The organism is Dictyobacter aurantiacus (genome assembly GCF_003967515.1).
Lineage (GTDB): Bacteria > Chloroflexota > Ktedonobacteria > Ktedonobacterales > Ktedonobacteraceae > Dictyobacter > Dictyobacter aurantiacus.
On record NZ_BIFQ01000001.1, the window covers coordinates 5,305,782 to 5,533,491 of the forward strand.

Annotated in this window: 222 protein-coding genes (1 of these 222 running past the window's edge); 106 read left to right on the plus strand and 116 right to left on the minus strand. The window is 57.7% G+C overall.

The genetic code is table 11. From position 1 onward, the window contains the following. The first annotated feature begins 46 nt into the window (after positions 1–46). The gene (locus tag KTT_RS21240; protein WP_126597977.1) at positions 47–1,204 is read left to right on the plus strand and encodes a beta-galactosidase; all 1,158 of its coding nucleotides are present in this window, start codon (positions 47–49) and stop codon (positions 1,202–1,204) included. A 48-nt stretch (positions 1,205–1,252) separates the two neighbouring features. Here the strand turns inward: KTT_RS21240 and KTT_RS21245 are convergent, their stop codons facing one another. Then, complete coding sequence (locus tag KTT_RS21245; RefSeq protein ID WP_126597979.1) at positions 1,253–2,110, minus strand: sigma-70 family RNA polymerase sigma factor; 858 nt, start codon at positions 2,108–2,110, stop codon at positions 1,253–1,255. A gap of 219 nt (positions 2,111–2,329) precedes the next feature. On the opposite strand from KTT_RS21245, the gene KTT_RS21250 reads away from it, so the two are divergent. Both KTT_RS21250 and KTT_RS21255 read left to right on the plus strand, forming a co-directional pair. Then, on the plus strand, positions 2,330–2,899 hold the full coding sequence (locus tag KTT_RS21250; RefSeq protein WP_126597980.1) for a PadR family transcriptional regulator: 570 nt from the start codon (positions 2,330–2,332) through the stop codon (positions 2,897–2,899). 23 nt (positions 2,900–2,922) lie between these two features. Beyond that, positions 2,923–3,447 carry a DUF4188 domain-containing protein gene (locus KTT_RS21255; protein WP_126597982.1) on the plus strand — a complete coding sequence of 175 codons (525 nt, stop codon included), beginning with the start codon at positions 2,923–2,925 and terminating at the stop codon, positions 3,445–3,447. Positions 3,448–3,549: 102 nt separating this feature from the next. On the opposite strand, the gene KTT_RS21260 is transcribed toward KTT_RS21255, so the two are convergent. The 3 genes from KTT_RS21260 to KTT_RS21270 all read right to left on the minus strand — a co-directional run bounded on the left by KTT_RS21260 (position 3,550) and on the right by KTT_RS21270 (position 6,347). Continuing rightward, on the minus strand, positions 3,550–4,665 hold the full coding sequence (locus KTT_RS21260; RefSeq protein WP_126597984.1) for a phosphotransferase: 1,116 nt from the start codon (positions 4,663–4,665) through the stop codon (positions 3,550–3,552). 106 nt (positions 4,666–4,771) lie between these two features. Next, entirely contained in the window at positions 4,772–5,428 is a 657-nt protein-coding gene (locus tag KTT_RS36560; protein ID WP_174844792.1) for a hypothetical protein, read from the minus strand. A gap of 343 nt (positions 5,429–5,771) precedes the next feature. Then, positions 5,772–6,347 (minus strand): GNAT family N-acetyltransferase, encoded by a 576-nt coding sequence (locus KTT_RS21270; RefSeq protein WP_126597986.1) that lies wholly within the window; start codon positions 6,345–6,347, stop codon positions 5,772–5,774. Positions 6,348–6,537: 190 nt separating this feature from the next. Between KTT_RS21270 and KTT_RS21275 the strand changes: the two genes are divergently transcribed. From KTT_RS21275 to KTT_RS21285, 3 genes are all read left to right on the plus strand, one after another. Beyond that, entirely contained in the window at positions 6,538–7,080 is a 543-nt protein-coding gene (locus KTT_RS21275) for a GNAT family N-acetyltransferase (protein WP_126597988.1), read from the plus strand. Positions 7,081–7,143: 63 nt separating this feature from the next. Then, on the plus strand, positions 7,144–9,885 hold the full coding sequence (locus KTT_RS21280; protein ID WP_126597990.1) for a winged helix-turn-helix domain-containing protein: 2,742 nt from the start codon (positions 7,144–7,146) through the stop codon (positions 9,883–9,885). Positions 9,886–10,178: 293 nt separating this feature from the next. Then, positions 10,179–11,402, plus strand: coding sequence for an FAD-dependent oxidoreductase (locus KTT_RS21285; protein WP_126597992.1), 1,224 nt, complete (start codon positions 10,179–10,181; stop codon positions 11,400–11,402). A gap of 70 nt (positions 11,403–11,472) precedes the next feature. Here the strand turns inward: KTT_RS21285 and KTT_RS21290 are convergent, their stop codons facing one another. Then, the gene (locus tag KTT_RS21290) at positions 11,473–11,934 is read right to left on the minus strand and encodes an SRPBCC family protein (RefSeq protein ID WP_126597994.1); all 462 of its coding nucleotides are present in this window, start codon (positions 11,932–11,934) and stop codon (positions 11,473–11,475) included. Between the two features lie 348 nt (positions 11,935–12,282). Here KTT_RS21290 and KTT_RS21295 point away from each other — a divergent pair, with 348 nt between their 5' ends. After that, complete coding sequence (locus KTT_RS21295; RefSeq protein ID WP_126597996.1) at positions 12,283–12,963, plus strand: hypothetical protein; 681 nt, start codon at positions 12,283–12,285, stop codon at positions 12,961–12,963. Between the two features lie 6 nt (positions 12,964–12,969). Further along, positions 12,970–13,092 (plus strand): GNAT family protein, encoded by a 123-nt coding sequence (locus KTT_RS36420; protein WP_126597998.1) that lies wholly within the window; start codon positions 12,970–12,972, stop codon positions 13,090–13,092. Positions 13,093–13,191: 99 nt separating this feature from the next. Here KTT_RS36420 and KTT_RS21305 read toward each other — a convergent pair whose 3' ends face one another. Beyond that, complete coding sequence (locus tag KTT_RS21305; RefSeq protein WP_218030952.1) at positions 13,192–14,052, minus strand: SDR family oxidoreductase; 861 nt, start codon at positions 14,050–14,052, stop codon at positions 13,192–13,194. A gap of 595 nt (positions 14,053–14,647) precedes the next feature. Between KTT_RS21305 and KTT_RS21310 the strand changes: the two genes are divergently transcribed. The 4 genes from KTT_RS21310 (at position 14,648) to KTT_RS21325 (ending at position 17,442) form a co-directional block, all read left to right on the plus strand. Further along, positions 14,648–14,965 (plus strand): hypothetical protein, encoded by a 318-nt coding sequence (locus KTT_RS21310; protein ID WP_126598000.1) that lies wholly within the window; start codon positions 14,648–14,650, stop codon positions 14,963–14,965. An 84-nt stretch (positions 14,966–15,049) separates the two neighbouring features. Continuing rightward, entirely contained in the window at positions 15,050–15,367 is a 318-nt protein-coding gene (locus KTT_RS21315; RefSeq protein WP_126598002.1) for a hypothetical protein, read from the plus strand. Between the two features lie 76 nt (positions 15,368–15,443). After that, entirely contained in the window at positions 15,444–16,352 is a 909-nt protein-coding gene (locus KTT_RS21320) for a hypothetical protein (protein WP_126598004.1), read from the plus strand. A gap of 112 nt (positions 16,353–16,464) precedes the next feature. Then, positions 16,465–17,442: a DUF4097 family beta strand repeat-containing protein gene (locus KTT_RS21325; protein ID WP_160146020.1), complete on the plus strand. Its 978-nt coding sequence runs from the start codon at positions 16,465–16,467 to the stop codon at positions 17,440–17,442. Between the two features lie 5 nt (positions 17,443–17,447). Here the strand turns inward: KTT_RS21325 and KTT_RS21330 are convergent, their stop codons facing one another. Further along, entirely contained in the window at positions 17,448–18,260 is an 813-nt protein-coding gene (locus KTT_RS21330; RefSeq protein ID WP_126598008.1) for a GNAT family N-acetyltransferase, read from the minus strand. A gap of 210 nt (positions 18,261–18,470) precedes the next feature. After that, positions 18,471–18,641: a hypothetical protein gene (locus KTT_RS36225; protein WP_160146021.1), complete on the minus strand. Its 171-nt coding sequence runs from the start codon at positions 18,639–18,641 to the stop codon at positions 18,471–18,473. A gap of 28 nt (positions 18,642–18,669) precedes the next feature. Between KTT_RS36225 and KTT_RS21335 the strand changes: the two genes are divergently transcribed. Next, complete coding sequence (locus KTT_RS21335; RefSeq protein ID WP_218030953.1) at positions 18,670–19,266, plus strand: GDSL-type esterase/lipase family protein; 597 nt, start codon at positions 18,670–18,672, stop codon at positions 19,264–19,266. Positions 19,267–19,283: 17 nt separating this feature from the next. Here KTT_RS21335 and KTT_RS21340 read toward each other — a convergent pair whose 3' ends face one another. Further along, positions 19,284–19,817 (minus strand): hypothetical protein, encoded by a 534-nt coding sequence (locus KTT_RS21340; protein WP_126598010.1) that lies wholly within the window; start codon positions 19,815–19,817, stop codon positions 19,284–19,286. A gap of 325 nt (positions 19,818–20,142) precedes the next feature. Then, a complete protein-coding gene (locus KTT_RS21345) occupies positions 20,143–20,598 on the minus strand; it encodes a hypothetical protein (protein WP_126598012.1) in 456 nt (151 codons plus the stop codon). 516 nt (positions 20,599–21,114) lie between these two features. On the opposite strand from KTT_RS21345, the gene KTT_RS21350 reads away from it, so the two are divergent. After that, the gene (locus tag KTT_RS21350; protein WP_160146022.1) at positions 21,115–21,552 is read left to right on the plus strand and encodes a pentapeptide repeat-containing protein; all 438 of its coding nucleotides are present in this window, start codon (positions 21,115–21,117) and stop codon (positions 21,550–21,552) included. Positions 21,553–21,584: 32 nt separating this feature from the next. Here the strand turns inward: KTT_RS21350 and KTT_RS21355 are convergent, their stop codons facing one another. Together KTT_RS21355 and KTT_RS21360 are read right to left on the minus strand one after the other, a co-directional pair. Next, the gene (locus KTT_RS21355) at positions 21,585–22,004 is read right to left on the minus strand and encodes an NUDIX hydrolase (protein WP_126598016.1); all 420 of its coding nucleotides are present in this window, start codon (positions 22,002–22,004) and stop codon (positions 21,585–21,587) included. 22 nt (positions 22,005–22,026) lie between these two features. After that, on the minus strand, positions 22,027–23,061 hold the full coding sequence (locus tag KTT_RS21360; protein ID WP_126598018.1) for a hypothetical protein: 1,035 nt from the start codon (positions 23,059–23,061) through the stop codon (positions 22,027–22,029). Between the two features lie 301 nt (positions 23,062–23,362). On the opposite strand from KTT_RS21360, the gene KTT_RS21365 reads away from it, so the two are divergent. Further along, positions 23,363–23,845 (plus strand): DinB family protein, encoded by a 483-nt coding sequence (locus KTT_RS21365; RefSeq protein ID WP_126598020.1) that lies wholly within the window; start codon positions 23,363–23,365, stop codon positions 23,843–23,845. 34 nt (positions 23,846–23,879) lie between these two features. On the opposite strand, the gene KTT_RS21370 is transcribed toward KTT_RS21365, so the two are convergent. After that, positions 23,880–24,344: an SRPBCC family protein gene (locus KTT_RS21370; RefSeq protein WP_126598022.1), complete on the minus strand. Its 465-nt coding sequence runs from the start codon at positions 24,342–24,344 to the stop codon at positions 23,880–23,882. A 628-nt stretch (positions 24,345–24,972) separates the two neighbouring features. After that, on the minus strand, positions 24,973–26,244 hold the full coding sequence (locus KTT_RS21375) for an MFS transporter (protein WP_160146023.1): 1,272 nt from the start codon (positions 26,242–26,244) through the stop codon (positions 24,973–24,975). 1,339 nt (positions 26,245–27,583) lie between these two features. Here KTT_RS21375 and KTT_RS21380 point away from each other — a divergent pair. Together KTT_RS21380 and KTT_RS21385 are read left to right on the plus strand one after the other, a co-directional pair. Beyond that, positions 27,584–29,608 carry a hypothetical protein gene (locus KTT_RS21380; RefSeq protein ID WP_126598026.1) on the plus strand — a complete coding sequence of 675 codons (2,025 nt, stop codon included), beginning with the start codon at positions 27,584–27,586 and terminating at the stop codon, positions 29,606–29,608. 45 nt (positions 29,609–29,653) lie between these two features. After that, positions 29,654–30,235 (plus strand): 3'-5' exonuclease family protein, encoded by a 582-nt coding sequence (locus KTT_RS21385; RefSeq protein WP_126598028.1) that lies wholly within the window; start codon positions 29,654–29,656, stop codon positions 30,233–30,235. Positions 30,236–30,244: 9 nt separating this feature from the next. Here KTT_RS21385 and KTT_RS21390 read toward each other — a convergent pair whose 3' ends face one another. Further along, entirely contained in the window at positions 30,245–31,846 is a 1,602-nt protein-coding gene (locus tag KTT_RS21390) for a pentapeptide repeat-containing protein (protein ID WP_126598030.1), read from the minus strand. A gap of 251 nt (positions 31,847–32,097) precedes the next feature. Here KTT_RS21390 and KTT_RS21395 point away from each other — a divergent pair, with 251 nt between their 5' ends. Further along, positions 32,098–32,307, plus strand: coding sequence for a hypothetical protein (locus KTT_RS21395; RefSeq protein WP_126598031.1), 210 nt, complete (start codon positions 32,098–32,100; stop codon positions 32,305–32,307). Positions 32,308–32,393: 86 nt separating this feature from the next. Here KTT_RS21395 and KTT_RS21400 read toward each other — a convergent pair whose 3' ends face one another. Next, the gene (locus KTT_RS21400) at positions 32,394–32,762 is read right to left on the minus strand and encodes a DUF2127 domain-containing protein (protein WP_126598033.1); all 369 of its coding nucleotides are present in this window, start codon (positions 32,760–32,762) and stop codon (positions 32,394–32,396) included. Positions 32,763–33,015: 253 nt separating this feature from the next. Between KTT_RS21400 and KTT_RS21405 the strand changes: the two genes are divergently transcribed. Further along, a complete protein-coding gene (locus KTT_RS21405; protein WP_126598035.1) occupies positions 33,016–33,507 on the plus strand; it encodes a MarR family winged helix-turn-helix transcriptional regulator in 492 nt (163 codons plus the stop codon). Positions 33,508–33,512: 5 nt separating this feature from the next. On the opposite strand, the gene KTT_RS21410 is transcribed toward KTT_RS21405, so the two are convergent. Next, the gene (locus KTT_RS21410; protein WP_126598037.1) at positions 33,513–34,271 is read right to left on the minus strand and encodes a hypothetical protein; all 759 of its coding nucleotides are present in this window, start codon (positions 34,269–34,271) and stop codon (positions 33,513–33,515) included. Between the two features lie 226 nt (positions 34,272–34,497). On the opposite strand from KTT_RS21410, the gene KTT_RS21415 reads away from it, so the two are divergent. Together KTT_RS21415 and lspA are read left to right on the plus strand one after the other, a co-directional pair. Next, positions 34,498–35,481, plus strand: a complete 984-nt coding sequence (locus KTT_RS21415; RefSeq protein ID WP_126598039.1) for a helix-turn-helix transcriptional regulator — start codon at positions 34,498–34,500, stop codon at positions 35,479–35,481. 61 nt (positions 35,482–35,542) lie between these two features. Continuing rightward, on the plus strand, positions 35,543–36,115 hold the full coding sequence (gene lspA, locus KTT_RS21420) for a signal peptidase II (RefSeq protein WP_160146024.1): 573 nt from the start codon (positions 35,543–35,545) through the stop codon (positions 36,113–36,115). 96 nt (positions 36,116–36,211) lie between these two features. Here the strand turns inward: lspA and KTT_RS21425 are convergent, their stop codons facing one another. After that, a complete protein-coding gene (locus KTT_RS21425) occupies positions 36,212–36,646 on the minus strand; it encodes a hypothetical protein (RefSeq protein ID WP_218030954.1) in 435 nt (144 codons plus the stop codon). Positions 36,647–37,028: 382 nt separating this feature from the next. Here KTT_RS21425 and fxsT point away from each other — a divergent pair, with 382 nt between their 5' ends. Both fxsT and KTT_RS21435 read left to right on the plus strand, forming a co-directional pair. Then, the gene (gene fxsT, locus KTT_RS21430) at positions 37,029–39,728 is read left to right on the plus strand and encodes an FxSxx-COOH system tetratricopeptide repeat protein (protein ID WP_160146025.1); all 2,700 of its coding nucleotides are present in this window, start codon (positions 37,029–37,031) and stop codon (positions 39,726–39,728) included. After that, positions 39,611–40,990 (plus strand): IS4 family transposase, encoded by a 1,380-nt coding sequence (locus tag KTT_RS21435; RefSeq protein WP_126595959.1) that lies wholly within the window; start codon positions 39,611–39,613, stop codon positions 40,988–40,990. The genes fxsT and KTT_RS21435 overlap by 118 nt, the downstream gene beginning before the upstream one ends. A 265-nt stretch (positions 40,991–41,255) precedes the next feature. Here KTT_RS21435 and KTT_RS21440 read toward each other — a convergent pair whose 3' ends face one another. Further along, complete coding sequence (locus tag KTT_RS21440; RefSeq protein WP_126598045.1) at positions 41,256–41,537, minus strand: hypothetical protein; 282 nt, start codon at positions 41,535–41,537, stop codon at positions 41,256–41,258. Between the two features lie 198 nt (positions 41,538–41,735). Here KTT_RS21440 and KTT_RS21445 point away from each other — a divergent pair, with 198 nt between their 5' ends. The 5 genes from KTT_RS21445 (at position 41,736) to KTT_RS21465 (ending at position 45,560) form a co-directional block, all read left to right on the plus strand. Next, positions 41,736–41,960, plus strand: coding sequence for a hypothetical protein (locus KTT_RS21445; protein ID WP_174844794.1), 225 nt, complete (start codon positions 41,736–41,738; stop codon positions 41,958–41,960). A gap of 227 nt (positions 41,961–42,187) precedes the next feature. Then, positions 42,188–43,168 (plus strand): ABC transporter ATP-binding protein, encoded by a 981-nt coding sequence (locus tag KTT_RS21450; RefSeq protein ID WP_126598047.1) that lies wholly within the window; start codon positions 42,188–42,190, stop codon positions 43,166–43,168. Then, positions 43,165–43,935, plus strand: a complete 771-nt coding sequence (locus KTT_RS21455) for an ABC-2 family transporter protein (RefSeq protein WP_126598049.1) — start codon at positions 43,165–43,167, stop codon at positions 43,933–43,935. The genes KTT_RS21450 and KTT_RS21455 overlap by 4 nt, the downstream gene beginning before the upstream one ends. Before the next feature lie 6 nt (positions 43,936–43,941). Beyond that, positions 43,942–44,724, plus strand: a complete 783-nt coding sequence (locus KTT_RS21460) for an ABC transporter permease (RefSeq protein WP_126598051.1) — start codon at positions 43,942–43,944, stop codon at positions 44,722–44,724. A gap of 335 nt (positions 44,725–45,059) precedes the next feature. After that, positions 45,060–45,560: a DUF5518 domain-containing protein gene (locus KTT_RS21465; protein ID WP_126598053.1), complete on the plus strand. Its 501-nt coding sequence runs from the start codon at positions 45,060–45,062 to the stop codon at positions 45,558–45,560. Positions 45,561–45,597: 37 nt separating this feature from the next. On the opposite strand, the gene KTT_RS21470 is transcribed toward KTT_RS21465, so the two are convergent. Together KTT_RS21470 and KTT_RS21475 are read right to left on the minus strand one after the other, a co-directional pair. Continuing rightward, on the minus strand, positions 45,598–45,879 hold the full coding sequence (locus KTT_RS21470) for a hypothetical protein (RefSeq protein ID WP_126598055.1): 282 nt from the start codon (positions 45,877–45,879) through the stop codon (positions 45,598–45,600). A 249-nt stretch (positions 45,880–46,128) separates the two neighbouring features. Beyond that, a complete protein-coding gene (locus KTT_RS21475) occupies positions 46,129–46,329 on the minus strand; it encodes a YwbE family protein (protein WP_126598057.1) in 201 nt (66 codons plus the stop codon). 318 nt (positions 46,330–46,647) lie between these two features. On the opposite strand from KTT_RS21475, the gene KTT_RS21480 reads away from it, so the two are divergent. Next, a complete protein-coding gene (locus KTT_RS21480) occupies positions 46,648–47,766 on the plus strand; it encodes a DUF4037 domain-containing protein (RefSeq protein ID WP_126598059.1) in 1,119 nt (372 codons plus the stop codon). 42 nt (positions 47,767–47,808) lie between these two features. Here KTT_RS21480 and KTT_RS21485 read toward each other — a convergent pair whose 3' ends face one another. Continuing rightward, positions 47,809–48,609, minus strand: a complete 801-nt coding sequence (locus KTT_RS21485; protein ID WP_126598061.1) for an SDR family NAD(P)-dependent oxidoreductase — start codon at positions 48,607–48,609, stop codon at positions 47,809–47,811. 168 nt (positions 48,610–48,777) lie between these two features. Between KTT_RS21485 and KTT_RS21490 the strand changes: the two genes are divergently transcribed. Further along, positions 48,778–49,950 carry a helix-turn-helix transcriptional regulator gene (locus KTT_RS21490; RefSeq protein WP_126598063.1) on the plus strand — a complete coding sequence of 391 codons (1,173 nt, stop codon included), beginning with the start codon at positions 48,778–48,780 and terminating at the stop codon, positions 49,948–49,950. A 163-nt stretch (positions 49,951–50,113) separates the two neighbouring features. Here KTT_RS21490 and KTT_RS21495 read toward each other — a convergent pair whose 3' ends face one another. Together KTT_RS21495 and KTT_RS21500 are read right to left on the minus strand one after the other, a co-directional pair. Then, positions 50,114–51,037 (minus strand): hypothetical protein, encoded by a 924-nt coding sequence (locus KTT_RS21495; RefSeq protein WP_126598065.1) that lies wholly within the window; start codon positions 51,035–51,037, stop codon positions 50,114–50,116. A gap of 62 nt (positions 51,038–51,099) precedes the next feature. After that, on the minus strand, positions 51,100–51,633 hold the full coding sequence (locus tag KTT_RS21500) for a tetratricopeptide repeat protein (RefSeq protein ID WP_126598067.1): 534 nt from the start codon (positions 51,631–51,633) through the stop codon (positions 51,100–51,102). A gap of 1,210 nt (positions 51,634–52,843) precedes the next feature. Between KTT_RS21500 and KTT_RS21505 the strand changes: the two genes are divergently transcribed. Beyond that, positions 52,844–53,707 (plus strand): TrmH family RNA methyltransferase, encoded by an 864-nt coding sequence (locus tag KTT_RS21505; RefSeq protein WP_218030956.1) that lies wholly within the window; start codon positions 52,844–52,846, stop codon positions 53,705–53,707. A gap of 163 nt (positions 53,708–53,870) precedes the next feature. Here KTT_RS21505 and KTT_RS21510 read toward each other — a convergent pair whose 3' ends face one another. Further along, entirely contained in the window at positions 53,871–54,476 is a 606-nt protein-coding gene (locus tag KTT_RS21510; RefSeq protein ID WP_126598069.1) for a dihydrofolate reductase family protein, read from the minus strand. 56 nt (positions 54,477–54,532) lie between these two features. On the opposite strand from KTT_RS21510, the gene KTT_RS21515 reads away from it, so the two are divergent. Continuing rightward, positions 54,533–54,793 (plus strand): hypothetical protein, encoded by a 261-nt coding sequence (locus tag KTT_RS21515; RefSeq protein WP_126598071.1) that lies wholly within the window; start codon positions 54,533–54,535, stop codon positions 54,791–54,793. On the opposite strand, the gene KTT_RS21520 is transcribed toward KTT_RS21515, so the two are convergent. The 6 genes from KTT_RS21520 to KTT_RS21545 form a co-directional block, all read right to left on the minus strand. Next, on the minus strand, positions 54,780–55,022 hold the full coding sequence (locus KTT_RS21520; protein ID WP_126598073.1) for a DUF6199 family natural product biosynthesis protein: 243 nt from the start codon (positions 55,020–55,022) through the stop codon (positions 54,780–54,782). The genes KTT_RS21515 and KTT_RS21520 overlap by 14 nt on opposite strands. A gap of 23 nt (positions 55,023–55,045) precedes the next feature. Beyond that, the gene (locus KTT_RS21525) at positions 55,046–56,668 is read right to left on the minus strand and encodes a hypothetical protein (RefSeq protein ID WP_126598075.1); all 1,623 of its coding nucleotides are present in this window, start codon (positions 56,666–56,668) and stop codon (positions 55,046–55,048) included. 50 nt (positions 56,669–56,718) lie between these two features. After that, a complete protein-coding gene (locus KTT_RS21530) occupies positions 56,719–57,084 on the minus strand; it encodes a hypothetical protein (RefSeq protein ID WP_126598077.1) in 366 nt (121 codons plus the stop codon). Positions 57,085–57,492: 408 nt separating this feature from the next. Beyond that, positions 57,493–58,458 (minus strand): sodium:calcium antiporter, encoded by a 966-nt coding sequence (locus KTT_RS21535; RefSeq protein WP_126598079.1) that lies wholly within the window; start codon positions 58,456–58,458, stop codon positions 57,493–57,495. Beyond that, the gene (locus KTT_RS21540) at positions 58,458–59,063 is read right to left on the minus strand and encodes a cation efflux transmembrane domain-containing protein (protein WP_126598081.1); all 606 of its coding nucleotides are present in this window, start codon (positions 59,061–59,063) and stop codon (positions 58,458–58,460) included. The genes KTT_RS21535 and KTT_RS21540 overlap by 1 nt, the downstream gene beginning before the upstream one ends. 145 nt (positions 59,064–59,208) lie before the next feature. Continuing rightward, positions 59,209–59,946 (minus strand): HAD family hydrolase, encoded by a 738-nt coding sequence (locus KTT_RS21545; protein ID WP_126598083.1) that lies wholly within the window; start codon positions 59,944–59,946, stop codon positions 59,209–59,211. A gap of 1,124 nt (positions 59,947–61,070) precedes the next feature. On the opposite strand from KTT_RS21545, the gene KTT_RS21550 reads away from it, so the two are divergent. Next, a complete protein-coding gene (locus tag KTT_RS21550; protein ID WP_126598085.1) occupies positions 61,071–61,754 on the plus strand; it encodes a cation efflux transmembrane domain-containing protein in 684 nt (227 codons plus the stop codon). A 126-nt stretch (positions 61,755–61,880) separates the two neighbouring features. After that, on the plus strand, positions 61,881–62,636 hold the full coding sequence (locus tag KTT_RS21555) for a metallophosphoesterase family protein (protein ID WP_126598087.1): 756 nt from the start codon (positions 61,881–61,883) through the stop codon (positions 62,634–62,636). Positions 62,637–62,956: 320 nt separating this feature from the next. Here the strand turns inward: KTT_RS21555 and KTT_RS21560 are convergent, their stop codons facing one another. Further along, positions 62,957–63,454 carry a transposase gene (locus tag KTT_RS21560; protein ID WP_126598089.1) on the minus strand — a complete coding sequence of 166 codons (498 nt, stop codon included), beginning with the start codon at positions 63,452–63,454 and terminating at the stop codon, positions 62,957–62,959. A 104-nt stretch (positions 63,455–63,558) separates the two neighbouring features. On the opposite strand from KTT_RS21560, the gene KTT_RS21565 reads away from it, so the two are divergent. Continuing rightward, positions 63,559–63,738 (plus strand): hypothetical protein, encoded by a 180-nt coding sequence (locus KTT_RS21565; protein WP_126598091.1) that lies wholly within the window; start codon positions 63,559–63,561, stop codon positions 63,736–63,738. 35 nt (positions 63,739–63,773) lie between these two features. On the opposite strand, the gene KTT_RS21570 is transcribed toward KTT_RS21565, so the two are convergent. From KTT_RS21570 to KTT_RS21585, 4 genes are all read right to left on the minus strand, one after another. Continuing rightward, positions 63,774–64,619 carry a sugar phosphate isomerase/epimerase family protein gene (locus tag KTT_RS21570; RefSeq protein ID WP_160146026.1) on the minus strand — a complete coding sequence of 282 codons (846 nt, stop codon included), beginning with the start codon at positions 64,617–64,619 and terminating at the stop codon, positions 63,774–63,776. Between the two features lie 265 nt (positions 64,620–64,884). Further along, the gene (locus KTT_RS21575; RefSeq protein ID WP_126598095.1) at positions 64,885–66,135 is read right to left on the minus strand and encodes a dienelactone hydrolase family protein; all 1,251 of its coding nucleotides are present in this window, start codon (positions 66,133–66,135) and stop codon (positions 64,885–64,887) included. A 44-nt stretch (positions 66,136–66,179) separates the two neighbouring features. Continuing rightward, positions 66,180–66,755, minus strand: a complete 576-nt coding sequence (locus tag KTT_RS21580; RefSeq protein ID WP_126598097.1) for a pyridoxamine 5'-phosphate oxidase family protein — start codon at positions 66,753–66,755, stop codon at positions 66,180–66,182. Positions 66,756–66,890: 135 nt separating this feature from the next. Next, positions 66,891–67,505 (minus strand): TetR/AcrR family transcriptional regulator, encoded by a 615-nt coding sequence (locus KTT_RS21585; protein WP_126598099.1) that lies wholly within the window; start codon positions 67,503–67,505, stop codon positions 66,891–66,893. Positions 67,506–67,685: 180 nt separating this feature from the next. On the opposite strand from KTT_RS21585, the gene KTT_RS21590 reads away from it, so the two are divergent. After that, entirely contained in the window at positions 67,686–68,153 is a 468-nt protein-coding gene (locus tag KTT_RS21590) for a VOC family protein (RefSeq protein WP_126598101.1), read from the plus strand. A gap of 59 nt (positions 68,154–68,212) precedes the next feature. On the opposite strand, the gene KTT_RS21595 is transcribed toward KTT_RS21590, so the two are convergent. The 3 genes from KTT_RS21595 to KTT_RS21605 all read right to left on the minus strand — a co-directional run bounded on the left by KTT_RS21595 (position 68,213) and on the right by KTT_RS21605 (position 72,364). Further along, the gene (locus KTT_RS21595) at positions 68,213–70,264 is read right to left on the minus strand and encodes a molybdopterin-containing oxidoreductase family protein (RefSeq protein ID WP_126598103.1); all 2,052 of its coding nucleotides are present in this window, start codon (positions 70,262–70,264) and stop codon (positions 68,213–68,215) included. A 536-nt stretch (positions 70,265–70,800) separates the two neighbouring features. Next, positions 70,801–71,469, minus strand: coding sequence for a hypothetical protein (locus KTT_RS21600; protein WP_126598105.1), 669 nt, complete (start codon positions 71,467–71,469; stop codon positions 70,801–70,803). Positions 71,470–71,872: 403 nt separating this feature from the next. Continuing rightward, positions 71,873–72,364, minus strand: a complete 492-nt coding sequence (locus KTT_RS21605) for a GyrI-like domain-containing protein (protein ID WP_126598107.1) — start codon at positions 72,362–72,364, stop codon at positions 71,873–71,875. A gap of 250 nt (positions 72,365–72,614) precedes the next feature. Here KTT_RS21605 and KTT_RS21610 point away from each other — a divergent pair, with 250 nt between their 5' ends. The 6 genes from KTT_RS21610 (at position 72,615) to KTT_RS21635 (ending at position 78,601) form a co-directional block, all read left to right on the plus strand. After that, positions 72,615–73,112: a MarR family winged helix-turn-helix transcriptional regulator gene (locus tag KTT_RS21610; RefSeq protein WP_160146027.1), complete on the plus strand. Its 498-nt coding sequence runs from the start codon at positions 72,615–72,617 to the stop codon at positions 73,110–73,112. Between the two features lie 3 nt (positions 73,113–73,115). Continuing rightward, entirely contained in the window at positions 73,116–74,312 is a 1,197-nt protein-coding gene (locus KTT_RS21615; RefSeq protein WP_126598111.1) for a macrolide family glycosyltransferase, read from the plus strand. Between the two features lie 753 nt (positions 74,313–75,065). After that, a complete protein-coding gene (locus tag KTT_RS21620; RefSeq protein ID WP_126598113.1) occupies positions 75,066–75,953 on the plus strand; it encodes a class I SAM-dependent methyltransferase in 888 nt (295 codons plus the stop codon). Between the two features lie 56 nt (positions 75,954–76,009). Next, a complete protein-coding gene (locus KTT_RS21625) occupies positions 76,010–76,507 on the plus strand; it encodes an alpha/beta fold hydrolase (protein ID WP_126598115.1) in 498 nt (165 codons plus the stop codon). Positions 76,508–76,609: 102 nt separating this feature from the next. Further along, positions 76,610–77,989, plus strand: coding sequence for an IS4 family transposase (locus KTT_RS21630; protein ID WP_126595959.1), 1,380 nt, complete (start codon positions 76,610–76,612; stop codon positions 77,987–77,989). Between the two features lie 9 nt (positions 77,990–77,998). After that, positions 77,999–78,601 (plus strand): alpha/beta fold hydrolase, encoded by a 603-nt coding sequence (locus KTT_RS21635; RefSeq protein ID WP_126598117.1) that lies wholly within the window; start codon positions 77,999–78,001, stop codon positions 78,599–78,601. A gap of 124 nt (positions 78,602–78,725) precedes the next feature. Here the strand turns inward: KTT_RS21635 and KTT_RS21640 are convergent, their stop codons facing one another. Continuing rightward, a complete protein-coding gene (locus KTT_RS21640) occupies positions 78,726–79,985 on the minus strand; it encodes an MFS transporter (protein ID WP_126598119.1) in 1,260 nt (419 codons plus the stop codon). 355 nt (positions 79,986–80,340) lie between these two features. On the opposite strand from KTT_RS21640, the gene KTT_RS21645 reads away from it, so the two are divergent. The 3 genes from KTT_RS21645 (at position 80,341) to KTT_RS21655 (ending at position 82,931) form a co-directional block, all read left to right on the plus strand. After that, complete coding sequence (locus KTT_RS21645) at positions 80,341–80,502, plus strand: hypothetical protein (protein ID WP_174844795.1); 162 nt, start codon at positions 80,341–80,343, stop codon at positions 80,500–80,502. Between the two features lie 76 nt (positions 80,503–80,578). After that, the gene (locus tag KTT_RS21650; RefSeq protein WP_160146028.1) at positions 80,579–81,751 is read left to right on the plus strand and encodes a GDSL-type esterase/lipase family protein; all 1,173 of its coding nucleotides are present in this window, start codon (positions 80,579–80,581) and stop codon (positions 81,749–81,751) included. Positions 81,752–82,076: 325 nt separating this feature from the next. After that, a complete protein-coding gene (locus KTT_RS21655) occupies positions 82,077–82,931 on the plus strand; it encodes a MerR family transcriptional regulator (RefSeq protein WP_160146029.1) in 855 nt (284 codons plus the stop codon). 378 nt (positions 82,932–83,309) lie between these two features. Here KTT_RS21655 and KTT_RS21660 read toward each other — a convergent pair whose 3' ends face one another. The 3 genes from KTT_RS21660 to KTT_RS21670 all read right to left on the minus strand — a co-directional run bounded on the left by KTT_RS21660 (position 83,310) and on the right by KTT_RS21670 (position 86,819). After that, positions 83,310–84,305, minus strand: coding sequence for an RNA polymerase sigma-70 factor (locus KTT_RS21660; RefSeq protein ID WP_126598125.1), 996 nt, complete (start codon positions 84,303–84,305; stop codon positions 83,310–83,312). A gap of 88 nt (positions 84,306–84,393) precedes the next feature. Continuing rightward, complete coding sequence (locus KTT_RS21665; RefSeq protein WP_218030957.1) at positions 84,394–85,722, minus strand: phytoene desaturase family protein; 1,329 nt, start codon at positions 85,720–85,722, stop codon at positions 84,394–84,396. A gap of 206 nt (positions 85,723–85,928) precedes the next feature. After that, positions 85,929–86,819 (minus strand): oxidoreductase, encoded by an 891-nt coding sequence (locus KTT_RS21670; RefSeq protein ID WP_126598127.1) that lies wholly within the window; start codon positions 86,817–86,819, stop codon positions 85,929–85,931. Positions 86,820–87,002: 183 nt separating this feature from the next. Between KTT_RS21670 and KTT_RS21675 the strand changes: the two genes are divergently transcribed. Continuing rightward, positions 87,003–87,872 (plus strand): helix-turn-helix transcriptional regulator, encoded by an 870-nt coding sequence (locus KTT_RS21675; RefSeq protein WP_126598129.1) that lies wholly within the window; start codon positions 87,003–87,005, stop codon positions 87,870–87,872. 14 nt (positions 87,873–87,886) lie between these two features. On the opposite strand, the gene KTT_RS21680 is transcribed toward KTT_RS21675, so the two are convergent. Both KTT_RS21680 and KTT_RS21685 read right to left on the minus strand, forming a co-directional pair. After that, on the minus strand, positions 87,887–88,624 hold the full coding sequence (locus KTT_RS21680; RefSeq protein WP_126598131.1) for a metallophosphoesterase family protein: 738 nt from the start codon (positions 88,622–88,624) through the stop codon (positions 87,887–87,889). 88 nt (positions 88,625–88,712) lie between these two features. Beyond that, entirely contained in the window at positions 88,713–89,249 is a 537-nt protein-coding gene (locus KTT_RS21685; RefSeq protein WP_126598133.1) for an acyl-CoA thioesterase, read from the minus strand. A gap of 485 nt (positions 89,250–89,734) precedes the next feature. On the opposite strand from KTT_RS21685, the gene KTT_RS21690 reads away from it, so the two are divergent. Beyond that, positions 89,735–90,157, plus strand: coding sequence for a DUF3224 domain-containing protein (locus KTT_RS21690; protein ID WP_218030958.1), 423 nt, complete (start codon positions 89,735–89,737; stop codon positions 90,155–90,157). Positions 90,158–90,233: 76 nt separating this feature from the next. Here the strand turns inward: KTT_RS21690 and KTT_RS37990 are convergent, their stop codons facing one another. From KTT_RS37990 to KTT_RS21715, 4 genes are all read right to left on the minus strand, one after another. Further along, positions 90,234–90,785 (minus strand): YciW-related (seleno)protein, encoded by a 552-nt coding sequence (locus KTT_RS37990; RefSeq protein WP_503826469.1) that lies wholly within the window; start codon positions 90,783–90,785, stop codon positions 90,234–90,236. Positions 90,786–90,805: 20 nt separating this feature from the next. Further along, entirely contained in the window at positions 90,806–91,726 is a 921-nt protein-coding gene (locus tag KTT_RS21705; protein ID WP_235845796.1) for an ADP-ribosylglycohydrolase family protein, read from the minus strand. A 141-nt stretch (positions 91,727–91,867) separates the two neighbouring features. Beyond that, positions 91,868–93,334: a pyridoxal phosphate-dependent decarboxylase family protein gene (locus KTT_RS21710; protein ID WP_218030959.1), complete on the minus strand. Its 1,467-nt coding sequence runs from the start codon at positions 93,332–93,334 to the stop codon at positions 91,868–91,870. A 446-nt stretch (positions 93,335–93,780) separates the two neighbouring features. Next, complete coding sequence (locus tag KTT_RS21715; RefSeq protein WP_218030960.1) at positions 93,781–94,776, minus strand: LysR family transcriptional regulator; 996 nt, start codon at positions 94,774–94,776, stop codon at positions 93,781–93,783. Positions 94,777–95,299: 523 nt separating this feature from the next. Here KTT_RS21715 and aceA point away from each other — a divergent pair. Together aceA and aceB are read left to right on the plus strand one after the other, a co-directional pair. After that, positions 95,300–96,574, plus strand: coding sequence for an isocitrate lyase (aceA, locus tag KTT_RS21720; protein ID WP_126598139.1), 1,275 nt, complete (start codon positions 95,300–95,302; stop codon positions 96,572–96,574). Between the two features lie 51 nt (positions 96,575–96,625). Then, on the plus strand, positions 96,626–98,263 hold the full coding sequence (gene aceB, locus KTT_RS21725) for a malate synthase A (protein ID WP_126598141.1): 1,638 nt from the start codon (positions 96,626–96,628) through the stop codon (positions 98,261–98,263). Between the two features lie 232 nt (positions 98,264–98,495). Here aceB and KTT_RS21730 read toward each other — a convergent pair whose 3' ends face one another. Together KTT_RS21730 and KTT_RS21735 are read right to left on the minus strand one after the other, a co-directional pair. Then, complete coding sequence (locus tag KTT_RS21730) at positions 98,496–99,812, minus strand: MFS transporter (RefSeq protein WP_126598143.1); 1,317 nt, start codon at positions 99,810–99,812, stop codon at positions 98,496–98,498. Then, entirely contained in the window at positions 99,809–100,978 is a 1,170-nt protein-coding gene (locus tag KTT_RS21735; protein WP_126598152.1) for an RNA polymerase sigma factor, read from the minus strand. Before KTT_RS21735 ends, KTT_RS21730 begins: the two co-directional genes overlap by 4 nt. A gap of 265 nt (positions 100,979–101,243) precedes the next feature. On the opposite strand from KTT_RS21735, the gene KTT_RS21740 reads away from it, so the two are divergent. The 3 genes from KTT_RS21740 (at position 101,244) to KTT_RS21750 (ending at position 105,572) form a co-directional block, all read left to right on the plus strand. Continuing rightward, positions 101,244–102,938, plus strand: a complete 1,695-nt coding sequence (locus KTT_RS21740; protein ID WP_126598154.1) for a general stress protein — start codon at positions 101,244–101,246, stop codon at positions 102,936–102,938. Positions 102,939–103,682: 744 nt separating this feature from the next. Continuing rightward, positions 103,683–105,008 (plus strand): MFS transporter, encoded by a 1,326-nt coding sequence (locus KTT_RS21745; protein ID WP_160146030.1) that lies wholly within the window; start codon positions 103,683–103,685, stop codon positions 105,006–105,008. A gap of 147 nt (positions 105,009–105,155) precedes the next feature. Further along, positions 105,156–105,572, plus strand: coding sequence for a YidH family protein (locus KTT_RS21750; RefSeq protein WP_126598158.1), 417 nt, complete (start codon positions 105,156–105,158; stop codon positions 105,570–105,572). A 177-nt stretch (positions 105,573–105,749) separates the two neighbouring features. Here KTT_RS21750 and KTT_RS21755 read toward each other — a convergent pair whose 3' ends face one another. Then, positions 105,750–106,280: a transposase gene (locus KTT_RS21755; protein ID WP_126598160.1), complete on the minus strand. Its 531-nt coding sequence runs from the start codon at positions 106,278–106,280 to the stop codon at positions 105,750–105,752. A 224-nt stretch (positions 106,281–106,504) separates the two neighbouring features. On the opposite strand from KTT_RS21755, the gene KTT_RS21760 reads away from it, so the two are divergent. Further along, on the plus strand, positions 106,505–107,896 hold the full coding sequence (locus KTT_RS21760) for a glycosyltransferase family 39 protein (RefSeq protein WP_126598162.1): 1,392 nt from the start codon (positions 106,505–106,507) through the stop codon (positions 107,894–107,896). 57 nt (positions 107,897–107,953) lie between these two features. Here the strand turns inward: KTT_RS21760 and KTT_RS21765 are convergent, their stop codons facing one another. Beyond that, complete coding sequence (locus tag KTT_RS21765) at positions 107,954–108,181, minus strand: hypothetical protein (RefSeq protein WP_126598164.1); 228 nt, start codon at positions 108,179–108,181, stop codon at positions 107,954–107,956. Then, the gene (locus KTT_RS21770; protein WP_126598166.1) at positions 108,147–108,845 is read right to left on the minus strand and encodes a hypothetical protein; all 699 of its coding nucleotides are present in this window, start codon (positions 108,843–108,845) and stop codon (positions 108,147–108,149) included. The genes KTT_RS21765 and KTT_RS21770 overlap by 35 nt, the downstream gene beginning before the upstream one ends. Before the next feature lie 148 nt (positions 108,846–108,993). Here KTT_RS21770 and KTT_RS21775 point away from each other — a divergent pair, with 148 nt between their 5' ends. Beyond that, positions 108,994–109,908, plus strand: a complete 915-nt coding sequence (locus tag KTT_RS21775; protein WP_235845797.1) for an LLM class flavin-dependent oxidoreductase — start codon at positions 108,994–108,996, stop codon at positions 109,906–109,908. An 85-nt stretch (positions 109,909–109,993) separates the two neighbouring features. On the opposite strand, the gene KTT_RS21780 is transcribed toward KTT_RS21775, so the two are convergent. Together KTT_RS21780 and KTT_RS21785 are read right to left on the minus strand one after the other, a co-directional pair. Beyond that, positions 109,994–110,707, minus strand: coding sequence for a GrpB family protein (locus KTT_RS21780; protein WP_126598168.1), 714 nt, complete (start codon positions 110,705–110,707; stop codon positions 109,994–109,996). Beyond that, complete coding sequence (locus KTT_RS21785; RefSeq protein ID WP_126598170.1) at positions 110,620–111,417, minus strand: GNAT family N-acetyltransferase; 798 nt, start codon at positions 111,415–111,417, stop codon at positions 110,620–110,622. Before KTT_RS21785 ends, KTT_RS21780 begins: the two co-directional genes overlap by 88 nt. A 1,039-nt stretch (positions 111,418–112,456) precedes the next feature. Between KTT_RS21785 and KTT_RS21790 the strand changes: the two genes are divergently transcribed. Continuing rightward, positions 112,457–113,806, plus strand: coding sequence for an erythromycin esterase family protein (locus KTT_RS21790; protein ID WP_160146031.1), 1,350 nt, complete (start codon positions 112,457–112,459; stop codon positions 113,804–113,806). A 66-nt stretch (positions 113,807–113,872) separates the two neighbouring features. Here the strand turns inward: KTT_RS21790 and KTT_RS21795 are convergent, their stop codons facing one another. The 4 genes from KTT_RS21795 to KTT_RS21810 form a co-directional block, all read right to left on the minus strand. Continuing rightward, positions 113,873–114,427, minus strand: a complete 555-nt coding sequence (locus KTT_RS21795) for a GNAT family N-acetyltransferase (RefSeq protein ID WP_126598174.1) — start codon at positions 114,425–114,427, stop codon at positions 113,873–113,875. Between the two features lie 286 nt (positions 114,428–114,713). Next, entirely contained in the window at positions 114,714–116,114 is a 1,401-nt protein-coding gene (locus KTT_RS21800) for an ABC transporter substrate-binding protein (protein ID WP_126598176.1), read from the minus strand. A gap of 66 nt (positions 116,115–116,180) precedes the next feature. Further along, a complete protein-coding gene (locus KTT_RS21805) occupies positions 116,181–117,485 on the minus strand; it encodes a WD40 domain-containing protein (RefSeq protein ID WP_126598178.1) in 1,305 nt (434 codons plus the stop codon). Then, a complete protein-coding gene (locus KTT_RS21810) occupies positions 117,478–118,092 on the minus strand; it encodes an RNA polymerase sigma factor (protein ID WP_160146032.1) in 615 nt (204 codons plus the stop codon). Before KTT_RS21810 ends, KTT_RS21805 begins: the two co-directional genes overlap by 8 nt. 369 nt (positions 118,093–118,461) lie before the next feature. Between KTT_RS21810 and KTT_RS21815 the strand changes: the two genes are divergently transcribed. The 8 genes from KTT_RS21815 to KTT_RS36815 all read left to right on the plus strand — a co-directional run bounded on the left by KTT_RS21815 (position 118,462) and on the right by KTT_RS36815 (position 125,103). Further along, positions 118,462–119,403 (plus strand): LLM class flavin-dependent oxidoreductase, encoded by a 942-nt coding sequence (locus KTT_RS21815; protein ID WP_126598181.1) that lies wholly within the window; start codon positions 118,462–118,464, stop codon positions 119,401–119,403. A gap of 612 nt (positions 119,404–120,015) precedes the next feature. Then, positions 120,016–120,741: an N-acyl homoserine lactonase family protein gene (locus KTT_RS21820; protein ID WP_235845798.1), complete on the plus strand. Its 726-nt coding sequence runs from the start codon at positions 120,016–120,018 to the stop codon at positions 120,739–120,741. A 156-nt stretch (positions 120,742–120,897) separates the two neighbouring features. Next, positions 120,898–121,506 (plus strand): HAD family hydrolase, encoded by a 609-nt coding sequence (locus KTT_RS21825; RefSeq protein WP_126598183.1) that lies wholly within the window; start codon positions 120,898–120,900, stop codon positions 121,504–121,506. A gap of 342 nt (positions 121,507–121,848) precedes the next feature. Further along, entirely contained in the window at positions 121,849–122,526 is a 678-nt protein-coding gene (locus KTT_RS21830) for a glucosaminidase domain-containing protein (RefSeq protein ID WP_160146033.1), read from the plus strand. 144 nt (positions 122,527–122,670) lie between these two features. Continuing rightward, complete coding sequence (locus KTT_RS36230) at positions 122,671–122,814, plus strand: hypothetical protein (RefSeq protein ID WP_160146034.1); 144 nt, start codon at positions 122,671–122,673, stop codon at positions 122,812–122,814. Further along, the gene (locus tag KTT_RS21835) at positions 122,792–123,148 is read left to right on the plus strand and encodes a hypothetical protein (RefSeq protein ID WP_126598187.1); all 357 of its coding nucleotides are present in this window, start codon (positions 122,792–122,794) and stop codon (positions 123,146–123,148) included. Before KTT_RS36230 ends, KTT_RS21835 begins: the two co-directional genes overlap by 23 nt. Positions 123,149–123,581: 433 nt before the next feature. Further along, entirely contained in the window at positions 123,582–124,337 is a 756-nt protein-coding gene (locus KTT_RS21840; RefSeq protein WP_126598189.1) for a WD40 repeat domain-containing protein, read from the plus strand. Positions 124,338–124,395: 58 nt separating this feature from the next. Further along, a complete protein-coding gene (locus KTT_RS36815) occupies positions 124,396–125,103 on the plus strand; it encodes a PH domain-containing protein (RefSeq protein ID WP_126598191.1) in 708 nt (235 codons plus the stop codon). Between the two features lie 202 nt (positions 125,104–125,305). On the opposite strand, the gene KTT_RS21850 is transcribed toward KTT_RS36815, so the two are convergent. Both KTT_RS21850 and KTT_RS21855 read right to left on the minus strand, forming a co-directional pair. Beyond that, positions 125,306–128,500, minus strand: coding sequence for a hypothetical protein (locus KTT_RS21850; protein ID WP_126598193.1), 3,195 nt, complete (start codon positions 128,498–128,500; stop codon positions 125,306–125,308). A gap of 124 nt (positions 128,501–128,624) precedes the next feature. Further along, the gene (locus KTT_RS21855) at positions 128,625–129,299 is read right to left on the minus strand and encodes a methyltransferase family protein (protein WP_126599815.1); all 675 of its coding nucleotides are present in this window, start codon (positions 129,297–129,299) and stop codon (positions 128,625–128,627) included. Positions 129,300–129,619: 320 nt separating this feature from the next. On the opposite strand from KTT_RS21855, the gene KTT_RS21860 reads away from it, so the two are divergent. Beyond that, the gene (locus tag KTT_RS21860) at positions 129,620–130,627 is read left to right on the plus strand and encodes an acetyl-CoA carboxylase carboxyltransferase subunit alpha (protein WP_126598195.1); all 1,008 of its coding nucleotides are present in this window, start codon (positions 129,620–129,622) and stop codon (positions 130,625–130,627) included. A gap of 75 nt (positions 130,628–130,702) precedes the next feature. Here KTT_RS21860 and KTT_RS37435 read toward each other — a convergent pair whose 3' ends face one another. Next, on the minus strand, positions 130,703–130,825 hold the full coding sequence (locus KTT_RS37435; RefSeq protein WP_268904513.1) for a hypothetical protein: 123 nt from the start codon (positions 130,823–130,825) through the stop codon (positions 130,703–130,705). Positions 130,826–130,959: 134 nt separating this feature from the next. On the opposite strand from KTT_RS37435, the gene KTT_RS21865 reads away from it, so the two are divergent. Then, complete coding sequence (locus KTT_RS21865; RefSeq protein WP_126598197.1) at positions 130,960–131,478, plus strand: GNAT family N-acetyltransferase; 519 nt, start codon at positions 130,960–130,962, stop codon at positions 131,476–131,478. Here KTT_RS21865 and KTT_RS21870 read toward each other — a convergent pair. Both KTT_RS21870 and KTT_RS21875 read right to left on the minus strand, forming a co-directional pair. After that, on the minus strand, positions 131,456–133,345 hold the full coding sequence (locus tag KTT_RS21870) for a PAS domain-containing sensor histidine kinase (protein WP_126598199.1): 1,890 nt from the start codon (positions 133,343–133,345) through the stop codon (positions 131,456–131,458). The two genes, KTT_RS21865 and KTT_RS21870, sit on opposite strands and share 23 nt — an antisense overlap. A 702-nt stretch (positions 133,346–134,047) precedes the next feature. Next, positions 134,048–134,443, minus strand: a complete 396-nt coding sequence (locus KTT_RS21875) for a response regulator (protein ID WP_126598201.1) — start codon at positions 134,441–134,443, stop codon at positions 134,048–134,050. Between the two features lie 318 nt (positions 134,444–134,761). Here KTT_RS21875 and KTT_RS21880 point away from each other — a divergent pair, with 318 nt between their 5' ends. From KTT_RS21880 to KTT_RS21890, 3 genes are all read left to right on the plus strand, one after another. Further along, complete coding sequence (locus tag KTT_RS21880; protein WP_235845799.1) at positions 134,762–135,328, plus strand: RraA family protein; 567 nt, start codon at positions 134,762–134,764, stop codon at positions 135,326–135,328. Between the two features lie 442 nt (positions 135,329–135,770). Further along, positions 135,771–137,372: an IS4 family transposase gene (locus KTT_RS21885; protein ID WP_160146036.1), complete on the plus strand. Its 1,602-nt coding sequence runs from the start codon at positions 135,771–135,773 to the stop codon at positions 137,370–137,372. A gap of 13 nt (positions 137,373–137,385) precedes the next feature. Further along, entirely contained in the window at positions 137,386–138,006 is a 621-nt protein-coding gene (locus KTT_RS21890) for an REP-associated tyrosine transposase (RefSeq protein ID WP_126598207.1), read from the plus strand. A 138-nt stretch (positions 138,007–138,144) separates the two neighbouring features. Here KTT_RS21890 and KTT_RS21895 read toward each other — a convergent pair whose 3' ends face one another. Further along, a complete protein-coding gene (locus KTT_RS21895; protein WP_126598209.1) occupies positions 138,145–139,764 on the minus strand; it encodes a hypothetical protein in 1,620 nt (539 codons plus the stop codon). Positions 139,765–140,042: 278 nt separating this feature from the next. Here KTT_RS21895 and KTT_RS21900 point away from each other — a divergent pair, with 278 nt between their 5' ends. The 3 genes from KTT_RS21900 (at position 140,043) to KTT_RS21910 (ending at position 143,407) form a co-directional block, all read left to right on the plus strand. After that, on the plus strand, positions 140,043–140,843 hold the full coding sequence (locus KTT_RS21900; RefSeq protein WP_126598211.1) for a phosphotransferase: 801 nt from the start codon (positions 140,043–140,045) through the stop codon (positions 140,841–140,843). A 327-nt stretch (positions 140,844–141,170) separates the two neighbouring features. Further along, entirely contained in the window at positions 141,171–141,797 is a 627-nt protein-coding gene (locus KTT_RS21905) for an RNA polymerase sigma factor (RefSeq protein ID WP_126598213.1), read from the plus strand. Next, entirely contained in the window at positions 141,794–143,407 is a 1,614-nt protein-coding gene (locus tag KTT_RS21910) for a cupin domain-containing protein (RefSeq protein WP_126598215.1), read from the plus strand. The genes KTT_RS21905 and KTT_RS21910 overlap by 4 nt, the downstream gene beginning before the upstream one ends. Here KTT_RS21910 and KTT_RS21915 read toward each other — a convergent pair. From KTT_RS21915 to KTT_RS21935, 5 genes are all read right to left on the minus strand, one after another. After that, positions 143,385–144,689: a glycosyltransferase gene (locus KTT_RS21915; protein WP_126598217.1), complete on the minus strand. Its 1,305-nt coding sequence runs from the start codon at positions 144,687–144,689 to the stop codon at positions 143,385–143,387. The two genes, KTT_RS21910 and KTT_RS21915, sit on opposite strands and share 23 nt — an antisense overlap. Before the next feature lie 333 nt (positions 144,690–145,022). Further along, the gene (locus tag KTT_RS21920) at positions 145,023–145,574 is read right to left on the minus strand and encodes a hypothetical protein (RefSeq protein WP_126598219.1); all 552 of its coding nucleotides are present in this window, start codon (positions 145,572–145,574) and stop codon (positions 145,023–145,025) included. 165 nt (positions 145,575–145,739) lie between these two features. After that, entirely contained in the window at positions 145,740–146,969 is a 1,230-nt protein-coding gene (locus tag KTT_RS21925; RefSeq protein ID WP_160146037.1) for a sensor histidine kinase, read from the minus strand. 282 nt (positions 146,970–147,251) lie between these two features. Continuing rightward, entirely contained in the window at positions 147,252–147,968 is a 717-nt protein-coding gene (locus KTT_RS21930; protein WP_126598223.1) for a response regulator, read from the minus strand. Then, positions 147,937–148,935, minus strand: a complete 999-nt coding sequence (locus tag KTT_RS21935) for a sensor histidine kinase (RefSeq protein ID WP_160146038.1) — start codon at positions 148,933–148,935, stop codon at positions 147,937–147,939. The genes KTT_RS21930 and KTT_RS21935 overlap by 32 nt, the downstream gene beginning before the upstream one ends. Positions 148,936–150,371: 1,436 nt before the next feature. Here KTT_RS21935 and KTT_RS21940 point away from each other — a divergent pair. Then, complete coding sequence (locus tag KTT_RS21940) at positions 150,372–151,754, plus strand: ammonium transporter (RefSeq protein ID WP_126598227.1); 1,383 nt, start codon at positions 150,372–150,374, stop codon at positions 151,752–151,754. 303 nt (positions 151,755–152,057) lie between these two features. Here KTT_RS21940 and KTT_RS21945 read toward each other — a convergent pair whose 3' ends face one another. Together KTT_RS21945 and KTT_RS21950 are read right to left on the minus strand one after the other, a co-directional pair. After that, positions 152,058–152,534, minus strand: a complete 477-nt coding sequence (locus KTT_RS21945) for a cupin domain-containing protein (RefSeq protein WP_126598229.1) — start codon at positions 152,532–152,534, stop codon at positions 152,058–152,060. Positions 152,535–152,580: 46 nt separating this feature from the next. Then, complete coding sequence (locus KTT_RS21950) at positions 152,581–152,838, minus strand: DUF2249 domain-containing protein (protein ID WP_126598231.1); 258 nt, start codon at positions 152,836–152,838, stop codon at positions 152,581–152,583. Between the two features lie 267 nt (positions 152,839–153,105). Between KTT_RS21950 and KTT_RS21955 the strand changes: the two genes are divergently transcribed. From KTT_RS21955 to KTT_RS21975, 5 genes are all read left to right on the plus strand, one after another. After that, positions 153,106–153,777 carry a Crp/Fnr family transcriptional regulator gene (locus tag KTT_RS21955; protein WP_126598233.1) on the plus strand — a complete coding sequence of 224 codons (672 nt, stop codon included), beginning with the start codon at positions 153,106–153,108 and terminating at the stop codon, positions 153,775–153,777. Between the two features lie 192 nt (positions 153,778–153,969). Further along, entirely contained in the window at positions 153,970–154,698 is a 729-nt protein-coding gene (locus KTT_RS21960; RefSeq protein ID WP_126598235.1) for a DUF4126 domain-containing protein, read from the plus strand. 337 nt (positions 154,699–155,035) lie between these two features. After that, on the plus strand, positions 155,036–155,602 hold the full coding sequence (locus KTT_RS21965; protein WP_160146039.1) for an SMI1/KNR4 family protein: 567 nt from the start codon (positions 155,036–155,038) through the stop codon (positions 155,600–155,602). Between the two features lie 25 nt (positions 155,603–155,627). After that, entirely contained in the window at positions 155,628–156,383 is a 756-nt protein-coding gene (locus tag KTT_RS21970; RefSeq protein WP_126598239.1) for an SMI1/KNR4 family protein, read from the plus strand. A gap of 148 nt (positions 156,384–156,531) precedes the next feature. Next, positions 156,532–157,137, plus strand: a complete 606-nt coding sequence (locus KTT_RS21975; RefSeq protein ID WP_218030962.1) for a Uma2 family endonuclease — start codon at positions 156,532–156,534, stop codon at positions 157,135–157,137. Positions 157,138–157,340: 203 nt separating this feature from the next. Here KTT_RS21975 and KTT_RS21980 read toward each other — a convergent pair whose 3' ends face one another. The 3 genes from KTT_RS21980 to KTT_RS21990 all read right to left on the minus strand — a co-directional run bounded on the left by KTT_RS21980 (position 157,341) and on the right by KTT_RS21990 (position 161,276). Beyond that, entirely contained in the window at positions 157,341–158,423 is a 1,083-nt protein-coding gene (locus KTT_RS21980) for a phosphotransferase family protein (protein WP_126598241.1), read from the minus strand. Between the two features lie 46 nt (positions 158,424–158,469). Beyond that, on the minus strand, positions 158,470–159,462 hold the full coding sequence (locus tag KTT_RS21985) for a helix-turn-helix transcriptional regulator (RefSeq protein WP_307720659.1): 993 nt from the start codon (positions 159,460–159,462) through the stop codon (positions 158,470–158,472). Between the two features lie 107 nt (positions 159,463–159,569). Further along, entirely contained in the window at positions 159,570–161,276 is a 1,707-nt protein-coding gene (locus KTT_RS21990; RefSeq protein ID WP_160146040.1) for a leucine-rich repeat domain-containing protein, read from the minus strand. 301 nt (positions 161,277–161,577) lie between these two features. On the opposite strand from KTT_RS21990, the gene KTT_RS21995 reads away from it, so the two are divergent. From KTT_RS21995 to KTT_RS22005, 3 genes are all read left to right on the plus strand, one after another. After that, positions 161,578–162,546: a helix-turn-helix transcriptional regulator gene (locus tag KTT_RS21995; protein WP_126598247.1), complete on the plus strand. Its 969-nt coding sequence runs from the start codon at positions 161,578–161,580 to the stop codon at positions 162,544–162,546. Positions 162,547–162,669: 123 nt separating this feature from the next. Next, complete coding sequence (locus tag KTT_RS22000; protein WP_160146041.1) at positions 162,670–163,026, plus strand: VOC family protein; 357 nt, start codon at positions 162,670–162,672, stop codon at positions 163,024–163,026. Positions 163,027–163,185: 159 nt separating this feature from the next. After that, positions 163,186–163,698, plus strand: a complete 513-nt coding sequence (locus KTT_RS22005) for a DinB family protein (RefSeq protein WP_126598251.1) — start codon at positions 163,186–163,188, stop codon at positions 163,696–163,698. Positions 163,699–163,803: 105 nt separating this feature from the next. On the opposite strand, the gene KTT_RS22010 is transcribed toward KTT_RS22005, so the two are convergent. Then, positions 163,804–165,702, minus strand: a complete 1,899-nt coding sequence (locus KTT_RS22010; RefSeq protein ID WP_126598253.1) for a glycoside hydrolase family 6 protein — start codon at positions 165,700–165,702, stop codon at positions 163,804–163,806. Positions 165,703–166,052: 350 nt separating this feature from the next. Here KTT_RS22010 and KTT_RS22015 point away from each other — a divergent pair, with 350 nt between their 5' ends. Both KTT_RS22015 and KTT_RS22020 read left to right on the plus strand, forming a co-directional pair. After that, positions 166,053–166,595: a P-loop nucleotide/nucleoside kinase family protein gene (locus tag KTT_RS22015; RefSeq protein ID WP_126598256.1), complete on the plus strand. Its 543-nt coding sequence runs from the start codon at positions 166,053–166,055 to the stop codon at positions 166,593–166,595. Positions 166,596–166,613: 18 nt separating this feature from the next. Further along, positions 166,614–167,447, plus strand: a complete 834-nt coding sequence (locus tag KTT_RS22020) for a glycerophosphodiester phosphodiesterase family protein (protein ID WP_126598258.1) — start codon at positions 166,614–166,616, stop codon at positions 167,445–167,447. A 23-nt stretch (positions 167,448–167,470) separates the two neighbouring features. Here KTT_RS22020 and KTT_RS22025 read toward each other — a convergent pair whose 3' ends face one another. The 4 genes from KTT_RS22025 to KTT_RS22035 form a co-directional block, all read right to left on the minus strand. Then, positions 167,471–168,592 (minus strand): DUF3626 domain-containing protein, encoded by a 1,122-nt coding sequence (locus tag KTT_RS22025; RefSeq protein ID WP_126598260.1) that lies wholly within the window; start codon positions 168,590–168,592, stop codon positions 167,471–167,473. A 360-nt stretch (positions 168,593–168,952) separates the two neighbouring features. After that, complete coding sequence (locus KTT_RS36240) at positions 168,953–169,090, minus strand: hypothetical protein (protein WP_160146042.1); 138 nt, start codon at positions 169,088–169,090, stop codon at positions 168,953–168,955. Positions 169,091–169,127: 37 nt separating this feature from the next. Further along, positions 169,128–170,471, minus strand: a complete 1,344-nt coding sequence (locus KTT_RS22030) for an MFS transporter (RefSeq protein ID WP_126598262.1) — start codon at positions 170,469–170,471, stop codon at positions 169,128–169,130. Between the two features lie 47 nt (positions 170,472–170,518). Next, entirely contained in the window at positions 170,519–171,076 is a 558-nt protein-coding gene (locus KTT_RS22035; RefSeq protein WP_126598264.1) for a DUF2087 domain-containing protein, read from the minus strand. Positions 171,077–171,298: 222 nt separating this feature from the next. Here KTT_RS22035 and KTT_RS22040 point away from each other — a divergent pair, with 222 nt between their 5' ends. After that, positions 171,299–171,808 carry a DinB family protein gene (locus KTT_RS22040; protein WP_126598266.1) on the plus strand — a complete coding sequence of 170 codons (510 nt, stop codon included), beginning with the start codon at positions 171,299–171,301 and terminating at the stop codon, positions 171,806–171,808. Between the two features lie 157 nt (positions 171,809–171,965). On the opposite strand, the gene KTT_RS22045 is transcribed toward KTT_RS22040, so the two are convergent. Together KTT_RS22045 and KTT_RS22050 are read right to left on the minus strand one after the other, a co-directional pair. After that, on the minus strand, positions 171,966–173,486 hold the full coding sequence (locus KTT_RS22045) for an MFS transporter (RefSeq protein ID WP_126598268.1): 1,521 nt from the start codon (positions 173,484–173,486) through the stop codon (positions 171,966–171,968). Between the two features lie 181 nt (positions 173,487–173,667). Beyond that, entirely contained in the window at positions 173,668–174,357 is a 690-nt protein-coding gene (locus tag KTT_RS22050) for a hypothetical protein (RefSeq protein WP_126598270.1), read from the minus strand. A 298-nt stretch (positions 174,358–174,655) separates the two neighbouring features. Between KTT_RS22050 and KTT_RS22055 the strand changes: the two genes are divergently transcribed. Continuing rightward, positions 174,656–176,269, plus strand: a complete 1,614-nt coding sequence (locus tag KTT_RS22055; RefSeq protein ID WP_126598272.1) for a beta-N-acetylhexosaminidase — start codon at positions 174,656–174,658, stop codon at positions 176,267–176,269. Between the two features lie 66 nt (positions 176,270–176,335). Next, on the plus strand, positions 176,336–177,199 hold the full coding sequence (locus tag KTT_RS22060) for an ABC transporter ATP-binding protein (RefSeq protein WP_126598274.1): 864 nt from the start codon (positions 176,336–176,338) through the stop codon (positions 177,197–177,199). A gap of 232 nt (positions 177,200–177,431) precedes the next feature. On the opposite strand, the gene KTT_RS22065 is transcribed toward KTT_RS22060, so the two are convergent. Next, positions 177,432–177,869: an SRPBCC family protein gene (locus KTT_RS22065; protein ID WP_126598276.1), complete on the minus strand. Its 438-nt coding sequence runs from the start codon at positions 177,867–177,869 to the stop codon at positions 177,432–177,434. A 638-nt stretch (positions 177,870–178,507) separates the two neighbouring features. On the opposite strand from KTT_RS22065, the gene KTT_RS22070 reads away from it, so the two are divergent. Continuing rightward, positions 178,508–179,566, plus strand: coding sequence for a tetratricopeptide repeat protein (locus KTT_RS22070; protein ID WP_160146043.1), 1,059 nt, complete (start codon positions 178,508–178,510; stop codon positions 179,564–179,566). A gap of 166 nt (positions 179,567–179,732) precedes the next feature. Here the strand turns inward: KTT_RS22070 and KTT_RS22075 are convergent, their stop codons facing one another. Then, positions 179,733–180,635, minus strand: a complete 903-nt coding sequence (locus KTT_RS22075) for an NAD(P)/FAD-dependent oxidoreductase (protein ID WP_126598280.1) — start codon at positions 180,633–180,635, stop codon at positions 179,733–179,735. Between the two features lie 91 nt (positions 180,636–180,726). Next, positions 180,727–181,158, minus strand: coding sequence for an Rrf2 family transcriptional regulator (locus KTT_RS22080; RefSeq protein ID WP_126598282.1), 432 nt, complete (start codon positions 181,156–181,158; stop codon positions 180,727–180,729). Between the two features lie 175 nt (positions 181,159–181,333). On the opposite strand from KTT_RS22080, the gene KTT_RS22085 reads away from it, so the two are divergent. From KTT_RS22085 to KTT_RS22115, 7 genes are all read left to right on the plus strand, one after another. Next, positions 181,334–182,083: a TrmB family transcriptional regulator gene (locus KTT_RS22085; protein WP_126598284.1), complete on the plus strand. Its 750-nt coding sequence runs from the start codon at positions 181,334–181,336 to the stop codon at positions 182,081–182,083. Between the two features lie 54 nt (positions 182,084–182,137). Then, on the plus strand, positions 182,138–183,391 hold the full coding sequence (locus KTT_RS22090) for an adenosylhomocysteinase (protein ID WP_126598286.1): 1,254 nt from the start codon (positions 182,138–182,140) through the stop codon (positions 183,389–183,391). A gap of 2 nt (positions 183,392–183,393) precedes the next feature. Continuing rightward, complete coding sequence (locus tag KTT_RS22095) at positions 183,394–184,233, plus strand: NAD-dependent epimerase/dehydratase family protein (RefSeq protein WP_126598288.1); 840 nt, start codon at positions 183,394–183,396, stop codon at positions 184,231–184,233. A 92-nt stretch (positions 184,234–184,325) separates the two neighbouring features. Further along, a complete protein-coding gene (locus KTT_RS22100) occupies positions 184,326–184,547 on the plus strand; it encodes a GNAT family N-acetyltransferase (RefSeq protein ID WP_126598290.1) in 222 nt (73 codons plus the stop codon). A gap of 177 nt (positions 184,548–184,724) precedes the next feature. Further along, positions 184,725–185,720, plus strand: a complete 996-nt coding sequence (locus tag KTT_RS22105; RefSeq protein WP_126598292.1) for an alpha/beta hydrolase — start codon at positions 184,725–184,727, stop codon at positions 185,718–185,720. Between the two features lie 177 nt (positions 185,721–185,897). Next, positions 185,898–186,491 (plus strand): RNA polymerase sigma factor, encoded by a 594-nt coding sequence (locus tag KTT_RS22110; RefSeq protein ID WP_126598294.1) that lies wholly within the window; start codon positions 185,898–185,900, stop codon positions 186,489–186,491. Beyond that, the gene (locus KTT_RS22115; protein WP_126598296.1) at positions 186,488–187,738 is read left to right on the plus strand and encodes a HEAT repeat domain-containing protein; all 1,251 of its coding nucleotides are present in this window, start codon (positions 186,488–186,490) and stop codon (positions 187,736–187,738) included. Before KTT_RS22110 ends, KTT_RS22115 begins: the two co-directional genes overlap by 4 nt. An 11-nt stretch (positions 187,739–187,749) precedes the next feature. Here KTT_RS22115 and KTT_RS22120 read toward each other — a convergent pair whose 3' ends face one another. From KTT_RS22120 to KTT_RS22135, 4 genes are all read right to left on the minus strand, one after another. After that, positions 187,750–187,977 carry a hypothetical protein gene (locus KTT_RS22120; protein WP_126598298.1) on the minus strand — a complete coding sequence of 76 codons (228 nt, stop codon included), beginning with the start codon at positions 187,975–187,977 and terminating at the stop codon, positions 187,750–187,752. Positions 187,978–187,985: 8 nt separating this feature from the next. Beyond that, complete coding sequence (locus tag KTT_RS22125; protein WP_126598300.1) at positions 187,986–188,336, minus strand: hypothetical protein; 351 nt, start codon at positions 188,334–188,336, stop codon at positions 187,986–187,988. Between the two features lie 93 nt (positions 188,337–188,429). Further along, positions 188,430–188,963, minus strand: coding sequence for an MFS transporter (locus KTT_RS22130; RefSeq protein WP_126598302.1), 534 nt, complete (start codon positions 188,961–188,963; stop codon positions 188,430–188,432). A 199-nt stretch (positions 188,964–189,162) separates the two neighbouring features. Then, a complete protein-coding gene (locus tag KTT_RS22135) occupies positions 189,163–190,941 on the minus strand; it encodes an ATP-binding protein (protein ID WP_160146044.1) in 1,779 nt (592 codons plus the stop codon). 291 nt (positions 190,942–191,232) lie between these two features. On the opposite strand from KTT_RS22135, the gene KTT_RS22140 reads away from it, so the two are divergent. Next, the gene (locus KTT_RS22140; RefSeq protein ID WP_126598306.1) at positions 191,233–191,694 is read left to right on the plus strand and encodes a GNAT family N-acetyltransferase; all 462 of its coding nucleotides are present in this window, start codon (positions 191,233–191,235) and stop codon (positions 191,692–191,694) included. Positions 191,695–191,730: 36 nt separating this feature from the next. Here KTT_RS22140 and KTT_RS22145 read toward each other — a convergent pair whose 3' ends face one another. Then, a complete protein-coding gene (locus KTT_RS22145; RefSeq protein ID WP_126598308.1) occupies positions 191,731–192,078 on the minus strand; it encodes a hypothetical protein in 348 nt (115 codons plus the stop codon). A 222-nt stretch (positions 192,079–192,300) separates the two neighbouring features. Here KTT_RS22145 and KTT_RS22150 point away from each other — a divergent pair, with 222 nt between their 5' ends. Both KTT_RS22150 and KTT_RS22155 read left to right on the plus strand, forming a co-directional pair. After that, on the plus strand, positions 192,301–192,930 hold the full coding sequence (locus KTT_RS22150) for a LysE family translocator (protein WP_126598310.1): 630 nt from the start codon (positions 192,301–192,303) through the stop codon (positions 192,928–192,930). A gap of 232 nt (positions 192,931–193,162) precedes the next feature. Further along, the gene (locus KTT_RS22155; protein ID WP_160146045.1) at positions 193,163–194,695 is read left to right on the plus strand and encodes a beta-N-acetylhexosaminidase; all 1,533 of its coding nucleotides are present in this window, start codon (positions 193,163–193,165) and stop codon (positions 194,693–194,695) included. Positions 194,696–194,723: 28 nt separating this feature from the next. On the opposite strand, the gene KTT_RS22160 is transcribed toward KTT_RS22155, so the two are convergent. The 7 genes from KTT_RS22160 to KTT_RS22190 all read right to left on the minus strand — a co-directional run bounded on the left by KTT_RS22160 (position 194,724) and on the right by KTT_RS22190 (position 200,535). Further along, a complete protein-coding gene (locus tag KTT_RS22160) occupies positions 194,724–196,061 on the minus strand; it encodes an acyltransferase family protein (protein ID WP_160146046.1) in 1,338 nt (445 codons plus the stop codon). A gap of 84 nt (positions 196,062–196,145) precedes the next feature. After that, positions 196,146–197,045 carry a PHP domain-containing protein gene (locus KTT_RS22165; protein WP_126598315.1) on the minus strand — a complete coding sequence of 300 codons (900 nt, stop codon included), beginning with the start codon at positions 197,043–197,045 and terminating at the stop codon, positions 196,146–196,148. A 118-nt stretch (positions 197,046–197,163) separates the two neighbouring features. Then, positions 197,164–197,610 carry a hypothetical protein gene (locus tag KTT_RS22170; protein WP_126598317.1) on the minus strand — a complete coding sequence of 149 codons (447 nt, stop codon included), beginning with the start codon at positions 197,608–197,610 and terminating at the stop codon, positions 197,164–197,166. Positions 197,611–197,769: 159 nt separating this feature from the next. Then, entirely contained in the window at positions 197,770–198,324 is a 555-nt protein-coding gene (locus KTT_RS22175; RefSeq protein ID WP_126598319.1) for a PNPOx family protein, read from the minus strand. 369 nt (positions 198,325–198,693) lie between these two features. Further along, positions 198,694–199,152 (minus strand): MarR family winged helix-turn-helix transcriptional regulator, encoded by a 459-nt coding sequence (locus tag KTT_RS22180; RefSeq protein WP_126598321.1) that lies wholly within the window; start codon positions 199,150–199,152, stop codon positions 198,694–198,696. Between the two features lie 22 nt (positions 199,153–199,174). Then, on the minus strand, positions 199,175–200,011 hold the full coding sequence (locus tag KTT_RS22185; RefSeq protein WP_126598323.1) for an N-acyl homoserine lactonase family protein: 837 nt from the start codon (positions 200,009–200,011) through the stop codon (positions 199,175–199,177). 119 nt (positions 200,012–200,130) lie between these two features. Further along, positions 200,131–200,535: a VOC family protein gene (locus tag KTT_RS22190; protein WP_126598324.1), complete on the minus strand. Its 405-nt coding sequence runs from the start codon at positions 200,533–200,535 to the stop codon at positions 200,131–200,133. Positions 200,536–200,720: 185 nt separating this feature from the next. Here KTT_RS22190 and KTT_RS22195 point away from each other — a divergent pair, with 185 nt between their 5' ends. Continuing rightward, positions 200,721–201,272: a hypothetical protein gene (locus KTT_RS22195; protein ID WP_126598326.1), complete on the plus strand. Its 552-nt coding sequence runs from the start codon at positions 200,721–200,723 to the stop codon at positions 201,270–201,272. Positions 201,273–201,376: 104 nt separating this feature from the next. Then, positions 201,377–201,865 (plus strand): GNAT family N-acetyltransferase, encoded by a 489-nt coding sequence (locus KTT_RS22200; protein ID WP_126598328.1) that lies wholly within the window; start codon positions 201,377–201,379, stop codon positions 201,863–201,865. Positions 201,866–201,998: 133 nt separating this feature from the next. Here the strand turns inward: KTT_RS22200 and KTT_RS22205 are convergent, their stop codons facing one another. Then, positions 201,999–202,853, minus strand: a complete 855-nt coding sequence (locus tag KTT_RS22205; protein WP_126598330.1) for an SDR family oxidoreductase — start codon at positions 202,851–202,853, stop codon at positions 201,999–202,001. 420 nt (positions 202,854–203,273) lie between these two features. On the opposite strand from KTT_RS22205, the gene KTT_RS22210 reads away from it, so the two are divergent. After that, positions 203,274–203,747 carry a GNAT family N-acetyltransferase gene (locus KTT_RS22210; RefSeq protein ID WP_126598332.1) on the plus strand — a complete coding sequence of 158 codons (474 nt, stop codon included), beginning with the start codon at positions 203,274–203,276 and terminating at the stop codon, positions 203,745–203,747. A gap of 24 nt (positions 203,748–203,771) precedes the next feature. Here KTT_RS22210 and KTT_RS22215 read toward each other — a convergent pair whose 3' ends face one another. The 4 genes from KTT_RS22215 to KTT_RS22230 all read right to left on the minus strand — a co-directional run bounded on the left by KTT_RS22215 (position 203,772) and on the right by KTT_RS22230 (position 206,405). Next, on the minus strand, positions 203,772–204,167 hold the full coding sequence (locus KTT_RS22215; RefSeq protein ID WP_160146047.1) for a VOC family protein: 396 nt from the start codon (positions 204,165–204,167) through the stop codon (positions 203,772–203,774). Between the two features lie 99 nt (positions 204,168–204,266). Then, a complete protein-coding gene (locus KTT_RS22220) occupies positions 204,267–204,818 on the minus strand; it encodes a TetR/AcrR family transcriptional regulator (RefSeq protein WP_126598336.1) in 552 nt (183 codons plus the stop codon). 125 nt (positions 204,819–204,943) lie between these two features. After that, entirely contained in the window at positions 204,944–205,663 is a 720-nt protein-coding gene (locus tag KTT_RS22225; protein ID WP_126598338.1) for a DUF998 domain-containing protein, read from the minus strand. A gap of 82 nt (positions 205,664–205,745) precedes the next feature. After that, on the minus strand, positions 205,746–206,405 hold the full coding sequence (locus KTT_RS22230; protein WP_126598340.1) for a TetR/AcrR family transcriptional regulator: 660 nt from the start codon (positions 206,403–206,405) through the stop codon (positions 205,746–205,748). 430 nt (positions 206,406–206,835) lie between these two features. Here KTT_RS22230 and KTT_RS22235 point away from each other — a divergent pair, with 430 nt between their 5' ends. Together KTT_RS22235 and KTT_RS22240 are read left to right on the plus strand one after the other, a co-directional pair. Then, positions 206,836–207,387 (plus strand): DUF2207 domain-containing protein, encoded by a 552-nt coding sequence (locus tag KTT_RS22235; protein ID WP_160146048.1) that lies wholly within the window; start codon positions 206,836–206,838, stop codon positions 207,385–207,387. Between the two features lie 41 nt (positions 207,388–207,428). Beyond that, entirely contained in the window at positions 207,429–207,755 is a 327-nt protein-coding gene (locus tag KTT_RS22240; protein ID WP_126598344.1) for a hypothetical protein, read from the plus strand. A 33-nt stretch (positions 207,756–207,788) separates the two neighbouring features. On the opposite strand, the gene KTT_RS22245 is transcribed toward KTT_RS22240, so the two are convergent. From KTT_RS22245 to KTT_RS22270, 6 genes are all read right to left on the minus strand, one after another. Further along, positions 207,789–208,295 (minus strand): DinB family protein, encoded by a 507-nt coding sequence (locus KTT_RS22245; protein ID WP_126598346.1) that lies wholly within the window; start codon positions 208,293–208,295, stop codon positions 207,789–207,791. A gap of 123 nt (positions 208,296–208,418) precedes the next feature. Then, positions 208,419–208,925, minus strand: a complete 507-nt coding sequence (locus KTT_RS22250; protein WP_126598348.1) for a DinB family protein — start codon at positions 208,923–208,925, stop codon at positions 208,419–208,421. Positions 208,926–209,052: 127 nt separating this feature from the next. Beyond that, a complete protein-coding gene (locus KTT_RS22255; RefSeq protein ID WP_126598350.1) occupies positions 209,053–209,562 on the minus strand; it encodes a hypothetical protein in 510 nt (169 codons plus the stop codon). A gap of 63 nt (positions 209,563–209,625) precedes the next feature. Beyond that, the gene (locus KTT_RS22260) at positions 209,626–210,771 is read right to left on the minus strand and encodes a phosphotransferase (RefSeq protein ID WP_160146049.1); all 1,146 of its coding nucleotides are present in this window, start codon (positions 210,769–210,771) and stop codon (positions 209,626–209,628) included. A gap of 103 nt (positions 210,772–210,874) precedes the next feature. Then, entirely contained in the window at positions 210,875–211,111 is a 237-nt protein-coding gene (locus KTT_RS22265; RefSeq protein ID WP_126598354.1) for a hypothetical protein, read from the minus strand. Further along, positions 211,108–211,539 carry a MerR family DNA-binding transcriptional regulator gene (locus tag KTT_RS22270; RefSeq protein WP_126598356.1) on the minus strand — a complete coding sequence of 144 codons (432 nt, stop codon included), beginning with the start codon at positions 211,537–211,539 and terminating at the stop codon, positions 211,108–211,110. Before KTT_RS22270 ends, KTT_RS22265 begins: the two co-directional genes overlap by 4 nt. A 94-nt stretch (positions 211,540–211,633) precedes the next feature. Here KTT_RS22270 and KTT_RS22275 point away from each other — a divergent pair, with 94 nt between their 5' ends. Continuing rightward, positions 211,634–211,975, plus strand: a complete 342-nt coding sequence (locus KTT_RS22275) for a hypothetical protein (RefSeq protein ID WP_126598358.1) — start codon at positions 211,634–211,636, stop codon at positions 211,973–211,975. Between the two features lie 112 nt (positions 211,976–212,087). On the opposite strand, the gene KTT_RS22280 is transcribed toward KTT_RS22275, so the two are convergent. Then, complete coding sequence (locus tag KTT_RS22280; RefSeq protein ID WP_160146050.1) at positions 212,088–213,332, minus strand: MFS transporter; 1,245 nt, start codon at positions 213,330–213,332, stop codon at positions 212,088–212,090. A gap of 543 nt (positions 213,333–213,875) precedes the next feature. Between KTT_RS22280 and KTT_RS22285 the strand changes: the two genes are divergently transcribed. From KTT_RS22285 to KTT_RS22295, 3 genes are all read left to right on the plus strand, one after another. After that, positions 213,876–214,544, plus strand: a complete 669-nt coding sequence (locus KTT_RS22285) for a class I SAM-dependent methyltransferase (protein WP_235845853.1) — start codon at positions 213,876–213,878, stop codon at positions 214,542–214,544. 166 nt (positions 214,545–214,710) lie between these two features. After that, the gene (locus KTT_RS22290) at positions 214,711–216,075 is read left to right on the plus strand and encodes a helix-turn-helix transcriptional regulator (protein ID WP_126598364.1); all 1,365 of its coding nucleotides are present in this window, start codon (positions 214,711–214,713) and stop codon (positions 216,073–216,075) included. A gap of 88 nt (positions 216,076–216,163) precedes the next feature. Further along, positions 216,164–216,469 (plus strand): hypothetical protein, encoded by a 306-nt coding sequence (locus KTT_RS22295; RefSeq protein ID WP_126598366.1) that lies wholly within the window; start codon positions 216,164–216,166, stop codon positions 216,467–216,469. A gap of 97 nt (positions 216,470–216,566) precedes the next feature. Here the strand turns inward: KTT_RS22295 and KTT_RS22300 are convergent, their stop codons facing one another. Continuing rightward, positions 216,567–217,409, minus strand: coding sequence for a class I SAM-dependent methyltransferase (locus KTT_RS22300; RefSeq protein WP_160146051.1), 843 nt, complete (start codon positions 217,407–217,409; stop codon positions 216,567–216,569). A 103-nt stretch (positions 217,410–217,512) separates the two neighbouring features. Beyond that, complete coding sequence (locus KTT_RS22305) at positions 217,513–218,697, minus strand: sigma-70 family RNA polymerase sigma factor (protein WP_126598370.1); 1,185 nt, start codon at positions 218,695–218,697, stop codon at positions 217,513–217,515. Between the two features lie 232 nt (positions 218,698–218,929). On the opposite strand from KTT_RS22305, the gene KTT_RS22310 reads away from it, so the two are divergent. Then, positions 218,930–219,388 (plus strand): GNAT family N-acetyltransferase, encoded by a 459-nt coding sequence (locus KTT_RS22310; protein WP_126598372.1) that lies wholly within the window; start codon positions 218,930–218,932, stop codon positions 219,386–219,388. A 485-nt stretch (positions 219,389–219,873) separates the two neighbouring features. Here the strand turns inward: KTT_RS22310 and KTT_RS22315 are convergent, their stop codons facing one another. The 4 genes from KTT_RS22315 to KTT_RS22330 all read right to left on the minus strand — a co-directional run. Continuing rightward, on the minus strand, positions 219,874–221,877 hold the full coding sequence (locus tag KTT_RS22315) for a glycoside hydrolase family 13 protein (protein WP_126598374.1): 2,004 nt from the start codon (positions 221,875–221,877) through the stop codon (positions 219,874–219,876). Between the two features lie 317 nt (positions 221,878–222,194). Further along, the gene (locus KTT_RS22320) at positions 222,195–222,986 is read right to left on the minus strand and encodes an alpha/beta fold hydrolase (RefSeq protein WP_126598376.1); all 792 of its coding nucleotides are present in this window, start codon (positions 222,984–222,986) and stop codon (positions 222,195–222,197) included. 366 nt (positions 222,987–223,352) lie between these two features. Continuing rightward, complete coding sequence (locus KTT_RS22325) at positions 223,353–226,145, minus strand: WD40/YVTN/BNR-like repeat-containing protein (RefSeq protein ID WP_126598378.1); 2,793 nt, start codon at positions 226,143–226,145, stop codon at positions 223,353–223,355. Positions 226,146–227,587: 1,442 nt separating this feature from the next. Then, a protein-coding gene (locus KTT_RS22330; protein WP_126598380.1) for a hypothetical protein crosses the window boundary here: on the minus strand, positions 227,588–227,710 show its 3' end. 510 nt of this gene lie beyond the right edge of the window; only the last 123 of its 633 coding nucleotides appear in the window; its start codon lies beyond the right edge, outside the window; the stop codon is at positions 227,588–227,590.

Below are 227,710 nucleotides of genomic sequence, written 5' to 3' on the forward strand. Positions count from 1 at the left end.
GGTCGACACATATACTGAATCGATCTGAGCAAAAGGAAGGTTACGCATGGAAGAGAGAACGCGTCAGATGTCGCGTCTGCGCTCGGGTGCCGCTGAGGTGGGCAGGCACGTGACGGAGCTGCGCTGGCGGCCGCAGCAGCAGCCCCTGACGGATGCCTGGCGGTACCTGCCCATCGTTCCCCGTGGCTCAACGCTATTGGGCATCAGCTATCGCACGCCCCAGGTGGAGACGCTGGGGCTGGATGCGCGTGCCACCCTGCAAGAGCTGCTCGCCTATCCCTTTCAGCTCATTCGCCTGGGAGCTTATTGGAATCGCATCGAGCAGGCGCCGCGCGCCTTCTCATTCGATGAGCTCGACTGGCAGGTGGATGCAGCCGAGCAAGCTGGCAAGCAGATCATTCTGTGCGTGGGCCCGCTCAAAACCTTTAGCTATCCCGAATTCTTTGTGCCGCAGCATCAGCTGCGTCATCCCCTGCCCGAACATACCTTGATCAGGCCGGAAGCCTATGACGCGCTGCTGGAGGCGGCGATCGACTTTATGGCGCGCGTCGTCGAGCGCTACAAACAGCGCCATGCTATCGTGGCCTGGCAGCTTGAGCACGAGGCCGTTGACCCGTTGGGTGTCGAGCACAGCTGGCGCCTGTCCGTGGATTTTGTGGCGCGCGAGTTTGAGGCCTTGAGAGAGGCCGACCCGAGCAGGCCAATTATGATGAACGGCTTCCTGCCGACCTCTCTGCTGGTAGGACTCTCCCAGTGGTGGCGCACGCGGGACCAGGGTGATTCGCTGGCGGTGGCGCGGCGGCTGGCCGACATTGTCGGCATCGACTACTATCCACGCCACGCCCTGCTATCGCTTGGGTCCAGAGCCCTGTACCTGGATGGTAGCCAGAGCCTCTGGTCGCGGCGCAGGCGTCAGCGCCTGTTCGCCTCGCTGCGCGTCCGGCGGCAGCGGCCGATGATCGCCGAGGGGCAGGCCGAACCATGGGAGAGCGTGACGACCGCGCCCAACCCCTCCGAACAGGGCATGTATAGCTGTCCTCCCGAGCAAGTCATCATCAACTACAACACCTGCCTGGGCTGGTCGCGGCCAGAGCTCCCCCTCTACGCCTACCTGTTCTGGGGCGCGGAGTACTGGATGCTGCGCCAGAGGAGCGCGGACGCCAGCTATCTCCAATCCTTCGCGCGCATCCTCGATCAGTCCTGACTGGTCTAGTTGTTGAAAGCCCTCGTATTAAGATCATAGTATCGCTGCTTAGGGGATTGTCATGTTGAGCTGGCTCAGTTGCTCGGGATCGGAGATCACATTGATCTCGCTGATCCTGTCATGTTTGAAGGTGAGGTTGATCGCGAGCTGCAGGTGACCGTGGGGCGCTACCACGATCGCCACGGCCCCGTTGATGAGCGCCGCCTGCGCCTCCCGGGCACGTCCCGAGAACTGCTCGGCCACGGCGGCGGCTCCACGCACCAGCATGGAGGCGCCCGCGTAGCTGGAGCGGAACACGACCTCGGGATCGAGCATCGAGAGGAGCGCTTCAAAGTCGCCCGAGCGCGAGGCCGCCAGGAAGGCCTCGACGGCTTCACGCTGGCGCATGCGCGTGACGTCGGGGATCGTCTCGGTCCCCTGCACCCGGCGGCGCGCGCGACTGGCCAGCTGCCGCGTCGCCGCCGGCGTACGCTCCACGAGCGGCGCGATCTCCTCAAAGGGCATGCCAAAGATATCGTGCAGTACGAAGGCCAGACGCTCGGCGGGATTGAGGGTTGCCAGCACCACCAGCAGCGCTTGCCCGACCGCATCGGCCAGCAGCGCCTCACCCTCGGGATCGATCTCCTCATCAGTGCTGCCGCTCGGATCTGAGACCCGCGCGTCCAGAGACTCCTCGCGCCGCGACTCGCGTGAGCGCAGCATATCGAGGCAGATGCGCGCCACCACCCGCGTCAGCCAGCCTCCCAGGTTCACGACCTCGCTCGTATCCGAGCGGCTGAAGTGCAGCCACGCCTCCTGCACGGCGTCGTCCGCCTCGCTCAAGGAGCCAAGCATGCGATAGGCCACCGCCCTCAGGTGGCTGCGGTACGATTCAAAATGCTGCGCCTGCCATTCGTGTCTATCCATCGCTCACATTCTCTCTTTCTGTTCCTTCCATATACAACTCTGACGGATTAAATTCAGGCGATGTGACACGTAATCACCCCGGATTGGACCATTTTTCTTGTCACCTTGCCTGCTACCTGGCACAAATTGCAGCTATCCAACTCTCACTCACAGCGAGGCTTGACATTTAATATATCTGTATGCTATATATCACTTAGATATATATCAAGGAGATATAGAATGCCAAAGGAAAACAAGAGCAGGTATGCCTTGATGGGGCTTCTGAGCGTCTGCCCCGGTTCAGGCTACGATATCAAGAAGTTTATGGAGGGGAGCACCAGCAACTTCTGGAATGAGAGCTACGGTCAGATCTATCCGATGCTCAAGAGGCTGGTGGATGAGGGGCTGGCTGTCAGCCGGGCCGAGAAGCAGGAGGGCAGGCCTGATCGCTATGTCTATACCCTGACCGAGCCTGGCCAGCAAGAGCTGCAGCGCTGGCTGCTGGAGCCGGTTGAGGAGGCGCCGGAGCGTAATGAGCTGCTGCTAAAGCTGTTCTTTGGTCAGCATGTTGGCATCCCTGACAATATCGAGCATGTGCGGCGCTTTCGGCAGCTGAATGTCGAGCTATTGGAGAAATATCGAGCCATTGAAGCTCATCTCAAAGATATCTGTAAGGACCAGCAGGAATCGGCATACGCGTTGATCACGGTGCGTTACGGCATCCATCGCTGCCTGGCCCTGCTGAACTGGTGCGACGAAACATTGCAGACTTTGCAAACACTCGTGGAGATTGATGCGGCGCGCGATTAGTGCCGCCCAGAGAGGATTTGACGATGGCGACTGTTATCCCAGGACGTTTTACGGCTCAGGCTGATCAGCCATTCGTGGTGTTCCTGATCGGCATGCGTATCAATAAATTTCTGGCGTTTGGCAAATGGGTTCCGACCGTGTTAGCTATGGGGCCGATGATGAGCAGCCTCTATGCGCATCCTGAGAGCGGCTTTTTAGGGGCTCAGAACTACTTCAACCTGCGTGGGGCGATGCTGATCCAGTACTGGCGCTCCTTCGAGGACCTGGAGCGCTTCGCGCGCTCCAGGGAGGAGCCGCACCTGCGCGCCTGGCAGCGCTTCAATAAAGCGATCGGCATTGATGGCAGCGTCGGCATCTGGCACGAGACCTACATGGTCGAGGCCGGAAAATATGAGGCCGTCTACGGCAACATGCCCGTCTTCGGTCTGGCCGCCGCCACCCAGCACGTCCCCGCCGTCGGACGCCGCGAGACGGCGCGCCGCCGTCTGGGGGGCGCAAACGAGCCCGCCGTCGTCACCCCTGCCCAACTCTCGAACGACATGCCGTAGGTGTCGGGCTCGCCCCAGCTTTGCCGCCCCCTGCCCCCACGACACCGCTTCTCGTGGCTTCCCAGGCCGACCCATGTGAGTCGGTTGGGAGGCCAGAAGCGGTTATGGTGCAATCCCAAGCAGCTCGCGACAATCCCACTCGCGAAACGCCGTGACCAGGCACTGCATTTTGGGCCACCAGTAGGAGCGTTGGGAGCCGTCCGAGCCGTCCTGCACAGGCATGAGCAACCAGAAGACCAGGCCGTGCCGGTAGTCGAGCAGCAGGTCGTCCCAGCTATAGTGATTGACGCCATGGGAGTGCAGACCCGCGAGATAGCGGCGCAGGATGCGCTGTTCGCGCTGGTCCTGCTGGCGCTGCTCTGAGGTCCAGAACGCCGCGCACAGGTTGGCGAGATCATACGCCCCAAGGTCAAAGCTCGGCGACTGCCAGTCCAGCAGATAGGTGGGCCCGCTGGCGTCGTTCTTGGGAGTAAGGTAGTTGGCGAAGTAGGCATCGCCATGCACGAGCGTGATCTGCGTGCCAGCGCGGAAGCGGGGCTCCAGATAACGCTCCCAGTGCGCGGGAAGCGCCTGCAGAACGCTTTCGTACAGCTCGCGGACATCGCCGGGAATCCAGTCTGGATTGTTGGCCAGCAGGTTACGCCAGGAACGCTGGCGCCGCTGATGATATTGCTCAAAGCGTTCCCGGTTACGCGACCAGTAGCCGACCTCGAACGTGTTGGTCGCCAGCAACGGATGCTCCCACCAGTAGGCGTGCAGCCGCGCCAGCGTATCAACCACCTGTTCGATCGCCTGCTGTGAGGGGACGCCCTCCACGATGCCGATCTGCTGATCGCGCGTCACGGGGGGCGCATGCGTCTCCGATAGATCCTCGAACAGCAGATACGAGTCGCCGCTGTCCTTATCTCTGGCCGCCGCGTAGCAGGGGATGGTCACATTCGGATGATCTGGGAGTTGCGCCACACAGTTATAAAAGGTGACCTCGTCGAAGCCATCCTGGTGCGCGTTGCGCTTGATAACGACGTGGCCTGGCGCGGTGGGTGGCGCCTCGCTGGAATAGCGCAGGACGAGGCGATGGGTCTGTGAATTAAAGGCCCCCGTATCCCGCTGCTCGAATGAGATCACCTCGCCCTGTGGGAGGACGCCGGACTGGCGCAGGACGTCCGTCAGCCACCGAGCGCTGATCTGTTCGCCGGGATCGATATAGCTGCCAGTCATGCTGATATCCTTTCTTCACGCTCTGAAAAGTGAGCATGCGCGTGTTGTGGCAACCTTGAGGTCGCCACAACACGCGCATGCTCACTTTTCAGAGGGCTCCATTCCCTTATTGCTGGGGATATGGATGCGACGGCTGACCATAAGGTGCCTGCGGCTGCGCATAGCCTCCGTTATTTGGCTGGCCATAGGGGTTCTGCCCGTAGGGAGCCTGGCCATAATTCGCGCCCGACTGAGCCTGCGGCTGGCCATAGTTCATGCCAGATGGGGCCGATGGCTGGCCATAGGGGTTCTGCCCGTAGGGAGCCTGGCCATAATTCGCGCCTGACTGAGCCTGCGGCTGACCATAAGGAGCCTGGCCATAGTTTGCACCCGACTGAGCCTGCGGCTGGTTGTAAGGGTTGGATGGTTGCTGCTGCTGAGCGGGATACTGCCCGTAGGGAGCCTGGTTGTAAGGGCTGGCTGGCTGCTGCTGAGCGGGATACTGCCCATAAGCGTTGGCCGGCTGGGAGGGATAGGACGGCTGCCCATACTGGCCCAGCGTTTGTGGCTGTCCGAAGGCTGCGCTGCTGACCTTCGACACAGGACCCGTTTTAAAAATACCGAGTCCAAGCAGGAAGAGTCCGAAGGCCAGCACAAGTAGGCCCAGCCACACATTGCTAAAGCACGCCAGCAGTCCAAGTAAAGCGAGAATGGAGCCGGTAACGATGCGGCCAACCTTTGGACCCAGGAAACGATAGATTAACCAGGAAACTAAACGAAACATACGCTTTTTCCTTCACAACGCCATACTACAAAATAAGCTGCATACAAAATGAGATGCATATAATACATCTGCAGATTTGTATTTGTATTCTGTACAGACACAGTTGATACAAAATGAGACGCAATACAAACGTACGTATAATAAGAAGCCAGGGCTATAATTTTTGCATAAATATATATAAATGCGGCGACCCTGCTGATGTGTACAATTGTGGAGTATAACAGATGTTCATTCGGCAGGCAATACAGCATAGTACTAATGCGCATTCGTGTTTAAATGAATAAAGATTCATCTGCTACACGGCAGGCGAAAATAGACTCATCAATGCGAGGGCTGCTCGCACCTATGCTTCTGGCAAGGGGTCGATCGGCAGGCCCATATGATAGACGTCGACGAACTGGTCGCGCACGTAGAACTCGCGGCTGACGCGTCCCTCGTGGACGAAGCCCATCCTTTCATAGAGGTGGATGGCCGCCAGGTTATCGACGCGCACGCGCAGGTTGAGCTTGCGAATAATGCCGCTCTGCCTGGCCCAGTCGATCAGGTATGTCAGCATGCGACCGCCGATGCCCAGGTTCCAGTATTTGCGCGCGATGCTGATGCCAAACTCGCCCGCATGGCGCACGCGTGGCCGCTTGCCCGCGTTAAAGGTCAGTGTTCCCGCGATCTCGCCGGCGATCTCGGCGACCAGGTACAGGCTGGTGGGAGTCGCCGCCACCTGCTGCAGATAGGCCCGTTCCTCCTCCTCCGTCATCCCAAACTCGCCGGGACCGAAGCTAATATTCTCGCTCTCGCCTGCGATCTGCTCCACAAAGGTCAGCAGCTCCCCGGCATCCTCGGTCCGAGCCGGCCTGAGCGTCATCTGAAGATTATCCCTGAGCAGGAAGTGCTGTACGCGCTCAAAAGTGTTGCTTTGCATGAATCACCCCTTTATATGTGTAGTGTGATAGAGATTATCGCATGAGCCGTGTTTGCTGGCAACTTCTCCTGCTCTACGATCACGCCCCACGTGGATCATGAGAAGAGTTGACGGCGGACGCGATTTTGTAGAGAATATTGGGACGTATTTATACAGGTGAGCAATCATGGCTCATTGAAAGGAAGTCGATTTGTCTTCTCCATATACTCTACGACCAGTCGAGGCCGGCGACTTGCCGTTCCTGTGGGATATGCTCTATGAGGCGGCTGCTGTTGATGCAACGATGCGTGAGATCGGGCGCGAACGGGCCCTGACTATGTCGGTCAACCAGAAATATCTAGCCGGCTGGGGACGCGAGGGTGATAGCGGCTGGATCGCCGTCAATGAGCGACAGGAGCCACTCGGCGCGGCCTGGTACCGACTATTCCCCGCCGGAGCGCCTGGCTACGGTTTCGTTTCTGAGTCCATCCCTGAGCTGACGATCGGTGTACATGAGCGAGCGCGCGGACTGGGTGTTGGTGGCGCCTTGTTGCAGGCTCTGCTGCGGTCGGCGCGGGAGCAGGGACGACCCGCTCTCAGCCTCTCCGTCGATCGCCGCAATCCGGCGCTGCGGCTCTACGAGCGCCACGGTTTTCGGGATGCGGGCGTCTCCCATTCCCAGGATTCGTCTGTGACACTGGTGGCCCTGTTCGTTACCGAACTCAAATTGACAGTGTTGAAGCCTCTATGCTAAAGTAGCTTTATCACTGATCGAGCATTAGTATGTATGAGGGCTGGCTATAAATGAGAGGTATCTATGCTTGAATCAGACCTGCTGTTAACCCGCTTCACGATACCTCCACGCCGTGCGGCGCTGCTAACGCGTCCACAACTGCTGGCAGCCCTTGATCAGAGCCGCGCGGTTCCTGTGACGTTGCTTTTAGCCTCGGCTGGTTCCGGCAAGACGACGCTGCTTTCGGCCTGGGCAAGCCAATGCGGCGACCCGGTTGCCTGGCTCTCACTGGATGAACTGGATACGACTCCAGCGCGATTTTGGAGCTACGTGGTCGCCGCGCTCAGGAAGGCTGGCTTGCGGGTGGGTGAGACCACGCTGGCGCTGCTTCATGCCCCTCAGGCGCCGCCGCTGAACAACGTTCTGACCGCGCTCATCAATGAGCTATCCATGCTCGCACAGGATGCGGTTCTCATTATTGATGACTATCACGTGGTGAGCGAACCGGCAATCCATGAGTCGCTGCGCTTCTTCCTTGAGCACCTGCCGCCCTGTCTGCATCTTGTGATGGCCAGCCGTGTCGATCCTCCACTGCCCCTGGCCCGTCTGCGGGCGCGTGGCCAGTTGGTAGAGATCGGCGAGGCGGACCTGCGCCTTAGCGCGGACGAGACCGCCAACTTTCTTACCCACGTGATGGGTCTGGCCCTTTCAACGGAGGAGATGTGCCTGCTGGAGCAGCGTACAGAAGGCTGGCTGGCGGGCCTGCAACTGGCCGGTCTCTCCCTGCGCCGGAACAACAGGGGGGCCGTATTCAGCAAGGTGTTCGCTGGTAGCCATCGCTTTATCCTGGATTATGTGCAGGAAGAGGTTCTGGCGCCCCTACCCGAGGAGCAGCAACGCTTCCTGCTCCAGACTTCGGTGCTTGATCGCTTGAACGCCGATCTCTGCCAGGCTGTAACTGGCCTGCAGACCAGTCAGCAGATGCTAGAGGAATTGGAGCGTGCCCATCTCTTTCTGGTCGCGCTCGACGAGGAGCGGTACTGGTATCGCTTCCACCTGCTCTTCCGCGAAGTGCTGCAAGCTCGTCTGCAGGCAGTCTGGCCGGAGCGGGTCGCGCGCCTGCAGCGGGAGGCCGCGCTATGGTATCAGCATCAGTGCATGCCGCACGAGGCGCTGCGCCACGCCCAACTCTCACGGGACCCCTTTTTCGTGGCGGACCTGCTTGAGGACTATAGTGAGCGGTTGTTCCTGCAGGGAGAGCTGCAGATGCTGCTGACCTGGATCAAGCAGTTGCCCGATGAGGTGTTATTCGCGCATCCTCGCCTCGCTACCAGCTATGTGCTGGCATTCAATCTGTTGTTTCCTTTCCCCCATCAGCAGCAGTCAGAACAGGCGTATCTCTCTCATCTTCAACAAGGGGTGGAGGCGCTCTTACAGAGCGAGTCGCCCGCTTCTTTGTCCCCAGCCGAGCGAGATTTATTGCGGCACCGCCTTACCGTGCTCAGGGTATGGAACATGGGGGTCAAGGCGCTCTCGGATGGAGATGTGGAGCGGCTGAACAATTTTGCGGAGTCGCTGCAGCAGCTGCCGCAGGAAGATGATGCCGTGTGGAGGCAGCACACGCTGGGAAGCCTGGCGATGGCATCTCGCCTGGCCGGAAACTTTCCTCCGATAGTGGCGGCCCTGCAGGAAGAGTGGAAGAATCCCTGGAGCGAGCAGCATGGTTCTCAGGCTGTCCCTACCCTATGGGGGTTGATCGTGGCCCTGATCGCCTTAGGACAATTGGAGCAGGCGCGCGACTACAGCGAGATCCTGCGCCAGTTGATCGAGAAGCTGGGGGTGCCGGCCCCTCTGTCTGCCTATCCTGATTCCTTCCAGGCGCAGCTGGCCTATGAGCGCGATCAGCTAGAGGACGCGAAGAGCGCGGCCCTGCGTGCCATTGAGGTGACGGCCCCTTTGCAGTACATGGACATCCTTGTAGAGGCTTATGATGTGCTGGCCCGCGCCTGTCTCGCGCAGGGGGATCTCGCGGGAGCGGAGCATGCTCTGCGCGCGCTAGAGCAGGTGAATCGTGCCGCTTCCATCCCGCTCTTTCTCCCCTGGGTCGAGAGTCTCCAGGTCCACCTCTGGCTTGCGCGAGGAGAGCTGGCGCCGGCGCTCGACTGGGCCGAGCATACCGCTTACCGTCATGAGACCCCCTTCTACAGCCGGGAGCGTGTATACCTGGCGCTGGTGCTGGTATACCTGGCTTGTGGGCACTATCAGCGCGCCCTGTGCATGCTAACCACTCTGCTCAGGGCGGCCGAGCCGGTCGCGCGCAAGGGCAGCGTTATCGCCATTCTGGCGCTGCAGGTGGCTGTTCTGCAGGCCTCAGGGGCTACGCAAGACGCGCTCAATGCGCTTTCCCGCCTGCTTGCTGCCGCCGAATCCGAGGGGTACCGACGCGTCTTTCTCGATGCCGGTGAGCCGATGCGTCAGGCGCTCCTGGCTTTTCTCGACTCCGCTCACAGGCCGCCCACCGCTTCACCGGCCCAGGTCGCTTATGCCAGAACGTTGCTCGCCTCCTTTGCGGCAGCGCAGCAGCCCATTACCCCCTCAGCAATAGCACTGCCGCCCACCGCTTCCTCCCTGCCTGAGCCGCTGACGGCACGTGAACAGGATGTTCTGAATTTGCTTGCTCAGGGCGCTTCCAACCATGAGATCGCCGAGCGCCTGGTGATCTCCCTTACGACGGTCAAGAAGCATGTCGGCAACCTCATGTTGAAGTTGGCGGCGGAGAACAGGACCCATGCGGTGGCGCGGGCCCGTGAACTCTCCCTGCTCTAGCGACCATTTCCGCTTTTATCGTATTCCGCTCACATATCTCCTCAAGGTAGACTTTTGGCCCCTAACAGAGCAGGCGCGGAAATGGTACCTCAAGGTAGACTTTTGGCCCCTGTGTTCTTTTTCTCAACCCGGTATGCTTCTCTTGCATGCAGAAGTTTGCATGTGTGATTACCTTGAAAGGGCAAGCACAAAGATGCGTACGGATAATGTTTACGTCAGCATTCAGGCACCAGTGAACCTGATTGGAGCTATCGATATGGTCAAAGGTATAAAAAAGAAAAGGAAAAAGCGCTATGAATAGGTCTGCCAGGAAGGCATTGATTATTGGCTTCGGGGTCGCGGGGCCGGTGCTGGCCCTGTTCCTGCAGCGGGCAGGAATCGAGGCCGAAATCTATGAGGCCAGGGCCGCGTCTACCGACTACGGCGGCAGCTTTTTGAACCTGGCCTCCAATGGACTCCACGTCCTTAAAGAGCTTGGGCTTGAGCACGAGGTGGTACAGCGAGGATCGCCGATCCCGCGTATGGTCAGCTGGAGCGGCAAAGGCAAGCCTCTGGGTGAGGTCCACAATGGGGCCAGAATCGAGGTCGGGGCCCCCAGCATCAATATATTGCGTTCGCGCCTGCACCAGGTGTTGCGCGAGGAGGTGGAGCGTAAAGGGATCAAGATCCATTATGGCAAGAAGCTGGTAGATCTAAAATCCGGCGCCCAGAGCGTGGTCGCTACCTTTGCTGATGGCACACGGTCGGAAGGCACCTTCGTGGCGGGTTGCGATGGCGTTCACTCGCGCATCCGGCGCCTCATCAATCCAGACGCGCCCGCCCCCCGCTATACCGGCCTGATCAGTATCGGTGGCTTCGCGCAGCACTCCAGCTTTCCGCCTACAAAGAACACAATGCATTTCGTCTTTGGGTCACGCGCCTTTTTTGGCTATCATGTCAGTACCTCCGGTGAGATGTACTGGTTCGTCAACTATCCGCGCAAAGCGGAGCCGGGACGTGGGGAGGTCGATATGATCGAGAGCGATGAGTGGCAGACGCGCATGCTTGATCTCTTCCGCGATGATATGCCTCTCATCTCTGATATGATTCGGGCTACCGATAGCAAGATCATCGGCTACCCTTTCTACGATATCCACACCCAGCCTATCTGGTATAGGGAGGGCATGGTCCTGGTTGGTGATGCGCTGCATGCCGTCTCCGCCAGCGCTGGCCAGGGAGCATCGATGGCGATAGAGGATGCAATCGTGCTGGCAAAATGCCTGCGCGATCAGCAGGATCTTACAACCGCCTTTGCCTCTTATGAGCGTCAGCGCCGTGCACGCGACGAGCGTGTCGTTCGTTACGGTCGCCAGGTGAGTAATACCAAGGTCGCGACCAATCCCGTGCAGGTGTGGCTACGTGACATCTCACTGCCGCTCGTCTTCAAGCTCTTTGCCAACCCGGCCTCCCTCGATTGGATCTACTCCCACCACGTCGCCTGGAACGAGCCGGTCGCATCAGAGACCATGGGGACATGATTGTTTAGCTCATGTGATGTCTCCTGGCAGTGAGTGGGTGGGAGCTCACAAATATGGACAAGGCCAGAACTTATGAGCCATTCTGCTCGGCGAGTTGCTTGAGATAGCGATTCCTGTCCAGCAGCAGGTGGCGCATATATCGGGTGAGGAAGAGCGTCTCCGCCAGCCGACCCAGGATGCCGAGGGGAGCCCGGAAGATAAAGGTGTCGCGCATCAGGGTCGTTCCATCGGGTTGGGGAAGAAAGTCGTGGACGTGGGTAATCTCCTGGAAGACGCCCCGCACCATCTCATCAACGAAGCGCGAGGGGCGCTCGTAGGCGGTAATCTTCGAGGTCAGGTGCTGCTTGATCCCGAAGTGGACCGCCTCCCAGGTCACAACGTCGCCCAGCTGCATCAGGCCGGAGGTCACGCCAGCTATGGCTCGTTCCCGGGTATGGCTCATAGAGCCGCTATGGGCATCGACGCTGATCGAGAGGTCGAAGCAGCGCTCAACCGGTGCCTGAATTATCGTGTCCAGATGTATTATTGCCATATTCACATTATAGCGCGCTTATTCGTTTGAAAACCACCATCTCGGCGCACCTGAAGGTAGGTTCGGCCCTCGTGGCTGATTTTTCCTCCCCATTCGACCATGCTCATTAAACACGCAATGATCGAAAATGCCCTCCTGTGAGCAATCTTTGCTCTCAAACATGACCACCTTGCCATATAATGCGCAGGTTCGGCTATGCAGTCGGTTGAGGTAAAAAATGTTTCTCTGGAAGATGAAGCTGCCAATATGAGGGTAGGTTCTGACCGGTTTTGGTGGTACTATAGTGAGAAAAGGAGTAAAAAGGCAAAGAGGTAAAGACCTGACCACTTGACCATAAGGAGAGCAGAGATGGTGAATCAACTTCGGGTGATGCTTGAAATGGGACCAAAAGGCAAGAAGGTAGTGGCCGTGGCACCGGACTGGCCTGGTCTAGAGCGTGGTGCGAAGACCGAGGAGGCCGCGATTGAACGGCTGCAAGCCTATCTTCCACGCTATGCCCAGGTGGCAAAGCTGGCTGGGATGGATGGAGAGTTGGTAGCTCTCACCACGGTTGACATCGTCGAGCGCTATCCAGGCACAGGCTCAACCGACTTCTGGGGCATCTCGTTCGCGTTTTCAAGCATCGATATGCAAGACCTGGCGAGCGAAGAATTGGAACGTGAACTGACCCTGATGCAGGCGTGCTGGGCATTTTTCGACGGCGTGCGTTTGCGCGTGTCGGCTCAGATGCAGAAGGGTCCGCGAGGGGGAGGGCGTGACCGGGACCAGATCGTCGATCATACGATTCGCGTTGAGCAAGAGTGGGCAAAGAAGGTCGGGGTGCCTATTCCTCAAGATGCGATGCTGATCGATGAGGGCTTGCAAGCGTACCGCGATGCCTACCGCGACGCCATTCGAGCGTTCCATTCAGAGGGCAAAATGGCCCGAACCTGGCCGCTTCGGTATCTGATTCGGCACACCGCGTTTCACACGCTGGATCACGCCTGGGAGATGGAAGACAAGGACCTGACCGATGGAAAGAATTCGTGAGGGCATGTGCTGGAAAAGGTTGGCATGCGCCAGGAGGGGCGTCTACGCGAGAAACGCTGGCTGCATGATCGCTGGTGGGATACCTTGCTGTATGGTATGCTGGAGCACGAATGGCAGGCCCGTAGGTAGATTTTGCTACACGTTTCTCTGTCCATGCAGACGATAGATAAAACGCGGCCGAGCGCCTCATATAAACAATGAGTGTAGCGCGGCCGTGTCTATTTATGGTTATGCCCCGGCGGCCTGGGCGGATTTCTGTTCGATCAATTGTTCAGTGATCTGCCATAGTCGCAGCCCGGCCTGTTCGTCGTAGGAGGCTTTGGAAGAGGGGACCGCCTTGCTTTTATCGAAGTATTTGCCGCTGACGTTGGCGACGTCGGGCGAGGTGGCCAGGTAGATGGTGGTCTGTGCCCCTTTTTCGGGCGAGAGCATGACGAGCTTGCCCAGTTTGCCCAGCAGACCATCGCCGAAGAAACTGGTGCCAACTACGCCAGGATGGAGCGCGTTGACGGTGACACCGGTCCCCTCCAGGCGGTGAGCCAGTTGATAGGTAAAGAGGATCAGCGCCAGCTTGGCGGAGCCATAGACGCCCATCGGACGGTAGCTCTTCTCACTCTGCAGGTCGTTGAAGTCGATCTTGCCCATCTTGTGGGCTGTCGAGCTCACGTTGACGATGCGGGCCGGCGCGCTGGCCTTGAGCAGGTCGAGCAGCAGATTGGTCAACAGAAATGGGCCAACATAGTTGGTGGCGAAGGAGCTCTCGATACCATCAACGGATTCCTGGCGCTTATTATACATGGCGCCCGCGTTGTTGATCAGCACGTGCAGCTGTGGATAGCGGTCTTTGACCTCCTGTGCCAGCTGGCGCACCGAGGCCAGCGAAGACATGTCGGCGATCAGCAGATCCACCTGCTCGTTGCCGCTCTCTCGCTTGATCTCGGCCTGCGCCTCCTCGCCTTTTGCCCGGTTGCGGCTCACCATAATCACATGCGCCCCGCGCCGTGCCAGTTCCAGCGCCGTCACCTTGCCGATACCATTATTCGCGCCCGTTACCAGGCATACCCTGCCCTGCATCTCTGTACTTGCCATCTTATCGTCCTTTCACAATACATTTTTCTCGTATATGAGGCCAGTTGGTAATGAATAAAGCGGATTCTACAAAACAAAGAATAGGACTCCATCTATAATAAAGCTGATCGTGTCCGCTCTATTCCATACGCGATCCCTCAAATGCAAGTTTCACAATGATGAGATGCTCACCGTCGCCTTTCAGGGTAGGTGTCGAGCTTGCCTGGACCTGGAGCCCTCCACGGGAGCGGAGACCCCGTGGCCGCCGGTTCGGCATCTCATCATGAATGTGTTTGCAGGGAAAACAGGCGTATTCTTCGCCTAAGTGATGTAACGAATAGCACGCAATGGCCGTGTTAGAAGTGTAGGCGCCATAGGATTAAAACAAACCGCTCGCGTGGTCGCTGTGCAGAAATTGACGTGCATGCTATAATAAGGCTGCAGGAAGGTAAATACCTGGTAATGCGGTGTAAGGAAGGTTAAGTGCTACTGCGACATTATCAGGAATGATGATACGCCACTTTTAATAGATAAAAATAGTATGATTTCCTGTTTTAGTCACACAAGCATGGAGATTGTTTTAGGATACTGAGTAACTATAAAGGAGTGTGTCGCCATGAAAGTACGTGTTAGCATCCCGGTGGATCTGCGCCTGACGGAGCCAGGAGAGTTCCGTATTGATCAACAGGTATCCAGTGACCAGCAGGATGTCGGCTGGAAGAACGTGGTACAGGCAAGTGGCGTCACAGGTGGTGAGTATCTGGTGGATCTGGAGCCGGGCATTTACCAGAAGAGCATCAGCGCCATGGGCGCGCAGCCTGGCTTTGCCAGCGCATTCCAGATCACCCCTGACAACCGCTACATCGACGAGGCCTCCCAGGTCTTTAATATCGATGAGGATGGAACCCTGGTCCAGTTGGAGCCCCAACCCTAATATTTCTTGCCAGAAGCGTGTTGCCCTTGCGGATCGTGATAGAAGAAAAGCTCTAGTTTTTCTTTTTTATCAGGAGGGATGACCATGCAAAATCAAGGCAATCCACAGCAAGAAGGTTTTATCGATGATACGCTACACTCCGCGCGCCAGCAGCTAGAAAACCACATCGGAGACGTCATCGACCAGTACGCCGGTCGCGTGCCAGGTGGTGAGCGCTTTACCCCTGAGGCCAAGCAGGCGGTCTCCGGCATCCTCGACGGTCTGCAGAAGCAACTGGAGAGCCAGGCCGCCAGCCGCATGGGTGGTCTCGGTGGCACCTTCGGTGGTGGCAACAGTGCTCCCACAGGTGGTAACGGCAACAGTATCAACGATCCACAATCCGGCCAGGACGGCCTGCTCTAAAGCTGTTCGCGACCATCTTCGCGATCAGGTTTAAGTTCCGTGGAGATGGTCGCTGCCATCAGAATGAGGTGGATTTATGCAGAGGAAGGACCCGATGCAGCGCAACCAGCGCTTCATCTTTATTCTAGCAGGTGCCTTGCTGCTGCTCATGCTGGGGGAGGCCATCTTCTACACCAGGATCGGCGGATTCAGCTACTTCGCGTATGGCTCGTTTATTTTCTGTACCCTGCTGCTGGGGACCGTTTTTTTTGTGACCAGGCGCACGTATCGACGCATGGAGCAGCGGCGGCAACGCGCGCTGTCCGGTGACGCCGCTCTGCTGGCGCAGCCGCAGCCACAGCCAGACGCCAATGCACTGGCGCTGCCAGTAAAAATCGTGCTGAGGCCGAGCAAGACAATCCTGCTGGAGTTTCTGGCCATTTGCTATGGGTTGCTGGCACTGGTTGTATGCGTTCCAATTATCCTCTTTTTCTTATCACATCACTCCTCTTCAATCACCATCAAAGCCGTAGCCAGCAACGGTCATGTGAACTCAGCCCAGCCACCCATATTGTATGCCACATTACCCATGATTATTGGCGTAATTCTGGCTGTGCTGTTTGTGATCTGTTTGATCAGTTTTGTATTTACCGTGCTGGCATCAGAGTCCAGATCGCGGCAGGAGATCGAGGTCGATGAGCAGGGGATCAGCACGCGTTTTCTGGGTGTGGTGACGCGCATGTCCTGGGATGAAGTGCTCAGCTTCGCGATGTGGGGCCGCGCGAACAGTCGCACGGCGCTGTTGTTCGAGCTGGTGAGCAAAGACGCCGTGGCGCGCTGGTATCAGTTGAGCTATCGTCACGCTTTTTACACCTGGCTGGCCGCGCTCAAGCCGGCTATGCCAATCGATGAATATCGCCGTGTGATGAATGCGCTTCCCCAGGTTATCGTGGCCCGCACGGGCAAGCCCCTCTACGATTTGCGCCACCCGTATTCGCGCACGTGAATGTTTCTTGCGGAGTACCACTTTTGTAACTCAACCTGCTGCCGAACGTATAGGTCCATGTAAAGCTTTTTATCTGGCGCGATACGAGCGAGAGCGTGCATGGAGGGTGAGCATGTCGCAGCAGCAATCCCAGTTCGATGAGAAGGGGCCGCAGGAGCCTGCGTATGCTCCTCGACAATATTTTGAAGGCCAGGTTCCGCTTGAGGTGAACCAGGATCCGCGCGAGCAGGCCGCCGGGCCGCGTGAATATTCCTATGCTCCGATCGGCGATGCATATACGGCGTCCTATGGACAGGGCGAGAAGCTGACGCCCCGTCCGCCACGACGCAGGCATCGCGGGCGCAACTGGCTTATCGGCATCGTCATCGTGCTGGCTCTGATCTGGGGTGCCGGTGCCTCTATGCGCAGCAATGTCTCATTCCCCACCACGGGATGGCATCATGTCTCAATAGATATGCATAAAGATGGTGCATACCAGCCGGGGACAACCTCGTCAACCTACAGCGGGAGCCAGCTGGTGCTGCGGGGCGTGCGGGGGAACGTGCATATCCAGGGGGGTGGCAACTCGGACCAGGTGCAGGTGAATACCAGCAATAATATCAATCTCAAGGGGAGCAGCGATAATGGTGTGATCACGCTGCAAGAGGCGGGCATGCCTGGCAGGCCAGATCCTGGCATTGGAGATGACGGCGGCGATATTAATGTGACGGTGCCAAAGGGGATGCAGGTCACCGTCGATATGGCGATGGGGCCGGTGGATGTTGATGGCGTGACCGGCAAGCTCAATATCCAGGCCGCTGATGGCGAGATCAGCATCAACAACACGACCCTGCAGGATGGCTCGAAGCTGCAGACTCTTAATGGTTCCATCCGCTTTAATGGTTCGCTCGATCCCAAAGGCAGCTATGACTTCGAGACCGCGAATGGCGATGTCAGCGTGCGCCTGCCGCAGGACAACGTGGCGAATGTGGCGACCAATACCGTGCATGGCGATATCAACAATCACCTCAATAGCGGCGGCAATGATCCCAACGCCGCCAATGTTACCATCAAGACGATCAGCGGCAATATCGATGTGAATAATCAATAAGTAGATCAGGCTTGCTCCTTGTCTCCTGGCTGCCAGACGTAGGTGTTGAAGGCGCCGTATTCGCGGAATCCCAGGCGTTGATAGACCGGGCGTCCGGATGGCGAGGCCGTGAGAACGGCGACCCGATAGCCGCGTGCCCACGCCTCATGCGCCGCCCGCAGCGTCATGGCGGAGCCGATCCCTTGCCGCCGGTGTTCGGGCAGCGTGACGACATAATGGATCGCCGCCACGTGCCCGTCATAAAAGTTGCACACGGTCGCCACCGGTTTCCCATCCAGCAGACCCAGGTAGAACTGGTTGGGACTGCCGGGTCCGAACGGTACCCGCGCGTACGAGCCGATGACCTGGCGTATCACCGCCTCGTGCAAGGGGAACAGCCAGACTCGAATCCACTGCTCCAGCTGCGCGAGACTGCGAACCGGCTGGATGGTAAGACCGGGGACTGATGGCGCATCTTCGTTCAGGTCCTGTAGCTCGATCGCCATCCCTGGCTCCTCCTCGTCATACTCCAGGCCGTGTGCCAGCAAGGCGTCCGCGTAGCTCTGATAGTGCTCCGAGGGTCCCAGAAACCATTGGAACCCGTGGTTGCTCCGGGCAAAGTAAGCGAGCACATGCTCAACGCTCTGCGCGAGCGCGTCCAGCGGCGGCTGCATGTGAAACGCGGCCCTGACCAGCCGCGAATCCGCCCACCACACGTCCCGCTCGTGGTAGAGCTGTCCCCCGCACGCGGTACACAGCCAGCCGCGGTACGCGACCAGGCTGTCATCAATGATGGCCGGCATGCGCGCGGGATCAATATGTTGCAGTATAGCGTTCATAGAGGTAGAACATCCCTTCCCCTCATTATTTATCTATTGCTCTATTTATATCATATGTCACCCAATTTTTTTAATGTATCTTACCCTCATGATCATTACCCATGATCTGCATGCGTTTTCACACCTGCGCGGCCAGACGTGACGCGAGGACACCACTGTCGCGCACCCGTTCAGTTGTGGTACAGTAGTGTGCAGCGCGCGAATCGTGGTCTACGGATCGGTAATGTTGAGCGCTTCCGATACCGCCCGCGCGCCGGTAGTGGTATCTGTGACCGCGATGCGCAGGTCTGTGATCTGTGTCAGGCGATCAAATTGTCCGTGTGGATAGCAGATGCTGGTTTTCGTCTCGAAGTTGCCATATATGATTGCATCGGACAGCAAAGGATGTCGTGCTGGATTGGAGATCTGCGTGAAGGATGTGCGTATCTGCTTTATTGGTGATTCGTTTGTCAATGGAACGGGCGACCCGGCCTGCCTGGGATGGACCGGGCGCGTCTGCGCTGTTGCCATAAGCCAGGGACACGAGGTGACATACTACAACCTGGGCATTCGTCGTCAGACCAGCCTGGAGATCGCGCGGCGCTGGCGCAGCGAGGTGGAGGCGCGGCTCCCGCATGGCTGCGACGGTCGGCTGGTCTTCTCGTTCGGCGTCAACGACACAGTGCTGGAGAATGAGCGGCCGCGCCTGGACTCCCAGGAGTCGCTGCGACACGCCAGGGAGATGCTGCGGGCCGCTTGTGAGCTATGCCCAACGCTGATGGTCGGACCGCCTCCCATGCCAGATGACGAGCAAAATCAGCGCATCGCCAGCCTCTCAGAGCAGTTTGCCCTCTTGTGCCAGGAACTGGCCATCCCTTACCTGGATGTCTTCACTCCCCTGCTCCAGGTTGCGCAATGGAGGGAAGAGGCGCTCGCCAACGACGGCGCGCACCCCCGTGCCGCTGGCTATAGCGCCCTGGCCCACCTGGTACAGGACTGGCCCACCTGGCAGTCCTGGTTCGCCTGACGGCGATATCTGATCGATTATGTCGAGGTGGCTGCGCTGGCGGCGGCCTCGTTGCGTCTTTCAATGAGGATATTGTAGAGCCCCATGACCACCAGTAACGAAAGGTCGGGCAGGGCCGCCGCTTCTGGATAGAGTGTAACGCTGGCTTTGCGCGAGAAGCCATTGCTAGAGAACTGGACGTAGGGACTATCGCTGGCGGGATCGGTCCAGGCTTTCTGGTTTCCCCAGAAGTTGACTTTATGCCATAAGAGCGCGCGGTCATCGGGGAATGAGAGCTGCCCGCTTGTCCCAAACCATTTTCCTTGATACGTAGCAAGCAACGGACCGTTCTCAAAGGCGTAGACTGCGATATTGCGCGTGGACCAGCCTTGTGGCTGTATGAAGAGCGAGCCCTCGGGAACCGTGGCGCTCGCTTTCGAGCGCCAGCCGCTCATATCTAATGTCGCCAGTGTTGTGTTATCCGGTGCGACCAGGCTGAAGCTACTCCTGAACGTTGCCGTAGGCACCCAGGTCAGCGATTGTCCAACCAGCTGGTTTAACGGAGAGACCATAATATACCACAACTCCTTGTTTTGCTACTATTTTCACCAGTTCTTGCATCTTTTTAATAACAATTCAAATTGTAGTGTTATCCATGACGGATAGTACCGTACTTCAAATCATACGTATGAGCTTGTCCATATGTTGCATTGATTGATATGCATATTGAGATATAACGAACATATACATCAGCGTATTTTATAATTGGGCGACAGGTGAGCGACTGCTCACCTGTCGCCCAATTATAAAATACCAGCGCGCCCGCGCATGCGGACGCCTGTATGGGGGCGCCCAACCACACCGGGTAAAAGTGCGTTTGACACATCCTTGCCACGATCAGGTAGTTGGGGTTCCGGCCGCGATCGCCTGGTCGAGCAGGCTCCAGAACTCCTCGGTGCCGTGCCGCTGTATCCCTTCATCGTCGATAGTGACCTTGCGGCAGCCGAAGCGCTCGGCTGTGACGACGACCACTGGCTGATTCCCCTGTTTGAAGCTCAATACATAGCGGGGACCATAATCGAGCGTACAGGCTGAATTTTCTGGCAGCACAGGTAGAGTATAGATGGTGTTGTAGAGCTGGTTGATCAGCGCTGGATCGCTGAGCGTCACGCTCTGTAAGACCTCCTGTGGGCTGGGACCCAGCGTCTGAATGACAACGCTATTGGGCTGGACGTGGGGAACCGGTGGTGGTGTACAGGCGGCACATGTCGCGACCTGGAAGGCGCAGCCGATTAGCAGCGTAAGCAGCATGAGAACCAGGCGTGCCAGAGCAGGACCAATACCCTTGTTCATAATCGCCAGACTTCCTTTCATGTCATTTGTACTCGAATAAGTTGTTAGAGCATTCCATTTCTTTGAAGCTCTTCACACCTTTCAATTTAAATTATACCCATCCGTCCCACTCATGCGGAAAAATATGTATATCTTTTGAGCATGTGCCTTACTCTCATGATCATCGCCTGAGGCCTGCATGAGGTTTCGCACCTGCGGTGCCCACGTGTCAATTTTATGCTGGTGCATCGCGTGCGCGGATGCACACGCGATGCACCAGCATAAAAAACAACTGCGGCCGCAGGTGCGGAGCGTCAGTTACAGATATAGATACCTGTAGCTGATGCGCAGAGCGCCAAAATAGTAGAATATAATCAGGAAAGAGATACATATATAATTTTTCCTTAAGAGAACCTTTTCTTTGGCTTGATTGCATATATGGTATTTTTTGACCACATTTTGACCAGTGGGCATTGCTTGATTAAGCGCGTTTTCATGCTTATAATAAGTACATCTTTTAAGGAAGGAGCGTGGGCTATGGCAGATCAAACTCATATTTATGCTTTAAAACAGGGGCTTGAATTCTGGAATCGGTGGCGCCAGGAGCATCAACAGATACTGCCAGATCTGAGCCAGGCCAATCTGAGCCGGATGGATCTGAGTCAGTTTAATCTGAGCCAGGCTAACTTACGATTTGCGGATCTCACCGCCGCCAATCTTCAGAGGACGAATCTGCGAGGGGCGAACCTGAGCCTGGCGAATCTGACGCGCGCCAATCTCACAGAGGCGTACCTGGTGGGCGCTGATATGACGGGGGCTGATGTTGCCAACGCCGATCTGCGCGACGCTGATTTAAGGAACGCCAATTTGAAGATTACCAGATTTAGCGGTGCTGATCTGCGTGGCGCAAAGTTGACCGGCGCTGTAACGGATGGCACTATTTTTGACAATGCCAGGCGGAGAAGGTTCTTCTAACTATTTTTAATTATTTTGCGCTCGCTTCCCTGTCAATCGGATAGCAGCGTTGGCAGGCATTTGAGCGCACGCTTCACTTCGGGCAGCTCGGCCACATCGGTAATGGGGAACCAGGCCAGTCCCTGCAGCACGATGTGCGCCTTGCCCACGTCTTCGGGATCATGTCCTAAAATGGCCTCGGCTTCGGGATCGACCTCAACCAGGAAGGTGCTGGAGATGCCTTTGCTATACCTTCCTTCGAAGAGGAAGCGGGGATTGCGACCGCGCAGGCCGGTCTCTTCAAAGAGTTCACGCAGGGCGGCCTCTTCTGGCCGCTCGCCTGGATTAAGGCCGCCACCAGGCAAGATCCAGGAATCTCCGCTTCCCCTCCAGCGGTGCAGGACCAGTAGGATCTCGCTATTCTCATGGCGCAGCACGACGGCGGCGGCACGCGGCCGGATATTGTGTAGCATGATATTTGTCCTTTTCTATTGGCTAGAGCGGGAGGAAATTCCCTTGATAGCGGGCCAGGATGGCGCGGCGGCTTCCCTCCGGATAGTCGCGTTCATCGGGGGCCAGGCTGTGCTCGCAGCGGGCTCCGTAGGCCATGGTTACAGTCATGGAGGCCGCCAGCGTACGCCGCTCTTCCGCGCTGAATGGCCGGCCACGCGCCATCTCATAGTCCGCGATAAAGGCCAGCATCTCCTCGCGCGAGGGTGAGTCGGATATGTTGGGCATAAAGGGGATATAGGTAAATGTCATGGCGGCATGACCGACCAGGACAGGTTCCTTATCGAGCTGCAGGCTATCCCAGTCATATATCACGTGTGCCTGCTCGTCGAGATAGCGGATATGCTTGGTGCTCCAATCGACATGGCCCAGCACCAGCTCGCCGGACCCGTTGTCCAGCGTCCCCCGCGCCTGGCGTGCCAGCGCATCGATCCACTCCGCGCCGCGCGCCGTGGCCTCGAAATCGAAGATATTGCTATGCGGCTTGCCCCACAATACCCCCACTGGTAGGCGCTTATCGAAGAGCGCCAGGTCCAGCTCCGGGAAACGTTCTCTCGGACGGTTCAGCAGCCGCAGCTGCCAGGCCAGCAGCTCAGCCATCTTTCGGCGCCACAGCGGCTGATGGGCATCATGATATTCGCCCAGATCATCGAGCTCCTCCACCAGTGCGATCCCATCGGCCAGCGCAAGCGGTCCGCAGATCGGCCGTGTGCATGGATAGCCCTGCTCCAACAGGTAGCCTTGTACGCGCGTTACCCCGCGTAGCCGCTCCATCGACTCATCCGGCCCCAGCAGCTTAAGCACGATGCGTCGCCCATCGACCAGCTGTAGCCCGCACACTACCCCGATGCTGACCTCATAGAAAAGAGTGCTGGCGATGCCGCTTCCCAGTTTGCGCGCGCAGAACGCATCGATCTGCTCCGTTATCAATCGCGGCTCCGCCATCCCAAAAATACGCTGCAGCGGATAGGGATTATGCCAGCGTTCCAGCTCCTCAGCGATGTATGCCTGCAGATCCATCACACCCGATTCCTTTCTCATCATTGTTCTGCTAGTATCTCACATGTTGGCAATACCGCCCCTCCCGTGCTTTAATATGTCCAATGTGAAAAACGTATTGCACGCAAGGGCATATAAGAGATAACATAACAATAAGAGCAAAAAACGTAGGTTCGGCCCTTGCGGCCGATTTTTCCTCGCCGCACGGCAACGCATCCCGGAGGCTCGGCCCTTGCGGCCGATTGGAACCTGCCCGGCCGCCCACGTTTACCAAATATGTGGCCGTTTGTTTGTATTTGTAGATCGGGATGTTTAGGAAAGGATGTCTGAGATGGCATTTGATGATCAGGATGAGATTGTGGAGCTGGTGCAGCACATGGCGGCCATTCCGGAGCGGCTGGTGCGCGCCATGAACGGCAAGACGAGGGCGCAACTCACACGGAGGCCGGCGCCCGGCGAGTGGTCGGCGCACGAGATATTCGCCCATATGCGCGCGGTCGATGATATCGTCACCACGCGCATCTATATGTTGCTGACGCGCCAGGACGCTCCCCTGGTCGCCTTTGACGAGCGGCGCTGGGCTGAGGCCGCCCACTACGCCGAGCGCGACATCCACCAGTCTCTGACCCTCTTCACCCTGCGCCGCATCGAGATCGTCGCCACGCTGCGCCAGCTTTTCTTCGAGGACTGGCAGCGCCTGGGTCGCCACGAGACCTACGGCACCCAGAGCCTGATCGGCATCGTGCGCGACCTCGCCTCCCACGAAGGCGAGCACTGCTCACAGATCGAGAAGCTGCTCGCCTGACCGCGTTCTTCGATTGAGAAGATTGGGGACATCATCACGGCGTGGGGTAGTCGATGAGCAATTGTTGCAGGCGGGGGAGGAAATGGAGCCAGCCAGCCAGGTGATCGTCGATGCGCAGCTTCTGATCCTCCTCGCTGTCGGAGTAGGGTTCGTGGCTCAGGGTGAGCTGTGTTCCGGACCCGGTGATCTCTAGCGGCTCGAAGCGCAGCTGTACAACTTTTTTGCCGCTCGCGGGCGTGTGATCCCATTGCCAGGTGAAGGCCAGCTTCCGTCCCGGCTCAAAGATCGTGTAGCGTCCGCGCAGGTGCCAGCCCCTCTGCGGCCAGCTCAGACGATAGGCTCCTCCCACCTCCGGTTCGATCTCCGCCTGCTGTGGCCACCAGTCCACCAGCAGATCCGGCTCCGTCCAATATTTGAACACTGTCAACGGATCAGCCGTCGGAAAATCGGTCCTCAACAGCAATACTTCCGGCCCCGATGGTAATTGGATTATATCCATATACAACCTCACGGTGCTACTTTACCCTGATAATAAATAAATACGTTCTCATTATAAAACATCGGTATATAACTGTTTATCAAACTAAAATAATGGGACAGCTCACGGGAAAATGATATTATCGTAAGTTCGGCTCTCACGACCAATACCTTCAACTTTAGCGCAAAAAAAGGAAAAGGAGAACCCTTGGAAACGGTATATGAACGCATGTGAACGGTCCCATAGCAAGATCATGTTCCCTGTAGGCGGCATAGGATTGCGGCTTTCTCAAGATGCTGGCTTGCCGACTAGGCAGCAATCCGGCCTCGTGCATGCCGCCCCCGTTCACGTATGATATCGTTCCTAAAAAGCGAGAAAAGCGGTCGTATAACCATGTATAATCCAACATATCATACGTCAACAGAGCGGCATGTACAAGGCCGGATTGCTGCTTTTTGGAAGAAATAGAGTATCAAAAAGGCCGCAATCCTATGCCGCCTACGGGAACGTTTTCGTGTCAAGGGACGCTTACATGCTCCGCTGGGGAAATTGGCCATGAGGGCCGAACATACGGGGTGGGCTGGATCGACAAAAGATGCGGTCAAATTTCGCATCTTTTGTCGATCTGGCGTTGTGTGATCGCGCATGATCAGGAGGCGGTGAGGCTCTTTTCCATCTGGCGCAGGAAGTTGATCTGAAAGAGGACGCAGACGGCCAGGATGATCTGCGGGATGAAGAGCAGGGCGATGGTGGCGTAGGGGCCAGCGTACTGCAGCATCAGGCCGTTGACGGCCAGGCCGATTGGCTGGCTGCCGAAGACGATCAGGCGAAAGACGGCGTTGATGCGGCCGCGCAGGTGGTCCGGCGTCAGGGCGGTGCGCACGCTGAGCTGCTGCACCATGTAGATGGGCACGATCACGAAGCCGAGCGAGTTGGCTACGCCCAGCATAAAGGGATTGTGGGCGAAGGCGAAGAGCAGCCAGCTCAGCGCCCACACCCAGACCGAGCCAACGATCATGCGTGTCAGGCCGAAGGCGCGGTAGAGCGGTCCCGCCAGCAGGGCGCCGACGATGCTACCGATGCCGCCGCTGGCCAGGATCAGCGCCAGCGCGGCGTCGCTGGCGTGCATCTGCCGGGCCATCACGTCGATGATTAGCAGGTAGCCGGAGCAGGGCGCCATCAGGCCGAAGGTAACCAGGGCCAGGAAGCGGATCAACCGGTGCTGCCAGAGCCAGCCCATCCCCTCCTTGATGTCGTGCAGGAGCGCGCCGGGCGGAGCCGCGCGCTCCTGCTGAAATGGGACACGAATAAAACAGAGCGAGCAGACCGAGATCGCCGTCGAGGCGGCATCGGCGATGAACGGGATGGCCCGGCCCAGGCTGAAGAGCAGCGGACCCAGCGCGGGACCCAGCGTGCTGGCGCTGGAGGTGATGACTTCGTTGACGCTCAGCGCCTGGTGTAGCTGCCTGCGATCGACCACGGCGGGCAGCGCCGACGTATTGGCCAGGCTGAAGAAGATCCCCAGCGACTCATTGCAGAAGGCCACCAGCGCGATGTGGACCAGGGTCAGCCGGTTGAGCAGCAGGGCCACGGCCAGGCTGACCAGTCCCAACGTGCTCAGGCTATCGCAGACGATCATCACCTTTTTGCGATCCCAGCGATCCACCAGCGCACCGGCCGGCAGGCAGAAGAGCAGCAGCGACAGCGAGCCGATGGAGGCCACCACACCGGCGATGGCGGGCGAGTTTGTCATCGCCAGCAGCAGCAGCGGCAGCGTCACCTGGGTTACCTGTGTTCCGGTGAGCGAGATCCCCTGACCACCGAGCAGGGTCAGAAAGCTGGCGTTGCGCCACAGCGACCTCGGCGGCCTGCTGCTATCATTTTGCTGTGTTGGCTCTGATGATTGAGAGACGGTAGACACCTGTAGTCCATCCTTTCTTGTTTGCGGGAAGCGCGATACACACGACAATAGAGCGGGACACTTCCCATGCCGTGTCGTGGAGCAGCTACAGGTGGAGAGCACAAAGAAGCCGCAGGCACCCATGCAACGAGAAGTGCCCTGTGGCGAAGATGCGGAGGTCGATAGAGGCGGACAGCAGAAGAAAAGGTCACATTGTAGCTACGATCCTTGAGGTCGTCAGGCCGCTTGTGGCTCCTGTGCCCCCACGGCTACAATGTTAGCCGAACGCGCGCTTTACCTGCTTTCAGGCCGCTTCAGACCAAGCGCATTCGCCTGAGCGGCCGTGGCAACATAAGGAATATAATCGTAAAGAGGCATTGTTTACATATCCTTTATGGCGATACATTCATCTTTATTATTTAGAGTATAGCATGAATTTCGATGGTTAGAAAGTCCTGTTTTCTTCAAATACGACCAGGTCCCTGCTACAGGGACCTGGTCGTATTTGAAGAAAACAGGAGAAGGCTACTGCATGCGCTGCTCGTTTTTGTTGTTTATAGTCGCATTTCCTCTTATATCGATGCCAGAAAATAGTAATACATGATAAGAAAACGAATGAGTTTTATGGACACTCCTCAAATTTAATGATTTTTCGGCTTATAGTACAGATGGCCGAGAATTGAGCGATGAGATGATTGATTTTTGTACTGGCTAGATGGTATGATACATCAGGTAATAGCATCTAGCATGGGAATAAATGTGATTTTGTGGTTTTTTGGGCGATGCATTCTTTGAGGAAAAGGCCCACGGGCTGGAAATTCTCCATTGCGCTTCATCGGCCTGTTCATTCGGGTATGTAGATAGGTTGGGAGTAGGGATGGGACAGCCGGTGCCATATTTTATGCACGCGTTGCGTGGCCGACAAGATGTGAAACGTCTTATTCTTCTTACGTTCTTAACCTGAGCCATACCACAATAGTACTATCCAGGCGTTATGCATGCCTGGCCTGCCCATTTTATCCTCTGCTGGTTGTTTGTTAACGTGCCCGGTCATTATCAGACATGGTCGCCAGATCGCTGGATGCGCAGCTAACAATGTTGTGCTGATTGCCGACGGCAGACGCTGTACAGGCCGATTCATTCACCTGATACATTTTCACGATACGTGAATAGAAAGGAAGAGTGTCAGCACGAGGATTGTGTTGTGAGAACCTAACCTCGGCCGACACCGCGTTCTTATGCAAAGCATACCATTGACAATATTGACAGTCAAGAAAGGCAAATCGTGTGTAGTAACACATCTGTCATTACCTCCTGAGCTCGCGCGTTGTTTTTGCTATCAGATGGGAGGAGGGTGCCAGTGAAGTCAAGATGTGTCACTGAAGATAAAGAGGCGTTGAGCTACAATCATCCTCAGCCCGCGCCGGACTGGCGGAAGCGCGCCGATCGGCCTATCGAGGCGATCGATACCCTGCGCTTCCTGCGCCTGATCGAGACGCTCTACCACAAAACCAGCATTAGCGAATGGGGCATGGCCTTTGTGCGCTGGATCGTGTTCGTGGGGGAGCACATCCGGCCCGCCACCTGCTATAAGCTGGCCGACGTGGCCGAGCACTTTCACCTCTCCGAACGTCAGACGTGGCGCAACCTGCAGGCGCTCAAGAAGAGCGGGTTGCTGCATATGACTCCCTGCTTTGACGAAAATGGCAAAAAGACAAAGTACCGTTGCTATGACTGCACGCCATTCCTCAACGCTATCGCGGCCCTGATTCGAGAACATCTCCGATCAGGGTCGCCGGAGGACACCTGCGCCTGTCACAGCACAATCCCTGTCGCGACATCTCTGTCATCCTGTCCCCTTGATGATTATGCAAGAGCGGCCACTTCTCCATTAGCCGCGGACAAAAATGTCTCACCTGCCGACGTTTTGGACGACACAAATGTCCCACGCGCCGATATTCTGGTGGACACATCTGTCCCAAATGCTGATGTTGCGGAAGCGATGACCGGATCACCTATGACATCGGTGTCTATGACAGAAGACTACACGACCGGGTTGCGGGACAGATGTGTCACAACTGAGGCATCCGTTGCTACCATGTCCGAGACATCTATGACATCGCGTTTAACAGCCTCTGAGGACGCCCCTGAAGCCGCTTTGCCTGTTTTACACGCGGATGGAGATGGTGACGCGAATGTCTCATCGATCGATGCTCAGATGGATGGAACGGATGTGTCCGCGCCATTTTTGAGCTCAGATCGGCCCGATATGTCATGGATGTCAATTTTTTGCGCGCTTTCGAATTCGAATTCGAGTAATAAATATAATAATAACTATAATAATATTACTATCTCGAACTCGAATTCGAAAGACACCCATGCCCAGGAAGCCGAATGTGTCAGTGATTGTGTCCTTCCACCGGGCTTCTTCTCCTCCAGCACGACCGATGGCGTGGTATGTGATGCTCAAGTCTGCCAGCATGGGGAATGTCCTGCCTCAGCGGCCGCCTGCCTTGCCAGAGCCAGCGAACGGATAATCGCTGAGAGCCAGCGAGCGAGCTATGAGATGCTGGAGAGATGCGCCGCGCCAGCAGGTGAGCAGGGCTGCGCCAGCGAGCGAACGGCGAAAGATACTGGCAGGCGGCTCGGGAGCGCCAGGGCCAGGGAGCGCGAACGCATCAACGCCGTGCTGGCCGAGAGCCGAGCGGCCAGCGACGCCGTGCTGGGCATCCAGGCGAAGGCAACCATCCACCGCATCGCCCGCGAATTCAACGACATGGCTCTCCACGCCTCGTGCGGACAGACCACCACGCTCTATCGCCACCTGCTGCGCATCAACGAGGTCGAGGACCAGTATACGCTGACCGATCCCGACCTGTTCCTGAGCGAGATGATGCAGGAGACCTACGAGCGGCTGCGCGAAATTCAGTTCAGGCGCACCGACTGCAATCAGCGCCCCAACGGCATGCCGCTGTTCTTCACCGACCTGCGTGGCCAGGTGGTGAATATGGTCGAACACATCCAGCAGCTGCGTCAGCAGGAGGCGGAGGCTGGCCCCCAGATGGAAGAGCCGCGCGATGGGCAGCAGATCATGCCGGACTGGAAGCCCGAGCGGCCCCTGCGCAGCGTCGATGATCCGCTGTCGAGCGCCGATAACCATCGCCTGCTGGATTACGTGCATGGCATCCCCCTGGAGGATCCGCGTGAGCTGGTGGATCATGCGCGTCGCCTGAAGGTAGTCATGAGCGAGGAAGAGGCTGGCCAGATTCTGGCCGGGATCGCCTCGGACCATCTGCGTGATTTGATTGCGCAGGCGGTCAGGCAGGAGCTGTACTACGAGATCAAGGCCAGCTGGGTGGCGCAGCCCGGCTATGGCGTGAGGTAGTGTGCCCTGATGATGATGTGTGGTAGGTAGAGAGGATGATGTGAGATGACCACCCAATATGTGACCCCTATCTCCGAGGCGTTTCCGCTCTGGTGCCAGAGCCTGTTGCAGCGCTCGGACTGGGTGATACTGGACACTGAAACGCTTGAGTTCGCCGGCCGTAGTTCCGAAGCGATCGCCATCGCGGTCCTTGATTCCCAAGGGCGCACGCTGTATGATCGCCTGTTCAATCCCTTCGTCCTGAGGGCGCGTGACCTGAGCGTTGTAGACCCCTATGAGCGCACCATCTTCACGGCCCGCTGGAACGAGCTGGAGGATGTGCTGTACGGGAGGCTGATCATCAGCTATGGCGCGGTCTACAACTCGCAGGTCCTGGTGCGCACGGCGGCCCTGCGCCAGATCGAGATGAGCAGCTATTGCTGGCAGTGCGTGATGAACGCTTATGCCGAGTACCGGGCCGAACCGGGACGCCGCTCGGGCTCGTTTCACTGGCAGTGCCTGGCTGATGCCTGCCTGCAGCTGCGCATCAAGCGCCCCATCCATGGCTCACAGGCGCTGGCCGATGCCCGGGCGACCTGGCAGCTTATCCGTGCCTGCGCGCGCCTGTGCCCGTCCATAGAACGTTGACCCGCGCGGCTACCGGTTCATCAGCCGCCGCACCAGGACGGCGATCAGCACGCTCTCGATAACGAGTCCGGCCAGCGCTTCAGCTGCCATGATCCACAGGCGTAGACGAGAGGGATGCGTGGCATCCTCCCAGAAGACGCGCCCGTGAAAGGCCGTAACACTGATCAAGGCCGCGTCGAGCAGGGTCAGGTGGGGCGCTGAGAAGCTGCCGATCACAAAATAGGCCAGGGTGCTGCTCAGGATGATGAGCGCGTAGGCCGCGAGCAGCCTCCATGGGCGATAGCCATAGCCCGCCAGCAGATCGAGCAGCAGCGAGCAGAACCAGGCACCGTAGGTGTGGTGCCGCCAGTAGAGTTCGCGCTGCAGCTGGTGAGCGGCGTAGGCGAAACGGGCGCTGTCCTCATCGAGTCCCTGCTGTTTGAGGACCAGGGTCAATTGGCGGTAGGAGCGCAGCGCTTCCTGGCTGTTAGCGGAATGTTGCCGGAGCGACGTGGCCTCACTAGCCTCTCGCATGCTACCACGTGTCCCGTGCGCGTTCTTGTCGCGAGTCATCGTGCTCCAGTCTATGCGGCTCAACACGACGTCCCCCCAGGAGATGTCCACCAGCGAGGCGCGCTGATAACCGGAACCCGTCAGTTCGATGTCGGTGAGCTGCGTCTGACGATCCAGGGTGGCCGCATTCATGGTTGCGCCTGCCAGGTGGGCCCGGCTGAGATCGGCACCCTTCAGGCTCGCTCGGGTCAGATCAGACCCCTCAAGGTGCGCGCCGCGCATGTAGGCGCCTTTGAGGCTGGCCTGGCGCAGATTGGCGCCCATTGCATAGATCAGGCTAAGATCGGCCTCGTCCAGCCGAGCGCGTTGCAGCGTGACTTCCTGCATTTCGGCGTCGTGCAGATAGGCGCCGGTGAGGGTAGCGTGGCTCAGCTCAACTTGCTGCAGCGATGCCTTGCGCAGGTTACTGTTACGTAGATTGGCCCGCGTCATCTCCGCGCCCTGCAACGATGCCTCGCTGAAATCGGCCCGCTCCGCCTGTGCGTCCTGCCATGAACTTCCTATAGCCTGTATCTTGCGCAGGTCGGCCTGCCGCAACGAGGCTTTATCGAAGTATGCCCCCTGCGCATGTGCTTCGCTGAGATCGGCCTCATCCAGACAGGCACCGCGCAATCTGGCATGCTGTATATTGACGCGGTTCAATACGGCGCCTTCAAGTTGCGCCTGTGATAGATCGGCGCCCTCCAAATTAGCGCGGGCCCAGTCCCGCTGCTGGGCGGTGGCCTGTGTCCACTCATCCCACCGCAGCGCGCCACGCATGCCTGTCAGCGGCAAGGCATGCAGATCGGCACGTCGTAGATCGGCGGCGCGCAGATCGATCCCATACGGACCTCCTGACTGATTCCGCTGCTCCTGTTGGGCCAGCAGCCATTCCACATCCGCTCGGTTGAGTGAAACATCTTTGAAGGGATAGAGCCCCCGTTCGATATCAGTTTCTCGTTCCAGGCACGCGTTGAGCTCTACCTGCCTCTGCGCGTCAATCTCCGCCTCTGTGCGCCACTCCTGGCCCCGTGTCTGCCAGTGTGCGCGCCATTCATCTGCCGTGCGCGAAATCGCCACGTCATCTCCCCTTTGCTGTTTCAACTCCCGGAGGCATACACAATTACCGCCTTCCCTATCAGTTTACGTTGGCTGTCGTAACTTTTACCATATGTATGTGTTGAGGACGGCGTGTTTCCCGCCATCATAATGTGGTAGTACAAAAAGGTACGCATTTCAAACCTTTCTGCATCGATCATCGAGGATATTTTATCTTTTATGCTTCGTCGCGTCTATTCTTAAAAAAGGCTAGTTTTGAAGGAGTTATTTCTATGGAGCAATGGGAGTATCTGCACGTCGGCTTCGCGACTACCGAGGTAGAAGAGGCGACCAGACGTTATGGCATGGAAGGCTGGGAACTGGCCAGCCTGGTGGTGATTCGCTATCGCCAGGATATCACGTCTATGCTGGTCCATGCCTACGAGGCGGATCGGTTCGCCGCCGTCTTCAAGCGCCGCATCGCCTCCTTCGAGAAGATATGAGGTTACGTACAAAGAAGAGAAGCAATGCTCTTTTTCAGGCATTGCTTCTCTTCTTTGTATATGCTACGAGTTGTCCTTTGTAATGATCACGTGCGGAAGGCGGCGCGCACATTGCGGTCGGCGAACAGGTAGATCAGGACCGCGAGGGCGATAATGGTCTGTATCACTGCCGCAGCACTAACGTTGCCGGTGACCAGTGAGATGATGCCAGAAATCAGGTTGATGGCCTCTAGCACCACGGTAACCCAGAAGGCCCAGGGTTTCAGCGTCCAGAGTCCCCATGCCAGAACCAGGGCGATTATACCCAGGACGATAGGGATGATAGCCGCTACTGTGCTGACGTTCAGAAGGAAAATACCGCCCAGAATCTCAAGCACGCCACCGATTGCTTGTAGGATCGCAATGATTGTAACCCCAACTGGTCGTTGCCGGGGCGCCAGAGTATTGTTTACCATAACGTTACCCCTCTTTCAAAAGATCAACATAAGAAAAAGCATAGTGTACATTATATAGATGCGTATATCTCTTCTGGATTGATTACGGCTGATATAAAGGAAAAGATTCAGCCTCTTTTTCTTATAGTTGTAAGGCTTCGTATCGCTGGCTGAGGCTGTGATAGAATGGGGGTTGGCAAGGTAGTATCTGCACTGGCCCCTCCCCGCTTTCAGAAGGTAGTGGCTGTGTCTGCATTATCTGTGGAGGATCGTTATGTCAGGTCAGCGCGCTTCTGATCAGTCGAAGCGAGAGCAACTTATCGCCGCTGTGCTGCGGGCGAGCCGTGAGAGCAGTACCATCGCCGTCTTTTTTCATGCCAGCATGGCTGATCGTATGGGGCTGGGGGCGACGGAAGAGAAGACGCTCTCGCTGCTCGGACGTTTGGGGTCCATGACGGCGGGCGAGATCGCGTCTCAGACTGGCCTGACGACCCCTTCGGTTACCAGTCTGCTCGATCGTCTGGAAGGCAAGGGCATGGTGCGGCGCGTGCGCGATCCCCATGACCGGCGCCGCGTGATTGTGGAGCCCGATCCTGAGCGCATGGAGGAGCTCAACCGCATGTTCTACTCGGTGCAAGAGACCTTCCAGGACCTGTTGTCCGCCTATAGCGATGAGCAGCTTGAGGCCATCGCGGATTTCTTGACCCGTTCCGTCCAGAGTTCTCAGGAGCTTATCGCTGCGCTGCGGAAAAAGGATGAGGACTGACCTTTCTATTTGACGAGCCGGGCCTGATACTCTTGAATGGCTTCACGAGCTCTCGGCAGGCTTGTGCCGGTGCAGTCGCGATAGTAGCGGATGGCGAGCAGGCTGTAGCCGGCGCGCAGCAGGAAATCGAGCGCCAGGGGATCAGGATCGCGTTCGCCTTGTTCAAGAGGAGCGACATCGCTCCTCTCTATCATCTGCTCGATCTGCTGGATGACGGCCTGCGCGGCCTCGGGTCCCGCGCCCGTGCAGTTGCGGAAGTAGAGCTCGGCATCCCGACGACTGTGCGCCTGTAGCAGAAGATACATCACCATCGGATCGGCATGGGCTGTGACCGCAGGCTCGTGCTCGCTTGATTGAGCGCCATACATGGCGGCGAGCTCCCTGACGGATCGGGTGGCCTCGTGCCAGCTAGCCCCCTCTTGCTCGTGGTAGATCGCGATGGCGCGCTGCTCCAGCACGGAGAGCAGGGATGCCTGGGGCCGCGCCAGCGTCTCGACCAGTGCCGCTTGCACCGGCCGGAAGGCTGCGATGAGGCCTTGCCGCTGCTCCCGCGCCTGGCTGATCTGCTGGTAGAGTAGTGGCGAGCGCTCCATCTGGATCGTCGGCATACGATATGTCGGCCTGCCGGAGCCCGGTCGCGCATCCCCATGCCAGGTCTCATCCATCTGTTGCTTTGCCCGGCGCTGGCTGTAGCGCGACCCCAGGTAAGCGGGCGCGAAAATAAGCACGAACACAATCAGCAACCAGATCCATATAGTATCCATGAACCCGCATCCTCCCTGAGCGATCGATGGTAACGTATTCTTATAGTTATGGTCTACACATAAAGTATCGAAGCCTCTACTAAAATAGACGAGCAGGCGAAGAAGATTTAGCCGCCATGTGTCCATTCTTGACGCGCTGGCATACATCCTATATCCTTAAAAATGTTGAGATTGGCCCTCAAAGAGGATTCCTGATTGGAATTGAATTACATGTGGAGGTGGAAGCATGTATCATCCGACCAGTCGTGTGCTGGCGGTGCTTGAGCTGCTGCAGGCGCGGCCGTCGATTACAGGTCCGGAGCTGGCGGCGCGTTTAGAGATGGATGTGCGCACCATTCGGCGCTACATCATGCACCTGCAGGATGTGGGTATCCCGGTCGAGTCGAACATCGGCCGCCACGGTGGCTACCGGCTGCGTCCCGGTTTTAAGCTGCCGCCGCTGCTCTTTACGGAGGAGGAGGCCACAGCCATTATGCTGGGCCTGCTCGGCACGTCCTGGTTGGAGATCGGTCAGTCGGCGGTGGCCGTGGAGGGGGCGCTGGCCAAGGTGTCGCGCGTGCTGCCGCTGCGGGCCCGCGACCGTCTGCAGGCTATCTCTTCCCACCTCTTCTTCTTCTCGCCGCAGCAGGATGGACGACCCGATGTGTCGCTGCTGATCACCCTGAGCGAGGCGGTGGGTCAACGACAGCGCATCTTCCTGGAGTATCGTTCCACGCGTGATCAGAGTACAGAGCGCAAGGTCGAGCCCTATGGGATCGTGGGCTGGGACGGTCGCTGGTACCTGGTTGGCTACTGCTGCCTGCGCCAGGATATGCGCACGTTCCGGCTCGACCGCATTCAGCGGGTCGAGCCGCTGGACGAGCCGTTTGAGCGCGAGGAGGAGTTTGACTGCCGGGCCTATGTGGCGAAGCAGTATACCGCTGGCACGCAGGCGCGCTACCGCATCCGGATCGAATTTCAGACCTCGCTCTACACGCTGCAGCAGCGTATCCCCTCGACTTATGGTACACTGACGCCTACCGCTAATGGTGTGATGTTCGAGTGCCAGTACGATCATCTAGAAGGTCAGGCGCGCTACCTGATGTCGCTCAACCTGCCCTTTGTCATTCATGAGCCACCTGAGCTGCGTGACACCTTCAGGCAGCTGGCTGCCCAGATGCTCCAGCTCGCCGATGCCGTGCCTCCATCCGCTTCTCCCACAGATGGTTGATTGCATTTCAGCTGTGCCTGTGATAAAAGATAGATATATTATGATGAGTGGATGGAGCGCCATGAAGACTAAAAATGAACTTATCTCCCACCTGATTGCACTGTTGAGCGCTATCTGTGTGGTTCTTCTTGATCAATGGAGCAAAAATCAGGTGGTGGAGCACCTGAGCCCGCCGGATAGTGGACGCAGCGTTTCGCTGCTGGGCGACTATCTGTCGCTCTACTATGTGCGCAACTGGAACTCGGCCATGGGCCTGCTGACCAACCCCGCGTTGCTGGCCGTGTTGATCGTGGTGGCGCTGGTGGTGCTGATCTCGTTCTACTGGCGCCTCTTCCGCCGTGGACCCCTGGTTTACAAGATCCTCTTCGGCCTGATCCTGGGCGGCGCGGCCGGCAACATCCTGGACCGCTTTATTCGTGGCGGCTACGTGGTTGACTTCATCTATTTCCGCATCCCCCAGATCGGCTTTCGCTTCTATATATTTAATATAGCCGATGCTGCGATCTCCGTCGGGGTAGCGCTCCTCTTTATCCTGCTGCTCTTCTCTGATGTCCGCCGCCCCCGGCGCGAAGACCCCGATAACGAGCAGGCGGACACCACGTCATCACCTACCACATCCGGCAGACTCTCATAAAGAAACACGATTCCGTAGGTTCGTGTTTCTTTGATTTAGCAAACCGACCCTCTCCTTGTTATCAGGAGAGGGTCGGCAGTTTAGACGTTACCTGGTCTACAATGATGGAGCGAGTTTGATAGAGTTGATCGGAGTAAGATCAACATCCCCCCATGCACCGGCCCAGGAGTACGACGGACAAGTATTGCCATAGCTGTCAGTACAATACCAGACAACCGCGGAACCGGTCTGGTTGTTAAAGATGCAGTGGTTGCCATACTGGTTGTAAAGCTTATAGGTACCATAATAGTAGTACGTATTCGATGGTGTTCCTGAACAGCTTGAAGTCGGGTAGATGCAGAAATAGCCGGATGGGCATCCAGCAGGCACTGCTGGCCTTACAGTACTATTTGTTACAGCATGTGAATTCGCTGAAATTCCATGCGAAGTGGCTGCATAAGCGGAACTGCCTCCATTAAACAGCATCAGTGCGCACAGCAGCATCATCATAAGTGCGGTAATCGCCAGGTTCTTTCGTGAGAAGAGATGCATGTTTTTTCCTCCTGCTTAGCTTACTAAGTACTACTAGAATTTATTTAATAGGATGTACAAGCCCTTCATGTGAGAGACTTATCCGGATTGATATTGAGGCATATGTACTACTTTTCTTCAATCGAGATAGCAGTTTCATTAGCTTCAATTTAAGCGCTTCATGATTTGAAATAACTTGCACATCACTTTACTTATTATGGTTAAAAATGAGCTATTTTACCACGACAGATCCGCGACAATATCATGACACTTTTATATTTGATAATATTAACCAAAGGCTGTGAGATACCTATAGATAAAAACGTATTTATAGATGTAACAGGCACCTGGCAGGAAATAACCACTGATTGCGGCCACCTTTCGAGTGTTAATGGGAGTATTGATGGAATCAACACCTGATACAAATGCAATTTCTTTAGGTCAACGTTTACTGGCGGCACGCGTGTCTGCTAATCATTCACAGGAGACACTGGCGGAGGCGATTGGGGTATCGGCCAGGAGTATTCAGCGCTGGGAGCGCGATCGAGCTGTGCCGCAGGGCCAATCGCGTGAATTGCTTTGTCAGGCCTTACAGGTGTCTCGTGAGACGTTGTTTGGTAATATCAGCAGCGTGCCGTTCGCTGAAAAGCCCTGGTGCGTACCATATCAACGCAACCCTTTTTTTACTGGACGGGAAACGCTGCTGCGTCACCTGCATACGACTCTTTCCCAGCAGAAGCTTGCAACCCTCGCTCGATCCAGCGCATTAAGTGGTCCGGGTGGGATTGGCAAAACGCAGGTGGCCCTCGAATATGCGTACCGTTATGCGCAGGACTATACGGCGATGCTCTGGGTTGGAGCGGAAGAACCAGAAACAATCATCTCCAGTTTTGTCTCTATCGCCACCTTCTTACAACTACCCGCCAGTCAGCAACCAGATCAAAACAAGGTGGTGAGCGCCGTGAGAAACTGGCTTGACACTCACTGCGACTGGCTTCTGGTACTGGATAATGTTGAAGATCTTGAGATGCTGAAAGGTTTTTTGCCTACAGCCAATCGCGGGACCCTGTTGCTAACTACCCAGCGCAACACGGTCGGTACACTGGCGCTGAGCATGGAAGTGCCGCAGATGCCGCTGGAGGAAAGTGTGCTCTTCTTGTTGCAGCGCGCCAGACGCATCGACCCTCACCTACCATTCGACTCGCAGCTTGATCATATACCAGATATAGTGACAGCGCGTATGATCGCAGAAGCGATGGGGGGATTGCCACTGGCACTTGATCAGGCTGGCGGCTATATAGAAGAAACACAATGCAGCCTGGAAGATTTTTTGCACCTGCTCCAGGATTCACCGCTACAAATGCTCAGGGAGCGCAATGTGTACTCCAATCATCCCTTTTCGGTTGAACGAACCATTCAGCTCTCTCTTGAGAAAGTGCGTCCTGGCTCGCCTGGAGCCATCGATATCCTGACGATCTGTAGCTTTCTAGCCCCGGATGCGATTCCAGAACGTTTACTCACCGAAGGAGCCTTCTGTCTGGGGCCAACCTCACAAGCAGTATTGACCACCCCCAGAAAATTCAATGCCGCACTCAAAGAATTACTAACCTACTCGCTCATTCGCCGTCACAGCCGGACCAAAACGCTGACGATCCATCGTCTGGTACAGACCACACTCAAGGCAGGACTAGACGAGCGCACGCGTCAGCGCTGGGCTATGCACGTATTCGAGATGGTGAATCAGGCATTCCCTGACGATCAAAGCTCTATGCAAATCTGGCCGTGGTGCGAGCAACTATTACCACATGCACTGTTCTTGATCCGACAGAGTGGCGAGGGAACGTGCACCCTCACGACCCATTCTGCCTTGCTCACCAAAACAGCCAACTACCTTGCACAACGCGAACGGTATGCTGAGGCCGAGACACTCTATCAGCAAGCCCTGCTGCTCCTGGCACAGACATCTGAAGCTGTGGATGCAGATGTAGCGGCACTGTTGAACGATATCGCAGATATTAAACGCAAACAGGGAAAGTACGCTGAAGCTGAAATGTATTATCAGCGTGCAGCAGGCATCTATCAACAGATGCCCTCAGTTGATAGCGTACAAGCGATCCGGCCCTTATGCGGTCTGGTCTGCCTCTTGAGCGAGTTTGGTCGTTATGAAGAAGCCGAGCAACTCTTTCAGCGCATCCTTCACGAACGAGAACAGGCCCTGGGCTCAGAGCATATTGATCTCGCTATGCTGCTAGAAATGTTCGCAGCCTTGTGTTTCAAAGCTGGAAAATATGCAAAGTCCCGCGAGCTTGCGCAGAGAGCGCTCAGATTACAAGAACAGGTAGTTGGACCTGATCATCCCTGCCTGTCTACGCTATTGTGTACGCTGGCACTCAGTTCTTGCGCTCAATGTCGGCTCAATTCACAAGAAACCGAAGCGTTATTACTCAGGGCCATCACCATCCAGGAAAAAGCCCAGGGGATAGAAACAGCGAACATTGCAATGCTCCTCAACAATCTGGCTGCTCTCTATATCGAAACAGGAAGATATAGTGAGGCTGAACCATTACTGCTGCGCGCATTGCATATCCAGGAGCATACATGTGGGACAGAAAATTTACGCTTCGCTTTTTATATGGATACGCTAGGGATGCTGCATTTAAAGATGGGAAGGTATGCCGAGGCCGAAACAAGCTATCAGCGCGCGCTCCAGCTTTTCGAGCAGTGCTCAGATATGTCGCATCCCGCCATACGCTATCCGCTAACCGGACTGGCTAATCTCTATGTCAGACAAGGAAAGCACAAGGAGGCCGATGTACTTCTGCAGCGTATTGCGTCCCTGTCTGAGCAAGAACCAGCCGCGACTCATCTGTTGATACTAAATAGCCAAAAGGTCTCTGGATGGGGAGGGAGACTTGCCAGAGTGGCAAATATCGAGGAACATCCAAAGAAATTGTCATCACACGTTTTCGAAAGGATCTTCCTCGTATGCCTCATCATACCGCATCTGGGCCCGAAGAGGCGAATGCCGATTCGCTCTCACAACAGATCGTTGGCTGCTTGCAGCGCCTCATCGAACCCTCTGATCCCCCTGCCGCTGCGGTGAGCCGCCCTCGTGGACGACCCGCAGTGCTCTCCTCTGAGCATCTGTGTCTGGCGGTCTTGCTGGCGCTGCTGCGCGGCTTGAAGAGCTATGCCTGCGTCTGGCGCCTGATTACCTGGTCGGGGGTCGGCCACTTTCCTCTCTTGCCCCATACTCGTGACGCCATCCGCAAACGCCTCTTGCACACCTCCCTCGACGTCTGGCAGCGCCTCCTGCTGCGCGTGAGCACCGGCTTGCATGCCCAAACCCAGGCGGTCGCCCAGTGTGATCTGCTTCCCTGGGTTTCCCATATCTTCGCTCTGGATCAAACCACGCTCGATGCCGTCCAGCGGCGCATGCAGGATGTGCGCGATGAAGCCGTGGACAGTCCACGCCTGCTGGTCGGCAGACTGGCCGCCCTCTTTGATGTCCGCCGCCAGCAATGGGTTCGTATCCTCTTCCGTGAGGACGTCTTTGCCAATGAAAAACTGCTCGTCCAGGACGTGGTGCGTGGATTGCCCGCTGGCAGCCTGCTGCTGGCCGATCTGGGCTACTTCAGCTTTCCCTGGTTTGACTGGCTCACGGACCAGGGCTTTTTCTGGCTCTCACGGATGCGGGAGAAGACCTCCTACCAGATCCTGCACGTCTTTGTGCAGCAAGGCACCACGCTCGACGCCCTGGTCTGGCTGGGAGCCTACCGCGCCGATCGCTGTGCCCACCGGGTGCGCCTGATCCAGTTTGAGCATCACGGCAAGCTGTACCAGTATCTGACCAACATCTGCGAACCCGATCGCTTGAGCATGAGCGAGGCCGCTCGCCTCTACGCGCGTCGCTGGGAGATCGAGCTGGCGTTCAAAGCGCTCAAATGCACGCTGGGCATTCGCGTGTGGTGGTCCTGCGATCCTCTCCTGGTGCTTCAGCAGCTCTTCGCCGCCTTCATCCTGGCTCAGGTGCTCCATGCGCTCCACGCTCAGGTGGCCTTCGCCGCCCAGGTCCCTCTCTTCGACGTGTCCTTGCCCGTGCTTGCCACCTTGCTTGCTCAGGCGCCCACGCGATCGGGTGGGCAGCCCCTGATCCAGCGACTGCTCGAGGTGGGTCGGCGCCAGGGTTTGATCCGGCCCTCGCGGCGCATCGAGCCAGCCGTCCCTGCTCTGCTGAGGTCCTACACCCCGGCCCCACCTGATCTGCCGACCATCCGACCGCCACGCTACGCCCATCGTGTCCGTCAGGGACGTTCGGATCGACCCGACTTTGTGCCTCGTTTTTTCACCTTCATCGTGATTTAGTATCAACAGATGGCCGCGACTCCGCCCCTACAACCCGCTATCAGTACAAAAACAGGTAACCTTTTCGGCTTCACCTGGTCCGAATAAGCGCACATGTTTATGGTTTACCAGCCCATCCCCCCAGCATGTAGGTTCGGCCCTTTGGGAAGCAAGCAAAGCGGGGGCAAGCCCCACGCATACTGTGGTCTTTTCTCGTTTGGCATGATCTTAAATTGAAAGTATTGCCCGCAAGGGCCGAACGTACGATGACGATTTTTTCGTGGGTTTAAAATCGTGCTTCGGCGGGGTGGCCGTGCCGTTCTTCATGCTGGGAGGGTGGGAAGAGCATCAGGTCGTTGACGGCCTGGTACCACTGTCCGATGAGTCTTTTTTGTTCGCGGCCCAGCGACTCGCGCTGATTGAGAACCGACCAGCTGGCGCCCAGGCCGTCCTGTTCCAGAAACTGGTTGATCTTCTGACCCATCTCATCGTCAAGTTCATGGATGCGCGCGGATATTTCATCGACGCGCGTCAGTGCTTCTTCATATGATGGTGCTGGTTTTAGCATCGTGCTCCTCGCTTCGTTATATCAACTGGCCGGCATATCTGCCGCCGTGCCAGGATGTGATATGCTTCTCGCGGCGCTGCGTCCGGCTGTGCGTCTTACCGCTGACAGGCACAACCCTGGCACGCACGCAACCGTGCTTATATATGTGATACGCAGTGGTAGGTAATTTTGAGTACAGCTAGAAATGAGTAGGAGAGCATGACTGAGAGTAAGCCCAGGGTCGTGGTGACCCATCGCGTCCACCAGGAGGTGTTGCACCTGCTTGAGCAGTCCTGTACCTTCTTCACGCCCCACCTCGGCACGGCCGTGGACGAGGCGCGCCTGGTCATCGAGCTGGAGGCCGCCCACAACATCCTGCAGGTCTTCCAGGGCCTCACCCCGCAGGGCGCCGTCAATCAACCATCCCCTATCCCTCACCTGTAACCCTGAACTGCAAATGTAAAGTTTTTCCCTTTTATGGAATGAATAATGCGAATAGCGTTCGCTATTCGCATTATTCATTCCATAAAACTCTCCATTCTTGCATCTGTGTTATACAGTTAAGATGTTGCCAGTAATGCATGGCCGGCCAGGGCAGCACCGCATGTCTATCGAAATACATACAGCAAAGATGTAATGATCCTGACAGAAGTGTAGAGGGAGGCATGACCATGTCTGGAATCGCTGCCAGCCATCTTTCCATGTGCTATCGAGTCCCTGTGCGGGAGGCCAGTCTGCGCGGCGCGCTAGGCTCGCTGTGGCATCGCCGCTATCGTCAGATTCAGGCGGTCAACGACATCTCGTTCTCTATTGAGTCCGGAGAACTGGTTGGCTTTATCGGCCCCAACGGCGCGGGCAAGACGACGACCCTGAAGATGTTGAGTGGCATCCTGCATCCCGCAGCTGGGACGGTCTCCGTCCACGGCTTTACCCCCTGGAAACGCGAGGGCGCCTTCCTGCGCTCGATCGCCCTCATCCGTGGCAGCCAGCCGCTGGGTGGTCCCACCGAGCTGACGGTGTTGGACTCGCTGCGCTTCCAGCAGACGATCTATGAAGTCTCGGCCACGGACTTCCGCAAGAATCTAGCGGACCTGACCGAGCTGCTTGACCTGGAGCAGCTGCTGAGTCGGCAGGTGCGCGCCCTCAGTCTGGGAGAGCGCATGCGCTGCGGGCTGGCTCTCTCCCTGCTCTATCGTCCGCGCGTGCTCTTCCTGGATGAGCCGACGCTGGGTCTGGACGTCTCGGCCGTCAACCTGATCCGCCGTTTCATCGCCAGCTACTGTCGCCGCACCGGTGCTACCGTCCTATTGACCAGTCATTATATGGTCGACGTCGAGACGCTCTGCAACCGCATTATTCTCATCGACAGGGGGCGTATCCAGTACGATGGTGGCCTGTCCGAGCTGTCGGCCCGCCTGGCTCCAGCGAAGCTGCTGCGCCTCTCTTTTTCTGATAGCCATAAAATAGACTGGGATGAATACGGGGAGCTAATCGAGGTGGGCGAGAATAGTGCTGTGCTGAGCGTGCGGCGTGAGCTGGTTCCGACCATGACGGCTCGCCTGCTGTCCGAGCTGGCGGTGACCGACCTGGCGGTGGAGGAGCCGCCGTTGGAGCAGGTCATCGGCCAGGTCTATCAGGAGGGAGGGCTATGAGACGTCTGTGGAGCCTGCTGCTGACGGCTACCTGGCGCCAGATCCTGCAATGGCTGGCCTGGCGTTCTTTCTTGCTCACGCTGGCGATCAACCAGGCGGTCGCGCCCCTGCTGGGTCTGACCATCTGGTCGGTGGCTCTGCCCGGCAGTTCGGCCATCCCGACTTACTACATCGCCCTGCTGATCTGTCAGCTGCTGACCGTCTCGTATGAGCAGCACACCTTCTCCAACGGCGTCTATGCCGGGGAACTGACCCATGATCTGCTCAGGCCTCAGCCGGTGGTGCTGGGACCGCTGGGGGCCAACCTGGCGCTGCGCCTCTGGCACCTGGTGGTCGGTGTGCCGCTGATCCTATTGCTGGAGCTGCTGACCCACGCGCGCTTCGACCCGCTGGCTGTGCTGCTGGCCCTGCCAGCGCTACTGATGGCGGCCGTTCTGCGCTTCCTGTTCTCCTACCTGCTCTCGCTCTCGGCCTTCTGGACCGAGCAGGCGCATGGGGTGGCGGGCTTTGGCGAGACCCTGCTCTTCCTGCTCGGCGGCTCGGCCATCCCGATCCCGCTCTTTCCCATCGGCCTGCGTCCGCTGGGGGAGGCGCTGCCGTTCCGCGCTATGCTCGGCTTCCCGGCCGAAATCGTCAGCGGCCAGCTGGCGCCCCGCACGCTTCTGCTCGGTTATGGTTGGCAACTGCTCTGGATCCTTGTCTTTCTACCACTGGCCATCCTGGTCTGGCGGGCCGGGGTGCGCCGCTATAGCGCGATTGGAGGGTAAGCTACCATGCGTCTCCTGCGACTTTCGGGTCTGATCTTCTCGCTCTCGCTGCGACGCGAGCTAACGTTTCGCGCCAACTTCCTGTTCCAGGTCATGATGACCCTGATCGGCGGCGCTTCCATCTGGATCGCGCTGACCCTGATCTACACTCGCACCGGGAGCCTGGCTGGCTGGAACCAGGGTGAGGCCGCCATCCTGCTTGGGACCTTTCAGCTGGTAAGCGGCTTCCTGGCGACCTTTGTCGAGCCCAACCTGAGCTGGTTCGGTGGACAGATCAAGGACGGACGCTTCGATCATATCCTGCTGCGGCCGGTCTCCAGCCTCTTCTCGGCCAGCCTGGGCAGCTGCGCTCCGCTCGCCATCACGCAGCTGCTGCCCGGCCTCGCCATCATCTGCGTCGGACTGCGCCAGCTCAACGCCGCGCCCTCGTTCTGGAACTGGCTCGGCTGGCTGCTTCTGCTCGCCGTCGGCTGTGGCATCACCTGGGCCTCGCGCGTCCTGCTGGCCAGCCTCGCCTTCTGGACGCCCGCCATCGAGCTCGACGTCCTCTACTCGGCCGTCTGGCAGTTTGGACGCTATCCCAGTGACATCTACCACCAGCCGCTGCGCGCCATCCTGACCTATGTGCTGCCCATCGCCTTCGTCGCCACCTTTCCCGCGCTCGCCCTCACCCGTGGACCCGCCCTGCCCATCCTCCTCCCTGGAGCCGCCCTGGGCCTGCTGGCGATCTTGCTCACCCACCTTGTCTGGCAGCGCGGCCTGCGTCGCTACACCAGCGCCACCTCATAACATGGGGCATGTTCCCGTGGGAATGCGATCAATTGGAAAAGGCAGATTGGTATTTGGTATTAAGAAGAGGTAGCACTTTGCTGGTACTGAACCATCACGATCCCATCACACTTTTCTCAGAGGAAGCTATGGCACAACCAGAACCTTGACAAGATGCACGGCAATAGAGTACATAATTGATATAGCAATATGCAATAACGATGCCGTCTAGTTTCTTCCTCCAGGTGGGGTGGAACCGACTACGGGCAGACGTCAGCGGCGAGAGAATCAGGCGTTCACCCTCCACCAGGGAACACGGTTCTGCTCATATGCTCCAACAGGAAAGGAATTCTCATATGCAAGAACAGAGGACTGGACAACAGAGAGGCGCCTCGTTTATATGGAAATGGGGGGCGATCTTTGGGGGCATTCTGGGCGTGATCCAGGTCTTATTCTCCCAACTCCCTCACAAATTGATACTGGACCTTCCCCTGTGGCTGATCGGTTTTTTCCTGATCGGTATGTTCGCCGCACGTCAAACTGGCCGGATCGAGACGGGGGCGCTCATTGGACTCATCACCGGCCTGATTGGCGGCCTGATCGTGGTGCTTTTCGGAGTTATTCAAGTGGTGGGCAATAATCCCCAGATCGCCCAGGCCCTCAATCGGGCTGCGCAGATGGCGCAACAACGGGGTAAGACGCTCTCGTTAACTGAACTACGAACGATCGCGATTGTCGGCGGCCTGATCGTGACGGAGGCCCTGGAGATTGGTTTAGGATCGGGCATAGGCGCATTGGGCGGTCTACTGGGACGGCGCCTGGCCAGGCCCCATACCAATGGACCTTTACCATTCTAAGCTCTGGCTCAGAGCCGTTCTTCTTGCATTGGCGAAATTAAAATCCCGCCATCGACGGCCGGATGTACCGCTCAGGTGCAGAGCCTGGTAGGAAGCGCAGCAGATCGTTGACGGCCACGTCCCACTGGTTCAGCAGTTTCTGCTGTTCGCGGACCAGGGCCTCGCGGCGGTTGAGGACCGCCCAGGTTCCGCCCAGGCTCTCTTGATCCAGCACCTGGTCGGTTTTTTGCTCCATCATGGCATCGAGCTCACGTATCCGCTGCGTGAGCTCTTCTATGCGCGCCTGCGCCTCCTTATACGTGGCTGCTTCTCCCATCATCACTCTCCTGAATGTATCATGGCAACCGGTTGACCAATTGTACCTCTTCTGATGGACGGACAGCTATGAATACAATCCCCTCCGTGCGCTTTTCTTATAGCGTATAATCCACCCTTTTCATCAGCGTATCGCGTAATATTTATGGGTGTCAAACACATGAACACGCGTGAATGGTGCCCTATCACGATCATGTTCCTTGTTGCCTGGATATAATCCGATCATGGCCCAGACATCGCAGCCTTGTGTGACCTACTCTTCCTCGATGTTCTGTACACGCCCGACCTGTCCATCGACCAGCCGTACCTTGATCCCATGGGGATGAGAAGGGGAGTTTGTCAAAATATCCTTGACGACGCCTCGGGTCAGCCTTCCTGTTCGCTGGTCTTGCTTGAGGACGATTGACACGGTCATTCCCGGACGTATATGTTGGCGGATGTGTCCATCTGGCATGCAGTTGCGCTTTCTACTATCATCTCTGGCGAATATAGATAGCCTCTTTTCCCAGAGCGTATTTTACGTGTTTCTCGATGTCCACCATCACACATTGGATGGGGCATCACCCATCCAGAGTAGCACACTTTCCCTCATGAGTCCATCTTTACGATGAATAATCCAGAGCCATTATGTACATTATTCTTTTATGTGTGGAGTGTGTGCTATGGGCGGGGGCATACATGCCAATATCCTCGATAATATTGCAATGTTTCATGCATTGATTTAAGATGCCCTTGCTGTATTTATGTAGATGTACACAGGGAGGGACGCCACATGAAGGGTCTGGAGCTGGCTGAGAGCTTTTTCTTTCACGCGGTCTTGCCGATTATTGAGCGGGAGTTCCCGCAGTTAGAGGATCGCTACGCGGCGGGGTTGCTGGGCTACGGTTCGGATGTGCTGGGACACGATGACGAGTGGTCGCGCGACCACGAGTGGGGGCCGCGCTGCATCCTCTGGCTGGATGAGCGGGACTACGTGCGCTACGCGGAGCGGCTCAACATGGTGCTCAATGAGCAGCTGCCCGCCTCTTTTCGGGATTACGCGACCCGCTTCTGCTTCGATGAAGAGGCCGGTTGCCTGGTGCCCGCGCCCTCTCCGGAGGAGGGATTTCATCACGTGGCTATCACCAATGTGGTGCGCTACCTTGAGCTGCAATATGGCCTGACCAGCCTGGAGCTCACGCCGTCCGACTGGCTCTGCATTCCCGAGCAGAAGCTGCTGGAGCTGACCCGTGGCAGGATCTTCGTCGATCCGGTAGGCGACATCACGGCTGTGCGCGAGGAGTTCGCCTATCTGCCGGATGACATCTGGCGCTACAAGCTGTTCTACGCCTGGGAGAAGATCAAGGATTATGACGTGGTTGGCCTGTGCGCGGCGCGCGGCGATACGCTCTCGGCCAGAATGATGCTCTACAAAGTGGTCGAGCACGTGGTGCGCCTGACCTTCCTGCTCAATCGCGCCTACTGTCCCGGCACCATGAAGTGGTTCTCGCGCGAGTTCTATGCCCTGCCGCGTCTCGCCGGGGAGATCGGACCGCGCCTGGAATCCTGCCTCGTGCTCGACGACCTGGGGCAGTCCGTCCTGCTGTTGGAGGAAGCGCTCTCGCTCCTTTTCGAGGAGCAGCGGAGCCTTGAGATTACGCGCCCCTGCCAGCTGCTGCCGCCCTCTGTATATAGCCGTGGGCAGATGAGCGTCTCATTCGCGGATGTGCAGGCCGCCCTGCGCGAGTCCCTGCCACCAGAGCTGCAGGACTGCGATACGCCGGGCGCCATCGACCAATGGGTCACCAACGATGATCTGCTCCTCTTTCCCGACAACTTCCGCAAGTTCAAGCCTGTCTATCAGGACAACGAGAAGATCCCCCGCGACGACGTCGGCGACCTCCTGCTGTAGGTGCCGAACTCGCCCCGGCACCTACAGCAGGAGGTCGTGGGATTAGATGACGGTGCGCACCGTGCCGCCGTCGACGCGGATCGTGGCGCCGCTTATATAATCGGCGAGCGGGCTGGCCAGGTAGGCGACCGCCATGGCGATCTCCTGTGGCCGACCGAAACGGCCTGTGTCGTTTGGCGCCATGGCCTGCGTCGCGTTGCGTTCGATCTCCTCCCAGGCATCGCCCCAGCCATGAGCCTGCGCCATATGGGTGAGCGCTGTCTGAAATCCTTCCGTAAGAATCGCGCCGGGCGCCACGACGTTTGATGTCACGCCGGTGTCTGTCAGTTCGCGTGCGAGGGAGACCGCCAGATTATGGCGGGCCGCCAGGGATGCGTTGTAGTGTGGCATGATTGCACTCGGTTGCTGCGATAGGCCGCCTCCGATCTGGATGACGCGCCCCCAGTGTCGCTCACGCATCTGCGGCACGAGATGCTTGATCATGCGCACGCTGGAAATGACGTTGGTGTTGTAGGTCTCAGCCCAGTCTGCAGTCGTCGTCTGCTCCCATGAGAGGTAGCCAATGAAGCCAGCATTGTTGACCAGAATGTCGATAGGGCCGCCAGCGAGCGCCGCGGTCGCGACCGCCTCGGCCCCGGCGTCGGTGGTGAGATCGCCAAGCGCGACCTCGGCTTTTCCTCCTGTGGCGCGGATCGCCTCAGCGACCGCGTTGGCCCGGCCTTCATCGCGGCCGTGTACCACAACTGTAATGCCCTCCGTGGCCAGTAGCTTCGCGATCGCCTCGCCGATTCCAGAGCTCGATCCGGTCACTAATGCCCTCTTACCTGTCAGTCTTAAATCCATGATGTTTTCCTTTTTATTTCACTTGCTCGCCTGCAGGCACTCCACCCGCAGCGCTAAGAGTATGGTATACTGAAGAAGATCATGGGACAAGATGAGCAATGATCATAGGAATCATACTCCTCGTTTTAGATGTTGCTTTTTGCGGATACCGCATTGAAGGAGGCTGACATGGTTGGTCAGAGGCAGCGGCAAGAATATCGTTTGCACGAACTGGGAGATTTTCTGCGTACGCGCCGGGCCAGGTTGATGCCTGAAGCGGTAGGACTACCGCGAGGAAGCAGGCGCAAAACTCCTGGACTTAGACGAGCGGAAGTGGCACAGATGGTAGGCGTGAGCGTGGATTGGTACACCTGGCTAGAGCAGGGACGCCCCATTACGCCCTCAACGCAGGTTTTAGAGCGCCTGGTGCAGACGTTGCGCCTGGATGTGAATGAAAGAACTCACCTCTTCCTCCTGGCCCAGCAGCAACCACCGCCGGCGCAGTTCCTGGAACCCGAGATCGTCAGTCCGGCGTTACAGCATTTCCTTGATCAGTTTGGCGCTCGTCCGGCCTTTGTGTCGGGAAGACGATGGGATATCCTGGCCTGGAACGACGCTGGATGCGCGCTCTTTGGCGATTATAGCCAGATGACCGCCCCGCGCGAACGCAATACGATCTGGAACATCTTCACCGATCCCCAGGCGCGGCAATTCGTCGTCGATTGGGAAGAAGATGCGCGACACCTCTTAGCCCAATTCCGGAGCATGTACGGTCGTTATCCTGCAGACGCCCAATTGACGGAGTTGATCCATGATCTCATGCTCGCCAGCCCTGAATTTCGCGCCTGGTGGCCTGATCATGAAGTACAGAGTGGACAGGAAGGGCGGAAAGCGCTCAATCATCCACAGGTGGGGCTGCTCGTGTTTGAACGCCTGACCTTTCAGGTCTTTGATACGCCGGATCTCAAAGTTACCGTGTATACGCCGCTGGAGGAGGCCGACACGCCGCGCAAACTGGAGCAACTGCTGGATCAGTGGCACCAGCACCACGGGAGGCAGCCCCATATCCCGCAAGCGGCCGACAATCATCCACAGGCGCAGCGACCAGAACAAGACACGGTGGGATTGTGGCTGGCGCAGTGCGGTCAAAGGGTGGAGGACGCGTGGGTGGCTAACAGCGAGGTCATGACCTCCTATACAAACTGGTGCGCGGCCCACGGTTACACGCCAAAGAAGGCGAAAGGCTTATCTCAAGCGTTGGCCGCGCATGGCCTGGAAGTCGGTGTGCGCCAATGGGTCTACACTGGACCAGGGATGCGCACAAAAACACGTGGAGTGCGAGGTCTGCGCGTGCACGACTGATATCGGACAACGAATGCACCTGGGGACAGATGATTGTCAATCTGTCCCCGGCCATAGCTCATCTTCTCAAGCAAGTCCCTCGCTCTTCTTACCAGTACCTTGTCGGCTTCCTGGCCCCATCTGTCCCCAGATCGCTGCATAAAGTCATCTCTGTTCTGAAGATTTAGTCGATCCTTCCCGCCGGGCGCATAATCTGCCGCACGATATAGTGTTGCTCTGCCTCGGTGAGGTAGCCGGAGAATGTGACGGGTCCCAGGACCTTGAGCAGCCGGGTGGCACACTCCTCGTACGGTACCATGATGGGGGCGGGGTCCCGGCCCGATAGACTGACCTGGCGCGCCATCCCTTCGACGTGTCCGGCGACGCGCCAGCCTGTCCATAGTCGTTCTAAGGCTGCCAGGTAGCGCGGATCAAGTGTGGATGGATCCCAGACCCATAGTTGCTGGGTCACGACATCCAGCAATGCTCCACCCGCGAACTCCTCATCCCGCTCATGAGGGAGCGCGGAGGGCCGCTTTTTCGCTAAAAGATCGCATAGGCGGGGGCCAATGGCCAGGACCATGCCGGGCAGGTCTCCCAGGATGTAATCGGAGACCGCGCCGTCTTGCCATCGGATCGTAATAAGGGTATTCGTATAGTCGTAATCACCGAACAGCTTTTCGTCATTGGTCGGATGTGCAGGATCAAAGCCTTGCGCAGAGTCGAAGTCCAGGTCGTCTTCCTGGACGTTAGATTGGCCACGGGGCAGGGCCGCTTGCAGGTCGGCATTGCCGTGCATGGCCCAATCGATGCTCCATGCGGGACACAGCGCGCGCAGCGCGGCGAGCAGGGGGCGTCTCAGATAGGGTCTGTAGCAAATATCTTCACCGCCCCAGAAGAGCAGGCGCCTCTGATCCCGGTCCACCAGCAGGCCACCCGGCGTCCAATACAGGCTGTCGGCGGGGTAGGCGAACCATCCTTCAACGTTCCGCCATTCTTCCAGCGCATCTACCAGTACATATGACGGTAGGGTGGCGCCTATCCCGAGGCCGAGATGGATTGTTGCCTCGCCTCGTTCTACTATTACACAATGGGCGCGATCCCCCATGCCTTCTTCCCTTGCCGAGACGCATTCTATCTACTATGCAAATACATGATTTTAAATGCAGCCTATTCGAGCGTTTTCAGCGCGTCGAGCGATTGCCGGGTAGCCGCGATGGCGCGCGGATCACCTTTTTGCTGCCGCAGGTCTAAGGCCTGCTCAAAGCAGGCGCGGGCCTGAGCGATCATGCCCTGTTCGGCATAGCAGCGGCCCTGGTGCTGCAGGATGGTATCCTCGTATTGCTCCTGGTGGTAGTCCCTGGCCTTCTGCAGCGCCTGCTGGAACAGATCCTGTGCCTCGTGACGCTGGCCGAGATACTGCTGTGCCGTAGCCAGGTGCAGAAGATTGACGACCTCCAGGCGCTGATCTCCCACCAGTCGAGCCAGCGCGAACGCCTGCCCCAGCAGCGGGGCGGCCTCTTTCTCCTCACCAAGCATGGTGAGACGGTGTCCGAGGCGGCTCAAGCACTCCAACTGACAGCGCTCATCGCCATCGACGCGTGCCTGCTCCAGTTCCTCGTAGTCCTGTTCAACCTGCTGCCTCAGCGCAGCGCGATCCTCCGGCTGGAAGCGTTGAAAAAACGTTGTCGCCTGTCGATCCATTGCTTTGCTCCTTCATTTCAAGTTATGGAGACACATGTTCCGACCTGTCCGGACTGTTTGTTTGCGTCGCAGTAGCTCCCGCTCTCCTTGATCGTCGATTGCTCTTATTATGGTATGCTTTTTTTAACGGAAAAGCAATATAGCTTAACATAGTTGGACGAGTGTTATCAATTGGGAGCGGAATATCCGGGTTGGTGCCATCGATATACAAAGAGGCAGTAACGAGGATTTTGGCCTGAAACCCAATGTATTCAATAGCGGTATGTGCGCATCTTGCGGGCAAAAAAATCAACTTTAGAGCAAGCAGCAAGAAAAACGACAAATCGCAGCGGAAGATGGAACATCCCTCGACCCGGTCATGTCCCCGTAGGCGGCATAGGATTGCGGCCTCTTCGATGCTGTATTTTTTCTGAAAAGCAGCAATCCGACCTTGTGCATGCCGCTCTGTTGGCGTACGATATGTCGGCTTCTGCACGGAGCAGGACCGCTTTCCCGATTTTTAGGAACGATATCGTACGTGAACGGGTGCGGCATGCACAAGGCCGGATTGCTGCCTGAGCGGCACACCAACGTCTCGAGAAAGCCGCAAAGCCGGGGCAAGCCCGGCAACTACGGCCGCCTACGGGGACATGATCGTGATCGGGGACCGCTCACATGCGTTCCTATGACGTTTCGCGTGCCCAAATGCTTCCCTGTTTTCGCTAAAGTTGAAGGTATTGCCCCTTGTGAGCGCTTGCCGCGAAGCGGCTCCGTCCAGTATCGAGAATGAAGATCGCACCTACGTTTCTCATTGCCTTCCCCTGGGCAAAAATATGATGCGCACCCAGGATGTTTTTTTGTGTTGACAGCGATTGCTGAGTATGGTACATTTTGCTCATGAATATATTTTATCTGCGCATTGTACGGGCTAATGTCCCTGCCTCCTTGCGAGCCTGATTGCAGAGCTTACAGGGAGGCGCGATTCAATACGAAGAGTAATTCTTCTCCTTCGTCCACCGATGTAATCTGAACTGCATCGGTGTGTGCTGCTTTACCTTTTCCCTCCTCTTTTGTGTGCCTGGGCCAGGCTCTCCACGTTCTGGCCACCTCTCCCATCCCATTCTATCCCTTTTTATGTTGCGCGGCACACACGGCCCCATTTTGCCAGGCAGAGGCTGGCCAGAATCTTTGACGTTGTCACTCATTGCATTCTGGAAGGCAGGTTTATCTCATGGCAAAACAACATCCGCATTTTCTGACTGGACAGCATGATCGCTCTATACCCGCGCACGATCCCGCTCTGATTATCACCAGCAGAAACAACCCGAGGATCAGGCTACTGCGCGCCCTTCTGAAGCGTTCCGAGCGCGAGAGCAGCGGGCTGGCCCTGATTGAGGGTCGCCACCATGTGCTGGAGGCTCTGCAGCATCCCGGCCTGGTGCGTCAGCTCCTCGCTGTGCCTGAGGCGCTGAAGGGCCAGCGGGTCTGGGATCTGTTTGAAGACTATCGGCGGCGGGGCGGCTCCTACCTGTTCGTCAGCGTTGATGTGCTGGAGTCCTTCTCGTTCAAGTTCGCGCATCAGGGGATCGCCGCCGTGATTGAGCAGCGCTGGGAATCTCTGGAGCAGGTGAAGCTGGCGCGGGGCGACTACTGGCTGGCCCTTGAGGCTATTCAGGATCCCGGCAACCTGGGCACGATCCTGCGCACCTGTGACGCCACCGGTTGCTGTGGCGTGCTGCTGCTGGATCACACGACCGATCCCTATGACCTGGCCGCCCTGCGCGCCAGTCGGGGCGCCATCTTCACCCGGCGTCTCGTCCGAGCCTCGTTCCCATCTTTCGTGGACTGGAAGCGGCGCCACGGCTACACCGTCATCGGCACATCAGACGCGGCATCCGCGCACTATAAACTGATCAACTATCCTGAAGCGGCCATTCTGCTTATGGGGAGTGAGCGCCAGGGTCTCTCCGCCGAGCAGCAGGCGGCCTGTGACCTCGTCGTCAGCATCCCCATGCGCGGTAGCAGCGATTCCCTCAACGTCTCGATCGCCGCCGCCGTCGTCCTCTACGAGATCATCCAGGGTGACATCTATTGACCAGGCTTCTGTGCTAAAGGCCAGAATGCCGGAGATTGAGTGCAAATTTTTTGCACTCAATCTCCGACCCCCTTTCACCAATCAGCCGATTTTCCACGTTCGCGTGTGATGCGCGGTCGAAGCACGTGTGGGTTTGGGAATGTTCCTCGTAGCTTCAGGGATGTCAGCTTTCCGACATCGAGCCGGTTGTGACCGCGCCGGAACGCTGGTAATTCGCGATAATGATGCCATTGGGGGAGATCTGACTCTCCGTCACCTTGAACGCCGCTGGCATGGTGCCATCGGTAAACAGCCGTTTTCCACTGCCCAGCGTCAGCGGATAGATCTTGAGCCAGAACTCATCGACCAGATCATGCTTCATCAGCGTCTGGACGAGATTTGCACTGCCGTACACGTGCAGATCCGGACCTTCCTGCTGCTTGAGCTGGCTGACCTTTTCCGCGATGTCTCCGCCTAAAAACACGGAGGGCTGCCATTCGCTAGAAGTTATGGTATTCGAGGCGACGTACTTGGTTGCTGACATGACGCCGGGCCATATGTCGGCATGTTGCGGCCAGTACGGTTCCCAGATTTCAAAGGTTTTGCGCCCCAGCAACAGATCAAACGGCAGGCTCATCTGCTTCTTCATGGTGGCTCCAAGCACCTCGTCAGAATATGGAACTTGCCATCCGCCATACGCGAAGCCGCCGCTGGTATCTTCATCTGGCCCGCCTCCGGCCTGTATGACACCATCAAGGGTGATGAATTCGAGTACTATAACTTTTCTCATGGTGTTTCCTTTTTTTCTCTCCCTCGTGCATTCGGCATGACTGATGGAGAGCGTAGATGTTCTCGCACGTTGCGCGTCTATCTATTCTAATGGCGCAGCAAGAAAAAAACTTCTTGGATCTTGCTCACATCTTCCTCATCCTGGTAGCATGGCTGGGGCCAGAAAAAGCCCTCTTCAATGGTCGGCTCCAGCAGTCGCGTATTATGATCGTATTCTCAAACAAAGGTATTGCCCCCTGGGGCGCGTTGACGTGCGTGCTTCACGCGCCCCAGAGGGCGATACCAGCGGTTCTCCTGATAGCCGCTACTTCATCATAGCCGCGATAGCCATGACAAAGACAATAATTGGCAGTGCTATAAAAATCACGCCCAGCACACGGTAACGCGTAACCGCCGCGTCGCTCGGTTCCGCGTTATCGTGGGTCAGCCAGCGCAACCGAGAACGGGCAACTGCTCTGGCTTTGATAAGAAATGCCAATCCAATCACGATTGGCAGTACCAGGAAGAGAGAGACGCCAACGAGGCCGCCTATTGTATCACTGTTCATCTTTCCTATTCCTCACCAGACGCCTACGAAGTGGGAACATTGAAGTAGGTTGGCCCCGAGAGCGCCTGAAAACCCTGGACAAACTTCTTAGGATCCTGACTGCTATCGGATGGAAGACCAACCATATTCAGAAAGGTACTCTGAGTATAGTCGACGCTCTTACCATAAACAAAAGGAAAGTGACTACTCAATTTCCAGCCTTCTTTCGTCTCCCCCGGCTCATCTGGTAGTGCCGTCAGATTGCGAACGCCGATGCCATCGCCTGGACCGAGCGATGCAGGCGGCTTGAAGTATGTGCCTGAGTTAGCCGCGCCGCTGACATCGCCAGTGTTACTATTGAGCCACATGGGCACAGCCGTACCGACAATTACTTCGCCTGTTGCCACCGCGACTCCCGCCGGCCCTCCAGTAGCCCCAAGCGCAATCTCGCCAATATCGATGCCATCGCTCGCCCAGTCAGTCGGGCTCTGAGGAACAATGGATGGATTACCTGTCCCTGCGTTATTATCGCCTGGAGCCACGTAGTCATAATAGTTGATGCCGCCTGCGGGTATCTGCGAGATTTGGGCGCCAATGAGCACTACATTTTCTAGCTGGAAGGGATTTTTATCCTGCGCCAGAGCTTGCACGATGTCATTCCCACCTTGATATCCCAGAATAGTCACCCTGGGATTGGTGATGCCGTTCATTGCGTCGTACTCTTGAATCGCTTGCTGTACCAGCAGTGCGTTCTGCTGAGGAGTTTTGCCGCCACCCATAGAATTAACGGCTACCACTAATCCACCATCATTCGTCTGATAGATTACTATTGGTGAGCCGTTGGGGGCGTGGATCAGATCCTGGAGAATCTCGCCTGTTGTCACTGTACCCGTCGCGGAAGCCCAGCCAATCTCGTCGTTGTAGATTCCGATCAGCCCGGAAACAGCATCATACCAGTCCGAGAAGGCACTCTGCTGATTGGTATAAATCTGCCCCAGCTGGTTTTTCGCTTCCGCCAGATAGTTATTCTCCTGCTGAACGCTCTGATTATGCATCTGCTTGTATTCATTTAGCATGGCGGTAGCATCCTTTGGTACCCGGCTGGTCTGTGTATCGTAGATATTCTGATACTGCTGCATGTTTTGAGATGATTTATACTGGAGGTAGCCCCATATGCCCTCTTTCGCCTGTTCGAGCTGGCTCAGGAGATATGATTTACCCAGGTCAAGTACACCACCAACATCAACATAACTGATTAATGTATCATCCCTCATTTGAGTGGTAGCATCCTGGTAGGACATTCCATAGTAGTCAAGCCCTCCTATGTCACCAGCCATCACTGAAGGTGGTATATAATTGTCAATCTGGCTACCGTATGTCTGGTTCATCGTGTGAATCTGCTTGTTAATATGGTCGCTGGACATACCAAATTCACTCAATTTCTGCTCCATCCGGCTGCTAATCGCGATATTGTTCTCAACCGCCTGAGCAAACATCGTGGCGCCCATGCCCGCGAATTTAACCTCGTAACTGTCAACCAGGTTATTTTTGTGATCGCGCAAATGCTGATCCGCATTCTGAAAATTGCTGATGACTTTAGGAATATACGAGGTAATCGCCGATAGTCCTTCGTTGAATGAGCGTGTTACATCATCGAAGGTTGTCATTGCAAACTCCTTTTTGCTCTTTCTCAAAAAGGTGGAGATAGCTTCTACCTTTATCCAATAGGAAACTGCTCTGGCCCGTCAAAATTCGTGCTGGGCGTAGGTTTAAATGTAGCCATCGTCTTGATTTCGTTCTCCTCCGTTGCGTTTGCACTATCCTGCAGGGCATCGCCTATATGCTGCCGATCCTGGAAGAGCTGAGTAAATCCAGTCGTATGAATATTGATAAATTGATAGAAGGTCGAGTAAAGCTGCGTGGGGAAATTAGTATTGTTAATGCGGGTAAGCGTATTCTGAAAATCTTGTACACCCTCTGGCTCTGAACCCATGAGCTTCTGGGCGTCTGCCTTGACTTGCTGCCCAACCGAATGGACATAAGCGGGATCAATAATGATCCTATCGCCCGGAGCGAATGCCATAGTTTGTGAATCCTTTCAATGAACTGATCTGGCTATTTTAGTGTTGGTCAGGAAGAGGCGCATGCACTTAAAAGAGAAAGCCCTGATTCCTCGGTTCTATATTACTATAGTATCTCGGGCTCTATATTACTATATTATCTTGCTTTTGTCATAAAAAGTACTATAAACTATGAGTCAGATTTTTTGTGAACTATTTCACCACGTAGCTGACGGAACTACCGCGCTGGTTCTTCGCTCCTGTATAGTAGATGGTTCCGCAGAGGTCTCTGCCCACATGTAGCCACTGCTCTTTAGTTCGCACTGATGCGTCAGAATCTAGGGCAGTGGGGGGATCTTCTTGTAGCTCTTCCATAGGTCCTCCTGTTCGTTTCTCCTACTCTATCATGGCTTCTTCAGAGCCTCAATATACTAGGCCAGCACGACGATGATCAGGTAGAGGAGATAACCAGCGACGAGCAGGCTCCCCATCAGGCGTGTGATCTTTCCGTACCAGACACACGCCAGCAGCGCCAGGTGGGCGACGATCATGATGGGCAGGGCGATCAGGCGCAGCGGCGCGTCCACCGGCAGAGGGTGGATGGCGGCGGCGAGTCCAAGGGTGACGAGCAGATTGTAGGCGAAAGAGCCGAGGATGCCCCCGATCAGGATGTCCGATTGCCGCTTGCGCGCGCTGCTGATGCCGAGCGCGATCATCTCGGCGCCTGTGCCGAGCGAGACGATGGTGGCTCCGATCACCCCCTGATCCAGCCCGACGCTATTGGCCAGGCGTAAGGCTCCCTCCACCAGCGCGGGACCCCCGATGGCCATCGCCACCAGCCCGCCAATGGTGAGCAGCAGCGGCCGCCAGCGCTGGCGCCGGCCGCCGGGTTGCTCCTGCTCATCGTCGTCATCATCATCGTCATCATGCTCTCCCATGCGTTCGATCGCCGTTCGATCGGTGCGAAATAAGAAGATGGTATAGCCAGCAAAGATGAGGAGCAGGCAGATCCCTGCCAGCCGGGACACTGTACCCGGCACGAGCAAGATGATGGGAATGGCCGATACCACTGTGGCGATGATGGCCTGCCGCCGTACGTTGCGGTGAATGGACAGGGGTACGATGAGGGCGCTGAGACCCAGGGCGATCGTGGTAATGGTCACGTTGGTGCCGATGACGTTGCCCACTGCCAGTGCGGGGGCGCCACGCGCGGAGGCGATGGCCGCGGTCAGCATCTCCTCCGGCTCCAGTCCAGCCAGCAGCACGCCGATGACCAGCGCACTGACCCCAAGCGTGCGGGCCAGATCGTTCGCCCCATCCATGAACCAATCAGCCCCTCTCAGCAGCAGGATGGTCCCGATGAGCAGCAGCCCAAGGGAGAAAAGCAGCGGCAGCATCAGGCTTCCTCTTTCTGTGGATGGGAAGTGCTCCCGCGCAAGGCATGCAGCGCTTCCCTGATGCCGTAGTACACAATGACGAGCGAGGCCAGGGGATCGGCCCACCACCAGCCAAAGAGGGCGTTGAGCAGCAGTCCCAGCAGGACCGCTCCGGCCAGGTAGGCATCAACCAGGGTGACGCGCCCTTCTGTCAGCAGGACCTCGTTCTGCAGTTGTCGTCCGGTGAGCCGCTTGCCAAGGGCGAGCAGCAGCATGGCGATGAAGGTGGCCGCGATCCAGACGATTCCTCCGACGGAGGTTGAGGGATGCGTTCCGGTCAGGAGCGTGATCAGCAATTGCGCCACGATGTAGATGACCAGGGCAATGAAGGCGCTGCCGATCAGGCGCAGCGCCAGGTGTTCGCGCTGCTGGTTGATGCCTCTGAGTTGCCAGACGACGACAACCGAGGCGAATATCTCGATTAGCGAGTCCAGCCCGAAGCCCGCCAGGGCGACCGAGCGAGCCGCGATGGCGGCGATAATGACGATAACGACACCGACGACGTTCCAGCCCAGGGTCAGATATTCAAGCCATAATCCTCGCTTGATAAGTGCAGCAGTGTTCAAATAATATCTCCAGTCTCTATGATGGATGGGGCAAGCATGGTCGCTTGCGGATGATATGTGGATTATTGGTGGTATCCCATCCTCCACTTTGAATGAATGTATCTGAAAAAGGATGCAGCCGTCAAGCCCGGTTACGAGGGATTGTTTAAGTAAGATCGAAACGCTGCATCTGCTCTGGCAGCTCGGCCAGGCTGGCCAGGCGCAGGTCTGGCCGATACGTTTCGGGTGATTTAGGGCCGATCAGCACGGTATGGGCGCCCAGCCGCGCCGCCTGGTCGATGCAGTCCGGCCGATCATCGACGATCAGCGCCTCCGCTGGCTCTATGCCAAGATCGGCGAAGACGCGTTCATAATAGCGCGGCGTCAGCTTGAACGTATCGATCAGGTCCGGGCCATACAGCCGGCCAAAGCAGTCCCGCACCTCCATCCCCTCCAGATAGTAGGCCAGTTCATTCGACGGTTCTCCCGATGCCGTATGCAGCGTGTAACCCGCGTCATAGAGTCGCCGAATGGCCTGCGCCGCGCCAGGAAACGCCGAGCGCACACGCGGAATGATAAAGGCGTTGGCCTGCTCGACCAGCTCAATGCACTCCTCTTCTACTGGACAGGAAATATTCAGCAGCGCGCACATCCCACCCAGCCAGTCCAGCCCATATTGACGATAGAAGCTGGCATAATCGGACGCCGCCTCCAGCCGCCGCTCCCAGTTTGGAGGCTCAAACATCTGCTCCATCACATCCAGGTTCGCCTCGGCCCATGCCAGAGCTGTCCCCCCTAAGCGCGGAGGAAAGAACTCACCCACCAGCCGCCGCCACTGCGGCCCCCGCAGCGCATTATCGTTCATTACCCCACCATCGTCCAAAAAAATAGTAACGCGACCCATACCTGAATCCCTCCATATGTTCGGACCTCGCGTCCGATTCTCCTCTCAACGCACGAAACGTTCCTTAAATATGAAAACGTATCCCCATATGGGAACGCTCACCCAATACGAAAACGTATCCCCATATGGGAACGCTCACCCAATACGAAAACGTATCCCCATATGGGAACGCTCACCCAATACGAAAACGTATCCCCATATGGGAACGCTCACCCAATACGAAAACGTATCCCCATATCGGATACCCCTCCAACGCGAAAAAGCATCCCCATATCGGATACCCCTCCAACGCGAAAAAGCATCCCCATATCGGATACCCCTCCAACGCGAAAAAGCATCCCCATATCGAATGCCCACCCAATGCGAAAATGCATCCGTAGGCGGCATAGGATTGCGGCCTGCTAAACACGTGAAACGCCCGAAAAGCAGCAATCCGGCCTTGTGCATGCCGCCCTGTTCACGTACGCAATGTCGCCCGTAGGCTTGTGCATGCCGCTCCGTTCACGTACGCAATGTCGCCCGTAGGCTTGTGCATGCCGCTCCGTTCACGTACGCAATGTCGCCCGTAGGCTTGTGCATGCCGCTCCGTTCACGTACGCAATGTCGCCCGTAGGCTTGTGCATGCCGCTCCGTTCACGTACGCAATGTCGCCCGTAGGCTTGTGCATGCCGCTCCGTTGGCGTCCGATCGGCTGGCTTAGACATGGTGGTAGGGTAATCATCATCGTCTTTTAGGAACAAATCGTACGTGAACAGGGCGGCATGCGCAAGGCCGGATTGCTGCTTTTCATACACTTCGAGTTTATCATAAGGGCGCAATCCTATGCCGCCTACGGATGCATTTTCGCGTTGGGTGGGCATCCGATATGGGGGTGCATTTTCGCGTTGGGTGGGCATCCGATATGGGGGTGCATTTTCGCGTTATGGCAAGCGATTTTTATACCGTCTCATTTTAACGTCGAAAAATTCCGAACCCCTCCCCATTTCGGAGCATATGTCTACAAATACAGCTTCCTTGACAGCGAGGGCCTCCCATTTTATCATACTTATAGTTATCACAAGCAAAAATGGGTAGGAGATGCCTGCCCTCGCTCTATATATATGCGACGAGAGGTATTGTCTTTCATGGCTCGTTCTCTTTCTACATCATCCCAGACACCAGGACGCCGGGGACAGGTGCGGCTGGGCATCGGCATCGAGCTGATTACTATTGGGTGGATGGTGATCGAGGCGACGGTCGCCCTCACTACCGGCATCCTCTCGCGCAGCGTTTCGCTGGAGGGGTTCGGCATCGATAGCATCATTGAGCTGATCGCCGGTGGTATCCTGCTGTGGCGGCTGCTCGTCGAGCAGCGCGGCGGATCGGAGGAGCGCGTCGAGCTGGCCGAGCGCCGGGCGTCCTGGGTGACCGCTCTGGGCCTGTTCGCGCTGGCTGTCTATATCGTCATCGACAGCGGCTGGACCTTTTTGAAGCAGATCCATCCGGAGTCCTCCTGGTGGGGACTGGGCCTCGCGCTGGCCGCCGCCATCATCATGCCCTTGTTGTGGCAGGGGAAACTGCGCGTCGCCCGCCGCATCGGTAGCGCCGCCCTCAAGGCCGACGCTGCCTGCAGCGTTACCTGCGCCTACATGTCGCTCGCCCTGCTGGTGGGCTTGCTCCTCAACCGCCTCCTTGGCTGGTGGTGGGCTGATCCTCTGGCTGGACTCGCCCTCGTCTACTTCATCGTGCGCGAAGGCCGCGAAGCCTGGCATGAAGCTCGCACCGGCGAAGCCTGCTCCTGCTGCTCCGACGAGGATGACGACTGCTGAGCCAGTTTCTTCTATCGTGGCGGGCTCATATGCTATAAGCATAAAAATCCTCTTTTGTTGCATCGCTGCCATCTGGTATGGTAGCAGTATGCACGAAATAAAGTAGCAAAAAGAGGAGGAACAGCCATGAAGATTGCGGCACTCTATGATATCCACGGCAACCTGCCAGCGCTGAATGCGGTGCTGTCTGAGCTAGAAGAGGTGCGCTCCGACCTGATCGTGGTGGGCGGCGATATCGTTTCGGGACCCATGCCGTCGCAAACATTGGAGCGTCTCGTCGCGCTCGGCGACCGCGTCCGCTTCATTCGAGGTAACGGTGATCGCGAGGTCGTCATGATCTTCGATGGTCAGCCCCTACCTCCCGCCATGTCGGAGGAGGTACGCGTAATTACAAGCTGGGTGGCCGGCCAATTCACGCGCTCGCAGCGCGACTTCCTGGCGGCACTCCCGGAGCGTATTACGCTCTCCATCTCCGGATTGGGCGACATCCTGTTCTGTCACGCCACTCCCCGCAACGACGAAGAGATCTTCACCACCAACTCCCCGCGGGAGCGCCTGGCGACCATCTTCGCCGGTGTCCAGACGCCGATCGTCGTCTGCGGCCACACCCACGTCCAGTTCGAGATCCCATTCGAGGGCCTGCGCATCATCAATTCCGGCAGCGTTGGCATGCCCTACGCCGACCAGCCTGGCGCCTACTGGCTCCTGCTCGACGAACAGGGACCCCACTTCCGCCGCACCCCTTACGACCTGCAGGCCGCCGCCCAGGCCATCGAAGCCAGCGGCTACCCCCAGGCCCACGAATTCGCCACCGAAAACGTTCTCACCGTCCCCACCGCCGCCGAAGCCATGGAGATCTTCGAACGCCTCGCCCACGATTGAACGCCCCACCGCCAAAACCGCCCCTCGGGCCTTGCGCCCGATTACCCCTCGACGCACATCAAGGCCCGCCGTAGGTTCGGGCCTTGCGCCCGATTACCCCTCCCCCATACATGGATGCCCGTTAAAAACGTTCGGTGACATTTTTGAACATTATCGTATTTAATGGACATGGTCGTGTGGAGAGATAAATCGGGCGCAAGGCCCGAACCTACGTTATCTCTTTTCTTGTTGCCAGGTAGAATGGGAAGGGTAATGGATACCGCTCGATCCTTTTCCATTACCCTTATTAGCGCATGAAAAACCGCGACAGCCTGTTTGCTTTATTGCTTTTGCTTCTTTTTTTGTTTGGCCGCATAGGCGGCAGGATTGTTCAGGATATATGCGGTCTGCGCATTGAAATCCTTTTCGTCGCGGATGATGTGATCATAGAAACGATATTGCCAGATTTTACCTGGGTAATTGGCGTCCGTCTCTTTGAGATAGCGCAGCCACGCATGCGCGACGATAGATTTATACCCTCCTATGATCTGACGCGCGCTTTTGCGATGCTCGTATCTATCTTCTAGAATCAATATGCAATGAAAATGATCGTGCATCACCATGCACGTACCAGCCACAATGCCATGAAAATGCTGTGGTAACTTTTCCCATTCCTCATATAAAATGGCGCGTAACGCTGGAATGGTAAGCAATGGTTGGCGCTTGTAAGTGCAGATCGTGATCGCATATGCTCCCGGTTGGTGATATTTGTATGTAGCCAGGCGGAGCTTTTTTAGCGGCGTAAATGGTTTCAGGTAACGTTTCGTTGTGGTATCCAATGTTTAACCTCCTTCTGTTTTATGGATCCACCTTATCTATACCGCCGTATCATCAAAAACCGGAAACACATTTTGATGGATTTGGGCATTAACGTGCGTGGAGTATGTTTACCGCGCATGCCGACATCAGCACAGATGAAGTTCCCGCCGACCAGCATCCGCAGCACAGGGCGAAATATCAGCACTGGATGACCAGCAAGTTTGGTTCGCCGGAACAGTTCGCGGCAGAGTATGCGGTGGCTCTGCGTATTACCCCCAGCAAGGTGCGAGGCTCAAATTTCTGAGATATGCGTGCCCGGGCCGCGTCAGGGCGGTTATATCATCCATCAGCAGATAGGATATCCTGTTTTCCTTCAGTGAGCAGGCGCCGTATAAATCGCAGACTTGTCTGGATGCGATCGACCTCGACCTGGCCCGTTGCGTCGATCGCGCGTGCCTCTAGGCTCAACGCGCCATCAAATCCGGCCCTTCTCAATTGTCTCACAAAGCTATGGAAATCGATCAACCCCTCGCCGGGATGGAGATAGTATCTCACCCCTTCTGACGCCAGTTCGCCTTTGTGGTCTTTTAGGTGTACATGACGTACCAGCTTTTCCTGCCAGAGCCAGTCGGCGCTGAAGACGTTTTCAAGCTGGTTATGCCATACCAGGAACTCGGTATCCAGGGCTATGCGGGCCCGGCGATCGTGCTCAATGGCCCGCCTGACGTTGCTGAGCGGGTCGGCATGCGTGCAGGGAATCGTCTCGATAGTCAGTTCCAGCCCATACTGCTCGGTGAGATCCAGACAACGTGCCAACAGTTGCAAGTTGCGCTCCAGATGGTCGTCAGACTCAGGCATCCCCCATAGATGAAGCACGGCGATGCGCGCCCCTAACTGACGGGCGAAGGCGCAGTTCTGCTCGAAGCGTAGCACCCCCTGTTCGCGCTCACTCGCATCGCTGCTGCCAAAGCTATCGCCGATGCTTTTTTCCATATGCAGCACCGGGAACGGCAGCCTGCAGGGGCGCAGCGCACGAACGATGCGTTCCTGCTGCTGATACCAGCGGGGATAAAAGATGATCTCCAGGCCATCGGCCATAAGCTCCTGACCATACTTCAAGATCTCCTCATGGCTGTTGGGGTCAGAGCTGCGGGTAAAGGCCCCGGTTGAGCAGAGTACTTGCATTTGCCTCTCAATCATGAATGAATGAATATAAACTCTCTAAATAGAAGAAAAAGCAGATACCTTCTCTGCAAGCATACCCGAATTTCTCGCTTCTGACAATTGCCTCAAATTCTCTTCTCATTCAAGAGGCCTTCTGGCAACCGATTCTACTTGCCGTTCTGGTCGGGCCATTTCTCTTTGCCGCCATCGATATGCGCAAAAATGTCGCCAAAGGCTGAAGTATTGGCGGGGTGAGATTCCCGTGAGGGATCTCACCCCGCTCATGCTAGGCCAGTTCAGAGGCTAGCACTGCGCGCAGGCGGCGCCAGGCATCATCCGCGGCCATCTGGCGATACCCCTCCCCTTCTTCACAGAAGAAACGATGGGGTGTATCGGGGTAGGTCACCAGTTCATGTCTGACCCTGGCCGTCTGCAGTTCCCTGGCAATGGCTTCACGCTGCTCGGCAGGGATAAGGCTATCCTGTTCCCCAACAAGGAGTAGCAGGTATCCATCGTGTTCGGCTATTCCAGGTGTCAGGGACAGTGTAGGGGTTGGCCTGCTGAGCGGAATGTCCTGAGCGGTGAGCCAGCCTGGATAAAAGGCTACCGTTGCCTTAAGGTCGAACCGGGTGGCGGCAAGGTAGGCTATATGCCCGCCAACGCTTAAACCCACCATCGCGATCTTCGAGCATCTCTCTTCCTCACGCAGATAGGCCATGGCGGCGTGCACGTCGGTGAGCGCCTGCTGACGGGTGAGCTGATGCAACAATTCAAAGCCGCGCGTGCGACCCTCGGCGGTCGCTTCCAGTTCTATACCAGGGGAGGAGCGGTGATAAAAATCAGGTGCCAGCGCCACATATCCGAGTTGGGCGATCTGATCGGCAACACTTCGGATATAGCTGGTCACGCCAAACAGTTCAAAGCCGACGATCACCCCGGGATAGCTACCTGGAGCCTGGGGGCGTGCTATATAGGCACCCATAGTGGATGGGCCGGATTCTTCGTCTACCATGATGTCGATATAGCCCGTCGTGATCGAGTGTGTCCCGCTAGTTTGTGGCATGAAAATCTCCTCTTTCTTCTGTACGCTGTCTGTGTTCTCTCTGTTCCCAGAGATGGCTGTCATTCCCTCTCCATCCCGCTCAGAGGCGGGATGAGGTGGAGCGTCACGCTGAGACAGAAATGCTTTCTTGTGAGCGATCTTGTGCTGTAATGCCATCATGTGCTGCTCCAGCTTCCGCATTTGCTGTTCCAGCGCGTGCTGGTGTTGTTCAAGGATGCGCAGGCGCTCGCTTGCCGTAGCCTCTCCCTGACGGCGAAGCTCGGCAAAGTGATGAATCTGCGCGAGAGGCATCCCTGTTGCGCGTAAGTCGATGATCAGACCAATCCAGTCAATATCCTTTTGCCGGTAGCGACGATGGCCGCTTGATGCTCGGCTGACCGGTTCAAGCAGTCCAATGCGCTCATAGTAACGCAGGGTATCGATGGAGAGTCCTGTCCTTTCCGCAACCTGTTGGATCGAGAATTCTATTTCCATGCAACAACTGTACAACCTGAAGTTTACTCCAGGTCAAGGGGGAACTATGGGCGTAAATGTTCCGGTAGGGGAGGCCATTCGTCGCTCTGGCCAGCCTGGTCGGGCCAGTTCTCTTTGCCGCTCCAGCTCTCGATCGCGATGGCGTAGACCGAGGTGCGCAGGAGCTCTGTGTCGGTGATCGGCCGATACTCGCGACCGGGGGAGAACTGCGGGAAGTATTTGTGGATCAGGCCGTCGAGGGCGTAGCGCCTCTCCTCGGCATCCTCAAGGATCTGCAGGCGGCCATACACGATTACGCTGGCGTACTGGATTGAGAATTCGAGCGCGATATTCGATGGTAGCAGCTTACCAAACTCGCTGACCGCCAGGCAGACCTGCTGGTGCCGTTCGCTGTTGGCGCGCACCCGGCCTTTGCGATTGGAGTGGAAAAAGATTCTATGCTGCTCCGCATCGTACCAGTACATGGTGGGATTGATAAACGGCTGCTCATCCCAGTGGGTGGCGACGTAGGCCACCTGCCCACGCAGCAGAAAGTTCCTCGTCCACTCATCATCACGTGCATTCTGCGGACGGCGCTGCTGATTGGCCGGCGTCCTCTCCAGACCATAATCCTTTGGCATCTTTGATCCTTCCTTCCCTCGTTTGTTTCTCTATCCAGATCGTCGCGAATAGAGGAAGGATTCTATCCTACAGGAGCTGTTCGCCGGATGCCAGAGCCAATTGTTATTACAGCGGCCATGCCATTGTGTTGCGCGTCATGCTTTGAAGCCCAGCGCGTTGGGATAGCCGGAGAAGAGGAAGCGGCGAAACCAGGTGGCCATCTCGCGCGGTGAATAGGATGACTCACTCTCCAGCCACCAGGTCAGTGTGCTGATCAGCAGATTGGCACTAAAGGCCAGCGCCACCTCGCGTGGCATCGCCTCCTGTCCCCGCCGCACTCCCGGCAGGCGTGTGCGCAGCCGCTCGCGCTCCTCCATTATTCCGATGGTGTACTCGCGCATGCTCCTCGTGAACCACGACGAGCCGTTCTTGCCCAGCAGCGCCCCGTATAGCCGTCTGTGCTGCGCGACATGCTCAAAGAAGGCCACCCACGCTTCGGGCGGCTGATCGCCATCGATGCCATCGAGCCCCACCCGTGGCGGGCCTATAGTACTATTGAGCTCATAAGCCGCCTCCTCGAAGATCTTCTCCACCAGGTCATATTTGTCGAGGTAGTGACGATAGAAGGTGGCGCGATTGATCATGGCCCGCTGTGCCAGTTCACCGACCGTAATGCTCTCAAAGTGCTGCTCACTCAGCAGTTCGACCAGAGCCTCCCGCAGCAGTTTATGGGTACGCTGCGCGCGCAGGCCGTTGTTTGCATGCGTCATTTTTCCCTTTCATGTCGCAGGTGCGACAGATCATCGAGTTTGTTGCTTGTGACGTGCCATAGCTTGCCGCATACTTAGTATAGGCAACATTCTGCTGCACATGCAATGTGAATGCGTCCCGTGTTCAGCCCTCGCGGCCGCTGTACGGCGCATTACCTGTTTAATGAGGAGAACCGAAAGATGACAACATCCACGCAACCCATTCCATGGCAGGGCATTGATCATCCTGCGTTGGTGACGCCCGACCTCGATGAGACGGTCCATTTCTACCGTGACGTGCTCGGCATGCAGGCAGGCGAGATCTACGAGGCCCGCGGTGGGAAGACGCGCCACTGCTTTATCAAACCGGGCGCGACCCCGGCTCAGGGATTACACTTCTGGGAGCTGACGGACGCGCAACTGCCGCCTCGACCAGAGTCCCTGGAGTGGCAGCGGCCCGCGACCATCATGGCAGGGGCTCTTCTTCATATAGCCTTTTGGCTGCCCGCCGAGGCGGCTGCGCAGGCATTGCGTGAACGCCTGCGACAGCACGATGTGAACATGAGCGAGATCAGCGACCTCGGCCACCTACGCAGCATGGTCTTCCTGGACAATAATCACCTGATGCTTGAGGCCATCTGGTCCGGGGACGCATCGACGATGCACTGACTTTGACCCGGCACCCAGGCCGGGGCAAGCCCGGTTGAGGATGCTCCCAGCATCCTCGCCTACGATACGTTGACCTCGACCCAGGCGTCGTAGGCGGCCTGGCCGCCGGGGATGTTGGGGACGATGTCGTTGGCGTTCAGCGGGATTACCGGGGCGCCGCTGGTGACGCGGTTGACGCCGGACCAGCCGTCGCGCATCCAGACGGCACCTGGGATGACGTCGGTGGTGACGTTGGCCCGGGCTGTGAACTGGCCGCGCTGGTTGCTGATGACGACGGTTGCGCCGCTCTCGATCTGGCGTTTGTCAGCGTCCTGCGGATTGATCCACAGCTCGGGCGCGGGATTGACGCGCGCCAGCGTCGGCAGGGCCTGGCCCTCGTCGAAGAAGGCGTGGAAGGCTGTCAGAGTGCGTCCCTGGCTGAAGCGCAGGGGATATTGCGTGCCGGCCGGAGCGGTATACGTTGGCAGGGGCGGCAGGCCTACCTCCTGGGCGCGCTCGCTCCAGAACTCGATCTTCTGTGATGGCGTGTGGAACTGGTGGTCCTGGTAGGCGATGTGCGAGAGGCCGTTCTTGAGCCAGTAGCCACCACGGCGCCTCAGTTCCTCGACCGTCAGAGAGTGTCCATCCTCGGTCTTCTGCGTGGCCAGCGCGGTGTTGAGGAACTCCTCGTCGTTCTTCCATGGATAGATGTTGTCGATGCCGAGTCGCTCGCCCAGCTGACGCGTGAAGGTAGTCAGGGGACGGCATTCGCCCTCGGGCTGCAGTGCCCGCTCCATCAGGTAGATATGCGTGGCCGTCTGCTTGATGCCGATGGTTTCCAGCCAGGCGGTGGCTGGTAGTACCAGGTCGGCGTAGCGCCGCGAGGTCTCGTTCATGAACAGGTCGTAGGAGACGATCAGCCGCGTGCGCTCCAGTCCACGTGCCACGTCGTTGCTATCGGAGAACGAGGAGAGGATGTTGCTGCCTAGCAGCAGCAGGACGTCGAGCTGCCCGTTGCCCAGCGCCTCGGCGATGCTCGTCATGTGGCTGGGGATCGCCTGCTCGGCTGGCAGCTTCTGCTTGATGCCCGCGTTTGGGTTGGCCAGCCCCACGCTCTCGGGCGAGGCACCGTGGCGCTGCCCCAGGCCGCCGCCGGCGATGCCGAATTGCCCGGTCAGAGCGGGCAGACAGGGGATGGCGCGGGCCGGCTCCCAGCCGTGCTGGTGCTTGAAGATCGAGCTGCCGCCCAGCACGATCATCGCCGGCTTCGTTGTGGCGTAGCGGCGCGCCAGCTCACGGATGACCCCCGGTTCGACGCCGGTGATCGCGCTGGCCCACTCCGGTGTATACTGCCGTACATGCTCGGCGAACTGTGCAAAGCCCAGCGTGTGCCGCTCGACGAACTCGCGGTCGTGCAGCCCCTCCTCAATGATCACATGCGCCAGCGCCAGCGCCATGGCCGCGTCGCTGCCCGGCTGCAACAGAATGACCTCGTCGGCCTGGCTGGAGACCTCCGTGCGCCGCGTATCGATCTGGACCACGTAGGCCCCGCGCTTGCGCGCCGCCACCAGATGCGGACCCAGGTCCGGCTGGCTGGCCAGGGTCGCGCCCCACAGCACGATCGTCCGCGAGTTCGCCGCCATATCTTCTTTGGTATGGGTCTTGAGCGCCCCGGTCAGGCCCAGACCGTAGCCGCCCATCGCCCAGCACACGATCGACGTATTCCAGTTCTGGAAGCCACCCAGCATCCCGAAGCGCGCCAGTATCGCCCCACCCAGCGGACCCGTTGTCCCGCTACCATGGCCACGCCATATCCCTACCCGCTCCGGCCGCGTCTGCTGAATCGACTCCACGATCAGCGCGTACGCCTCATCCCACGAACACGGCTCCCAGCGATCCTCGCCCCGCTCCCCCACGCGCCGCATCGGCCGCAGCAGCCGCTTCGGATTCTCAAAAATCTCCCTCGCCGCCCGTCCCCGCACACACAAAAAGCCCCGACTATCAGGATTTTCCGTATCCCCCTTCACTGAAATAACCCTGTTCTCCTCCGGTGCCACCTCCACCTTCATCCCACACTGCGTCGGAGTACAATTCATCGGACACATCGTTGTCACCACACGCCTGCCTGCCATAGACGCAACCTCCCTCTAGCTCATAATTTATCTGCACATCAATGACATCTATGCTCAAGCATACCAGATCGATCATCTTCATTCAATGGAGAAATGGGGGCCACGCGCCAATCCCCATCAACTAAATGGAGAGATGGGGACCACGCGCCAATCCCCATCAACCAAATGGAGAGATGGGGACCACGCGCCAATCCCCATCAACCAAATGGAGAGATGGGGGCCACGCGCCAATCCCCATCAACCAAATGGAGAGATGGGGACCACGCGCCAATCCCCATCAACTAAATGGAGAGATGGGGACCACGCGCCAATCCCTATCAACCAAATGGAGAGATGGGGACCACGCGCCAATCCCCATCAACTAAATGGAGAGATGGAGACCACGCGCCAATCCCCATCAACCAAATTTGGAGAAATGCGGATGCAGCGCGTCAAGCGCTGCATCCGCATTTCTCCAAAATAAAAAAAGACTCGGGCGCGTCAGCGCCCGAGTCATCAACAGCCACCGCATAATTCCCATCGCATGGGAACTATGCCTACTCCCCATTCCAGTTGTAGGTGGTATCGGGTTTTGCATTGGGAGAGTTATAGGCCAGCGTAACCAGGGTATGAGCCTTCAGCACAACATTGTGGAAATCGCCGCTGTACGGCTTCCCATCAACGTAGACCTGCCAGCCATCACCCTTGTCGAGCTGATAGGGATACTGCAGATTTGAGAAGCGCTGGCTCCACAACTGCGTGAACTGCCCCAGGGTATAGTTTTTCTGCGTCGGCGACTCAATGTGGATCACGCCACTTGTGTCATGCGAGTGCAGCCAGTAGATACAGGACTGGTCGCTGGCAATGCCTATCCCCTGCGGTACCGCCACCGGTTTCCCATCGATATAAATAGATAGATGGGCGTGAATATGATAGGCAAGCTGCTCCTGGGTGTCGCAGGAGATACCATTCAACGGAGCATAAGGCGCTGAGCTAGAACTGCTGCTGGTCTGGCTACTGCTGGAGCTATTGTTGGCCGAACCGCCGAGTGGATGGTTGGCGAACCAGATAAAGGCACCAACGATGACAGCCACCAGTACAATCGAGCCAGTAATAATCATCTTGTTTCTGCGCCTGGCTTTGAGCTGGCGCAGCCGCTCTGCCTCGCGGCGTTGTTGTTTCCCGGCGCGATCCTGCTTGACGCTCCGAGGTTGTGTCTTACTCATGCTTGTCCGTCTTTCGTAGGCAAAATAAAGATGTCGACATGTACTAATATTTTAAGGCGAAAAAGATCAAAAATGATCACTGTAATTGTAAAGAAATGGTAAAGTGGCCCCCAAAAGCCACTTTCGTGATTGTTTTGTGATCATCCCGGCCCACATCGCCCATCTGCGCCAGATTCTATCGGGGCAGAAAAATGATACCATACGGTGAGAAACGCGTATCCAGGCAATACGCACTTCTAAATATCCAGGGTGCAGAATGGCACCCTATTATTATACACTCAACTCTCTCTATCCAAAAGCTCCCTATGAGAATCGGGTACCATTCAAAGTTTGCAAAAAGACAAGGCGACCATAAACACGAACCGCCCCTCGAATCCGATCGGATTCGAGGGGCGGTTCGTGTTTATGTGATGGAAAGGTATATATCCACGGTCGTCTGCTGGGGATCGCTGCTGCGCTCATCGTAGAGCTCAAAGTCGGCGCTGTAGCGGCGCCTGCCTCCGAGTTGCTCTGGTCCCAGTTGCCAGATCTCCCGCCATGCCTGCCCGATCACGCTTGCGACCGGGCCCGTCCGGGTGGTGTATATCATATAGCCACTCTCGGGCAGCACCCTGGCGCTCAAGCCCTCCGGAAGGTCCCCCAGGCTGCTCACCTCGCACCCGATGAGCAGGGTATAGGGTCCGTGCTCGTCGCTTTCGTAATCGGTGTAGACCGCCAGGATGGAGCCTGGTTGCACCTGGTTGGGAATGGTATTGCGGATATTCTCCTGGAAAAACCGCTGCCAGAGGCCGGGAATCCTCGCCGTCTCGCCTCTGCTCTCGTCGCTATTGGTCGTGCGTGTCTCAATGCCAACCACCGTGAGTGCATCCTTGTGAATGGGCCCCTGAAGCGTCATGCTTACCCTCCTTTGCTATGAATAGATGTTCTTGCCTCAAGTATACCATATTATTCGTGTTTGTTATTAATATACGCCCACACCCGGTAAAGATAATATGATGGGATCGTCGTGTGAGGTCGGCGTGCCATAACGAGGCGATGTTTTATGTTTTTATGCCATAATTTGTCGCGAGGGCTTGCAATGGTATATAATTTGGGCAACAAATGATTTGTTTGGCCAATTAAGGTTGAAAGTTTGAGGCATGGGTATGATGGAGAGAAATGTTGCTTCGGCGGATGCTTTGCGCCGTCTGTGCGGGACGGTGATGAAGACGGCGCGCCAGGAGTTGATGCAGCACCTGAGCGAGGCGGGCTCCGATCTTTCGCCGCACCAGTTTCTGGCGCTGATGAATGTCAGTGGCCACACGCTGACGCTGGGCGAGTTGAGTCGCGCCATGGGACTTGATCCCTCGACGCTGGCGCCGACGGTCGAGGTGCTGGTGCGTAAGGGACTGGTGCAGCGCGACCGCGACCCGCAGGACCGGCGGCGCACGCTGCTGTCGGTGACTGAGGCGGGTGGCGCTCTGCTGGCACAGGTGACGCGCCAGGACGAGCAGGGTCCGCTGCTCAGTGGCCTGCAGGCGCTGGGCGAGGAGAAGTCTCACCAGCTTATCTCATTACTGGAGGAACTGGTGACCGCCATTCATCCCACTTCAGAGGCCGAACACGCCCATCCCTGCCAGCTGCCCATGCATAAAGGACGATAGATAATGACGAAATATGCTTTTTTGAATGTACCCGCGTATGGACATGTCAACCCGACGCTGGCCGTGGCGCATGAGCTCGTCGAGCGCGGCGAGCAGGTGAGCTACTATCTGACCGAAGCGTTCCGCGCCACGATCGAGTCTACCGGCGCCACCTTTCAGCCCTACCAGATGGACGAGATGCGCCCGCCGCAGGGCTTGACGGCCAATCCTCAGAACATCAATATATCCCATCTGCTGGGCATGCTGCTGCGCACGAGCACCATCATCCTGCCGCAGGTTGTGGAGCGGCTGCGCGCCGAGCGGCCGGACTGCATCATCTATGACTTTATGTGTCCCGCTGGTTACATGGCCGCCCAGGTCCTGGGTATCCCGGCCATCAATCTGCGTCCCAGCTATGTGCCCTCGAAAGAGATGATGAGCCGTGGACCCCTGGCGCGGGCGCAGGCGTCCGGTTCCGATCTGGCCGCCCTGCAGGAGCAGCTGGACGCGCTGAGCGCCCGCTATGACCTCCCCTCCATGCGCCCGATGGATATCTGGACCCATCACGAGGACCTCAACATCTGCTTTATCCCGCGTGCCTTCCAGCCCGGTGGGGAGGCTATGGACGACGAGCGCTTCCTCTTTGTCGGTCCCTCTATCTTTATGCGCCAGGACGCGCCACCGTTCGAGCTCAAGCGCGTCGAGGGCCAGCCCGTCCTCTATATCTCGCTGGGCACCGTCATGAACAACCGGCCGGACTTCTTCCGCCTCTGCTTCGAGTCGTTCGCCGACCAGCCCTGGCATGTCGTGATGGCCCACGGTCCGCGCCTCGATCTGTCCGCGCTGGGACCCGTCCCGGCCAACTTCCAGGTCGCCTCCTACCTGCCCCAGCTGGAGGTACTGCAGCAGACCAGCGTCTTCATCACCCACGGCGGCATGAATAGCACCATGGAGAGCCTGTTCTATGGCGTGCCCCTGATCGTGGTGCCGCAGCAGCCCGAGCAGTTTATGACCGGCCAGCGCGTCAGCGAACTGGGACTGGGCACCGCCCTCAAAACCGATGAGCTCAGCGTAGCCGTGCTGCGCCAGGCCGTCGAGCGTGTCAGCGGTGATCCTACCATCCGCGCCAACGTCGAGGCCATGCAGCGGACCGTGCGCAGCAGCGGCGGCTACCGCCAGGCCGCCGACGCCATCACCCGCTTCGCCGCCACCCATTCGTAGATTCGGCCCTTGCGCCCAGTACATTCAATTTAGCACAGGCAACAAGAGAAACGCGAGAGGTCCAGTGGAGCATCAAAACGTTCCTTGACACGAAGAGGTATCCCTGTAGGCGGCATAGGATTGCGGCCTTTCCAATACGGTATTTCTTCTGAAAAGCAGCAATCCGGCCTTGTGCATGCCGCCACCGTTCACGTACGATAACGTTCCTAAAAATCGAGAAAAGCGTACCTATGACCATGCAGAATTCGGCATATCGTACGTCAACAGAGCGGCATGCACAAGGCCGGATTGCTGCTTTTATGCATTCTGCGTGTCAACTAGGCCGCAATCCTATGCCGCCTACGGGGACATGATCGGGTCGAGGGATGTTCCATCTTCCGCTGGCGATGTGTCGTTTTTCTTGTTGCTTGCTCTAAAGTTGAACGTATTGGCCCTTGCGCCCGATTTCCCGTTCCATCAACCCTGAAGCCTAAAGAGGCGCCAGCCGACCTGCGGATGACGTCTCTTTAAGGCTTTTTTCGATATTCTTGCTCCCTTCCTCTTCCTCTTATAGGTTATAGGCAAAGCATTTATCTATGAATAATGCATTTATATTTTGCCATAAAAAGTGCAAGCTATATAAATAAGCATAAATTTAGGTATAAAAAATATATGAAGATAAGCCAGATTAATCAAACAAATATTGATAGCAGGCTAGAAAGAGCGTATACTAAGCAAATAAGTATATAAATATGCGAAAGGTGAGAAAATCCTATGGCTTCTGATCCTCCAATGCACTCCGATAGCGGCAATACGTACATTCTCGATCCTGAGAGTGTGGCTGAAATGGCTCGCCTGATCGAGCTTGATAACATGACTACAAAGAGCATGGGTGACTTCTTGAATGGATTGACTGATCTGCCAGATGAAGCAAAAGTGCTCGATATCGCCTGTGGGCCCGGTGGCTGGGCTCTTGATATGGCCTTCAATTATCCAGATATGGAAGTCATCGGCATCGATATCAGCCAGACGATGGTTGCTTATGCCAATGCAAGAGCAAGCTCACAGGGCATTCGGAATGTCTCCTTTGGCGTCATGGATACGACACAGACGCTCGATTTTTCTGACCATTCGTTTGACCTGGTCAATGGGCGCTTGCTCAGCTCATTTCTACATAGAGATGTATGGATGCAACTTCTGCAGGAATGCCGACGCATCCTACGACCAGGAGGCATACTGCGCATTACGGAAACCGATAACGGTGGCGTTACCAACAGCCCGTCATTCGATCAATTGAATACGCTGCTATTTCAGACTATGCACAAAGCGGGCTATGGATTTTCTCCCCATGGAACGACCCTTGGTATTACACCAATGCTCGAACGCTTATTTTCCCAGGCCGGCTATACCCAGATTCAGTCTCAGGCCCATTCTGTCAATTTTTCCAGTGACGCCGAGGCCTGGAGCAACTTTTATAAGAATGCAGAAGTTGTCTTTGATGGTGCCTTGCCGCTGTTGCAGCGGGCAAATCCCAACGCAGCGGAGGAGCTCACATCCCTGTATCAGCGTATGCTCATCGAGATGCAAGAACCGGAGTTTTGTGGCAGGTGGTATTTGCTGACGGTGTGGGGAACAACGCCGGAGCTCACTACTCCATCCTAGAAGTTGTACCCGCCCGGAACTATAAATAAATGCTAGCAACACAAAGGAGTTTTTTTATGGCACTTCATCAGCGTGCTATACTTCTCTTTCTGCTGGTACTACTTATGCTATCTGGTATGGCTCTGGAGCCGCGCGCGGCGCACGCGGCGACACAGGCAGGGACGTGCCAATCATTCAATGTACCGGTGACGCTTGACGATGACCTGTCTACCCCCGCGACTATCTATGGCGAGCTCTGCAATCCTGCTGGTGGTCCGAGCCACACGGTCCAATTGCTCGTCCCAGGTGGAACCTACGGACATATCTATTGGAACTTTCCTTACCAGCCCCAGAACTACTCCTACGTCCAGGCTCTCACGGCCGCGGGATACAGTACCTTTAACATCGATCGCATCGGCACAGGGAGAAGTTCGCATCCCCCCATCGGCCTGTTAACCGTGTCCATGGTTACCAATGCCTATGTCATCCACCAGGTCGTTTATGCCTTGCGCAACGGAAACATCGCTAGCCATGCGTTTGGTCGGGTACTGCTGGCATCTGTTGATACTAAATAGCCAAAAGGTCTCTGGATGGGGAGGGAGACTTGCCAGAGTGGCAAATATCGAGGAACATCCAAAGAAATTGTCATCACACGTTTTCGAAAGGATCTTCCTCGTATGCCTCATCATACCGCATCTGGGCCCGAAGAGGCGAATGCCGATTCGCTCTCACAACAGATCGTTGGCTGCTTGCAGCGCCTCATCGAACCCTCTGATCCCCCTGCCGCTGCGGTGAGCCGCCCTCGTGGACGACCCGCAGTGCTCTCCTCTGAGCATCTGTGTCTGGCGGTCTTGCTGGCGCTGCTGCGCGGCTTGAAGAGCTATGCCTGCGTCTGGCGCCTGATCACCTGGTCGGGGGTCGGCCACTTTCCTCTCTTGCCCCATACTCGTGACGCCATCCGCAAACGCCTCTTGCACACCTCCCTCGACGTCTGGCAGCGCCTCCTGCTGCGCGTGAGCACCGGCTTGCATGCCCAAACCCAGGCGGTCGCCCAGTGTGATCTGCTTCCCTGGGTTTCCCATATCTTCGCTCTGGATCAAACCACGCTCGATGCCGTCCAGCGGCGCATGCAGGATGTGCGCGATGAAGCCGTGGACAGTCCACGCCTGCTGGTCGGCAGACTGGCCGCCCTCTTTGATGTCCGCCGCCAGCAATGGGTTCGTATCCTCTTCCGTGAGGACGTCTTTGCCAATGAAAAACTGCTCGTCCAGGACGTGGTGCGTGGATTGCCCGCTGGCAGCCTGCTGCTGGCCGATCTGGGCTACTTCAGCTTTCCCTGGTTTGACTGGCTCACGGACCAGGGCTTTTTCTGGCTCTCACGGATGCGGGAGAAGACCTCCTACCAGATCCTGCACGTCTTTGTGCAGCAAGGCACCACGCTCGACGCCCTGGTCTGGCTGGGAGCCTACCGCGCCGATCGCTGTGCCCACCGGGTGCGCCTGATCCAGTTTGAGCATCACGGCAAGCTGTACCAGTATCTGACCAACATCTGCGAACCCGATCGCTTGAGCATGAGCGAGGCCGCTCGCCTCTACGCGCGTCGCTGGGAGATCGAGCTGGCGTTCAAAGCGCTCAAATGCACGCTGGGCATTCGCGTGTGGTGGTCCTGCGATCCTCTCCTGGTGCTTCAGCAGCTCTTCGCCGCCTTCATCCTGGCTCAGGTGCTCCATGCGCTCCACGCTCAGGTGGCCTTCGCCGCCCAGGTCCCTCTCTTCGACGTGTCCTTGCCCGTGCTTGCCACCTTGCTTGCTCAGGCGCCCACGCGATCGGGTGGGCAGCCCCTGATCCAGCGACTGCTCGAGGTGGGTCGGCGCCAGGGTTTGATCCGGCCCTCGCGGCGCATCGAGCCAGCCGTCCCTGCTCTGCTGAGGTCCTACACCCCGGCCCCACCTGATCTGCCGACCATCCGACCGCCACGCTACGCCCATCGTGTCCGTCAGGGACGTTCGGATCGACCCGACTTTGTGCCTCGTTTTTTCACCTTCATCGTGATTTAGTATCAACAGATGGTACTGCTGGTCGGCCATTCTCTCGGCTCGGTCGCCTGCTGGATAGAAGCTGGTACCTACCATGACGTTGATGGGGTTATCATTACAGGGCTGCTGCATCACCTGAATTCGACCAGCCTGGCTGGAGTCGTGGCCACACTTTATCCTGCCACGCTCGATCCACGTTTCGCGAACCAATTGCTCAATGTGAATTATGCGGGCTATCTGACTACGGAACCAGGAACACGAGAAGATGACTTTTATTACGAGCCCGGCACCGATCCCAATGTCCTGCAGACCGATGAGGCGACGAAGGAGACCGCGACACCAGGCGAGTTCTCTAGCTTCGCGGAACCAATCGCGGACGGGATTTCGTTACAGATCAACGTGCCTGTGCTTGTGGTGGTCGGACAGGACGATAGTTTGTTTTGTGGCCTTGCCGCGACGGATTGCAGCAGCGCGGCCACAATTCAGCAGGCCGAGGCACCATTTTATGCGCCGCAGGCCCGGCTACAGGTGGCAGTTGTTCCTGAGGCAGGCCATAATATTAACCTGCATAAGACGGCTCCCCTCTGGTTCGCGACCGCTAAAGCATGGACCAGCCAGCACTTCGCCCCTTGAAGCGACGCTATATCAACAGTCAGTTCGCTCAGAGGTCCACACTGACGAGCTCAGCGAACGCCCTGCTGCAGCAGGGCGTTCGCTATCTATCGCAACGCTGTAGGAATCTGCGGAATGGTGGGATTTAGTTTTGTGGGAATGTCGCTTGCTGCATGTGCCGATCCAGAAACAGAAATCCGGTGATCAGAAGCAGGCCACTCCATATGATGCCCACGGTAGGCAAAATGCCCAGACGCTCCAGGCTCAGCCCGAGTGCGGATGAGCCGATGGTGAGGACGCTGAACAGGATCAGGCGATAGACACTATTGATGCGGCCTTGCAGGGCATCTGGTACGACGGCGAAGCGATAACTGTCCATGAAGACAGCACGGATCGAGTCGCAGAGAGCGATGCCCGCGAAGACGGCTCCCAACAGCAGTGGCATCGTGATGAAGCCATAGAGCGGCCAGAGCACCACGAACACGAGCAGGGCATAGCCCAACGCCCTGCCAAAGCGGATGCGCCGCTGCAACAGCGGGCAGAGCAGCGAGCCAAGCAGATTTCCGACGCCACCGACCGCGACGATCAGGCCGTAGAGCACCGGCGGGATATGCTGCTGCTGCACAATGGCCAGGACGAGAAGTACGCTGGCTGTGATGGCCAGGTTGACATAGCTGGAAATCAGGAGGATCGAGCGCACGACCTTCTGCGACCACAGCCAGCTGAGCCCCTCGCGCACTTCTACGAGCAGGTGGTGACGCTGCGTCCTCCGTTCGTCTTGCATGGGCGAGCGGATGCAGAGCAATGAGCAGAGCAAGATCAGAGAGGAAAGCGCGTCGGTGACGAACGGGAGCAGCCGTGTGATGCTAAAGAGCCAGCTGCCCAGCGCGGGTCCGACAAGCCCACAGGAGCCAACGATCAACTCGTTCTGCGCGATTGCCGTAGGGATCTGGCCCTTTGGCACCATCCATGCCCGTGCTGCCAGTTGGACCAGTTCGTCGAAAAGCGAAATGGCTCCCAGGCTAAAGGCCAGGGCGTAGAGGAGAAGCAGCCGCAGCGGTCCGCTGGTCAGGAATAGCGCCAGGGGAATGCCCGCCACGCACACCATCAAGCAGAAGGTACAGAGAAGCATCACGCGCTTGCGCGGCCAGCGATCCACCAGCGCCCCGGCGGGCAGGCTCAGCAGGACGTAGGGAAGCTGCCCCAGGCTATACGCCAGCCCGGCGGCCGCGATCGAATGCGTCAGTTCTACAATGAGCAACGGAAACGCGAACTGCGTGCATGAAGTGCCGAGCGAGGAGACGGCCTGGCCGAGCCAGAGCAAAAGATAGTCACGATTGCGCCAGAGAGAAACGGGCCGTTGTGGACCCGTGGCGCTCGGCGTTTCTTTGGGATGTGCTGCCATCCATTTATTCTCTTTTCATTCAGGCTAGAGTGAAAGGTGACACCAGAATCACTCAATGGGAGGAAGAGGACCTGTGTAGCAAAAAAGACACAAAGGATCCCCTGAGTAAAGAGATGTGCCCTAAAGCCCGCTTGAAAAAAGCAGCGAAAAGCAGCTAGAAGAGGGCTTTAGGGAGGGCAGCAGCAAATTTGATAGACATGGTGGCCTCCCTTTTCATAAAAGTAATAATGGATATTGCGGTAAAATTATACTTTCTCGCCACAAACGCTGTCAAGAAATAGGAAGGACTCCATCCTCACCTACTCACAGGCGAGGAGCCGTTCGATCTTTTCGGCGGTGCCAGAATTGCTGCGGGGTGAGTAGATCAGGAGTCGCAGGGATCTTACACTATGCGGAGGCGGTACGCGACGGCAAGTTGACGATCCCCATTGAGCGCATCATGCCGCTCGCTGATGCTGCCGCAGCCCAGGGCATCGCCGAAAAGGGTGGGGTTGCCAGGATCATCCTCACCGCCTGACTATGAGATTATGGAACGAGCGTGGTAGAGTATTTGTATTGATGAAGCATGATTTTGTGAAAGGATGATGTCCTGTATGACGAATAGAGCAAGCTCGGGCCAGGTGAATTGGGTGGGTGCCTGGTATGCGGCGCCCTCACGGATGTTGTCAGCTAGCTTGAGTGGCCGTACCCTGCGGCAGATCGTCCACCTGCACGCGGGTGGCACACAGCTTCGCCTGCGGCTGTCCAATCGATATGGGGATGCGCCGGTGACGCTCGCTTCTCTTTCTGTCGCACCGGTCCTCCAGGGACCGCTGCTTTCCTCAGAAACGCAGGTCGTGCGCTTCGCGGGAGAGCCGACTGTCACCCTGGCTCCAGGTCAGGATGTGGTGAGTGATCCAGTAGCCTTGCGGGTGGAAGCGTTCAGCGATCTGGCCATCACCTTTTTTGTGGCCCAGGGAGAATGCCTGACGGGTCACATGTGGGCGCAACAAACCTCGTATGTCTCAGGAATCGCTGACGTGGCCGCCGCTCCGGCAGAAGCCACGTTTCTGGTTTATCCTTTGCAGACCACGTCCTGGTGGCTGATTACCGGCATTGATGTGATTCCATCTGCTCCCCTCAATGCCGTCGTGGCTTTCGGCTCTTCCACCACTGATGGGACCGGCTCAACCCTCAATGCCAACCAGCGCTGGCCCGATTACCTGGCGCGCCGTCTGCGAGATGCCGGGGGGACACGCTTTATGTCGGTCTTGAATGCCGGCCTCGGTGGCAACCAGCTCACGTCTTCTGGGATCCCGGACGCGGGGGAAGCTGGCATCCCGCCGTTCTTGTTCGGAGAGGCGGGTCGCACACGGCTGACCTGGGACGTGCTCGCGCAAGCAGGGGCAACGGACCTGATTCTCCATATCGGCTCGAATGATCTGCGTTTTGGGGTGGCAGGAGCAACGCTGATTGAGACATTCCAGCAGGTAGCAAGGCAGGCTCGACAGACCTACCAACGCGTGTTTGGCACGACGATTCTGCCCGGTGGCTATCCACCTGAGCAAGTGGAGCAACGCCAGCTGGTCAATACCTGGCTGCGCGAGCAGGGGGACCAGTGGTTTGATGCCGTCTTTGACCTGGCCGCGCCACTGGCGTCCGCTGAGAATGAGGCCATTATCCGCCAGGAATGCGACAGCGGAGATGAGATCCATCCTAATGATGAAGGCTATCGGCGGATGGCCGAAGCCATCGATATTACCCGGCTCTCAGGCAGCCTGGTCTGACTCCCGCCACCCTGGGGGACGTGATGGCCTCCGCACGCGCGTCCGCTACGCAGCCGCACCCGTTTTTATGTGTTGGTGCATCGGGGGCGCATTCGCGCCCCCGATGCACCAACACATAATGGACTCGTGAGCACTGCAGGTGCGAAAGCTCAGACATGCTGCAGACGATGATCATGAGAGTAAGGCACATTCTGAGAGAAAAAGGGAGTGGATGCACCATGGAATGTGACATCCTATTTTTTGATCTGCCCAAAAATTGGGGGCAAAAGAGCTTGCGTATGACGTTACGTCATACCCTATACTCCCAATTGAAAGGAGGAAGCACTTGGATCAACACGTACAGCAGCAGCGGCGCTATACCACCAGCCAGTTCGCGCAGCGGGCCGCGGTAACCGCGCGTACGCTGCGCTTCTATGACAAGGTGGGCCTGCTCTCACCCTCGCAATATACCGAGGCGGGCCACCGGCTCTACTCGGACGATGACCTGGTCAACCTGCAGCAGATCCTGTCCCTGAAGTTTCTCGGCTTCTCCCTGGATGAGATCAAAGCGTGCTTGCAGGAGGACCCACGGCGGCTGAGGGAGACGCTGGCCACGCAGAAGGCCATGATGCGCGAGAAGCGCAGGCAGCTGGAAACAATCATCCAGGCCATCGAGAAGGCCGAGACGCTGCTGGAGGAGAGCCCCGCCAGTTGGGATGCCCTCGTCGACGTGATCCAGGTGATGCAGATGGAACAGAATAATAAAGATTGGGTCAACAAGTACCTGACCCCCGAACAGCAGCAGAAGATGGCCGAGCTCTCTCGCGCCTCGTATAGCCCGGAGGCAGCGGCGAAGCTCGCCGAGTGGAGCAAGAGCTGGACCGAGGAGGATCAGCAGCGCGCCAATCAGCAGTGGGGCGCCGTCTTCAGCGAGCTGCGGCGCCTGGTAGCCGAGGGGGCCGATCCCACCGGACCCCAAGGACAGGCCCTGGCGCGCCAGCAGCAGGATCTGATCGGCCAGTTTACCCATGGCGACGCCGATGTGTGCGCCGGCCTGCAGCGCTTCATGAGCAGCCACAACCAGCTTCCTGAGCAGGAGCGTGTCATGGGCGCTTACAGCTACAGCCCCGAAGAGTGGGCCTTCATGAAGCAGGCCGTCGACCATTACAAACAACAACAATCGTCATCATCGTCATCGTAGATACGCCCCGATGATATTGAAGAAAAAAAGAAGAGAGAAACATCGTGTGCCATAACACGAAAACGTTCCCGTAGGCGGCATAGGATTGCGGCCTTGTCGATACGCACAATGCCCGAAAAGCAGCAATCCGGCCTTGTGCATGCCGCTCTGTTGACGTACGACACGTTGGCTTGTGCATACCGTTGTTGACGTACGACACGTTGGCTTCGACTCTGATTGTTTGTATGGGGAACATTGCGTACGTGAACGGGTGCGGCATGCACAAGGCCGGATTGCTGCGTGTTCGAAGCAGGGACAGCGATAAATAGGCCGCAATCCTATGCCGCCTACGGGAACATTTCCATGTTTCGCCAACGATTGTTCTCTCTTCTCATTTTGTTAAAGATTATGGTTCCCAACACCGGTGGTGAGGGGCGGGATGTGGCGCAGCTTCTCGGGATTGACGATGATGTCGATCTCGCGCACCTGGTTGTCTCCGCATGTGAACACCATGGCGAGGACGGCCAGGCCTTTGTCAGCGGCCTGTTGATACCACGGTTCCTGATCCAGCAGCGCGGGAAGCTGCCCCTCATCCCACCTCTCCCGCAGATAGGCGACCAGGCCCGGCTGACCATTGATCTGCGCCGGCTGTATTGTTGCCTTGACATGCTGCCACACCTTCTGCTGCAGGCCGAGCAGGTAGCGGGCCACGCGTTCTGCACCATACAGCGGTTTGAGCGCGGCTCTGACTTTGCCGCCGCCGTCGGCGTGGAGCACGATCTCGTCTGAAAGCGTATGCAGCAGACCGTCCATATCGCCGTTGAGGTATGCCTGCAGAAACTGCGTGAAGACCCGCTGCTGCTGCTCATAAGAGGGCGCCTGAGTCAGCCTGCCGTTGGTGGGTAGATGTCTGCGTGCCCGGTGCATGACCTGGCGGCAGTTCTCCTCGCTCTTGCCCACGATCTCCGCGATCCCCGCGTAGTCATAGTCGAAGACCTGGCGCAGCAGGAAGACCGCCCGCTCGAGCGGCGACAGGCGTTCCAGCAGCAGCAGAAAGGCCATCGAGAGGGACTCGCCCAATTCCGAGAGGGTTGATGGATCTGTGGTTGTGGTCTCGATCAGTGGTTCCGGCAGCCAGAGGCCGGTGTACGTCTCGCGCTGCGCCTGCGCGGAGCGTAACCGATCGATGCACCGGCGCGTCACCAGCGTGCAGAGGTAGGCTTTAGGATTTTCTACCTCCTCCTCTGACTCACGTGTATACCAGCGCAAGAATGCCTCCTGCACGCAGTCCTCCGCATCCATCACGCTGCCCAGCATGCGATAGGCGATGGAGAAGAGGAGCGACCTGTACTGCTGGAAAATCTCTTCCTGTTGTGCATCTGATGTGTTGTCCATTGTAAAACCTACCCCTGGCTATGGTGCGGTCCGCGCCTCACCTCTGGCGGGCCACACCACAGCATCACCGATCTTCTTCTCTAGCATATTATATGACGCCCATCGATCCGGCCATAGAGCTGTCCTGCCGCCCGGCGGCACGAGCTGTGATCAACCGCGCCGCATCGCTGGCGCTGGCGAAGCTGGCGTCCGAAAGTCCCCCTTCAGGACCCACCCAGTCTCCGGCGACATACAGATTGGGCAGACCGGGAACCACCGGCCCTGGTCGTCCGGCCAGGCCGCCGAGGCGGGCCTGGACTATGGCGTTGGAGACGATCATGTGCGGCAGGAAGTATTGCCGCACGACCTCCGCGCGCCAGCCGGGCTGCAGGCGATCCATCTGCTCCTCTAACTCCTGCCGCGTCGCCTCCGGATCTGCGGTCTCGCCGGGTTGCAGGTATTTCATGGTATGGACCAGCGCACTCCCCTCAGGAGCCAGCCGGGCCCAGGTGGAATGCGCCGAATAGTAGAGCGGCCGATCCAGGTCCAGGGTATAGGTGTTCCCCGGCCGGGGAAGACGGCGCAGGGCGAGATCGAGGCAGGCGGCGCGAGCTGGCAGCGCCTGATCGGCCCAGCGGCGCAGCTCCTCGTGCTCCCCATCCATCACCAGGGCGCTGGCCGTCTTCGGATCGGTCGCCAGCAGGACCGTCCCCGCCTCGTAGCTCGTGCCATCCGCCATCCTGGCCCTATATCCATCTTCCGTGACTTCGATCGCCTGCACCCGCGCTCCGGTGATGATGCGCACGCCCATCTCGCGGGCCTTCTGCTCCAGACCGTCCACCAGCGTCTGCCAGCCGCCATCCAGGTACAAAACCTGTGTATGCAGCAGGAACTGCAGCATCTCCGCTGAAAGCAGCTCGGGGGCGTTGCTATAGGTCGCCAGGCGCATCGTCGCCAGGATGAAGCGGCGCGCCTGCTCGTGCTTCACCTGCCGCGCCAGCCAATCCCCCAGGCTGATCTCCCTGATCTCCGCGTACCTCATACCTTGTAAGCGCGCGAGCAGGCGTAACAGCTCCATTTTGGCCGCCCACGGCAGCAGGCGTGTCGTCAGCAGGGTCGTAGCCCCCACCGGAGCCGTATAGAGCCTGTCGTCAGCCAGCACGAAGAAGCCAGGGCCTCCCGGCCGCGCTCCGCTGTAGCGAACGCCCAGCTCACGCAGCACCTGCGCGCCGGGTCCATGAGGATAGAAGGCATGCGCCCCCTGATTGAAGAAGAAGCCGTCCTGTTGATTGGTGCGGGCACGCCCACCGGCGCCGCCCGACTTCTCAAACAGCGTTACCGCGTGCCCCGCGCGCGCCAGCAGGGCCGCCGCCGACAGGCCCGCCAGTCCACCACCAACAATGATCACCGGAAGTTGAGCATCTGTATTCGTCACCATACGTTATCCGTCCTCGTTTCTTATCGTTTGTTTCAGCCACACACCGGATAAGGCAGAGATGCCATATTTCAACCCCTTTCCTTATCTCTCAAACACGAGTCGAGACAACGCATCCATTTGTGACACCCCTCCCTAAGAAAGGACAAAAAGCCACGAGTGCGGCACCCATGGCTTTTGATAATCGACTTACGTTGATAATTTACCGTTTACCTGGCGAGTTGATCGAGCATGGTCTTGTAGCTTTCGTCATTCTCGTGGTTTACCGCGCCAGCGACAAAGTCGGTGGAGCTGCTCAGGTGCTCCCAGCGCTCGATCTCGGCCAGGTTGGCCTGCTCTATCTGGCGAACCAGGTGGACGGCGTCTTTGCCCAGCAGGAGCCGGAATGGTGGCTCGGGCTCGTTGATGGCGGCGATGATGGCCTGAGCGGCGCGGGCGGGATCGCCTGGCTCCTGTCCAGCGCGGACACGCCGATACTCCACCATCTGCCCGATCGTCTGCTGGTAGTCGGGTCCTGGTTCGCTGATGTTCATGGAGGAGCCGGCCCAATCGGTGCGGAAGCCTCCCGGTTCGATGATTGTGACTTTGATTCCGAGCGGTGCCACTTCGCGCATGAGCGTTTCGGAGAAGCCCTCGACCCCCCATTTCGCGACCTGGTAGGCGCCCAGTCCAGGGACACCGGTGCGGCCGCCGACCGAGGAGAACTGCACGATGTGGCCTGAGCGTTGCTTGCGCAGGACCGGCAGGGCCGCGCGCGTCACATGGATGACGCCCCAGAGATTGGTTTCGATCTGCGTACGCCAGTCCTCTTCCGAAGCCTCTTCGATGGACGCCACGTTGGCGTAGCCGGCGTTGTTGACGACCACATCCAGGCGGCCAAAGCTTTCAACGGCCGTCTCCACGGCCGCGCGTGCCTGCTCCGCGTTGGTGACATCCAGCGCCATCGTGCGAATTCGGCCGGGGTAGCGCTCGACGAGATCAGTGAGTTGCTCTGGCCTGCGCGCCGTCGCCAGCAGGGAGTCACCCTGCGCCAGCACGGCCTCGGCCAGACTACGCCCAAAGCCACGCGAGCTACCAGTAATCATCCATATCTTCGACATGCTATCTATCCTTTCATATAAGCAAGTGAGTCTCCACCCCCTCCTCAAAAAGGAGTAGAAATCTGATATGGTAGAATTATGGAGCCGGGGAAGCGTGATAACCAGGAGTGTGGTTATCATAGGTGTGAAAGTAACAGGGGTATTCATATAGCCATAAGATAAGAAGGAGGCGGCGAGGCAACAATGATTGATGAGGCACAGCGGCGGGCGCAGCTCGCTGACTTTTTGAAGACGCGGCGCGCGCGCCTGAGTCCGCAGCAGTTCGGACTGCCGGTGGTTAGCCGCAGGCGGACGCCAGGGCTGCGCCGCGATGAGGTGGCGCTGCTGGCTGGCATCGGCGTTTCATGGTATACCTGGCTGGAGCAGGGACGCCCGATTACGGTCTCGGACCAGGTGCTTGACAGCTTGACCAGTGCATTACGACTTGATGACAGCGAGCGCCGCCACCTCTACATGCTGGCACGCGGCATGTTGCCGGTTGCAGGCGACGAAGAGCCGCAGGTTATCGATCAGCCGCCTATCAATCTGCTGGCTGTGATGGATGCGCTGGGGAATAGCCCGGCCTATATCCTGGATCGCTATCTCAATGTGGTAGCCTGGAACGCCAGCGCCGCCCGCCTCTTCGGCGATTTTGGGCAACTGGCGGGCAGGGATCGCAACGTCATGTGGCGGCTCTTTACCCATTCCTCGCAACGCACACTGTACGTGCAGTGGGAGGAGGCGGCCCGGCACGCCATTAAGACCTTCCGCACCATCAGCGATCAGCTGGCTGGAGATGCTCACTGCGAGCAGTTGATCGCTGATCTGAAGCAGGCCAGTCCCGATTTTCGCCGCTGGTGGACCCAGCATGACATCGAACTCTCGTGCAGCCCTACCCATCAGAAAGAATTTAACCATCCGCAGGTTGGACGCCTGGAGGTCCTGAGCACGACATTGATTTCTCCGGATAACCCACACTTCAGGCTGGTTACGCTTACACCATGTACGCCAGACACCACGGCCAGACTGGTGCAGCTGGCTCGGGTTGAGGGCAGGCGCTATAGCCTGATCTAGGCAATCTCGCTATTCTACGCCTCGGTCCAGCAGCTGGCCCACCAGGCGGCATGGGGCATGCCGGATGAGTGCATTACCTGGATGAAGGCCTGCAGGTCAAAGGCGGTGCGGTGCAGCTCTACCTGCAAGGAGTTGTCGTCGCACTCAACGACGGCATATTCCGCGAAGGCCGGCTGGCGAATGTCGGCGGGGGGTGACACACGATCCATCGCCAGTCCGACGCTGCCAGGATTGAAAAGCAGCAGGTCTTTGAAGCGGCGAAACATCTGGATGTGCGTATGACCTCCCACCATCAGCTCGCCCCGCGCACCGGCCAATGCCTGCTCCAACTCTTTTTCCGGAGTGGTGGGCAGGATGCGCTCCTTATAAGACCGGGGCGATCCGTGATAGCAAACGAGCGTTTTTTCGTTGGGCAGGGGATACTCGATGCCGGGCTGAAACGAGCGCAGGTAGTCACGATCAGCGGCTGAGAGCTGCTGCGCGCACCACAGATCTATCTCCTGCCAGCGCTGCCGGCGTGTATCGGGCTGCTCCCTGGGCTCGGGCTGCAAGAGCCAGGCATCCATATTTCCCATCACCACAGGACAGCCAAGCGCCCGCAGCCGGTTGATCACCTCGCGGGGTTGCGGTCCCGTCGAGGCGACATCGCCAAGGCAGATCATCTGGTTGATATTGCGGGTTGAGAGCGCCGTCAACACGGCCTCCAGAGCCACATCGTTCCCATGAATATCAGAGATGAGCGCAATGCGCATAGATCGTTCCCCTCCATATATTCTGTTGTGGCACGTCGCTGCGACCGGCTAGCCAGCGCGTGGCGCCAGATAATAGCGCAGTGTCGGGTTATGCTTGCTCGCCGCCAGTAGCGGTCGCGCTGGAGAGCCCTTCGAACTGCTCGAAGGCCGCGCGCAGCGAGTCCGGAAGGGGATGTGGCCGGCCGGTATGATAGTTGCACCACACCAGCACCGAGCGGCCGGTGGCGAACACACGGCTATGATCAGTGCTATCGCGAATCTCATGCTCCATAACAAAGCTTGTGCGACCAATCTTCACCACCTTTACTCCCACCTCCGCCTGATCCGAGCGCACCAGGGGCAACAGATACGTACAGGTATTCTCTTTGACCAGCATGCCATAGTGGTAGCCGCGCGGACCCGTCTTGATGCGCGGATTATGCTCGCCGTCCGCCGCCTCATCCTCCTCATCGGCCTGCACCGGCGTCTCATCGGCGTGCCGCCACGGCCGCAGCTGATCAAAATAGAAGCTGCGCGCCTCCTCCAGATAGACAAAATAGACGGTATTATTCACATGAGCCAGGGGATCTAAATCACGAAACCGGATCTGCACCGGGTACCAGCAATGATAGGTCTCAGAGGACATGGTCTACCTTCCTTTATCCAACGTCGTCCCCATTTTCTCTAGCCAGGGAACAACTTTCTCCGGCCAGGGAACAACGAAATTGTTCTGGCTAAGCCTATCATATTCTATCTATTCCCGTCGATAGCCATTTTGCGGAAAGAATGTGTTTGACTTCCGTCATGTTGAGGCACTTGCGCGCCCCCGCACGCGCGTCCGCTACGCGGCCGCACTTTTTGGTATATTGGTGCAGCGGGGACGCTTTCGCGCCCCCGCTGCACCAATATACCATGGACTTGTGAGCACCTGCGCGGCTCAGCAGTCTATTGTGTGGTGGTGCAGCAGGCGCGTGCGGGGGCTATCATGGGCTACCATGCGACGAGAATCAGACCCATTCAAAGAAACCTGAACCAAAAAATGGAGCCCGCGCGAAATTGGTGGAACTCAGGTCCTGAAATGTCCTGAATTGCTGCTAAGCTGGTCCTATTGATAGATAGAGTAGGATCTTAATGATCAGAAAGAAGGAAGATATTATGGGTACACAGATCAAGGCGGAGTTTCAGGTTATTTCGTGGCAGGAGACGCCGTATGACGAGCCGGAGCAGGGGGCGAAGCTCCTGCGCGTCGCTGTGAAGAAGAGCTTTCGCGGCCCGATTGAGGCGGAGAGCAGCGCCGAGTTGCTGATGTGCCAGGGCGAGGGCAACTCGGCTGGCTATGTGGCGAGTGAGCGCGTGAGCGGCAGCATCGAGGGGCGCACAGGGACCTTCGTGATCCAGCACGGCGGCGCTATGGTTAAGGGTCAGCCCGATTTCTCCTTTGGCTACGTCGTGCCCGGCTCGGGCACCGGCGCCCTGCAGGGTCTGCGCGGCAGCTGCGCCTTCCAGCACGACGACAGCGGAGCCGTGTTTACGCTCGACTACTTTTTCGAATGAGTTCAGACCTGATATTCTCGGCGAAAATGAGCAGATGCGCTCTCTATGAGAATGAGAGAGCATCTGCCCATTGTATTTACTGATCGCCCTGGCGTTTCCAGAGTCCTTGCGAGGGAATACGCAGAGCGCGATTAAACTTGCTCGACGCGTTTTCCCACGCGATAATCTCGGTCAGCTCAACCAGTTCATCATCGTTATAGAACTCGCGCAGGCGCGCAAAGAATTCATCGCTGACCTCGCGGCCTGTGATGGTCATGCTATCGGCGTACTCCAGGGTGATGCGCTCAACCTCGCTATAGAGCGGGCTGGTGGCATAATCGGCCAGTGCCAGAATTTTCTCATCGGAGAGGCCCAGGTTACTGCCCACGGCAGCATTGATATCCTGTCAGAACTCGCAGCCATTAATGGAGGCCACGCGCCGATTGACCAGGGCTTGCAGCTTCTCATCGATCAGCCCCGATGTCCCCAGGCCTGTCCACATCGCGCGCACCCCGCGAAAGATCGAGGGTCGCCGCGCGTAGACCAGGTGATTGAGCAGAGGCGCGCCCCAGGCCTTTGCTTGAGCCTCCAGAACCTTTTGCGTGTAATTATCCACTTCCTCAGGATTAACACCATCTATACGTGCCATAACGAATATACCTTTCCTTATCATATCTTTTCCAGGTACCAAACGGGCAGCGGCTCCCGCGCCGCCCGCCAGCTGGCCGGGATGGACTCCTGACCCGTGTAGGACGCGACGATGCCGCCGACCATGGCGCAGGTCGTGTCCACATCCCCAAGGGCGCTGGCTGTGAGCCAGATGGCCTCTTCGTAGTTGTTGAGCCGCTCGCCCGCGCACCATAGCACGAACGGCACCGTATCCTGGGACGAGATGTTGCTGCCATTGCCGAGCTGGCTGACCACGGCCTCCAGAGACGTGCGCTCGGAGAAGTCGCGGGCCCAGCGCACCTTGCGCCGCACCTCACTGCTGGGAATGTATGGCAGGATCAGCTCCAGAAATTCAGCGCGCGCGGGCAGCTGTCCCGACTGGCGCAGCTGCCAGGCATAGGCGGTCGCCACCGCCACCGCGATGGCCCCGGCGATCGCCTCGGGATGCGTGTGGGTGACGCTGGTGGCCAGCTCCGCCTGCTCGCACACGAGCGGTAGATCGTCGGCGAAGTAGGCGCCGAGCGGCGCGATGCGCATGGCCCCGCCGTTGCCGAACGAGCCCTGGCCCGCGAACTGCCGCGTGGCTGCCTCGCGCCACGGCGCACCTGCGCGGATCGCGCGCAGCTGGTAGTGCATCGACGGACCATAGCCGCGCGATCCCTCGTAGTGTTCGGCGAAGCTCGCCGCCAGCTCATCCTGCCGAATCGAGCCATAGCGGCGCAGGATCGACACGATCGACAGCGCCATCTGCGTGTCATCCGTATAGGGCCACGGTGCTGCTAGCACTCGCCGCTCCTCCAGGCGCACCGGCACCTCATCGCGCTGCCTGAAAAACAGCTCTCCAAAGGCATCCCCGACCGCCAGCCCATCCAGCGCCTCATAAGTTCGGACCTCGCGTCCGATTATTCTCTCGTCCCTCACAAATGTACCCCCTCGAAAACAGCTCGCAGCCGGGGCGTGCCCGGCACCTATGATGATGATGATATCATATCCCAGAGGTCCGGTCTCGCTTGTAGGGGACGTGAGCGGCTGGGCACGGGTAATCGGACGCGAGGTCCGAACTTATGATTGCGATGGTTGCCCTTGTATGGTGTCCCAGAGGGCGTGGATGTCGTGTTCCATTGTGCGGATGTTGCCGATGGCGACACGGATCGTGTATCTGTCGTTCACCCTGGTGTGCGAGAGGAAGAAGCGCCCGCTGGCATTGATGCGGTTGATGATGCCTTCATTCAGCTTATCTAGTTGTTGTTCGTCATCGATGCCGTGGGGATGAGCGCGGAAGCAGACGAGGCTGAAGTGGACGGGGGCCATCAGCTCGAAACCGGGGGTGGCGGTGATCTGCCGGGCCAGCCATTGGGCCAGGCGACAATGCTCGCGAATGCGGGCCGCCAGTCCCTCCTGTCCGAAGTAGCGCATGATCATCCACAGCTTGAGCGAGCGGAAGCGGCGTCCCAGCGATGTGCCGTAATCCATCAGGTTGGGGACCTCCTCGTCCTGGTTCTGCGCGCTACGCAGATACTCGGGGACCAGGCTAAAGGCGGCCTTGAGGATCTCGGGTTTGCGCGTATAGAGCACGCTACAATCCATGGGAGTGAAGAGCCACTTGTGGGGATTCACGACCAGGGAATCGGCCCGCTCACAGCCGTCAAGGACCCGGCGCATCTGTGGATCGACGGCGGCGGAGCCACCATAGGCCGCGTCGACGTGCAGCCAGAGGCCATACTTCTCGCAGATGTCGGCGATCTGTGCCACCGGATCGATGCTGCCGGTCGAGGTCGTGCCCACCGTTGCTACAACGGCGCAGGGCCGCCAACCTTCCTCAAGATCTCGAAGAATAGCCTGCTCCAGTTGCGCCGCATCCATGCGCAACTCGTCATCGGTCGCAACCTTGCAGACCCCTTCCTGCCCGATGCCCAGCGTCATCGCCGCCTTATCGGTTGCCGAATGCGCCTCCTGCGACGCATATACCCTTAACCGGGGCACGTCAGCGCGTCCGGCCAATCCCTTCTGGCGGATCTCCAGATCGCTCAGCGCCTCGCGGGCGGCGGCCAGCGCATAGAGCGTGCTGCTGGACGCGGTGTCGTTGATCACCCCGAATAGCGGCTCCGGTAGACCGAGCGCCTGCCGTAGCCAATCCAGCGTCACCTGCTCCAGCTCGGTCGCGGCCGGCGAGGTACGCCACAGCATGGCGTTCACATTGAGTCCGCTGGCCAGCATCTCGCCCAGGATGCCGGGTCCGGAGCCCGTGTTGGCGAAATAGGCCAGGAAACCGGGCGCATTCCAGTGCGTAATGCCCGGCATCAACACCCGATCAACATCGGCCATGATCGCCTCCATCGTCTCCGGCTCCTGCGGTGGCCGGGCCGGTAACGCCCCACGAATCTCACCCGGCTCCACCTGTGAAAGCACCGGGTACTCCTTCCCATTGGCCAGGTAATCCGCGATCCAATCGACCATCTTATAGCCATAACGACGGAACGCCTCCGGGTCCATATCACCAAACATCGCCGATTGCTGCTGCTGATCCATAACACCTCCATTGTGCCTTTTGATATATATTATACATCCTTGCCTTTTTAAAATTCATGTGGTATAAGATTTGATAAATAAGAGGAGGTATAAGCGTCCCTTAAACACGAAAATGTCCTCGTAGGCGGCATAGGATTGCGGCCTATTTATCGCTGTTTATGCTTCGAAAAAGCAGCAATCCGGCCTTGTGCATGCCGCCCTGTTCTGTCTCTAAAAAGCGGTGACAACGATCATATGATAATGCACAAGCCAACATGCCGTACGCCAACAGAGCGGCATGCACAAGGCCGGATTGCTGCTTTTCATACATTCCAGGTTTATAATAAGGCCGCAATCCTATGCCGCCTACGAGGATACATGATCGTATTCTGGCAAACGGTTTTTATCCCTTCGTATTTTCTTCAAGATCATGAGGGTTCCGCCGCCAGGCAGCCCCATTCCCGGCGTTACGAAATTAATGTTTGTGGGACCTCGCTGTTTTGGAGCAGGAAGTTTTTGAAGGCGCGGGCCGTGGCCGACAGATTTTTGTCTTTGAGGTGCACGAGGCGCCATTGCAGGGTGATGGGGAAGCCTTCGGCGTCGAGGATGACGAGGCGGTTCGTCTCCAGCTCGATGTCGATGGCGACGCGCGAGATGAGGGCGATGCCCAGGCCGGCGGCCACGCTCTGCTTGATGGCGCTGTTGTTCCCCATCTGCATGCTGACCAGCAGGGGGTAGCCGGCGTTCTGGAAAGCCTGCTCAAGGGCGTTGCGCGTGCCCGAGCCGATCTCGCGCAGCAGGAAGTGCTCGCGCGCCAGCTCGGAAAAGGGGATGCGCTTGCAGCCGGCCAGCCGGTGCGTGGGCGGCGCGATCAGCACCAGCTCGTTGGGGGCGAATGGCGCCACAAAGGCCGGAATCTCGGTTGGAATCTTGCCCATGATCACCATGTCCACCCGGTTCTGGCTCAGGTCATCCACGAGGTAGCCGCGATTGACCACCTCCAGCGTAATCTCGACGTTGGGATAGAGCTGGCGGAACTTGCCCAGCACGCGCGGCACCACGTACGTCCCCACGGTCGTGTCGGCTCCCACGCGCAGGTGGCCATAGTGAGGATTGCGCAGCGTATCCATGGTCTCGATCGTCTCATCGATCAAGGCAAAGATCTTCTCACTATAGCGGTAGAGCTCCTCTCCGGCGGGCGTCAGGTGGGTCTTGTGCCCGATCTTGTCGAAGAGCCGCACCCCCAGGGAATCTTCAAGCAGGCGTATCTGGGCCGAGACAGCTGGCTGGCTAAAATGTAGTTCGTCGGCGGCACGACTATAACTGCAATGTTTCGCCACCACCTGAAACGTCGCCAGACGGTGCAAGTTCAGTTGATGCATCGTCGCAACCTCCAGCATAAACTTGATAAGCATATTGTTATATAGCATATAAACGGTTTTCTCATCACTGTCAAGATCCATTGAGCTCTAATTCCCCCACCATGGACTCGTTTACGGGCCACTTTTTCTTCCTCATCATGCCGCTATGGCTGCTTGTAAACCTCCTTACATCGGCTTGCCACGGGCGCCCAGGTGCCATACGGCTGTGCTTATAGCAGCTTGACATAACGAAAAGGTTATCAAATTCCTCACGAATTTGAAAGCTTAAGTGTAGATTTCCGGTAAATCTTAATGGTATCCTTGCTTTAGGGAACAGTAAATAGCGGCTAAAGCCCTGGTGCTTTGCAAACTGCGTTTGATGGGTTATTCGCCCGCTACGCGGGCGATAGGGAGGGGGATGGGCGGGGACACCCCGCACCCCGGCAGGGAGGCCCCTGCACCCCGTAGGTTGAGGCCAATGGGAGAGGCCCCGAGCCCCCGTAGGTGCCGGGCTTGTCCCGGCTTGGGCTCGCCGCCCCTTGCATCTCCGCTTTCCCATCAATCGAAAATTGCAGAATCTATGGGTCTGGCTTTGCTATTGGCGAGAAAGAATAAGGAGAACAACATGAACGGTCATCAGGTAGACAATCTTTCGATGGAGTGGGAGAGCGATGAACGTTGGCAGGGTGTGAAGCGTCCGTATAGCGCGGAGGATGTGCTGCGGCTGCGCGGTTCACTTCACATCGAGTACACGCTGGCGCGCCGTGGCGCCGAGCGTCTATGGTCCTTATTGCAGTCCGAGCCGTACGTGGCGGCGCTGGGCGCGCTGACCGGCAACCAGGCGGTGCAGCAGGTCAAGGCGGGATTGAAGGCGATCTATCTCAGTGGCTGGCAGGTGGCGGCCGATGCCAACCAGGCGGGCCAGATGTATCCCGATCAGAGCCTGTATCCGGCCAATAGCGTGCCGATGGTGGTGCGCAAGATCAACCAGGCGCTGCAGCGGGCTGATCAGATCCAGCACAGCGAGGGTCACAGCGGCGAGATCGATTGGTTCGCGCCGATCGTGGCCGATGGCGAGGCCGGCTTTGGGGGTCCCTTGAATGTGTTTGAAATGACCAAGGCCATGATCGAGGCTGGCGCCGCTGGCGTGCACTTCGAGGACCAGCTGGCCTCCGAGAAGAAGTGCGGCCACATGGGTGGTAAGGTCCTGATCCCGACGCAGAGCGCCATCAAGCACCTGACCTCGGCGCGGCTGGCCGCCGATATCATGGGCGTTCCCACCATCTTGATTGCTCGTACCGATGCCAACGCGGCCAAACTGATCACGTCCGATGTCGATCCGGCCGATCAGCCATTTCTGACCGGGGAGCGCACGCCCGAGGGCTTCTATCGCATGCGCTCGGGACTTGAGACCGCCATTGCGCGCGGCCTGGCCTACGCGCCCTACTGTGACCTGATCTGGTGCGAGACCTCCGAGCCCAATCTGCAGGAGGCGTGGCGCTTCGCCGACGCCATTCACGAACGTTTCCCGGGCAAGCTGCTGGCCTACAACTGCTCCCCTTCCTTCAACTGGCGTCAGAAGCTGGACGAGGCCACCATTCGCACCTTCCAGCAGCAGCTGGGCGAGATGGGCTACAAGTTCCAGTTTATTACGCTGGCTGGCTTCCACGCCCTCAACTACAGCATGTTCAAGCTGGCGCGCGAGTATTCCGAGCAGGGCATGACCGCTTATTCCGAGCTGCAGCAGGCCGAGTTCGGTCTGGAGAGCCTGGGCTATACCGCCACCCGGCACCAGCGCGAGGTCGGCACCGGCTACTTCGACGAGGTGACGCAGGTCATCGCCGCCGGCCAGTCCTCGACCACGGCCATGGCGGAATCCACCGAGGCCGCGCAATTCTAACTACCTGACCACGCAGAGAGATTGATGAACTTCTGAAAGGATGCACAGGCTATGATCGATGAACAGGCAAGCGTACAAACTGCACGATGGGGTGTAACGGCGCCGGAGGTCCCGGTGACGATTCAGGGCACGATGACGGCGGCGTATGAGCAGATCCTTACGCCGGGTGCGCTGGACTTTATCGCGCTGCTCTCTTCGACCTTTGAACCTGAACGCCAGCGCCTGCTGCAGCGGCGCGCGCAGCGGCAGGCGGAACTGGACGCCGGCCAGCTCCCCGACTTCCTGCCTGAGACCGCGCACATTCGCAACCGCGAATGGATCATCGCGCCCGTCCCCAGTGAGCTGTGGGACCGGCGCGTCGAGATCACGGGTCCAGTTGAGCGCAAGATGATCATCAACGCGCTCAACTCGGGCGCGCAGGTCTTCATGGCGGATTTCGAGGACTCGCATGCGCCGACCTGGCACGGCACCATGCAGGGGCAGATCAATCTCTTTGACGCGGTGCGCCGCACCATCAGCTATGATGATCCCGCTACGGGCAAGCACTACAGCCTGAACGAGGAGCCGGCGGTCCTCTTCGTGCGGCCGCGCGGCTGGCACCTGGAGGAGAAGCACGTGCTGATCGGCGCTCAGCCGATCTCGGCCAGCCTGTTTGACTTCGGCCTCTACTTCTACCACAACGCCCGCCATCTGCTGACCAACGGTAGCGGTCCCTACTTTTACCTGCCCAAACTGGAGAGCCATCTGGAGGCGCGGCTGTGGAACGACGTCTTCTGCCTCGCCCAGCAGTACCTGGGCATCCCGCAGGGCACCATCAAGGCTACCGTACTGATCGAGACCATCCTGGCCGCCTTCGAGATGGATGAGATCCTTTACGAGCTGCGCGAGCACTCGGCCGGGCTCAACTGTGGTCGCTGGGACTACATCTTCAGCGCCATCAAGAAGTTTCGCCACGTGCCCGACTTTATCCTGCCGGATCGCGCCTGCGTGACGATGCGCACCCCCTTCATGCGCGCCTACTCGCTGCTGACAATCAAGACCTGCCACCACCGCCACGCCCACGCCATCGGCGGCATGGCGGCTCAGATCCCCAATAAGCGCGACGCGCAGGCCAACGCCGAGGCTATGGCCCGTGTCCAGGCCGACAAGCGGCGCGAGGCCGTCGACGGACACGACGGCACCTGGGTGGCCCATCCCGGCCTGGTTGAGCTCGCCCGCAAAGAGTTCGATGCCATCATGGGCGGCCCCCACCAGATCGAACGCAAGCGTGAGGACGTGTATGTCACTGCCGTCAACCTGCTGCAGATTCCTGATGGCAGGATTACCGAGCGAGGGCTGCGCACCAACATCAGCGTCAGCCTGCAGTACCTGGAAGCCTGGCTACGCGGCAACGGCTGCGTCCCCATCAACGGCCTGATGGAGGATGCCGCCACCGTCGAGATCTCGCGCGCCCAGCTCTGGCAGTGGGTCCACCATCCCGACGGCGTGCTCAACGACGGCCGCAAGGTTACCCGAGGCATGTTCCGCCAACTGCTGGCCGAAGAGACGCAGGCGCTGCGCGAGACGATGGGCACCAACCAGTATGCTATCCGCCGCCTCGTCACCGCCGGCACCATCCTCGACAACCTCGTCACCGCCACCGAGTTCACTGACTTCCTGACCACCGCCGCCTACCGCTACCTCGATTGACATATATTCGAGGGAGGGAGGGAAAATATCCCCTCCCTCCAACGTGAACCGCCGCTACGATACCGTTTCCCCGGCCTTTCGCGAGGGGAACGTTGCGCACACGAACCCAAAAGCAAACGTTCTTTCTGGGGCACCACGTGGGGCGAGATGTTTTCCTGGGAAGCCGAACAGGCCGGGGACGTGGCCCGCCGTCGCTGGCGCTCGCGGGCCTGTCGACCGTTGAAGGTCGACCCTACATGGGGTTTCCACGTTGGGGGGACGTTTCGTGTGTTTCGGGTGGTTTATCGATGGCTTTGAGAGCGGGATTGACCAATAATGATATGGTGCAGGCGAGGTAGATGATGCCAAAGGCAATGATGGCCGGGATGACGCCGGTCCATTGGACGAAGAAGCCGGCGATCAGGCCACCGAGCGGCATGCCGCAGCTGACGCCAGCGGATAGAGCTCCAAAGACGCGGGCGCGCATCTCGACCGGCACCAACTCCTGTTCGACGCTGGAGAAGATGGGATTGACCGGTCCGATCAGCAGGCCTGCGACGATGTAGGCCGCGATCAGCAGCGGTAGTGGCAAGGCCAGGGCCAGTGGCAGGAAGCGCAGCACGGTCGAGAGCGTGAAGCTGAGTCCCAGCGTGCGGCGGCGCGGCAGGCGGTGGCCGATCCAGGCAAAGAGCATGGTACCCAGGAAGGCGGCCCCACCGAAGGCCGCGACGAGCTCGCCCAGGGCCAGCGGGTTGCCGAAGATCTGCCTGACGTAGACCGGTTGGATGACGCCAGATATCCCCTGATCCAGCAAGTTGGTAATCATAACGACAATAACGATAGTGAGCATAACTGGCGTGCGGCGGACAAAGATTAGCCCCTCCTTGAGCTCCTCGATGTAGCTTTCCCTGCCCCCCTTCTTCTCGTCGGCCTTGCGTACCGGCGGCGTGTGTGGAACCGCCCAGGCCAGCAGGATGGCCGAGAAGAAGAAGGTGGCGCCATCGACCCACAGCAGATTGGCGGTGCCGATGGCGATGATCAGCACGCCAGCCAGCGGCGCGCCGAAGAAGCCGGCCACGCGGCGCACTCCGTCGTAGAGCGAGTTGGCGCGCTCAGCTGGCATCCGCGACAGCGTGATCAGATCGGGCAGCAGCGCGTAGCGAGCCTGGCTGCCGGGCGTCTGCAGCAGGCCAGCCAGGAAGACCAGCGCCTGCAGTTCCCAGAACGACAGGCCGATGGTCATATAGCATAGAGGAATCAGGACGACCGCGATGCCGCTGGCGATGTCGGCGCAGACGCTGGTACGCTTGTAGCCCAGGCGATCGATCAGCAGGCTGCCGAAGAAGGACGAAATCACCACGGACAGCATCGACGAGAAGGCGGTGATGCCCGCCTGCGCGGCGCTCCCCGTCGTCTGCAGGACCAGCCAGGGGATGGCCAGCATCATCAGCACGTCTCCGATGTAGGAGCAGACGTTGGCGATAAAGAGCGCCACGATCGGCAGCCGCCTCTTCTCCACAACCGCAGCGGGCAACTGAATCGGTTCCGTCTCTGACTGATTGACGTTCATACCTGGCCTCCGATCCGCAGGGTCTGGAAGTTTTCCAATGAGGTCACGACATCGACGCGTGCGGCGCTGGTGACGCTCTCATAGCTGGACACCATGGCGCGTCCCCCCTGTGCCTCGATAAAGCGCGAGGGCAGCGTGCGAATGCGTGGATGCTGGCGGCGGAACTGATTGAGTGCTGGCAGTGAGAGCGCCAGATGTTCCAGTGAGCTATAGCTGCGCGACTGACAGTGCCCACAGAAGAGGTTGATGACAGGAGTAGCACGCTGGCGCATCCAGCTTGCCGCCGTGTCGGGTAGACCAAAGTTGAGCGCCACCGGGTGTCCACACTCGCAGCAGGGAACCGAGCCGGTATTCAGCGCCGTGCGATAGTAGTAGTTGGCCCAATTGTTCATGCGTGTTACGGCCGGCTTATATCCTTTAATCCCTCTGATCTGCCTAAATCCACTATTGGTTGAGATGAAGTCCCCTCTCTCGGGACAGCAGCCGGGACACTTTAAGTGCAGCTCCAATTGGTCAGGCTTTAATTTCCCCAGCAGGCGATGTTGCCCACAGAGGTAGCACCAGAGCGAGGTCTGTTCCCAGCTATCGTCCTCGACTGGCGTGTAGTCCTCGGACTCCAGCTGCAGCTGGCTGGCCAGCACCTTGCGCAGCGCCAGACGGCCGCGCTGCAGGCGCATTGAGACCGCGTTGACGTTCATGCCCATCAACGTGGCGATCTCCGACAGGGACGACTCGCGCACATAGCGCTCCAGCAGCGTCATGCGGGTCTCTGTGGGCAGCAGGTCCAGCGCCCGGTCCAGCAGTTCCGCCAGCTCCTGGCGTTCCATCTCGATCTCAACATCCATCTCGTCGGCCAGCGTCTCGGCCAGCGAAGCCATGCCATCCTCGTGCCGCAGCGGCAGCTCCAACGATTGAGCCGTGTCACGCGCCTGCCGGCTCACCCAGCGCAGGCATACATTGCGCGCGATCCCGTTCAGCCAGGGCGCGAACTTCTCTGGCTCGCGCAGATCATCCAGGTGCCGCCACGCCACCAGCAGCGCCTCCTGCACCATATCCTCGGCCACCAGCGTGCTCCCCGTGATCCGCGTGCACAGGCGCAGCAGTCGTGGCCGTTCCGTCGCCAGCATCGTCTCTACATTCTGTAGTATATCTTCAAACTTCTCCATCAGCCATCGTCTCCTGATCAGCTAGTGTAGCATATGTATTTACTCCTATATCACCAAAAAGGCGCGTAATTACACGCAAAAAATTGACCAGTTTCTATCACCTGGAGATTGACACATCCTGGATTGATTATAGTGCATCTAATTTATGGTTAAGCTCGTGAGTAGAGTAGAGATAATAAATGACAGTGACGTTAAATGATGACGTCAAAGGCCGAAAATTGAGGAAATTTATCTAATAGGGATTCATCGAAGGAGCAGCAGCACTATGTCAGTAACACCATCTCCTACGGTAGTAGGCGTCTTCCGGGACCGATCGGTGGTTGAGCAGGTGATCGAGGCCCTGTACCAGGCTGGCTTTGCACAGGACCAGATCCGCTATTCGGTTCCTGATAACACTTCCGGCGGTTTTCTGAATGATCTCAAACACCTGTTTACCGGTCCCAACGCGTCCGGCTCGGGCGACCTGGCCAACGATCTGACCGGGATGGGCTTAACGAGCGAGCAGGCGCGCTACTATGCCAACGAATACGATAACGGCAATATCGTCATGGCCGTTCAGGCCCTCGATAATGAGCAGCAGGCCATGAACATCTTTCATCAATTTGGCGCTTATGGTATCCACAACACCCTGCGAGAAGCGGAGGGCATGAACGAAGATGCCGGCTACGCGCAGCCTCAGACCGATTTCAACAATCCTTCGGCGGCCTACGCGCAGCAGTCAACCGATTATCAGCATCAGATGTCTCCCTACACGCAGCATCCTGAAGACTACGCGCAGCAGCCGGCATCCTCGACCTGGGGAAACAACGCCGAGCACGGCCAGCCGCTGAATGAGGAGACCAATCCGCGCCAGGAGGCTGTCACAAACGACCAGACAGCGGTGCATGAGTACGCCAACGACAACAACTATACCTATAATGACAACGCGGCATATAACAATGATAATACGGCATATAACGACAGCAATGCCGAGTATAACGAGAACAATGCTGACTATACTGAACAGAATAGCACCGTAGCCCCCGCGGGCGCGGCCGATCAGCGGGATCTGCCGGACAACATCCAGCCGGAGAGCGTCGTTGATCACCAGCAGAACCTGCCGGAGGATACTACTCCCATTCGCGAGCCGTCCGTCAGTGATGAGCACCTGAACGCGCCCGACCACCAGGACCAGGCCGCGCAGGACTACCGGTCCCCCGAGACCGAGGACGACCCTACCGCTGATCGCCAGGACTATAACAGCGCCGACAATCAGGGGGATATCACCGATGAGACGACACAGCCAGTCGGCAGCGATGATCGGGCCGGAGCATACCGCGCGCCCGCGACGGACTCGGATACGCAGAATGCCACCTCGGCTCCGGTGATCGATGGCGCGAACCGCGAGTACCCGACGACCGTTACATATGACGAGACGCCCGGCACACCAGCCGCTGACAACGCTCCCCTGGACGCGCAGCCCGCCAACGCGGTAGACAATAGTACCGATAACACAACCTCGACGGCGCAGCACACGGACACATTCGAAAACGCCGCCTATCAGAGTCCCGCGACGCACAACGGCGAGGTCGCTACCCTGTCCACCAATTACAACACCGAGCCAGATCTCAGCGCCGACCAGGGGCAGATCGACGAGGCTGATCACCAGCAGTATCAGACAGCCGCGTCCACGACGGAAAATGCTCCCCTTGATCAGCAGCAGGCGCCGCAGGATGCCACCGCTGGAACCACGGCCACCGATTTTGCCGCTCAGCGCGAAGAGAGGCTGCGCCAGCTGCAGCAGCGCCTTGAGAGCGCCAAGCAGCGTCTGCAGGATTCCCAGACCCAGCTGCAGGCCGCCAAAGAGCACGAGTCCCAGCTGCAGAGCATGAAGCAGCAGCTCGACGCCATCGAGGCCGAACTGGAAAAAAACGAAGCTGAGCTACGCGAAACCCACGCACGCATCGAACAATATTATTAACCTCCGCTGCCCATATGTTCGGACCTCGCGTCCGATTACTCCTCGCCTCGCGATGATGTTTGGGGGGCGAGGAGTAATCGGACGCGAGGTTCGGACTTATGATGGGCGTATTCGTGCGTGGAGGGGTAATCGGACGCGAGGTCCGGACTTATGATGGGCGTATTCGTGCGTGGAGGGGTAATCGGACGCGAGGTCCGGACTTATGATGGGCGTATTCGTGCGTGGAGGGGTAATCGGACGCGAGGTCCGAACCTATGTGGAGGGGGTGGGTGTGGAGGGGTGGTGGGGCACGAAAATGCCGTGACGTTACATGTGTTGATGTATTGACATTATGCCAATACCTGTGTTAATGTGCACGTATTAACCATATGTTTATATGAGACGATAAGGACAGATATTTTGTCGAAATATACATTATTGATGCAGCAGACGACCATTGTCGTCGGCGTCATCGCCCATCCTCCCGGCGCGGCCGCTCCCACAGCGCGCTAGCGAAGGCCGGATCATCATCTCCACGCAATCATTCGTGAGGACACCATCACTTTTATGGTGCCTTGCTTGTTTGCGACCTCTTAAGCCGGGGCAAGCCCGGCACCTACACCCTTCGTTGCTTCAAAGCGGCCTCTTAAGCCGGGGCAAGCCCGGTTGAGGATGCTCCCAGCATCCTCGCCTACACCCTTCGTTGCGCGCGTTCTGCTTGCTGTGAATATGATCTACACTATTGCGCATATGAAGGAAATAGCTATGCTTTATCGCTATCAAAAGTTGCGGGCGCTCTATGGACGCCGCCTGCGCTTGATCAATCGCAACTACACGTTTTTATGGTTGGGGCAGAGCGTCTCGCTGATCGGAGATACCATCTTTGATACCGTGCTGGTGCTGTGGGTCGCCGATCTGCTGCGTCGCGGCAGCCAGGCTCCGCTGGCCGTGAGCGGGATCGGACTGGCCGTGGCGTTGCCGTCGTTGCTGCTGAGCCCGTTCGCCGGCGTGCTGGTGGATCGCTGGCCGAAGCGGCACACGATGCTGGTGATGGACGCTCTGCGTGCCCTGCTCGTTTGCTCTCTGCTGCTGCTCTCCGGTGTGCTGCCCATGCCGTTCAGCCTGCCGTTACCCATCAAACTGACGGTCCTGTATGTGATCGTTGGGGGCGCCAGCTGTTGTAGCCAGTTCTTTAATCCATCCAGCATGGCCCTGCTCGGCTTGATTGTGCCGGAGGAGCAGCGCACGCGGGCCTCGGCTCTCAGCATGGGGACCGGCATGTTCGCCTGGACGCTCGGCCCCGCCATCGCCAGTGTGCTCTACGCCAGCTTCGGCATCGGTTGGGCCATCGTCTTTGACGTGGTCTCGTTCGGCTGGTCCTGGTGCATGATCAGACAGATCCAGCCGCCCGCGCCACCGCCGCAAGGGATGGTGGAAAGGCGGCCGCGCCACTTCTTCAGGGAGCTATGGGACGGTCTCGGCTTTATCCATGCTAGCGCCCTGCTCTTGCCGCTGCTGCTGGCCGATGGCGGCTTCTTCTTCGGCCTGGGCATCGTCAACACACTCTGCCTGTTCCTGGTCACCGGCAACCTGCACGTCCCCGCCAGCCTCTACGGACCCTTCTGCGCCATCCCGGCTGCCGGAGGTATCCTGGGTACCTGGCTGGTCGGTTGCTATGGCTCGAAGGTTGGCGAGACCAGAATCTACGCCTGCGCGGCCGTAGTCTCGGGCGCGGCTATCTTGTTCATCGGCTGGCAGAGCAATCCGCTGCTGGCCCTGCTCGGCTTCTTCATCGCCAACGTCTCCAACATGCACGCCGCCGTCGTCACTGGCCCCCTGATTCTCAAGGCCACACCCGAGAAGCTGGTCGGGCGCATCTACGCCGCCCGGGGCACGTTCATAACCGTCTGCTCGCTGCTGGCCACCTTCCTCAGCGGCTACCTGAGCAGCACGCTGCTCAGGTCGCTGCGCCTGGATGTGGGTGGTGGTGCATCTTTGAACGCCATTAACGCACTATATATATGTGCCGGTATCATTATTATGTTCGCCGGCATCTATGCCTGGTGGACCCTGGTGCAGCATAAAGAATAGCGTCAAGAACGCGTCCTTGCAAAAGGAAACGTAGGCGCCGGGCTCGCCCCGGCTTTGTCGCGCAGCGATCCCGTGCCCGGCTCTCGTTTCTTGAAAGCCGGACCGGCCGGGCACGGGGTCGTATGCATAAATGAGAAATGGAAAATTATGGTAGAGGAGCCAGACGATCAAAAGGAGAGCGCCGCCCGCGCGGGCCGGCGCACCAGCACACAGGTTACCAACCACCTGGCCAACGAGCGCACCTTCCTGGCCTGGATTCGCACGGGGCTGGCTACCATCACCATCGGCTTTGTCGTGGCCCGCTTCGGCCTTTTCCTGCGCGAGCTTGGCCTCAAAAGCCAGCCCGTTTCTCCACTCTCCCTGCACTACTCGGCGCTCTTCGGCGTCTCCCTCACGGTGCTGGGCATCCTCACGATCATCGCCGCCCTGCGCAACTTCCTGCGCGTGCGCCGCGACATCGACTGCAATGAATTTCATCCCATGGCCGGCTCCGCCGTCGCCCTCACCGTTATCGCCAGCGTCATCGGCGTCCTCCTCGCCATCTACCTCTTCCTCACCTCCTGACGGCCGCCGGCGCGGCGCCCCCGCCTCCATATGTTCGGACCTCGCGTCCGATTTTCCCACCTCCGCGCATGATCCCGCTCCCGGAACACCGCCGTCGTCCGATTTGGGTCGGCCGACGATGATGTTTCGAGGGGCGTTTTCGATGGGGGAGGTAAAAATCGGATGCGAGGTCCGAACCTATGGGGTTGGGGGGCGTTGGTTGGGGTTGGGTTTTTTCGGGCGTTTTTTTTGTTTTGCCTTGTGTTTGGTGGAGTTGTTGAGGATGTACGCGGTCTGGTTGTTGAAATCGATTTCGTCGTTGATGACGTGGTCATAGGCGCGATATTGCCATATTTTGCCGGGGAGGTTGGCCCCGCTTTCGTCCAGGTAGTGGAGCCAGGCGTTGGCGACCAGGCCTTTATACGCTTTGATTATCTGGCGCGCACTCGTTTCGTGTTCATATCCGTCTTGTAGGATCAACATACAATGGAGATGATCATGCATGACTACAATTGTTCCTGGCGTGACACCGACGTAGCGTTGGGCGAGTTTAGCCCATTCTTCGTACAGAATCGTGCGTAGTTTGGGATGATGGAACAGGTTTTTTTCGCGTTCCAGCGCGCAAATCGTTATCGCGTACGCTCCGGGCTCGTAATATTTATGTGCTGGCAGGCCGATCTTCTTGAGCGGCTTAAATGGTTTCTGGCGCGACTGCTCGGGATTGCTCATGTATTTCCTCCATCATTCTATGGCTTTGTCTGACTTCCTATGTATATAGATACCGCTCCTGTTTGAGGAAACGGAAAATTTTAGCTGTTCAATTCTGCCGAACAAGAATGTTTTAAATTCCTCGACCCATCTGCTTGTACAAATCCTGCTGATGCCTTATCATGTATTGCTGAAATTGATTGTGTTTCTGGAATTTCCCGCATGGGTTGAAACGGAAATGAGCGATGCGTATATTTCAGCATAGAGCGCTGGAAGCAGGAGCTGTGGAAGGGGGCTGGTGGTGGAGCCGGGCCAGAACGGCGACCTGGATCGGGGGTGGAATAGTCCTGCTGGTGGCGGCGTTGACGGTGGGACTCTACTATTTCTATCATCCCTACGTGGAGCTGACGGCCGATACGCCGGGCTATCTGGAATTCGCGCGCCAGCTGCGCGAGACCGGCAATCCGATCAACGTCTTTCGCCTGCCGACCTATCCCCTCTTTATCTTGCTGGTGACAGCGGTCGCCGGCCCCGCGAACCTGCTGGCTGTTAGTATAGTGCAGGGGATTCTCTATATACTGGCGGTGCTGGAGCTCTATCTGCTGACCTATCTGATCTTCCAGCGCACGTGGCTGGCCCTGGTCATGGGTCTGCTGCTGGCCAGCAATGTAATCCTGATTTCGTATAGTAAAACGTTGATGACCGAGGGGCTCTCGCTGTGGCTGCTGCTGACGATCAGTCTGCTGGTGGTGCGGATCCTGCTGCGTGGTGAATGGCGGCTGTTGAAGTGGCTGACGCTGTGCCTGGGACTGCTCTTCTTTACGCGACCGGAGTGGGCCGCTTTTCCCGTCCTGCTCTACGCTTATCTGCTGTGGATGCGCTGCGGACGCGAACGGTTGCGTCTCCTGCTGCCGCGACTCGCGCGGCCGCTGGTGGTGCTCTATGTGTTGCTGGGCGGCTACGTGCTCGGCAATCTGCTCATCAACCACTATCCGGGGCTGACCTATGTCGAGAACATGAACCTGATTGGCAAGGTGATGCAGTACCAGATGCAGAACGAGGCGCCGCCGCAATATGAGTCGCTGCGCCGCGTTATCGATGACAACGTGCGGCACGCCCACCTGACACCCTACCAGCTGGTGGCGCGGCATCCCGAGTTGGGACGCGACAACGGCCGGCAGATGGGTGAGTTCGCCCGCGCCATCATCCTGCGCCATCCCCTTGAGTTTGGTCTCAAGACCGTGCCCATGCTCTTCGCCTCGCTAAACAGCTACTACCCAGTCAGCACCCTGCCGGCGCCTCCCGGCGGTGTTCAGCACGGCTGGAGCGCGCAGGTCGTCAACGCGCTGCTCGCCTTCCATCGCCTGCTCTACGCCTGCAACATCCTCTTCCCCTGGTGCGCCCTGCTCTGGCTGATCCTGCTCCGCTGGCCGCGTACGCGCCGTCTCCCCCTCGTGCAGGCCATGGGACTGCCCTCGCTGACCGTCCTCTTCGCCTGGACGCTAACCACGCTGGGCGGCTACTTCCTGAGCGACCTGATGCGCGTCCACACCGTCTTTGATCCGCTGATCATCCTCATCGTCTGGGGCACCATCCTCGCTGCCCCCACACTGCTGTCCTCCCGCAGGTCCTTTTGAGGAATGTCGTGCATATAGGATTTGATGTTTCACAGGGGACTTTGTCGATACTTCAATTTAGTCGCGATCTTTCCCTAAATAGCCGTACTTGCTTGATTTGGGGCCGCGAGGCGTGTATTTGCCCGATGGATTTTCGAAGTCGAAATCTTCTTTATCCAGGGGATGATCGAAATGGTCCTCATCAGCTTCTTCTGCCCAGCCATCGATTTCGGGATCAAAAATGCCCTCACGCGGCGTGTCCTTTGGGCTGTCAGGAAACTTTTTTGTGCGCTTGTTCTTGCTCATCGCGGGCTCCTTCCAATAGCGTAAATAACTGCTCACTATCTTGCCATGACGCAATGCTGAGGCCAGTGTACCAAGGACAATGGATGCCGATAAGGATGATGTGCTGGCGGAATAGTGCCTGATCTGCCGCCGGTAGCAGATCTACTAGAGGCACCAGCCGTGCTGCGGAATCGTCAATGAGGACGATCTGCTCACCCGTACCACGCGCCCGCTGAAGCAGATGTGTTAATTTGCCCTGGCCGCCATCGCAGTAGGCGACCTGATCAGGGTTGGGATAGCGGTATTTGGCGAGCCAGTAGGTGGTCAGTTCAGCCACTCTCGCTTGTTTCTCGGGATTAGAGAAATAGCGGGCGGTAGCATAGTGCATGCCTCCATACTGGTGTGCCAGCCGTGTCAGTGTCTGCGTTGCACCTTTGAAGTTGAGACAGTTGCGCAGCACATGAGGGTGGAAGTCGAGCGCTTCGTATTTCCACCAGAACTCATCATCGCCCATTTTCTCACGTATTTTCACCACGGCGGGATGGGCCAGGAAATCATCAGAAGAGAGGGAACGTGCCGTGTCCACCGCCATCTCAATGCCCAGTAATCGCACACAGACCTCATGGAACACAGCATAATTCTGGCCGCATAATGTGTAGTCAATGTCGCAATAAAATTTTGTCATTGCTTCCTCCCTTCTTACATTATAATGATCTCCTCTACCGTTCATTCATGACTCAAACAGTAAGTAGCTTGACAAATCGGAGCATCGTTCCATATACTATTAATCGGATCACAGTTCCGATTAATAGTATATGGAGGAATGGCAATTGATGAATGAAGCAGATATGGCGATGAGAGATGTGAACATGAGGGCGCGCACCACCGGGCCGCGTTTCGGGATTATGACGGCCCCATCACAGGTTGGCTATGGCGACATTCTGCGCGTATGGCGCGAGGCGGACACGATCCCGCAGATCGAGCATGCGTGGCTCTACGATCACCTGATGCCGATCTTTGGCGATCCGAAGGGGCCGACCTTTGAAGGCTGGACGCTGCTCTCAGCCCTGGCCGCGCAGACCGAACGGCTGCGTCTCGGACTGCTCGTGACCAGCAACCGTTTCCGGCCGCCCGCCATGCTGGCGAAGATCGCCGCCACCGTCGATATCGTTTCCGGTGGGCGGCTCGAATTTGGCATCGGCGCCGGCTCACGACCGGGCCATCCGCTGGCCCGGCGTGAGTACGAGGCACACGGTCTGCCTTTCTACGACTCCGCCCACGCGGTCGGCAGCCTCGCCGAAGCATGCACGATCATCCGGCGGCTGTGGACCGAGACCGAGCCGTTCGACTTCGACGGTAGCTACCACCGTCTTCACGGAGCGTTTTGTAGTCCCAAACCAGTGCAGCGCCCTCATCCGCCGATAATGATAGGTGGAAGTTCGACCGCTACGCTGCGCGTGGTCGCCGAGCACGCCGACCGGTGGAACTTCCCCGGTGGAGACATCGATGATGCCGTTCGTCGAAGTGCGCTGCTGGATCGTTTCTGTGCCGAGATCGGTCGCGATCCCGCCACGATCACCCGCTCTCTCGTCCTGCCGGTCTCCTACGGCTATCCCGGCGCCACCCGCGACGCGATTGCCGCATCCATTGACGCCGGCTTCCCGTACATCATCCTCAGCTTACCCACCCCATACCCCGAAAACGTCGCACGCTGGGTCGCCGACGAGATCATCAACAGGTATGCCTGAATTGTGATAAATGGATGAGCGTATCAGGGTGCCGCGATGGGCGCCACGAAGGTGAGGAAATAAGGAAAGTGGAGGAGATAGCGGTCTATTGTGGGCTCTCCTCCATGCGCCATCCGGTCGTCTGCGCCCACTCCTCGGCAGCCTCGATGACGATGTCGCACAGCGGATCTTTGACGTCGTAGTAGAACTCGACGTCATCGGGATCGCGCCGTGCCATGGCTAGCTTGATCTGCGCGTAGGCCGCGCTGGCGACCGGGTGGACGCACAGGTAGTCGCGGAAGAGGATCGGGTAGCGCTGGTTGGGCCGTCCCAGGGCGCGCACGTGCAGGTGCATGCGCCGCTGCTGCGCTGGTGGCCGAAAGTAGCGCTTCTCCCAGTCCGACGCCGGACCCTGGTAGAGCGGCGGCAGGTGGTCGCTGGTCACCTCGGCTGCTATCGTATAGCCATGCGCCCCCAGCGCCTCCACCAGTTGCGGCGTACACGCGAAATCCCTCACCGTCACCTGCACATCGATGATATCCTTGGCCGCCAGGCCCGGCACCGACGTCGATCCAATGTGATCGATGCGCAGCGCGAGGTCTCCCAGCGCCTCGCGCAGTGTCCGCGCCAGCGCCGCAAACTCCGCCGGCCACCTCGCATCATACTCCACAATCTCGATCATAGATGAATCCTCCTCATAAGTTCGGACCTCGCGTCCGATTACTCCGTATATCAGAACTGGATGTTCACTATCCTGTGTTCGCTGACGAATCCGGCCTTCTCGATGGCTCTCTTTGAGGCCGCATTGGTGGCTTCGCATGAGCAGATCGGCCGCCAGCCCGAGGCGTAGCAGTGCTGCTTGAGCCGCAGCAGCATCGAGCTGCCGAGGCCGCGACCGCGATAGGCCTGAGCCACGACCATGCCCAGGTCGGCGTAAGGCGGCTGCTCCTGACTAGGGATACACTCTCCGGTCGCCACCAGCGTCTGGTGGTCGAACAGCAGGAACAGCTCCTCGCTTCTGAGCCGTTCCTGCAGGAAGCCCTCGATCCAGGCACCTGGCCCGCTGGTATTCTCCTTGTAGAAGAGCACCAGCGCGTCCAGTTCGTCCGACGTGGCTTTTCTGAAGTGGTGCGGATCGTGGTCCGCTGGCGGCTCGATCCGCTGCTGGTCGCGGAACAGATAGCTGTGCGGCGTGATGTTTATGTGCAGATCCAGGCACAGCGAGAAGTACAGCGGCTCGATCGTGCTGGCTATAGCCCGCTGGATGCCCTGCCTGGAGACGAGCCAGATCAGGATCTCCTCTCCTCGCTCCAGGTAGGGTTCCAGCAGCTGCACGCGCAGCAGTGTCCCCTCGGCGTCCAGGCAGAAAGCGCCCAGCACCTGTTTCCCATCGTGTATCTCCCAGAACGCGGCCTGCGCGATAACCGCCTTCTCCCACATCCCGTCCGCCGGCGCTACCAGCGTACGCAGATACTCGTCTCTTAATTTTCGTATCGTCTCGGACTGCTCAAGTTGTCTACATTTTAACATTGCTTATACAAACGCCTTTCCATACTAACCATCATTTATAACCCATTTTATACCATTCACGCACCTGCCCCACTTGAAAAATATATAGCTTTATGTTATAAATATAATAGCATATAGCTATATAAACTCTCTGGAAGGTTTGGAGTGTGGCTTACTCTCGTTACTATGGGGCAGATGGGCGCCCCCGCACGCGCGTCCACTGCGTGGACGCGCTGGTTTGGTGTGTTTGGTGCACGCGGGGCGCATTAGCGCCCCGCGTGCACCAAACACAATGGATGTGTGAGAGAGTAGCTGATGCTCATGATCACCGCCTGCAGCGCGCCTGAGCTTTGGCACCATAGGTGCCCATAAATTCATGGTGTGTTGGTGCAACAGGGGCGCGCAAGCGCCCCTGTTGCACCAAACACAATGGATGTGTGAGAGAGTGTCTGATGCTCATGATCATCGCCTGCAGCGCGCCTGAGCTTTGGTACCATAGGTGCCCATAAATTCATGGTGTGTTGGTGCAACAGGGGCGCGCAAGCGCCCCTGTTGCACCAAACACAATGGATGTGTGAGAGAGTGTCTGATGCTCATGATCATCGCCTGCAGCGTGCTTGAGCTTTGGCACCATAGGTGCCCATAAATTCATGGTGTGTTGGTGCAACAGGGGCGCGCAAGCGCCCCTGTTGCACCAACACACCAAACCAGTGCGGCCGCGTAGCGGACGCGCGTGCGGGGGCGCGCACGTCCCCCTGGGTGACAAGCATCAGACACATTCTGAGAACGTGTCTGATGCTCATGATCATCGCCTGCAGCACGCCTGAGCTTTCGCACCTCCGGGGCTCACAAGTCCATGGTGTGTTGGTGCATCCGGTGCGCATCCGCGCACCGGATGCACCAACACACAAAAACAATGCGGCCGCGTAGCGGACGCGCGTGCGGGGGCGCTCACGTGCCCTCAAAGTGGTGGGAATAAGACACATTCTGAGCACCGCGGGGGCGAAACCTTATGCAGGCGATGAACATGGACGTAAGTAATATTTTTAAAGGTATATGTATGAAGACATACGATGTCGTGTGTAGCTTAGGAGGAGCGATGACCACCTATAAATTCCAATTATGCTCTCTTCTTATGATCTTGCTTTGTCTGAGCGCTGTGATGGCCGGCTGCGCGCAGGGGCCCGCGCCTGATAATCAGACGCAGGACCCGGTGCAGGCCTGGATGCGGCAGAACGCGATCCCTCTGCGGAGCGTTGATCCCGCCAGTCCCCAGGACGATCTCGCGCCCCTGCAGAAGGCCATCGGCAACGCCACGATCGTTGGCCTGGGTGAGCAGACGCATGGCACGCATGAGCTCTATCAGCTCAAGGCGCGCCTGACCGAGTTCCTGATCAGCAACATGAATTTTCGTATCTTCGTGATGGAAAATAGCTGGGGCAAGTCCCAGCTCATCGATGCCTATATTAACGGCGGCCCCGGCCAGCTCTCAGATATCGTGAAGAACGACCTCAGTCCCGCCTGGCAGACGCAGGAATATCAGAGCATGCTGACATGGATGCGGGCGTACAACGCCGATCCCGCCCATACAACGAAGATCCACTTTCGCGGCATGGATTGCCAGGCGAGTCGCAACGAGCTGACCGCGATCACCGATTTCCTGCAAAAAGTTGATCCAGCCAATGTCGCCCATGTGAGAGATCTGTACCTGAGCCTGGATCAGAAGATCGCCGACCAGCCCCAACAGGTCTACAATCTGCTCAAAGCGCACCAGCAGAGTTATGAGCAGCGCTCCTCGCCCCAGGAGTTCGCGCTGGCGCTGCAGAACGCGCGCGTCGTTGTGCAGGCCGTGACTTGCCTTGACGCTAGACGCAACAACGCCGCTTATCTCCAGCGTGATGCCTTCATGGCCGAGAACGCCTCCTGGCTCTACGACCACGCCGGTGAGAGCCAGCCTAAAATGATTGTCTGGGCACATGACATGCATATCGCCAATAACACGAGCTATAATCTGCGCGGCGAGCTCACCGGGACCAACAATCTGGGTGCCCTGCTGCGGGCGCGCTATCACCAGAACTACCTGGCCCTTGGCACAGACGTGTATCGTGGCAGCTATACCACCTACACTAGTTCCTCGATCAATTCCTATAAGCCTGTACAGACCTCCCTCGAAGCGCCACAGGCCGGTACCTACACGGCTGTATTCGGAAGTGTCGATAAGCCTCTGTATGCCCTGGACCTGCGCCGCACGCCTGCCGGACCAGTCAGCAACTGGTTCAACAGCGCGCACGTCATGAACTATTATGGCGTTAGTGGGGAAGATTTATCCACGCCGGGATCGGTCAAGCACTGGTTCGACATCATCGTCTTTCTGCGTGATACCACGCCATCACACTCGCTTTTGAAATAAAGCGCACGAGTATCGTGGGTTCGGCGAGATCGTGCGTGGAGGGGAAATCGGCCGCATGGGCCGAATTTACGATGGGGTAGAGATGACCGGAAGCTGAAAGAGGTCCACGTTGGCGCGGGCGCGCTCGCTGTGCTCGAACAGGACCATGCCGCTGATGCGTCCACGCTCGATCACGAAGTCGCTGAGCTCATGAAAGCCGGCCTTGCCGATGCCGCGAGCGGATGCATCGTTGCCGGGGACGTATCCGATCCAGAAGCGATCGATCTCTGGATTCTGCCGGATGATGGCCTGCAGCAAGCGCGGATAGATGCCGCGTCCGCGCCAATGCGGCAGCGTCTTGAAATCATAGAGATAGGCGTTGCGCGGCGGGAGCTCGAATCTGAATTGAAGATCACTGATGCTGCCCGCCAGCGTGGTCAGCCAGCCATAAGCCACCGGTGTATCACCCATCAAAGCCAGGTAGGGGCGATCCCCTGTCCCGCGACGTATGTCCACTACCAGTAGAGGTTGATTGCTCAGGCGCGCGATCAACTGCATGTCGTTGGCAGGGCCAGCGGAAAACGTCGGCAGAGGCGCGAGCTCGGGCAGAGGATCGCCGCGCCACCAGGTTGCGAAAGTCATAGTGACAAAATCTCCTGTTCATACATCATGGGTGTGTTTTCTTTTTTTGCCGGGCCAATTGCACTCAATTTAATTGCGCACAATTAAATCACTTGCGATCTATACGCCCCAAAAAAGAATATACCACATCCCCCTTCTTTTTGGAGCAAGGTTGATTGCGTTCAACTTAGTTGTGTGCAATTAAATTGAACGCGATCTATGGCCTCCAAAAAAGAAGAGACCGGCCCTCGGTGGTTGGTGAAAAGCCGGGGCAAGCCCGGGTGGAGGATGCCCCCGGCATCCTCGCCTACGACGATGATGATGGGTCGGTTATCAGGGCGATGGCCTCGATTTTCCGCAGGATGGCATCGAGCTGGTCGGGCGTGCCGATATAGCTGATCACGCCTTTCCAGAAGGCATCCTCCAGCTCCTGCGGCATCAGGTCGTCGGCGCTGACACGCAATGTGCTGGCCTGCATGATCTGCTGAGCGCCGTCCCAGGCGATCTCATCGGGGTAGACGCTCTTCTCGACCGCCGAGTTCACCGAGGTGGCACCCCCGCGCCTGACCCAGATGCTCTGCGCCTCTACCGTGGTCAGAAATTCCATGAGCTGGCGCGTGCCCTCATTATCTTTGAAGGCCGCCATCAGGTCGGCCCCCGCGATGACACAATTTTTGTAGCGCGGATTGATTTCGGGGAAGGGGAAGAAGCTGTAGTCCTGTCCGCTCTGGATGCCCTTGAACTGGTGCTTGATAAAGCCGGCCGTAAAATCGCCCAGGTAGTACATGTAGGCTTGAGGCGGCTTCACGAATGGCAGGTAGGAGGCATCCTGGAAATTGGTGGAGAGGATGAGCGCCGCGCCACCATTGACATAATGTTTGCCCAGGGCGACGCGTCCGAAGATCTCAAAGGCGTCCTTGATGCTGGGGTGGGTCCAGGGGATCTTATGCGTGACCCACTGGTCGTAGAGGTCGGGTCCGTACTTGTTGATATAGATCTCGGCGATCCAATCGGCCCCTGGCCAGCCGCTGGTGGCCCCGCTCTCTATGCCAAGCGACCAGGGATATTTGCCCTTGCGGGCCAGTCTGTCGGAGAGCGCGATCATCTCTTCCCAGGTGTGGGGCACGCTGGCTCCTATCTCATGAAAGGCGCGGGGACTATACCAGATGGTGTCCTTGGCGTTGGCCTTGGGCAGGACCGCGTAGAGCTTGCCATCGTAGGAGGAGAAGTCGATCCAGGCCTGGGCGTAGTTCTTGCGATACTGTTTCATGTCGAAGAAGGTATCCAGGCGGACCAGCCTGTTCTGCGCCGCCAGCTGGCGGAAATGGTTGATGCTGGGAATGCCGCTGATGTCGGGTGGATTGTTGCCGCGCAGGCGCGTGGAGAGCACCGCCAGCAGGTCGCGCGTCGTCTCCAGGTTGACCTTGATGCCGGTCTTGCGAGTAAAGGCGCTGGTGATCAGCTTGAATGATTCCTGCTCTTCGCCGCTCCACTCGTTGAGGACGTTGATCGACTGCACTTTGGCGGGCGCCGCTCCCGGCGGCTCAGGCTCTTGTTCGCAGCTGGCGAGCAGCGTGGAGGCGGCATCGACGCTTAGCCCGACCGCCATAGCTTGATAGAGGAACTGGCGCCGTGGCATAGGCATCGTCATGGCATCCGCAACGAGTTGATCCAGCTGGCGCCGCTGGCGACGATCAAAGACGAGCATAAACAATCCTCCCGGAGTGTCCGGTGCTGCGCGCTGTCTGTTTCACTGATCCCTATTGATTCTACGTTAAAGTCCGGTGGACCAGATCTGCGCGGTCCGATCCCAGCTGCCCGAAGCGATCTGCTTGCCATCGGGAGACCAGGCCAGTGTATCGACCAGGTCGCTATGTCCCTCATAGATGAACGCTGTCGCGCCGCTTTTTGCGTCCCAGATTTGTACGGTGTGGTCCCAGCTGCCCGATGCCACATACTTGCCATTGGGGGACCAGGCCAGGGCGTCGACGTCCTGGGTATGCCCACGATAGACCAGCAGCAGCTTCTCGATGCGCGTGCTATACACCTGGATCTGGCTGTTGCGGCCGCCGAAGGCGATCTCTTTGCCATCGGGGGACCAGGCCAGGGCATCGACGGGATCGCTGATGGTGTAGGTATAGATCAGCCTGGTGATGCCGCTGCTGGCGTTCCAGATCATGACCTTGCTGTCTCGTCCGCCCGAAGCAATTTCCGTGCCATCGGGCGACCAGGCGACCGCGTCAACGAATTCCTGGTGCTCGGTATAGATCCTGCTCACGTGCCCGGTGAAGGCCTGCCAGACCTGCACGCTGTGGTCCCAGCTGCCGGAGGCGATGAACTGCCCGTTCGGGGACCAGGCCAGGCTGCTGACCTCGGAGCTATGGCCGCTATAGACCTGGATGGTACGGCCGGTGGAGACCTGCCAGACGCGAACGGTGTGGTCCCAGCTGCCGGAGGCGATGAACTGCCCATTGGGAGACCAGGCCAGGGCGTCGACCGGTTCGCTGTGGTCTTTGTAGGTGGTGACTACCGCGCCGGTGTGCGCGTCCCAGATCATCACGCTATGGTTCCAGCTGCCCGTTGCTACAAACTGTCCATCGGGTGACCAGGCGATGGCGCTCACATAATCATTCTGCAGGCGAAACGTCAGCTGAGCCGTCCCCGAGGTATGGTCGCCTGTCAGTACATTGAGCAGTCCCAGCACAAGTACAGCCACCAGGCTGATCATCAGCGTGGTGCTCAGCACTATATGGTGACGGCGGCTCACTACCGTGTGTTTGCGACCGTGGCGCAGCCGCGATCCCGTAGTGGCTGGCGGTGGTGGCGGTGAGGGCTCCTCCCGTTCCTCTTCCCGCTCCCGCGCTTCTCGCTGCACCAGCAAGCGCGGAAAGGTCTTCATCGTCGCCCGGGGCAGCGCGTTCAGCGCCTCATCCATCAGACGATAGTTATCCAACCGCGTCCGGCAATCCTGGCACCCGGTCAGGTGCTTATCCAACGCGTCCTGATCGGCCGGAGAGAGATCGCAACGCCGCAACGCCAGTTTCTCCTCCCAGATCGAGCATGGTGGCTGACTATGCATCGATTCTTCTCCCCTTCAACTGTAACTGCATATATATGGTTTGTAGAGATTTTCTGCCGCGACTCACGTATTTACTCACACAGCTTTCTTTAATATCGAGCTGCTCCGCGATTTCCGCGGGAGTGCAACCTTCAACACAATAAAGAATCAAGCAAATGCGATATTTATAGGGAATCAGAGCCAGAGCTTCCCTCAGCAGTTCCGCGTTTTCATAGTTGTTCTCGGGTCCCTCAACTTGCAGGGAGGAATAATCATCGGAGCAGCGATCAAAGGCAACGGTAGGCAACAGATGCTGGTGCTTCTGATAGTCATATGCCAGGTTTGTGGCGATGCGATAGAGCCAGTGTTTGAAGGCACCGGGGCTGCGCAGCTGGGATAGGGAGGACCACGCTTTATAAAATGTCTCCTGCGTGAGCTCACTGCCCGAACCGTCGTTCCCCACCATGTTATTTAAATAGGTATTTATAGCATTGCTATAATGTCGATAAAGCACATTAAACGCTTGCTCGTCCCCCTGTTGAGCGCGCGTCACCAGCCTCTCCATGTCGAATCTCTGACCACCATCTTCATTGTCGGCGCTGGATGCTCGTTTGGTCCATTGTGCCATCACTTCACTCCTTGTATCTGACCCCATTGTCTGGCGCGTATCTGCCGCTTCACCCTGCAGCTGGCAACGATGCGGGGCGCATAGCGGCGTGCATTCCTGTCACATAGTTCTTGTATCCTTATATTCGCATTTATTTATAAAGACATCACAATACTCTAAAATCCGACAATCTCTCACCCTGTTTTTGTGGATAAAGAGAAAGCCGGGGCGCTCCACTATTAGCCGTTTTCCATCGTGTTGTATGCTTGATAGAGAGCAATGCCATTCAAGTAGATAAGTAATGCTGCTCATTAGTTTTTTGTATAGATGTATGTGTATGCAACATGCTGTTGAGCATGAGGTATACAGGTACTATGGCGCTGGCCTCAGATGTCAGTGCCGGGTACGAAAGGATGTATAATGGCTCGTATCGAGTTCGGTTGGATGCCTCCGGTAGGGGGAGATAATCAAGCGCGGCCGGAGTTTATGGCCAATCTGCGGCGCGGCCTGGCCACGATTGCCGGTCACTTCGATTCCGTCTGGTTTCCCGACCATCTGCAGTTTGAGGATCACCCCTTTCTGGAGGGCTGGACGACGCTCACCTATCTGGCGGCGCTGGAGCCGCGCCTGAAGGTCGGCCATATCGTGCTCTGCCAGCTCTTCCGCAATCCGGCCCTGCTGGCCAAGATGGCGGCAACCCTGCAGTATGTGAGTGAGGGCAACTTTGTGATGGGTATCGGCGCGGGCTGGCAGGAAGAGGAGTGCAAGGCCTATAACATCCCCTATCCGGGCCCGGGCCAGCGCGTGGAGGAACTGGACGAGGCGCTGCAGATCATGAAGGCGCTCTGGCGCGAGGACCACGTGACCTTTGAGGGCAAGTATCACCGTGTCACCAACGCCTTCTGCCAGCCCAAACCCGAGCCGATCCCGCCGATCATGGTCGCCGCCTTTCAGCCCAGGATGCTGCGTGTGGTGGCGCGCCACGCCGACTGGTGGAATATCGGCTTCAGCGACCTGGAGAAGACGCGTGACCTGGTCAACAAGCTCGATGAAGCCTGCCGGGCTGTCGGCCGAGATCCCAAAACCATTCGCCGCACCGCCATGATTGGCTGCTACTGCGCGCCCAACGAGCGCAAGCTCAAAGAGCTCACCGACAAACACCGTGGACCCTTCGGCCTCGGTCTCGTCGGCACGCCCGCGCAGGTCATCGAGCAATTCAAGCCCATTATCGACCTGGGCTTCGACTATTTCATGGTTAGCGGCGGCGGCTTCCCCGATACCACCACCCTCGAAATGCTCGCCCACGAAGTCCTGCCCGCCCTCAACTCCTGAAGCGAGCAAAGCGATAGGTGCAGGAGGGCCTCGCCGAACCTCCTGTTGGGGGCGTGGAGCAAGCATGCTAGGAGCATGAGCAATTCCGCCACCATTTCCCATCCCCCTCGCGCCGCCCGCATGGACTTTTACGAATTCCGACGGTGCAAAGCGGGAGGTGCAGGAGGGCTTGTCGCCCTCCTGCCGGGGCGTGGGGATGTCCCCTACCATTTCCCATCCCCCCCTCCCGCCGCTTGCAGCGAACAAAGCGGGAGGTGCAGGAGGGCTTGTCGCCCTCCTGCCGGGGCGTGGGGGTGTCCCCTACCACTTCCCATCCCCCCTCCCGCCGCTTGCAGCGAACAAAGCAGGAGGTGGAGGAGGGCTTGTCGCCCTCCTGCCGGGGGTCTAAGGGAGTCCCCCAGCACAGCCCATCCCCTTTCCACCGCTTGCAGCGAACAAAGCGGGAGGTGCAGGAGGGCCGGCGAGGCCCTCCTGCCGGGGGTCTGGGGGTGTCCCCCAGCACTTCTCTTCCCCCTCGCGCCGCCCGCAGGGCGGCACCCTCAAATATAATGGATGTATAATGAGGTATGGAACGATTTTGCTATAGTGACTGCTGTATAAGGAGAGAATTGCTTGAATACCGTATCGAAGGCACCGGTTCGCCTCTATATGTTGCAACTGGCCCTTGGAACTGAGGGGACGCCGGTGCCGGGTTATTTGATTCAGACCGGCAACGGCAAAAACATCCTGATTGATACCGGCGTGCCCCTGGATGGATCCTTCAAGCCCAATAGCGGTGAAAGCCCGCAGATCTTTTCGGTGGTGGAGCAACTGGCGACCCTGGGCCTGACGCCAGCTGACATCGATATACTTATCTGTACCCATTTTGATCCCGATCATGCCGGTAACCACGATGCTTTCCCCACGGCGGAACTGGTGGTGCAGCGCGCGCATTATGAGTTCGCGCTGGCCAGTGACTCTCCACGCTTCAACCTGACGCGCGCGCACTGGAACCATCCATCTCTGCGCTACCGGATCGTTGATGGCGACACCCAGCTGCTGCCGGGTGTCGAGCTGATCGAGACCAGCGGACACGTGCCCGGCCACCAGGCCGTGCTGGTGCGTCTGCCTGAGACCGGCCCTGTACTGCTGGCCATCGACGCCGCCGCCATGGAGTCCGACCTCAATCCCGAGACGCGCGAATATGAAAATGGCGTGGACCTTGATCCCGCCCAGGCTCTGGCCAGCGCGCGCAAGCTCTTTCAACTGGTGCAGCGCGAAGGCGTCACGCTGACCGTCTTCGGCCACGACGAGAAACGCTGGCCCGAGCTTAAAAAGGCGCCCGAATACTACTCTTAACGCGTGGAATACTACGCGCCTGCGAGCCCGTAAAAGCCTTAACTACGGTGGTGTGTTTAAAAATCGCATATGCGATTTTTAAACACACCACCGTAGTTACAATAATTGGAGGCGTCAGCGCCTCCAGGCTCCCTCAGAGCGGAAAGGAAGGCAGCCATGCCCATCTCAGCCCTGATCTTCGATCTGTTTGATGTGCTGTTCTTGCATGGAGCGAGGGTGGAACGCCGTGCCTTTGAGCAGGAGCATGGCCTGCCCATGGATGCCCTGGAACGGACGATGCTTGATTCCCCTGTATTTCGTGATGCGATTGCTGGTCGCATTCCCGAGCCGGAGCTGTGGCGGGACGTCGCGGAGAGGCTGCGGATGGGACGTGATAGCTGGCAAGAGGTGGCGCAGGCCTTCTATGCCAGCATCGTCCTCAACGCCGAGCTCGTCGCCTGCATGCGTACACTGCGCCCCACCTACCGGATGGGCATCCTGACCAACGCCCCCTCCGATGTGCGCCCCCTCATCACCGGACGCTTCCAACTGGACCAGCTGGTGGACACCATCGTCATCTCCGCCGAAGAGAAGGTCCACAAGCCGCAGCCGCAGAGCTACCAGCTGGTCATGCAGAGGCTTGGCGTCACGCCAGAGCAGTGCCTCTTCATCGATGATGGCCTGCGCTATGTCACCGCCGCCCGTGAGCTCGGCATGCAGGCCATCCACTTTCAGAGCAGCCAGCAGACCATCACCGACATTCAGCACATCCTCGCCCAACCGTGATCCTCAACAACCTCGCCCTGCGTCCCGGCGGCAAAGTTGAGGTTCGTGTCCACAAACGATCAGGTTGAATCGTGTACCAGGAAAGATGTATAAGGATGTGTTCCTGGTATGATGGATCTAAAACCCTGTGACGCGTGGGCCGAGAAATTGGCGGCCGGCCATAACGCTACCCTGTCGAATCGCGAGCTGGCCGAACTGAAGACACATGTGGCGAGCTGCGAGGCCTGCGCCGCCGCCCAGGCGCGCTATGCGATCGAGGCACACCAGGCCCCGGATGTCGCGGTCAATGGCGCGCTGCCGGCCCCGGCTGCTCCAGGACCACCTCGGGTGGATCGCGGTCAGTTGCTGAGTCAGAAGGCCATGTGGGCCAGGCGCAAGGCGCGGCGCGTCCACCGCATCCTCGAAGTGGTCGCCTGTATTGGTGTTTTTGGATGCGTGTTGCTGGTAGCGCTGGCCCTGCTTTTTCCGTCCGCGTCCTCTCCCGTCACCCATCCAGGCGCGCAGCCGACGCGCATTCCTGGCGTGCCGGGAGCGATCCCCGCCGATGGCTTTACCGTCGTGGGCGATCCCACTATTAGCGCGCAGCAGATCAACGCCATTCTGGCCTACTACCACTCGCCGGCCGCCGGCAAGGGGCAGGTCATCTACGATCTCGGCGTTCGCTACCATATCGATCCGGTGGTGGCCCTGGCCTTCTTCCATCACGAGAGCAGCTTTGGCAGGGCCGGCGAGGCCAGCCATACGCACTCGCCGGGCAACCTGCGCTGCATCCCCGACCACCCCTGCGTCGATAAGCAGAGAGGCGGCTACGCCCAGTTCGCCAGCTGGGAAGACGGCTTCGACGCCTGGTACAAGTTGATCCACGACCTGTACGTGGGACAGTGGAAGCTCACCACCGTCAACCAGATCATCTCAAGATACGCCCCCGTTAAGAATCCGCGGGACGCCGCGCACCGCAACTACGTCACCTTCATCAACCGCGACATCGCCCTCTGGCGCAGCGGCAAGATCGCGCTTTAGGGGGGCAGGCACTCCAGGCTTACGTGTTTATGGTGTGGCGCGTGGAAATAGGGGAACTTTCTGGAGCTCATCCGCGTCTATGTAGAAGGGAATTCTTGCTAGCGCGATTTATAGCAGCTAAAACGAGAGCCTGGAGTATATGTCATGGGTGATAAGCTTCCCGCGAATTCACAGCGCAAAACCTCGGTTGTTCGCATCCGAGGCGTCTTCTTTATTGTGATCGTTGCCTGTGTGATGGTGGCCTCCGGTTGGGTGATCGCCGCACATGGCGCGCAGCGCCGCTGGTAAGCTGGTGCTGCTTGACAATAGCGGCCAGGCGTATGTCCTGCGCACCTTTGATCTACAGAGTGGAAAACTGCTGTCTCAAGATCCGGTCTCTCTCCCATTTGAGGAGGGACCTGGAGAGAGCGTGTTGAGCAATAGCCGCCTGTACGTCAAGACCGGCGCCCACCAGGGCGGTCAGTATGGTTCTGGCAGCAGCAACACTTCTAGAACTAGAACCTCTACGCCATTGACCTCGCAGGCGGCCAGACGGCGTGGCACTACCAGATCGGTAAGCTGCTCGAATACCAGGACCCCATCGCGCCTTCTGTGCTGGCTCCCTGGCTATGTGAGTATATGAGTTGCCTTGAACTACCAGTGTTCGCCCCAATTGTTGATTTTCGCGGTCGCCGCTCTTTAGTGCGAGTAGTAACGACAACGCGATTCGGTACCCGACCAGGACTGTGTGCTTTGCTATGACCTTCATGTCAGCAATGTTGCTCAACATAGCAAAACCTCCTTTGGACTATGAGCCATACATAGCAGGCTCTCTCAGCTATAATCATAAACGGCAGAGCTCATATATTCATCTCGATCAATTCCCGCGCCATCCCAATCCCGACACCCCATGTGTATCCATGCATTAAGCAATGAGAAACCGTAGATTCCGCCCTTACTGAATACTAGAGAAAAGAAAATAGCACATTTTAGCCCATGAATTTGACGAAAAACCGAGCCAATCATCTATAATACAGTCAGCCAAACTGGCAATTCAAGCAATGAGGTCATCTCGTATGGAGCATACGCAAATTTGTCCCATGTGCGGCACGGCCAACCCACTCTCTCGCCCACGCTGCCAGGAGTGCGAGCTACTCTTTTATCCAGAGCCGCAGCCCTGGGAGAACCTGAAACTACAAGAACTGCCCACGCTCGCTCAATCGGAACAGACCGAGCACAGCCAGCAGCGTTTTCTGGCGCAACCACAGGTCAAGCCAGTGGGCACCACCACGCGGCGCAAATTTCTCGCGGGCCTCCTGGGTAGCGCCACCATCCTGGCCCTTGGTAGCCCCGTATTGGCTCAGCTCTTCCAGAACACGCAACTCGCCTTTCATATCAGAGATTTTCCGTATGATCGCTATCAGAGTCTTTTGGGTATAAGCTTCTCACAGGATTTGAATTTTATGGCTATGTCCAGCTTCAAAGATGATGGTTTGCTCTATCTCTGGGATTATCAGCAGCAACGCATGACCACCTTACCAGCCAACCCGTTTACCGGTTGGATCGCCTGGTCACCCGACAATAAATATCTGCTTTGCCAGCAGAAGCGCGCGGATAAGACGACAGAGCTGGATGTATGGGATGTCCAGGCACGCAAGAGATTACATAGCCTGGTTGGGAACGATTACACCCTTAGTGGCTGCTACTATTTCGGCAATGGCAAAATAGTAAACTGGTCTCCTGATGGTTCGCAGATTGCCCTGCTCCTTGTAAGCGCAATTGTGGTTATAGACGCATTTTTTGCTCCTGGGTACCCTACCCTTTCTTTTTGAGTATAAACACTATCGCAAAGAACGGCAGGCAAGAGCTGCATTACGGCGCGAAGCACTCATGCTGCATGAAGCTGGTCACGTTTTGGCACAGGGCCAGCCTTCGCTGTTTCAGAAGTTACCACTGCCGATGCAGATCGCATGCCGACGGAAACGATCCTTTACGATCCGGATAGTGCTGGAGATATGTTTGCTGGCTGTGAGCCTGGTTACGAATTATACCATTGTCCTCGCTGATTCCTCGCAACCCCTTGTATACGCTGTGGCGCCACATCTTCTGGCAATGGCGATCATAGGCCTGGGTGTGGGAATGTGGATGGAAATGAGGCTGTACATTGCTGGATACTATCTGCTTCCTTCGCTCACGATCGACGACGAGTCCATTACTGCGCGCTATGGACGCGGCACCATCACCATTGCGTGGAGCGACATACGCTACTTTGCCCTGGTGGACAGTACAACCTTTTGCCGTCTCCCCACCTCTGATAATCCTCCCACCTTTCGCCAACTGCTCACATCTGGCGGAACCTTGTCACATCTACCTGTACCTGCACACGAGGCTTTTGAGATCTCTGATGGTGAAAACATGATCTGCTGGCTGAAAGCGGCGCCATTTCGTCATCATCGCCTGTTCCGCTTTGGTGAGGTTGCGCTGTCCGGCCGGGACTATGCTGCCTTTACCCAGCAACTGGCCGCACTTCTCATGGAAAAGACAAACCTTCCCGTCTACGATCTGCGTTTAGCAACGCAGAAATCAAGGAGAAAATAGCGTTCTGCCAATTGCTGCGCCATCCCAATCTGCTCTTTTTGGTCTTCTTCCAGGTGGAACGTATTGTTTTTTCGGGCGGCATGAATTGCACGCAATTAAATTGTTCACAATTTAATTGCGTGCGTCTTATAGGCGCGTCAAATATAATTACACCTCCTCTGCGCCGCTGCCCGGTCGGCCATAGGTGTGGGTGCATGATCGGTTAGACGGGGAAGGTGAACTGGGCGGCGGCGGCGACAAGGGGTGAGCTGTCGCGCTGGTAGCCGCGCAGGCGTTGGATGTGCGCGTCGCTCCAGCCGCGGGCCTGGCGGGTCTGGGCGAGCAGGGCGGTGAGCGCCAGCCTGCGCAGGCGTTCGTCGGGCTGATCTGCCAGGGCCGCCTCCAGTTCGGCCAGATTGGCGTTGGGTCTGCGGTTGAGTTGATCGATCTGGCCTGCGGCGCTGGTGAGGGCGTCGGCGTGCAGCTGTGGTCCCAGTTGGATGATGCCCTGGATCACCTCTGGCCAGGGGAGCCCCTGGAACAGGATGGAGAGTTGCCAGCTCAGGGTCAGCGGGTCCTCGGCCAGCACGGATAGGATGCTGCGGGTGGCTGGCAGCAGGTGTTTGCGACCGAAGTAGAGATTGCTGGCAAAGGCATCCAGGGTGCTCTGCAGGGCCTGGCGATTGGGGAGCAGCTGGCGCACCGTGTCGCCGATCAGGGAGGCGTCGTTGCCGGTGTAGATGGCGAAGACGGCGCGGGCGGCCGTCCTGCGCTCGTCTGGCAGCTCCGATTGCATCAACTGGAGCAGGCGTGCGTGCAGGGCGTGCTCGGGATCGCGGAACGGGTGGGCCGCGCAGCGGTTTAGGGTGGCGATGCGCACCTCTGGCTCGGGGTGGACCAGCAGGATGGTGAAGAGGTTGGTGAGCCGGTGCTGCGCCTTGAGTGATAGGCCATCGACCGGCACGCTGACCACGCCGAGGGCGGGTCCGCTGTCGGTCGAGCTGGCCGCCTGCGTCAGTACATCCCAGGTCTCGTCGCGCTCAAGGTAGGGCCATAGCGCGCGCAGCAGCGCCACCCGCACGTCGCGGTGCAGGTCACGCCGCGTCAGGCTCAACAGCTCCTGGTAGGACTCCTCGGTGGCGAGGTCGCCGATCAGGCGCACCACCTCTTTGGCCACGGTGACCTGTTTGAACGGCATGGAGCGCAGCAGGTCGAGCGCCTCGTGGGCGGGCATGGCGAGCAGGACGCGGCGCAGGGCATAGATCGCCACGCGGGCGCGGTCATCGTTCATGGCCTCAAACAGGACCGGCACGCCCTGTCCCGCGTCCATCCAGCTCAGGGCGCGCAGGGTCGTGTCGCGTACCGGCTGGCGCTCATCGCTGGCGAATTGCAGCACGAGCTGGGGATCAATGGCGGGCATGGCGACGAGGCGCTGGATGGCGCTCTGCAGGGTCGAGGTCTGCTGAACATTGTCGCGCGTCAGGGCCAGCAGCGTGTGGGCGAAGATCTCCTGCTGCTCTGGGAGCCAGCGATAGAAGCCATCGTGCAGGTTCAGCACGATATGCGTCTGCCCGCTGGTGAACCTGCCCGCGAAGGTGCGTTGTCCCAGGTAGGGTGTCAACAGGTCCTGGCGATGGCGGTGCAAGGATTGATAGACCGCCGAGATAATGATATAGCTCTCGTCGCGCGCCAGCAGGCCAGGGATCAGCGCCAGCAGCAGCCTGGGCTGGTGTTCGTGTAGCAGCGCGGCACAGGAGCTGGCCACGTTCAGGCTGTGCGTCTGCTCCAGCAGGGTCGCCAGGATCTGTGCCAGCTCCTCGAAGACGCGCAGGCGGCGTCCGAAGATCAGGCCCAGCGTCAGCAGGTGGTGTTCCCGCTCGCGCTCCTGCCAGGCTTGCAGCAGCGGCAGCAGCGCCGATGAGATGTGAGGGATCTCCCGATCGGAGAGGATGCGGTCGAGCTGGTAGCTGTTGACCAGCCCACGCTCGCGGTAGACGATGGCCAGCTGCGCGGCGCACCACTCGGGATAGTATGGCAGCAGGCGGATCAGCAGCCGCCCGATGGCCTGCGCTGTGGGTTCCGACAGATCGGCGGCATCCAGGGCATCGCGGATGATCTGTGCCAGTTCGGGAAGGTGTTCCTCGCGCCAGCGTCCGTAGGGCAGCGCGGCCAGCGCCAGCATCATCTCGCGTCTGACCGGGTCCTGCTCGTTGCGGCGCTGGCGCACCAGCTGCAAGGCATTGGGGATGTACGCCTCCTGGTAGCGCGTCGCCTCGATCAGCGCCTGCAGCGCCACCGAGCGCATCTCGGCCTCTTTAGAGTGCAGCGCGCTATCCACCACCAGCAGCGTCTCATCCCAGGGTAGCAGGGCGGCGTAGCGTAGGCGTACCATGGGACGCGTCGCCAGCGCCGGCAGCTCCAGATGTCGGCGTGCCTCCTGCACGCGTTGCTCGGTCGGCAGGGCCGCCACCAGCTGCAGGTCGATCACCCCTTCGTCGTTGCGCCAGCCGCGTCCGAAGGCGTTGTAGAGGGCCAGCCGCTGCTCCGGCGTGAATTTCTCGAACGTATATGAGCTGATCGAGACCAGGCGGCGCTCCACCAGCGCCAGCAGGGTCTCCAACTTCAGCTTATGCGCCACCGCGTTGAAGTTGGCCGAGGAGACCGCCTCGTCGGACGCCAGCGCCAGCTTCGCCATCTCCTGCGGCCGCTTGCGTACCAGGGATGAGATGTACAGACGGCCCAGCGGCGTATGCTTGATGGTGGTACGTACCAATTCCAGCGCCAGGTCCGGCGCGACGCTGGTCAGCGTCGGTAGCGTTGTATTGATCAGATGGAGCAGGGGGAGATCCCGGCTCGTCGTGCGGGCGCTCTGCTGCTGCAGATAGGCGAAGGCCAGCTCGGGATGCATGCGGATCAGGCGCTGCCAGTGCATCTGATCAAGGCGTTCCAGGGCCTGTGCGAGGTGACGCCGCACCACTTCTGGGGAAGCAAAGGACAGCAAGCGTCGCAGATGGGTATCCTGGCGCGCCGCCAGCGCCTCCACATAGGCATCTACCGCCGCGTGGCGCCCGCGCGCCAGCAGGCGGGCGATCAGCGCCATCTTCAGGTCCATGCCGATGAGCTCCAGCAGCTCCAGGATCTGCGCGTCGTCGCACAGCAACGGTACCAGCCCCGTCGCCACCGAGCGCACGCCGCGTGAGCGATCGAACATGGCCTGCCGCACCCGTTCCGCGTCGCGGCTGCCGTGGCACGACTGTACCGCCAGCACGCGCTGATAGACATCGCCCCGCCCCAGATCCTCGATCGTCTCCCGCACGCTCTCATCGCTGGCCGCCAGCCGGCCTACTTCAACCATGTGGCGCATGCGTCCCGCGTACGTCATCGCCGCGCATTCCCGTAACAATTGCTCAGACGTCATCTTTGCTCATCTCCCTGCTTCTTGTCGCGTTTATATATGTAGTATTGTCTATTTTGCTTATACTAATGGAGATGCGCGAAGATGTCAATCAATGATCGCCTGTGCCTGCACACAAGCTCCGCCGTCACCACACGTAGGGCAGCAGGCGATAGTGGACCCTGTGCGTGTAGTCGCTGTAGCCAGTGAGCTCCTGCATGAGCAGCTGCTCCTCGTCGTGGATGCGGAAGGCGAGCACAATTACGCCGGGGACGAGGACGAGCAGGCCCCACCACGAGCCGAGCGCCAGCGGGATGCCAACCATCAAGATCAGCACGAATGAATACATCGGGTGGCGCACGACGCCGTAGAAGCCGGTCGAGATGACCTGCTGGCCCGTCTCCACCGTGACGTTGGCGGCCGCGTACTCGTTCTGGATCACCACCACCATCGAGAGCACCAGCCCGATCGCCACCAGGGCATCCCCGACGATGGAGATGGCATCTGGCACCGGCGACCAGCCGAAGCGATAATCGAAGGCACTAAAGACCATTACCCCCGGCAGCGACAGAAAGGCGATGGTGATGATAATCTTCTGCACCATTCGGCTCTCCGCTCCTGGACCCGCGTGCATGCGCCGCCTCAGCGCCGCTGGATTCTTCAGCGCCAGGTAGAGGGCGGGAATATTTGTCGAGAGGGCGAAGACGACGATAAACACCCACGCCCGCCAATAATTGAACGTCCATGCCGGCAAAAAGAGCAGCAACCCGAAGGCCAGCAATCCGATCACCACCGTTGCCGCCGTCTGTAGAGCAAGCTTCATGATCTCATCTCTCATTTCTCGCCAGCGCATCCTCCGCGCGGCGCCTGGTGCCAGGTCCATGACGCGACCCGTTAACCTTCCACAAATTAATAAAAAGATGGTCTGTTTATTATTATAATCCGTGCATGGAACCTGTCAAGGTTATGTCATCGCTTCCCGATTTTCTCTTCACGTACGAGGGCATTGATGTGCGGGAAGGGAAAATCGGCTGCAAGGGCCGAACGTACGGGGGCGTGATTGCTTGAATCTCGGGGATTTTCTCTGCTATACTTCCCTGTAACGAGTACCACTTTGATTGAAGAAGAAGGATCTGATAAGTTATGGCTTATACCCTGGATTTTGAGAGACCGCTGGCGGACATCGATCGGCAGATTCAGGCGCTGCAGAAGAAGGGCGAGCGCCTCAAGCCGGAGGAGGTGCAGCAGCTTGAGCGGTTGAAGCAGCGGTTGCAGCGGACGACCGAGGAGATCTACAAGCATCTGACTCCGTGGCAGACGGTGCAGGTGGCGCGCCATCCCGGCCGGCCACATGCCATTGATTATGTGAAGCTGATGTGTGAGGAGTTCTTTGAGCTGCGCGGTGATCGCGCGTTTGGCGAGAACGCCTCGATCTTTGGTGGGCCGGCGCGGCTGGATGGGCAGACGGTGATGTTTCTCTGCCAGGAGAAGGGACGCGAGATGAAAGAGCGGCGCGACCGTAACGCTGGCCAGCCGCATCCCGAGGGCTTTCGCAAGGCGCATCGCCTGATGGAGCAGGCCGAGAAGTTTAACATGCCCTTGATCTGCCTGGTCGATACACCGGGGGCGTCGATCGCGCTGGATGATGAGGAGCGTGGCCAGTCCCAGGCTATCGCCGCCAACCTGTACCTGATGGCGCGGCTGCGCGTGCCCATCGTCGCCGTAGTGATCGGGGAAGGTGGGAGCGGCGGCGCCCTCGCCCTCAGCATTGGTGACCGCATCCTGATGCTCGAAAACAGCTACTACTCGGTGGCCTCGCCCGAGTCGGCCGCCACCATCCTGCTGCGCGACGCCAAGCACGCCGCCACCATGGCCGAGGCCATGCAGGTCAGCGCCCGCCAGCTCAAGAACCTGGGCATCATCGACGAACTGGTGCCTGAGCCTCTCGGCGGCGCCCATCAGAACTACCAGGCGGCCGCCGATCTCGTCAAAGAGGCCCTGCTCACCAACCTTGAGGAACTGAGCAAGCTCAGTCCCGAACAGCTCGCCGAGCAGCGCTACCAGAAGTACCGCGCCATCGGACCCGTCGGCACCCTCACCCCCGCCCCCGCGCCCACCGCGTTGCCGTCGTCGTCGTCGTCGTCGTCGTAGGTGCCGGGCTTGCCCCGGCTTTCGGCCCTGCCCCGGCTTTCGGCCCTGCCCCGGCTTCGGCCCCCTGCGCGATCATCAGGGGTGGTGGGCCGCGCCCGATGGTATGCGGGTGCGCAGGTGCTGGGGCAGGTTGAGGACGGCGATGCCTGGTCGGAAGAGCAGGGACGTTTTCGTGTTGCGTTGTCCTTTGTCGACCATTTGACGATACCGCTGTTAAGAACAGGAGTTCTTTGTTTTTCGGGTTGGTTGTGTTAAAATGGATCAGGTTTGTTGCATGACAAGAAAAGAAGATAGTTATCGCGCGTGGGCGCATGAAAGCGAGGAGTGGCCCGATGGAGCGAGCACCAGCGAACGCGAAGAGCTATGATCTGCGGCTGCGGGAGGTGGTGGAGGATGACCTGCCCATTTTCTTTGAGTATCAGTTAGATGAGGAGGCCAACTACATGGCGGCCTTCACATCCAAAGATCCCAGCGATCGAGAGGCGTTTATGAGGCACTGGCACCGCATCCTGGGCGACGAGGACACCATCAACCGCACCATCCTGGTCGATGGGCAGGTGGCGGGCAGCGTCGCGCTCTACCGCGATGAGGAGATGGATGGGCCCGAGGTCACCTACTGGATCGGCCGCCTCTACTGGGGTAGGGGCGTCGCCACCGGAGCGCTGGCGCTCTTTCTCTCACAGGTCGTCAAGACGCGGCCGCTGTACGCCCGCGCCGCCAAAGATAACATCGGCTCACTGCGTGTGCTTGAGAAATGCGGCTTCCAGCGCGTCGGCGAGGGCAAAGGCTTCGCCAACGCCCGTGGCGCCGAAACCGAAGAATATGTGCTCAAATTGCCGGAGGAGGGGTGACGCTGGGGAGGGAGATCGTGAAGGTTGATCCCTCTTTTGATATGCTTGCGACGCGGATCGTGCCACCATGCTGCCTGACGATGTTATCGACGATGTAGAGTCCGATGCCGAGGCCGGAGATGCTATTGTTCTGGGTGGTGGTGACGCGATAGAAGCGTTCAAAGATGCGACGGACATGCTCGTGAGAGATCCCATCGCCGTGATTGCGGATCTCGATGAGGGCGTTTGCCTCCTCGGTTGAGAGCTGGATCTCAACGCGATCGGCCTGTGGGGAGTATTTGACCGCGTTGCTCAGCAGGTTTACCAGCACCTGTTCTAGCCGCTGCCGATCTCCCATAATCTGCCGGTTGGTGCTGCCACTGACGAGAATGCGATGCGTGGGGGTGATCTCCTGGAAATTTTCCGCCACCTCGTAGACAAAGGGATCGATGGCCAGTAGCTCGTTGTGGGCGTCGAGGTGTCCCGTCTGGATCTTTGCGACATCGAGCAGCTCTGTAATCAGCCGCTCCAGTCGATTGATCTGCCCCTCTATCTTTGCCAGCGGGTCCTGCACCTCGGGGAGATTCTTCTTGCGGGCTGTGCGTCGTAAGAGCTGCGCCTGTGCCTTGAGCGAGGTCAGGGGCGTGCGCAGTTCATGGCTGGCCATACCGATAAACTCGTCCTTGCGTTGCTCCACGGCTTTCTGCTCGGTAATGTCGGCGAAGATGACCACCGCGCTGACGATCTCTCCCTGCTCGTCGCGCACGGGGGCTGAGCTCACCTGTATTAGCCCACGCGTCCCATCACCACGCTGATACACAATTTCTTCAGCGGATACGACCTCTCCTGTACGCAGGGAGCGCGCCATTGGCCACTCCTCTGCCTGGTATGGTCGTCCATCGGTATGAAATCCCTGGTATTTCTCATAGTCTTTAATGCTGGCTGAGGCGAGAAAGGGATGGCGCAAGAGCTGTTCCATCTGTTTATTGCCCATGAGCAGTTGCCCTGTGGGGGCTTCGGCAATGATGACGCCCGAAGGCATTTGATCCAGAACCGCCCGCAGATGTGCCCATTCGAGCTGTATCTCTTCCAGCAGGCGCAGGTTTTCCAGATCGATGCGTCTGAGGTCGGTAATGTCGCGGTTGGCCGCGACCAGTCCCAGCACCACCCCGTTGTGATCCTTCACCGTAGAGACCGAGGCCAGGATCAGGCGCTGACTGCCATCCCGGTGCTGCTGCAGCACTTCGCCTTCCCAGTGATCTCTGGTTGTCATCTCATGTAAAAAGGTTTCCCTGCTACTGGTTTGAAAGGAGCCCGTCAGTATCTCAAGCGCGCTTTTCCCGATAACCTCATCCGCCTTCCAGCCATACAAGCGTTCGGCGGCTGGATTCCAGCCGCGAATGATATAGTGCATATCGGTCACAATCAGGGCATCGGACATACTGGAGGTGATCTGCGCCTGAAAGAGGAGCTCCTTCTCTATCTGCTTCTGGGCTGTTGTCTCCTGGTAAGAGATCACCAGGCCGCCAGGGGCCGGAGAGACGCGCGTCAGATACCAGCGATTGTTATGAGGATATAGTGCTTCAAAGACCAGGGAGATCTGCTGCTCCATGGACTGGTGCAGCTTGTGGTCAAAGATGGTGTCGACCGCCTCCGGATACATCTCCCAGTGATTCTTACCCAGTAGTTCATTCCGCTGTTTGCCTGTCATCTCCTCAATGCGGCGATTGACATAGAGGTAGCGCCACTCTCGATCCAGTACACTCAATCCATCGCTCATATGCTCCAGAATAGCCATGAAATGCGGTCCTTGCACCTTCAACATTTCTTGCAGGGAAGAGATGTTCTGCGAGGAATCCTCATCAGAGCGCGCGCGCGTGTCGTCCATCGTGACTCCTTATTGCCAAATAGTCTCCTTATCTAAGACGTTCATCCCTTCCATTTGGTGTACAGCGCCATACTTCCCTGCCGTGCCCTCCGCTTGACGCCAAAAAAACCGCAGACGCCGAGGGCACCTTTCTATTGAATATATTATGCTTCGATGATGGATACGCGCGGGCAATGCTGTCGATATTGCTGATGTACAAAAATTGAGCAAGATGTATAATCTTGCTGAGCATATTATGGGGCTTAGAGCGTGTCAGACTCTCATGATGATAGCCTGCGGCCTGCATGAGGTTTTGCCCCTGCGGTGCTCAAGAGTCCTTTGGTTGTTGGTGCATCAGGGGCGCAGATGCGCCCCTGATGCACCAACAACCAGAACCGGAGCGGCCGCGTAGCGGACGCCTGTGCGGGGACGCGTACATGCCCTCAACATGACCTTAGAATGTGTCTTATACTCATGATCATCGCTTGCGGTACTCCTGAGCTTTCGCACCTCTGGTGCTCACGAGTCCGTTGTGTATTGGTGCAGCAGGGGCGCATCCGCACACCCGATGCACCAACACACAAAACAGGTGCGGCCGCGTAGCGGACGCCCGTGCGGGGGCGAGCAAGAGTCCTCAACATGACGGAAGTCAAATACACTCTTAAAGGAGAAGGTGCGATGCCTGATTATAGGAGACCACGCATTTGTTGATGTTGTTACCTGTCATGGTCCATAAGAGGCGAGACGTGGTGTGATGGTCTGGTGGACCGTCAGGGCCAGCTCATCGATATCAAAGGGTTTGTACACGACCGGGATATGTTTGCGTTCCACGTAGTCTTCCAGGTTGTCCACCACCTGCAGGTCTGTGGAACATAAAATAAGTGGAATCGAGGCCGTCGCACGGCAATTTTCCATACTCTGCATGAACTGCCAGATCTCCTGCTGTTTCCCGAAGCGGTAATCCAGAATAACGAGGTTGGGATGGGGTGGATCGAGATCGCGCACGTTTGTAGGGACGCTTTCGGCGAGGGAGACCTCGTATCCCTCGGCTTCGAGGATATCGCGGAACAGATCCAGGATATCCCTCGAGTCGTCAATGACAAGAATGTGCTGCATCATCGCTCTCCTTGCCGGCTACAATTCTCAGGCGCCGTCTTTGAGCATGTTATGTGTGTCTGACTACAGAGAGGAAAAATAGATCAGGGCGCGTATATTGATCGGGATCAAAATACCTGTACTAATGAGACGCTTTTTCACGTGGAAGTTTAAAGAAATAAATAGAATTTCTACCTCTACCGTATAGTACGAGAAGTCAGAGCAAAAGTAACGCGCCACCATATATCTGTAGGTGCCTGGCTTGCCTGGCGCATACAATGATGTGGAATATATAATGAACAGGTAATTCATGAAAGGCAGGCCCAAAGATTGATGGAAAAGATGCCCGAGTGGCTTAACGCGACGCTCGCCTCGGACGCCAGCGAAGGCGAAGGCGTCCTCCCCCTTGATATCCTCCCTCTGCAACCGGACTCGCTGGTGGTGGGTTCCGCTTATGTAGCTCTGATGAGTCAGGATGATAACCTGTCTGTGCGCGAGGTGCTGGCGCACCTCCCCGCGCCGGGAACGGTCCTGGTGGTAGCCGGGGCCAGCACATCCCGGACCGCGACGATTGGCGGCCTGATGGCGCTGGAGATGCAGAACGGTGGCATCGCCGGACTGGTCACCGATGGGCTGGTACGCGATTCCCGCGAGATTCGTGAGATGGGCTTCGCGGTCTGGTGCCGTGGCGTCACCCCCACGGCACCCAGGAAAAATGGGCCCGCCATCGTTGGTGGCACGGTCTCAATTGGCGGCAAGGTTATTCGCGACGGCGACCTGGTCATCGCCGACGATGACGGCGTAGTTATCTGGCCGCAGGAGCGCATCCCGGAACTGCTCGCGAAGGCCGAAGCGCGCCTCAAGCAGGACAACGAGCGCCTGGCGCGCCTGCGCCGGCAGAAGCCATAAATCATCGCTGGTTTTGTTTATTTGTGAATTGATACGTTGTCCGGCAATGCCCCCCAAATGGAACGTTCCCCCCAAATGGAATGTACCCCCAAATGGCATGTAATCGTAGGGACGACCTTCAACGGTCGTCCGGGCCGCGAGCGCCAGCGATTGCGGCCCCTGTACCCGTACGATATCGCTTCCCGTGGTATACACGTTGGGAAACGCGGATCCCATACACGAACGTTCCACCCACGAACCAAAAAGCGAACGTTCCTTATGGGGTACCACACGGGGCGAGATGTTTTCCATGGGAAGCCGAACCGGCCGGGTACGGGGTCGACCGTTGAAGGTCAATGCCATTTAAATAAGGAGAATCGAGCTTAAAGAGATGGAAAAGCGAGTCTGTTTCTGGTACAGTGTTCTTAACAATATCCTGAACGCTCTCCAGAAAGGACTCGCCATGATTGCTAGCATACTGCATTCTTCTTCTGTTGACAAGAACCCCGCTCGTGATGCGGTGCCCCAGCACGATCAGCGTGCCAGCACCGAGACCCTCTCCAGCCAGCTCTCCTTTTCGGTGCTCGAAAGCATCTATCCACGGACCCTCGTCGCCCGCATCCTCACCCAGACGCGGCGTTGGGAACAGCGCGAACGCAAGCTGTCGCAATTGGTGATGGTCTATGTCCTCATTACCTGGATGCTGCTGCCCTTACTTACCCCACGTCGGGCGCTTGGGCGCCTGGTCAATGCTGCCCGCCTGCTGGGGACCTACGACGGTCCCGCGCTTCCCACCGCTGCTGCCCTGGTGTATCGGCGCAGGAAACTGGGGGTGATGCCCCTGCGCCGCGTGTTTGAGCAGGTCTGTCTGCCGCTGGCCACCCCACAAACCCCAGGCGCTTTTCGCTTTGGCCGCCGCCTGGTCAGCATCGATGGCACCTCCTTTAATGTGGCCGATACCCCTGCCAATGCCCGCGCCTTTGGCTATCAAGGTGAGAACAAACAGGCAAAGAAGACGACCACCTCAAAGCCATCTGAGCGCCTCCCTCAGAGTCCGTTTCCCAAGCTGCGCGCGCTGCTGCTGGTGGAGGACGGGACACACGCGATCATCGGGGCTCGCTTTGCCCCGGTGCGCGTGAGTGAACCGGCGCTGCTGCCGGGCGTGCTCAGCCAACTCACTCCCGGCATGTTGCTCACCCTGGATGCTGGCTTGCGTTCGGCCAGAACCTTTGAGCAGATCCGCGCCCAAGGCGCCGATGTGATTGGACGCATCGCCTCGGGAGATTTCATGCGGCCCTGGCAGGTCTTGGCCGATGGCAGTTCTCTGGTGCGATTGAAGGCCAAAGACGACGGATTGCAGCAGGATCTGCTCATTCGCATTATTGAATATCGGCTGCAGGATGACATCGCCATCCCCATTGCCCAGCAACGCCGCTCACGTAGTACCTCGGGCACCCGCGCTCCCAAACAGCCCGAGCTCTACCGCATCTGTACGACCCTGCTCGATCCGCGCGAGGCGCCAGCCCGAGAGGTCGCCGGCAGTTATCATGAACGCTGGGAAGAAGAGGTGGTCATTGATGAAGGCAAGACCCATCAATTGGTGGTTCCGATGCTGGGGAGTAAGAGTCCGTTGCTGGTGATCCAGCAGGCCTACGCCCTGCTCTTAGGGCATGACCTGTTGCGGGTCTGGATGCATCGATCAGCGCAGCAGGAGGCGGGGCTGGATACGGATCGGCTCAGCTTTACGGAAACGATCGAGGTGGTCAACGTGGCACTGACGCTGGGAACGGTGCTCGATCTGCCGCAGGCAACCGGGTGGCAAGAGCGCCTGAGGGAGATGGTGCGTCAAAGGGATCTGCGGCTTTCCGAGCGGCGGGTGCGCAGTTATCCGCGCGTGGTGAAGCAGAGCCACAACCGGTTTGAACGCAAGCGAGAGACCGACGTGGGATTTCGGGCACCTCAGGCCCAGGCATCATGGGAGCAGTATCTCATGATCATGGCGAAAGTCACAGACCTCGTGGACTCTTACACCACCATCGAAACTGATCCCATTCTCCTTATTTAAATGGCATTGACCGTTGAAGGTCGACCATACATGGCGTTTGATGTTGGGGGCATTGCATTTCGGGGGATTTGCTTTTCCGCTTTTTGGTGATGACATGGTATTTAAATGGTGGAAGCGTCATTATGTGTTACGTAGAAAGGGGAAATGTGTGGGCTCCTTACAGAAAAAGCGGCGCAAGCGTATGCGCCTGAAGTCGTATAATTACAAGCAACCAGGATCTTACGCGATTACCATTTGCACCAAACAGCGTAAAAACCTTTTCACCCTCCCGGCATTGCGATCCATTCTCTATAAGGAGTGGGCGCAGTTGCCGCAGCATTATCCTGGTACTGTGGCCGGGACGTTTGTGGTGATGCATGATCACTTGCATGGCATCCTGACTCTTAAAGATGGTTTCATGCATGAATACAGCGTCTCCCGGATCATAGGAGGCTATAAGTCGCTTGTTGCCAATGCATGGCTTTATTACCTGAATGAAACCGGTCATAAATATCCCGGCAAAATCTGGCAGTCGAGTTTTTATGACCATATCATTCGCGATGACGTAGATTTTAAGAATCAGGCGGCCTATATTCGCAATAATCCCGCGGCCTATAAGGCCAGGAAGCGTGTGCGCAAGCATAAACCTGTGTGAAATGAAAGAAGGAAGAGAGGCTGTGCCTCGATGACGGTGCACAGCCTCCTTTTATCGCAGAAGAACGCTTATGATAGGAACTTTAAAGGATCCAGCATAGGCTGGAAGTCGTTTTTCGTATCAGTAGCGTTGGTGCGTTTATTGTGGCGCGGCCGGTGGCAGGAGATGGTTATAGGTGCCGAGGTTGAGATTCCAGATATCGACCAGGCGCGACCAGCTGAAGAGGTCCCCGCTGGTCACATTGTGAAGATGGGTATAGTACTCGGCGAGGTTCCTGTCTGTGATATGATTCCTGCCGGTCTGCAGCGTCTTGATATAGTCATAGGGGATCTCGCGTTTAAAGTGCCCGATCCTCCAGTGCTGCTGTATGGCCGGGAGCCGCGCCAGCAGCGGATCGCCCAGTCCAACCATATCGAGCACATGCACTTTGGGTCCAGCGGTGTAGCCGTAGAGGCCGACGGCCATTTCTACATGGATTCTGTCCGGTAGGGTATGGACATTGGCGTATGTCGATGGAGGATTCGAGAGGTCATTGGTACGCGTGTAGTTCAGGAGCCCGGTGCGATCAACGTACCAGAGCCGTTCGTCGGCGACCCCACGGGTATCGATCAGATCGGCCTGGACGGTGTCCACGTTGACGGCGTAGATGCGCGAGTTGGTCACCAGGACCCCGATCAGCAGCAGGGTGGCGATCGCCACGCTCACGAAGACGGTGTTCTCCGGCAGGTTACGCATGAGCAGAATGATGGCGATCAGCAGGGGCGGCGTCAGGAAGCGCCCGGCCATAAAGTCGCCGCCGACCCTGACCGTATAGAACAGGTAGAGCAGCATCCCGAGCAGCAGTGGCAGGCTCTTCCAGTCTCGCCGGGCGAGCATGAATAGGATGCCGGCCGCGATTACCAGGAACAGCACCGGATCAAAGGTGAAGGAGCTGACCAGGTAGCCAACACCTTGCGCGAATAGTTCATTGGCCGGCACGCCCGTATTGAGCTTGGCGTAGGCGGTGTTGGGGAACAGGAAGCCATAGTAGAAGAGGGAGAACACTTCCCAGAGCAGGAACGGGATGAATGAGAGGGCCATCGTCCACAGCGTACGCCAGGAGCGGCGCTGCCAGAAGGCCCAGGCCAGCGTGGGAACAAAGAGCAGCACCGTATCCATGCGGTTAAGGATCATGGCGCAGCCCAGCAGTGAGATCCAGAGCACGTAGCGTTCTTTGTGCTGATAGCGGAAGTAGAGCAGAGCGAACACGACGATCAGCAGATGGGTCATGGGATTTTCCAGCCCGCTGGTCGAGAAATCGACGAAGGCCTTGGAGGCGGTCATGGCGGCCAGAGCGACCAGGGCCATCTTCAGTGAGGGGGCCAGGCGAAAGATCAGCAGCAGCACGGCAGCCACGCTGACGACCAGTGAAAGGAGCAGGGCCGAGAAATACACGTTGCGCTCAAGCAGATTAGCGCCGGCCAGCATGAAGAACCAGAGCGGATGCGTATAGGTCTGGACGCGTTCGTCGATGTTCCAGGTCAGGCCATAGCCGTGGAGCCAGTTATCAACGGTGCGCAGTGAGATGTAGGCATCGTCACTGAGCCAGGCGTCCTTGACCACGATAAACAGAAAGAGCAGGAAGGCGCCGACCAGGCTCCCGGTCGCGTAATTGAGTGGCCTCTGGTTTTTAAATAATACCTTGTCGCTATTTGATACCTTGCTGTCCGCAGATTCTCCACTGCTATTGTGTAGGACTTCTGCGATTGTCGTATCCAATGCATTCTCCTCATAATGTATGGGTGGATAGAAAAGTAAATAGGATATGCAAATGTTCGTTTGGGTTTACAAGCCCCCGCCTTCTGACGTGTATTTGGCACGGTATTGCATTTTTATCGCCTTTTTTAATCTTTTGTGGCGGCAATATATAAGAGCTATTGCAGATTCATTCTTATATTGGTACGCATAAAACAATTAGTCAATATCAGATAGCCTTTTTGGTGTATCTTATCTTAAGTATGCCTTTTTTCTTGTTCAAATGATGGGAGGAGCGAGTTATGATGTACGAGTCTGAAATTCCTCTGGCGGGCGGCAATGTGTCGGATGGTGTGGTGCGCGTTGGTCAGACGACGCGGCGCTCGCAGGGATCCTGGAGTCCGGCGGTGCAGGCTCTGTTGCGGCACCTGGAGGCACGCGGATTTACGGGTGCGCCGCGCTTTCTGGGTGTTGATGAGCGGGGGCGCGAGATCCTGTCCTATATCGAGGGGGAGATGGGACACTATCCGCTACGCGATGCCTGGTGGTCGCAGGAGACAATGGTTGAGGTGGCGCGCTTTGTGCGCCGCTATCATGACGCGGTGAGCGACTTTGTGCCGCCGCCCGACGCGCGCTGGAAGCAGGCATTTCCCGACGCGGCCACTCACGAGATCATCTGCCACAACGATATTGCTCCCTACAACATGGTCTATCTCCACGATCGTCCCCATGCCCTGATCGACTTTGACGAGGCCGGTCCAGGGCCGCGCACCTGGGACCTGGCCTACGCCGCCTACTGCTTTGTCCCCCTGGTGCATAGCGCTGATGCTGATCTGCAACGGCTGGGCCTGACCGATCCGGCGCGACAGGGACGGCGCCTGCGCCTCTTCTGCGCCAGCTACGGTATCGACGTACTTCCAGTGCTGGAGATGGTCGAGCCGCGCCTGCAACGCATGCACGACACCATCATCGAGCGCGCCGCCGACACCCCCGCCTTCCAGAAAATGATCGAGGAGGGTCACCTCGACTTCTACCGTTCCGAACTGGAGACCTATCGCCGCATCCGCCCCGTTTTGGAGCGAGCCGCTCTGACCGACGATTGATCTACCAGCTCTCATTCTTGTTGTGTGTCCGCTTTTGCCCTTTCCGATGGTTATCATGGATAGAACTATGCTCTTTACAGATGCATTTTATTTTTGAAAACGTGTCTGACTCCCAGGATTATGGCTTGCGGCCTGCATGGGTTTTCGCACTTGCGGTGCAACCCATTGTGTATTGGTGCAATAGGGGCGCATTCGCGCCCCTATTGCACCAATACACAAAAATCGCCGCGTCCGCGGATGCCCGTGCGGGGGCGCTCATGTGCCCCTATGCGATGAGCGGCAGACACGCTCTGAAAAGGATGGCAGTATAGAAATGGACATATATAGATGCCATTGAATGCTGATGAGTTAGCTTTGGTACGGCGAACGCTGGATGGGGACCAGGATGCCTTTGGCGCGCTCATCCTGATCTACGAGCGTCCGCTGTTGACCTATATCTATTCGATGCTCCGTGATTGGGAGGGCGCGCACGACGTGGCGCAGGAGACCTTTATCGCTGCCTATTACGCCCTGCCGCGCTGGAAGCCGCCTGAGGACCGTTCAACGAAGAAGGGATCACGCGCCACAGCTGCGGGCGATGAATGGGGCAACGCCAATCTCCATCCCCTCGCTCCCTGGCTCTATCGTATCGCTACCAACAAGGCGTTGAATTCCCTTAAGAAGCGAGCTCATCAGCAGGCTTCGCTGTCACAGATCTCTGCGGGTTCCGAGACTGATGATGATACCCCTGAAGAGCACTACCTGGTGAGGGAATTGTTGCGAGAAGCACTGGGCAGTCTGTCGGAGGAGGATGCCATGTGTATTGTCTTGCGCTTCGCCTTTGACGAGCGCTACAGCGAGATCGCCCTGAAGTTTCACGCCAGCGAAGAAGCCATTCGCAAGAGAATCGCCCGTGGACTGGTCGCCTTGCGTTCCAGCTATGCCAGAATGACCGAGAGGAGAGCGTTGTTATGAACCACGATGACGACCGAGTAGATTCATCGCTACCGGCCTCCGACGAACACCAGACCGTGACGGCGCTGCTCGATGCCCATGCGACCGCTGAACTTACGGAAGCTGAACGGACGCTGGTAGAGCGTCATCTGACCTTATGCCAGCAGTGCCAGCAGGCGCTCAACACGATCACCCACCTGCATAGCCTGCTCAGGATGCCTGCGGGAGAGAGCGAGGTGGCGACATTGAATAAATATGCTGATGGCATGCCGGAGTACAGGCGGGGAATCTCCGCTCTGGCCGATAGCGTGCTTGACCGATTGGCTCAAGGGGACCAGACGGAGGCAGCCTCTCCCATCCCTCTGACAAGTGGGCAGCTACGCCCGGATCATTCTGAGATAGCGCGGCGGGTGAGAAGGGACCGCAAGCGCTGGGCGGGAATGTTGGCGCTCGTCGCGGCGGCTCTCTGTGTCGGGGTGCTGGGTATTTGGTGCTTGTCCATCATCAGTCAATCTATCTCATCGAATATCGTTCCCACTACAATTTCGCGACCGGCTCCAGTGTACTGGGGCCCTCGTCAAGATCAGATGGTGGCGCGACATGGACAGGATGTGTTCGCGCTGAAGTACATGTCGGATGTGAATGAGCTCAACTGGGCTTTCATCTATGCGTTCCGTACCCCTCAGCCCGGCACAGAACCGCAGGTGAAGGTCACTTCGAGCCTGCCAAAGCAGCCGGCGAAAACCATCACCATTGCTGCTAGCATGCGGACGCTGGGCAGGGTGGGGGATTTTACAATGGGGGTTATGTATGTAAGGTTCCCCAATCGGGTTGGGCAGTCAATCACGCTGCAGGGGCAGTTCCCCGACCAGGCTACTCCCTGGCGTCTGACGATCATGGACCAGCTAACGGCGGTGCCAGCGTCATACGACCAGTCTGATGGAACGCTCAGGTCTAGAGGTTGGTCTGCGATAGATGCGAAATCCTTTCCAGAGATTAGCCAGGTCTATCCAACGTTGAATTCTTATCCTCAGGATAAGAATGCCCCGGCCGATGATCAGCTATTGGATTTTTTGGGTTTTACGCTGTCGTCGCATCCAAAGGCTGCCACGCCTCTCTATGTGCGCGTGGATTATGTTGGCAAGCCTGCATCGCTGCAGGTAACGACAATCTCATACGCGGAATACCTGCGGCTGGCGGGTCCGCAGCCGACGCCTACGCCGAGGCCAACGGCGGCTCCCGGCAGTACCGTTCATGTGTCCGTGGACAAGACGAGCTATGGCAGGACCGATACGATCAAGGTGACTATCCGCAGTGATTTTCCTTACGAGCTCTCTTTGGGCGTGCCCAGAACGAGCTGTGGCATGCAGGTCCAGCTAGAGATGCAGGTCAATGGCGTCTGGACCCCGGTCGGGCACTGTACGCTGCCCCATCCTGCAACGCTGCTGACGGCTCATGGAACTGCCTATGAGGTACTGCGTCCCCAGAATGCCTTTGGCTGGCAGCAGAGTGCTACCAGCTGGCAGCCGGGAACCTATCGTATCACCACGAACTACAGCGATGTGCCCCGGCCTCAATACGGCGCGGGCTTTCAGGAGGTGGTTTCGCCTACCTTCGTTGTTCATGGATGAGTGGTGGCATGAGGTGTTGTTGGAGGGCGCGGATGGCCTGGTCGTTGCCGCGTTCCTGGCGCAGCTGGTTGCCGAGGGCGCGGGCGCGCTGTCGCAGGTCGGGATCGGCCTGGGTGCTCTGGATGGCGTGGGCCAGACGCCGGGCGGTGAGCCAGCGGCGGCTCATCGGTGGAAGTCCGGCGCCGGCGCTGGCGACGAGGTTGCCCCAGAAGCGTTGATCGGAGATGTGGTAGACGGTGAGCGAGGGGACGCCGGCGCGCAGGCTGGCGGCGGACGTGCCGGCGCCTCCATGGTGGACGACCAGGCTCATGCGTGGGAAGAGCCAGTCGTGGGGGGCTCCGTTGGTGACGTAGATATCAGGGGTGAGGCGCTGCTCGCCCAGCGTCTCGCGGTTGGCCAGGATAATGCCGCGCTGTTCCGCCCGTTGTAGAGCCTTGATCGACAGCTCCAGCGTCCTGGCCGGTCGCTGGCTACTCATGCTGCCGAAGCCGATGTAGACCGGTGGAGGTCCCGCCTGCAGGAACTCGACCAGTTCCGCATCCGGTTGCCAGCCGGGGGCCGCCTCCAGCGTCCAGAAGCCCGTAACCTGTATCTTCTCTGACCAGTCCTGTGGTCTGGGCAGCAGCAGCGGGCTGTAGCCCAGCAGGATCAGGTCAACGTGCTCGGGCAGCGTGGCATAGAGCGATTCTTTGGGCAGCGGCGGCAATTGGTAGAGCCGCTGGCGACCGCTGTTGACGGCTGGACTGAACAGGTACCAGAAGAATCTGCCCGCCGCCAGGTGCGACTGCTCGTTGAATGTTTTTCTGATGTGTTCGGGCCAGCGTGGGAGCCAGGGCGAGGTCGGCTCGGCGAACTCGCGGGTCGGCAGCAGCGAGGGTTGCAGGAAGGTTGCCACTATGCGCCGCTGTAGCTTCTCGGCCACCGAATAGGCGATCAAGAAGCTCATGTAGCTGGAGAAGATCACGTCGGCGTCCTGGCACGCCTCCAGGCTGCGCTGCATATAGAGATCCATGCGTGGGGTGAGATACTGGCGCAGGCGATAGGCGAACAGGAAGGCGTTGGACTGCGCGTTCAGCAGTCGCGTCCCTTCGTCGCCTTCAAACAGCTCGCGCGCCTCATCGTCGATGGGGTAGAAATTGAGGCCATAACTGTCGATCAACTTCTCAAAGGCGGTGTGGGTCGCCAGGCGTACCTGGTGACCTGCCCTGAGCAGTTCCTGGCTCAGCGCCATATATGGTTGAACATCTCCCCGCGAACCGATCGCTATAATTGTTATATGCATGTATACCTACTTTAGAATTATAAATAAATAAGGGAGCTTGAGCGCCCGCGCACTCGCGGCCGCATTGTTTTTGTGTGTTGGTGCAGCAGGGGCGCTTTCGCGCCCCTGCTGCACCAACACACCATGGACTTGTGAGCCTCGGAGGTGCGAAAGCTCAGGCGTGCTGCAAGCGATGATCATGAGAATCTGACACGCTCTCAAAAAAGGCTGGTTATTTAAGAATATGGAGATTTTCGGTATTTAGTTTCATAGTGGGATCTGTCGTGGCATTTGAATGATCTGTGGCGGGTGGGCGCGGGTGAGCAACCCATCGCATCGAGGCTGCTGGTTCGCTTAATAGCCGATCAGGGTGTGCATCGTTCTGGAATTGGCGATCTGCAAGGGGTTGTCGGCCACAAAGACGGTGTCGTCGCGGTGACAGTAGTACAGGGTGTTCCAGAGGGTCAGGGCGCGTTCGCGCCTGGGTTTATCCAGCCGCCTCTGGCGCGTGCGCATCAGGGAGCAGATCAGCGCGATCGCGACGCAGACAAGGGTCAGGGCGAGGGTCAGCAGTAGTGCCGTCTGATGGGCCGATGATGGATCGCTGACGGCTGTGCCATAGTTCATCCAGGCCAGAATGGCGCTGGCTGGCGTCAGGATAGCGGCGAAGGTGATCAGGAGCACCAGTGAACAGCCGTGGCGACGCTCAGGGAATGCCAGCCGCTCGCTCAGGGGCGTCTGATAAGGGTTGCGGCCGGTCGCGAATGGCTTCCTCTCATTACCGTGTGAGACACGGCCACCTCTGGTGTATAGTTCATATGCCTGGTTACCGGCGCTTATCGCGCTGACCTTCTGTACGGCATCGACCTGACCGCAACGGGGACAGCGCAGGAGTGGCGAATGCATAGAATTCCATTTCTTATCGAAATAAAAGACGCTATGTCCGGACGCGAATAGAAAGATATACTGTTATCAATAGTATATGATACCATATATCCTCTCTATTAAATAACGATGAACGAGGATATTTTTTTGAGAGGAACTGGAAAATCTGCGCCTCATAGCGGCCGGCTAGCCAACGGTTTCTGTCGCGCTAGAGGGAGTGGGAAGGCTCACAAAGAAGGTCGTGCCCTCCTCCTCTGATGACTCCACCCATAGCTTGCCGCCGTGGCGCTCCACGATCTCCTTGCTGATCGCCAGGCCAAGTCCCCAGCCCTTTTTCGATGAGGCTTGCGCGCCGGGGGCACGGTAAAAGGGTTCGAAGATATGCTCCTGGAGCTCCTCAGGGATGCGCGACCCGCTATTGTGTACGCCCAGCAGCACCCTTGCTTGCTCCTGTTTCAGGCACAGGCGGATGCTTGCCTCGGATGGAGAGTATTTGATGGCATTGGTGAGCAGGTTGGTCAGGACCTGTGAGAGCCGCTCACAATCGGCCTGCAGCAGCAGTGGAGACGGAGGCAGCTCCATCTCGATGCGATAGCCTGAGAGGGCCTCCTGATCCTCCACTACATTCTGGCAGAGGCGATTGAGATCGCAGAGGGCGATGCGCAGCGGGATCTGCTTTGATTGGAAGCTACTCAGGTCCAGTAGATCATCGACCAGCGCGTGCAGCCGGATAGTCTGCGCTTCCACCTTCTCTAATTGCGCTGGCAGAGGCATCAGTGGCTCGGGCAATGTTTGCTGCGTAGAGAGGCGGCGCAGGGCGATCTGCACCTGCCCACGGATGGTCGTAATGGGAGTTTTCAGCTCGTGTGAGGCCTGCGAGATAAACAGATCCTTCAGCTGATCCATGCGCTCCAATTTAGTGTTGCTCTCCTGCAATGCCTGGTTGTTGATCGCCAGCTCATGGGCGCGGTCGCGTGCCTTCTGTTCCGCCGCCTGGATACGCTGGTGATCACGCTCGCGCAGCACGATCAAAAAGAGGATGAAGAGCTGCGCGATGATAAAGGGGAGAAGCGAGATAAAATTGGTTGGTCGGTAGAAGGATAAGACATAAATCGGTGGGATAATAAAGAAATCTAAGGCGAGCACACTCAAGATGATAGTAAATAGCGCCGGCCCCACGCCCCACAGCAGGCCCACGATGGCGGTGGCGATGAAGCAGAGTGATCCGATGAAATAGTTATTGATATGCCAGAGCGCCTCGATCGTCGGGACGATGAGGGCCAGCGCCACCAGCGGGAAGGCCATAAGGTAGCCAACAAGGGGGTGGCGCCACCAGCGTTGTGCGCGCCGCTGAAGCTGCTCAGTCTTGGTGCAGTTTTCTCCAGGGGGACCGTGACTGTGTCTGTTTCCGTTCATGATCTCCTCCGAAAAATATTCCCCTAAAACTATAGCACAATATATGTATGTTTGTCCCTGGATGAGCTTAAGCATAAATAGCTATAAGTCAAATTTTAATCGTTTTACCTTTTATATGCTAATATCACAGCAATTCAGAGTCCAGGATTTCAAATGAGATACGCACTCAGCGGTAGCATTTTCTTCCTATGCCAGATGAAGATGGCAGAGAGGATACAAGCGGGTAGCTATGATGGATGCTGGCCACTGGTCCAGGGGCCTCCTCTCGGTGGGGAACGCTGATTACAACGGCGCGGTCTCCAGCGTGCTCTGGAAGCGATAGCCGACGCCCGAGAGGGTATGGAAGAAGCGGGGACCAGTCGTGTCGGGTTCGAGCTTGCGGCGCAGGTGGGCGATGTAGACGTGCAGGTAGCTGGCCTGAGCCGCCGCCTCATTGCCCCAGATGTGTTGCAGCAGCATCTGCTGGGTCAGGATCTTGTCCTGGTTATGCAGGAAGAATACGAGCAGCTTGTATTCAGTGGGTGTAAGCTTGACGTCCTGTGCGTTGATCTGAACATGGTGTCGCGCCGTATCGACGCGTAGGGGACCGATCTCGAAGATGGCGGTGTCGCTGATGGGGTTGATGGCCGCGCTATGGCGCAGGGCTACACGCACGCGGGCCATCACCTCCTCAATGCCGAAGGGCTTGGCGATATAGTCGTCGGCCCCCAGGTCCAGGGCGCGCACCTTCTCCTGCTCTTTGCTACGCACCGAGATGACGATGATCAGGGGCAGCTGTGAGCGCGCGCGCAGATTTTTGCACACATCCAGGCCATTCATCCCCGGCAGGCCGAGATCCAGCAGCAGCAGATCGGGATTTTTCTGCTCTACGATGCTCAACGCCGCCGCTCCGTCGCTGGTGGTCAGCACTTCATATTTTTGCGCCACCAGGTTCCTCTGCAGGATGCGGGTAATGGCTGGCTCATCCTCAGCGATCAAAATGCGTATCTTCCTGCTCATCGGTCATTTCTCCTTCAGCATGGGACAACGGTAGGGTGAATGCGAAGATGGCGCCGCCGCCGGGGCGGGACTCGACGCGCAGCTGGCCGGCGTGCGCCTCGACGATGCCACGGCAGATAGTTAGTCCCAGTCCCATTCCACCGGGCTGTGCCTGACCTGTGGCGGGCGCCGGCAGGCGGTAGAACTTTTCAAAGATCCGCTCACGCTCGGCGGCCGGAATGCCGGGACCGCGATCCAGGATGCGCACATCCAGCGTGTTCGCCTCGCGGCAGAGCTCGATGGCGAGCGGCGAGCCGGCGGGCGTATAGCTGAGCGCGTTATTGAGCAGGTTTGTCAGCACCTGCTCGATCAGCACCACGTCGATCTCGACCGGCGGCAGAGCCGGCGGGATCGTGAACTGGAGCGGACGAGATCCCATGGCTGGCCGCAGCCGCGCCAGTACATCCCGCAGCAGCATGTCGATGGCGTACCAGGTCTTCTGTGGCCGCAGCACCCCCGCTTCGATGCGCGACATGTCCAGTAGATTCTCGATCAGCCCATCCAGCCAGTCGCTCTCCTGCTCGATCACGCTGAGCAATCCCTCAGGCGCCAGATCCTGCTCCGTGATGCTTCGCTGCTGGCGCAGGCTGCTGGCCGCGGCCTTAATCGTCGTCAGCGGCTTGCGCAGATCATGCGAGACCGATGTCACCAGGGCCGAACGCAGCTTCTCGCTCTGCTGATAGGCTTGCATCTCCATGCGCACCTCGTGTTCCCGCTGTTGAGAATGTTCAATTTGCCTATGTAGCGCCGAGGCCAGGCAGGCCGCGTAGCAGCTCTGGAAGGTGGTCAGCACCAGGATGGCCAGCAGATAGAGCTGCAGCGTATCCGGCAGGTGTTGCGGCAGCTGGCAGAGGGCGATGAGCAGCGTGGTCAGCGCGACACTGCCCACCGCCAGCAGGCTCCCGATCACAAACCCTTTCTGGCTCATGACACCTCCTTCCCTGATCCGCACCACCGGGGCCGGCGTGTGTGCCATGAGGAGCCGAACCGACCGGGGACGGTGGCCGCAAGCGGCCAGGCGACCTCAAGGGTCGCTGCTACATGGGCGTTTCTCGTTGGGGGAATGTTCCCTCGTATGGGGACGTTCCCTGTTTCGGGGAACCTTCCATACGAAGGAGCGTTCCCTTGTTCCCTGGCATATTGGCCGAGGGCATGATCAAGTTCCTCGCCAATCTCCCCCCTCTCCTCACCGCAGGCGAAAGTGGGGAGGTGCAGGAGGGGCGACGAGCCCCTCCTGCGGGGGCGTGGGGGTGTTCCCCCACCAACCGTCTTTCCCCCTCTCCCCACCGCAGGCGAAAGTGGGGAGGTGCAGGAGGGGCGACGAGCCCCTCCTGCCGGGGGAGTAGGGGTGTTCCCCCACCAACCGTCTTCCCCCTCTCCTCACCGCAGACGAAAGCGGGGAGGTGCAGGAGAGGCGACGAGCCCCTCCTGCGGGGGAGTGGGGGTGTTCCCCCACCAACCGTCTTTCCCCCTCTCCCCACCGCAGACGAAAGTGGGGAGGTGCAGGAGGGGCGACGAGCCCCTCCTGCCGGGGGCGTGGGGGTGTTCCCCCACCAATCGTCTTCCCCCCTCTCCCCGCCGCAGGCGGGGATACCATAATGGTGATAATGTGCCTCTCGCTTGAAGTATAGAAACTGATGCATGTGGCGTCAATAGCGTGCCACATGCCATATGGCTACTTTAGCCATAGCATAGCGGATCCTTTTTACCGTGAAGCGGCGGTATTTTGTGTATTTTGCCCCATGGCCGGGCAGTTATTTATCTGCCATAAGTGGATTCTATCTACGATAAACTGGTTATTCTGCACATAAACAGATAGTCCGTCGTAAAATTGCCTCAAAAAAAGTCCCAAAAGTCTTAAAGGAGCCTTAAATTCGGCCAGAGTTTTCCAAAAAAACCTCAATAAATGGATCGAAATGTGCAACTTGCACAAAAGAACCCCGGCATTATTTGAATAGATTGTCCCTAGGAACCGATAGGGGCGGGCAATTATACTTCTAGCAAGACGCATGTAAAGAAACAAATCGATGCCGAATTGTTCTCCAGGCAATGCTGCGATCCTATGCGTATATGAGCCTTATTCCCGCTCAGCGGCTCAACGATTTCTTCCAGTCAGTGGCTATCGCGATATTGTAAGGCAGGGGGACGGCGTTCCGGTCCCGCTACTATGCAGTATGTAGCGCGGGCAGGTTTGCGCGTTTGTCCTTTTGTATGGATGGCCATAAGGGAGCTTGTCTGGCCTCCAGACACCATGCCTCCCTGATTTGAAGAATATGATTTGAATGCAGCGATATATCATACAAGTTCCTGGACGTGGATTTACAAGGCATCATCTATTTGTAGTGAGAAAGTGAGCGGAAACAGATGATAACAACGGAAGCTACCCCCATAGCGGTAAAGAAAGCTGTGTCCCGCAATCGGATATTCATCATTCAGCTTGTTGTGCTTCTGGGCCTGGGTGTGATCGTCGGCTATGCCTCGACCTTCTTCGCGGGCGCTTCGGCCGGCGCGTTCAACAGCAAGGCCATCAACACAGGTGATACGGCCTGGGTACTGACCTCGGCGGCCCTGGTAATGGTCATGACGCCGGCGGTTGGCTTTTTCTATGGTGGCATGGTGACCAGCAAGAACGTGGTCAGCGTGATCAAGCAGACGCTGTTGATCCTGGCGATCGTGAGTGTGCAGTGGGTATTCCTCGGATACAGCCTGGTGTTCGGCAACGATATTGGTGGTGTAATTGGTGGACTGAACTACGCGGGTCTGCGCGGTGTTGGTTACGCGCCCAGTGTCTACGCCCCCACCATTCCACACCTGGCCTTCATGATCTTCCAGGCCATGTTCGCCATCATCGCCCCCGCTCTGATCATCGGCTCCTTTGTTGAGCGCATCCGTTTCCGCACGCTGGTCATCTTCGTCCTGGCCTGGAGCACCCTGGTCTACGATCCCATCGCTCACTGGGTCTGGGGCACCGGTGGCTGGCTCCACAACCTGGGTGCCCTTGACTTCGCCGGTGGCACCGTCGTGCATATCAGCGCCGGATTCGCGGGCCTGGCCTCGGCCATCGTCATCGGCAAGCGCCGCAACATGCAGCAGGGTGAGCCCCTGGCCTCCAACAACGTCCCCTTTGTTCTGCTGGGTGCTGGACTGCTCTGGTTCGGCTGGTTCGGCTTCAATGCCGGTAGCGCCCTGGCCGCCTCACCCCTGGCGGTGAGCGCATTCGTTGTTACCAATACGGCCGCCGCCGCCGCCGCCCTGACCTGGATGGCCCTGAGCTGGGCCGAGCACAAGAAACCCAGCGCCATGGCGACCGCGACCGGAGCCGTCTGCGGCCTGGTTGCCATCACTCCGGCCAGTGGCTTTGTCGGACCCGTCGCCAGTATCGCCATCGGCATCGGCGCTGGCGTCGTTACCTATGTCATGCTCTTCATTCGCAGCAAATGGATCCGCATCGACGACACCCTGGATGTCTGGGCGGCCCACGGCATGGGAGGCGTCACCGGCGCCATCCTGACCGGACTCTTCGCCGAGAAAGCGATCAATAGCGCCGGCAGCAACGGCCTGCTCTTCGGCAATCCCGGCCAGCTCTGGACACAGATCCTGGCTGTCCTGGTCACCATGACCTACTCCTTCGTCCTCACCTTCCTGCTGCTGAAGATCCTGGCTCCGCTCGGCCTGCGCGTCTCCGCCGCCGACGAAGAGAAAGGGTTGGATATCGCCGTGCACGGCGAAGAGGGCTATCGCCTCTAACTACTATGTCGCCAGGTGACTCAACGCGGGCGGGTGCATGCGCACCCACCCGCGTTTTTTATATGCCACATGCCGAGGCATGCTCAAGTCTTCTTGCTCCCCTTTCTCCTCTCGCGCCGCCGCAGGCGGCACGAGAGGAGAAAAAAAGTTTTGTGGGGACTTGAGCATGCTCCCAGCATGCTCGCCCACACCCCGGCAGGAGGGCTAGCCGCCCTCCTGCACCTCCCGCATTGGGAGTGCAGAAGGCCAACCTTCTGCTTAATTTGACGCCTATGAGGGACACCCCACACCCCGGCAGGAGGGCTAGCCGCCCTCCTGTACTTCCCGTTTTATATCTTCGGTGGTGCGTGTGACCAGGGGTTGCAGATTCTGGAAGACCTCGCGCTGCAGGCTATGGTACGATGGGCTGGGGACCATGGTGACCAGCACCTGCGCATCTGTGATGGCGACGATGCTATGGGGGACGTTCATTTCTAGCTGAAGTACCATGCCAGCCTGTAAGGTGGTTTGTGAATCGTTAGCCGTAAATTCTATGCTGCCACGGATCGCCTGCACGATGATCTGGCTGGACGTTTTATGCTCTTTCAATTGCTGGCCAGCCTTGAAGGAAAACAGCACCAGGCGAGCCGCCCCGATATCTGATAGTATTTGAACTGCCGGGTGCTCCTCGGGCACGTTATCCGGCTCCTTGATCTTGAAGACGATCATCTTGCCCGATGCATCCCCCGTTGCTCCCACGACCTGCTGCTGCTGTTGTTCTGATTGATGTTGTGCTGTCATTGTATCTACCCCATGTTATGAAAATGCGTGATTATCGTATCCCTTGCTATTTCGCCGCCGCGAAGCGGACCGCCCAGGTGTCGGGGGTCACCATCGCTGTTTGATGGGTGAATCCCAGCGCGCCAAGGACCTCGTACAGTGGTAGCGGTTCAAAGGGCGCGATAACGACAAGGATGCCGCCGGGTTGAACCTTGCCGGCCGCTTCCATGATACGCACGAAGGGTTCGCCCCCCTCGGCCAGTTCTTGTCGTACATCCAGGACGGTTACCGATTCCGCTTTGTGATGTGTTGTCTGTTGGGTCATGATCTTTCTCTCTTTCTCATGCTATATCAAGCAATGGGCTGTTTTTCTATCTTGTTTGACCCACCTCCGTACGTGCCTCTCTCAATTCTTCAGGCTTTTAAGGAGGGCCAACATGTTTATGTCTCAAATATAGATCAGAGGAGGGGCATGGCGCCGTGACAAAAGTCGCAATCTGCCATCAAAGCACAGAATTGACACCCCCGGTTCTCTTCTGCTATCTTTTCTCCCAGGACACATTTGTAAAGCCGGATTGGAAGGATTGATCTTATGCCCATCGATCTTGATGTGTTACGCCACATCCCGCTCTTCGCGCAACTCAAGCAGGAGGATCTGGCGCAGGTGGCGGCAATGACGCAGGAGCGTTCATATGAGCGCGGCGACCTCATTGTGCTGGAAGGAGACATGGGGGGCGCGCTACACTATGTGCATTCGGGCCTGGTCAAAGTCTTTAAAACCTCACCCAGCGGCAAGGAGCAGGTCCTGCGCATGATATCAGCCGGCCACACCTTCAACGATGTGCCCGCGTTAGATGGGGGTCCCAATCCCGCCAGCGCGGCGGCCATGGAACGGAGCAACGTGTATGTTATCCGGCGCGCCGACCTGCGCACCCTGATCATGACCCGCCCCGAGGTGGCCGAGGCCGTCGTACACTCGCTCACAGGCGCGCTGCGTCACCTGGTCACGCTGGTCGAGGACCTCTCCCTGCGCCATGTCACGGCCCGCGTGGCCAAAATCCTCCTGGATCAGGAGGCCGCCTCCGCGCAGTCCAACCACTCCTATCACATGACCCAGCAAGAGATGGCGGCCCTGGCGGGCACCGCTCGTGAGGTCGTGGGCCGCTCCCTCAAAGAGTTGGAGGCGGCGGGCGCCATCGAGATGCGCCAGGGACGCGCCGTCGTGCTGGACCGCGAGCGCCTGCGCTTTCTCGCCACTGAATAGCCGCTTGCTCCCCTTCCACTCACCATCCTCACAGGCACAGCTGGTCCCCACAACCTTCTTGATCATAGGAAAACCCATGATCAAACCTCCCTCCCAGACATTGCCGATGCGCCCACGTAGAAACGTACTATATACATAGCAGAACTAATCCACAGCCAGGTGGAAAATATACAAGGTTGAGGATCAACGATTATGAATATTTGCTCGGCCTCCGGCCTGACTACACTGACCACTACCACGCTCGGGACCGCGCTGGGGCTGGCCGGGATCACCGGCATCAACGCCTATATGCCACTGCTGATACTGGCGTGCGCGCATCGCTGGTTCCATCTCTGCACGATCAATCCGCACTTCGCGTTTATCGGGCAGGACTGGTTTATCATCGCCATGGCGATCCTGACCATCGCCGACCTGGTAATGGACAAGGTCCTGGTCGGCAACCACTTCTGGAACGCGATCCATACCGCCATCCGGCCGATCGCCGGCGCCTTCATCGCCGCCGCCATGACCAACCAGACCGGCGTCGCTGCCTTGCCGGGCGTGCAATCGGCCCTGATCGCCGGGCACATGGGAGCCCTCATGGGACTGCAAGCGGGCGTCATCGGCGCCATCGATCAAGCCGTCAACTCTGGCCTGCTGATCTTCTTGATGGCCGTGGCGGGCTTCTTGCTGGCCGGGGCCGTACATCTCACCAAGATGAGCATTCGCGGCGGCGCCGCGCTCTTCACCGCCGACATCTCCAGCATCGTCCTCAGCATCGTCGAGGATATCATCACCGTCGTGGGAGTCATCATCGCGCTGCTGGCGCCCGCCGTAATGTTCATCGGCCTGCTCCTGTTCGTAATTCTCTTCCTGCTGCTCTTCCGCCACATCGTGCGCACCGTGCGGCGCATTTTTGGTCTGGCACGCTCCTGGTCGTAGGGCCGTGCCTGCCCTGATTGGAGCCTGGAGCAGAGCATGTTATGGTGGCCCTGGGCCGCTTCGCTGCAGGTCCTTCATGCCTGAAGACACCACCTGGCATAAAAATGTTTCATTTTCAGAAGAGAACATGCCTCGGTTCATCGGCAAAGACCAGATGTATTTCTGTTTCCTCTTGACTAGAACATAAGTTCTATTGTATACTAGCTCCAGCATACACGATATGCTCAATCTGATTAAACAAGAAAAGAAGTAAATAAGTTGTATGAACGACGCTTCTAATAGCCTGTGTCAGCGCATTCTGGAGAAATGCCAACAGCAACGCTGGTATGGACCAGATATGTATATCCCCGATCAGCTCCAAAGCAACCTGGAAGACGGGGGTACCATGTTCTGGTATGATCGTGATGGCAAACAATATCCTATAAATCGCCGCACTGATACTGACAAGATCCCTACTGTATGGGCCTTTGAGTATGCTCCTATCACCGAAGAGCGGCTTCAGATAGTTGAGCAGAATCTTGGTTTTTCTCTCCCTCCCCTTTTGCATGCCATTTACTCTCGTCTTGCCAATGGTGGCTTTGGCCCTGGCTATGGCCTCTCTTCCCTTACAAATACCAGTCTCTCTAGCAAGCGGCAAGCTCGGTTTGTAGATTTTTCCGTTTTCGAGAGACAAACCCCTGAAGCGAAGCATATTATGATTCCTGGTTATGTCTGGCCTAACAACTTCTTCTGCCTCTGTCACTGGGGATGCGCTATCTATTCCTATCTTGATATCCAGACTGGCCGTGTTTTTCGTGAGGCTTACTATGGAGATAATCAATATGGTTTTGAGTGTGAAGCGCTGTCGCTAGAAGCATGGTTTGAACTCTGGTTGGCTAAAGGAATACATATGTTCGATTTATAACATTTGAGATTAAGAGAAAGAATATATGATGGAGCAGAAAAGATTGGTTGAGCATATTCTGGAAAAATGTCGCCAACAGAAATGGTATGGTGGTGATGAAAGCAACACTGCACTCTATACCAAGCGTAATGAGCGGTACGAAATCTATTATACAGAGGGAGGTGAAGAAAAACGGATCGATCACGACCCCGATGATCATCCACGCAAAGCTAGCTTCGCTTATGTGCCAGCTACGGAAGAGCAACTCCTGGCTACAGAACAAGCTCTCGGCTTTCCACTTCCACCATTTCTTCACATGCTCTACACGCAAGTCGCCAATGGCGGCTTTGGCCCTGGTTATGGCTTACACGGCGCTCTGACTGGTTTTGAAGAGGCTGGCAATATTGTAGACGGCTACAACTTCCATCTTAAACATGCTCAGATAATCGAAATTGAAGATTATGCTGTTTCCCTGGTTGTTGGTGATTCCTTCGACCTCTTTGAAAACAGCTGGCCTCGTTATTTCCTATATCTCTGCGACTGGGGTTACGCGACCACCTCTTGCCTGGATGCGGCCACTGGTCACGTTTATCTGCATCGCCCTAGCACCAAAGCCAGTCACAATATGACCTTTCTGTTAGAAGCGCCTTCACTGGAGGCATGGTTTGAACTCTGGCTCAGCGGTGATTTAAAGGACAAGGGCCAGTATATCAAGGACCCGGCTAAACCAGACACCGAGTTGGCGGAAGTATCTGTGGTTCCTCTTTATACATCAGAAGATACCTTTGAAGAGCTTGAATGAGATGTATTGACAGCTCCGCCAGAGAGTTTATCATGGTTGGATGTTTCCCATAGTTTACATGCTATAATGGGAGAAAATGTGCTATATTGATCAGCATGTTATACTCTGGGTATCGGGTTAGAAGGCGTGAAGGGAAGGAGATATGCTGGTGGTACTTGATCCGCAACAGGACGATGAATATACATCTGCCCATGGTATTCCGATGACGGAGGAAGCCTTTGGGCAGCTTATCCAGACTGAAAGCCCGTATCGCTACGAACTTATCGGCGGCATCGCCTATAACATGACCGGCTCCAGTCCTAAGCATAGCGCGCTCTCGTCGCGTATTGATCTATTGCTCTCCGAGCAACTGGGGAGGCGTGGACCTTGCCACACCCATCGCGATCAGTATGTGGCGATTCCAGATCGTCCTCCTGTGGTTCCCGATGTGGTGCTGACCTGCGATCGCGGCGATTGGGATGATGATGAATACGCGAAGCCCTTCAAGATTCGTTCCCCTTTGATCGTCGTTGAGGTGCTCTCGCCAAGCACAGAAGCGTATGACAGGAACGAGAAGTTCGCCCGCTACCAGCGCTGTTCCACGCTGGAAGTATACATACTGGTCAGTCAGATGGCCCGCTATGTTGAAGTATATCGGAAGAGCAGTGGCTGGCGACAAGAAGTCTTCACAGGCATGCAGCTCATCCACCTGGAGCAGCTTGATTTAGAATTATCGCTGGCAGAGATTTACGACGGCATCCTCAAAGAGGCATAAGCAACGGCAACGAGAAAACGAACATGCATGGTAGGTGTCGGGCTTGCCCCGACCTGGAGCACCGCGACCTGGCACCATCTTTGTTCGGTTTCCCCTGGCCAAAACGCTGGCCGCATACCGCGTAGGCCAGCGCATCATTTTAAAGGGAATCGCTTCGTGAAGGTACCGGGTCGCGGTGCTCCAGGTCGGGGCGAGCCCGACACCTACACGTCGTTCCTTGTTTGCTGGACATTGAGATCCCCCATGCGGTGCCCAAAAGGAATCTCCCTATGCTCCCCGTAGGTATCCCAGTGGTCGAGGGTCCAGTTGACGAGGGTGATCATGTCATCGATCAGGGTGCCGCGCGGCTCGGATGCCTGCAGGAAGGTGCAGATGTTGATCAGGTCGAAGAGTTTGGTGATCTTTTTCCAGTGCGCAGGTAGCACGCCGCCGTTGTCGGTGTAGCCTTGCAGGCAGGCGGCCTCGAACGCTTTGGGGATGAGCCATTCGTAGCGGAAGAGGTTGCCCAGGTCAAAGAGCGAGGAGCCGACAAAGGCGAACTCCCAATCGAGCACAGCGGCCAGCTGGATGCCTCCATCCCTCTGGGGTCGGACGATGAGGTTGGAGCCACCGAAGTCGGCGTGCACCAGCGAGCGACTCACCGCCGTTACCTGCATCAGGTGGGCGTTCTCTCTGACCAGCTGCCACAGGCGCGCCGTCAGTTCGGGACCCAGCCAGCGCTCACCTTTGTCGGGGAAGAGGCAGGAAGAGATGTAGCGCTGATAGCCCTTCTCCTCGTCGACCACGATCTCTTCCGCATTGTCTCCCCAGTCGTCGAGCTGCAGGCCGTCGTGGAAGAAGCCCAGATGGGCGAAGGTATAGGAGCCGATCGTCGCCAGCGCCTCACCCACGCTGTACCCTACTTGCGACAGGTCCGCCTGCGCCTTGCCCGTCAGGATATCCTCGACCAGTATCCCCTCGACCCAGCGCGTCACGGCATAGGGATAGCCGTGGGCGCGGCCCTCAGGATCGGCATGCAGAATCTCCGCCATCGGTACGCGTGTGTGTAGCAGGTTGTAGAGCTCCACCTCCTTCTTGCAGGCGCCGGGATCATCCTGGAACAGGCGCAGCACCAGCGGCTCTTCTCGACCCTCGACCATGACCTTGTACAGGGTATTGTTGCGGCCCGCGCTCAATAGCTCCGCCGCAGCGATTGAGCGGCCGGCGAGCACCGGCCGCAGCATCTGCTCGATGGTTGTATGCTCTAATTGGAGGACGTGATGGCGCCTTTCCCAGGTATCTCTCATGTGTATGCTCCTTTTGATGTCTGATGTGTTGGAAGGGGGAAATCGATCACGAGGATCGAATCCAGGGGTCGTTTTTTGTGTCGCCGTAGCGAGACAGCAACGCCTGCGCCCACGCTATGACGCTCTCGCGCAACTCGACCGGTTCCAGCACTTCCGCTGTCGGACCCAGATCCAGCAGAGCCGCGCGTGCCGTCTCCATGGTCTCAAAGACCAGCGAGATCGTGCGCCAGCCAGTGTGGTCGGGTTGGGCGCTCAGCAGATCGTCGCTGATAGACTCCCCAAAGATCTGCATCAGGCGGGGAATCCCTTTCGGCGCGACCTGGAGCGTGACCGGGTAGGATGGAAAGAAGCGGGCGCACCACTCGCCCCAGTAGCGGGCCAGTTGAAACCCTTCTGGCCGCTTGAATGTCTCCTGAAGCGCCTCTATTCGCTGAATGCGCGCGATCCTGAAGGGGCGGATCGTCTCACCTGTGTCCCCGACCAGGTACCAGGTGCCGGCTTTGACGACCAGTCCCAGGGGATTGACCATGGGCGTCAAGATAGCTCCGTTTTCGCGCCGGTAGGTTAACGAGACGCGGCGCTGCTGCCAGACGGCATCCTGGACCGCGCGCAGGAAAGGCACCTGGTCGGCTGGAAAGTTCCAGCCGGTTGGATCAACATGCAGCAGCTCTTGCAGCTCAGCCGCCCGGCGTCTGTCTCGCTCAGACAGCGTGCTCAGGACCTTGGACAGTGCTACCTCGCGCGTCGTATGCAGGTCGAGGTCGCCCAGCGGTCCCCGGCCTTCTGAGATGAAAAGCGTGCTCAGTTCGGTCTCGTTCAGGCCGGCCATTTCGAGTCGATATCCTGGCAGGAGGGCATAGCCACCTCCTGGCCCGGCTTCTCCATAGATGGGCACGCCCGCCAGGCTGAGGTCATTGATGTCCCGGTACAGTGTGCGCTCCGAGACCCGCAGGCGCGCCGCCATCTCCCTGGCCGTCAGATGTGGTTGCCGCTGGAGCAGGAAGATGAGTGTGAGTAGGCGATCAAATTTCAGCGTTATCCTCCTTTACTTGTTGCCAGAACGCGAAACTCAAGCCCAGTATAGCAAACATCCCTGACAAAAACTGTCAGGGATGGATAGCCAGCTCAAAATGAGTATTGGTGTTCTTAAATGTGGATGTCGCAGTTGACGAGCTGGCTCTGGAGCGTGGTTGGAACCTCGGCCAGCGGATTGCCATACAGGTGGAGGTGTTCAAGTGTGCTGAGCCGGGCGATTTCGACCGGGAGCGAGGTCAGGACGTTCTGCATAACGTTGAGCGTGTGCAGGTGGTGGAGCTCGCCGAGCTGCGCGGGCAGCATATGCAGGCAGTTGTTGGCCAGCTGCAGGTCGCGCAGCTGCGCGAGTTGTCCCATTCCGTCTGGTAATTCATATAGTCTATTGTTGGTCAGGATCAGCTCTTCCAGTTGTTGCCAGGAGGAGACGCTGTTGGGGAGCGCGGTCAGGCGGTTGCTGTTCAGGCGCAGCATGCGTAGCTGGCCCCAGCGTCCCACACTGGCGGGGAGCGCGGCCAGGCGATTTTTGTGCGCGTAGAGCTGCTGCAGCTCGCTCCACTGTCCCACCTCCTCTGGGAGCGATTCGAGCAGGCTGTCGCTGATGACCAGCTCACGCAGCTCACGCCAGCCACCGACGGTCGCCGGCAGGGTCTGCAGCCGGGTGCGCATGGCCTGCAGCCTGGAGAGCCGCGACCACCGTCCCACCTCGTCTGGAAGGGAGTGCAGGGGATTGAAAGCCAGGTAGAGTACGCGCAGCCGGGTCCAGTAGCCCACCTCCGGGGGGAGCGTCTGCAGCTGGTTGCGACGCAGGTCAAGTTCCTGGATGCTGCGCCACCGTTCCACGCTGGCGGGCAGCACGGGGAGTTTACAATTCTCAAGGGACAGGTAGCGCAGACGCGGCAGCTGACCGATGGCGCTGGCCCACTCCTCGGCGCCGGCCTCTTCCTCTCCCATGTTCAGGTTGCTCAAGGAGAGTGTGTGGAGCTTCGTCAGCCGGGCTATCGCGTAGGGGAAAGCGCGCGTGGAGGCCAGCAGCGTGTGCAGTTGCGTCAGCTCTCCCAGGCCCTCGGGCAGTTGCTGAAGAGGATTGCCGGTCAGCGCCAGTTCTTCGAGCCGGGTGAGCGAGCGCAGCTCGTCGGGCAGCGAGGTCAGACGATTGTTCTCCAGCCGCAGCAGGCGCAGCCGGGTCAGGTTGCCGATCGTCGCGGGCACGGCCTGCAGCTCATTCTGATTGAGGTAGAGCTGTTTCAACCAGGTTAAGTGTCCCAGCTCATCGGGCAGCTCCTGGAGACCGCACTCGCGCAGCGAGAGCTGGCGCAGCATGCGTAGCTGGCCCAGTCCTGCGGGTAGCATCTGGAGCTGGCACTGTCCTACTGTCAGTGATTCAAGCTGTTTCAGTTGCCAGAGCGTCTCGGGCAGGTGGGTCCAGTAGCTATAGCCAGACAGTGTCAGCGAGCGCAGCTTCGGCAGTTGGGCCAGCGCGGATGGCAAAGTCGGCACCGCCGCGCACGCCATCTGTAGTCGCTGCAGGTTGACAAGCTGCGTCAGGTCATCTGGCAGAACGATCGACTCGCGCCCCCACAGGCGCAGATCCTCTATATGTACCAGCTGATTAAGTTCAGCTGGAAGAATAAGTGTATCGGCCGTTAAATAGAGTGTAGTGAGAAAAGATGAAGCCGCATCGAAATGGGCGATCACCTGTGTGCCATCTTGTAGAAACGTCCACTGCCCATCCACTACTGGTATTTCACTATTGATCGATATACCCATCTGTCCCAACATCGCCAACAGAATATTCTGGTCATTTTGAGATTGAGCCATATGCATTGCGTCCTCTTTCATTGCATCTGGGGGTAGACATAAATGGATGCTAGCTTTATAGATTGAAATAGAGTATAAAAGAGCATTGTATCATGTTGATCTCCCCTATGAGATGAGATAGGTACTTTCGTAGGTGCCGGGCAACTCCCAATACGTTCAACGTAACGCTCAGGCACACCTTTGAGAGAGATGGGATCGTTGGTGGAGCGTGCGCGCCCGGGAACGGGGCCGCTGCGCGGCAATCGGCCGCGAGGGCCGAACCTACGATCCTCGTTTGATGCGTTTAAGGTAGGAGTGAGCGATGAATAAGACTGATCGTTTGTTAGCGATCGTGCTTGAACTGCAGCGCAAGGGTCGGCAGCGCGCCGAGGATCTGGCGGAGACCTTTGAGACCAGCAAGCGTACGATCTATCGCGATATCCTGGCCCTGTGTGAGGCGGGCGTCCCCATTGTTTCCGTGCCGGGCCAGGGCTACTCGCTGATGAAGGGCTATTTCTTGCCGCCGCTCAGCTTTACGAGCGAGGAGGCCACCATGCTGCTGCTTGGCGGAAAATTTATGGCCAGAAACTTTGATGCCCAGTATCGAGCCGCCGCCGAGTCGGCCGTACGCAAGATCGAGGGCGTCCTCCCCGAGTCTCTACGCGCCGACGTTCAATATTTGCAAAGTAACATTCGCTTTATCGGCCCCCTCACGTCTCCCGACGATAGGGAGCAGGCGACCCTGCAGCAACTGCGCCGGGCGCTGCTCGACCGCAACACGATCCGTTTCAGTTATCATACGCGTCACCGTAGCCATGAGCAGAGTGAGCCCCAGACGCGCGAGGCCGATCCCTATAGCCTGGTCTATATCATGAGCGCGTGGCACCTGACCGCCTACTGCCACCTGCGTCAGGATATCCGTAATTTTCGCCTCGATCGCATGGAGGACCTGCAGCTGCTGCCGCGCACCTTTGAGCGGCCCGCCAGCGTCAGTATCAGCCAGAGCGAGCGCGACCAGCAGCGCAGCATGACCGCGCGCGTCCTCTTTGATTGTGAGGTCGCCCGCTGGGTGCGCGAAGGACGCTCCTACTACGTCAGCGCCGAAGAAGAGGTACCTGAGGGGCTGTTGGTCACGCTCAAAGTGCGCCAGGAGCGCGATATCTTGCAATGGCTGCTCAGCTGGGGACGCCATGTCAGGATCCTTGAGCCCGACTCGCTGCGCGACCTGCTGGCCGTGGAAGCGAGCCACATGCTACAGAACTACCAGTTTGAGAATATTCCCACAAAGTGAAAACGCTGTTGCCATAATGCTGTCACAACCATGCGCTACACTACTGGTATAGACAAACGCGAGCTGCTAAAAGCAGCAGAAATTGATCAAGATTCTTGAAATGATAAACAAGGAGAAATGAACATGTTTACTATGCCAGTACTCGACTTTGTGGTTTTCTACGTCTCGGACCTTGAAGAGTCATGCAAATACTTCACCGAAGCGCTGGGATTTAAGGCCAATCCTGAGCAGAGTGGCCCTACGTTTCGCGGCCTGATCGGTAACGAGCAGAGGATCGGTTTCGGCCTCAGCCTGGTTGGTGAGAACACGCCGCCGGCCGGCACCATCGAGCTCTACTTCAAGCCTGACGACATCAATGAGCTCCACACCGCGCTTACCGCCCGTGGCGCCGGCACCACCCCCATCGTCCAGATGCCCTTTGGCCACATCTTCGGCGTCCAATCACCCGACAAGCACGCCCTCGTCATGTTACAATCATAGGGATCGGGCTCCGTCCTAACGCGGAGACGGCATAGCCCGGCGGTGATCTCGCGTGGGCCAGAAGAGCAATATAGAAGAAGTCTGGCTCCTTTCTCTGTGCTATGATGCTCACACTCCTCCTCATGGGAGTACATAATCAGAAGCAAGGAGCAGACGACTATGACAGAACAGGTATCTCCCCTGGCCACATTTTACAAACCGGGCTGGGAGAACTATCAACAAGCCATTGTCAAAACGATCGCAGCGCTTTCCCACGAACAACTTGCCCTCCCTGTAACAACCCATTACCGTTCGATGAGAGAGCTTCTTGAGCATATGATCAGTGCAAGGGTCAACTGGTTCTCGGGGTGGATGGGAGAAGAAAACGCCCCTCTGGTCGGGTGGGGAGACGAATCATACGTAACTGAGGCCGCAGAACTGGTCGTCATGTTCGAGGAGACCTGGCGCGTGATCTCTTCTGCCCTGGACCGCTGGACTCCCGCCGATCTGGAGCAGCTTATTCCACCCTCGGCCGCTCATCAGGCATGGCTGCGCAATCAAGGATTGGAAGAGGAGTCCGCGCATACACGGCAGTGGATTGTCTGGCATGTCATGGAACATGAGATCCATCATGGCGGCGAGCTTTCCCTGGCCCTGGGAACCTATGGGGTGGACAGTTTCTATACCTGGTAAGGATCAAGATGCTCATACTTGCCCGCTGCTACGCAAGCGACCAGGGAGCGCGCGGCCCGAACGTAGGGGAGCCGACCTCTTGTCACAGAGGTCGGCTCCTGTGGGTTAGAAGGTGGGGTAGGCGTTCTGGACGAGGATCTCGAATTCGGACTCGAACCAGTGGCCGGCATCGGGGGCGTTGGGGAGGGCGCCGGTCGGGACGGCCGAATTGTAGCGGCTGGTGCCATTGGGATCACACATGGCGTCGAACTGCTTGCCCTCGCCGTCCGGGGAGGTCTGGGTCTTGTCGCTGGTGCCGTCGGATTCGCCGGGAGGCTTGATCCATACATAGGCGTCAAAGCCAGGAGCCGGGCTGGCGGTCGGCCGGGTCCCGATGCCGGCAGGCTGGTTGCACCAGTTGCCACGGTCGTAGCGCTGATCGATCTTGCTGGCATTAACGAAGGTGTTCAGGTCGGTCGAACTGCTGGTGCCGCTCGGTCGGCTGGAACCGCCCCAACCGTTGCGGGAGGTGTCGATCAGCATGCCGATGCTGCTTGGGAAGCCCGCGGCGATGAAGGCGTTGCGCATATCGGTGTCATAGGTGGCTTCGTCGATGTACTGGTTCCACTGGTAGAAGCTGGCGGAGCGCACCGGATTGCCACCGACCTGCTGGTTGGCGGTCATGTAGGGCTCGTGGGTTGGCGTATAGTTGGCCGTGTCGCTGATAAAGCCATCGACGCTATTGACGCCGGCGGTCGTCCCCTTGATTGTGTTGCTGATCAGGTCGACGGCGGGCTGGAAGTTGCTGGACCAGCCGAGCCAGCCGGAGTGCGCGATATCGATATAGTTGTAGACATTGGAGATGGCGTGCAGCTTGTTGAGGGCGTACTGAATGCCCTTAACGTAGGCACCGCTCGAATTGGCCTCGGCACACTTGGGCACGCTCAGGTTGGTAACCAGGTTGGGCAGCGAGTCCGGCTCGATGACCGTAGCGATGCGCAGGTTGCTGTACTTAGACTGGCTCAGGGTAGACGCGATTGGATCGATGTACTGCGACTCGTAGATGGCCAGGCCGTTGTTAGCCACCGACAGCTCGCCGTTGGAGGCGTAGGCCGCGCAATCGCGATCTGGCAGATCATAGATGACCAGCGTAATCACGATCGGCTGGCTACTGGTGCTGGCCTGCTGCAGCGCCGCGTCCAGGTGTCCTGACAGCGTGCGTGTGACGCCGGTGCCGCCCGTGACGGCCGCGATGCGATCCAGCCAGACGGCCGTTGAATTGTTGGCCACCTTCGCCATCTGGGTCCCGAGCGTGCCACCTTTGGTGTTGGCCGCCGTCGTCACCTCATTGGCCCAATCAGGGTTGATATAGCCCTTTGCTCCCGCGTAGGGATTATCCACGTGCGTTCCCGGAGGCGTGGGCGTCCCGGTTGGTGTGGGGGTCGGAGGAACAGGCGTGGGCGTGGTGCCCGGTGTGGGAGTTGGAGGAACAGGTGTCGGTGTCGTGCCCGGTGTGGGAGTTGGAGGAACGGGGGTTGGAGTAGGGTTGGACGAAGAACCATTACACGGATTGCCATTCACCGCGAAACTGGTCGGCGCCGGATTGCTGCCCGACCAACTGGCGTTGAAGCCGGGATTGGCGGTTCCATTGGTGGCCACGTTCGCGTTGTAGTCCATATTGGTCACCGTCACGTTCTGGCCCGACTGCGTGAAGTTGCCGTTCCAGCCCTGGCTCACCACCTGGCTGCTGGATGGAAAGCTAAAGGTCAGCTTCCAGCTCGTCCAGGCTGAGGAACTGGTATTCTGGACTACGATATTGCCGGTGAAGCCGCCGGGCCACTGATTGGGCACGCTATACGTCACCTGGCAGTACGAGGCCGCGTGCGTCACCGCCAGCGGCTGGAAGATCCCGATCAAGAGACTTCCAAGTACTAAGAGCGACAGCGCGCCGACGCGCAGGAGCAGACCGCGCGGTCTACGCGTCAGCAGGACACCTCTCAGCGTGTCCCGTGAGATATGATGCATGCTTACTCCTCCTTTGGGAAGAAATGATAGAAAAAATAGTCAGGCATACTCCTCTTTTTCTATGCTGATACAAGTGTAAGGCGCAGGAACGTATTAAACAATAAATTGATGCATCAATTTATGGTCAAAAAGACATCACAAATTTATCACCCCGCCCGTAAGCGCACCGGATATAAAACGAACATTAAGAGCGATAACGTAGGTTCGGGCCTTGCGCCCGATTTCCCCTTCCCGCACGTAACGCAAACCGTAGGTCGGCCCTCGTGGCCGATTTTCTTTCCTCCACAGGTTTGGGAAACAGAGGGACACGAATTGATGATAAACCTGGCAATCTGTGCCATAATACAGGCATGAAAGAACCTGCAATCTTGTATCTCCTGGTGGGACTGCCAGGGTCCGGTAAGACCACAAAAGCCCGGCAATTAGAAGTGGAAGCCCCGGCTTTGCGGTTGACCCTTGATGAGTGGATGATTCCGCTGTTTAGAAGAAACGTGCAGGCAGAACGAGATGCCCTGGAAGGTCGTTTGATCTGGATCGCTTTACGCGCTCTTCAGCTTCATACCAATGCCATCCTGGATTTCGGATTTTGGAGCAAAGATGAACGGTCTTCTCTGAGATGGTTCGCCCGGCAGATAGGAGCGAAGAGCCAGGTTATCTACTTGCCCATTGACCCGGAAACGCAGCGCAGGCGCATCCAAAACCGCTTTGCAGAGGCACCAGAGCAGACCTGGCCAATGAGTGAAGAGGAACTGACGAAATGGCGTGCGTTCTTTCAGGAGCCGGATGAAGCTGAGCTACATGGTACCGTTCTGGAAGATGCCCCTCAAGGATATGCGTCCTGGTCGGCCTGGGCGGCCTCGCGCTGGCCGTCGTTGCCCGCTGCGGCTAATTAAAGGATTGTTTAATTATTTATGGGAATTGAATCGACGTTGTTTCCGGGGCTGCGCCGGCCGTATATCTTCGCGCACCAGGGCGGCGAGCTGCTGGCGCCGACCAATACCATGGCGGCCTTCGCGGTGGCCGATGCCATCGGGGGCATCGATTTTCTGGACGTGGATGTGCATATGACGCGGGATGGACACCTGGTGGGCATCCACGATGCGACGGTGGATCGCACCACCAACGGGCATGGCCGCGTCGATAGCTTTACGCTGGCCGAGCTGCAGGAGCTGGACGCTGGCTACCACTTCCAGGATTTGCAGGGCAAGTACAGCTATCGCGGCAAGGGTGTCTACATCCCGGCGCTGGAGGAGGTATTTCAGACCTATGGTTCCAGATACTACCTGCACTTCGAGGTCAAGGACGCCTATCCGAAGCAGGGACCCTCGCAGATCGAGGCGAAGCTGTGGGCGCTGATCCAGAAATACCGGCTGGAGCGGCGCGTCATCGTCTCGTCCTTTCTGGACGCGGTGGTCAGGCGCTTCCAGATGGTCAGTGGCGGGCGCGTCGTCACTGGCGCCGGCCGCTCCGAGGTCACCGGCTTCGTGCTGTCCCACAAGGCGCGCCTGCCCTGGTTCTATCGCCGCCGCTCCAGCGTGCTCTCCCTGCCTGATGAGCAGCGCGGCGTCAACCTCAAGGATCCGGTCCTGATCCGCAGCGCACAAAGACGGGGCATGGAGTTCTACTACTGGACCATCGATGAGCCCGCCCTGATGCGCCGGCTGATCGATCTGGGCGCCGATGGCCTCTTCACCAACCGGCCCGACCTGATGAAGGACCTGCTGATTGAAATGGGCCTGCGCTGAGGCGACCTCAAGGGTCAATATATTCATGAGGGGTGGTGTTGATCTATTTGGATGTTGGGTTTTCCATAGACCACGAGGATGTGCCAGAGATATTTGATGTGTTGCAGGGTATTGGCGGGTGAGCCCCAGTCCTGCCATTGTTGGGGGTTGGTCACGACCGAGACGGCGGCCAGCCCGATGGTGGCGGCATCAAGATACCCATTTTTTGCCGCGTGATTCTCTAATACGCGCCGGGCGAGATGCGGCATCTCCGGTCCACGGAAGTCGGCGGGCACTTCGTCCAGGGAGAGCACAAACCCTTCATGCCATTCAAGAGGAAAGCCATATCTGTGGGCGGTCGCCGTCAGGATCTCACCGATGGTCGTGTTCTGGAATGATGGGTCAGCCACCAGCGCGTCAACGTCATCACCGATACGCAGGTCGCTGTGGATCTGCGCCTCGATGTAGTCATCCAGGGCGTGCCCCTGCGATCGCTGAAAGAAGCGCTCCCTGGTATCGTCAGCATCAAGCAAGGCGTTGACGAACGTAGGCACAGCGACATTCTTGCGTCCGAGCGCATTCCCATGAGCCTGTATCTCTTCCAGCAGGCCAGCCAGAACGGGCTCAAAAGCATTGGCGGTTCCGATATCGTGGGGTTCTGAGAAGCTATCGCCAAATAGCAGGGTCGCGCGCCGGACAACGTGTTTCTTCAGGCGCAAATGGCAGGAGCCGAAGCGGGGGCAGGCTCCGTCGCTGTAGTTCATCAAATTTAAGCCCCCATACTTTGGGCGTTCGGCCTCCGTTACTCCCCGAGCCTGGTATGCTCTACCGAGCATGACCTCTTCCCACTTATCGCGGTCACCACCCGCGAACGCGGTCAACCCACCATTGGAGATTTTCGTCTCAAACTGGTTGCGGTAGATCCCTTCTTCATATAGCGCGGTGCTCACAGAACGACCATCCGTGAGCAACCGGTCCGGGTGAAAATTGATTGTTAGCTGTGATAGATCAAAGATCGCGTGTATGAGGTCGTCCACATCGCATCCGGTCTCGTATGAGGTCAATATCTTTTGGATGCGTTCCCTGTCATGGCTCTTATTCTGTGTCGCCTTCTGATACACAAAATCCAGAGCCTTTTGTTGAGCATTGGTGAGTTGGGTGGCCATCTTTCAAATAAGCTCCTTCTGAAAAAAGGTAACATTTTTTTCTGGCACACGCAAGGTTCTTTATGCTCTCGCCTGTGTCCAGCGTGCTTTTTGTAATTTTGGATCTGCGATCCACTGTTGCATGAGTTTATTTACGCGATCCACAATGGCGGGCTCTGGTGCGGCTGTCAACAGAAGGGGAGCGAACAAGGCGGGGGAGCATGTGAACGTTCCTCGACACGAGTAGGTTCCTGTAGGCGGCATAGGATTGCGGCCGGACCCACACGCAGGACGCACGAAAAGCAGCAATCCGGCCTGGCGCATGCCGCGCCCATTCACGTACGTTTATGTCCCTAAAAAATGGTGATAGCGGCCATATGATCATGTTATAAGCCAACATGCCGTACGCCAACAGGGCGGCATGCGCCAGGCCGGATTGCTGCTCGGATAGGTTCCTTCCTGCCCTGCCTGCTCTGCTTCTTCTAATACCTGTTCCAGATAGAAGCGATCAGTTTTCATAAAGCTCTCCTTGCTATTATAGATACTGCCTCAATCTTTATGTTTTGTGGGGATTCATATCTACTCCGTGTAATGCAATCGATGCATATGTGCCTGCTAATATGGCTAGCAGTCCCGCGCCTGTGAAAATAGTGTCAATGGGTCCTACCTTTACTTCATAAATACTGGTATGTAATCCCTTGAGCAGCGTGCTGGCCAGGAAACCTGCAACAATTATCGAGAAAAATTGTGCTGCCTGTATCACCGGCGAAAAGATGGCGGAGACTCTTCCCATATATTCACGATGCGTGAAACGCATAAGTAATGGACCAACAACCACATTGATCCCTGCATTAGAAAATCCAAGCATACAATTGAGGAACAGGGCGGCAAGGAAATTGGTCATGTGCGCGAAGAGAAGCAACAAGATCCCCCAAACCATGAGCGCAAGCCAGAACAAACGCCCTTCCCCGATGCGTTTCGCAAGCACTACAGCTACCATGGAACCGAGAATCACTGCTACACCATAACTGGAGGTGAAGAGACCTGCTAGCTCCACTGGTGTATGCGCGTCATTTAATACAAAGAGCAGATAAAGCGCATTAAATGCACCCGTTCCAAGATTGAAAAAAATACCAGCTACGAGGAGCACAATCAGAACACGATTTTCTCGGAAAAAGTGCAGACCACTGACGAATTCGCGGAAGTAGTTGCTCTTCCCTTTCTGGTTAACGCTGTGAGTTATCTGAGGCACCTGAATCAGGAGTATGCACCCGAACGAGATGATGAAGGAGAGCGCGTCAATCAGGATCGCCCATACAACCCCAAATGAGAGAAACAGCGGAGCCGCCAAAGCTGGAGCTACTAGGAGTCCAATATTGTAGGCAATCGTATTCATACTCATACCACGTGCTCTCTCCGTATCAGGAACAATATCCGCGATCATGGTCATACGCGCGGGATCGAAGAATTGAGCACAACAGGTTTGCAGTACAACGGCTACATAAATGCAACCGAGCCTCCATGCAACCGGGAGGTACGAGTTGATGCCAAACGGGAGTGGCAGCAGTCCCGTTGTAATCAGGAGTAGTAAAACTAGAATAGCGCGCGACGCATCCATCCAGAGCATAGTATGGCGCTTCTCCCAACGATCCACAAATACCCCAGCCAGCGGTCCAACAAGTAATGACGGAACGGATGCGGCGAGTGCAACGCCACTGACGGCCAGTGGTAGCCAGACCTGATTACGCGCTAGTACAATCGTAATCCACAGCACAAGGGTTGTATCAAAAAAGAAATCGCCTACAATTGAGATAGTCTGCCCTATCCATAATAGACCAAAGTTACGATTAATCAGGAATTTTGTAAGCTTGCTGGACAATGGCTGTGTCGGGGTATCCATACCCTCTGTCCTTTCCTTGTCGCAAGTGATGTCACCAGTAAGAAGGACTATATTCTCCAGTAGCTTCCATTCTCACGCTGCATCAACTTCTCACCAATCAGTTCACGGCGTATTGAAGAGGCATCTTCATGATGTCGTTGGATGATCTCGTTGACCTGTTTTTCTGTGTAGAGGACGCCATACTCAAACTGTGTTGCAAACCATTTCAGTACCACTGAACGCTTCTTTCGACTCGCTGGTATCTCCTTGAGTCGGAGGCCGTCAAAGAAATCCTTGAGCACCTTCTGTTCCCAGGCATTATCTGCGACGTCATCCACAAGCGAGGCCATTTTCTCTGACGAGAGGAGTCCTTTGCTCATTGCATGAAGGGTATCGGAATCGAGCCAGTACAGGTGAGTATTGCCTTCGGCTCGCATTCTTACGAGACCAGTTTCCTTCAGGCGCGCAAGGTGATGCGAGATGGTTGGTGTCTTCAACTGAAGCTGTGCGGCTAACTCCTCAACACTCTGTTCTCGGATAGCTAGTAATCCTAGCAACTTGAGGCGAGTTTCATCGGCGAGCACCTTAAAAAATTGCAGCAATATGTGAAACTCTGATGTTGACATACCGGACCTCTCTTTCTAAATTCACAGTAATCTAATTAGTTTTATATCTATTTAGATATACATCAAATAGGCTGAGAAATCAAGAGGCAATTTCCTTAAAAGGGGGCTGGATAGAGAATATTTTGTAAGAGATGTAACGTGTCGAACGAGGGTGGAGGAAATAAGCAGCAGGACCCTCGTTCGCTGTTCGGGCCGATCATTGAGGAAGAAGGAGCGACAAACATGAGTGAAACAGGTGAAACTCTGGCGTTCTTTACCGAGGGCTGGCAATACCATCAGCATCAGTTGAGCATGGCCCTGGCTCAACTCACACCGGAGCAGCTGGCGCTGCGGGCCGCGCCCGGTCTGCGTTCAATCGGGGAACTGGCGTGCCACATCATCGCCGTGCGCGCGGGCTGGTTTCATTATAACCTGGAAGAGGGCGGCGAGGAGCTCACCATATTTGATACCTGGGGTCAACCGAACAGTCCGCCGCGCTCGGCCAGTGAGCTGGTTAGCGGATTGGAGCAGACATGGCAGGTTATCCAGGAGGTCCTGGGGCGTTATACGCTGGCGGACCTGCAATCGACGGTCCAGGATGAGTGGAAGGGCCAGGTCTACACCCTGACCCGCGGCTGGGTCATCTGGCACGTAATGGAGCATGACCTCCACCACGGCGGTGAGCTTGCCTATTCCCTCGGCATGCACGGTCTCCCTGCCTGGGAGGATGGGGGTAAGCGGGATCTCGCTTGAAAGAAATCGGACGCGAGGTCCGAAGCTATGGGAGCGTGGACGAGCGCGGAGGTGGAAAATCGGGCGCGAGGCCCGAACGTACGGGAGCGTAGGCGAGAAATCGAGCGCGGATCCTTCCATAGCTTCGGACCTCGCGTCCGATTTCTCTTCCCGCGTGTCAGGCTTTGACGCCGCGAATGAAGCGCACGGTGACGGTCCCGATGACGCAGTAGACGATCGACATGCCGAAGATGACCTGGTAGCCCAGCACGGTCTGGCCGGAGCGTGTGAAGCTGTCGAGCAGGGGACCGCCGAGGACGGGCGCGATGACCTGCGAGAGCGAGAGCGCCACGTTCCAGACGCCCATGTCGCGGGCATAGTTGCGCCGCGAGGGCAGCGTGTCGGCCACCAGGGCCCAGTCCACGCTCTGGTAGGCACCGTAGCCCAGGCCAAAGATGGCCCCGGCGGCGAAGACCAGCGGCAGCTCATGGGTTATCACAAAGACGGTCCCCACCACGGCCATAAAGGCGCCCGAGATGTAGACCAGCCGCTTACGCCCCAGGTGGTCCGAGAGCCAGCCAGCGGCGAAAGCGCTCACCAGGCTGGTCAGCGAGACGATGATCAGGAAATTGGTCGTGGCCTGCTCGGGATGAGGCACGCGCACCACGTCACGCATATAGTATTGCAGGAAGGCCTGGATGGTATAGATGCCCAGCATCATGATCAGGCGAGTCGCCAGCACCCAGGCGAAATCGGGATCGCGGCGCGGCCGAAAGTCGAACAGGCGCAGGATGCCGATGGTCAGGATGATCTCGATCACCACCTGCTCAATGTCGTTGCCGATGACGATGCCGCCCGGATGCCAGCCATTCCAGAGCGTCAGCAGTCCCAGCACCAGCGCGGCCACCGCCACCACAGAAGCGATCGTGCGCGTCGCCGGCATCTCCAGCCAGCGCAATCCCTTGATGTTGAATTTTGTATAGTCTTGTTGGCGTCGTTCGCGTGCGATGTTGGGGACCGGCTGTTCGCGGACGAAGAGCATGGTGATGACGAGGAAGATGAGCAGGATGGCGATGATCATGCCGTAGGTGATCCAGAGCCCCCGTGTATAGAGGTCCAGGGGGAGGGAAGAATCGATGAAGCGGCCGGCGACGAGGACGCCGCCGATATTGCCGGCGATGACCATCAGGCCGATGACGCCAGAGGTCAGGCCGCGCTGCTCAGGCGGCACGATGTCGGGTAGCAGCGCGTGATAGGGGGCCTGGGCCGCGTTGTTGATGAACTGCGTCAGCGCGTAGGCGATGGCTAGCGAGAGCACGTCGCGCGCCGAGGCCATCCAGCACAGCGTCGCGATTGAGCCCAGCGTGCCCAGCAGGATATAGGGGCGGCGCTTACCCAGTGTCGCCAGCCGTCCATGCATGCGATCGCTCAGCCAGCCAAAGAGCGGATTGGCGAACAGCGAGACGAACGCTCCCGGGATCAACACGAAGGCCAGGGCTGTTCCCTTGTCCAGGTCGCCCACTATCTTGAAGACCTGGCTGGGCAGAATAATCGTACTGATGGCGGCCCACTGAAAGTTCAGTGCCAGGGCGAAGATACTGATCGCCACAATGCGCGTCCACGGGAGTCGTGGAAGTTCAGTGCCTATATCGGGCTGCGCGTCCTGCCCGGCTACTTCTTCCTGCTCAATGCTATCCATGAAAGCTCTCGCCTTTCCGTTACTTTCGCTGTGCTTTCCGCTCCGCTCCTATTCTCCCATATAAACGACATGGATTTCAATATTTTATGGACTTTTTGTTTTCACCTCCAAACACCGAACCGCCGTCTTCCGCCCCTGCCTCGAAGGCAGGGGCGGAAGACGGCGGTTCGGTGGACGTAAGCTAATTGTGAGCAAAGAGGCCGGCCGGCATCGCTGAGATGGTGCCGTGGAGCATCTCCTCGACCAGCTTGAAATCCCTGGCGTCTTTAGCCTCGAATGGGGTGAGGCCATGAGGAGGTTGGGGATTAACATAGTGCAGATAGTGGAGCGTTCCCGCTTTCTGCGTGATCGATTGCACATCTGGCCGGCTGCAGGCGGCTTTGCCCGTCTGGAAGCAGCGATACGAGCCATTGAGGGGATCACTCTTCCCTTCCTTGAAGCTGATGGCTGGCCCGACGGTCATATTGTCATAGGTGCCTGGATAGGGCAGGATGGTGAGCAATGCCCATTGTTTGTTGGTGCCAGGTTCTCGATGACAGCCCGAGCCAAACGTGCCCGGCCTGCATACATATATCGTCTCATGGTGGGCCATATTCCCCTGCCACCCGTCGATAAAGCTAAAGGTGATCCACCGGTAGTCAGTGGATATATCGCGAGCGGCTGTACCGTTTTGGACATGAAAATAATTATCCCGACCATTAGTATAAATAATCGCCATGGGCTGGCTCGCCTGGATCAGTGGGGTAGGGGTCGGCTGATTACTGACGGGAGATGATGTATGCTGACGTGCCAGTAGTATGGCTGCGAACAATCCTATGCCAACGATAAGGGTGGTCTTTAACCAGAGTGGGCGTACCTTCACCTTCATCATCCACACAACCTCCATGGGTACCGGGTACCCGAAACATAAAATATACATTCAATAATTTATCTTGCCTGATTCACGCTGAGAGGATACTCACAAGCATTGCATTCTCATTCCAGTATAAGAACATGTAGAACATATGAAATTAAATATTGTTATCTGGCTATGGCTCTGGATTGTTGACAGGAGCGGTCAGATATTCTAGACTACTCATCAGTGCCCATTATACGTGCAGATGCTGTAATAAGCTTGAATGCACCGTTCAAGAGATCGCTGATCTCTATTTCCTGGAAGGAGCCCTGTAATGCATGCACACGCATCTCTCAATCACTCCGAACTGCCGATTCTGCCCCGGCCCACCAGTGTCGAGCGAGCGGAAGGATATTTTCAGCTGACCCGGGACACCGTGATCGTGGCAGAGCAGGAGACGCAGGCCATCGGCGTGCTGCTGGCTTACGCACTGGCGCCCGCGCTCGGTTTCGTGCCGCGCGTGCTTACAGATGAGCATCCTGCGCTGCCCGCTATCTCGCTGGGCATTGATCCCCAGCTGTCACAGCTGGGCCAGGAAGGGTATACGCTCACGGTTACAGAGGAGCAGGTCACGCTGCGGGCGGCTTATCCGGCTGGCGTCTTCTACGCCACGCAGACGCTCAGACAGCTGCTTCCCGTTGAAATCTTCTCCGCGACGCCCGTCAGCCAGAGCTGGCATATCCCGGCGGTCAGCATCGAGGATGCGCCCCGCTTCTCGTGGCGCGGCTGCATGCTTGACAGCGCGCGCCACTTTATCCCAAAGCAGGAAGTGCTCAAGTTGATCGATATGCTAGCCCTGCATAAGATGAATGTGCTTCACCTGCACCTGACCGATGACCAGGGGTGGCGCATCGAGATCAAAAAGTATCCCAGGCTGACCGAGGTGGGCGCGTATCGCAAAGAGACCGTGATCGGACACGCCAGGAGGCCACAGGGGTACGACGGCATCTCGCATGGCGGCTTCTACAGCCAGCAGGAACTGCGCGAGATCGTCGCTTACGCGGCCGCGCGTTATATGGTCGTAGTGCCTGAGATCGATATTCCCGGACACGCCCAGGCGGCGATCGCCGCCTACCCTGAGCTGGGTGTGTTACAGCAGCCGGTCGAAGTGTCAACAACCTGGGGCATCCACCCGTACCTGTTCAACCCCACCGAGGAGGTATTTCAATTCCTCAGGGATGTCCTGAGCGAGGTTATGGATATCTTCCCCAGCCCGTTCATCCACATTGGTGGTGATGAGGCCATCAAGGATCAATGGCAGGCGAGCCCGCAGGTGCAGCAGATCATCAAAGAACTGGGCTTGAAAGATGAGGACGAGCTTCAGAGCTGGTTCCTGTCACAGATCGGGACGTTTCTGATGCAGCATAATCGTCGCATGCTGGGATGGGACGAGATTCTCGAAGGGGGCCTGCCAGCTGGCGCCACCGTCATGTCGTGGCGAGGGATTGAAGGCGGGATCGCGGCCGCGCAAGCGCGGCACGACGTGGTCATGACCCCCAACCCGTTCGTCTATCTCGACTACTACCAATCCAACGATCCCGCGGAACCGCTAGCCATTGGCGGCTACCTGCCGCTAGACAAAGTGTACTCCTTCGATCCCATTCCGGCCGAACTTACCGCGGAGCAGGCGCGGCATGTTCTCGGAGCCCAGTGTAATCTCTGGAGTGAGTACGTTCCCACCGTGAAGCATCTAGAATATATGTTGTTCCCGCGTGCTATCGCCCTTGCCGAGGTCGCCTGGACGCCAAAGGAGCGTCTTGAGTTCTCCGACTTCCGCCAGCGGCTGAGCGTGCATGAGGCCCGGCTCGTCTCCCAGGATGTCAATTTCCGACCGGTCGAGAAGTTGGACCTGGAGCAGACGTTCCCGCTGCGCACGCGGCTCTGGTAGTTGTAAGGAAAGGCTTGTATGGCCGTAATCGAGTGCGTTGAATTGACGAAGGTGTATGAGTAGCGGGTGGCGCTGCGCAACCTGTCGCTGACGATTGAGCAGGGGCAGTCCTTCGGGTTGCTGGGCGAGAACGGGGCCGGCAAATCGACCTTTGTACGTCTGCTGATGGGCTTCATCTTCCCGAGCTCGGGGCAACTGCGGGTACTGGGCCAGTCGAATGTGGCCCTGGCCCATACCCGCATCGGTTATGTGCATGAGCGCACCATCTTTGAACCGCGCATCTCCGGTCGCAACTATCTGATCCACCTGGGCAGGCTGGCCGGAGTGCAGGGGAGTGCCGGACTGCGGCATATCGATGCCCTGCTGGAGCGCGTGCTCCTGCAGGAGGCGGCCCGGCGTCCCGTTGGTGGCTACTCCAAGGGCATGCAGCAGCGGTTGGCCATCGCGCAGGCGCTGCTGACCGATCCCGAACTGTTGATTCTGGACGAGCCGACCAGTGGTCTGGATCCGCGCAGCCAGTGGGAGATTCGCCAGCTGATCCAGGGACTGCGCCAGGAAGGGAAGACGATCCTGCTCTGCTCGCATTACCTGGCTGAGGTTGAGGCGCTGTGTGACACCATCGGCATCCTGCGCCGGGGAAACATGATCCTGTCGGGAGCCGTCGCCGACCTGGTGACGGCCCGCAACATCGTGGAGATCACCCTGGCCGGGCAGCTGGACGCCCGACAGACGCTGGCCCGGCTTCAGATATCCACGCAGGCCATTCTGGACGTGCGGGACAACACCTTCAAGGTGCGTGGCGAGGCGCAGGCCGGGATCCTGGAGAAGCTCGTGCTGGCCCACGTGCCGCTGCACTCGCTGCAGCCGCTCAGCCAATCATTGGAAGAGGTCTATGTCCAGGCCACGGAGCAGGCTGAGTATCTGGCATGAAAAGCGCTAAAGACGATTTGTGCCGTATATGGAAGGTTAACCTTTGGGGCTTCATCCGCAAGCATTGTTTCTCTCGCTTTCGGCCAAATTCATCATGATTTTAGAGTAAAGCGAGCAGCTATGTCAACCTTTTTCTATCCATAAGCATTTTTTACTCCTCAATTAGGACATGTTCCTCGTAGGGCGCAACCTATGCACCCTACGAGGAACATGTCTGTGATGGCAACAGTTATTAGACGGGCATGCCTTGATTGCTATTGAGGAGATTCTGGAGGCTTTTTTTCATCAGGTAATCCCATCCCTGGCTACATTGATTAAAACATTCGAATGCTGGCACGAGACCCGAGTGTGTTATCGTCACTTCAGTGCTATCTGCCCTGGGAACTACTTCCCAGACGATTTTCGTACCCACCCATTCAGTGTGATCATCATGCCATCCCTGATAGCTATCGATAACATCCCAGACAATGTGTTTATCGGGGATGATCTCAGCGACCTTCACTTTATACATATCGCCATTTTGAAAGCGCACCGTGAACACGTCCCCTGGTTTTGTTGCCTGGCCCTCAAAATCTTTTGCCCACCATTCTGACACCCGAGTAATCTTATTAAACGCTTCTTCTGGCGTAGCGTGAGTTGTAATGCTGCTATGGTAATCCTGGTTTTTCATTGTGCAAGACCTTCCCTTTCGCAGTTCCTATGATCTCTACTTGAACAGCGCAATTTTTATCGATATACACAGAATGACTTATACGTTTGTTTCGATACTCCTAATACATATTATTCTAATTGAAAATACTTTGTTTGTCAAGTGGATCGCAGATTGTTCTTACTCCAGGGGAAGATCGTATCGTTGGTGGAGCGTGGACGTCCGGGCACGGGGCTGCTGCGCGGCAAAGCTGGGGCAAGCCCAGCACCTACTTGATGTTGGATATCATCGAAGATACTTCCTTTGCGGTCGTGCATGAGAAAAACGATGGTTGATTGATGGCGATGGTCGATGTGTGTGTTTGTTGATACATCCCATCGCCCATATGCAAAGTCTAGCCTGATGCGCAGAGATTTACGCCTATGGAACTACTGGTTCTCCTGACCGGTCAAAACTTCCCCGGTAGATGGAATACGGGTGATCTATCCCGGTAAAAATACCGGGTCGGTGAGTTGGTGCGGTTGTGTGTTTGTTATCTGTACTGGTACCTGGGTTGTGGAATGGAAACAGGATAGACAAAGTGCACTATAATTATAGAGGAGTTTTATATACTCTCGATGCTGGCCGGCAAGAAGTTAAAGGAAGAGGCGCGATTGAGCATGGACGTTGTAGATCTGTTTAATCTGGTTGGAAATCTCATCTTTGTTGTTGTTGTTCTCCTGGCCGTGATGGAAGGCATCGGCTATGCCTTGATGCGGTATTGGAAGAAATATCGCTGGGCGGCCAACTACTATTCGGCATTGCTGGCACTCTTGCCATTCAGTGCCATGCTCTATGTCAATCGTTCGTGGGCCCGGCTCTGTCTGCTTGAGTTTGACCACGCGCTGGACGACTGCGCGCGGGCCATCAAGCACAATGACCAGCTAGCGATGGCTTATAACAATCGGGCGGCGGCCTACATGGGGCTCTATCGATTTCGGGATGCGTATTGGGCCGCTCAGCATGCTATCCAGCTAGACGATAAGTTGTGGGCGGCGTACTATAATCGCGGTTGTGCCCTGCACGGTTTGAAGGACTATGAAGCGGCCATTAAAGACTTTGATGTGTGTATCGAGCAGCGACCGGGATCTGCCGATCAGTATTTTAGTCGCGCCAACTGCTATCTGCACCTGCAACAGTATGAGCGCGCCATTGAGGACTATAGCAGCAGTATCGATTTGATGGCGCATGCCTGGAACGCCTACCACAATCGAGCATACGCCTATCTGGCCTTAAACGACATTGAGCGCGGCTACGCTGATATCTGCAAGAGCTGTGAGTTTCATCCAACGGAATTACTACACTACTTATTGAAAACGTGGTGTGAGCTCTGCCTTGATCCCCGGCTCACCCCTGAGCGCGTGGCAGAATTCGCGGCCCTATCCGTGGTGCAGACCATACAACCTTCCAGGCGCCATTCCTATCAGGGCATGCTCGCCTGGATGCGCGGGGAGTATGAGCAGGCGCTGGCGCAGTTCGAGCTCGGCATCGAGAGCGATCCATACGCTAACGAGGCCAACTACTTCTGGTCCGGCATGGCGCTAGCCGCGCTGGGACGCTATGAGGAAGCGAAGAAGGCCATTGATTATGCCTTGCAGCGCAGCATGTCGCCCTTCTTTCTCAAAGCCCTCGCCCTTCTCAAGGAAGATCACGCCGCGTTTATTGAGCAATATGTGTAAGAAGTGTCTGACTTCCGTCAGTGTGGGGACACGTGAGCGCGTCCACACGCGCGTCCGCTGCGCGGCCGCCCTGGTTTTTTATGTAAGTGGATCGCGTGCGCATCCGCGCACGCGATCCACTTACATAAACAGGCAGATTGTTGCGGTGCCGGGTTCAATCAGACGATTATGCCGAGAATTCACGCTCGGTTAGGTCCCAGATTACGCCCGAGGCGGCCATGCTTCCCTGGGCGGCGGAGACAATGAGCTGTGAGGCAGAGACGGCATCGCCGGCGGCATAGACTCCCTTGACCGAGGTGCGGCCGAGGCGGTCCACCGTGATCCCATTCATCTCGTTGGTCTCGCAGCCAAGCTGCGCGCCAAAGGGGGAGGCCGGCTGCCAGCGCGGAGCTACCAGGCCACCCTGACGGGCGCTTGCCTCGTGGGCCGCGAACTCAACCCGTTCGAGCCTGCCGTTTGTGCCAACCAGGGCCGTGATGCGCTCTTCAACGATCTCGATCTCGCGCCTGCGCAGGGTCGCCTTTTGCTCTTCGGTGAGCGTTGCATGGCCATTGGTGCAGACGAGCAGGTCTCGACTCCAGTTCCAGAGGAGGGTGGCCATATGGAAGGCGGCCGGTCCTTCCTCCACAATGAGGATAAGGGGTATGTCTTTGAGCTCCCAGCCATCACAGAAAGGGCAGTTGAACAGACTTGTTCCATAATACTCGTGAATGCGTTCCACGTCGGGTAGCGTCTCCTTCAGGCCGGTGGCGAGGATGATGGTTCTGGCCTGCACGGTAGTGCCATTATCCACAACGAGTTCATATTCATCATCATGTTTGTGAACAGCGGTAACGCGAGCCTGCTGGATGCTGACGGAAGGGTAGGCGCTGATCTCCTGATGCGCGAGGCGTCTGAACTCGTCTGGTGACACGCCATCGCGTGTGAGAAAGCCATGGGATTCATGCGTCACGGCATTGCGCGGCCGGTTATCGTCGAACAGCACCACGTTTCTTTTGCCCCGGCCCAGAACGAGCGCCGCGTTCAATCCGGCTGGCCCCCCGCCAATAATGGCACAGTCTAGCCTCATAGGATGATCCCTCTTTCTAATTATAGATAATACGGACTCATAAAGTCTATAATTGTGGCAAAAAAAAAGACGCCTCTTTCCACGCATCCATTTACAGGGTGAGCTGATCTACGATATGTGTCAGGTTGGTCGCATTCTGCTCAACCAGGTCAACGAATTTGCGCGTTTTCAGATAGTCCTCCATCTGTTGCTCCGCCTGCGTCATTACATTTTGAATGAGACACCCATGGTGTTCAAGCCCATCATCGCAGTGGAACAGCGACGCCGTCCCCTCAATTGCCTGAATGACGTCCAGGAACGAGATGTCCGCCTTGCTGCGCGTCAGCTTATAGCCTCCGTTCACGCCAGGAGTCGACTCGATCATGCCCGCCTTGACGAGCCGGGTCAAAATCTTGGACAGGTAGGTGGGAGAAAGCTTTTGCAACGCCGCCAGTTGCTGAACGCCGATGGTTTTTCCCGCCGGAAGAGCCACGAAATACATCATCGTGTGCAGCGCGTAATTGGTCGCCTGTGAATATTTCATCTTGCCCTCCCTTCTATTATAGACTCGATGAGTCCATAATAGAACATTAAGATGGGTTATGTCAAGCCTCTTTCATCTTCTTATGTTCTTGATGCGATAACCAGGGGTTGTATCCCTTTCGTTTCGAGTGTATACTAGTAACCACTATAGTGGTTACTAGTGATGGAGGGTGTCTATGACGACGGTTGATCTGTTGCAGCAGCTGGGCCTGAATAAGTATGAGGCGGAGGCGTACTATACGCTGCTGACGCGTGGGGCTTTGACGGGGTATGAGGTGGGGAAGTATTCGCAGGTGCCGGGCTCGCGCAGCTACGAGGTGATGGAGCGTTTGCTTGAGAAGGGACTGGCCCTGGTGCAGCCGGGTGATCCGCCGCGCTACACGGCGCAGGATCCGCAGGCTGTGTTCGCGCGTTTCCGTGCTTCGATGGAGTCGACGCTGGAGACGTTGACGATGACGCTGACCGCGCTGGCTCGTTCCGGCAGCCTGGGAGAGTTCTGGGTGGTGCGCGGGCAGCGGCATATTCTGGCGCGGGCGGTGGAGCTGGTCTCACAGGCCCGTACGAGTCTGGATTTGATTATCCCGGCTCATCCTGAGCTGGTGCGGGCCATCGAGCAGGCGCGGGCGCGGGGCTGCCACGTCTTCCATGCTCCCACCGACGAGCAGGACGAGAACGTTGTGTTGCTGCTGCGCGATGGGCGGGAGGCGCTGGTCGGCACGCTGATCCCAGCCGAGTCCTGCCAGGCCGTGCTGAGTTCGAACCAGGCCCTGCTGGAGACGCTGCACGGCTATTTCCACTATCGGCGGTCGCCCGACTGGTTGCCATCCGAGGCGCCCGCGACGCAGCAGCAGGACGTGGCGTGGCTGGATTGGGAGGCCCGCAAGCAGCGTCAGCTGCGTGGCGGTGGCAGAAATCGGGTTGCATAGGGTTGCTTAGTGTGTTTGTGTGTCACTTCTATGAGGAAAGGATGTCCCCTAAACATGCCATACGATATTCATGATCGATCCCTGGCCGAACGTGGTCAGCAGCGCATAGATTGGGCGGCGCGCCACATGCCGGTGCTGCGCCAGATCACAGAAGAGTTCGCGGCTGAAAAGCCATTTGAGGGCAGGCGCATCGCGGCCTCCCTGCATATCACGACCGAGACCGCCGTGCTAGTCGGCGCGCTGCAGGCTGGCGGTGCCGAGGTTGCCCTCTGCGCCTCCAATCCCCTCTCGACGCATGACGATGTCTGCGCCGCCCTGGTCGAGCGCGGCATCGCGGTCTATGCCCACCACGGCGAGGACCTGGCCAGCTACCAGCGCCACATGGAACAGGCGCTGGCCATTCAGCCGCAGCTGGTGATGGATGACGGCGCCGATCTGATCGCTATCCTGCACAGCCGCCCCGAGGAGTACGAGGTGCTGGCCGGCATCGAGGAGACCACCTCGGGCGTGATGCGGGCGCGTGCCATGGCCGAGCAGCAGGTGCTGCGCTTCCCCGTGGTCGCCGTCAACGACACGCCGACCAAGCGCTACTTCGACAACCGCTACGGCACGGGCCAGAACACCATCGACGGCATCCTGCGTGCCACCAACGTCCTGCTGGCCGGTGCCACCTTCGTCGTCGCCGGTTACGGCTGGTGCGGACGCGGCATCGCCATGCGCGCCCGTGGCATGGGCGCACGCGTCATCGTTAGCGAGATCAACGCCACGCGCGCCCTGGAAGCGATCATGGACGGTTTCCAGGTCCTGCCCATGCACGAGGCCGCGCCCCTGGGAGAGATCTTTGTGACCGCCACCGGCATGGCCGGCGTGATCCGGCGCGAGCACTTCCTGCTCATGCAGGACGGCGCCATCCTGGCCAACTCCGGCCACTTCGACGTCGAGGTCGATACCGCTGGCCTGCGCGATCTCGCCACCGGCTCCGCGCAGCTGCGCCAGCACATGACCGAGTACGAACTGCCTAATGGACGCAAGGTCTACCTGCTCGGACAGGGACGCCTGATCGGCCAGGCCGCCGCCGAGGCCAGTCCCGCCGCCCTCATGGATCTCAGCTTCGCCGACCAGGCTCTCTCCACCCGCTACCTGTTCGAAGCGTACCAGCGGCTCACCCCCGGCGTCTATGACGTTCCATCTGAGATCGACGAACGCGTAGCTGTCCTCAAGCTGCGCGCCCTCGGCGTCCAGCTCGACACCCTCACCCAGGAACAGCTCGCCTACCAGCACGCCTGGCAGGTCGGAACCGCTAATTGAGCATGCGCATCCTCATTACCGGCAGCTCCGGCCATCTCGGAGCTGCCATCGCGGAACAGTTGACACAAGAACACCAGCCAATCGGCCTCGATCTCACGTCCGGTCGCTGGACGCGATATGTTGGAGATATCACTGAGCGCGAGCTGATCTGGCGAGCCGTACGAGGGGTGGATGCCATCATCCACACGGCTTCCTTGCATCAGCCGCAGATGGCGACCCATTCTCGCCAGCAGTTCATCACCAGCAACATCAGCGGCACGCTCAATCTACTGGAGGCCGCGGTTCAGCATGGTGTGTCCCGCTTTGTCTATACCAGCACCACCTCGCTTTACGGTCGTGCGCTGGAGCCGCGTGATAAGGCGGTCTGGGTCAGCGAAGACCTGGCACCGCAGCCGCGCGACATCTACGACATCACCAAGATCGCCGCCGAAGAGCTATGCCGCGACATCGCGCTCAGCACAGGTCTGGCCGTCACTTGCCTGCGCGTCGCGCGTTTTTTCGCGCAGACACCGCGCTTGCAGGCGCTCTACCGGCTCTATCGAGGTGTCGATGTACGTGATGCAGCCAGAGCTCATGTATTGGCAGTCAACAGCCAGGGTGGCGCCTTTGACATTCTAAATATCTCGGCGAGCTCGCCTTTTCAGCAGAGCGACCTGTCCCTGCTCCTTTCGGATCCAGCGGTGGTACTGCGCAGGCGAACGCCCCACGTGGTCGAAGCTTTCGCGCAACGTGGCTGGCCGCTGCCAACCAGTATCGACCGTGTCTACGATATCACCAGGGCTAAACACCATCTAGGCTACCAATCCATCTATGGTTTTGATGAATGTTTACGCGAGCACTAAGGCTGGCCCTATGATTCGCTTTTCTCATGGTTAATATTATTGATATAATTTATATTGTTTAGGAAGAGCATCACGATACGAAAGAGGAGTAAATGGCATTTTTATCACCCCCCTCAGATCGCTATAGAGAGAGTTTTCTTCAGGCCCTGCAGGAGTTTCAAGATGAAGGGAGGACCGGACGCGTCCTGCTGACGTGCGATGAGGACAACATCGGCTCGCGTAAAATCATTGAAGCCAGTGGCGGTGTGCTGGAAGAGATCACCGAGGTCGAGGGCTGGCCGGCAAAGGTCTGTTGCTATTGGATTCAGCTCTGAAGGAGATGATTTAACGCCTCTCCCTCACAAACACATCGCAAAGAGCGCGGCCAGCAGCACAAATTGAACACCTTGCACCTGCTTGTCCTTGTGCGATACGCTGGCACACATATACCGGTTGCTTCCTTCTTTCAAAGAGCTGCCGCTTCAGAAGCAGCAGCAGAAAGGATGTTTCCTATGGTAACTGTCGCTGGTGATCCCCGTGAGGCTTTGCTTGATAAGACGACGCTGGCCTTTCTTAAGAAGCTGGAGGCCCAGGGCGGTCCGCCCCTCTACACATTGACACCTGAACAGGCGCGCAACGTGCTCGTTTCCGTACAGGAGAGTGTGAAAGTCACCCTGCCCCCGGCTGAGATTGAGGACCGCAAGATTCCGGCTGCCCCGACGGGCGAGGTCTCCCTGCGCATCGTGCGTCCCCAGGGCGCCACCGGAGTGTTGCCGGGCCTGATATATTGCCATGGTGGTGGCTGGGTGCTTGGCGATAAGGGGACCCATGATCGCCTGGTGCGTGAGATCGCCCATGGCGTGCAGGCAACGGTCGTGTTTGTCGATTATGACCGTTCACCAGAGGCTATCTATCCCGTGGCGCTCGAGCAGATCTACTCCGCCCTGCTGTGGACCGCCGAGCATGGCGCCTCCATTGGCGTCAATCCCGCGCGCCTGGCCGTTGTTGGCGATAGCGTTGGTGGCAACATGGCGACGGTGCTGGCTATCATGGCCAAAGAGCGCCAGGGACCCAGACTGTCCTCCCAGGTGCTGCTATATCCGGTGACGGACGCGGATATGAATACCTCTTCCTATCAGTGCTATGGTGGCGGCTCGTTCTGGCTGTCGGCGGCCGCCATGAAATGGTTCTGGGACTGCTACGCGCCCGACGTGGCGCTGCGCGGGGATTATCATCTCTCGCCCCTCAAGGCGCCGCTTGAGGTCCTGCAGGGGTTGCCGCCGACCAGCGTCATCGTAGACGAGAACGACGTCCTGCGCGACGAAGGGGAGGCGTACGCGCACAGACTCCAGATGGCCGGTGTGCCCGTCGCGGCCGTGCGCGTCATCGGCACCATTCATGATTTCGCGCTGCTCAATCCCATCACCAACACCGCTCCGGTGCGCGACGGTATCGCGCAGGCCATCTGGGCGCTGCGCAAGGGCGGCCGCCTGACCGATCCCACATAGCTGGCATACGAACAGGCCCACACGCATCGATGCGTGTGGGCCTGTTTGGTGTTCCCCCGGCTTTCCCGTCCCAATTCACTATCTGCATTTCACGAAAGAGATGCATTTTCGTGAAACCTTGCGTCGTTTTTTTGTGTTATAGGGAGCGTAAAACAGAAAACACAGGAGGGGGGCGGCATGGACAGGAGGCACGCGCGCGAAGATGCCCGGCTGTCTGCGGATGAGGTAGAGGCCTTATATGAACGAATTGTATTGATGTATGCGCAGCAATTGATCTTCTTTATCATGCGGTGCACCAAAAATATGGCGGACGCGGAAGATATTGTACAGGATGCCCTGCTCAACGCTTACCATGCTCTGGATCGCTATACACTCTTACAGGTGCGTAGTCTGCGCATTCACGCCTGGCTTTATAAAATCACCTGGAATGTCTATCTCAACCATGTGCAGCGCACGAAACCGCCCCCTGGGGTGTCGTTGAATACCCCTGAGGGTGAGCTTCTGCTGGATCTGGATGCCGATACGCATGATGAGCAGCCTGAAATCATCTTCGAGCGCTTTGAGCTCCGCCAGGAGCTACAACAACTGGTCGATGCCCTGCCAGAATCATATCGTGTGGTCATAGATCTTTACTACTTTGGTGATCTCAGTCAACAGGAAATCGCCAACGTATTGCAGCGTCCGCTTAATACGGTCAAGACGCAGATGCGCCGCGGCCTGCAGATGCTGCGCAAGGAACTCCAGGCCAGAGAGGAGGAGAGCATCCGATGATGGAACAGGAATACGAGCGTGAACATCATCAGCTTCTCGAGCGCGACCAGGAGCTAGCGGAGCAGAGGCAGAGCTATATCGAACCCACAGAGACCAGGACGATGACGCCGTTCGCTGCTCGCGCGCTATCTGCCGTTGGTCTGGGTAAGATTGCTCACCAGCTGGCCGAACATCCCGAGGAGCTCGACGCGGCCCTTAGAAATAGTGATTGGTCGGTGCGGGCGGCGGCTGTACAGGTGCTGGGGAAGCGGGAAGCGTCGCTGGATGTCCTGTTGCAGGCTGTACACGATGAGCATGAGGCTGTGCGTGCGGCGGCTGTGCGCTCCCTGGCTCTCCAGGCTGAGAAGAGGGCGGGCCCCGTGCCTGGCGTGACCGAGGCGCTGATAGCCGCGCTGCGCGATTCCGAATGGAGTGTGCGGGCCGCTGCCGCGCAGGGCCTGGGAAGATTGCAAGATACAACGTCGGTAGAGCCATTGCTGTCCGTGATGCGGGACGCGCACGCGGCTGTGCGCTCGGCGTCGGTATGGGCGCTGGGCAGAATGGGCAGCCAGGCTCCAATTGAAAAGATAGAGATCGGCCTGCAGGACAGTGCATGGACGGTCAGGGAGGCAACAATCATGGCACTGCAAGAACAAAACGAACGGGCGCCCATCTCCTCACTGCTAGAGGCGCGTCTTGATGAGGACGCCACCGTGCGCCAGGCCGCGGAGGCGGCCCTGGACGAGCGCGCCCACTATGGGCAGGGCTACTACGGCACCCCCCATCAATATGAAGAGCCGCAACATCCGGGGCAGAAGCTCAGCCCGGACAGCGGGGCTCGGGTCCTCTCGCCCTGGTTGCGCCTGCTGTTCGCGGCCTTCTCGGTCGGAGTATTCTCCCTTCTGGTGCAGCAGCTATTCTACTCCTCGTATGGCTATGCTCTGAGTCTGATGAAGCTGGCGATGCTGCTGATCATCTGCATCGCCCTGGTAAGTATGAACCTGTTGCTGCAGCGTAAGAGCTTTAGCGCTCTGCTGCGCTTTGAACAGGGAGGAGGCCGGCCGGCCAGCCCCTGGATGGGCGTTGCGCTGGCCATGCTCTCCATCGTCGTCTTAGCCAGTCAAGCCGGCATCTTAGAATCAGGCTTTGACTATGGGGTTGGCGCGGATATCAGCACCTATCACTTTGTCATGATCTGTAGAATTATCGCGCTGGGCCTCGTGGCCATCACCATGCTGCTAATCAACCGCATCTTCCATCTTAGATGACGCTCAACGTGTCATTGGGGAGGAAGATGGGCGTGTGAGAAGAGAGTCGACCAGTTCTGTGCGCGCAACAGGTGGGCGAAGCCATTTTCACCGGTTCCTGGCCAGATATGTGGCTGGTAGGGATACCAGCCGCCCAGCAGGCGCAGCCGGAATGCCTCGAACTCGGGTTCACGACCGTAGCCCGCGAAGAGCGGCTCCCACCAGTGCAGGTCGGGTGGGAGCGCCTGCGCCAGGCTCATGCACAGGCTCACCAGGTCCGAATGCCGGGCACCTCACGAGTCAGGACATAAGCATGCTCCAGCGGATTGCGGCCATCGAAGCCCGCCAGCACGATTTCCGGCGTAGCCAGACCGTGCCGTGCGAGGATGCGCCATGAGCAAACCTCGTGGCGCACCGAATAGCCCGTCTGCCCCTCATCGGGGGGATACCAGTCCTTGGTATGTAGTTTGAGGTAGAAAGTCTGCTGCTGGCAGCTCAGGCGATAGGTATGGTTCTGCTCTCGCACCAGCGTCACCTGCAGCGGACCTCGCAGGCCGAGCTGGCCCATCAGGGCCTCGGCACTTTGAAATGATAGTGTATATCTGGAGTGCTCTGACATTCCCTTGTCCTTTTACAACTCAATATTTCAAAAAAGCGTTTCTATTGTATCATTCCCTGGCGTATTCTCACGCCAGGGAAGAGAGACATATTGCTAGTTGAGCTGGCGAATATCGCGTACGCTGAGCGCGCCGACACGCAGGACCGTGCTAAAGAGGCCGGCCACGATGAAGACCCAGCCCGGCTCCATCGCATCCGAGAGCGTACCGACGAGGACGAATGCTAGCGGCCATAGCAGCGATGCCCCGATCATATCAACGCTATTAACCCGTCCCAGCTTGTCCGCTGGAACATACTCTTGTAGCAGGATGGGCCACCAGGTATCCGCCAGGCCGCCAAAGAAGCCCATGAACACGCCCAGCATCATGGCCGCGATCGGGACGTTGAAAAAGCCCAGGCCGACGACACCGATACTGCTCAGGATGGATGTGAGATAGACCAGTATTCCGCGATGGCGCACGCGCGGGACCTGTCCCACGTAGAACATTGCCAGCATCGAGCCGATTGCGCGCATCGTCACATAAGCTCCTAACAGCCAGACGCCGGTATGATAGTGGTTGGCCACCAGTTTGGGCAAGGCAACAATAACAGGTGCTGCCACTCCCATACTCGCGACGGTAAAAACCACCTCCGCGCTTCTGTACTTACCTGATCAGGCAAGAATTGTGCAAGACTTTCTGGTTAATTGCTGAGTTGATGGCAAAATATGCACACAATATTGAGAACAGCCAGCCAGTTCTTCACCGTTGGAAAATCCATCGAGCCCCAGCTGATCAGGAAGAAGGTGAAGTGGAATCTGTCCTCCCGTGTGGCGCGTTTCCATTCTCCTATTGAACCGCCCTGATACAGGGAAGGGAGAAGAAGAATGTGGAACCGACATCTTCCTCCGATTCGAAGGCGATCTGCCCTCCATGCCGTTCGATCAGCTCTCGACACAGGTAAAGTCCCAGTCCAGTCCCACGGATGCCGCTAGCGCGCACATTCTCACCACGGACAAACCGTTCAAAGAGGTGCACTTGCTGGGCATGTGGAATCCCCATTCCCTGATCACGGACACGGAATCGGGCTTCATGGGTCTCCGCGTGCTCCTCAAGGATCACCTCGATCGGGCCACCATCTGGACTGTACTTAATGGCATTGGAAAGCAGATTGGAAAAGACCTGTTCAATTCGGATGGCATCGACCGTTGCCCAGAGCTGGGAAAGGGTTGTATGGAACGCGAGCTGATGCCGGTCGGTAGTGGCCTGGATCCGCCTGACCACCCGCTCGGTGAGGGCAACCAGATCGACCGAGCGCAGTTCCAGCTTGAACTCTCCTGCCTGTATCCGCGTCACATCCAGCAGATCTTCCGTGAGGCTGGTTAATTGCCACGAGGCTTGTTTCATCTCCTGCACTTTTTCCCGTTGCCATTCGTTCAGCCCATATTCTCCCCCACGTGCCGAGCGGCCAAGCAGGCGATCGGCATAGCCCGCGATGATGGTCACGGGTGTGCGTAGTTCATGTGTTGCCAGGCTGATGAACTGGTCTTTGAGCGTCTCCGCTGCTTTGAGGGTGCTCACATCCTGATAGACGAGCAGAACCACTCGCTCTGTTGGAGGAAGCGCCGAGAGAGGGCGAGAAAGCAGGGAGAGATTCTCAAAGGGAATTGCATCCACCAGGACTGGAAGGCGGGTGCCATCAGATTGGCAGATCACCAACTGGCGATGGAGCACGGTTTCACCTGTGGTCATGGCACGCCTGCCGGTCAAATCCTCGGGGGGAAGCGGTTGCCCATTCGGAGTGAGCAGCTGAATGCCATGCTGGTGAAGAAACTCCTCCTCAGGTTGGCCTTGTGGCCATGCGGCGCCCCAGAGAGTCGTTGCGGCCTGATTAGCCAGCAGTAAGCGCAAGTGAGGTCCTTGCACCAGAAAAACCCCGTTCGATAAGCGGTCCAGGATCAATTGGAAGACCTGTAAGCGCACATCCGCATCAGCGCGTGCCTTTTGAAGTGCTTCGTTGGTTCGTTTGAGTTCTTCCTCCATGCGATGACGTTCGATCATTTCAGCAGCCTGCTTGGCGTACAGATCGGTCAGCCGTAGTTCGTGTGCAGAAGGGGAGTGCGGAAGGCGAAAGTGGATTGAGAGCATGCCGAGTATGTCACCTGCGCGAGTGAAGAGCGGAGTCGATTGGACGGAGCGATACCCGGAGAGAACAGCCATATGACGATAGGTTTTATAAGCCGGGTCTGTCTCAGTGTCAAAAACGATCACCCGTTCGCGCCGCGCGAGCGCCATTCCACAAGCAGATCTCTCGTGGACACTCACGCTGCGAAAGCAGTCGAGGAACGTCTGTTTGAAGCCTTGCTGTGCGACAATGGTGAGCCTCTTGCTCACAGGGTCGTAGAGTTGCACATTGCCAAAGTCGGCTCCTTGTAGCTCGATAACCGCATGCAGGACTTCTTCAAGAAGCGCTTCCAATCCAGAGCTCAGTACCAATCGCGTACTAAGTTCATAAAGGCGGGTGATAGCGGACAGTTCAGCAGTTGTTTCTGCCTGCTGTTCCCCCTGGCTGAGGTGGGGGACGGGTACAGTCGCCTCCGGTTCTTCAGGGTGATGAGATGTCATCATACGTTGCTCCACATCGGAATGGACGACCAGAGGGAGAAGGACGAGGCGGCTCGTTACGAGTGGTCTCAAGTGTTCTGCCCACGGGTTGTCTGATTCAACCATGGCATTCCGCTTTTCCCAAAGATTCCCGCGGCAAGGGTCTTACTCTTCCTGGATCTGACTAGCTCTGCGGACTGTGAAAGAAAGAGAAGAACGCTTTCGGAGAGAGCATACCATACTCCAGGGGAGAAAGACAAGGCAAAAAAATGGGTTGTTACGGATCATGTAATTTTGTAAGAAGGAGTTCAGGCCATGAATCAGGATGTCTCCCGCGACCAGTATGTGTTCGATCATGCCGTCAATGAGCAACGAGAGGATTATCTCACCAATCAGCTTATCGCCTTTAATCAGAGTCACAGCACTGCGCTTCCCATTGAACGTGTGGAGCCTTTACCGCTACAGATCTCGCTGCTTGATCGAACGGGAATGCTGCTTGGAGGGCTGGTCGGAAGGACACATACGATTCCGCAGTGGCTTGAGATCAGCATCATCTGGATAGATGAATCTATGCGCGAGCAGGGTTTTGGTCGACTGCTCATGGAGGAGGCGGAGCATGAGGCACGGCAGCGAGGTTGCCACTATGCCCGCGTCGCGACTGGAAATTTTCAGGCTCCAGCATTCTATCAAAAGCTGGGCTATCGCCTTTATGGAAAACTTGAGAACTGTCCGCCGGGCGAAACCGTCTTTTATCTGTGGAAGCATCTTGATCAATAGGCATATTGCTGGCCTGGTTCCAATTGTCATCATACGCTACTCATCGTTATAGTCGTCTTGCCTCAGCCACTTAAAGACGGAAAAGAGTATGCCTATAACGACACATACCACGAGAATGACGATCGAGGTCGCGGCATCAAACGGCCAGCCCGAGCCTCTGCTGGAGGAATAATGATGGGTGGTGTAGTGATAGCGGGTCCGGCTACGTCCGGGTTTTGTACTATCATCCTGGTGTATGTGGTGGCTGGCCTGTATTGTATGCGTGGCCGCGCTGGCGCTGTGCCGCGAGGCATCGAACGCCAGCAAGCTGCAAAAGAAGACCAGCAGCAGCAGCAGGCTCATGCCACCATGAATAAATACTGTCACAGATTGCTCATCTTTCATAAAAGCTGCCTCTTTATTCCTTGATAGATGGAATTTTTTCGTTTTGAATGGCTTAAAGCTATAAATGTATTTTTGATATCTTCCCAACACTATATTAAGATACAAACGTATCTATTTTTTCGGTCTCAAATCAAGAATCTTCTATTCGCGCGTTGACTTCGCGTATTTTGCTGCATACAATAATGGGATTGTATTGATGTATCGCTAGAAGGAGATGATCCCATGATATCGCTAGCCGTCCTCCCATTATTTCTGATGGCCGCCTGGGCTTTGAATATCGCGCCTGGACCTGACATGCTCTATGTGATCGCGCGTAGCGCAGGCCAGGGCCAGCGTGCTGGCTTTGTTTCGGCGCTGGGCATTGCCGTCGGCAGCCTGATCCAGACGTGTATCGTCGCGCTGGGCCTGGCCAGCATCCTTGCCGCGGTCCCCCTGGCGTATAACCTTGTCAAATTCGTGGGGGCGGCCTACCTGGTCTATCTTGGCGTCCGCACGCTGCTCAGTCGCCAGCATTCATTGATCGCGCCTCAGGTTGAGCGGATGGGACTCTGGCGTGTCTTCGCGCAGGGGGTCATCACCAATGTGTTGAACCCCAAGGTGGCACTGTTCTTCCTGGCCTTTCTGCCCCAGTTCACGAGTCCTGCTCACGGCTCCGTTCCCCTGCAGATCATCATCCTGGGCACCATTTTCAATATCTCGGGTACCGTGGTGAACTTCATCGTGGCCCTGTTCGCCAGTGTCCTGGGCCGATGGTTAAAGGGCCATGCCCGCGCCTCGAAGATGTTGAACTGGCTGACCGGTGGCATTTTTATTGGTCTGGGCGTGCGCCTGGCCTTCTTGCAACGCCAGTAGAGCAGGGATTATAGAACTCCCATCATCATTGCTTTCGGTGGCTTGCGAATAAACACAATCCTTGTCCAATCCGAGTTGCTCAAAGCTGCGCTGGATGTGTCTGCGCAATAGGAAGGCTGGTCGGGCATTTGACGTGACGCGTTCTACGCCATATACTGCAAGGACATCTACACTGGCTATTTACGCCGGCGTTCAAGGGAACCTGAGTCTTTTTGGAAAGGCAGAACCGCGTTTGAAAAACCGAAGAGTGGTCGGGCTGGTTGTGATCATCGTTAGTATGGTTCTGGCGCTCATCAGCCTGCATCCCTTACATCTGTCTACCCCTGGCACGATCCAGATCAATTCAGCTCCGGCGGTTGCGCCCGCGCTGCGCGAATGGCATGGCGGCACAGGAGAGTTTCGGCTGGATTCTGGTTCACGGATTGTGCTTGATCCTGCCTACGCCCGGCAGTTGCAAACGACCGCCCGGGTCTTTCAGCAGGATCTGAGCACAGAGATAGACGCGTCCCTGCCAATTGCTCTTGCCAGCAAGCCGGGGACTGGCAACTTTTTTCTCACGCTCAAAACGGCGGACCGTGGCATTGGCAACGAGGGCTATGTGTTGGGCATCGATGCCTCGGTGACGATTAACGCGCATACGGCGAATGGTATTTTCTACGGAACGCGCAGCATTCTTCAGATGGTGCGGGCCTCTCTCAATCACATGAGCCTGCCCAGAGGCTATGCCCGCGATTATCCCCGCTACCAGGAACGCGGCTTTATGCTGGATGTCGGACGCAAATTCGTGCCCTTGGCTGTACTGGAAGACTATATCCGGCTCATGTCCTGGTATAAATTCAATGATTTCCAGCTCCACTTCAACGACAACGCGCTCGGAGCCGGTAATAAGCCTGACTGGAAGCATCAATACGCAGCCTTCCGCCTGAACAGCCCTGCTTTTCCTGGCCTGGCCGCTACCGATGGTTCTTATACGCAACAGCAGATACAAGAACTGGAGCAGGTAGCCAGCGCGTACGCCGTCACCATTACCCCTGAAATTGATACCCCGGCCCATGCCCTGGCGCTGACCCGGTATCGTCCAGAACTGGCCAGCCATCGCTATTCGAAGGAGTTTCTGGACCTCAGCAATCCCGCGACCTATACCTTTATGAACTCGCTCTGGAATACCTTCTTGCCCTGGTTTCACGCCTCTCAAATGAACATAGGTATGGACGAATACGATTCCAGGGATGCTGACAAATACCGGCAATACATCAACAGCTATGATGCTTTTCTCAAAAAGCATGGCAAGACTGCCAGAATGTGGGGCAGTTTGTCGCAGATGCCGAGCAAAATTGCCGTGAAGAACGATATTACGCTTGAAAACTGGGACAATACCTGGGCCAATTCGGTCGACATGGGAAAACAGGGGTTCAAGATCATCAATGCCAACGATCATCTGCTCTATATCGTGCCGCATGCCAGCTACTTCAACGACTTTCTCAACACGCGCCTGCTCTACGAGCGCTGGGAGCCGTACATTTTTAATCTGAACTATCCTTATCTTAATCTCCAGCCTGGCGATCCCCACCTGCTTGGGGCAACCTTCGCGGTCTGGAACGACAAATATACCATCACCAGCGTGGCTGATATTACTACCCGCATCATGCCCGCCTTCCCGGTTCTGGGCGCGAAAATGTGGGCAGGCTCCACACCTGCCACCAGCTACGAGCAATTCGAACGCATGGTAGGCCAGGTCGGCCCGGCGCCAGGCACCCATTTTTAAAAGGGATAGGTTCTGGTTCTGGCCTGTCTCAGTCATCCCTGGCAATCTGCGGCTGTGCCTGTTCGCGGGCGCGCTGGCGTGCCTCGATCGAGCGGCGCCAGCGATCTCCTAGCCGCATGGCGGGCTTCTCGACCACGTTGTAGGAGAGGATGCAGAAGGGGATGATGCCCATGGCGGCCCAGAGCCAGTAGAGCAGGTAGACGAGGTAGTGGTTGAGGTGGGGGAAGAGCGGCTGCTGGATGTGCGTCTGGAAGAAGACGATCAGCGGCAGGTGCCAGATATAGAGGCTGAACGAAATCAGGCCCAGCCAGCGCAGCGGTCGCCAGGTAAAGGGACGCCGCAGGGCCGGGGGACCAGCCAGGATGGCGAGCATGCACATCCCATAGCCGATAGCCAGCAGCATCTCGCTCAGCCAGTTGAAGTAGGGCATGATCGGACTCAGGAGGGGCCAGGCCGGCGTTCTGGGGTCAGATTGAAAGTGCCAGATGGCCGAGAAGAGCAGGATGCCGAGTCCCGCGCTCCACAGCCAGAGGCTCAGGCGCCGCAGCCTCTGTGCAAGAGGTTGGGCCTCGGGTCCAGGCTGCGTCGCGTAGACATACAGCAGCGCGCACAGCATGCCGACCGCGAAATCTTCAAGATACTTGCCGGTCTGCCCATACACGAAGAAGAGCACCACATCGATGGCCGGACGCGGCAGCAGGAAGGTCGCCGTCGGATTACCCCAGAAGTAGGACCCCACCAGGCGTATGATTAGCCCACCCGCGATCACGCCGCAGAGGCAGAGCGTCACCGCGCGCAGCCTGTGCTCGATCTGTACGCGTCTGAGCAGCAGCGCCATGCCCAGCGTCAGCAGTGGCAGCAGCAGATAGAACTGCCACTCGACGGCCAGGGTCCAGTACGGACCATTGAGGGCGCGAAACGTCGAGCGCGACGAATCCATAAACAGGGTCAGGAACAGCAGCAGATCGGTCCGGCGGGCCGGTTGCAGATAGGACGGCGCGCTCAACGCGATTAGCAGCAAGAGCGAGACGTAGTAGGCGGGCAGGATGCGCAGCGCGCGCCGCAGGTAGAATGTACGGGCCAGCGGCCAGCGACCGCGCGTCAGCAGCGCCTTCGCGTAGGGCAAGAACAGCAGGAAGCCCGAGAGCACGAAGAACAGCGTCACGCCGGTCCCCCCGGCCGTCGCGATCGACGACGCCAGCGGATAGGCATGCCAGTCCCACAGGTTATCGCCGGTGGTGCGATTGATGTGGAAGATCAGCACAAAGAGGATGGCGCAGCCGCGCACCCCATCCAATGCCGTAATCGTCTTTTTCTGCTGTCCCGCTTTCTGCTCCTCAAGTGTGCCTGTCTGTAACGTGCTCAATGCTGCCTGCCTCCTGGTGATAGTGGTGATTGAACCCCCATTATACACAACCACAGGCAGGCATGTGTTTCCCATCAAGTGAATTTATGCGCGTAGCTGGACGCCAAGGCGCTCTAGAAGTTGCTGGCTCAGGCGGGCCGGATACTTGATGGGAGCCCGGTCGGTCGCGGCTCTCAGCCCGTGCGAGTCCGAACCCGAGCTGACCAGCAGGTTGTGCTGCCTGGCGTAGGCCAGGTACTCCTCACGCTGCTCATCGCTATGGGTGGGATAGTAAGCTTCAATACCATCCAGGGGAACCTCGGCCAGCAGTTGATCTAGCAGAGTAGGAGTGTAGCGGGGATACGTGCCGCCGCGTCCTGGATGGGCCAGGATGCAGATTGCCCCACTCTGGTGCGCCGCCGCGACGACGGCCACCAGGTCATTGGTCATCCTGTAGGGATCGTACGGTTGAATCAGCCCGCTGGCGACCAGATGCTCAAAGAGCGGATTAAATTCCTGCTCGTTATGGACATAGCCATGTTGCAGGAGCAGTTCATAGATGTCACCGGCATTCTTTGGCTGTCCCCTGTGATTCTTCAGCACTTCCTGCTGCCTCGCGAAGCGATAGCCTTCATGTTCCAGCGCGTCGAGCATCTGCCGGGCCCAGTGCTCTTCGGCATCGCGTACGCGCCGCGCCAGTTCTCCCAGCCCATGGTGTGCGGGATCGAAGCCGAAACAGAGGATGTCCGTCGGTCGACCGTGCCAGTTGGTGCTCATTTCTACGGCGGCCAGAACATGCAGGCCACGCTCGGCCGCGTAGCGTTGTACCTGAGCCACCGTATCCACGCGCTCGTGGTCGGTGATGGCGACAAGCGCGAATTGTTCCTTCACCAGGTAATCCACGAGCTCCTGCGGAGTACAGGAGCCATCGCTATTGGAGGTGTGCATCTGTAGATCGACCGGCGCATCGGGCGAGAGCGTGAGCCATGGGGTGAGCCGTTGCATAATGAATCCTTTCGCATAGCTTACTATATCAGTAACGGATATATCCGTTACTGATATAGTAAGCTATGCGAAGTGCTGCTGTCAAGGACAGGCCAGCGCGGTACGTGATGAGGTATGATCAGGCTAAAGCGTTGATAGTATCGATGTGTTCCTGGCAATGCTCGATGCAGCCTTTTGTGCGCTCGTAGATATACTGGCCGGGCTGGAAGAAGCGATCATCCAGCGGTTTGAGCAACTCCACGGTGCGCTGATAGGCCTGGCGCAGCATGCTGGAGAGCGTCTCCAGCGACTGATCGCCGACCATGGTCACGATCATGGTATTGACGGCGTCGTTCATCACGTTTTCGCGCTCCTCATCGGTCTCCTCAAGCGGCGCCATGCCGGCCACGATATGGGGGATGCGCACCGTGGCCATGATCTCCCAGCCGGCCATGTGGGCGATGGTCTCCCGTGGACCCCACGTGCCATCCCGACCGCTGATGCCACGCCGCGCCGCCTCATTAGCGATCTCGATCGTGTGTTCATAGGCCGCCGCGTACTCCTGGATAAGCTGATCCTTCTGCATGTGTTTCTCCTCTAGATGCATCTCTACATGTTCTACTACTACAACGCTTCTTTCAGTATACCTGCGCATGTGGTCATTATCATTCCTATTTCGTATAGGATGCCAGGGCATAGAAAAAAGCCATGGTTGGCGACAACCATGGCTTGTATCCTGATGCAGTTAGCGTTCAAGCGTGGACACGAGATCGACCGGCTTGTCTGATGGGATAGATGTCTCGATGTGCAGCTGCAGGAACTTCTTGAGACCCAGGAAGCGCAGCGTTCCCTGGATCTGTACGGGCAGGTCGGTGAGTACGTCGCTTGCCTCGATGATGGTCGGTTCGACGAGCGTATATGCTACCTTGTTTTTCGTGAGCGTGCAGCGTCCAGCGCCCATCACATTGCGACACCAGTCGGTGCCTTCCCCGTAGGGGAGTGGAATAACAAAGCTGTTCAAGCGTGGCACGAAATCGGCCACTACCGGTGTGGTATAAGTATTTCCCGAACGGCGCCCCACGTGCCGTAGTACCGCGTAGGGACTCTTGCGGCGCGCAGCGAACTGCAAGACGCGTGGGTTGGTGTAGCGCTTATTGAATGTGCGCAGCCTGTTCAGAAGCCGCTCGCGGTTGCTGCGGATGAGCGCGATCAGAAACGCCAACACCAGTATGGTCTGGATGCCGACCAGCCAGCTTCTCCTGCCGGTGGAACGTTCCTCGACGCGCCTGGATGTTTTCATAACGGCACCTTCCTTTGCAGAACAGATTCAATAGAGAGACTATCTTACTGTTCAATTATGGCGCATCGATCGCACAGATGCATCACAATCGGCCCGCTTCACTTCACAGACTGATAGATGAGCATCGTTATTTTTTTTCAACGGTGCATGTATGGCTGGTATCTTTTGTTTTTGCCGCGCTATGTGTGACGCGCAATCTCATTGTGCGCAATTTAATTGCGTGCCAGGAAACCTCATTTTTTTTAACACTACCAACGTGTACGCCCTGTGTGTTTTTGAGAAGCAGGAGCTGAAGCGGAAGCGGGTGGGTAGCGCCGCGTGCTGCATCCAGACCGGGCGTGCCGTAAGAGGGAGCTGCATGTTACCTGCTCAGGACCGGTTGGTGCGGCGGGCGAGGGCCGCGCCGCTGGGTCGGTCGGCGATGAAGTTCCACAGGAGGTCGTTGAGGGCGGTCAGCGATGCACCGGGCGGCAGACTCTGGAGGATGACCTGATACATCGACTCTTCGATGGAGCGGACGTGCTCGGCCTTCTGCCGACCCTGTGCACTCAGTGTCAGCGTGACCATGCGGCGATTAGCCGGCGCGATGGCGCGCTCGATCAGGCCCGCTTCAACCATGCCATTGACCAGGCGGCTCGGGCTCCCTGTTTCACAGATGAGCAGCTCGCCCAGCGCGACCAGAGACAGTGGCTGATGGTCTTGCATGACGCGCAAGACCTCAGCCTGTGAGGGTGTAAGGTTCAGGGGCCGCAGGGCTTCGGCCAGCATGCGGTTCCCTTCACGTTGGGCCGCGAGGATAAGATAACGGAGCTCTTCTACAGGTTGCATGCATATCTCTTTTCCATCTGGTTTAGGGTGCGAACGTGACCGTTGCGCGCTGCTCCAGCCGTCTGGCTGACCCGGCATCATGGCTGGGGAGATAGACGGTCGGGGTGTCGCGCAATTGTTGTTGAATGCGCTGTATCGTCTGCCGGGCGACGGTCTCGTTCCCACTTACCCCATCCACTATACCATCCAGAAGCAACTGCTGGTTATAAGAGGTGTCACCGGCCAGCAATATCTGTACTGGCCCATCCTGAACCATGACCGAGAGGTGGCCTGGTGTATGGCCGGGGGTCGCGACCAGAACCACGTCGCCCGCTCCGGTCAGCGTATAGCTATCTGGAAAAGGTCCATAGGGTTGGGGGGCGAAATCGAGCAAGCGCGGGGCGAACCAGTCGGGCCAGCGATCGGGTAGATAGCCCAGCAGGCGTCCGGTCAGACTTGAGGCCAGCCGGTATTCTGTCCGCGACACCAGTATTTCGCTCTGTGGGAAGTGATGCAGGCCTCCGGCATGATCCGTATGCAGATGGGTCAACACCAGCCAGCGCACATCTGAGGGGGCGATCCCCAGCGCCCGCAACTGTGGACCAACCTCTTGCTCTGGTCGCACCCACTCGCGCACCCCTGACCGGTAATAAGGATGCCAGCGGGGAAAATAGCCTGGCTCGCTCGTGCGACTGGTCTCGCCCGTGTCAACCACGATGATCCCCTCGGGATGCTCAATCACCCAGGCATAGATCGGCAAGGGTTCCGTCCACGTCTTGTCGATGAACATGTTCAACTGCCGGAGCACACCATGCCCCTTTCCTTGCCGTTGCCCCTCTTTAATCGCTACAGTTCCCGTCTGCAATGCATGTATTCGCATAAATTAGCCCTCTGTCTTGCACAAAATAGATGACATATCATCAATGATATGTCATTGATGATATGTCATCTATTGGAGCAATGTCAAGAGCTCGGTGCGAAATTATCGCTTCTGATTGGTTAGTTGCGGGAGCGGCCGCCGAGGGGGAAGCGCTCCCAGGGATTCTGGTTGGCTGTGATCTGGTAGCCGTCGGGATCGATGAAGATGAGGGTGCGCCCGAAGGGACCATCGAAGGGCGGGGTGACGATGGTGGCGTCAGCTGCCACCAGGCGGCTTTGCAGCTCATCGACGTTGTCGCAGTCGATCCAGAGCGCGACGCCCCAGCCGGGACGCGGCGCTTCATCCAGATTGACCTTTGCCGCGCTAAGCGCGAAGGGGATCGTGCTGGACTCCAGCAGGACAAAGTCGGGCGTGTCGAAGCGCTCATCGACGTCCAGACCTAACACCTCGGTATAGAACGCGCGTGATGCGGAGAGATTGCGTACCTGGAGGCTAATGAAATCGGGTCCAAGCAGTTTAGCCATGAGCGTGTGATCCTTTCTTTTCAAACCCGGAGCACTGGCCCCGGGAACGATCGCTTTCTTTCTTTCTTCTATACCCATAGTTTACCCGCTGGTTGTGACAGCGTTATGTCAGTAGCAAACGGGATTTTTGACAGGTAAAATATAAACATGGTAGTAGTAAACTCCGTTTTGGAGGAGTGAGTGAGATGGAACAGGCTATTTATCATATGTGCCCCCCGCAGATGGTGGGTGAGGTGCTCTATCCCCTCAACACCTTGCGGCAGCTTTACCCTGATATTTACGAGCGCGAACGCCTGAAATACCAGGATCATCCGAGCCGTATGGCTTTGCCACAACAAGTGATTCCCAAGCTCAATTGCCTCTGGAATGACGTGGTACAATGCAGTCCCATTCACCCGCACCTGCTGTACCTGGCGCTACGTGAGCGTGGGCTGGCGGTGCAGCCACAGCGCACCTTTTTTCGGATCCCACTGCTTGCTGTGCGGGGAATTCCTATAGTTATAGTAGATGCGTCTGGACCCGCCGCTACCCCTTTGCGTGAGGATGATGTGTGCCTGTTCGATGAGGCTTCCTATCGTGAACTGGACGCTGTGCCGCAGAAGGCGCTGGTGTGGTATGATCGACTGGCCCGGCGAGAGAGGCGTGATGGGCTCTTCGCGGGAGTCCCGCATATAATGGTACAGGGGCCCATATCGATTGCGCAGGCGCGTACGATATGTTGGGGCGATTCTCCATAAGCTCTTCTATGATGCTTGTCTGGAAATGCGGCTTCATGCTATAGTAGCGGGCGAACCGTGAGAACGTTTTTCGCCCGCGTGGCGTTGAAAGAGGAAATGAAGCCGTGTTTACCTTGCGTCGCTACACCTCCACAGACCAGTCGGCTGTGGAGCACCTTCATGTGTCTGCCTTGCAGCAGACGGGGGCCTATCTGGGACGTGGTCCCTGGGATGATGATATCTATGCTATTGAGAATGTGTACCTTAAGGACCAGGGAGAGTTCCTGATCGGTGAAGATGATGGACGGATGGTGGCGATGGGGGCTCTAAAGCGCACCGGACCGGATCGAGCCGAGATCAAGCGCATGCGCATCCATCCCGATTACCAGGGGCGCGGCTACGGCCAACTCGTCCTGGCCGCGCTGGAGGCCCACGCCCGCGCCCTCGGCTACCAGACCCTGCATCTCGATACTTCAATCCTCCAACTGCCAGCTCAAAGGCTGTATGAAAAAAACGGCTACCGCGAAGTCGGCCGCACCCACTATCCCCAGCATGTAGACAGGGAAACGCACCAGCTGCTTGAGGTTATCCTGTACGAGAAATCCCTGAACTGATCACTATCCACGCTGGCTCTACCAGGCGCCAGCGCGGATGCGCTGCCCCATCCAGGACAAGCGCATCGTGGAATTATTGATGCTTTGCTGTTGCTGCAGCTGTCTTCAAGCAGGGACCGGGGGTAGTGTCTTGCTAGCCCAGGCGGGAGCTGAAGAGGGCCACCATATTATCGCCGCTGGGGTCGGCGTATTTCTGGGTGACAAGGTTCCGGACCAGCTCCGAGGTAGCATAGCGGAAGTGCGGCTGCTCAACTGTTGCCACCTCGACGATTACCTGGGCGATCTGTTCAGGTGTCTGCCCCAGGCTGGCGAAGCGCTCCTGCGAGCCTCCCATGTAGGCCTCGATCATCGAGCTATAGCTCTCCTTCACCTCGGGCGTCTGTTCTGGCAATTGCGCCCTCACGGAGGCTACGAAATTGGTGTTGACCGGTCCCGGCTCAATGATGCTGACATCGATGCCCAGGCGCCTGGCGACCGGTGCCAGGGCCTCCATCATACCTTCGGTGGCGAACTTGGCCGCGCAATAGGCATCGTTGAAGGGCTGTCCGATGATGCCGCCCACGCTGGTGACGGTGATGATGCGGCCGGAGCGGGCGGCGCGCATGGCCGGGAAGACCGCCTGGGTGACGCGCCACACCCCGAAGAAGTTAATCTCCATTGTGCGCCGCAGATCCTGCTCGGAGGTCTGTTCCATGGTGCCCAGAAAGCCCGCGCCCGCGTTGTTCACCAGCAGGTCGATGTGACCATAAGTCTGTATTATTTCCTGTACGCAGGCGGTAATCGATGTGGCGTCCTCCACATCGAGCGGGCGCACATCGAGGCTTACACTGGCCTGTCTGGCCTGCTCCTCCAGTTCGTGGGACTTGCGCGGATCGCGCATAGTGGCGACGACCGTATAGCCGTGTTGCGCCAGCCGCACGGCTGTGCTCAAACCTATGCCGGACGACGTTCCGGTGACGAGGGCGATCTTGTTCTGTGTTGTGCTCATTCGCTTTCCTCTATGCATGCTGCCTCGCGGCAGATGAAGCTCATACCATTCTGTACCTGGATGCGTGGCAGACGCTATTCAGGTAGCATAGCACCTCCCGCTGATGCGCAGCATAGTTGTTATCCGGGCGCGTCTAGTTGTCTCCCTGTTCTTCGAGCCATCGTTGCAAGAGGTTGGTGAGCACATTCAGGCGCTGCTGTGGATCAAGCGGCGGCTCATCGGCGCTGAAAAAGCCGACGCCAAAGCGCATCCCTTCGAGCTCCGCGGGTGCGAAATCTCATGCAGAACGCAGGCGATGAGTATTGGCATAAGACACATTCTAAGAGGTGTGCTTGAAAAAGCCACAATATTTTCGGTATGGTTTAAGCAGGCCGATATATTCTTAAGAGAATTTGATGTGGGAAGAAAAGCGGATTGGTGATGGGTGAGTTTTCAATGCGTGAAGTGACGCGGGAGAACTGGCGCGCCAGCCTGGACCTGGCGGTCAGGCCGGAGCAGCAGCGTTTTGTGGCCGATTATGTGCCGGTGGCGGCGATCGCGCTGACCAAGGCCTATATCCGCCCTGATGGGCTGATCTGGGTCCCCTACGCGTTTTATGCCGATGACGAGATGGTCGGATTTGTTGTGATGGCCTACGAGCCGGGACGGGCGGACAACTACTGGATCTTCCACTTTTTCATCGACCAGCGCTATCAGGGGCGGGGATATGGCCGGCGGGCGCTACACCTGCTGTTGCAATTCGTGCGCGAGCACTATCCCCACTGCCGGATGCTGCAACTCACCGTCCATCCCGAGAACGTGCACGCCCAGCACCTCTATTGCGACGCTGGCTTTCAGCCTACCGGCTCGCTCTCCGGCGGCGAGCCGATCTACCGGCTCGCCCTTTCTTCCTGATATCCATAAACCTGGCGCGCTTGCTCAGCGCCGGGTTGTGGCATAAAGTTCCCAGGCGATACCATCTGGATCATAGAAACTGATGTAGCGTGCGTGTGTCAACTCGTCCTCTTCCAGGCCATGGTTAGGCACGCCAGCCTGCTGCAGGTACTCCAGGAGCGTGTTCAGCTCCTGTGGATCTGGGACGGCCAGCGCGAGATGATCCAGCCCGACGCGGTAGGGTGAAAAACGGTCTTCCTGTCCGGTGTGCGGATCGTCCCCCAGCAGCGCGATGACTATGCCGTGTACATTCAGGAGCAGGCGTCCTGGAATCTCCAGGATGGCTGGAAAGTGAAGCGTCTCCACATAAAAAGCGCGTGCACGTGCCAGGTTGCTCACGCGCAGGGCGATATGCCCTAATGCATAAGATGCGGGATGCATATAAATACCTTTCAATGCACCGAGGTGCAGATATTCAGACATGTTTATATATGTTATTGTAAGTAAGTACTTACAAATTTACAAGGCCAAAAAAAGAGCTTAGCCATCTTTTGATGGTGGCGTGATCTGTTCCTCTGTCTGAGGGGGCAGGTTAAGGATGCCGAGAGCCATTGTAATCATCGCCAGCATTGTGTGGGCGAAAAAGTCCTGGACATCCGCCCCAGTACCGACCTGTTGCGCCACATAGCTATACATGTTGATGAAGCGCTTACAGACGACGCGTTGGATCTCTTCATCGTGGCAGGCCGCGTAGGCCTGCAGCAAGAGCAGGAGCCTGTCCTTTGGCATGGGAGCCTGCCTCATCGCGGACTGGATCGCTTCCAATGGTTGGTCGGGATGGCTCTCCAGGATTGAGCGATAGACCGCCATGATCTGGCCATGGACGCGTTCGACCGTGGCCAGAAACAGCTCCTTCTTTGTACCAAACAGGCGGAAGATATAGGTCTCTGAGATGCCTGCCCGCTCCGCGATCGTCAGCGTGGAGGCACCATGTAGCCCGTAGGCGGCGAAGATGGGGAGCGCGGCCTCTAGAATATGCTCGCGGCGCTCCTCGGCGGATAGGCGCGTTGTGGTGGGATGTTTTCTGCTCATGGTATCAGTATGTACTTACCAACAACGTCTGTCAACCCGCTTGTCGCCGGCTATCCGGCACAGGGAAGTCGCGTTTTCCCTTATGGGGGCGCGTATAAGGGCGCGGCATCCCTGGTATGAAGAGGCTAGATGGATACGCTGGCGACGCGATCGCCCTGGTTTTCCTGGAAATGCGTGACCGGGTCGAGACTGGTAAGCAGCTTGATGGCGATCATCGACGCGCCCATCCAGCCGATCAGGGTTCCCAGTCGCAAGGCGCCCGGCATCAGCGCGGCGCTGGTGAAGCCACCGAAGAAGACTATGAGCAGCAGCACGGCGCTCAGCAGGCAGTAGCATCCCCACCAGTATTCTTTACGCGAGAGGAAGAAGCGGGTAAACACCGCCAGGGCGATCGCCAGCATGACGAAGACATAGAGGCCACCAAGGGAATGGATAATGTTGTGCCAGCTGGGTTGTGTGGGCGTTGGTAGTCCCGGCGGGTAGCCGTGGGAAGGATCGGTGCGAAAGATGCCGACCGCAACCAGGCCGAGTCCGTAGGCGGCGATGAAGATTGGTCCCCAGGTGCCCCCGCGACCCGGATGCAGCCGGCGCCAGAGTCCAACGGCGTAGAGCAGGTTCAGCACCCCGGCCAGCACAAAGTTCGTGACCTGCACCCACCCCCCATCACCGAGCGAGAGCTGGCTGAGCATATGGATTCTTGGATCGAAGCCCGGACGACTGTAGTCCTGGATGAGCACGACAAAGATGAATAAAGGGCCGGCGATCGCGCCGCAGAGCAGCAATATCCTGGTGAGCGAGATTGTCCTTGCCTGTACAGCTGGTTTTCCTGTAGCCATTGTGGTCATAGTAGGCTCCTCCTGAACTATGCCTCTTGAACTATCAATGTCGTATAAAGAGTTTGTCAGGCCCGATTGGTTCTGATGATGGTTAATGGTGTGAGTTGATACCAGGTTGTAGGAGCTCTGCGATCAAAAGAGCGCTGAGCCAGCTTTCGTAGCGTGTCGCGGACCAGCCTCGCTCCACGACCAGCAGGCGGTACATGTCATAGCTGGTCAGCGACCACAGCGTGTCCAGGGCCTCCTCTGGCGTCAGGCCGCGTCGCAGTGCGTCACGTTCATGCAGGGCTGTCACCAGGTAGGACTGGCGTTCCCGGCGCCGCGTCTCGATGTGGCGTGCCAGTTCGGCCAGTTCGGGGGCTACAGCGCCCGCCGTGCGCAGCAGCTCAAACTCCAGCGTCAGAGATTCGTAGATGTGGCGGCTGATCGTCACCACCAGCTCCACGCGCCGCACCGGTTCCTCGCTGGTGCGCAGTTGGGTAAGCAGCTGCTGCACCGGTTCCTCGTACGCATCTGGTTGCACGATCTCCGCCAGCAGTTCCCGCTTGGAGCCGATGACCGCCGACACCGTCTTGGGTGAGACCCCGGCCAGCTCGGCGATGGCCTCGACGGTCGTGCCCGCGTAGCCCAGACGCCCCAGCAGATCGCGGGCCGCCTCCAGGATACGCCGCCGCGTCTCCTCCGCCTGGCGCTGCCGCATCGGTGAACGATACGAGCGCTTCTCCTCTTTTGATCGTATTGACTGCTTCATGAACCGAGTATAACCTATTCAATAGGTGATTGTCAATTCAATAGTTATATATCTATCTAAATTGTGAGAGAGTGTCTTACTTCCGTTACCCTGGGGGCGCGTGGCCGCCCCCGCACGCGCGTCCGCTACGCGGCCGCATTGTTTTTGTGTGTTGGTGCAGCAGGGGCGCATCCGCGCCCCTGCTGCACCAACACACCATGGACTTATGAGCATCGCAGGTGCGAAGGCTCAGGTGTGCTGCGGGCGATGATCATGGGAATCAGACACGCTCTGAGGAAGTTCACCGATTGGGGCGATAGCGCGTATTCATGTATATGTTAAGCGATAATGGACGTATCTTAAAGAGATAATTTTTAATGTAATTGCGTAAAAAAATAGTATAATGGTGTATCGCTGTTGCACATGCTTTATAATGCTCTTGTGGTGTAGCGTGGGTGTCTGGCCGTCGCCTGCGCTGGCTGCTACCCGGCCAGAGCAGAACAGATATCGGGCCAGCGCGTTTAACTCGGACATTACGGTACAAGCGGATGGATCTCTGCTGGTGACGGAGACCATGGTGATCCACCTCGCTGGCGGCCCCTTTACCAGCTTTACGCGTGACCTGACCTCAAACAAAGGGGGTGGACGCGTGACGCTGGAGCAGGCGTCGCTGCAAAATGATCCCTTCAATGGTCGTAGTGAGATTGAAATAGGAGGGAGAAGAAATACGTCGCGTATCATCTGGAGGTTTCCGGCGATCTCCGATGCCAGTCTGACCTTTGTCGTAAGCTATCGGGCCAGCAGCGTAGTGCAGCAGGCCAGTGATGCCGATCTGCTGCAGTGGTTCGCCATCCCAACCGAGCACGACTATGCCATAGACTCGTCTACGGTCACGGTCCACTATCCCGTCTCCGCGCATCTGCTCAGGACGCCTGACGCCGGAGGTATCCCTGGGACCCGGGTGCCGATTGGTGTCTGCTTTTTCCCAGCTCTGGCTGGCTAATCCTGGCCGGAATCGCGGGATATTACCGGCGCAGCTTTAGCGTGGTCAAAGACGAGTGGTGGTTCAAGGCCTGGCAATGGAGCCAGTTTGCTCGCTACCTGCGGTGGATCTGTGCCAGCCCCTCAAGCGCGAAGCATGAAAGTGCCGAGATGATCGCGGTCAGCTTGCCCTATGCGGCTGGCTTTGGCCTGGGTGGTGCGTGGCTGCGCCAGTTCTATCTGTCCGTAGCAGATCGTCTGCCGCCCTGGTTCACCACCAGCAGTGATGATTTCCGACAGCGGCACGCCGCCTTTGAACACACCATGTATGCCGCCGGCTTTCTGGTCCCCAAAGACAAAAGGACGGCCAACTATAGCGCATATAGATAAGAGACCTCCTATCTATATGCGCTCCCCCCTGGCCTAGCTGGGGAAGTCCGCCGGGATATCGTGGATGCCGAGGGTGAGCGAGAGCTCGCCGCCGTGGTGCAGATCATGTTCCAGCACATGCCAGACGACCCAGGCGCGCGACACGTCGAACTGTTTGCCATCGTACTCGTCGGGGAAGGTCTTGCGCATATCCTCGGGACTCCAGCGGGCCAGGTGGTGCGCCATAAACTGCCAGGTGTGGTCGAGGCCGTGCGCCAGCTCGGCGATGGTGGGGATGGACGCTCCCAACTGTAGCGCGTCCTCATTCCAGTCCGCGTACATCTTCATCTCATTGCCGTCAACATCGTCCATAAAGGCGGCGAACCAGTAGGCGCGGCAGGCGACGATATGCATGATGGTCTCACCGATGGAGCGCAGATGCGGCGCGGGACGCAGCGCCAGTTGCTCGGCGCTGATTGATGCGAGCGCCTCCTTGATATGATCCTGGTACTCCTTCCAGGAGGAGTAGAACGCCGTCAGCGTAAAGTTGTCTTCAGACATGGCATTGGCTCCTTTGTGCGTCTTTTCCCATAGGCTGATATGGAAGGACAAACGTCTCCAATCATCACATTCTACAAACACGGCTGGGAGAATTATCTCTATATGCGCTATAGACGCAGCACTCTAGCCGGGGAAGTCCGCCGGAATGCCGTGGATGCCGAGGGTGAGCGAGAGCTCGCCGCCGTGGTGCAGATCATGTTCCAGCACATGCCAGACGATCCAGGCGCGCGACAGGTAGACCTGCTTGCCATCCAATTCATCGGGGAAGGTTTGTTGCATGTCGGCGGGACTCCAGCGAGCCAGACAATCTGTCATGAATTGCCAGGTGAGACCGAGACCCTGGACCAGCACGGTGGCGGTTGGGATGGGTGACCCCTGTCGCAGCGCATTCTCATTTTGTTTCAGGTACGCACCCATCTCCTCGCCAAACTCTTCTCCCATGGTTATGATGAACCAACCGATACGGGTACCGATGATGTGCAGGGCGTTCTCACCGATAGAGCGCAGATGAGGGGCAGGGCGCAGTGCCAACTGCTCCGCATTGAGCTGCGCGACCGCCTCCTTGATGTGATCCTGGTACTCCTTCCAGGCAGAGTAGAACGTTGTCAGCGTAAAGTTGTCTTCGGCCATAGCATTGGCTCCTTTGTGCGTCTTTTCCTACAGGTTAGCGCGAAAAGTGGCGAGATTCCGCCCTAATAGCAATGAATTTCAGCGCTAACCATGCTCAGCAGATAAAGATCAACCAGACACCCTGGCTTCATCGCATCAAGGCTATCTCTGTTTGCATCTTCTTGAGAAGAGGCCCGCTATCCTTGGGATCGAAGGACTCAAACCCATGAAGATCGAGGTCACGCCTCAGCAGGAACAATGCGGCATGGCGCCACTGCGACAGCTCAGGGGGGAATGCTCCCTGCTTCCATTCCAGACAATAGTGGCGCAGCCCCTTTAATGCTCCCCGTGTACTCGCTTCCGCGCATAAGCCGCCTGGAGAATAGAGCCATGCATGTATTGCCCGGCCGATCTGTTGCGCTTTCGCTGGCGTAAGTGGATCTGGTGCATGCTTCGATAATTGCCCGAGCAGTTCAAATATTTCAGGATAGGATGTGAGACGTGTTTTGTACAACTCGACTGAGTAGGAGGTCTTGAGATCAATCAGCCATCTGTTTTTTTCGCGCTGCACCTGGTGCCAGGTGAAATAGCCACCGATCCCGGCTGTGGCGAGTGCTACCAGTGCAGAGATGAGTGCCGTTTGCATTTCAAGAGGCATGCGTTGTTTCCTTTGCTATCATTTAAAATTTCTTGTGAAGCAGCATCGTTTCCGCTTCTAAGGTCAGAGGGAGAGGAGAGATTGAGCGTTATAATCAAGGAAGGCTGCGAAGCTATCTTCTGTCAGGCTTTCATTGACGAGAGCCAGTTCGCGCCCGCCCAGGCTTTCCAGATCAAGCGAGCCGAGTGATACTACGCGGGCACCCAGGAGCCATAGCAGCACCAGTCGGCAATCTTCCAGTAACTGGTTATAGCTATATTCTCTGATGCCTCCAGCCAGCAGACTCTCGTGGTAGCGATGAAGTAGATCGGTTTCAACCGCCCTGCGGGTGGGGGTGGTGAGTGATCCGAAGAGGAACAGTGCCAGGTCGATGACGCCACGACCACGGGCCACGTTCTGCCAGTCGATCACGGTCACGTCGGGCTGGGCATCGAAGGGTGAAAAGAGCAGATTGTCGAGGTGCAGGTCCGCGTGGACCAGGGTGTTTGGTCGCTGCTGAAGTCGTTCGCGAATTGAACCATATTGTGTGGTCAGGGCTGTGAGGCACGTTTGGATCTCTGCGGGCACACGCGATCCAAAGCGTTGTAGAAACGGCTCCAGGCAATGGATGTAGCGCGCCTGGGCCTCCTGCGCGTTTCCACCCCACAGCGGAAGCCAGGAGAAAGTTGCTAAGTGGGGATGTTCCCACCACTGTGCGTGCAGGCGCGCTAGCTGCTCAATGACGAGCGCGGCATCCTGGGCCGAGCAGCCTTCAAGGGCGTCGCCCTGGCGCGCGTGCTGCAGGTCCTCCAGCACCAGGATGGCTCGACCAGCCTCGATATCGGCCGCGCCGTAGTAGAGTTGAGGAACGGAAAGCGCGACCTGTGGAGCGATCTGCTGGTAGAACAGAACCTCGCGCGCACATCGCTCCGCATAGCGGCGCGCCGCCATGTTATCTTTATCCAGAGAAGCGCGATAGGCCGACGGTGTCTCGCGCCGGGCCAGCGGCAGTTTGACTACTACCGAGGAAGGAGCGGAATCCACGCAATCCCGGTACTGAAGTTGGACGCGGGCAACGACGCCTGTGAAGCCCCGTTCTTCTCCGATGATGCTGGTTTCGATGCTCTCGACTGATCCTGTGGGGAGGATGGCGTTGGCTCGAAAGATGCCGGTCAGCCAGTCTGGGGTCACATCGTGCAGGCTACCAGGCAGGGATAATTGATGCTGCATAGCTCTCCTCTCATGCGCACGCAATGCTGTATCCAGCATATGGAATGTATCGGAAAGAGTAGACGATTGTTCATTTCTTAAGTCTGGGATGCACGAGTTTCACTCATTGGTGAGAAGAGATGGAGGTTGTGCGCAGACGCCACCAGCGACGCAGGGCTACCAGTGCCCAGATGCCTTCTACAATACCGAAAGGCCAGGTGCCCGAAAGCCATCCATAGAGCGATGATGCCGCGCAGGCCAGTGCGAATACCAGTACCCAGTGATGCGAACGATTTTCAAGCGCATAGGAGAGCAGCATAATACTGACGGCTCCCGCGCCAAAGAGCGTTAAGGGGGTCATTGCCGATCCTTTTTATCTACAAGTGTCCTATGAGAAGAGTTTTCGTCCCTGGCTGCCTGGAGGCATTCTTCTAAGTGGCTGCATCTGCATTGCAGCAGCCGCTCCAGTAAGCGTTTGTTTTCTTGAGCGCGGGCAATCATTTCTTCGACCTCCAGAAGTTTCTGCTGAGCTAGCCGGCTCCAGCGTTCGCTGGCGGGAGTCTCAGAAGAGAAGCCTGTTACCAGCACATGCATCTCCGCGATCGTAAATCCAGCCTGCCGGGCCATCTGCAAGATGCCCAGGAGATCTAATATGCCAGGATCATAGCGACGATGCCCTCCTGATACCCGACGAGAGGCGGGGAGTAGCCCTATACTCTCGTAATAGCGGAGAGCGGAGGTTCGTATTCCTGCCCGCCGTGCAACTTCACCTATGGAGAGTTCTTCCATGTGTTTTATCCTTTTTTACCCTCTTGACTTCAAGTGCACTTGAAATTGTATGCTAGCAGCAGCATCATCTGCAAGACGATAGGAGGTTTTCTTTATGTCATCTCAACCGACGGAGCCAGTTCTGGCGTGTAATATCTCTGGCATTCCTCAAGAATTTCGTCAGTCGTATCGGGCTGCTGTTGAGCACATCTTTGCGAGTACGCAAGAAGTGCGAGAGCTTGCGACCGGGTATGCGTGGCGACTCCGTAATGAAACAGAGATTGTACAATCCCTCGTAACCTTTTTGAGTTATGAGAGGCTCTGTTGTCCATTCTTTCATTTCACCCTGGAGATTGAGCCGGCCCAGGGGCCAATCTGGCTCCAGATTACCGGGACGAGCGATGTGAGGGCATTCATCCAAAGTGAGGGATGGGGCGTCCCTGACAAAAAGGGGTAGCGCCCTCTCAGGGATCGCTCTCGGCTCGCATTTTATTGTCTGGCGGGCCGAGAGCGATCCCTGAACCCTTTCTGTTCATTTGAGGTAGTATCTCAGCCTCACCCCGTGCAAGTTATAGAATGTTGGAAGGGAAATCAGATGAAGGTATATGGCCTGATACTTTGAAGCCCCAGGTGGTGCCGATGCTGAGCAGGCAGAGCGCGAGACCACAGAGGAGCAGTACCTGCCAGGGCGCGATCCACTTTTGTAGCAGCGTCATTACGATCAGGGCCAGCAGGGTGCTCAGCGCGCTGATCGTGTCTTGAAGCGCGGTAACCCTTCCCAACATGTCTTTTCTTGTTTGTTCCATCATCAGGCTCAGCAGGGATACGAGCAGCCAGTTCTCACCGAGTCCGGCCAGAAACGCGGCCGGTATAGCCCAGACATAGCTGGTCATCAATGCATACCAGAGCAGGCTGGCCCCTTTGAGGGAAAGGCCCATCAACAGCATGTTTTCCTGCCGCAGCTTCTTGCTCATGCGCAGTACGAGGAGCCCTCCCACAAGGCCACCCGTGCCAGAGATGGTCCATAGCAGTCCCACCCCTGCTTTGGGAACCTTGAGCGAGGACTGTACAAAGAAGACATCTACCGCGTACCAGAGTGAACCGATGAGCGTGGTTACGCTGCTTACCACAAGTATGATGAGCAGCAAACGATCTCGTAGCGCGAAGCGCAAGCCGTCCGCGATATCGTGCTGGATGCGCCGCCATGCAGGGCTGGGAGAGAGGGTGGGTAGTGATGTCCGCACGTGTTCTATATGTATGAACAGGAGCGTCACTGCTCCAATCCCAAAGCTGAGGGCGTCGCAGAGCAATCCAGCCATTGGACCCGAGAAGAGGAGCAGGCCCGCGCCGAGTACGGGTCCCAGCAGCAAGGCGAGGGATTGGGTAGAGCGCACGAGCGCCTGCGCCCGCAGCATCTCTCCTTCCTCAACGACGAGGTGCAGCGCCACATTTCTGGCCGGGCTGAAAAAGCTGCCGAGCGCGGCCACGGCGCAACTGACCAGGTAGAGGTACCACGAGAGGATTGTCGGGGGGACGAGGAGCAGCGAGCCGATCAGCGCGCCGCGCAGCAGATCACAGATCATCATCAGGGAGCGCGGCCTCCAGCGATCCGCGATCGCACCGGCGAATGGGCTGAGGCAGAGGGAGGGAAGCACCTCGGTCGCGGTAACCAGCGCGACATGGGAAGGATCGTTGCTCAGCAGTCCCACCCAGACTGGAATGGTAACTTCAATGATGGCGTCTCCCAACTGGGAGATGCTCTGTCCCAGCCAGAAAAGCAAAAAATTGCGAGTATATAACGGGGAAGCGGGCATGTTCATTTCTCCTTCTGTATGGAAGGTAAGTGTTATGATGTTAGTGAAGATGGGGATAGTGGTGTGGTGGCAAACTGCGAGGGAGAAAAGAGGTGATGTGTTGGCATCGGCGGGCGAAAAATAGCCAGCTTAGATTGCAACACGCATGACCCAACCTGCGTTGGGCCGATATTTCTCAGCGCGCATTTCTTGTCACCACCGCATAAGCATAGCGCTCCAGCTTATGCGGTGGCGTTGTGTGCGATGCGTTGCGATTTGGGGTGATGTGAAGGCCGCCGCTGAGCTACTGTTGCTATGAACAACTCATGGCAGCGGATCGATGGCTGTTTCATACCAGATATGATATGCATCTTTCGCATCATAAGTCAAAGCGATTTATGATTTTTATAGCTACGTCACTAAAAATTGCGTACTTTTTTCTACATCTCTACCATATAAATTTATTGTAGCAGTTATACCGCTTCTTGCAATCTATCCGTGTGGTATTCTTATAGTCTATATTCTCCAGCTAGAGGAGAGTTGCAGTAAAAGGAACGAGTGTTTATGAATATGGAGAAGAATACGGGGCCAGCAGGTGAGGGCCCGGTTAATCCCGCGCTGCGCCGTCCGTTTGATGGGCATGAGAACTGGTTTGAGCAGGTTTATACGCACGCGAACGAGGACGTTAACAAGGTGCCGTGGGCGCGGCGCAGCAATACGCCGCTGCTGCTGTCATGGCTGGAGGGACAGCGCTTGCGGGGGAGCAGGACGCTGGTAGTGGGCTGCGGTCTGGGAGATGACGCCGAGGCGCTGGCCGAGCACGGTCTGGAGGTGACGGCCTTCGATGTCTCGCCGAGCGCCATTGCCTGGTGTCGCCAGCGCTTCCACTCGTCGACCGTTGATTACCAGGTGGCCGACCTGTTCCAGCTGCCCGCGGCCTTTGAGCGGGGCTTTGACCTGGTGTTTGAAGCCCTCACCATTCAGTCGATGCCGCCGAGCATGCACGCGGACGCCATGGCGGCCATCGCCGCTTGCGTCGCGCCCGGCGGCACGCTGCTGATCATCTGCTTTGGTCGCCAGCCCGACGAGCCGACCGATGGACCTCCATGGCCCCTGACGCGCGAAGAGCTGGAGCGGTTTCGCCATCTCGGTCTGCAGGAGGTCCGCTTCGAGGAACACATGGAAGGAGGCGCCCGGCTCTTCCTCGCCGAATATAGCCGCGCCGCATTGTAGCTGCGGCTCTCACACGGTGTGAAAGGTGAGACCGTTCCGCTTGGAGCTGCCACGCCACCGTCGTAGAGAAGGATGCGCTCGGCAATCCCGCCCTCTTGACTTTTATAAAGATATATCTTAAATTAATAAAAGATATATCTTTATAAAACGAAAAGGGAAGAGGGATATGCACGATCACATTGAACACCATGAAGGATTTGAACGCGCCGGGCATGGGACGCATCAGGGACATGGGGGGCGAGGACGACATCACCATGAGGAACACAGGGAGGATGAGGGGCACGCCCGCGGTGGACATCATCACTATCACCATGGGCATGGCGATGAGGATGGACACAGGCATGGTGGTGGACGGCGGGTACGCGTCGAGCGGGGCATGCTGCGCTACCTGCTGCTCGACGCGCTGCGACATGGTCCCAAGCACGGGTATGAGATGATCAAGTGGCTGGAAGAGCAGACCCATGGCCGCTACGTGCCCAGTCCAGGGACGGTCTATCCAACCCTGCAGCTGCTGGAGGACCAGGGGCTGATCCTGGCCGAGCGCACCGGGGAGAGGAGCATCTATCGTCTGAGCGAGGCCGGCGAGAAAGAGTTGGAGACGCGGGCGGATTTTATTCAGGAGTTCTGGGAGCGCAACGGACAGCCCGTCCCGCCGCCCGCGCTGCAGCTTGAGTCTGAGTTTGTTTACGAAGATATGCAGGATCTGCAGCGCACCGTGGAAAGAGGGGTCAAGCTGGCGCAGGATCAGCAGAGCCTGCAGCTGCTGCGCCAGTCGCTTGAGCGCTGCAAGAACGAGATCCGTGGGCTGCTCACCGGCGGCACACTTCCCCAGTCGGGTCAGCCGGGAGGAAGGCCACAGCACGGCCCGAGCTCAACAGGGCGGGAGCTTGAGCAGGCTATCGCGCAGTTGTTCGCCGCCGAGGACGATGTGCTGCGTCAGACCACGGAGCGCGCCAGGGAGCGAGGCATCCCCTCGATTCAGGTCTCACCGCTGCAAGGCAAGCTGCTGCAGGTGCTGGCGAAGGCGTGCCAGGCACGCAAGATCCTGGAGATCGGCGCGCTGGCCGGCTATAGCGGCATCTGGCTGGCGCGCTCGCTGCCCGCAGATGGGCGGCTGATCACGCTGGAGATTGATGAGATGCATGCCAGCGTGGTGCGCGAATCATTTCGCCTCGCGCAGGTCTATGATCGCGCCGAGGTACGCGTCGGGCCCGCGCTGGAGACGCTCCCCGGTCTTGAAGCGGAGGCGCCATTCGACCTTATCTTCATCGATGCCGACAAAGAGCCCTATCCACAGTATCTGGCCTGGGCCATCCGGCTGGCGCGTCCCGGTAGCATCATCGTCGCCGACAACTGCGTGCTGGGTGGAGACGGCCTGGGTAGTGTGCAGGAGTCACCCAGCCAGTTCCTCACCGGCGCGCGCAGCTACAACCAGCGCGCCAGCAGCGATCCCGCCCTGTGCTCGATCGCCCTCCCCATCAGCAGCGGCATGACCGTCTCCGTCGTCATGGACCGCACTCAGGAATCGTAGGTTTGACCCTCGCGGTCGATTTCCGTACCCGCACGATCACGTTGCTTTGAAACGTGGCCGTGCCGGTATGGATGAAAGGAAAAATTGTATGTGGCCAGTTCCATATATAGGAATGCAGATCGTTCACGATCAAGAGATCAAGGAAGCGCTGGATCGCTCCCGTTTTTCAGAAGCAGCGGCGGTGCGCAATCCGCAGCTGTTGACAACCATGCGTGCGTGGTTAGCTCGCTTCGCCGACCTGGCGGCCTGGAGATCACGTCCGACTTCCTTCTTTAAGACAGGGAGAGATATGGTTGCGGGTAAGGCAGCGAGGAGCGTGTCGCTCTCGCTGCACGTCAATTTCAGGTTGAATATACATGTTTCATCCGCGGATGCGGAATATGTCGGGGAGTAGCCTGTCTACTCCATGTTCCACGCTCTCCAGTAGCATCTTTCTGTGCTCCAGGCATGAAGGATGCGCGTATTTCCACATTGTTGATGTTTCCCTGTACTCATCCCTTGCTTCCCACGCCGAGCAACATTTCTGCCGGAGCCACAAAGCCTTGTGGCCCCTCAAACTGGCTCAAGGCCTGTCTCACTTCCTCCAGCAGGTGCTGCTGCTCTTGCTGGTTGAGCTGCTCCATCACGCCAGCAGTCAACCTGTTTCCTGTTGATTGCAGAAACGCATCGAGCGAAGAGTACTGGGACTGAAAGGGAAGCGCATAGGTGGCCACGTCGCTAAATCCGGCCTCCGCGAGGTCCCGCTCAAAGATGCCTGGATCTGAGAGCGCGAATGGATCAGGGCGAGAAGAGGCTTCTCCTCGCGCATAGGTTGATCCGATGGCAAGCGGCACAGAAAAGAGCGGATTTTTTTCGGGGGCCGACCAGACCAGCGCCGCGAGTTTTCCGCCCGGCTTGAGGACTCTGTGTATCTCTCTGAGCGCCTGCTGGCGATGCGGCATGAGCATCAGAGCGAGGCGGGAGATGACCGCGTCGAAGCTATTGTCTTGCAGGTCGAGCTGCTGCGCATCCATGACGCGCGTGGTAATGGTGGTTAGTCCTTCGCGCTTCACAACCTGGGCGGCTATGTTGAGCATTTCCGAGGAGATATCGGTTGCCAGGACGGAGCCGTTCGGTCCTACGCTTTGGGCCGCCAGGATGCTCTGATCTCCCGTGCCTGCCCCGATGTCAAGGACGTGCTGCCCCGGCCTCAGTTCCGCGGTTTCTAGCATGCGTCGGGTCGCTACCGCGAAATTATGCTGCCGTCGTTCGGCATCCTGTTGCCAGTGCCTGGCCGCTTCAGATGAGCTCCAGGGGGTAGGCTGTGACATGTGTTCTTTGTTTTCTTCTGGCATGTTTTTCTTTTCCTTTCTCATCTTGTCAGTTCTTTTCATTGGTCACGGTTGGATGAAATGACCTTTTCTCGCTGGTGAATGCGCCTCCAGGGTGTGGATGCATCTAAGGGTTTCCAAGCATGGTAGAGAAACGCCGCACACAGAGGTCGCAGATGAGTGTACCGGGTGAAGGTGTATTGTTCTCCGCAATACCAACCTCTGCCGGAAAGAAGCGGACCACCTGGGACCCACCGCGCCCGCAGAAGGAGCAGCGCTGATCGACAGCAGGAGGGACAAGTGCGGTGCGTGCCTGTAGAAGACTAACGCCCAGCGAGCGCAGCAGGCCGGCGCCGATCCCCTCGCCTTCATTCAACAAGCCAAGCAAAAGATGCATCGGGCGGATGCTCTGCTCTCCCTGGCTCTTCATCTCTTCTGCCGCCAGGAAGATCACCTGTTTGGCACGGGGCGTGAGCAGATTGAGCGCAGCGGATGAGACGTTCGCCAGTGGTGGAGAGCCCTGGCCCGCCTGGCCTTGATGCGCCTGCTGGTCGAAGATAAACACAATGCCAGCATGAATACGCTCAGGTGTAATCCCTGCTGGAGTGAGAAACGACGTCAGACTCTCCTCGCTCGCCAACCCCCACAACAAGTGTTCAGTGCCGATCCACCAGTGTGAAAGCGTGAGCATCTCCTCGCGGGCCAGATCGAGTACCCGGCGACTCTCTGGCGCCATGAGTTTGGTAAAGGAGTCGAATGGTGATTCCTGTTTTTGCATATAGTATCTGTTCCTTTCCATTGTCTCCACCTGTGCTGCTCGCCTCAGAGCACGCAATTGCAGCACGCGAATATGACCCGCGCTTGTCCCTAAAGCCCTGGCAATCTCAGCGGCACTATATCCCTGGAGGTAGCGCAGGGTCAAAATGGTGCGATCTCGTTCTGGCAAGAGGCTAAGAAGGCGTTGCACGCGCAACTCGACCTGCTGGCTAGTTGATGTTGTATCATCGTGGAAGTGCAAATGCTCCTCCAGGCCATTCAGCGAGTACATCTCGTACTGACTCTGCCCCTGCCAGTAATCGACGATAGTGGTACGAGCCGTCGCGTAGAGCCAGCCACGTACACTTTCTGAACTCTGATCCTCCCTGAGCCAGCGCAGCGCCTTGAGAAAGACCATGCTGGTCAGGTCCTCGGCCACAGTGGGATCACCTACCTTGTGGAAGATAGCGCGTTGGAGATCAGGGGCATACGCACGGTACATCTCCGCCAGCCAGTGTAAGCGATCCTGTCGGTGCTTGTGATTGGAAAACTGCATAGCGAATGCTCTGGATCCTTTCTGAGACTACCAGGTTTTTCACAGTAGTATACAGGTAGGCGTTACAACCAGAGACGAGTTTGATCACCTCTGGCTGGAGAGGGAAATTGCAAATCCTACTCTCAATTTTGATGGGATAAAATTATGGGTATAGAGAGAGCTTTGTTGATGCCAGTCAATCAAGGGATTGACTGGTTCAACAGCACGTTTGTATGGAAAGGAAACTCGTTTCATGACCGAACAATCAGAGCGGCAGGCACAGCTGGCCGGTGTACTTTCAACGCTCTCACTGCCTGCTGGCATTCAACTGCGTTGCTGGACTGACGCGGATATGCCGGCTGTGCAGCGACTCGTTGATCAGCAGGGGTGGCCAACCCATCATACAGCGGAAGAGGTGCTCGGTGGGTGGCGTCATGCCTGGCCCGGCCTTGTCGCCACCCACGATGAGCGAGTGGTGGGATATGTGCAGGCGTTAACGGATGGGCACATCACCATGCACATCACGGATCTGCTGGTTGACCCTACCTACCGGGGACAGGGGATCGGCCGCCTGCTGCTGCAGGTCTGCCACCTCCTCTATCCACGGGTCCAGATCAACCTGGTCGCGGAAAAAGAGGCGATCCCCTTCTACAAGGCGGTCGGCTACCAATACGTGGGCGAGAGCTACGGTTTCCATAAACGCTTCTGGTGAAGACAGGAATGATACTTTAGCCAATTGAATGCGTATGAAGTTAGTGCTCAAGTTGGGCATCCAGGAAGCTGGCGATCCTTTTTACCGCCTCTGATCGGAGAGGGAAATCGATGCCGGCGGCCTGAAACAGGTCCGCTGAAAATTCGCTTTGCGTCTACCATAGCTCAGGAGGGCCGGGATCGTCAAGGGGTGCGGGCCGCCTTTGTGATTGGCAGATGCGCAACAAGAGAAGAGATAACGTAGATTCGGGCCTTGCGCCCGATTTAACTTACCCCATGTGAACGTGTCCATTAAACACGCAATGCCCGAAAATGTTATCGATCGTTTTGAACGGGCGTTGTGGTGCGTGGAGGGGAAATCGGGCGCAAGGCCCGAACCTACGATGGGCGTGGTTGTGCGTGGAGGGAGGGCCTGCCGCGCGATTGCCGCGCGGCAGGCCCTCTTTGGTTATCTTCTCTATATATGTATAAAGAAGGGGGGACGGGTTATTGGACGAGGATGGCGCCGTAGTGGCCCTGGACGGAGACGGTGACCTGTCCGTTCTGGACGGTGTAGACCTGGCCGCTGACCTTATCGGTGAGCTGGCTGCCGTCGGTGACGCTGAGCTGGTAGACCGGGATGGTCTCGCTGTGCGTAGTACTGTCGTTGTTGAGCACGACGGCGATGCGGTTGTTCTGGTCCATACGTCCAAATGAATAGATCTTGTTGGTATCGTCGGTGGCCAGGGTGATGAATGAGCCGGTGCGCAGGGCGGGATAGCTATTGCGGATCGAGATCAGCTTCTGGAAGAGGGCAACGGCCGAGTTGCTGGTGCTGCCCTGGCTCCAGTCGAAGGTGCGACGATCATCGGGATCGGCGCCGCCCTGCATGCCGTACTCGTCGCCGTAGTAGATGGTCGGCAGGCCGACGTAGGTCATCTGCATGAAGGCGGCCAGGTAGGTCTTCCAGATATCGCCGCCGGCGCGCTGGCCGAAGCGGGTAATGTCGTGGCTCGACAGGAAGTTGGGCATTACCTCCTGTACCGGTGTCGGATAGTTGGCGCGCGTACCGTGCAGCCAGCTATCGAGTTGCGACACCCCGATCGAGGCGGCATTGCCGTTGTAATCCTGTCCGGTGATCCACTCGGAGACCGGTTGGGTAAAGCCATCGTAGTTGGTGGCGCTATCCCACTGCCAGGGGGTGCCGTTGGTCCAGGCGTTGGCGTTGCCCCAGTACTCGCCGAAGATCAGGGCGTTGGAGTTGGCTCCCTTGACGCTGTTGCGGAACTCCTGCCAGATCTGGTGATTGGTGGAATCGCTGCCATTGTTGCCGCCGGCATCGGCGTACTGGGCCGCATCCAATCGCCAGCCATCCACGCCATACTGGCGAATCCAGTACTGCGCGACCGAGCTGCTCGAACCATAGATGGCGTTGCGCACCGCCGAGCCGCTCGACCCATAGTCCAGCTTGGGCAGGCTGGTGTAGCCGAGGAAGGTCGAATACTGGTTGGGCCACTGCTGGAAGGTATAGTAATTGTAGTACGGGCTGCTCTGGCTCTGGTAGGCGCCAACCACGTTAGGATAGGTATTGTACTCATTGAACCACTGATCCCAGGTCCCCGTATGGTTGAACACGCCATCGAGCACCACGTGTCCGGCGGGACCATTGGAGCTGCTGTGGATATCGCTGACCAGCTGGCTGAAGGCCGAGTTGCCGCCCAGCGCTGGATCAACGTTATTGTAGTCCTGGGTATCGTACTTATGGTTGGAGGGCGAGGTAAAGATAGGATTGAGGTAGATGGCATTGGCGCCCAGCGTATTCTTGATGTAGCTCAGCTTCTGATCGATCCCCTGCAGGTCGCCACCGAAGAAGACCGTGCTATTGGAATAGCCGCTATCGGCGACCGGGCTGGTGCCCCAGGCTTTGTGCTCGGTCGGATAGCCCAGGTAGCTATACTGATTGGTTTGCACATCGTTGCTGGTATTGCCATTGTAGAAGCGATCGGGGAAGATCTGGTACATCACGGCATTCTTGGCCCACTGCGGCGTCGAAAAGTTCGGCAGCACATAGAAATCGCTGCTCGACGGCTCGCTTGAGGATGGGCCAGCCGCGTTATACCACGCTGTGGCCGTGCCATCGTTGATCTGGAAGCGATAGTACTTGATCGAACAGCTGGCCGGGATGGTGCCCTTCCAGATGTCGAAGCGCTGCGTCGCGTCCGTATTGGAGAAGCTCATCGGTACCCAGTGGAAGCTGCTATCGGCCGTATCGTAGTACTTGATGTTCGCGCTCGTAATATCGTTATGGAAGGTACGCATTGAGAGCGTGATGGCGGTTGAGCAGGTTGGCTCAAGCGCGCTATCGTACAACGGTCCTTGATCGCTAAAGAGGCCATTCCACTCGACGTTATTATCTTGTGAACTGGCATGGACAACATGAGGTTGTACTGACTGGAGCAAAAATAAAAGGAGACAAGAGATAAGGAGAGAGTAGACGACTTTCTTAGCCATTTCAGGATTCCTCCTAATTCATCACGTGCAATCCGTTGAACGTGATCTTCATACATATTAATAATAATATATGTATGGTTGAGGAATCAATGGTTTATCGGCAAACGATTACTAATGGGGATAAAAGCGTTTGTTTTTTGGAGAATTGTGCTTTTTGATGGCACGTGAGCGCCCCCGCACACGCGTTCGCTGCGCGGCCGCGCTGGTTTTATGTATTGGTGTCTCAGGGGCGCTTTCGCGCCCCTGAGACACCAATACACTATAGAATGCTGAGCACTACAGTTTCCCACCTGTAATGTCCTCTCGTAATGGGATCGCTAGTGTTCGAGAGCGAATTGGGATACGAGGGCATGCAGGCGGGTGGGCTGCTCGATCTGTGGGAGGTGGCCGGCCTCGGTGATGAGTTCAAAGCGGGCGTGGGGGAATGATCGGGCGTAGGCGCGGCCATAGTCAGGGGTGGCGACGCGATCGCTCTCACCCCAGACGACCAGCACCGGCAGTTCCACGCGTGCGAGGCGGTCCCGTAGCGTTGGATCGGCCATGCCCTGTCCCTGGTCATAGACTTTAAGCGCCTGGAAGTTGCCAGCCCTGATAGCTAGCTGTTCAGAGGTCATGGTGGCCGGGGCAGTCGGGAGGGCGGCCGGATTATGGAAGCTGAGCGCGGTTAACTCTTGTGGAGCCAGCGAGAACACATCAGTGATTGGCTGGTTGTCGACCTGGATGCCGACCGCGTCGATCAGGATAATTCCGCTCAGGCGCGAGGCGTCGCGCACAGCCATCTCGGCGGCGATCCAGCCGCCTATCGATGATCCAATGACGATGACCTCGCGCAGGTCGAGTCGCGCCAGTAGTTCAAGATAGGTCAGGGCGAGATCGCCGATACTGGCGAAGTGCTCGGGCCGTGGCTCGCCCTCAAAGCCGGGATGCGTCGGTACGAGCACATGAGCCTGCTCGGACAGCGAACGCACCAGGCCTAGCACGGTCTGTGGTCCGCCACCGCCATGCAGGACGAGCATCGGCCGACCGCTACCGTGCTCCTCGAAGCGCACGACCAGGTCATTGGCGAATGACTCGCGGTGGGTGGTGAATGGTGAAGGGGATGTGTTCATATGATGGAAACCTTTCTATGTAATATGCTGGCACTCCTGGTTGGGAAGATGCGTCGTTGGTGAAGCATGCACGCCCGGGTACGGGGCCGCCTGACGGCTCCAAGCCGGGGCAAGCCCGGCACCTACGGCGGCAGGGGTTGCTCCGCATCTTAACCAGGCATTATATAAACTTGTTTATGTAGAGATATTAACACAACATCCTTATATAAGCAAGTTTATATAAGGATGTTGTTGAAATTGGGAAGGTTGGACCTTTTATAAGGAAAGGGTCCCGACTCGCCGTTGAGTCGGGACCCCCTGGTGGAAGGTGCGCCCTGTGGGGAGGGCGCGTCTGCGTCGTGAGTATCGTGGTGTCTGTGAGCCGGGCTAGAGGTCGAGGCGCCAGGCACCGCGACCATGGGTGGCGGCGTAGAGCACGCGACCGGAATTCGAGATGGTCAGACTATAGACGGCGACGATCGGGAGTCCCTGGGCTGCCGGGCGCCAGTGGTTGTGGCCGGCTTTGAGGCGGCCAACACCAAAGTCGGTAGCGATATACAGGTTACCGGTGACGCCATCATAGGCAACGCCTGTGATAGGCTGATCGCCCAGGTCGTAGCTGATATCCTTCCATGTCGCGGTCTTCGTGGTTGGATTGTAGTGGACATCGAAGACGTGTCCCGGCGTCGTTGGTGTATAGGCGTTATAACCGGAATAGGTTACATAGGCATGATACTTGTCCTTGGGATCGACGGCGATGCCGCTGATGAAGCGCGTCGGCTGCGCCGGGGTATCCAGACGTGTGAAGGACACCGCGTTAGCCGCCGCATTAGCGTTCAGCGAGATGAAGAGGCGGCCACGGCGGGTCGCGGTCCACATCGTCTGATCGTCGCTGGGCGCGCGGGTAATCGCCACCACGTAGCTACCGGACTTATCGGTACCGTAGGTGGAGTTCACCAGGTTATTGCCCAGTGGCACCCAGTCGCCGCAGGTCGCCGCGAAATCGCCGGTATACTCGTTACAGTGCTGATCCAGGTACGCCTGCGGGCCACCACTGTCCTGGGTGCGCCAGACATGTTCCAGACCGACGAACATCGTCTGGCTGATTTTGGGATCGCCGATCAGCGGCACATAGAAGGAAGCGGCCTCCCCGCTATTGGCCAGTGGATCGCCGAACCAATCCCAGCCCGAGGGATCGTTCTTCTTAAAGTTGACGTCACCCTGAGGGCCATAGTAGGTATGCATGCGAATGTTAGGATTGCCGGCATCGATCACCGACTGACCACCGTCACCGCCGACATTCTGAAGCCAGGTTGCCGGATTGGAGGTCGAATTGAAGGTACCGTTATCCTGAGTACCACCGATCACATCGTGTCTGGGGTCCTGCGGATTAAAGGTCAGGCTCTGGAACTGGATCGTCGCCAGGCCCTGGTTCAGGCTGAAGATGCGGGTCGGGATGGCCTTGAGCCAGATCTGACAATCGGCCAGATTGGCGCCGGTCAGGCCACGGGTGGCGCACTCGCTGCTGGTATCCGCGAACTGGCCGCTGGTGCGGACCAGGCCGCCATCGGAGCCCAGGAAGGCGATATCGGGATTATTGGGATCGAAGGCGATCGCGTGCTGATCCGGGTGCATGCCCAGTGGTGGTGACTGGGTATCGTCGGTCATATCGGTGAAGCTCACGCCGGCGTTGGTTGAACGCTGTACCGCGCGACCATTGGAGGGCGCGCCGGTTGGAGTGATCTCGCCATATTGCATCTGACCGCCGATCCAGACATTGTCGGGGCGTCCCGGAGGTGAGGCGACCGGCATATCATAGGAACACTGGCCGCTACAATAGTTATAGGAAGAGTAGCCGGGCGTACCGGGTGTCGAATTCGACAGCTTGATCCAGCCCGGATTGTTGGTCCCATCGGTCAGCGTCGCCGCTGGAACGTTGGCGTCGTCGACGCGATAGAAATCGGCCGGCGCACTGCCGGTATCGCCGACGTAGATGCGCAGCTTCTGGCCCATGGGAGCCAGCGAGAACTCCGTGCGCGAAGACAGGCTATTAGCCACGGTACCGCCGCCAGCCGAAGCGAAGACCTGCTCGAACGAGCCATTGGCCGAGCGATAGACGCCATAATCAAAGACCGAGAAGTAGACCTGTGGTCCAACATGGGCTGGCAGGCCAGTGCGGTTGAACTGGATCTTGCTCACGCCGCCACGGAAGAAGTCGCTGCCATTGGGGCTATTGGGATCGACCACATCCGACTCTTTGCTGAAGACCAGCGAGAAGGTGCGACCACCGTCCTTCGACTCGTACAGACCGATCTTCGGCGCGTCGGGCGGTGAGTAGCGACCACCGTTGACTGAAGAGGAGCCATGGCGGGCCACATCGGTGCCGATGTAGATGTGCTGCGCGTTGGTCGGATCGATGGCTACCGAGCCGATCGAGCGATCTTTAGCGGCCGGGAAGCTGCCCGGCACCAGCTGCCAATGATCGCCGAAGTCGGTGGACTTATACAGCCCCACGCCAGCCTCGGAATCGCTGGAGCCATTCTCCTCGCCCGTACCGACATAGATCGTGCGGCCACTATGATCATTGGGATCCAGGGCCAGCGAGCCGATAGCGTTGGAGCGAATGCCACTGTTGACCGACTTCCAGGTCGGTTTGGCCGCCAGCGCGTTATCCGTGCGCCAGACGCCGCCGCCGGCCGCGCCCAGCCAGACGCGACAGACTGTGGTATTACAATCGTTGGCTACCACGATCGCCGTCACGCGACCCGAGACCGCCGTCGGGCGGCCCGTGTAGGTCGCCTGGCTCACCGCCTCGGGATCGGAAGGTCCCGCGAACTGCCAGGAACTATGCGCCCAGTTTGGCGCGTCGCCGGTCGGAGCTGGATGGCTTGCCAGGGCCTGGTTAGCGTTATAGGCATTGTTGGCTTGGGTCGCATCGATAAACTTATGAGGATAGGCACGATCATCGTATGCCTGCTGTGCCAGAGCGGCCGCGCCGGTCCCTGGCTGCTCATTGTCATCATACTGAGAATCATCATGATTGGTATATAGAAAGTGATTAAAGTTCGGCTGAATAGGGTAGGCAGCCGCCGATGGAATCAAAAAGGCCGAGATCCCCAGCATGGCCACAGCGCAAATGCCGAAGATGCTATACCGGCGTAATAGAGAGGAACGCCTCATGCGAATCATGACCTCCGTCTCGTCGTTTCCGAAACTACGGTTCAAAATTGGAGGGGGATGGATAGATAGATACTATGCTGCGCGCCGACATATGCTTAAATAACCGCTATTACCTGATGCCTCCGCCAGCATGTACGCGGGCAGACAGGTCAAGTATATATTGATTATCTTCTATTTAAACGACCAGAAAACACGCACATGATTACAAGCTTATGTACGCATGTCAGCTTATAACCCTTAAACAAATGATCCATGAAACAAATGCTGATCATAGTATGGCCGATGCTATCCCCCGACGCATCGATTGGCAAGAGAAGCGCGACAGCAAATGGTAAGGGTGCCCCTGGCACAAAGCACCGTAAATACTCACGCGTCTCTAAGCATACATTGTTAATTCAGAAAAGTCAATATAATCACGAATTATTAATAGAATATTCCTACCCCAAATTATGCATTGTTATATATATTTTGTTGCGCTCACGCCTTTTTTGAGCTCAAAAACTCTTTATTGAGCAGGCCTTACTTTTGTGATCGTGGGGTATGTGATCGCCCTTTCAAGTAGAGGTTTTCAAGGGGTAAGGCCCTTGAACCCGCTTGTGCCGCCTGACGGCGGCACAAGGAGAGGGAAAATCAGGGGACACCCCTGAACCCCCGCCAGGGGCTGCGGCCCCTGGACCCCGCTCCAAAGAACTCTGCCATGGGCTGCCTGACGGCGGCACAAGGAGAGGGAAAATCAGGGGACACCCCTGAACCCCCGCCAGGGGCTGCGGCCCCTGGACCCCACTCCCAAGAACCCCGCCAGGGGCTGCCTGACGGCGGTACAAGGAGAGGGAAAATCAGGGGACACCCCTGAAACCCCGCCAGGGGCTGCCGCCAGGGGCTGCCGCCCCTGGACCCCACTCCCAAGAACCCCGCCAGGGGCTGCCTGACGGCGGTACAAGGAGAGGGAAAATCAGGGGACACCCCTGAAACCCCGCCAGGGGCTGCCGCCCCTGGACCCCACTCCCAAGAACCCCGCCAGGGGCTGCCTGACGGCGGTACAAGGAGAGGGAAAATCAGGGGACACCCCTGAAACCCCGCCAGGGGCTGCGGCCCCTGGACCCCGCTCCCAAGAACCCTGCCAGGGGCTGCCTGACGGCGGCACAAGGAGAGGGAAAATCAGGGGACACCCCTGAAACCCCGCCAGGGGCTGCCGCCCCTGGACCCCACTCCCAAGAACCCTGCCATGGGCTGCCTGACGGCGGCACAAGGAGAGGGAAAATCAGGGGACACCCCTGAAACCCCGCCAGGGGCTGCCGCCCCTGGACCCCGCTTCCAAAAACCTATACCCGCACCAATATAAACATGGGATGCAAAAAGAAAGGCGCGATGTGGGTTCGGCCCTTGCGGTCGATTTCCCCTTCCCGCACGATCATGTTCCCAGGTGGGTGTGGAGATGTGTGTTATGTGATGGTGAAGGTCGGGGAGGTGGCCTGCTGGCCGCCGCCGACGGTGTCGGGATCGTAGGTGGTGGTGTAGGTGACGCTGACGCGGTAGGTGCCGGGCTGCCAGCTGGAGACGCTATG

Coding starts and splice junctions, on each gene's coding strand:
- KTT_RS21850 (WP_126598193.1), bottom strand. CDS start 128,500: ATGACGTCTGAGCAATTGTTACGGGAATGCGCGGCGATGACGTACGCG.
- KTT_RS22255 (WP_126598350.1), bottom strand. CDS start 209,562: ATGCCTCTTGAAATGCAAACGGCACTCATCTCTGCACTGGTAGCACTC.
- KTT_RS22280 (WP_160146050.1), bottom strand. CDS start 213,332: ATGCCCGCTTCCCCGTTATATACTCGCAATTTTTTGCTTTTCTGGCTG.
- KTT_RS21660 (WP_126598125.1), bottom strand. CDS start 84,305: ATGGACAACACATCAGATGCACAACAGGAAGAGATTTTCCAGCAGTAC.
- KTT_RS21800 (WP_126598176.1), bottom strand. CDS start 116,114: ATGCTCGTCTTTGATCGTCGCCAGCGGCGCCAGCTGGATCAACTCGTT.
- KTT_RS22230 (WP_126598340.1), bottom strand. CDS start 206,405: ATGAAGCAGTCAATACGATCAAAAGAGGAGAAGCGCTCGTATCGTTCA.
- KTT_RS21515 (WP_126598071.1), top strand. CDS start 54,533: ATGTTCTCGCACGTTGCGCGTCTATCTATTCTAATGGCGCAGCAAGAA.
- KTT_RS22055 (WP_126598272.1), top strand. CDS start 174,656: ATGCATGCACACGCATCTCTCAATCACTCCGAACTGCCGATTCTGCCC.
- KTT_RS21325 (WP_160146020.1), top strand. CDS start 16,465: ATGTCGCAGCAGCAATCCCAGTTCGATGAGAAGGGGCCGCAGGAGCCT.
- KTT_RS22180 (WP_126598321.1), bottom strand. CDS start 199,152: ATGCAACCTGTAGAAGAGCTCCGTTATCTTATCCTCGCGGCCCAACGT.
- KTT_RS21795 (WP_126598174.1), bottom strand. CDS start 114,427: ATGACTTTCGCAACCTGGTGGCGCGGCGATCCTCTGCCCGAGCTCGCG.
- KTT_RS21270 (WP_126597986.1), bottom strand. CDS start 6,347: ATGCAAAGCAACACTTTTGAGCGCGTACAGCACTTCCTGCTCAGGGAT.
- KTT_RS22170 (WP_126598317.1), bottom strand. CDS start 197,610: ATGCAGAAGGATCAGCTTATCCAGGAGTACGCGGCGGCCTATGAACAC.
- KTT_RS21255 (WP_126597982.1), top strand. CDS start 2,923: ATGGCGACTGTTATCCCAGGACGTTTTACGGCTCAGGCTGATCAGCCA.
- KTT_RS21360 (WP_126598018.1), bottom strand. CDS start 23,061: ATGGATCTGCAGGCATACATCGCTGAGGAGCTGGAACGCTGGCATAAT.
- KTT_RS36815 (WP_126598191.1), top strand. CDS start 124,396: ATGCTGCATGAAGCTGGTCACGTTTTGGCACAGGGCCAGCCTTCGCTG.
- KTT_RS21875 (WP_126598201.1), bottom strand. CDS start 134,443: ATGATGCAGCACATTCTTGTCATTGACGACTCGAGGGATATCCTGGAT.
- KTT_RS21610 (WP_160146027.1), top strand. CDS start 72,615: ATGATGGAGAGAAATGTTGCTTCGGCGGATGCTTTGCGCCGTCTGTGC.
- KTT_RS22050 (WP_126598270.1), bottom strand. CDS start 174,357: ATGATGAAGGTGAAGGTACGCCCACTCTGGTTAAAGACCACCCTTATC.
- KTT_RS22070 (WP_160146043.1), top strand. CDS start 178,508: ATGGACGTTGTAGATCTGTTTAATCTGGTTGGAAATCTCATCTTTGTT.
- KTT_RS21290 (WP_126597994.1), bottom strand. CDS start 11,934: ATGGCAATAATACATCTGGACACGATAATTCAGGCACCGGTTGAGCGC.
- KTT_RS21965 (WP_160146039.1), top strand. CDS start 155,036: ATGTATATCCCCGATCAGCTCCAAAGCAACCTGGAAGACGGGGGTACC.
- KTT_RS21415 (WP_126598039.1), top strand. CDS start 34,498: ATGTATCATCCGACCAGTCGTGTGCTGGCGGTGCTTGAGCTGCTGCAG.
- KTT_RS22115 (WP_126598296.1), top strand. CDS start 186,488: ATGATGGAACAGGAATACGAGCGTGAACATCATCAGCTTCTCGAGCGC.
- KTT_RS21370 (WP_126598022.1), bottom strand. CDS start 24,344: ATGGATATAATCCAATTACCATCGGGGCCGGAAGTATTGCTGTTGAGG.
- KTT_RS21905 (WP_126598213.1), top strand. CDS start 141,171: ATGCCATTGAATGCTGATGAGTTAGCTTTGGTACGGCGAACGCTGGAT.
- KTT_RS21745 (WP_160146030.1), top strand. CDS start 103,683: ATGCTTTATCGCTATCAAAAGTTGCGGGCGCTCTATGGACGCCGCCTG.
- KTT_RS21495 (WP_126598065.1), bottom strand. CDS start 51,037: ATGGGGGATCGCGCCCATTGTGTAATAGTAGAACGAGGCGAGGCAACA.
- KTT_RS22260 (WP_160146049.1), bottom strand. CDS start 210,771: ATGCAGCATCAATTATCCCTGCCTGGTAGCCTGCACGATGTGACCCCA.
- KTT_RS21445 (WP_174844794.1), top strand. CDS start 41,736: ATGACTGAGAGTAAGCCCAGGGTCGTGGTGACCCATCGCGTCCACCAG.
- KTT_RS21750 (WP_126598158.1), top strand. CDS start 105,156: ATGGTAGAGGAGCCAGACGATCAAAAGGAGAGCGCCGCCCGCGCGGGC.
- KTT_RS21395 (WP_126598031.1), top strand. CDS start 32,098: ATGGAGCAATGGGAGTATCTGCACGTCGGCTTCGCGACTACCGAGGTA.
- KTT_RS21250 (WP_126597980.1), top strand. CDS start 2,330: ATGCCAAAGGAAAACAAGAGCAGGTATGCCTTGATGGGGCTTCTGAGC.
- KTT_RS21570 (WP_160146026.1), bottom strand. CDS start 64,619: ATGCAAGTACTCTGCTCAACCGGGGCCTTTACCCGCAGCTCTGACCCC.
- KTT_RS22020 (WP_126598258.1), top strand. CDS start 166,614: ATGGGAATTGAATCGACGTTGTTTCCGGGGCTGCGCCGGCCGTATATC.
- KTT_RS21600 (WP_126598105.1), bottom strand. CDS start 71,469: ATGAGTAAGACACAACCTCGGAGCGTCAAGCAGGATCGCGCCGGGAAA.
- aceA (WP_126598139.1), top strand. CDS start 95,300: ATGAACGGTCATCAGGTAGACAATCTTTCGATGGAGTGGGAGAGCGAT.
- KTT_RS21650 (WP_160146028.1), top strand. CDS start 80,579: ATGACGAATAGAGCAAGCTCGGGCCAGGTGAATTGGGTGGGTGCCTGG.
- KTT_RS21440 (WP_126598045.1), bottom strand. CDS start 41,537: ATGCTAAAACCAGCACCATCATATGAAGAAGCACTGACGCGCGTCGAT.
- KTT_RS21565 (WP_126598091.1), top strand. CDS start 63,559: ATGTTTACCGCGCATGCCGACATCAGCACAGATGAAGTTCCCGCCGAC.
- KTT_RS22005 (WP_126598251.1), top strand. CDS start 163,186: ATGACAGAACAGGTATCTCCCCTGGCCACATTTTACAAACCGGGCTGG.
- KTT_RS21980 (WP_126598241.1), bottom strand. CDS start 158,423: ATGAGAGATACCTGGGAAAGGCGCCATCACGTCCTCCAATTAGAGCAT.
- KTT_RS21520 (WP_126598073.1), bottom strand. CDS start 55,022: ATGAACAGTGATACAATAGGCGGCCTCGTTGGCGTCTCTCTCTTCCTG.
- KTT_RS22265 (WP_126598354.1), bottom strand. CDS start 211,111: ATGACCCCCTTAACGCTCTTTGGCGCGGGAGCCGTCAGTATTATGCTG.
- KTT_RS22030 (WP_126598262.1), bottom strand. CDS start 170,471: ATGGATACCCCGACACAGCCATTGTCCAGCAAGCTTACAAAATTCCTG.
- KTT_RS21460 (WP_126598051.1), top strand. CDS start 43,942: ATGCGTCTCCTGCGACTTTCGGGTCTGATCTTCTCGCTCTCGCTGCGA.
- KTT_RS21740 (WP_126598154.1), top strand. CDS start 101,244: ATGTCAGTAACACCATCTCCTACGGTAGTAGGCGTCTTCCGGGACCGA.
- KTT_RS21950 (WP_126598231.1), bottom strand. CDS start 152,838: ATGACCCAACAGACAACACATCACAAAGCGGAATCGGTAACCGTCCTG.
- KTT_RS21680 (WP_126598131.1), bottom strand. CDS start 88,624: ATGCGCATTGCGCTCATCTCTGATATTCATGGGAACGATGTGGCTCTG.
- KTT_RS21765 (WP_126598164.1), bottom strand. CDS start 108,181: ATGAGCAAGAACAAGCGCACAAAAAAGTTTCCTGACAGCCCAAAGGAC.
- KTT_RS22325 (WP_126598378.1), bottom strand. CDS start 226,145: ATGAGGCGTTCCTCTCTATTACGCCGGTATAGCATCTTCGGCATTTGC.
- KTT_RS21425 (WP_218030954.1), bottom strand. CDS start 36,646: ATGCATCTCTTCTCACGAAAGAACCTGGCGATTACCGCACTTATGATG.
- KTT_RS22085 (WP_126598284.1), top strand. CDS start 181,334: ATGACGACGGTTGATCTGTTGCAGCAGCTGGGCCTGAATAAGTATGAG.
- KTT_RS21710 (WP_218030959.1), bottom strand. CDS start 93,334: ATGGATCAGCAGCAGCAATCGGCGATGTTTGGTGATATGGACCCGGAG.
- KTT_RS21910 (WP_126598215.1), top strand. CDS start 141,794: ATGAACCACGATGACGACCGAGTAGATTCATCGCTACCGGCCTCCGAC.
- KTT_RS21305 (WP_218030952.1), bottom strand. CDS start 14,052: ATGGCAAGTACAGAGATGCAGGGCAGGGTATGCCTGGTAACGGGCGCG.
- KTT_RS22210 (WP_126598332.1), top strand. CDS start 203,274: ATGGGTGAGTTTTCAATGCGTGAAGTGACGCGGGAGAACTGGCGCGCC.
- KTT_RS21960 (WP_126598235.1), top strand. CDS start 153,970: ATGAATATTTGCTCGGCCTCCGGCCTGACTACACTGACCACTACCACG.
- KTT_RS36240 (WP_160146042.1), bottom strand. CDS start 169,090: ATGAAAACTGATCGCTTCTATCTGGAACAGGTATTAGAAGAAGCAGAG.
- KTT_RS22195 (WP_126598326.1), top strand. CDS start 200,721: ATGGAACAGGCTATTTATCATATGTGCCCCCCGCAGATGGTGGGTGAG.
- KTT_RS22245 (WP_126598346.1), bottom strand. CDS start 208,295: ATGTCTGAAGACAACTTTACGCTGACGGCGTTCTACTCCTCCTGGAAG.
- KTT_RS21780 (WP_126598168.1), bottom strand. CDS start 110,707: ATGCGAAGCCACCAATGCGGCCTCAAAGAGAGCCATCGAGAAGGCCGG.
- KTT_RS22100 (WP_126598290.1), top strand. CDS start 184,326: ATGGCATTTTTATCACCCCCCTCAGATCGCTATAGAGAGAGTTTTCTT.
- aceB (WP_126598141.1), top strand. CDS start 96,626: ATGATCGATGAACAGGCAAGCGTACAAACTGCACGATGGGGTGTAACG.
- KTT_RS21320 (WP_126598004.1), top strand. CDS start 15,444: ATGCAGAGGAAGGACCCGATGCAGCGCAACCAGCGCTTCATCTTTATT.
- KTT_RS21535 (WP_126598079.1), bottom strand. CDS start 58,458: ATGCTGCCGCTGCTTTTCTCCCTTGGGCTGCTGCTCATCGGGACCATC.
- KTT_RS22270 (WP_126598356.1), bottom strand. CDS start 211,539: ATGGAAGAACTCTCCATAGGTGAAGTTGCACGGCGGGCAGGAATACGA.
- KTT_RS21315 (WP_126598002.1), top strand. CDS start 15,050: ATGCAAAATCAAGGCAATCCACAGCAAGAAGGTTTTATCGATGATACG.
- KTT_RS22035 (WP_126598264.1), bottom strand. CDS start 171,076: ATGTCAACATCAGAGTTTCACATATTGCTGCAATTTTTTAAGGTGCTC.
- KTT_RS21760 (WP_126598162.1), top strand. CDS start 106,505: ATGCGTATATTTCAGCATAGAGCGCTGGAAGCAGGAGCTGTGGAAGGG.
- KTT_RS21280 (WP_126597990.1), top strand. CDS start 7,144: ATGCTTGAATCAGACCTGCTGTTAACCCGCTTCACGATACCTCCACGC.
- KTT_RS21935 (WP_160146038.1), bottom strand. CDS start 148,935: ATGAGCCAGAAAGGGTTTGTGATCGGGAGCCTGCTGGCGGTGGGCAGT.
- KTT_RS21530 (WP_126598077.1), bottom strand. CDS start 57,084: ATGGCATTCGCTCCGGGCGATAGGATCATTATTGATCCCGCTTATGTC.
- KTT_RS22320 (WP_126598376.1), bottom strand. CDS start 222,986: ATGAACACATCCCCTTCACCATTCACCACCCACCGCGAGTCATTCGCC.
- KTT_RS21755 (WP_126598160.1), bottom strand. CDS start 106,280: ATGAGCAATCCCGAGCAGTCGCGCCAGAAACCATTTAAGCCGCTCAAG.
- KTT_RS22075 (WP_126598280.1), bottom strand. CDS start 180,635: ATGAGGCTAGACTGTGCCATTATTGGCGGGGGGCCAGCCGGATTGAAC.
- KTT_RS21815 (WP_126598181.1), top strand. CDS start 118,462: ATGTCAGTGCCGGGTACGAAAGGATGTATAATGGCTCGTATCGAGTTC.
- KTT_RS21880 (WP_235845799.1), top strand. CDS start 134,762: ATGCCCGAGTGGCTTAACGCGACGCTCGCCTCGGACGCCAGCGAAGGC.
- KTT_RS21285 (WP_126597992.1), top strand. CDS start 10,179: ATGAATAGGTCTGCCAGGAAGGCATTGATTATTGGCTTCGGGGTCGCG.
- KTT_RS21735 (WP_126598152.1), bottom strand. CDS start 100,978: ATGGAGAAGTTTGAAGATATACTACAGAATGTAGAGACGATGCTGGCG.
- KTT_RS21870 (WP_126598199.1), bottom strand. CDS start 133,345: ATGGACGACACGCGCGCGCGCTCTGATGAGGATTCCTCGCAGAACATC.
- KTT_RS21310 (WP_126598000.1), top strand. CDS start 14,648: ATGAAAGTACGTGTTAGCATCCCGGTGGATCTGCGCCTGACGGAGCCA.
- KTT_RS21670 (WP_126598127.1), bottom strand. CDS start 86,819: ATGTCGAAGATATGGATGATTACTGGTAGCTCGCGTGGCTTTGGGCGT.
- KTT_RS21505 (WP_218030956.1), top strand. CDS start 52,844: ATGGCAAAACAACATCCGCATTTTCTGACTGGACAGCATGATCGCTCT.
- KTT_RS22095 (WP_126598288.1), top strand. CDS start 183,394: ATGCGCATCCTCATTACCGGCAGCTCCGGCCATCTCGGAGCTGCCATC.
- KTT_RS22185 (WP_126598323.1), bottom strand. CDS start 200,011: ATGCGAATACATGCATTGCAGACGGGAACTGTAGCGATTAAAGAGGGG.
- KTT_RS21550 (WP_126598085.1), top strand. CDS start 61,071: ATGGCTCGTTCTCTTTCTACATCATCCCAGACACCAGGACGCCGGGGA.
- KTT_RS21900 (WP_126598211.1), top strand. CDS start 140,043: ATGATGTACGAGTCTGAAATTCCTCTGGCGGGCGGCAATGTGTCGGAT.
- KTT_RS21330 (WP_126598008.1), bottom strand. CDS start 18,260: ATGAACGCTATACTGCAACATATTGATCCCGCGCGCATGCCGGCCATC.
- KTT_RS21435 (WP_126595959.1), top strand. CDS start 39,611: ATGCCTCATCATACCGCATCTGGGCCCGAAGAGGCGAATGCCGATTCG.
- KTT_RS21855 (WP_126599815.1), bottom strand. CDS start 129,299: ATGAAGCTTGCTCTACAGACGGCGGCAACGGTGGTGATCGGATTGCTG.
- KTT_RS22105 (WP_126598292.1), top strand. CDS start 184,725: ATGGTAACTGTCGCTGGTGATCCCCGTGAGGCTTTGCTTGATAAGACG.
- KTT_RS22290 (WP_126598364.1), top strand. CDS start 214,711: ATGCACGATCACATTGAACACCATGAAGGATTTGAACGCGCCGGGCAT.
- KTT_RS21620 (WP_126598113.1), top strand. CDS start 75,066: ATGGCTTCTGATCCTCCAATGCACTCCGATAGCGGCAATACGTACATT.
- KTT_RS21785 (WP_126598170.1), bottom strand. CDS start 111,417: ATGTTAAAATGTAGACAACTTGAGCAGTCCGAGACGATACGAAAATTA.
- KTT_RS21925 (WP_160146037.1), bottom strand. CDS start 146,969: ATGAACGGAAACAGACACAGTCACGGTCCCCCTGGAGAAAACTGCACC.
- KTT_RS21635 (WP_126598117.1), top strand. CDS start 77,999: ATGGTACTGCTGGTCGGCCATTCTCTCGGCTCGGTCGCCTGCTGGATA.
- KTT_RS21500 (WP_126598067.1), bottom strand. CDS start 51,633: ATGGATCGACAGGCGACAACGTTTTTTCAACGCTTCCAGCCGGAGGAT.
- KTT_RS21410 (WP_126598037.1), bottom strand. CDS start 34,271: ATGGATACTATATGGATCTGGTTGCTGATTGTGTTCGTGCTTATTTTC.
- KTT_RS22140 (WP_126598306.1), top strand. CDS start 191,233: ATGAATCAGGATGTCTCCCGCGACCAGTATGTGTTCGATCATGCCGTC.
- KTT_RS21955 (WP_126598233.1), top strand. CDS start 153,106: ATGCCCATCGATCTTGATGTGTTACGCCACATCCCGCTCTTCGCGCAA.
- KTT_RS21580 (WP_126598097.1), bottom strand. CDS start 66,755: ATGCCAAAGGATTATGGTCTGGAGAGGACGCCGGCCAATCAGCAGCGC.
- KTT_RS21295 (WP_126597996.1), top strand. CDS start 12,283: ATGGTGAATCAACTTCGGGTGATGCTTGAAATGGGACCAAAAGGCAAG.
- KTT_RS21490 (WP_126598063.1), top strand. CDS start 48,778: ATGGTTGGTCAGAGGCAGCGGCAAGAATATCGTTTGCACGAACTGGGA.
- KTT_RS22295 (WP_126598366.1), top strand. CDS start 216,164: ATGTGGCCAGTTCCATATATAGGAATGCAGATCGTTCACGATCAAGAG.
- KTT_RS21860 (WP_126598195.1), top strand. CDS start 129,620: ATGGCTTATACCCTGGATTTTGAGAGACCGCTGGCGGACATCGATCGG.
- KTT_RS21640 (WP_126598119.1), bottom strand. CDS start 79,985: ATGGCAGCACATCCCAAAGAAACGCCGAGCGCCACGGGTCCACAACGG.
- KTT_RS21920 (WP_126598219.1), bottom strand. CDS start 145,574: ATGCATTCGCCACTCCTGCGCTGTCCCCGTTGCGGTCAGGTCGATGCC.
- KTT_RS21480 (WP_126598059.1), top strand. CDS start 46,648: ATGAAGGGTCTGGAGCTGGCTGAGAGCTTTTTCTTTCACGCGGTCTTG.
- KTT_RS21945 (WP_126598229.1), bottom strand. CDS start 152,534: ATGACAGCACAACATCAATCAGAACAACAGCAGCAGCAGGTCGTGGGA.
- KTT_RS21485 (WP_126598061.1), bottom strand. CDS start 48,609: ATGGATTTAAGACTGACAGGTAAGAGGGCATTAGTGACCGGATCGAGC.
- KTT_RS22285 (WP_235845853.1), top strand. CDS start 213,876: ATGAATATGGAGAAGAATACGGGGCCAGCAGGTGAGGGCCCGGTTAAT.
- KTT_RS22025 (WP_126598260.1), bottom strand. CDS start 168,592: ATGGCCACCCAACTCACCAATGCTCAACAAAAGGCTCTGGATTTTGTG.
- KTT_RS21510 (WP_126598069.1), bottom strand. CDS start 54,476: ATGAGAAAAGTTATAGTACTCGAATTCATCACCCTTGATGGTGTCATA.
- KTT_RS21455 (WP_126598049.1), top strand. CDS start 43,165: ATGAGACGTCTGTGGAGCCTGCTGCTGACGGCTACCTGGCGCCAGATC.
- lspA (WP_160146024.1), top strand. CDS start 35,543: ATGAAGACTAAAAATGAACTTATCTCCCACCTGATTGCACTGTTGAGC.
- KTT_RS22010 (WP_126598253.1), bottom strand. CDS start 165,702: ATGCATCATATCTCACGGGACACGCTGAGAGGTGTCCTGCTGACGCGT.
- KTT_RS21345 (WP_126598012.1), bottom strand. CDS start 20,598: ATGAACAAGGGTATTGGTCCTGCTCTGGCACGCCTGGTTCTCATGCTG.
- KTT_RS22205 (WP_126598330.1), bottom strand. CDS start 202,853: ATGAGCACAACACAGAACAAGATCGCCCTCGTCACCGGAACGTCGTCC.
- KTT_RS21595 (WP_126598103.1), bottom strand. CDS start 70,264: ATGGCAGGCAGGCGTGTGGTGACAACGATGTGTCCGATGAATTGTACT.
- KTT_RS21930 (WP_126598223.1), bottom strand. CDS start 147,968: ATGAGCAGGAAGATACGCATTTTGATCGCTGAGGATGAGCCAGCCATT.
- KTT_RS21940 (WP_126598227.1), top strand. CDS start 150,372: ATGATAACAACGGAAGCTACCCCCATAGCGGTAAAGAAAGCTGTGTCC.
- KTT_RS22215 (WP_160146047.1), bottom strand. CDS start 204,167: ATGCATCCCGCATCTTATGCATTAGGGCATATCGCCCTGCGCGTGAGC.
- KTT_RS22225 (WP_126598338.1), bottom strand. CDS start 205,663: ATGACCACAATGGCTACAGGAAAACCAGCTGTACAGGCAAGGACAATC.
- KTT_RS22150 (WP_126598310.1), top strand. CDS start 192,301: ATGATATCGCTAGCCGTCCTCCCATTATTTCTGATGGCCGCCTGGGCT.
- KTT_RS22315 (WP_126598374.1), bottom strand. CDS start 221,877: ATGGCTAAGAAAGTCGTCTACTCTCTCCTTATCTCTTGTCTCCTTTTA.
- KTT_RS21995 (WP_126598247.1), top strand. CDS start 161,578: ATGAATAAGACTGATCGTTTGTTAGCGATCGTGCTTGAACTGCAGCGC.
- KTT_RS21885 (WP_160146036.1), top strand. CDS start 135,771: ATGATTGCTAGCATACTGCATTCTTCTTCTGTTGACAAGAACCCCGCT.
- KTT_RS21865 (WP_126598197.1), top strand. CDS start 130,960: ATGGAGCGAGCACCAGCGAACGCGAAGAGCTATGATCTGCGGCTGCGG.
- KTT_RS36560 (WP_174844792.1), bottom strand. CDS start 5,428: ATGTTTCGTTTAGTTTCCTGGTTAATCTATCGTTTCCTGGGTCCAAAG.
- KTT_RS21450 (WP_126598047.1), top strand. CDS start 42,188: ATGTCTGGAATCGCTGCCAGCCATCTTTCCATGTGCTATCGAGTCCCT.
- KTT_RS21715 (WP_218030960.1), bottom strand. CDS start 94,776: ATGGATCTTGACAGTGATGAGAAAACCGTTTATATGCTATATAACAAT.
- KTT_RS22310 (WP_126598372.1), top strand. CDS start 218,930: ATGACCGAACAATCAGAGCGGCAGGCACAGCTGGCCGGTGTACTTTCA.
- KTT_RS21240 (WP_126597977.1), top strand. CDS start 47: ATGGAAGAGAGAACGCGTCAGATGTCGCGTCTGCGCTCGGGTGCCGCT.
- KTT_RS21605 (WP_126598107.1), bottom strand. CDS start 72,364: ATGACGCTTCAGGGGCCCATTCACAAGGATGCACTCACGGTGGTTGGC.
- KTT_RS21770 (WP_126598166.1), bottom strand. CDS start 108,845: ATGACAAAATTTTATTGCGACATTGACTACACATTATGCGGCCAGAAT.
- KTT_RS22120 (WP_126598298.1), bottom strand. CDS start 187,977: ATGAGCCTGGCGCAGGCGCTCCCACCCGACCTGCACTGGTGGGAGCCG.
- fxsT (WP_160146025.1), top strand. CDS start 37,029: ATGGAATCAACACCTGATACAAATGCAATTTCTTTAGGTCAACGTTTA.
- KTT_RS21615 (WP_126598111.1), top strand. CDS start 73,116: ATGACGAAATATGCTTTTTTGAATGTACCCGCGTATGGACATGTCAAC.
- KTT_RS22065 (WP_126598276.1), bottom strand. CDS start 177,869: ATGAAAAACCAGGATTACCATAGCAGCATTACAACTCACGCTACGCCA.
- KTT_RS21625 (WP_126598115.1), top strand. CDS start 76,010: ATGGCACTTCATCAGCGTGCTATACTTCTCTTTCTGCTGGTACTACTT.
- KTT_RS37435 (WP_268904513.1), bottom strand. CDS start 130,825: ATGGTCGACAAAGGACAACGCAACACGAAAACGTCCCTGCTCTTCCGA.
- KTT_RS21465 (WP_126598053.1), top strand. CDS start 45,060: ATGCAAGAACAGAGGACTGGACAACAGAGAGGCGCCTCGTTTATATGG.
- KTT_RS22135 (WP_160146044.1), bottom strand. CDS start 190,941: ATGATGACATCTCATCACCCTGAAGAACCGGAGGCGACTGTACCCGTC.
- KTT_RS22145 (WP_126598308.1), bottom strand. CDS start 192,078: ATGAAAGATGAGCAATCTGTGACAGTATTTATTCATGGTGGCATGAGC.
- KTT_RS36230 (WP_160146034.1), top strand. CDS start 122,671: ATGGGTGATAAGCTTCCCGCGAATTCACAGCGCAAAACCTCGGTTGTT.
- KTT_RS21790 (WP_160146031.1), top strand. CDS start 112,457: ATGAAGACATACGATGTCGTGTGTAGCTTAGGAGGAGCGATGACCACC.
- KTT_RS21355 (WP_126598016.1), bottom strand. CDS start 22,004: ATGCTACACAATATCCGGCCGCGTGCCGCCGCCGTCGTGCTGCGCCAT.
- KTT_RS22165 (WP_126598315.1), bottom strand. CDS start 197,045: ATGCAACGGCTCACCCCATGGCTCACGCTCTCGCCCGATGCGCCGGTC.
- KTT_RS21470 (WP_126598055.1), bottom strand. CDS start 45,879: ATGATGGGAGAAGCAGCCACGTATAAGGAGGCGCAGGCGCGCATAGAA.
- KTT_RS21835 (WP_126598187.1), top strand. CDS start 122,792: ATGGCGCGCAGCGCCGCTGGTAAGCTGGTGCTGCTTGACAATAGCGGC.
- KTT_RS22015 (WP_126598256.1), top strand. CDS start 166,053: ATGAAAGAACCTGCAATCTTGTATCTCCTGGTGGGACTGCCAGGGTCC.
- KTT_RS21840 (WP_126598189.1), top strand. CDS start 123,582: ATGGAGCATACGCAAATTTGTCCCATGTGCGGCACGGCCAACCCACTC.
- KTT_RS21475 (WP_126598057.1), bottom strand. CDS start 46,329: ATGCCAGATGGACACATCCGCCAACATATACGTCCGGGAATGACCGTG.
- KTT_RS22000 (WP_160146041.1), top strand. CDS start 162,670: ATGTTTACTATGCCAGTACTCGACTTTGTGGTTTTCTACGTCTCGGAC.
- KTT_RS21585 (WP_126598099.1), bottom strand. CDS start 67,505: ATGACGCATGCAAACAACGGCCTGCGCGCGCAGCGTACCCATAAACTG.
- KTT_RS22090 (WP_126598286.1), top strand. CDS start 182,138: ATGCCATACGATATTCATGATCGATCCCTGGCCGAACGTGGTCAGCAG.
- KTT_RS21990 (WP_160146040.1), bottom strand. CDS start 161,276: ATGGCTCAATCTCAAAATGACCAGAATATTCTGTTGGCGATGTTGGGA.
- KTT_RS21350 (WP_160146022.1), top strand. CDS start 21,115: ATGGCAGATCAAACTCATATTTATGCTTTAAAACAGGGGCTTGAATTC.
- KTT_RS21810 (WP_160146032.1), bottom strand. CDS start 118,092: ATGGCACAATGGACCAAACGAGCATCCAGCGCCGACAATGAAGATGGT.
- KTT_RS21730 (WP_126598143.1), bottom strand. CDS start 99,812: ATGAACGTCAATCAGTCAGAGACGGAACCGATTCAGTTGCCCGCTGCG.
- KTT_RS21690 (WP_218030958.1), top strand. CDS start 89,735: ATGATCAGAAAGAAGGAAGATATTATGGGTACACAGATCAAGGCGGAG.
- KTT_RS22045 (WP_126598268.1), bottom strand. CDS start 173,486: ATGGATAGCATTGAGCAGGAAGAAGTAGCCGGGCAGGACGCGCAGCCC.
- KTT_RS22275 (WP_126598358.1), top strand. CDS start 211,634: ATGTCATCTCAACCGACGGAGCCAGTTCTGGCGTGTAATATCTCTGGC.
- KTT_RS22300 (WP_160146051.1), bottom strand. CDS start 217,409: ATGCCAGAAGAAAACAAAGAACACATGTCACAGCCTACCCCCTGGAGC.
- KTT_RS21675 (WP_126598129.1), top strand. CDS start 87,003: ATGATTGATGAGGCACAGCGGCGGGCGCAGCTCGCTGACTTTTTGAAG.
- KTT_RS21915 (WP_126598217.1), bottom strand. CDS start 144,689: ATGCATATAACAATTATAGCGATCGGTTCGCGGGGAGATGTTCAACCA.
- KTT_RS21775 (WP_235845797.1), top strand. CDS start 108,994: ATGAATGAAGCAGATATGGCGATGAGAGATGTGAACATGAGGGCGCGC.
- KTT_RS21825 (WP_126598183.1), top strand. CDS start 120,898: ATGCCCATCTCAGCCCTGATCTTCGATCTGTTTGATGTGCTGTTCTTG.
- KTT_RS21685 (WP_126598133.1), bottom strand. CDS start 89,249: ATGTCCTCTGAGACCTATCATTGCTGGTACCCGGTGCAGATCCGGTTT.
- KTT_RS22220 (WP_126598336.1), bottom strand. CDS start 204,818: ATGAGCAGAAAACATCCCACCACAACGCGCCTATCCGCCGAGGAGCGC.
- KTT_RS21630 (WP_126595959.1), top strand. CDS start 76,610: ATGCCTCATCATACCGCATCTGGGCCCGAAGAGGCGAATGCCGATTCG.
- KTT_RS21665 (WP_218030957.1), bottom strand. CDS start 85,722: ATGGTGACGAATACAGATGCTCAACTTCCGGTGATCATTGTTGGTGGT.
- KTT_RS22125 (WP_126598300.1), bottom strand. CDS start 188,336: ATGTCAGAGCACTCCAGATATACACTATCATTTCAAAGTGCCGAGGCC.
- KTT_RS21575 (WP_126598095.1), bottom strand. CDS start 66,135: ATGGAAATAGAATTCTCGATCCAACAGGTTGCGGAAAGGACAGGACTC.
- KTT_RS21400 (WP_126598033.1), bottom strand. CDS start 32,762: ATGGTAAACAATACTCTGGCGCCCCGGCAACGACCAGTTGGGGTTACA.
- KTT_RS21245 (WP_126597979.1), bottom strand. CDS start 2,110: ATGGATAGACACGAATGGCAGGCGCAGCATTTTGAATCGTACCGCAGC.
- KTT_RS22250 (WP_126598348.1), bottom strand. CDS start 208,925: ATGGCCGAAGACAACTTTACGCTGACAACGTTCTACTCTGCCTGGAAG.
- KTT_RS21525 (WP_126598075.1), bottom strand. CDS start 56,668: ATGACAACCTTCGATGATGTAACACGCTCATTCAACGAAGGACTATCG.
- KTT_RS21545 (WP_126598083.1), bottom strand. CDS start 59,946: ATGGGTCGCGTTACTATTTTTTTGGACGATGGTGGGGTAATGAACGAT.
- KTT_RS21970 (WP_126598239.1), top strand. CDS start 155,628: ATGATGGAGCAGAAAAGATTGGTTGAGCATATTCTGGAAAAATGTCGC.
- KTT_RS21805 (WP_126598178.1), bottom strand. CDS start 117,485: ATGCATAGTCAGCCACCATGCTCGATCTGGGAGGAGAAACTGGCGTTG.
- KTT_RS22080 (WP_126598282.1), bottom strand. CDS start 181,158: ATGAAATATTCACAGGCGACCAATTACGCGCTGCACACGATGATGTAT.
- KTT_RS21405 (WP_126598035.1), top strand. CDS start 33,016: ATGTCAGGTCAGCGCGCTTCTGATCAGTCGAAGCGAGAGCAACTTATC.
- KTT_RS21260 (WP_126597984.1), bottom strand. CDS start 4,665: ATGACTGGCAGCTATATCGATCCCGGCGAACAGATCAGCGCTCGGTGG.
- KTT_RS21555 (WP_126598087.1), top strand. CDS start 61,881: ATGAAGATTGCGGCACTCTATGATATCCACGGCAACCTGCCAGCGCTG.
- KTT_RS21385 (WP_126598028.1), top strand. CDS start 29,654: ATGACCACCCAATATGTGACCCCTATCTCCGAGGCGTTTCCGCTCTGG.
- KTT_RS22040 (WP_126598266.1), top strand. CDS start 171,299: ATGAGTGAAACAGGTGAAACTCTGGCGTTCTTTACCGAGGGCTGGCAA.
- KTT_RS22175 (WP_126598319.1), bottom strand. CDS start 198,324: ATGAAAACATCCAGGCGCGTCGAGGAACGTTCCACCGGCAGGAGAAGC.
- KTT_RS21365 (WP_126598020.1), top strand. CDS start 23,363: ATGTCTGAGATGGCATTTGATGATCAGGATGAGATTGTGGAGCTGGTG.
- KTT_RS22110 (WP_126598294.1), top strand. CDS start 185,898: ATGGACAGGAGGCACGCGCGCGAAGATGCCCGGCTGTCTGCGGATGAG.
- KTT_RS22305 (WP_126598370.1), bottom strand. CDS start 218,697: ATGCAGTTTTCCAATCACAAGCACCGACAGGATCGCTTACACTGGCTG.
- KTT_RS21340 (WP_126598010.1), bottom strand. CDS start 19,817: ATGGTCTCTCCGTTAAACCAGCTGGTTGGACAATCGCTGACCTGGGTG.
- KTT_RS21590 (WP_126598101.1), top strand. CDS start 67,686: ATGACAACATCCACGCAACCCATTCCATGGCAGGGCATTGATCATCCT.
- KTT_RS22190 (WP_126598324.1), bottom strand. CDS start 200,535: ATGGCTAAACTGCTTGGACCCGATTTCATTAGCCTCCAGGTACGCAAT.